Annotated in this window: 155 protein-coding genes and 2 pseudogenes; 89 read left to right on the top strand and 68 right to left on the bottom strand. The window is 73.3% G+C overall.

The window, feature by feature from the left end:
- Positions 1–393, top strand: a 393-nt coding sequence (locus tag C4U44_RS33045; protein ID WP_200823483.1) for a LutC/YkgG family protein, incomplete at its 5' end; no start/stop codon positions are given.
- 26 nt (positions 394–419) lie between these two features.
- On the top strand, positions 420–968 hold the full coding sequence (locus C4U44_RS33040; RefSeq protein WP_103889755.1) for a GNAT family N-acetyltransferase: 549 nt from the start codon (positions 420–422) through the stop codon (positions 966–968).
- A gap of 50 nt (positions 969–1,018) precedes the next feature.
- Here the strand turns inward: C4U44_RS33040 and C4U44_RS33035 are convergent, their stop codons facing one another.
- The gene (locus tag C4U44_RS33035) at positions 1,019–2,038 is read right to left on the bottom strand and encodes a LacI family DNA-binding transcriptional regulator (protein WP_103889754.1); all 1,020 of its coding nucleotides are present in this window, start codon (positions 2,036–2,038) and stop codon (positions 1,019–1,021) included.
- A 398-nt stretch (positions 2,039–2,436) separates the two neighbouring features.
- On the opposite strand from C4U44_RS33035, the gene C4U44_RS33030 reads away from it, so the two are divergent.
- The gene (locus C4U44_RS33030; protein ID WP_200823482.1) at positions 2,437–3,171 is read left to right on the top strand and encodes an alpha/beta hydrolase; all 735 of its coding nucleotides are present in this window, start codon (positions 2,437–2,439) and stop codon (positions 3,169–3,171) included.
- Positions 3,172–3,256: 85 nt separating this feature from the next.
- On the opposite strand, the gene C4U44_RS33025 is transcribed toward C4U44_RS33030, so the two are convergent.
- On the bottom strand, positions 3,257–4,174 hold the full coding sequence (locus C4U44_RS33025; protein WP_103889753.1) for a class I SAM-dependent methyltransferase: 918 nt from the start codon (positions 4,172–4,174) through the stop codon (positions 3,257–3,259).
- A gap of 47 nt (positions 4,175–4,221) precedes the next feature.
- Between C4U44_RS33025 and C4U44_RS33020 the strand changes: the two genes are divergently transcribed.
- On the top strand, positions 4,222–4,800 hold the full coding sequence (locus C4U44_RS33020; RefSeq protein WP_103889752.1) for a helix-turn-helix domain-containing protein: 579 nt from the start codon (positions 4,222–4,224) through the stop codon (positions 4,798–4,800).
- Positions 4,801–4,846: 46 nt separating this feature from the next.
- Here C4U44_RS33020 and C4U44_RS33015 read toward each other — a convergent pair whose 3' ends face one another.
- Positions 4,847–5,413 carry a PadR family transcriptional regulator gene (locus tag C4U44_RS33015; RefSeq protein WP_235032526.1) on the bottom strand — a complete coding sequence of 189 codons (567 nt, stop codon included), beginning with the start codon at positions 5,411–5,413 and terminating at the stop codon, positions 4,847–4,849.
- Positions 5,414–5,489: 76 nt separating this feature from the next.
- Here C4U44_RS33015 and C4U44_RS33010 point away from each other — a divergent pair, with 76 nt between their 5' ends.
- Positions 5,490–5,963: a DUF2306 domain-containing protein gene (locus C4U44_RS33010; RefSeq protein ID WP_103889750.1), complete on the top strand. Its 474-nt coding sequence runs from the start codon at positions 5,490–5,492 to the stop codon at positions 5,961–5,963.
- A 38-nt stretch (positions 5,964–6,001) separates the two neighbouring features.
- Here the strand turns inward: C4U44_RS33010 and C4U44_RS33005 are convergent, their stop codons facing one another.
- Entirely contained in the window at positions 6,002–6,895 is an 894-nt protein-coding gene (locus C4U44_RS33005) for a hypothetical protein (protein ID WP_103889749.1), read from the bottom strand.
- Positions 6,896–7,049: 154 nt separating this feature from the next.
- Here C4U44_RS33005 and C4U44_RS33000 point away from each other — a divergent pair, with 154 nt between their 5' ends.
- Positions 7,050–7,250 carry a hypothetical protein gene (locus tag C4U44_RS33000; protein WP_103889748.1) on the top strand — a complete coding sequence of 67 codons (201 nt, stop codon included), beginning with the start codon at positions 7,050–7,052 and terminating at the stop codon, positions 7,248–7,250.
- Positions 7,251–7,292: 42 nt separating this feature from the next.
- Here C4U44_RS33000 and C4U44_RS32995 read toward each other — a convergent pair whose 3' ends face one another.
- From C4U44_RS32995 to C4U44_RS32985, 3 genes are all read right to left on the bottom strand, one after another.
- Positions 7,293–7,802, bottom strand: a complete 510-nt coding sequence (locus tag C4U44_RS32995) for a GNAT family N-acetyltransferase (RefSeq protein WP_103889747.1) — start codon at positions 7,800–7,802, stop codon at positions 7,293–7,295.
- Positions 7,803–8,022: 220 nt separating this feature from the next.
- The gene (locus C4U44_RS32990) at positions 8,023–8,523 is read right to left on the bottom strand and encodes a GNAT family N-acetyltransferase (RefSeq protein WP_103889746.1); all 501 of its coding nucleotides are present in this window, start codon (positions 8,521–8,523) and stop codon (positions 8,023–8,025) included.
- A gap of 103 nt (positions 8,524–8,626) precedes the next feature.
- The gene (locus C4U44_RS32985; protein ID WP_103889745.1) at positions 8,627–9,466 is read right to left on the bottom strand and encodes a helix-turn-helix transcriptional regulator; all 840 of its coding nucleotides are present in this window, start codon (positions 9,464–9,466) and stop codon (positions 8,627–8,629) included.
- Positions 9,467–9,656: 190 nt separating this feature from the next.
- On the opposite strand from C4U44_RS32985, the gene C4U44_RS32980 reads away from it, so the two are divergent.
- Positions 9,657–10,418, top strand: a complete 762-nt coding sequence (locus tag C4U44_RS32980; protein WP_103889744.1) for an SDR family oxidoreductase — start codon at positions 9,657–9,659, stop codon at positions 10,416–10,418.
- Positions 10,419–10,469: 51 nt separating this feature from the next.
- Here C4U44_RS32980 and C4U44_RS32975 read toward each other — a convergent pair whose 3' ends face one another.
- A complete protein-coding gene (locus C4U44_RS32975) occupies positions 10,470–11,402 on the bottom strand; it encodes a sigma-70 family RNA polymerase sigma factor (protein WP_103889743.1) in 933 nt (310 codons plus the stop codon).
- 103 nt (positions 11,403–11,505) lie between these two features.
- Between C4U44_RS32975 and C4U44_RS32970 the strand changes: the two genes are divergently transcribed.
- The 9 genes from C4U44_RS32970 to C4U44_RS32930 all read left to right on the top strand — a co-directional run bounded on the left by C4U44_RS32970 (position 11,506) and on the right by C4U44_RS32930 (position 26,437).
- Positions 11,506–12,264 carry an SDR family oxidoreductase gene (locus C4U44_RS32970; RefSeq protein ID WP_103889742.1) on the top strand — a complete coding sequence of 253 codons (759 nt, stop codon included), beginning with the start codon at positions 11,506–11,508 and terminating at the stop codon, positions 12,262–12,264.
- Between the two features lie 765 nt (positions 12,265–13,029).
- A complete protein-coding gene (locus C4U44_RS32965) occupies positions 13,030–15,645 on the top strand; it encodes a glutaminase domain-containing protein (RefSeq protein WP_235032525.1) in 2,616 nt (871 codons plus the stop codon).
- A gap of 135 nt (positions 15,646–15,780) precedes the next feature.
- Positions 15,781–18,660, top strand: coding sequence for an RICIN domain-containing protein (locus tag C4U44_RS32960; protein ID WP_103889740.1), 2,880 nt, complete (start codon positions 15,781–15,783; stop codon positions 18,658–18,660).
- A 373-nt stretch (positions 18,661–19,033) separates the two neighbouring features.
- Entirely contained in the window at positions 19,034–20,146 is a 1,113-nt protein-coding gene (locus C4U44_RS32955) for an ABC transporter substrate-binding protein (RefSeq protein WP_103889739.1), read from the top strand.
- Between the two features lie 110 nt (positions 20,147–20,256).
- Positions 20,257–22,005 (top strand): sugar ABC transporter ATP-binding protein, encoded by a 1,749-nt coding sequence (locus C4U44_RS32950; protein ID WP_103889738.1) that lies wholly within the window; start codon positions 20,257–20,259, stop codon positions 22,003–22,005.
- Positions 22,002–22,967, top strand: a complete 966-nt coding sequence (locus C4U44_RS32945) for an ABC transporter permease (RefSeq protein WP_103889737.1) — start codon at positions 22,002–22,004, stop codon at positions 22,965–22,967. Before C4U44_RS32950 ends, C4U44_RS32945 begins: the two co-directional genes overlap by 4 nt.
- Positions 22,964–23,983, top strand: a complete 1,020-nt coding sequence (locus tag C4U44_RS32940) for an ABC transporter permease (RefSeq protein ID WP_103889736.1) — start codon at positions 22,964–22,966, stop codon at positions 23,981–23,983. The genes C4U44_RS32945 and C4U44_RS32940 overlap by 4 nt, the downstream gene beginning before the upstream one ends.
- Positions 23,984–24,080: 97 nt before the next feature.
- The gene (locus tag C4U44_RS32935; protein ID WP_103889735.1) at positions 24,081–25,106 is read left to right on the top strand and encodes a LacI family DNA-binding transcriptional regulator; all 1,026 of its coding nucleotides are present in this window, start codon (positions 24,081–24,083) and stop codon (positions 25,104–25,106) included.
- Between the two features lie 110 nt (positions 25,107–25,216).
- Positions 25,217–26,437 carry an aldose epimerase family protein gene (locus C4U44_RS32930; protein ID WP_103889734.1) on the top strand — a complete coding sequence of 407 codons (1,221 nt, stop codon included), beginning with the start codon at positions 25,217–25,219 and terminating at the stop codon, positions 26,435–26,437.
- A 38-nt stretch (positions 26,438–26,475) separates the two neighbouring features.
- On the opposite strand, the pseudogene C4U44_RS42930 reads toward C4U44_RS32930, so the two are convergent.
- Together C4U44_RS42930 and C4U44_RS32920 are read right to left on the bottom strand one after the other, a co-directional pair.
- Positions 26,476–27,138: pseudogene (locus tag C4U44_RS42930) on the bottom strand (phosphatase PAP2 family protein); the annotation flags it as partial.
- 657 nt (positions 27,139–27,795) lie between these two features.
- Positions 27,796–29,388, bottom strand: a complete 1,593-nt coding sequence (locus C4U44_RS32920) for a GDSL-type esterase/lipase family protein (RefSeq protein WP_235032524.1) — start codon at positions 29,386–29,388, stop codon at positions 27,796–27,798.
- A 205-nt stretch (positions 29,389–29,593) separates the two neighbouring features.
- On the opposite strand from C4U44_RS32920, the gene C4U44_RS41745 reads away from it, so the two are divergent.
- From C4U44_RS41745 to C4U44_RS32905, 3 genes are all read left to right on the top strand, one after another.
- On the top strand, positions 29,594–30,133 hold the full coding sequence (locus tag C4U44_RS41745) for a GNAT family N-acetyltransferase (protein WP_160145164.1): 540 nt from the start codon (positions 29,594–29,596) through the stop codon (positions 30,131–30,133).
- Between the two features lie 90 nt (positions 30,134–30,223).
- Positions 30,224–31,300 carry an NAD(+)/NADH kinase gene (locus tag C4U44_RS32910; protein ID WP_103889733.1) on the top strand — a complete coding sequence of 359 codons (1,077 nt, stop codon included), beginning with the start codon at positions 30,224–30,226 and terminating at the stop codon, positions 31,298–31,300.
- A gap of 150 nt (positions 31,301–31,450) precedes the next feature.
- Positions 31,451–31,813, top strand: a complete 363-nt coding sequence (locus tag C4U44_RS32905) for a hypothetical protein (protein ID WP_103889732.1) — start codon at positions 31,451–31,453, stop codon at positions 31,811–31,813.
- 57 nt (positions 31,814–31,870) lie between these two features.
- Here C4U44_RS32905 and C4U44_RS43515 read toward each other — a convergent pair whose 3' ends face one another.
- On the bottom strand, positions 31,871–35,215 hold the full coding sequence (locus C4U44_RS43515) for a discoidin domain-containing protein (RefSeq protein ID WP_103889731.1): 3,345 nt from the start codon (positions 35,213–35,215) through the stop codon (positions 31,871–31,873).
- A gap of 315 nt (positions 35,216–35,530) precedes the next feature.
- On the opposite strand from C4U44_RS43515, the gene C4U44_RS32895 reads away from it, so the two are divergent.
- Positions 35,531–36,256: a Type 1 glutamine amidotransferase-like domain-containing protein gene (locus tag C4U44_RS32895; protein ID WP_103889730.1), complete on the top strand. Its 726-nt coding sequence runs from the start codon at positions 35,531–35,533 to the stop codon at positions 36,254–36,256.
- A gap of 125 nt (positions 36,257–36,381) precedes the next feature.
- On the opposite strand, the gene C4U44_RS32890 is transcribed toward C4U44_RS32895, so the two are convergent.
- From C4U44_RS32890 to C4U44_RS32875, 4 genes are all read right to left on the bottom strand, one after another.
- Positions 36,382–36,939 carry an NADPH-dependent FMN reductase gene (locus C4U44_RS32890; RefSeq protein WP_103889729.1) on the bottom strand — a complete coding sequence of 186 codons (558 nt, stop codon included), beginning with the start codon at positions 36,937–36,939 and terminating at the stop codon, positions 36,382–36,384.
- 87 nt (positions 36,940–37,026) lie between these two features.
- The gene (locus tag C4U44_RS32885) at positions 37,027–38,121 is read right to left on the bottom strand and encodes a cell wall protein (protein WP_235032523.1); all 1,095 of its coding nucleotides are present in this window, start codon (positions 38,119–38,121) and stop codon (positions 37,027–37,029) included.
- Positions 38,118–39,176, bottom strand: coding sequence for an ABC transporter ATP-binding protein (locus C4U44_RS32880; protein ID WP_103889728.1), 1,059 nt, complete (start codon positions 39,174–39,176; stop codon positions 38,118–38,120). Before C4U44_RS32880 ends, C4U44_RS32885 begins: the two co-directional genes overlap by 4 nt.
- Entirely contained in the window at positions 39,163–39,597 is a 435-nt protein-coding gene (locus tag C4U44_RS32875; RefSeq protein ID WP_103889772.1) for a GntR family transcriptional regulator, read from the bottom strand. Before C4U44_RS32875 ends, C4U44_RS32880 begins: the two co-directional genes overlap by 14 nt.
- A gap of 361 nt (positions 39,598–39,958) precedes the next feature.
- Here C4U44_RS32875 and C4U44_RS32870 point away from each other — a divergent pair, with 361 nt between their 5' ends.
- The gene (locus C4U44_RS32870) at positions 39,959–41,560 is read left to right on the top strand and encodes a glycosyltransferase family 39 protein (protein WP_235032522.1); all 1,602 of its coding nucleotides are present in this window, start codon (positions 39,959–39,961) and stop codon (positions 41,558–41,560) included.
- Positions 41,561–41,703: 143 nt separating this feature from the next.
- Here the strand turns inward: C4U44_RS32870 and C4U44_RS32865 are convergent, their stop codons facing one another.
- From C4U44_RS32865 to C4U44_RS32850, 4 genes are all read right to left on the bottom strand, one after another.
- On the bottom strand, positions 41,704–43,587 hold the full coding sequence (locus C4U44_RS32865; RefSeq protein ID WP_103889727.1) for a hypothetical protein: 1,884 nt from the start codon (positions 43,585–43,587) through the stop codon (positions 41,704–41,706).
- A gap of 382 nt (positions 43,588–43,969) precedes the next feature.
- On the bottom strand, positions 43,970–45,166 hold the full coding sequence (locus tag C4U44_RS32860) for an ABC transporter ATP-binding protein (RefSeq protein WP_103889726.1): 1,197 nt from the start codon (positions 45,164–45,166) through the stop codon (positions 43,970–43,972).
- 19 nt (positions 45,167–45,185) lie between these two features.
- Positions 45,186–46,961 (bottom strand): ABC transporter permease, encoded by a 1,776-nt coding sequence (locus tag C4U44_RS32855; RefSeq protein ID WP_103889725.1) that lies wholly within the window; start codon positions 46,959–46,961, stop codon positions 45,186–45,188.
- Positions 46,962–47,022: 61 nt separating this feature from the next.
- Positions 47,023–48,126, bottom strand: coding sequence for an ABC transporter substrate-binding protein (locus C4U44_RS32850; RefSeq protein ID WP_160145163.1), 1,104 nt, complete (start codon positions 48,124–48,126; stop codon positions 47,023–47,025).
- 336 nt (positions 48,127–48,462) lie between these two features.
- Here C4U44_RS32850 and C4U44_RS32845 point away from each other — a divergent pair, with 336 nt between their 5' ends.
- A complete protein-coding gene (locus C4U44_RS32845; protein WP_103889723.1) occupies positions 48,463–49,257 on the top strand; it encodes a FadR/GntR family transcriptional regulator in 795 nt (264 codons plus the stop codon).
- Between the two features lie 48 nt (positions 49,258–49,305).
- Here the strand turns inward: C4U44_RS32845 and C4U44_RS32840 are convergent, their stop codons facing one another.
- Both C4U44_RS32840 and C4U44_RS32835 read right to left on the bottom strand, forming a co-directional pair.
- Entirely contained in the window at positions 49,306–50,013 is a 708-nt protein-coding gene (locus C4U44_RS32840) for a class I SAM-dependent methyltransferase (RefSeq protein ID WP_103889722.1), read from the bottom strand.
- A gap of 30 nt (positions 50,014–50,043) precedes the next feature.
- Positions 50,044–51,048, bottom strand: a complete 1,005-nt coding sequence (locus C4U44_RS32835; protein WP_103889721.1) for a cupin domain-containing protein — start codon at positions 51,046–51,048, stop codon at positions 50,044–50,046.
- A gap of 159 nt (positions 51,049–51,207) precedes the next feature.
- On the opposite strand from C4U44_RS32835, the gene C4U44_RS32830 reads away from it, so the two are divergent.
- Complete coding sequence (locus C4U44_RS32830; protein ID WP_235032521.1) at positions 51,208–52,494, top strand: NAD(P)/FAD-dependent oxidoreductase; 1,287 nt, start codon at positions 51,208–51,210, stop codon at positions 52,492–52,494.
- Between the two features lie 134 nt (positions 52,495–52,628).
- On the opposite strand, the gene C4U44_RS32825 is transcribed toward C4U44_RS32830, so the two are convergent.
- Together C4U44_RS32825 and C4U44_RS32820 are read right to left on the bottom strand one after the other, a co-directional pair.
- On the bottom strand, positions 52,629–54,401 hold the full coding sequence (locus tag C4U44_RS32825) for an ethanolamine ammonia-lyase reactivating factor EutA (protein WP_103889719.1): 1,773 nt from the start codon (positions 54,399–54,401) through the stop codon (positions 52,629–52,631).
- Between the two features lie 3 nt (positions 54,402–54,404).
- On the bottom strand, positions 54,405–55,520 hold the full coding sequence (locus C4U44_RS32820; RefSeq protein WP_103889718.1) for a cupin domain-containing protein: 1,116 nt from the start codon (positions 55,518–55,520) through the stop codon (positions 54,405–54,407).
- A gap of 269 nt (positions 55,521–55,789) precedes the next feature.
- On the opposite strand from C4U44_RS32820, the gene C4U44_RS32815 reads away from it, so the two are divergent.
- From C4U44_RS32815 to C4U44_RS32795, 5 genes are all read left to right on the top strand, one after another.
- Positions 55,790–56,104: a 2Fe-2S iron-sulfur cluster-binding protein gene (locus C4U44_RS32815; RefSeq protein ID WP_322973713.1), complete on the top strand. Its 315-nt coding sequence runs from the start codon at positions 55,790–55,792 to the stop codon at positions 56,102–56,104.
- A gap of 50 nt (positions 56,105–56,154) precedes the next feature.
- Entirely contained in the window at positions 56,155–57,441 is a 1,287-nt protein-coding gene (locus tag C4U44_RS32810) for an aromatic ring-hydroxylating dioxygenase subunit alpha (protein ID WP_103889716.1), read from the top strand.
- 16 nt (positions 57,442–57,457) lie between these two features.
- Positions 57,458–57,949, top strand: coding sequence for a 3-methyl-2-oxobutanoate hydroxymethyltransferase (locus C4U44_RS32805; RefSeq protein WP_235032520.1), 492 nt, complete (start codon positions 57,458–57,460; stop codon positions 57,947–57,949).
- 96 nt (positions 57,950–58,045) lie between these two features.
- Positions 58,046–58,882 carry a 3-methyl-2-oxobutanoate hydroxymethyltransferase gene (locus tag C4U44_RS32800; protein WP_103889714.1) on the top strand — a complete coding sequence of 279 codons (837 nt, stop codon included), beginning with the start codon at positions 58,046–58,048 and terminating at the stop codon, positions 58,880–58,882.
- Between the two features lie 88 nt (positions 58,883–58,970).
- Complete coding sequence (locus tag C4U44_RS32795) at positions 58,971–59,819, top strand: alpha/beta fold hydrolase (RefSeq protein WP_103889713.1); 849 nt, start codon at positions 58,971–58,973, stop codon at positions 59,817–59,819.
- 125 nt (positions 59,820–59,944) lie between these two features.
- On the opposite strand, the gene C4U44_RS32790 is transcribed toward C4U44_RS32795, so the two are convergent.
- Positions 59,945–60,400, bottom strand: coding sequence for an RpiB/LacA/LacB family sugar-phosphate isomerase (locus C4U44_RS32790; protein ID WP_200823480.1), 456 nt, complete (start codon positions 60,398–60,400; stop codon positions 59,945–59,947).
- A gap of 9 nt (positions 60,401–60,409) precedes the next feature.
- A complete protein-coding gene (locus C4U44_RS32785; RefSeq protein WP_200823479.1) occupies positions 60,410–61,357 on the bottom strand; it encodes an ABC transporter substrate-binding protein in 948 nt (315 codons plus the stop codon).
- 94 nt (positions 61,358–61,451) lie between these two features.
- Between C4U44_RS32785 and C4U44_RS32780 the strand changes: the two genes are divergently transcribed.
- The 4 genes and pseudogenes from C4U44_RS32780 (at position 61,452) to C4U44_RS32765 (ending at position 65,400) form a co-directional block, all read left to right on the top strand.
- Positions 61,452–62,570 carry a zinc-dependent alcohol dehydrogenase gene (locus tag C4U44_RS32780; RefSeq protein ID WP_103889711.1) on the top strand — a complete coding sequence of 373 codons (1,119 nt, stop codon included), beginning with the start codon at positions 61,452–61,454 and terminating at the stop codon, positions 62,568–62,570.
- Positions 62,567–63,256 (top strand): annotated as a pseudogene (locus C4U44_RS32775) (4-carboxy-4-hydroxy-2-oxoadipate aldolase/oxaloacetate decarboxylase); the annotation flags it as partial. The gene C4U44_RS32780 and the pseudogene C4U44_RS32775, both read left to right, overlap by 4 nt.
- Positions 63,257–63,378: 122 nt before the next feature.
- Positions 63,379–64,401, top strand: a complete 1,023-nt coding sequence (locus tag C4U44_RS32770; RefSeq protein ID WP_103889709.1) for an amidohydrolase family protein — start codon at positions 63,379–63,381, stop codon at positions 64,399–64,401.
- A gap of 6 nt (positions 64,402–64,407) precedes the next feature.
- Entirely contained in the window at positions 64,408–65,400 is a 993-nt protein-coding gene (locus C4U44_RS32765) for a substrate-binding domain-containing protein (protein ID WP_103889708.1), read from the top strand.
- Between the two features lie 105 nt (positions 65,401–65,505).
- On the opposite strand, the gene C4U44_RS32760 is transcribed toward C4U44_RS32765, so the two are convergent.
- Both C4U44_RS32760 and C4U44_RS32755 read right to left on the bottom strand, forming a co-directional pair.
- On the bottom strand, positions 65,506–68,598 hold the full coding sequence (locus C4U44_RS32760; RefSeq protein WP_235032519.1) for a GH92 family glycosyl hydrolase: 3,093 nt from the start codon (positions 68,596–68,598) through the stop codon (positions 65,506–65,508).
- Positions 68,599–69,005: 407 nt separating this feature from the next.
- Positions 69,006–69,734 (bottom strand): SDR family oxidoreductase, encoded by a 729-nt coding sequence (locus C4U44_RS32755; RefSeq protein WP_103889707.1) that lies wholly within the window; start codon positions 69,732–69,734, stop codon positions 69,006–69,008.
- A 161-nt stretch (positions 69,735–69,895) separates the two neighbouring features.
- Between C4U44_RS32755 and C4U44_RS32750 the strand changes: the two genes are divergently transcribed.
- The gene (locus C4U44_RS32750) at positions 69,896–70,372 is read left to right on the top strand and encodes an RrF2 family transcriptional regulator (RefSeq protein ID WP_103889706.1); all 477 of its coding nucleotides are present in this window, start codon (positions 69,896–69,898) and stop codon (positions 70,370–70,372) included.
- 207 nt (positions 70,373–70,579) lie between these two features.
- Here the strand turns inward: C4U44_RS32750 and C4U44_RS32745 are convergent, their stop codons facing one another.
- Complete coding sequence (locus C4U44_RS32745; protein ID WP_407642924.1) at positions 70,580–71,341, bottom strand: CGNR zinc finger domain-containing protein; 762 nt, start codon at positions 71,339–71,341, stop codon at positions 70,580–70,582.
- 56 nt (positions 71,342–71,397) lie between these two features.
- On the opposite strand from C4U44_RS32745, the gene C4U44_RS32740 reads away from it, so the two are divergent.
- The 3 genes from C4U44_RS32740 (at position 71,398) to C4U44_RS32730 (ending at position 74,509) form a co-directional block, all read left to right on the top strand.
- On the top strand, positions 71,398–72,702 hold the full coding sequence (locus C4U44_RS32740; protein ID WP_107504002.1) for an MFS transporter: 1,305 nt from the start codon (positions 71,398–71,400) through the stop codon (positions 72,700–72,702).
- A gap of 195 nt (positions 72,703–72,897) precedes the next feature.
- Positions 72,898–73,290, top strand: coding sequence for a PPOX class F420-dependent oxidoreductase (locus tag C4U44_RS32735; protein ID WP_103889704.1), 393 nt, complete (start codon positions 72,898–72,900; stop codon positions 73,288–73,290).
- 283 nt (positions 73,291–73,573) lie between these two features.
- The gene (locus C4U44_RS32730; RefSeq protein ID WP_103889703.1) at positions 73,574–74,509 is read left to right on the top strand and encodes a hypothetical protein; all 936 of its coding nucleotides are present in this window, start codon (positions 73,574–73,576) and stop codon (positions 74,507–74,509) included.
- A gap of 154 nt (positions 74,510–74,663) precedes the next feature.
- Here the strand turns inward: C4U44_RS32730 and C4U44_RS32725 are convergent, their stop codons facing one another.
- Positions 74,664–75,983, bottom strand: coding sequence for a hypothetical protein (locus C4U44_RS32725; protein WP_103889702.1), 1,320 nt, complete (start codon positions 75,981–75,983; stop codon positions 74,664–74,666).
- Between the two features lie 365 nt (positions 75,984–76,348).
- Between C4U44_RS32725 and C4U44_RS32720 the strand changes: the two genes are divergently transcribed.
- Positions 76,349–77,212, top strand: a complete 864-nt coding sequence (locus tag C4U44_RS32720; protein ID WP_103889701.1) for an MBL fold metallo-hydrolase — start codon at positions 76,349–76,351, stop codon at positions 77,210–77,212.
- 43 nt (positions 77,213–77,255) lie between these two features.
- Positions 77,256–77,783: a metallophosphoesterase family protein gene (locus C4U44_RS32715; RefSeq protein ID WP_103889700.1), complete on the top strand. Its 528-nt coding sequence runs from the start codon at positions 77,256–77,258 to the stop codon at positions 77,781–77,783.
- A gap of 28 nt (positions 77,784–77,811) precedes the next feature.
- Here C4U44_RS32715 and C4U44_RS32710 read toward each other — a convergent pair whose 3' ends face one another.
- Together C4U44_RS32710 and C4U44_RS32705 are read right to left on the bottom strand one after the other, a co-directional pair.
- On the bottom strand, positions 77,812–80,184 hold the full coding sequence (locus tag C4U44_RS32710) for an FUSC family protein (RefSeq protein ID WP_103889699.1): 2,373 nt from the start codon (positions 80,182–80,184) through the stop codon (positions 77,812–77,814).
- A 145-nt stretch (positions 80,185–80,329) separates the two neighbouring features.
- Positions 80,330–81,196: a DMT family transporter gene (locus C4U44_RS32705; RefSeq protein ID WP_103889698.1), complete on the bottom strand. Its 867-nt coding sequence runs from the start codon at positions 81,194–81,196 to the stop codon at positions 80,330–80,332.
- Between the two features lie 285 nt (positions 81,197–81,481).
- On the opposite strand from C4U44_RS32705, the gene C4U44_RS32700 reads away from it, so the two are divergent.
- Positions 81,482–82,054 carry a GNAT family N-acetyltransferase gene (locus C4U44_RS32700; RefSeq protein ID WP_103889697.1) on the top strand — a complete coding sequence of 191 codons (573 nt, stop codon included), beginning with the start codon at positions 81,482–81,484 and terminating at the stop codon, positions 82,052–82,054.
- Between the two features lie 324 nt (positions 82,055–82,378).
- Here C4U44_RS32700 and C4U44_RS41300 read toward each other — a convergent pair whose 3' ends face one another.
- The 3 genes from C4U44_RS41300 to C4U44_RS32690 all read right to left on the bottom strand — a co-directional run bounded on the left by C4U44_RS41300 (position 82,379) and on the right by C4U44_RS32690 (position 84,683).
- A complete protein-coding gene (locus tag C4U44_RS41300) occupies positions 82,379–82,660 on the bottom strand; it encodes a hypothetical protein (protein WP_146088403.1) in 282 nt (93 codons plus the stop codon).
- A gap of 101 nt (positions 82,661–82,761) precedes the next feature.
- Entirely contained in the window at positions 82,762–83,424 is a 663-nt protein-coding gene (locus C4U44_RS32695) for a hypothetical protein (protein WP_103889696.1), read from the bottom strand.
- A gap of 347 nt (positions 83,425–83,771) precedes the next feature.
- Entirely contained in the window at positions 83,772–84,683 is a 912-nt protein-coding gene (locus C4U44_RS32690) for a LysR family transcriptional regulator (protein ID WP_235032530.1), read from the bottom strand.
- Between the two features lie 220 nt (positions 84,684–84,903).
- Here C4U44_RS32690 and C4U44_RS32685 point away from each other — a divergent pair, with 220 nt between their 5' ends.
- Positions 84,904–86,160, top strand: a complete 1,257-nt coding sequence (locus tag C4U44_RS32685) for an MFS transporter (protein WP_103889694.1) — start codon at positions 84,904–84,906, stop codon at positions 86,158–86,160.
- Between the two features lie 146 nt (positions 86,161–86,306).
- Positions 86,307–87,530 carry an MFS transporter gene (locus C4U44_RS32680; protein WP_103889693.1) on the top strand — a complete coding sequence of 408 codons (1,224 nt, stop codon included), beginning with the start codon at positions 86,307–86,309 and terminating at the stop codon, positions 87,528–87,530.
- A gap of 31 nt (positions 87,531–87,561) precedes the next feature.
- On the opposite strand, the gene C4U44_RS42915 is transcribed toward C4U44_RS32680, so the two are convergent.
- Positions 87,562–87,756, bottom strand: coding sequence for an isocitrate lyase/phosphoenolpyruvate mutase family protein (locus C4U44_RS42915; protein ID WP_235032518.1), 195 nt, complete (start codon positions 87,754–87,756; stop codon positions 87,562–87,564).
- A 185-nt stretch (positions 87,757–87,941) separates the two neighbouring features.
- Between C4U44_RS42915 and C4U44_RS32670 the strand changes: the two genes are divergently transcribed.
- The 6 genes from C4U44_RS32670 to C4U44_RS32645 all read left to right on the top strand — a co-directional run bounded on the left by C4U44_RS32670 (position 87,942) and on the right by C4U44_RS32645 (position 92,822).
- Positions 87,942–88,994, top strand: coding sequence for a Dyp-type peroxidase (locus C4U44_RS32670; RefSeq protein ID WP_103889692.1), 1,053 nt, complete (start codon positions 87,942–87,944; stop codon positions 88,992–88,994).
- Positions 88,991–89,809 carry a family 1 encapsulin nanocompartment shell protein gene (locus C4U44_RS32665; RefSeq protein WP_103889691.1) on the top strand — a complete coding sequence of 273 codons (819 nt, stop codon included), beginning with the start codon at positions 88,991–88,993 and terminating at the stop codon, positions 89,807–89,809. Before C4U44_RS32670 ends, C4U44_RS32665 begins: the two co-directional genes overlap by 4 nt.
- Before the next feature lie 141 nt (positions 89,810–89,950).
- The gene (locus tag C4U44_RS32660) at positions 89,951–90,451 is read left to right on the top strand and encodes a methylated-DNA--[protein]-cysteine S-methyltransferase (RefSeq protein WP_103889690.1); all 501 of its coding nucleotides are present in this window, start codon (positions 89,951–89,953) and stop codon (positions 90,449–90,451) included.
- Positions 90,452–90,554: 103 nt separating this feature from the next.
- Positions 90,555–91,184, top strand: coding sequence for an RNA polymerase sigma factor (locus C4U44_RS32655; protein WP_103889689.1), 630 nt, complete (start codon positions 90,555–90,557; stop codon positions 91,182–91,184).
- A 68-nt stretch (positions 91,185–91,252) separates the two neighbouring features.
- Positions 91,253–91,801: a methylated-DNA--[protein]-cysteine S-methyltransferase gene (locus C4U44_RS32650; RefSeq protein ID WP_200823486.1), complete on the top strand. Its 549-nt coding sequence runs from the start codon at positions 91,253–91,255 to the stop codon at positions 91,799–91,801.
- Positions 91,802–91,982: 181 nt separating this feature from the next.
- Positions 91,983–92,822, top strand: a complete 840-nt coding sequence (locus tag C4U44_RS32645; protein WP_265737356.1) for an SAM-dependent methyltransferase — start codon at positions 91,983–91,985, stop codon at positions 92,820–92,822.
- Between the two features lie 46 nt (positions 92,823–92,868).
- On the opposite strand, the gene C4U44_RS32640 is transcribed toward C4U44_RS32645, so the two are convergent.
- From C4U44_RS32640 to C4U44_RS32620, 5 genes are all read right to left on the bottom strand, one after another.
- Entirely contained in the window at positions 92,869–93,777 is a 909-nt protein-coding gene (locus C4U44_RS32640; RefSeq protein ID WP_160145162.1) for a helix-turn-helix domain-containing protein, read from the bottom strand.
- Between the two features lie 100 nt (positions 93,778–93,877).
- Positions 93,878–94,135: a DUF397 domain-containing protein gene (locus C4U44_RS32635; RefSeq protein WP_322973712.1), complete on the bottom strand. Its 258-nt coding sequence runs from the start codon at positions 94,133–94,135 to the stop codon at positions 93,878–93,880.
- A 236-nt stretch (positions 94,136–94,371) separates the two neighbouring features.
- The gene (locus C4U44_RS32630) at positions 94,372–94,818 is read right to left on the bottom strand and encodes an MmcQ/YjbR family DNA-binding protein (protein WP_103889767.1); all 447 of its coding nucleotides are present in this window, start codon (positions 94,816–94,818) and stop codon (positions 94,372–94,374) included.
- Between the two features lie 165 nt (positions 94,819–94,983).
- On the bottom strand, positions 94,984–96,153 hold the full coding sequence (locus C4U44_RS32625; protein WP_235032517.1) for a chitinase: 1,170 nt from the start codon (positions 96,151–96,153) through the stop codon (positions 94,984–94,986).
- A 184-nt stretch (positions 96,154–96,337) separates the two neighbouring features.
- A complete protein-coding gene (locus C4U44_RS32620; protein WP_103889685.1) occupies positions 96,338–97,051 on the bottom strand; it encodes a LamG domain-containing protein in 714 nt (237 codons plus the stop codon).
- A 309-nt stretch (positions 97,052–97,360) separates the two neighbouring features.
- Between C4U44_RS32620 and C4U44_RS32615 the strand changes: the two genes are divergently transcribed.
- A complete protein-coding gene (locus tag C4U44_RS32615) occupies positions 97,361–99,304 on the top strand; it encodes an ATP-binding SpoIIE family protein phosphatase (RefSeq protein ID WP_103889684.1) in 1,944 nt (647 codons plus the stop codon).
- A gap of 9 nt (positions 99,305–99,313) precedes the next feature.
- Here C4U44_RS32615 and C4U44_RS32610 read toward each other — a convergent pair whose 3' ends face one another.
- The gene (locus C4U44_RS32610) at positions 99,314–99,568 is read right to left on the bottom strand and encodes a hypothetical protein (protein ID WP_146088402.1); all 255 of its coding nucleotides are present in this window, start codon (positions 99,566–99,568) and stop codon (positions 99,314–99,316) included.
- 296 nt (positions 99,569–99,864) lie between these two features.
- On the opposite strand from C4U44_RS32610, the gene C4U44_RS32605 reads away from it, so the two are divergent.
- The 4 genes from C4U44_RS32605 to C4U44_RS32590 all read left to right on the top strand — a co-directional run bounded on the left by C4U44_RS32605 (position 99,865) and on the right by C4U44_RS32590 (position 105,557).
- Complete coding sequence (locus C4U44_RS32605) at positions 99,865–101,163, top strand: ABC transporter substrate-binding protein (protein WP_103889682.1); 1,299 nt, start codon at positions 99,865–99,867, stop codon at positions 101,161–101,163.
- 16 nt (positions 101,164–101,179) lie between these two features.
- Complete coding sequence (locus C4U44_RS32600) at positions 101,180–102,136, top strand: carbohydrate ABC transporter permease (RefSeq protein WP_103889681.1); 957 nt, start codon at positions 101,180–101,182, stop codon at positions 102,134–102,136.
- Positions 102,136–102,954, top strand: a complete 819-nt coding sequence (locus C4U44_RS32595) for a carbohydrate ABC transporter permease (RefSeq protein ID WP_103889680.1) — start codon at positions 102,136–102,138, stop codon at positions 102,952–102,954. The genes C4U44_RS32600 and C4U44_RS32595 overlap by 1 nt, the downstream gene beginning before the upstream one ends.
- A 158-nt stretch (positions 102,955–103,112) precedes the next feature.
- Entirely contained in the window at positions 103,113–105,557 is a 2,445-nt protein-coding gene (locus C4U44_RS32590) for a beta-xylosidase/alpha-l-arabinosidase (RefSeq protein WP_235032528.1), read from the top strand.
- A 179-nt stretch (positions 105,558–105,736) separates the two neighbouring features.
- Here the strand turns inward: C4U44_RS32590 and C4U44_RS32585 are convergent, their stop codons facing one another.
- Entirely contained in the window at positions 105,737–106,462 is a 726-nt protein-coding gene (locus tag C4U44_RS32585) for a TetR/AcrR family transcriptional regulator (RefSeq protein ID WP_103889679.1), read from the bottom strand.
- Positions 106,463–106,569: 107 nt separating this feature from the next.
- On the opposite strand from C4U44_RS32585, the gene C4U44_RS32580 reads away from it, so the two are divergent.
- Positions 106,570–108,162 (top strand): MFS transporter, encoded by a 1,593-nt coding sequence (locus C4U44_RS32580; RefSeq protein WP_103889678.1) that lies wholly within the window; start codon positions 106,570–106,572, stop codon positions 108,160–108,162.
- Between the two features lie 222 nt (positions 108,163–108,384).
- Here the strand turns inward: C4U44_RS32580 and C4U44_RS32575 are convergent, their stop codons facing one another.
- The gene (locus C4U44_RS32575; RefSeq protein WP_103889677.1) at positions 108,385–109,149 is read right to left on the bottom strand and encodes a GNAT family N-acetyltransferase; all 765 of its coding nucleotides are present in this window, start codon (positions 109,147–109,149) and stop codon (positions 108,385–108,387) included.
- Positions 109,150–109,815: 666 nt separating this feature from the next.
- Here C4U44_RS32575 and C4U44_RS43510 point away from each other — a divergent pair.
- Entirely contained in the window at positions 109,816–113,370 is a 3,555-nt protein-coding gene (locus tag C4U44_RS43510; RefSeq protein ID WP_103889676.1) for a discoidin domain-containing protein, read from the top strand.
- A gap of 149 nt (positions 113,371–113,519) precedes the next feature.
- On the opposite strand, the gene C4U44_RS32565 is transcribed toward C4U44_RS43510, so the two are convergent.
- Positions 113,520–114,122: a helix-turn-helix domain-containing protein gene (locus C4U44_RS32565; protein WP_103889675.1), complete on the bottom strand. Its 603-nt coding sequence runs from the start codon at positions 114,120–114,122 to the stop codon at positions 113,520–113,522.
- A 108-nt stretch (positions 114,123–114,230) separates the two neighbouring features.
- Here C4U44_RS32565 and C4U44_RS32560 point away from each other — a divergent pair, with 108 nt between their 5' ends.
- Both C4U44_RS32560 and C4U44_RS32555 read left to right on the top strand, forming a co-directional pair.
- Positions 114,231–115,208 (top strand): NAD(P)/FAD-dependent oxidoreductase, encoded by a 978-nt coding sequence (locus C4U44_RS32560; protein ID WP_103889674.1) that lies wholly within the window; start codon positions 114,231–114,233, stop codon positions 115,206–115,208.
- Between the two features lie 80 nt (positions 115,209–115,288).
- Entirely contained in the window at positions 115,289–115,993 is a 705-nt protein-coding gene (locus C4U44_RS32555; protein ID WP_160145161.1) for a Clp protease N-terminal domain-containing protein, read from the top strand.
- A gap of 49 nt (positions 115,994–116,042) precedes the next feature.
- Here the strand turns inward: C4U44_RS32555 and C4U44_RS32550 are convergent, their stop codons facing one another.
- A complete protein-coding gene (locus tag C4U44_RS32550) occupies positions 116,043–117,182 on the bottom strand; it encodes a VOC family protein (RefSeq protein WP_235032516.1) in 1,140 nt (379 codons plus the stop codon).
- A gap of 4 nt (positions 117,183–117,186) precedes the next feature.
- On the bottom strand, positions 117,187–117,630 hold the full coding sequence (locus C4U44_RS32545; protein ID WP_322973711.1) for a response regulator: 444 nt from the start codon (positions 117,628–117,630) through the stop codon (positions 117,187–117,189).
- Positions 117,631–118,270: 640 nt separating this feature from the next.
- On the opposite strand from C4U44_RS32545, the gene C4U44_RS32540 reads away from it, so the two are divergent.
- Together C4U44_RS32540 and C4U44_RS32535 are read left to right on the top strand one after the other, a co-directional pair.
- A complete protein-coding gene (locus C4U44_RS32540; RefSeq protein ID WP_407642926.1) occupies positions 118,271–120,010 on the top strand; it encodes a sensor histidine kinase in 1,740 nt (579 codons plus the stop codon).
- A complete protein-coding gene (locus C4U44_RS32535; RefSeq protein WP_103889671.1) occupies positions 120,007–121,263 on the top strand; it encodes a PP2C family protein-serine/threonine phosphatase in 1,257 nt (418 codons plus the stop codon). Before C4U44_RS32540 ends, C4U44_RS32535 begins: the two co-directional genes overlap by 4 nt.
- A gap of 28 nt (positions 121,264–121,291) precedes the next feature.
- Here the strand turns inward: C4U44_RS32535 and C4U44_RS32530 are convergent, their stop codons facing one another.
- Complete coding sequence (locus C4U44_RS32530; protein WP_103889670.1) at positions 121,292–122,275, bottom strand: helix-turn-helix domain-containing protein; 984 nt, start codon at positions 122,273–122,275, stop codon at positions 121,292–121,294.
- Positions 122,276–122,515: 240 nt separating this feature from the next.
- Between C4U44_RS32530 and C4U44_RS32525 the strand changes: the two genes are divergently transcribed.
- Positions 122,516–123,643, top strand: coding sequence for a lipid II:glycine glycyltransferase FemX (locus C4U44_RS32525; protein ID WP_103889669.1), 1,128 nt, complete (start codon positions 122,516–122,518; stop codon positions 123,641–123,643).
- A gap of 107 nt (positions 123,644–123,750) precedes the next feature.
- On the opposite strand, the gene C4U44_RS32520 is transcribed toward C4U44_RS32525, so the two are convergent.
- The 3 genes from C4U44_RS32520 to C4U44_RS32510 form a co-directional block, all read right to left on the bottom strand.
- Positions 123,751–124,956 (bottom strand): sialidase family protein, encoded by a 1,206-nt coding sequence (locus tag C4U44_RS32520; protein ID WP_103889668.1) that lies wholly within the window; start codon positions 124,954–124,956, stop codon positions 123,751–123,753.
- 155 nt (positions 124,957–125,111) lie between these two features.
- Entirely contained in the window at positions 125,112–126,020 is a 909-nt protein-coding gene (locus C4U44_RS32515; protein WP_103889667.1) for a dihydrodipicolinate synthase family protein, read from the bottom strand.
- A gap of 53 nt (positions 126,021–126,073) precedes the next feature.
- Positions 126,074–127,591 carry a sialate:H+ symport family MFS transporter gene (locus C4U44_RS32510; protein WP_103889666.1) on the bottom strand — a complete coding sequence of 506 codons (1,518 nt, stop codon included), beginning with the start codon at positions 127,589–127,591 and terminating at the stop codon, positions 126,074–126,076.
- A gap of 84 nt (positions 127,592–127,675) precedes the next feature.
- Here C4U44_RS32510 and C4U44_RS32505 point away from each other — a divergent pair, with 84 nt between their 5' ends.
- Both C4U44_RS32505 and C4U44_RS32500 read left to right on the top strand, forming a co-directional pair.
- Positions 127,676–128,422 (top strand): FadR/GntR family transcriptional regulator, encoded by a 747-nt coding sequence (locus tag C4U44_RS32505; RefSeq protein ID WP_103889665.1) that lies wholly within the window; start codon positions 127,676–127,678, stop codon positions 128,420–128,422.
- A 43-nt stretch (positions 128,423–128,465) separates the two neighbouring features.
- A complete protein-coding gene (locus C4U44_RS32500; RefSeq protein WP_103889664.1) occupies positions 128,466–129,116 on the top strand; it encodes a hypothetical protein in 651 nt (216 codons plus the stop codon).
- Positions 129,117–129,174: 58 nt separating this feature from the next.
- Here the strand turns inward: C4U44_RS32500 and C4U44_RS32495 are convergent, their stop codons facing one another.
- Positions 129,175–129,924 carry a dienelactone hydrolase family protein gene (locus tag C4U44_RS32495; RefSeq protein WP_103889663.1) on the bottom strand — a complete coding sequence of 250 codons (750 nt, stop codon included), beginning with the start codon at positions 129,922–129,924 and terminating at the stop codon, positions 129,175–129,177.
- A gap of 289 nt (positions 129,925–130,213) precedes the next feature.
- On the opposite strand from C4U44_RS32495, the gene C4U44_RS32490 reads away from it, so the two are divergent.
- Positions 130,214–131,233 (top strand): LacI family DNA-binding transcriptional regulator, encoded by a 1,020-nt coding sequence (locus C4U44_RS32490; protein WP_235032515.1) that lies wholly within the window; start codon positions 130,214–130,216, stop codon positions 131,231–131,233.
- Positions 131,234–131,286: 53 nt separating this feature from the next.
- Here C4U44_RS32490 and C4U44_RS32485 read toward each other — a convergent pair whose 3' ends face one another.
- Genes C4U44_RS32485 through C4U44_RS32475 form a run of 3 tightly spaced genes read right to left on the bottom strand, consistent with a single transcriptional unit; the run spans position 131,287 to position 134,379 of the window.
- Positions 131,287–131,853: a sugar O-acetyltransferase gene (locus C4U44_RS32485; RefSeq protein ID WP_103889661.1), complete on the bottom strand. Its 567-nt coding sequence runs from the start codon at positions 131,851–131,853 to the stop codon at positions 131,287–131,289.
- Positions 131,854–131,913: 60 nt separating this feature from the next.
- The gene (locus C4U44_RS32480; protein ID WP_103889660.1) at positions 131,914–132,291 is read right to left on the bottom strand and encodes a DUF427 domain-containing protein; all 378 of its coding nucleotides are present in this window, start codon (positions 132,289–132,291) and stop codon (positions 131,914–131,916) included.
- A gap of 51 nt (positions 132,292–132,342) precedes the next feature.
- Complete coding sequence (locus C4U44_RS32475) at positions 132,343–134,379, bottom strand: elongation factor G (RefSeq protein WP_103889659.1); 2,037 nt, start codon at positions 134,377–134,379, stop codon at positions 132,343–132,345.
- A gap of 262 nt (positions 134,380–134,641) precedes the next feature.
- Here C4U44_RS32475 and C4U44_RS32470 point away from each other — a divergent pair, with 262 nt between their 5' ends.
- The 7 genes from C4U44_RS32470 to C4U44_RS32440 all read left to right on the top strand — a co-directional run bounded on the left by C4U44_RS32470 (position 134,642) and on the right by C4U44_RS32440 (position 144,015).
- Positions 134,642–135,388, top strand: a complete 747-nt coding sequence (locus tag C4U44_RS32470; protein WP_235032514.1) for a FadR/GntR family transcriptional regulator — start codon at positions 134,642–134,644, stop codon at positions 135,386–135,388.
- Positions 135,389–135,712: 324 nt separating this feature from the next.
- Positions 135,713–137,281 (top strand): amino acid permease, encoded by a 1,569-nt coding sequence (locus C4U44_RS32465; protein WP_103889658.1) that lies wholly within the window; start codon positions 135,713–135,715, stop codon positions 137,279–137,281.
- Positions 137,278–138,639 carry a glutamine synthetase family protein gene (locus C4U44_RS32460; RefSeq protein WP_235032513.1) on the top strand — a complete coding sequence of 454 codons (1,362 nt, stop codon included), beginning with the start codon at positions 137,278–137,280 and terminating at the stop codon, positions 138,637–138,639. Before C4U44_RS32465 ends, C4U44_RS32460 begins: the two co-directional genes overlap by 4 nt.
- On the top strand, positions 138,636–139,565 hold the full coding sequence (locus C4U44_RS32455) for a gamma-glutamyl-gamma-aminobutyrate hydrolase family protein (RefSeq protein ID WP_200823478.1): 930 nt from the start codon (positions 138,636–138,638) through the stop codon (positions 139,563–139,565). The genes C4U44_RS32460 and C4U44_RS32455 overlap by 4 nt, the downstream gene beginning before the upstream one ends.
- Entirely contained in the window at positions 139,565–140,965 is a 1,401-nt protein-coding gene (locus tag C4U44_RS32450) for an aldehyde dehydrogenase family protein (RefSeq protein WP_103889657.1), read from the top strand. The genes C4U44_RS32455 and C4U44_RS32450 overlap by 1 nt, the downstream gene beginning before the upstream one ends.
- Positions 140,966–140,969: 4 nt before the next feature.
- Positions 140,970–141,743 (top strand): 3-oxoacyl-ACP reductase, encoded by a 774-nt coding sequence (locus C4U44_RS32445; RefSeq protein ID WP_103889656.1) that lies wholly within the window; start codon positions 140,970–140,972, stop codon positions 141,741–141,743.
- Positions 141,744–141,951: 208 nt separating this feature from the next.
- A complete protein-coding gene (locus tag C4U44_RS32440; RefSeq protein WP_103889655.1) occupies positions 141,952–144,015 on the top strand; it encodes a phosphocholine-specific phospholipase C in 2,064 nt (687 codons plus the stop codon).
- A 61-nt stretch (positions 144,016–144,076) separates the two neighbouring features.
- On the opposite strand, the gene C4U44_RS32435 is transcribed toward C4U44_RS32440, so the two are convergent.
- Genes C4U44_RS32435 through C4U44_RS32425 form a run of 3 tightly spaced genes read right to left on the bottom strand, consistent with a single transcriptional unit; the run spans position 144,077 to position 147,490 of the window.
- On the bottom strand, positions 144,077–144,829 hold the full coding sequence (locus C4U44_RS32435) for a succinate dehydrogenase/fumarate reductase iron-sulfur subunit (protein ID WP_103889654.1): 753 nt from the start codon (positions 144,827–144,829) through the stop codon (positions 144,077–144,079).
- Positions 144,826–146,775: a fumarate reductase/succinate dehydrogenase flavoprotein subunit gene (locus tag C4U44_RS32430; RefSeq protein WP_103889653.1), complete on the bottom strand. Its 1,950-nt coding sequence runs from the start codon at positions 146,773–146,775 to the stop codon at positions 144,826–144,828. Before C4U44_RS32430 ends, C4U44_RS32435 begins: the two co-directional genes overlap by 4 nt.
- Before the next feature lie 10 nt (positions 146,776–146,785).
- Positions 146,786–147,490 carry a succinate dehydrogenase cytochrome b subunit gene (locus C4U44_RS32425; RefSeq protein ID WP_103889652.1) on the bottom strand — a complete coding sequence of 235 codons (705 nt, stop codon included), beginning with the start codon at positions 147,488–147,490 and terminating at the stop codon, positions 146,786–146,788.
- A 94-nt stretch (positions 147,491–147,584) separates the two neighbouring features.
- Here C4U44_RS32425 and C4U44_RS32420 point away from each other — a divergent pair, with 94 nt between their 5' ends.
- Both C4U44_RS32420 and C4U44_RS32415 read left to right on the top strand, forming a co-directional pair.
- Entirely contained in the window at positions 147,585–148,475 is an 891-nt protein-coding gene (locus C4U44_RS32420; protein ID WP_103889651.1) for a LysR family transcriptional regulator, read from the top strand.
- A 74-nt stretch (positions 148,476–148,549) separates the two neighbouring features.
- On the top strand, positions 148,550–149,359 hold the full coding sequence (locus tag C4U44_RS32415) for a helix-turn-helix transcriptional regulator (RefSeq protein ID WP_103889650.1): 810 nt from the start codon (positions 148,550–148,552) through the stop codon (positions 149,357–149,359).
- A gap of 80 nt (positions 149,360–149,439) precedes the next feature.
- On the opposite strand, the gene C4U44_RS32410 is transcribed toward C4U44_RS32415, so the two are convergent.
- Positions 149,440–151,500, bottom strand: coding sequence for a phosphocholine-specific phospholipase C (locus C4U44_RS32410; RefSeq protein ID WP_103889649.1), 2,061 nt, complete (start codon positions 151,498–151,500; stop codon positions 149,440–149,442).
- 609 nt (positions 151,501–152,109) lie between these two features.
- Between C4U44_RS32410 and C4U44_RS32405 the strand changes: the two genes are divergently transcribed.
- A complete protein-coding gene (locus tag C4U44_RS32405) occupies positions 152,110–153,666 on the top strand; it encodes a purple acid phosphatase family protein (protein WP_407642925.1) in 1,557 nt (518 codons plus the stop codon).
- A 207-nt stretch (positions 153,667–153,873) separates the two neighbouring features.
- Positions 153,874–154,452: a GNAT family N-acetyltransferase gene (locus C4U44_RS32400; protein WP_200823477.1), complete on the top strand. Its 579-nt coding sequence runs from the start codon at positions 153,874–153,876 to the stop codon at positions 154,450–154,452.
- A 119-nt stretch (positions 154,453–154,571) separates the two neighbouring features.
- Here C4U44_RS32400 and C4U44_RS32395 read toward each other — a convergent pair whose 3' ends face one another.
- A complete protein-coding gene (locus tag C4U44_RS32395; protein WP_103889647.1) occupies positions 154,572–156,407 on the bottom strand; it encodes a PH domain-containing protein in 1,836 nt (611 codons plus the stop codon).
- A 63-nt stretch (positions 156,408–156,470) separates the two neighbouring features.
- Positions 156,471–157,184 carry a class I SAM-dependent methyltransferase gene (locus C4U44_RS32390; RefSeq protein WP_103889646.1) on the bottom strand — a complete coding sequence of 238 codons (714 nt, stop codon included), beginning with the start codon at positions 157,182–157,184 and terminating at the stop codon, positions 156,471–156,473.
- A gap of 142 nt (positions 157,185–157,326) precedes the next feature.
- Here C4U44_RS32390 and C4U44_RS32385 point away from each other — a divergent pair, with 142 nt between their 5' ends.
- On the top strand, positions 157,327–158,820 hold the full coding sequence (locus C4U44_RS32385) for an MFS transporter (RefSeq protein ID WP_103889645.1): 1,494 nt from the start codon (positions 157,327–157,329) through the stop codon (positions 158,818–158,820).
- A 77-nt stretch (positions 158,821–158,897) separates the two neighbouring features.
- A complete protein-coding gene (locus tag C4U44_RS42900; protein ID WP_235032512.1) occupies positions 158,898–159,671 on the top strand; it encodes a TetR/AcrR family transcriptional regulator in 774 nt (257 codons plus the stop codon).
- An 84-nt stretch (positions 159,672–159,755) separates the two neighbouring features.
- On the opposite strand, the gene C4U44_RS32375 is transcribed toward C4U44_RS42900, so the two are convergent.
- Positions 159,756–160,415, bottom strand: a complete 660-nt coding sequence (locus C4U44_RS32375) for a double zinc ribbon domain-containing protein (protein WP_103889644.1) — start codon at positions 160,413–160,415, stop codon at positions 159,756–159,758.
- A gap of 425 nt (positions 160,416–160,840) precedes the next feature.
- A complete protein-coding gene (gene ykgO / locus C4U44_RS32370; RefSeq protein WP_103889643.1) occupies positions 160,841–160,963 on the bottom strand; it encodes a type B 50S ribosomal protein L36 in 123 nt (40 codons plus the stop codon).
- Positions 160,964–161,069: 106 nt separating this feature from the next.
- On the opposite strand from ykgO, the gene C4U44_RS32365 reads away from it, so the two are divergent.
- Positions 161,070–161,390 (top strand): hypothetical protein, encoded by a 321-nt coding sequence (locus tag C4U44_RS32365; RefSeq protein ID WP_103889642.1) that lies wholly within the window; start codon positions 161,070–161,072, stop codon positions 161,388–161,390.
- Between the two features lie 37 nt (positions 161,391–161,427).
- Here the strand turns inward: C4U44_RS32365 and C4U44_RS32360 are convergent, their stop codons facing one another.
- Positions 161,428–162,396 (bottom strand): LysR family transcriptional regulator ArgP, encoded by a 969-nt coding sequence (locus C4U44_RS32360; protein ID WP_103889641.1) that lies wholly within the window; start codon positions 162,394–162,396, stop codon positions 161,428–161,430.
- Between the two features lie 71 nt (positions 162,397–162,467).
- On the opposite strand from C4U44_RS32360, the gene C4U44_RS32355 reads away from it, so the two are divergent.
- A complete protein-coding gene (locus tag C4U44_RS32355; RefSeq protein ID WP_103889640.1) occupies positions 162,468–163,079 on the top strand; it encodes a LysE/ArgO family amino acid transporter in 612 nt (203 codons plus the stop codon).
- Positions 163,080–163,185: 106 nt separating this feature from the next.
- Here the strand turns inward: C4U44_RS32355 and C4U44_RS32350 are convergent, their stop codons facing one another.
- Entirely contained in the window at positions 163,186–165,276 is a 2,091-nt protein-coding gene (locus C4U44_RS32350) for a SpoIIE family protein phosphatase (RefSeq protein ID WP_160145160.1), read from the bottom strand.
- Between the two features lie 271 nt (positions 165,277–165,547).
- On the opposite strand from C4U44_RS32350, the gene C4U44_RS32345 reads away from it, so the two are divergent.
- The gene (locus C4U44_RS32345) at positions 165,548–166,390 is read left to right on the top strand and encodes an aldo/keto reductase (RefSeq protein ID WP_103889758.1); all 843 of its coding nucleotides are present in this window, start codon (positions 165,548–165,550) and stop codon (positions 166,388–166,390) included.
- A 109-nt stretch (positions 166,391–166,499) separates the two neighbouring features.
- On the opposite strand, the gene glgC is transcribed toward C4U44_RS32345, so the two are convergent.
- The gene (gene glgC / locus C4U44_RS32340; protein WP_103889638.1) at positions 166,500–167,720 is read right to left on the bottom strand and encodes a glucose-1-phosphate adenylyltransferase; all 1,221 of its coding nucleotides are present in this window, start codon (positions 167,718–167,720) and stop codon (positions 166,500–166,502) included.
- A gap of 167 nt (positions 167,721–167,887) precedes the next feature.
- Positions 167,888–169,060, bottom strand: a complete 1,173-nt coding sequence (gene glgA / locus C4U44_RS32335; RefSeq protein ID WP_103889637.1) for a glycogen synthase — start codon at positions 169,058–169,060, stop codon at positions 167,888–167,890.
- A gap of 419 nt (positions 169,061–169,479) precedes the next feature.
- Here glgA and C4U44_RS32330 point away from each other — a divergent pair, with 419 nt between their 5' ends.
- The 3 genes from C4U44_RS32330 (at position 169,480) to C4U44_RS32320 (ending at position 171,840) form a co-directional block, all read left to right on the top strand.
- A complete protein-coding gene (locus C4U44_RS32330; RefSeq protein WP_103889636.1) occupies positions 169,480–170,037 on the top strand; it encodes a GNAT family N-acetyltransferase in 558 nt (185 codons plus the stop codon).
- Positions 170,038–170,331: 294 nt separating this feature from the next.
- Positions 170,332–171,225, top strand: a complete 894-nt coding sequence (locus tag C4U44_RS32325; protein ID WP_103889635.1) for a SigB/SigF/SigG family RNA polymerase sigma factor — start codon at positions 170,332–170,334, stop codon at positions 171,223–171,225.
- A gap of 177 nt (positions 171,226–171,402) precedes the next feature.
- Positions 171,403–171,840, top strand: coding sequence for a carboxymuconolactone decarboxylase family protein (locus C4U44_RS32320; RefSeq protein ID WP_103889634.1), 438 nt, complete (start codon positions 171,403–171,405; stop codon positions 171,838–171,840).
- 74 nt (positions 171,841–171,914) lie between these two features.
- Here the strand turns inward: C4U44_RS32320 and C4U44_RS32315 are convergent, their stop codons facing one another.
- The gene (locus C4U44_RS32315; RefSeq protein WP_103889757.1) at positions 171,915–173,495 is read right to left on the bottom strand and encodes an MFS transporter; all 1,581 of its coding nucleotides are present in this window, start codon (positions 173,493–173,495) and stop codon (positions 171,915–171,917) included.
- A gap of 163 nt (positions 173,496–173,658) precedes the next feature.
- Here C4U44_RS32315 and C4U44_RS32310 point away from each other — a divergent pair, with 163 nt between their 5' ends.
- From C4U44_RS32310 to C4U44_RS32300, 3 genes are all read left to right on the top strand, one after another.
- Positions 173,659–174,399 carry a DUF1275 family protein gene (locus C4U44_RS32310; protein ID WP_235032509.1) on the top strand — a complete coding sequence of 247 codons (741 nt, stop codon included), beginning with the start codon at positions 173,659–173,661 and terminating at the stop codon, positions 174,397–174,399.
- Between the two features lie 179 nt (positions 174,400–174,578).
- Complete coding sequence (locus C4U44_RS32305; RefSeq protein WP_103889632.1) at positions 174,579–174,908, top strand: YciI family protein; 330 nt, start codon at positions 174,579–174,581, stop codon at positions 174,906–174,908.
- The gene (locus tag C4U44_RS32300) at positions 174,905–176,185 is read left to right on the top strand and encodes an RNA polymerase sigma factor (protein ID WP_103889756.1); all 1,281 of its coding nucleotides are present in this window, start codon (positions 174,905–174,907) and stop codon (positions 176,183–176,185) included. Before C4U44_RS32305 ends, C4U44_RS32300 begins: the two co-directional genes overlap by 4 nt.
- A gap of 260 nt (positions 176,186–176,445) precedes the next feature.
- Here the strand turns inward: C4U44_RS32300 and C4U44_RS32295 are convergent, their stop codons facing one another.
- Entirely contained in the window at positions 176,446–176,775 is a 330-nt protein-coding gene (locus tag C4U44_RS32295) for a hypothetical protein (RefSeq protein WP_103889631.1), read from the bottom strand.
- On the opposite strand from C4U44_RS32295, the gene C4U44_RS32290 reads away from it, so the two are divergent.
- The 5 genes from C4U44_RS32290 to C4U44_RS32270 all read left to right on the top strand — a co-directional run.
- On the top strand, positions 176,747–177,712 hold the full coding sequence (locus C4U44_RS32290) for a glycoside hydrolase family 3 N-terminal domain-containing protein (protein WP_235032507.1): 966 nt from the start codon (positions 176,747–176,749) through the stop codon (positions 177,710–177,712). The genes C4U44_RS32295 and C4U44_RS32290 overlap by 29 nt on opposite strands.
- A gap of 135 nt (positions 177,713–177,847) precedes the next feature.
- Positions 177,848–178,174: a PadR family transcriptional regulator gene (locus tag C4U44_RS32285; RefSeq protein WP_103889629.1), complete on the top strand. Its 327-nt coding sequence runs from the start codon at positions 177,848–177,850 to the stop codon at positions 178,172–178,174.
- Entirely contained in the window at positions 178,171–178,527 is a 357-nt protein-coding gene (locus C4U44_RS32280) for a DUF1048 domain-containing protein (protein ID WP_103889628.1), read from the top strand. Before C4U44_RS32285 ends, C4U44_RS32280 begins: the two co-directional genes overlap by 4 nt.
- Position 178,528: 1 nt before the next feature.
- The gene (locus C4U44_RS32275) at positions 178,529–178,855 is read left to right on the top strand and encodes a DUF1048 domain-containing protein (RefSeq protein ID WP_103889627.1); all 327 of its coding nucleotides are present in this window, start codon (positions 178,529–178,531) and stop codon (positions 178,853–178,855) included.
- 564 nt (positions 178,856–179,419) lie between these two features.
- A partial coding sequence (locus C4U44_RS32270; RefSeq protein WP_235032506.1) for an EfeM/EfeO family lipoprotein occupies positions 179,420–180,487 on the top strand: 1,068 nt, incomplete at its 3' end.

The raw sequence follows: 180,487 nt of genomic DNA, 5'->3' as shown, positions 1-180,487 counted from the left end.
GTCGGCGACGACGAACTCACCACCCATCAACTCGACGGCATCGACACCGTCATCACCGCCTGCGCACTCGCCATCGCCGAAACCGGCACCATCATCCTCGACGCCGGACCCGACCAGGGCCGACGACGCATCACCCTCATCCCCGACCACCACATCTGCGTCGTACGCGTGCCGGAACAGGTGGTGGACTCAGTACCACAGGCACTCCCCAAGCTGGACCCCACCCGACCCCTCACCTGGATCTCCGGACCCTCCGCCACCAGCGACATCGAACTCGACCGCGTCGAAGGCGTCCACGGCCCCCGCACCCTCGACGTCCTCCTCGTCACCAACGACACAGACGACGACACCGACGACAGCGACACAGACGGCGACACAGACGGCGACAACTGAGCCGGACCGGAAGGGAAGGGCAGGCCATGGGACGCACCACGCCGATCCAACCGCCGCCCGCACCGCTGACGGACGGCGCCGTGACCGTGCGCCTGCGGCGGGCCTCCGACATGGACGCGATCGCCGCGGCGAGCCACGATCCGCAGACACGCCGATGGCTGGAGGACGGCCCGATGGACACGCGGGCGAAGCTCACCGGTGTGGCGCGCGCCGAGGAGGCGTGGCGCAGCGGGCGGGCGGCTCCGCTGGTGGTCGCGGACGCGGCGACGGACGAGCCGGTCGGCGTCGTCAACCTGCAGTTCCGCGCGGAGGACGTGGCCGCTCTCGCCTACAGCGTCTTCCCCGCCCACCGGGGCCGCGGCATCGCCGCCCGCGCCGTCCGCCTCGTGACCGCCTGGGCCTTCCGCGACCTCGCGCTGAGCCGGCTCCTCCTGGAGGCCGACGAGGCGAACTCCGCGTCGCTCCGGGTCGCCGAGAAGTCCGGCTTCCACCGCCTCGGCACCCGCACGAACCCCGCCCCCGACGGCGCCGCCCCCCGCTCCACGGCACTCTTCGCGCGCACGCCCGCTCCCTGACGCGGCGTCACCCCGCCGCGTGTTCGCCCGCGTCGCTCCGAAGGCCCCCTCTAACGGACCGGGAGGCTGGAGCCGCGGACCACCAGCTCGGGCAGCAGGACGGCGCGTTGGTGTGCGTGCTGGGCGGCGCGCGGACCGGTCTCCTCCAGCAGCAGCTCCGCGGCCATCCGCCCCATCTCCGCGGCCGGCTGGCGGACGGAGGTGAGGGGCACGACGGCGGCGGCGGCGAACTCGATGTCGTCGTAGCCGACGATCGCCAGATCGCGGGGGACGGCGATGCCCGCGGCGTAGACGACCTGGAGGACGCCGAGGGCAAGCAGGTCGTTCGCGCAGAAGACCGCCGTGGGGCGCTGGGCCAGGCCGAGCAGCCGCGAGGCGGCGTCACGGCCGGCGGCGACGTCGAGGCGCTGCGCGGGGATCTCCAGCAGCGCCTCGGGGCCGAGCCCGGCCTCCGCGAGGGCCTGCAGCATGCCGGCCCGGCGGTCCTTGACCTGCTGGAGGTGGGAGGGCCCGCTGATGTAGGCGATGGTGCGGTGCCCGGCCGCGACCAGGTGGCGGCCGGCCAGCGCGCCGCCGATGGTGTCGTCGACCGACACCGAGCATCCGTCGGCGTCGCCCGCGCCGCGGTCCACCAGCACGAACGGCACGTTCTGCTGCCTGAGCAGGTCCAGGCTGGCCCCGGTGGAGTCGGCCGGGGTGAGCAGGACGCCGCGCACCCGCTGCTCGGTGAAGAGCGAGATGTAGGTGGCCTCCTCGCTGGGGCTCTGGCCGCTGTTGCAGACCATCACGCCGAGCCCCGCCTCGCGGGCCGCGGACTCCGCGCCGCGTGCGACGTCGACGAAGAAGGGGTTGCCCATGTCGAGGACGAGCAGCGCCATGATCCGGCTCTGGCCGGCCCGCAGCTGGCGCGCCGACTCGCTGCGGACGTAGCCGAGTTGCTTGATGACGCTCTGCACGCGGTCCCTGGTCTCCTCGGAGACCAGGTCGGGACGGTTGATCACGTTGGACACCGTGCCCACCGACACGCCGGCCTGTCGCGCCACGTCCTTGATCCCGACCATTCGCACCATGTTCTCCTCAAAGGGGCTCTCCGCACCGCCGGCCCGCAATGTACTGAACGGATCGGAGGCGTCCCCATTGAAACAGTTCACTCGACTTACCGCAGCATCGCGGTGCCACTGCTCGCATCGGGCGGCGGCGATCGGGTTGAAACCATTCATTCCACGTCGCCGACAGTAGGGCCGCGCGCGGCCGGACGTCAAGCTTCCGTCCGGACGAACCCGCCCATATCTGCGACGGGACCAGGGCGTTTACCCGGCGCGGCCGCGCGCGACCCGTTTTGATCCGTTCAATTCCCCCCGGCCGCCAGGACGGTCACGCCGCGTCGTCGCGGGCCGGGCCCTCCACGGGGGCGCCCGCGCGGGCCGATACGGTGAGGCGTCGCTCTCTCGCACCGGAGGTACCTGGCGTGACCGAACTCCTCGACGGCCGGCTGACCGTGCACCTGGCTCCCGGGACCGCCACGGACCAGGCCCCCGGCCCGGCGCCGATCGTGCTCGTGCTGCCCGGCGGCGGCTACAACGTGCATGCGCCGCACGAGGCCGAGCCGGTGGCGCGGTGGCTGGGCGGGATCGGCCTGCACGCCGCGGTGCTGCGCTACCGCCTGCGCCCGCAGGGGAGCACCGCCCCGCTGGACGACGCCCGGGCCGCGGTACGGGCGCTGCGCGAGGGCGCGGCCGGTCCGCGGGTCGACGCGTCCCGGGTGGGCGTGCTCGGCTTCTCCGCGGGCGGGCACCTGGCCGCGTGGCTGGCCGGCGGCCCGCAGGCGGACGAGGTGGAGCGGCCCGACCTGGCGGTGCTGTGCTACCCGCTGATCTCCATGGCGCACCTGCCGCACCCGGGGTCGCTGGAGGCGCTGCTCGGCACGGACGCCGGGCCGGACGAGCGCCGCGCGGCGTCGATGGAGTACGCGGTCGACCCGGCCACGCCCCCGGTGTTCTGCTGGCACACCGCGGAGGACGGCGCCGTGGACGTCGAGCACGCGCTGCGCTACACCACCGCCCTGCGCCGCGCGGGCGTGCCGCTCGAACTCCACGTGCTGCCGCACGGCGCGCACGGCCTGGGCCTCGCGCAGGAGAACCCGTACGCGGCCCGGTGGACCGGCTGGTGCGCCGAGTGGTTCGCCTTGCAGGGCTGGCGCTGAGCGCTGCCGGGTGCCGCGCCGGGCGCCGCGTAGCGGCGGCCCCTTCCGGCAACGGCACCCGTACCCGTATTGACGGCCGTACCGGCTAGCCGCGTTCGGACAGCCATGCCTGGCGGGAGGTGCGGACGGTGAGGTCGGTCCGGCGCAGCAGCGCTTCTGGGCCGTCGCCGTCGAGCAGGGTGCCGAGCACCGCGAGGTCGTCGGCGTCGAGCCGGTCACCGAGGCCGTCGCGGGAGCGGCTCAGCACGGCGTGGGCGTAGCGGGCGGTGGCGGGCGGCGGCGTGTCCAGGTCGACGACGAAGTGCCGTTCGGCGCGGACGGTGAAGCCCGCGGCGGTGAAGCGCGCCGCCCAGTCCCCCCCGAAGTGCGGCATGTCCTCGGCGCGGCGCTCGTCCATGGCCGCCTGGACCCGGGCTTCGAGGCCGGGCCGGCCGAGGCCGATGTCGTCGGGCAGGAAGCGCGGAAGGGAGTCCATCTCGACCACCGCGAGCAGGCCGCCCGGGCGCAGCAGGGCCGCGGCCTCGGCGAGCGCGCGGTCGGGGTCGGCCATGTGGTGCAGCGACGACGACGCCCACACCAGGTCGGCCGGGCCGACGTCCGGCCATGTCTCGTCCAGGTCGGCCTCCACGGTGCGGATCCGGCTGCCCACGCCGAGTTCGCCGGCCCGCTCCCGCAACCGCCCCAGCAGGTGGGTGGACCGGTCGAGCGCGGTGACCTCGGCGCCCTCGAACCGGCGCATCAGCGCGAGCGTGCCGGTACCGGTGCCGCTGCCCACGTCGACGATGCGGCGCGGGGCCGGGTCGCCCGCGGACCCGGCGATCCAGGCGGTGACATCGGAAAGGTGCTCGGCCAGGACCTCGGCGTCGAGGTCGAGCAGGTCGGCGAGGGCGGCCTCGTCGGCCCCGTCCTCCGCGTGCGCACCGTGGCCGCCGGAGTGGCCGTGCCCGTGCTCGTGCGGGTGCGCCGCGTGCTGCTGCTGTGGGTCGTGCTGGTGGTCTGCCATGCCGCGACCTTACGATGACGTTGCGCGGATGGCTTAGCATCTTGCGTATGGCGCAAGAAGACGGCGGTCTCGATCTCCTGGTACGGCAGCGGGTCAGGGGGCTGCGGACGTCCCTGGGCTGGTCGCTGGACGACCTGTCCAGCCGTAGCGGCATGAGCGCGTCCACGCTGAGCCGGATCGAGAACGGGCGGCGGCGGATCGGCCTGGACCAGCTCGGCGCGCTCGCCCAGGCGCTGGGGGTGAGCATCGACATGCTCGTCGAGTCCGCGGACGACGGGGACGTGGTGATCAGGCCGCAGCACAACACGGAGCGGGGCACCACCACCTGGATGCTGAGCCGCGAGCCCGGGGCGCACGGCAGCACCGTGGCGAAGATGCGCTTCACCCGGCCGGTCGTGCGCGGCAGCGACGTGCTGCGGGTGCACCCGGGCCGCGACTGGTTCACGGTGCTGTCCGGCACGCTGATGCTGCTGCTCGGCGAGCGCACCATCCTCGTGGAGGCCGGCCAGGCCGCGGAGTTCTCCACGATGGTGCCGCACGCCTTCGGTGCGCACGGCGGGCCGGCCGAGGCCATGGGCGTCTTCGACCACGACGGACGGCGCAGCCACTTCCGCCAGTTCGGCTGAGCGGGCGGACCCCGCGCCGCAGGCCGGCTCAGCGCGTCGGGCCCGCTCAGCCCGTCGCGCCCGCCTCCCCCGCGTGGACGCCCGCCGCGCCGGCCGGGTCCGCCAGGATGGCGGGCAGCTCGTCCATCCACGCGAGCGCGGCCCGCTCGTAGTGGATGCCGAAGCGCAACGTGGCGCGCTGGTACGGGTCGAGACCGCCCTGCGCCTCCGTGTCGAGGTAGCCGGCGAGCCGTCCCCGGTGGGTCCCGCGGTGCTGCTCGACGTACCCCAGCAGCGTGCCGGTGTCGAGAAACGCGCCGAACGCGAGGGTCAGCAGCAGCGGGTAGCGGATCTGCTCGGTGTCCGGCGGCTCCGCGACCCACGCGGCGAACTCCTCGCGGCCGGCGTCGGTGAGGGTGTACGGGCGGCGCGAGCGGGTCCCGGTGGCGCCGGCGACGACGAGGCCGCGCCGTTCCAGCGCGGCGAGTTCCCGGTAGACCTGACTGCGCGTCAGGCTCCAGAAGTCGCCGATGAACACCTCGGCGACGCCCAGGAGTTCATAACCACTGGCCTCACCCGCGTGCAGGAAGCCGAGCAGCGAGGCGGCGGTCGGGTTGAGGTCGGTCCGCGTCACACGTATCCCCTTGACAGTCCACTGTGGACGGTGCTTGCCTGGCACCACCGTCCACAGTGGCATATGGGGGAGCTCCATGCACGCAGTCGTGCTCGTGATCCATGTCGTAGCAGGCAGTCTCGGGTTGCTGGTGGGGCCGGCGGCGATGCTCGCGCCCAAGCGCGCCGGCCGCCATCCGCTGCTCGGCCGGTCGTACCAGGTCCTGACCGGTGCGCTGTGCCTGAGCGCGTTCGGACTCGTGGCCTACCGGCCCTCGTTGTGGTGGCTCGGCGTGATCGGCGCGCTGACCTGGGCGGCGGCGCTCGCCGGCTGGTGGGTGCGGCGCGCGGCCTTCCGCGGCTGGGTGGTCTGGCACATCAACCTGATGTGCAGTTCCTACATCTCCTTCGTCACCGCCTTCCTCGTCGTCAACCTCGGCCTGGGCTCACCCGTCGCCTGGATCCTGCCCACCGCGGTCGGGACACCCCTGATCGCACGCGCCACCGTCCGCGCGCTCCGTGCCCCCGCCCCGCGCTCCGCGCAGCCGCCGCGCGAGGTGCCCACGCCCTGAGCACCGTGCTCGGGGGACCCGGCGGGCTGCGTACCGGCTCAGTACACCCGGCCGTCGAACCGTGCCGCGACGGCCTGTTCCAGGGTGAGGCCGCCGGCGTCGTCGTCCGGTTCGAGGAACGCCAGGATCACCGCGAGCGCGACCGTGCCCATGAGCGAGCTGCGGGCGTCGTGGTCGACCACCGCGGCGGCGGGGTCGCCGATGGCCCTGAGGGTCATCCCGTCGGAGGCCGCGGACAGCGCGTTGGCCAGGTCGTCGAGGGTGAGCCCCCTGCGCAGCCGCAGATGCCGCTCCCGCAGCACCGTGTCGTACAGCTTCTTCCACGAGCCGAGGTAGTCCTCGTACACCGCCGAGATGATCCGCGTCACCTCCTCGTCGCCCTCGGCCGCCGTCATCAGCGCGAGGCCGAGCCGGACCGAGGGCAGACCGACGCCCTCGGCGGTGTGCTGGTAGGCGATCTCGTGCACCGCCCGCACGAAGTCCGGTCCGTGCACCAGCCTCTTGATGTGGACGGCACGCCGCTCGCGGAACTCCGGCCGGTAGTTCTCCCGCCACACCGCGAAGTTGATCAGGTCGGTGACGAAGTCCGAGTGCGGGCTCCAGCGGTCGCGCAGCATCGACACGCCGTTGCCGTACCGGGCGAAGGGCGCGGGATTGCCCGCGAACTCCTCGGCGACCCTGCGCTGGGAGAGCGAACCCAGCAGCAGGCGCTCGCTGTTGACCCGCTGCCCGCCGCCCGGGCCCAGGTGGCGGACGAGCAGGGCCATGCCCGCCGCCAGCAGCGCGGCCGTGACCCGGTCGTTCGCGAGCCGGTCACGCCCCCAGCGGGTCCGGCGGTTGAGGTTGCGCAGCACCCCCGACAGATCCTGGTCGTACGGAAACGGCAGGTCCCGTTTGCCACGCGGCCCGCGCGGGCCGTTCGTTGCGTCCATCCGCGGATGGTCCCCGATCCCTCGCACGGTCACCAGGGGCGCGGGTGCGCTGAGTTCGGCTGGGTCCGGCCGGCTCCGCGCGGCTGCGGGGAGGCGGCGGACCGGGTGTCCGCGCTACACCGGAGGTCTCCCCGCCTCGGAAAGGTGATCGAAGATGCTCACACACTCCCTGGGTGCCGCCACCTGGCTGCTGGCCTGCGTCGCGGTCAGCGGCGCCCTGGTCAGGCTGATCCTCGGCGTGCTCGCCGCCCACGCGACCCGCACGGCCCTCCGCGCGTCGACCCCCTCCGAGTCCGCCCACCGCCTCGCGGTCCTGCGCGCGCTCCTGGAGGAGTTGACGCCCCGCCGACGATGACCACCCCCACGCGTTCAGCCGACGGTGACGGCCCCGCCGCGTTCAGCCGCCGGTCCCCGCCGCCGTCCGGAACGAGATCCACACGTCGGGCGGCGAGTCCGGACGCCCGGGCACCGGCCTGCGCTCCTCGGTCCACGCATCGCCGGCGATCTCCGCGGCGACGCGGCGCCAGAAGCGCACCGCCGCCACGTTGGCATCCTGGAAGGCGACTTCCCAGGAACCCGGGTACCTGGCCACGATCTCCCGCACCGCGTGCAGCCCGACACCGGCCCGGCGCGCGCCGCGCACCACGAAGAAGCTGTTCAGCACGCGCGTCGGCGCGCTCACGCTGCGGACGAACGCGAATCCGGCCAGGCCGGCGGCCGTCACGAACAGGTAGGGCGCCCAGTCCGGTTCGGAGAAGGCCAGCCGGAGCCGATCGCTGCGGAAGGTCCCGTCGGCGCCGGGCAGCAGGCCGTGGAACTCCGACATGTCGTGGCGGAACATCAGCCACAACCGCTCCACCGCGGGACGGTCGGCGACATCTGCGGGGCGCACGGACACATCGGGCATGGGGCTCCTTCACCGAGAGGGTCGACAGCACGCGCGCACCTCCGGACCGGCGGTACCGGGACACGGGGCACAGGGGCACGGGGGCATGAAAAAAGCCTCCCCGTCGGACACCGCGTCCGGGCCGGGAAGGCTTGCTGCTGAAGGAAAATCTAGCAGGAGGAGAGCCGGCCCGGGACGTTACCGCGGAACCCCGGCTGGACCGTGCTTCCTCGGAGCTTCCTCACACGGCGCGCTCCATGCACACCAGTTGGTCCCGCTCCTCCCACGACGCGGTGACGGCGAAGCCGAGCCGTTCGTACAGCGCGATGGCGCCGGTCCGCCAGTTCCAGACCGAGAGCCGCACGACACGCGCGCCGCTCTCCGCGGCATGCGCGAGCGCGCCTTCGAGCAGGCGGGACGCGACGCCCCGGCCCCGGAACGCCGGGTCGGTCCAGAGCCGCTTGATCTCCGCCTGCCCGCCGGCGCGGGCGGACACCACCAGGCACCCCACGGCGGCGTCCCCGCTCAGCGCCACCAGCACGACGTCGCCGGCGAACGCGGCCCGCGGATCCGAGACCTCCGCCCGGTAGCGGTCCGGCAGCCCCTCCACGTCCGCGACGGGCGTGCCCTTCTCGGCCTCCGTCCGCAGGTGGTAGGCCGCAAGCAGCGCGGCCGGCCCGCCCTCCGCGGAAGGCGACCCGTCCGGCCAGCGGGATACGACGATCTCGCCCCGATCACTCACGGCACCAGCTTCACACGGGCGCGGCCTGCGGACCGCACAGCCCCTCTTCGCCTGTCCCGGCCCCCTGCGGTACGCGTCCCGGTACGGCCCCGGGCGCGGCCCGTCACGCGTCGGGGCGGATCCCCGCGGACCCGGAGACCGTGAGCGCGGCCAGCATCCGCAATTTCTCGTCGCTCTCGCTGTCCTTGTCGGGGTAGTAGACGACCAGAAGGACGTCGTCGACGGGGAGCTTGTCGCGGTGCAGGCGCAGCTCGCCGACGACGGGATGGTGGAACGTGGTGGTGCCGCCCTCGAGGGTGCGGACGTCGTGGCGGGCCCACAGCGTGCGGAACCGCTGGCTGGACAGCGCGAGTTCACCGACCAGCTCGACGAAGCGGGGGTTGTCGGTGTCGTCCCCGATGGTGGTGCGCAGGGTGGCGACGAAGTCGGCGGTGGCCCGCGCCCAGTCCTGGTGGAAGGCCCGCTCCTCGGGATCGAGCAGGAGGGAGCGCAGCCGGTTCTCGCCCGGCCGCAGCCGCGGCGAGAGCGCGACGGCCATCGGGTTGGAGGCCAGCACGTCGAACGCGCGCCCCTCGACGAACGCGGGGATCTGCAGGTGGGCGAGCAGCTCGTGCACGCGCGCCGGCACGTGCTCGGGCCGCTTGCGGCGCGGTGTCCCGGGCCGCGCGGCGACGAGACCGAGCAGGTACGTCCGCTCGACGTCGTCCAGCTGCAGGACGCGGGCGAGCGACTCCAGGACCTGGACCGAGGGGTTCGTGTCGCGGCCCCGCTCCAGCCGCAGGTAGTAGTCGGGGCTGATCCCGGCGAGCAGCGCGACCTCCTCGCGGCGCAGCCCGGGCACCCGGCGGTTGCCGCCGGGCGGGAGCCCCGCCTGCGCCGGGGACACCAGCTCGCGCCGGGCCCGGAGGTAGCCGCCGAGACGGTTGCCGGATTCGTCCTTCATACCCACACCGTAATGCGGCGCCGTCCCCGAGAGGGGGCCCTGGCAGGACCAGGGAAGACGGGGGCTCTGCCACGCCCGCCGGACCGTGCCGACACTGAAGGTGCACGGATCACCCAGGGGCGGCGCCGCACCGCCGCCCGCGGCGCACGGTCGGCGACCCCGTCGGCGCGCCGGACCGGAAGGAAGACTCATGGATCTCTCGAACCGCACCGTCCTCGTCGTCGGCGGGACCTCCGGCATCGGGCGGGAGCTCGCCCGCCGGTTCGCCGCTGCGGGCAGCACCGTGGTCGTCGGCGGCCGCAACCAGGAGGCCCTCGCGGAACTCGCCGGGGAGGGCCTGGGCACCGTCACCGTGGACGTCACCGACAGCGCCTCGGTCGTCGCCGCGCGCGATGCCGTTCTGGCCCGCCACCCCGCGCTGGACACCGTGGTGACGATGCCGGGCGTCATGCTCCTGGAGGACCTGCGCGACCCCGCGCACTTCGAGGCCGCGTGGACGACGGTCGACACCAACCTGCTCGGCACCATCCGGGTCGTCGACGCGTTCACCCCGCACCTTCTCCACCGGGGCACCGGCACCTTCGTCACGGTCACCTCGGGCATCGCCTTCCTGCCCTTCCCGCCCATGCCGACCTACGCCGCCTCGAAGGCCGCGGTGCACGCGTACTCCGAGGCCCTGCGCGCCCAGCTCGACGGCACCGGGGTCGGCGTCGTCGAGCTCGTCCCGCCGGCCGTCGCCGCTGCGGGCCAGGAGAAGGTGGCCCCGCACGCGCTGCCGCTGGACGGCTTCGCCACCGAGGTCATGGACCTGCTCGCACAGGAGCCCACCCCCCGCGAGATCCTCGTGAAGGGCGTCCTCATGCACCGCTGGGCCGAGCGCGACGGCACCTACGACGACCTCGTCGCGCAGCGCTCCCTGGCCCTGTCCATGCTGCCCGGCCGCGACGGCTGAGCCCCCGCGACCGGACCGGCGGCGGCCCTCCCCCGGTCCGTCCGGGACACCTCACCCGTCCAGGACGCCGGGTCCGTCGGGCCCGCCGAACCCGTCCAGCACGCCGAGCCGCGTCGCGCGCAGCCGTTCCGGGTCCGCGATGACGTCCATCGCGGTGATCCGGTCGCCGCTGACCGTGAAGGCGAGCGCCAGGAACAGCCAGCCGCCGGGCGCCATGACCAGACCCACCGACCCGTTGACGAGCGCGGGCGTGCTGAACGGCACCCGGGCCGCTGCCGCGAACGCGCCCTCGGCCACGTGCTGCGAACCGTGCAGGACGATGGGCTCGGGGGTGGGGACGACCTGGCGGTCGGCGCGCAGCACCACGTCCGGGTCCAGGAGCGCGACCAGCGCCTGGAAGTCGCCGCCCCGGGACGCGGCGAGGAACGCCTCGACGACGCGGCGCTGCCGGACCAGATCCGACTCGGACGCGGTCGTGCCGCCCTTCACCCGGCGCCGGGCCCGGCTGGCGAGTTGCCGGGCGGCGGCCGGCGAGCGCTCGATCACCGGGCCGATCTCGTCGAACGGCATCGCGAACAGGTCGTGCAGCACGAACGCGACGCGCTCGGTGGGCGTCAGGGTGTCCAGCACCACCAGCAGCGCCAGCCCGACCGACTCCGCGAGCACCGCCTCCTGCTCGGGGTCGGTCCCGCGCGCCGCCCCGTCCCCGCCGCCGGTGTCCGCTTCGGGCGGGCGCGCCTCCAAGGGCTCCTCGCGCCGCGCCGCGCGGGTGCGCAGCAGGTTCAGGCAGATCCGCGTGACCACGGTGGTCAGCCACGCGGGCAGGTTCTCGACGTCGTCGGTGCCCGCCCGGCTCGCCCGCAGCCACGCCTCCTGCACCGCGTCGTCGGCCTCGCTCGACGAGCCGAGCATGCGGTACGCCACGGCGCGCAGCCGGCTCCGCTCCTGCTCGAAACGCTCCGCGAGGAGGGTGCTGTCGTCCATCCGTCACATTCCTTGATCGTGGCGTGTCATCACGATAGACCCCCCGGAAAGCGGGTGGTGGCACCGGGCGCGGGCCCGGGTCGGGACGAGTTCGGGAGAAGAAATGACGTCATCCATCCTGCTCACCGGTGGTACGGGCACGCTGGGACGCCACGTCGTACCGCTGCTGCGCGGCGCCGGCCACGACTTGCGCATCCTCAGCCGGCAGGCCCGGCCGGCCGCCGAGGGGATCACGTACGCCACCGGCGACCTGCTGGCGGACGAGGGCATCGAGGCCGCCGTGGACGGCGCCGAACTCGTGCTGCACCTCGCCGGCAGCAACAAGGGCGACGACGAGGCGACCCGCAACCTGGCCCGGGCGGCCGCCCGGGCCGGGGTACGGCACCTGGTGACCATCTCGGTGATCGGCGCCGACCAGGTCCCGATCGGCTACTTCCGCGCGAAGCTCGGCGCCGAGCGGGCGGTCGAGGAGTGCGGGGTGCCGTGGACGGTGCTGCGCGCGGCGCAGTTCCACGACCTGACCCTCACCGCGGTCCGGGCGATGGCGAAGCTGCCGGTGCTCCCCGCCCCGGGCGGCCTGCGCCTCCAGCCGGTCGACGCGCGCGATGTGGCCGCGCGGCTGGTCGAGTTGACGGGCGGCGAACCGGCCGGCCGGGTGGCCGACCTCGCGGGCCCGCGGGTCTACCCGCTGGCCGAGCTGGCCCGCGGCTACCTGCGGGCGCGGGGCAAGCGCCGCCCGACGCTCCCGGTCCGCGTCCCCGGCAAGGCCGGCCGGGCCTACCGCGCCGGCGACAACCTCAACCTCGACGCCGACCAGGGCACCCGCACCTGGGAGGAGTTCCTCGCCGAGCGGGTCAACTGACCCCCGCGGCAAGGGCGTGGGCGGAGCCGCCTGACATCGGCCCCGCCCACGGGTCATGTGGGCAGCATCGCGTACGCGCGAACTCCCGCCGTCGCGCGCGCTGACAACGTTGTCAGTCTATACACGGTCACTGCCGGACGGACAGCGTTTCCCGTCATGTCGTGCGCGATCCCGGTGTCGGGCGACACGGGCCAGCAAACGGGTCGGGGCCGACCCCTGTCAACGGGAGCGGTCGAATTGCCGGGCGAGATCCCCGGCGAGGCCCCCGGCGCGCTCTCCCGGGTGGACCCCGGCGGCAACCGGACGGAGCCCGAGCGGAGCGGGCCAAGTACCGGCCGCCGCCAGACCACTACCCGCCCGCCGCTCGCCCGCCGTCCAACCGGCAGCCCGCCGGAGCCCGTCCCGCAACCGCGGCGCGACCGCCGGCACCGCGCGCGGGCCCGCGGGCCCTGCGCGGACCGTTTTTTGCTTACGTTGTAAAAACCTCCGGCCGCCGGTCGCCCCCTCGCGCCCGCACCCTCCCCGGACGTGCGGTGATACGAGTGAGGCGCCTGGTCACGGGCGAACGGCAGGGGTGCGAGTTCTGCGCGGGGTATGGACAGGCCCAACCGCAAGTGCTGTCATGCCGGTTGGCGCCCATCTTTCCAACGTTGGAACAGCGCGAAACCGGGCCTCGGCAGCCCGGCTTCCCCCTGTGCACCCCTGTGTCCTTCCGTTCGCCCCTGCGTACCCCCCACCTCCCCCCCTCCGCAGAAACGGATCACCGTGACCTCCGACGACACCCGAGCCCACGACCCCGGTCGACGCCAACTCCTGGGCTGGACCGCCGCGTTGACCGCGGCAGCGACGACCGGCGGCTGGCTGACCGCGGGCGCCGCCGGTGCGGCCGTGCCCGCGTCCGGCGCGGCCCCGCTCGGCAGCCCGGCCGCCGCCCCGGCCGCCTCGACGTTCACGCCGCTGCGCCCGCCCGCCGTACCGCTGGCCGTGCGCTCGCCGTACCTGTCCACCTGGGTGCCGGCCGACAACCTCGCCGGGACCTGGTCGACCTTCTGGAACGGGCACGTCACCGCGCTGTGCGGGCTGGCCCGGATCGACGGCGCCGGCTACCTGTTCGCGGGCGCCCCGAGCCTGCTCTCCGGCCCCGCCCTGACGTCGATGCAGCAGGACTCGCTCCAACTCACCGCCACCCGTTCGATCTACACCCTCAGCGGCGGTGGCGTGACGTTGACCGTGACGTTCTTCTCCCCCGTCGACCTCGGCGACCTTCAGCGCCAGTCGGTCCCGCTGTCGTACGTCACCGTGAGCGCCGCGAGCAACGACGGGCAGGCGCACGCGGTGGACGTGCACCTGGACGTGTCCGGGGAGTGGGTGCACGGCGACACCTCGACACCGATCACCTGGGCGCAGCAGCAGGCCGCCGGGATGACGGTGCTGACCGCGCAGCCCGCGACGCCCGGCGTGCTCCAGGAGAACGGCGACCAGGCGTCCTGGGGGCAGTTGGTGCTCGCCGCGCCGACCGGTACCGGGCTGACCTGGCAGATCGGCCAGGACACGGTGGTGCGGGCCGCGTCGGCGGGCAACGGGAAGCTGGCCGGGACCGTCGACGGCGGGCAGCCTCGGGCGATCAGCGACCGCTGGCCCGTGCTCGGCCTGAACCGCGACTTCGGCGCCGTCGGCCCGGGGTCCCCCGCACCGGACTTCACCGTCGCGCTGGGCCATGTCCGCACCCCGGCGGTGAGTTACCTCGGCGCCCAGCTCCAGCCCTGGTGGACGCACTACTGGTCGTCGTGGACGGACATGGTGGCGTGGTTCCAGTCCGACCACGCCGACGCCCTCGCGGCGGCGACCGCGCTCGACCAGCGGGTCCACGACGACGCGGCCGCCGCGGCGGGCGGCGGGACCACCGGCGAGCACTACGCGGCGGTCTGCGCCCTGGCGCTGCGGCAGGCCGTGGCGGGGACGGAGCTGGTCGACCGGGGCGGCAGCCCGTGGGCGTTCCTGAAGGAGATCTCCTCCGACGGCAACATGTCCACGATCGACGTCACCTACCCGGCCTTCCCGGCCTACCTGTACCTGTCGCCCGGGTACCTGCGGCTGCTGCTGGAGCCGATGCTGGACTACCCCGAACACGGTGGCTGGCCCAAGGAGTTCGCCGAGCACGACCTCGGCTCGGGCTACCCGAACGCCGCCGGGCACAACGACGGCGACGAGGAGGACATGCCGGTCGAGGAGTCGGCGAACATGCTGATCATGACGGCCGCGGTGATCCAGCGGCTGTCCGCGGCGGACGCGACGGCCTTCGCGCAGGCGCACTATCCGATCCTGCGGCAGTGGGCGGAGTACCTGGCGGCGAACGCGCTCGACCCGGGGTTCCAGAACCAGACCGACGACTTCACCGGATTCATCGCGCACAGCGCCAACCTGGCGCTCAAGGGAATCGTCGGGATCGGCGCGATGGGCGTGGTGGCCGCCGCCGCGGGCAACACCGCGGACGCCGGGCACTACGCGACCGTCTCACGCAGCTACATCAGCCAGTGGACGTCGCTGGCCGCGGACTCCTCCGGCGCGCACCTCAAGCTGGCCTACGACCAGGACGGCACCTGGAGCCTGAAGTACAACGGCTTCGCGGACCGGCTGCTGGGCCTGGACCTGGTGCCGCCCGGCACCGCCGCGATGGAGGCGGGGTGGTACGCCTCTCAGGCAGGGACGTACGGCGTCGTCCTCGACCCGCGCAACGACTACACCAAGGGCGACTGGGAGATGTGGACGGCCGCCTGGCTGGCCGATCACGGCACGATCCGCGACACCTTGGTGAACGGGGTGTACGGCTTCGCGAACGCCACCGCGCAGCGGGTGCCGTTCAGCGACTGGTACACCGTGGCGAGCGCCGCCCAGCGCGGCTTCCAGGACCGTCCGGTGGTCGGCGGGATGTTCGCGCTGGTGCTGCCACCGGCTGCCTCCACGGTGACCTGGCACCGGATCCAGAACCAGAACTCCCTGAAGCTGCTGGCGGTCTCGGGCATGTCGCCGGCCGACTCCGCCGAGGTCACCCAGTACTCCGACAACGGCAGCGCCGACCACCTGTGGACGCTGCTGGACAACGGCGACGGCAGCGTGCGGATCGTCAACCGCAACAGCGGGAAGGTGCTGGCCGTGCACGACCAGAGCACCGACGACGGCGCGCACGCCCAGCAGTACCAGGACAACGGCACGCCGGACCACCTCTGGCGGATCGTCGACACCGGGGACGGCTGGTCGAAGATCGTCAACGTCCGGTCCGGGAAGGTGCTCGCCGTCGACGGGATGTCCACCGCAGACAGCGCGCAGGTCACCCAGTGGACCGACAACGGCACCTCCGACCACCTCTGGCGCCTGATCTGACGTCCGGCGCAGCCGGCCGGACGCCCCCGTTCCCCGTCCCCCGGTCCGGAACCCACCGGCCGGGGGACGGCCGCGCACGCTCACTCCCGCGGCGGACGCCGCACTCCCACCGCACCCCCCCACTGAGGAGCACCCATGGATCGTCGTACCTTCCTCCGCGGCGGCGCCGCCGCACTGGGCGCCGCCGCCTTCGCCGGCCGTATGGTCACCTCTTCGTGGGCCGCCGCCGGCGGCGGCCCCGGGGTGGTGCTGGTCGGGGACACCTCCGGCGGCGGCCTGTACTTCCCCCATCCCGCCGGCCTGACCCGCACCCCGTTCCTGAAGCTGCCCACCGGCAGCGTCACCGCGTCGGGCTGGCTGGCCCAGCAACTCACCCTGGAGACCGGCGGCATCGCCGGCCGCTACGACGAGGTCTCGCACTTCCTGGACACCTCCAGCACCGGATGGATCCATCCGGACCAGGTCGGCTGGGAGGAAGTGCCCTACTGGGTGCGGGGGTTGACCGCACTCGCCGGGGTGACCGGGGACGCCGGGCTGCGCGCGAAGGCCACCACCTGGGTCAACGGCGTGCTGGCCACGGGCCAGTCGGACGGCTTCTTCGGCCCGACGTCGCTGCGCACCTCGCTCGGCGGCGGCCCGGACTTCTGGCCCTTCATGCCGATGCTGCAGGCGCTGTGCACCTACCAGGAGTACACCGGCGACAGCCGCATCGTGCCGTTCCTGACGAAGTTCTTCGGCTACCAGAACACCTTCGGCGCCTCGGCGTTCAACCAGAGCTGGGGCTCGGTGCGCTGGGCGACGACGCTGCACTCGCTGCACTGGCTCTTCGCCCGCACCGGGGACTCCATGCTGCTGGGCCTGGCCGACAAGATCCACCAGTACAGCGCGAACTACGTGAACAACCTGCCGTCGCTGCACAACGTGAACCTCGCCCAGGGCTTCACCGAGCCCGCGTTCGCCGCGCTGCGCGGGGACGCGTCGCTGACCCAGGCGTCGTACCAGGACTACGCGACGATCCAGGGCACCTACGGGCAGTTCAGCGGCGGCGGGTTCGCCGGGGACGAGAATGCCCGGCCCGGGTACGGCGATCCGCGGCAGGCGTTCGAGACCTGCGGGATCGTCGAGTACATGCAGAGCTTCGAGTCGATGGCGCGGATGACCGGCGACCCGAGCTGGGCCGACGGCACCGAGACGCTGGCCTTCAACTCGCTGCCGGCCGCGATGGAACCGGGCCACACCGCACTGCACTACGCGACCGCCGCCAACCAGGTCCAGCTGGACGACTACGACAAGACGCTGCACCAGTTCGACAACACCTTCTCCATGCAGGCGTACCTGCTCGGCGTGGACAAGTACCGCTGCTGCCCGCACAACTACGGCCAGGGCTGGGCCTACTTCACCGAGAACGCCTGGCTGGCGACCGCGGACAACGGGCTGGCGGCGGTGCTCTACGCGCCGACGAAGGTGACCGCGAAGGTCGGCTCGGCCGGCGCCTCGGTGACGGTGACCGAGACGACGAACTACCCGTTCACCGACAGCGTCTCACTGACCCTGTCGACGTCCGGCAGCGTCGCCTTCCCGCTCTACCTGCGCGTCCCCTCCTGGTGCAGCAGCCCGTCGGTGAAGGTCAACGGCGCCTCGGTGAGCGCCTCGGGCGGCGCCGGGTACGTCGCGGTCAACCGGACCTGGGCGAGCGGCGACACCGTCCAGGTCGGCTTCCCGATGGCGGTGGCCACCACCACCTGGACGAAGAACCACGACTCGCTGTCGGTGCACCGCGGCCCGCTGACGTACGCGCTGAAGATCGGCCAGAACTTCCTGCGGCACAACGACCCCACCTCGCACTGGGCGGAGTACCAGGTCTTCCCGACCTCGGCCTGGAACTACGGCCTGGTGCCGGGCACCTTCACGGCCACCACCACCGGCGCCGCCGGCAACCCCTTCACCCCGGACGGCACCCCGGTGGCGATGACCGCGCGGGCCAAGGCGATCCCCAACTGGCAGGCGGACACCCAGGACGTGGTGAACACGCTCCAGCCCAGCCCGGTGGACACCGCGGAGCCGGCCACCACGGTGACGCTGATCCCGATGGGCGCGGCGGCACTGCGCATCACCTCCTTCCCCACGGTCGCCGCGGGCGGCCGCCCCTGGCAGCTCCCGGCCACGCCCACCGCCTCCTGGTGCTGGTCCGGTGACACCGTGAACGCCCTCAACAGCGGCTACACGCCGACCGGTTCCTACGACCAGTCGCAGCCGCGCTTCACCTGGTGGGACCACACCGGCACCAGTGAGTGGGTGCAGTACGGCTACGCGGCGCCCGTGACGGTCTCGGGCGCGTCGGTGTACTGGTACGACGACACCGGTCACGGCCAGTGCCGGGTGCCGGCGTCCTGGCACGTGGAGTACCAGGCGGGGGACGGGTCCTGGCAGCCGGTGGCCGGCGCCGGGGCGTACGGCACGGCGGTCAACGGCTTCAACTCGGTCGCGTTCACACCGGTCACGACCAAGGCGGTGCGGGTGGTGGCGCAGCTCGCGGCGGGCGTGTCGGCGGGCATCCTCCAGTGGAACGTGACGGCCCGTCAGGCGGTGGTGAACGGCAGCACCTGGTACCGGGTGCAGAACAAGAACAGCGGCAAGGTGCTCGCGGTGGACGGCATGTCGACCGCGGACAGCGCGAACGTGGTGCAGTACACCGACAACGGCACCGCCGACCACCTCTGGCAGCTGACCGACCTGGGCAACAACCGCTTCACGGTGAAGAACCGCAACAGCGGGCTGCTGCTGGCCGTGGCCGGCGCCTCGCTGGCCGACAGCGTCCAGGTGCAGCAGTTCCACGACAACGGCACCCCGGACCACTCCTGGCACCTGCTGGACAACGGCGACGGCTGGTTCCGGATCCGCAACGGCAACAGCGGCCTGGTGCTCGGCGTGGACGGCATGTCGACCGCCGACAGCGCGCACGTCGTGCAGTTCGAGGACAGCAGGACCGACGACCACCTGTGGCGCTTCGTGTAGCAGGCGCGCCGCGAGGTGGGGAGCGCCGGCGGTGGAGGCACCACCGCCGGCGCCCGTCAGTGGATCGCACAGGGTCGCGCCGGGGCGTACAACGATGTAAATCCGGGCAGGGAAATGACAGCACGACAGCGGGGTCGTGTCCAGCCCGTTGCGGAAAGAAAAGCCGCCTCCTGGCTGAGTCGTCCCGGACTCTTGACACCCGGTCGGACCATCCCCCATGGTCCTCTACATCGTTGTAAAGGACGCGCTCTCCGGGCCGTCCAGTGTTCGACTGTCCGTCCGTTTCGTCTGCTCCTCCGCTCCTGCAGCATCGGCTGCGCGTGCTCCCTGTTCTCTTGTTCTCTTCCCGCATCGACGAGGATGTGATCGGCGCATGAACGTCTCCCTCCGGGCCAAGGCCGCCGCCGCGGTACTCACCGCCGGCCTGTGCCTGGCCGCGAGCGCCTGCACCAACTCCGGCAACGACTCCGCCGGTTCCGACAAGGGCACGGCCTCGGACAACACCGCGGCCGCCCAGCAGACCGCCACCCCCACGGCGTCCGCCAGCGGTCCTGCCTGCACCTACCAGACCTACGGCGGCGGGGTCCCCAAGCTGGACATCACCGACGGCAAGACGATCGTCGGCTTCTCCCAGTCGGAGTCGACCAGCAACCCGTTCCGCGCCACCGAGACCAAGAGCATCGAGAACGAGGCCAAGGCCAAGGGCGTCAAGTTGATCGAGCGCAACGCCAACGCCGACGTCAACGCGCAGAACTCGCAGATCGAGGACATGATCGCGCAGGGTGCGAAGGTGCTCATCGTGGCTCCGGAGAACTCCGACGGCCTCGGCCCGGCGCTCGCGCAGGCCAAGGCGAAGAAGATCCCGGTGCTCACCATCGACCGGACCGTCACCGGCACCGCGTGCGGCGACTTCGTCGCCTTCATCGGCTCGGACTTCTACGGGCAGGCCCAGATCGCCGCCGACGACCTCGGCGCGGCCACCGGCGGCAACGCCCACGTCGCGATCCTCACCGGCACCCCCGGCAACAACGTCTCGACCGACCGCACCAAGGGCTTCAACGACGAGGTCAAGAAGAAGTACCCGAACATGAAGGTGGTCGCCTCGCAGACCGCCAACTTCACCCAGACCGACGGGCAGAAGGTCATGGAGCAGCTGCTCCAGGCGCACTCGGACATCAACGCGGTCTACGCGGAGAACGACGAGATGGCGCTCGGCGCGCTCCAGGCCATCAAGTCGGCGGGCAAGACCCCTGGTAAGGACATCAAGGTGGTCTCCATCGACGGCACCCAGCAGGCGGTGCAGGACGTGGCGTCCGGCGCGCTGGTCGCCGACATCGAGACCAACCCGCGCTTCGGGCCGCTGGCCATCGAGGCCCTGCAGAACCTCTACGGGACCACGGGTGTACCCGCCGACGTCATCATCAAGGACGGGCACTTCACGTCGAGCAACGCCAAGCAGGCGCTCTCGCAGGGCCTGGTGTACTGACGCCCGCGCGGTGCCGGCGGGGCCCGGAGCGGGCCTCCCGCGGCCCGGTCCCCGCCGTGCACCGCCCCGACCCGTAGCAGTGCGCTCAACTCCGCAGGAGGAGGAAGACGTTGGTCCAGCAGGAGCCGGGCCCCGGCAGCGACGCCATCCTGGAGGTGGCGGGGGTGGACAAGTCCTTCGCGGGCGTCCACGCCCTGCGCGAGGTGGACTTCCACCTGCGGCCCGCCGAGGTGCACGCCCTGATCGGCGAGAACGGCGCGGGCAAGTCCACCCTGATCAAGGTGATGACCGGCGTGCACCGGCCGGACGCCGGCACCGTACGACTCGCGGGCCGGGAGCGGGAGTTCCGCAACCCGCTGGAGGCGCAGGCGGCCGGGATCTCCACCATCTACCAGGAGGTCAACCTCGTCCCGCTGATGTCGGTGGCCCGCAACCTCTTCCTCGGCCGCGAGCCGCGCCGCTTCGGCCTGGTCGACACCCGGCGGATGAACCGCGAGGCGGCCGAGGTGCTCGGCCGGTTCGGGGTGCGCGTGGACGTCACCCGGCCGCTCCGCACGCTCGGCCTGGGCGCCCAGCAGATGGTCGCGCTGGCCCGGGCGGTGCAGGTCGAGGCCCGCGTGGTGATCATGGACGAGCCCACCTCGTCGCTGGAGCCGAAGGAGGTCGAGACTCTCTTCTCGGTCATCCGGGGACTGAAGGAGCAGGGCATCGCGGTGGTGTACGTCAGCCATCGGCTCGACGAGCTGTACGCGGTGTGCGACCGGGTCACCGTCATGCGCGACGGACGGGTGGTGCACACCGGGGAGATCGCCGGGCTGGAGCGCCTGAAGCTGGTGTCGCTGATGCTCGGCCGGGAGATGTCCGCGGTCCGGGACAAGGGCAGCACCGCCTTCGACTCCGACAGCCACGAACTGCGCGACGGCCAACCGGCCCTGCGTGCGGTCGATCTGACGGTACGTCACCGGCTGCACGGCGTATCGGTCGACGTGCACCCGGGCGAGGTGGTCGGACTCGGCGGGCTGCTGGGCGCCGGGCGCAGCGAGACCGCGAAGGCGATCATCGGCGCGCTCGCCACCGAGCAGGGCTCGGTCGAGGTGGAGGGCCGGGCGATGCACCGGCGCAGCCCGGCCTCCTCGATCCGCGCGGGCGTGGTGATGCTGCCGGAGGACCGCAAGGCCGAGGGGGTGATCCCGAACCTGTCGGTGCGGGAGAACATCTCGCTGGCCGCGCTGCCCCGGCTGTCCCGGGCCGGGCTCGTCTCGCAGGCCAAGCAGGACGAGATCGTCACGTTCTTCATGAAGCGGCTGCGGATCAAGGCGTCCGGGCCGGACCAGAAGGTCGGCGACCTGTCCGGCGGCAACCAGCAGAAGGTGCTGCTCGCCCGGTGGCTGTGCCTGAATCCCAAGGTGCTGCTGCTGGACGAGCCGACCCGCGGCATCGACGTCGGAGCGAAGGCGGAGGTGCAGGGCCTGGTCGACGAACTCGCCCGCGACGGGCTGGGCGTGCTGCTGATCTCCTCCGACCTGGAAGAGCTGATCGAGGGATCGGACCGGGTGGTCATCCTCAAGGACGGCCGCGTGGTGGGCCACCTCGCCGGCGACGACGTCACCGAGGACGGCCTGCTGGACGCGCTGGCCACCGCGCCGGAATCACCCGACCTGGCCGCCGCCCCCGAGCCGCCTGACCCGGCGACCACGCCGGAGTCACCCGACCCGGCCGAGCGGCCGCAGCCCGCGGAACCGGCCGCACAGGCCGCACCGGCCGCCTCGACCGGGCCGCAGCCCGCGAACCCCGCGGACCCCGCCGGCCCCGCGCCCGGAGAACCCCGAGAGCACCCCGCCAAGGAGTCGCAGTCATGACCTCCCTCACCTGGCCGGGCGCGGCCCTGGACCGCGGCCGGCTGCTGCGGCTGCTCCAGGAGTACGGCGTGTACGCCGCGCTGGTCGTCCTGTTCGCCATCGCGGTGGGCCTCGACGGGTCGTTCGTCGAGATGAGCAACATCCGGGTGCAGCTCTTCCAGGTCGCGCCGACGCTGCTGGTCGCGCTCGGCATGGCCCTGGTGATCGGCACCGAGGGCATCGACCTGTCGGTCGGCGCCACGATCGCGCTGGCCGCGTCGGTGGTCCCGCTCTACGCCGGCTACGGCCTGTTCGCCGCCCTGGCCATGGCACTGGTGCTGGGCGCGGCCACCGGCGCGGTCGGCGGCGCGATGGTCGCCTTCGCCCGGGTCCAGCCGATCGTGGCGACGCTGTCGCTGATGATCGGCGTGCGCGGCCTGGCCGAGATCGTCAACGGCAACTCGGCCAAGCCGATCACCGAGTCCGGGCTGCTGGACCTCGGCTCGCGCAGCATCGGCGGGGTGCCGGAGATGGCGTGGATCGCCGGGGTGTGCGCCCTGCTGACCGGTCTGCTGGTGCGCCGCACCACCTTCGGCCGGCAGCTCGTCGCCATCGGCGACAACCGCCAGGCGAGCCGGCTGTCCGGGCTGCCGGTGCGCCGGGTGCTGATCACCGTGTACGTGCTGTCGGGGGTGCTGGCCGCGCTGGCGGGCGTCCTGATCGTCGGGCACGGCGCCGAGGCCGACCCGGCCAACCAGGGACTGAACATGGAACTGGACGCCATCACCGCGGTCGTGGTCGGCGGCACCCCGCTGTCCGGCGGCCGGGTGCGCGTGCTGGGCACCGTGGCCGGCGCGCTGTTCATGCAGCTCATCACCGCCGTGCTGACCCAGCACAACGTGCACACCTCCTACACTCAGATCGTCGAGGCCGCCATCATCTGCTTCGCGGTGTACGCCTCCCAGGAGCGAGGTACCCGATGACTTCCACCGCCCTCCAGCCGGCCCCGACGCCGTCCGGCGCGGGCTCCGACGAGCGCGCCGCGCGGGTCCCGGTCCGGGAGCGGGTCGCCTCCCAGGTGCAGCGGCACGGCGCCCTGGCCGTCCTGGTGCTGGTCGTCGCCATCGCCTCCGCGACCTCCTCCACCTTCCCGACCTGGAACAACATCAGCAGCATCCTCGGCAGCAACGCCTTCGTGTGGGTGCTGGCGCTGGGCATGACCTTCGTCATCATCACCGGCGGCATCGACCTGTCGGTCGGCTCGATGTTCGCGCTCGGCGGGGTGCTCGGCGCGTACGGCTCGCGGCACGGCACGTGGCTGGCGATCCTGCTGCCACTGGCGGTCGGCGCTGCCTGGGGCAGCGTGCAGGGCCTGCTGATCGCCAAGGCCCGGATGGCGCCGTTCATCGTGACGCTGGTCGGACTGCTGGGCCTGCGCGGGCTGTTGCAGGCCCTCACCGACGAGGGCGCGACCACGTACCTGGTGCCCGCCCACTCCTGGTTCCGCCACCTGGGCGCCGGCACCTGGACCCCGGTGCTGATCGTGGCGGCGCTGTTCGCCCTGGGCGCGCTGCTGCTGACCCGGACCCGGTTCGGCGCGACGCTGACCGCGATGGGCGGCAACGAGCACGCGGCCCGCCTGATGGGCCTGCCGGTGGCCCGCGCGAAGGTGCTCGTGTACCTGCTGTCCGGCACCCTGGCAGCCGGGGCGGGCGCGCTCGGCGGCGCCCGGCTCGGCTCGGGCGTGACCACCATCGGCGTCGGCTACGAACTGACCGCCATCGCCTCGGTGGTGATCGGCGGCACCCTCCTGACCGGTGGCGCCGGATCGATCGGGGGTACGGTCAGCGGCGTGCTGCTGCTCGCGGTGATCCACAATCTGATCGACCACTACTTCTCCCAGTACGGATCGGCGTTCACCGACACGGTCAACGGCGGTTTCCTGGCGGTGGTGGTCCTGCTGCAGACGCTGCTGAGCCGTACGCAGCAGCTGGAGTGACCAGGCCCGCCGCACCAGGGCAGCACCGCCGCGGACCGGGGGGCCGCAGACCTGAGCCGGACCGCGAGGCAACCGGTCCGACCGAGAGAGGAATCCCGTGGGCGTCAGCCTCAAGGACGTCGCGCTGCGTGCCGGCGTGTCCGTGAAGACCGTCTCCAACGTGGTGAACGACTACCCCCACGTGACGCCCGGCACCCGCCGGCGGGTCCAGCAGGCCATCGACGAACTCGGCTACCGGCCCAACCTGACCGCGCGCCACCTGCGCAAGGGCCGTACCGGCATCATCACGCTGGCCGTGCCGGAACTGGGCAACCCCTACTTCGCGGAGGTGGCCGGCGCGGTGATCGACGCGGCCGCCCGGCACGAGCTGACGGTGCTGCTGGACCACACCGCGGGCCTGCGCGAGAAGGAGGTGCTGGTCTCGCAGGGATTCCGCTCGCACGTCATCGACGGCCTGATCCTCAGCCCGATCCGGCTGGAGGGCGAGGACCTGCTGGCCCGCCCCGAGGGCCCGCCGATGGTGCTGCTCGGCGAGCGGGAGTACGACGCACCGTACGACCACATCATGATCGACAACGTGGGCGCGGCCCGGACCGCGGTGCGGCACCTGCTGGACATCGGCCGGCGCCGGATCGCCTTCCTCGGCGCCCGCCGGGAGAGCGCGCGGCAGCCCGCGCACCTGCGGCTGCGCGGCTGGCGGGAGGCGATCACGGCGGCCGGCCTGGTCCCGGACGAGTCGATGGTCGCCGCCACCGAGGGCTACGACCGCGCCGACGGGGCCGCCGCGATGGCGGCACTGCTGGACCGCGAGGACCGCCCCGACGCGGTGTTCGCCTACAACGACCTGATCGCCCTCGGCGCCATGCGCACCCTCGTCGAGCGGGGGCTGCGCGTGCCGGAGGACATCGCGGTGGTCGGCTTCGACGACATCGAGGAGGGCCGCTACGGCATGGTCTCGCTGACCACCGTCGCCCCGGACAAGGCCGCGCTGGCGCAGATCGCCGTGGACTGCCTGGTGGAGCGGATCGCGGTCGCCGGCGGCGGCGAACCACCCCAGCCGCGCCGCATCCTGCCCGGCTACCGGCTGATCGTCCGGGAGTCCACGGCGGTGCGAAGAAGCTGACGCGGGGGCGGGGCGGGGTGCCGCGGGCCGGGCTCCGGTCCGCGGCACCCCGCCCCGCCGTCCCGCCCTCCGCCCGCATCCCACCCACCGGCCCTCGCCCCAGGATGACCATGCCCCCTGAGTCCCCTGTGCCCGCCGCGGCCCCCGCCCCCGCCGCCTCCCTGCTCCGCTCCGCGTTCGGCACCGCGCCGGACGGCAGCGCCGTCGCGTGCTGGACGCTGGACTCCGGCGCCGGGGTGCGCGCCGAGGTCCTCGGCTACGGCGCCACCCTGCGCGCCCTGCACGTACCCGACCCGGCCGGGCGCGCCGACGATGTCGTGCTCGGCCTGCCCGCGCTCTCCGACTACGCCGGCCGGCACCCGTACCTCGGGGCCGTCGTCGGCCGGTACGCCAACCGGATCGCGCACGGCCGCTTCACGCTCGACGGCCGCACCCACCGGATCCCGGTGAACGACCGCGGGCACGCGCTGCACGGCGGCCCGGACGGATTCCACCGGCGGGTCTGGCACGCCGAACCCGGGCCCGGCAACGGCCCGGAGGCGGCCGCGCTGCGGCTGACCCTGCACAGCCCGGACGGCGACATGGGCTTCCCCGGCGCGCTGGACGTCGAGGTGGTCTACCGGCTGACCGGCGCGGGCACGCTGAGCATCGACTACACGGCGCGGGCGGACCACCCCACGCCCGTGAACCTCACCAACCACGCGTACTTCAACCTCGCGGGCGCCGGGCGCGGCGGCATCCTCGGCCACACCCTGCACCTGGACGCGGCGGCCTACCTGCCCGTCACCGCGGAGGCGGTACCCCTCGGCCCGGCCGCGCCCACCGCCGGCACCGCCTTCGACTTCGGCGCCGCCCGGCGGATCGGCGAGCGGATCGGCGACGACGACCGGCAACTCGCCGACGCCGGCGGCTACGACCACTGCTGGGTGCTGACCGCGCGCGACCCGGCGGGCGCGCCGCGCCGGGCCGCGCGTCTGGCCGATCCGGCCAGCGGGCGGTGCATGGAGGTGTGGACCACCGAGCCGGGCATCCAGGTGTACACCGGCAACGCGCTGGACGGCTCGCTGGCCGGCCCCGCCGGCCGGCCGTACACCCGGCACGGCGCGATCTGCCTGGAGACCCAGCACTTCCCGGACTCGCCCAACCGGCCCGAGTACCCGGCGACGGTGCTGCGGCCCGGCGCGGTCTACCGCAGCCGAACCGAGTTCCGCTTCCCCCACCTGGAGGCACCCTCGACCGCGGCCGCGGTGCCCGACGGCTCGTCCGGGCCGAGCGCCGACGGCCCGAGCAGGGACGCGTCCTCGCCCCTGCCGAGCCCCCGCCTCGGGTAGGCGGGGCGGCCGAACAGCAGCCGCTGGAGCAGGAAGCCGATGCAGAGGGTGGCCGCGCCGGCCACCGCGTCGGCGAAGAAGTGGTTGGCGGTGGAGATGATGACCACGAACGTGGCGAGCGGGTAGCACACGCCGAGCACCCGCAGCCAGGTCCAGCGGGCCAGGAAGAACAGCGTCAGCCCGCACCACGCCGACCAGACGATGTGCACCGAGGGCATCGCCGCGTACTGGTTGGACACCGTGGAGACGTGCCCGGAGTCCCAGGAGCCGTGGGTGTGGTGGCTGACGATGGTGTCGATGAAGCCCTCTTGGATGAGGAACCGCGGCGGGGCGAGCGCGAAGAAGGTGAAGCCGACGAGCGCCAGGCAGGTCGCGGTGTACAGCGCGGTGCGGGCCGCCCGGTAGTACTGCGGGCGGCGGGCGTAGAGCCAGATCAGCACCGCCGGGGTCACCGCGAAGTGCAGCGTGGCGTAGTAGTAGTTCATGCCGACCGTCAGCCAGTCGACCCGGGCGACCGCGTGGTTGAGGCTCAGCTCGAAGTTCACGTGCAGCAGGCGCTCGAAGTGCAGGACCTCGCGGGCCCGGTGCAGCGCCGCGGTCTTCTCCCGCGGGACGTAGCGGCGGGTGCGACTGTAGGCCAGGTACAGCGCGACGGTGAAGGCGAGTTCCAGCAGCAGCCGGGGCCGGTTGCGCGGGCGCATCCTGGCCGGCAGCAGGGGGAACCGCCGTGCGGCGGTGGGCTGCTCGACGGTCTCGACCGGGTCGGCGGTGGTGGTCACAGCGCGCCCCCCGGTCCCGCCGCGGCCCGCCGGCGTGCCTCGGCACCGCCCCGGCGACAGCGGGTCGGTGCAGGTCCCGGCCGCCGCCCGCGAGGTGACGGGCTCGGCAGGCTCGGCGGATACGCCAGCAGCATGCGGTCGATCTCTCTTCCCGAACGATCCGGCGACAAGCCGGGCGACCCGCCCGACACTACATCGGACACCAAAACGTCCGCCTACCGATACCGGGCGGACATCTCTGCGCATGCGGCGCGATCACGGAGCGTACCGGTCCTGGCCCGGGTGGCCAAGTCGTGGGCGGGGACGGCCGGATGCGCGGCGCACCCGCTGGGGAGGTCCGCGATCCGGCGGCCGGGCCGGGCACGCGCGCGCCGGCGGTCGCTGTCACCGTGGGTGATCCGGGTGATCTTGCCCACACTTCCCGAACGTCCCGACCGGTACGTGGAGCTTCGGTGAAGCAACCGCGAGCGCGGCTCCCGCGCCGCGAACTCCCGCAGCCTCCTGCGCCGTTCGTCCCTTTCGTCAGCTCATGTCGGCCATGTTCGCCATGTCCCGCGAGAGGTCGGGGCCGGCGGAAGGTCAGGGTGCGGAGGAGTCCTCGGGGGTGCCCGTACCGGCCCCGCCGTCCCCTCCCCCGTCCGCACTCTCCGCACCGTTCGCACCGCTCGGGGTACCCGGCGTCGTCGAGCCGTCCTGCGGGTTCGAGGTGTTCGACGTGTTCGCGGTGGACAGGGTGCTCGGGGTGCTGCTGGGGCGGGTCGTGCGCTCCGGGTGCGCCGCCCGCTCCGCCTCGATCGCGGCGAGGGCCTGCTCGTCGGCGAGCGCGATGGCCAACTGCCCGGCCGCCGTCGGGTGCAGCGGCGCCTTGTCGCCGGCGTCCTGGACGTACGGCTGCGTGCTGCACAGCCGGTGCCCGTCGAAGCCCGGCCGGGCGACCGCGAAGTGGAAGGTGTCGGCGCCGCTCTCCAGCACCGCGTTGAGGTCCGACAGCCGCGAGCCGAGGACGTCCGCCTTCTCCCGGGTGATGCCGTCCTTCTTCAGGCACCCGGTGTCCGGCCCGAAGGGCTCGTAGTACTCGTTGATCAGGACCGCCGGGTGGTGCGGCAGCGCGGCGAGCTGTTCGAGCAGGTCGAGGTAGTCCTGGCTGAAACCGGCCAGCTCCTCCTTGAAGTACGCCGTGGACGCCTCGTCGTCACAGACCGGGGCCGCCGCGCACAACCCGGTCAGCACCGCCCAGTTCAGGTCGTTGGCGCCGATGCTGACGATGACGGCGGACGCGCCGGTGGCCCGCTGGGCGACCGCGAGCTGCGGCGGCACCACCTTGTCGCCGCGGACCTGGACCCCGAGGATGCCGTCGCTGACGGTCGCGCCCTGGCAGGCGAGGTTGAGCACCTTCCAGCCGTTGGCGGAGGCGAGGTCGGCCGCGTACGCGTCGGAGCTGCGGCCGCAGGCGCGGTCCAGCGCGGTGGGGTGGTCGACGAGCGGGTTGCCGATGCCCGCGGCGGTGGAGTCGCCGAGCACCACCGCGTGGATGCCGGGCAGCGCGGGGCCCTTGGCGGCGGCCACCGGCTGCGCGCGGGTGCGGCCGACCAGGTCGTCCAGGGTGTGCACCTGGCGCAGCGCCCGCGGCGTTCCCGAGGCGAGCAGGTAGACGCCGACCGCGTTGGCCGCGCTGACCGTGACCAGGGTCGCGGCGAGCATCGCCAGCATGGTGCGCGGGGAGGTGCGGCCCACGCCCGCGACGGCGATGGCGATCACCCCCGCGCAGCCGGCGGCCACCAGGGTCTCCCAGATGCAGTAGCGCTTCCAGCCCGCCGCGAGCTGCCGGCTGAGCACCGGCACCAGCGCGTTGCCGCCCTCGGCGTGGAACGCCTGGTTCACCTGCGAGTCGAGGGTGATGTGGGCGAGCTTGAGCCGGGGGCGGATCGGACCGTCGAAGCGCGGCTGGGTCGGGATCGCCTCGCCGAACAGGTCCAGCTCCCCCGGCCCCGACCCGCTCAGGCCCGGCTCGGCCGCGCCCACCTGGACGTTCTGCCCGGCCGCGGAGACCGACTGCATGGGCGTCAGGCGCACCGCGAGCCAGATCCCGGCGGCGCTGGCGACCGCGATCAGCACGGCGACGAGCAGCAGGTTGCGGCCGCGGCGCAGCCACCGGGCCCTGCCGTTACCCATCCGCACGAGCCGCACGCGCTTCCCTCTCGTTGTCCGGGCGCGCCGTGGTGCGCGTCCCGTCCCGTTCCATCCTGCGCGGCCGACCGGCCTGATCGCCTCCGCACGACCCGAACGGGGGAACGCGGGGAATCCGGTGGGACAGCCACCTTCACCCGGCCCGCCACCCGCCCGGTCCCGCGCCACGGCCGCCCCCTACCGTGGAGGCATGTACCGGCTGCGCCCGTTCGAACCCGCCGATGCCCCCGCACTGACCGCGCTGCTGCACCGCGCCTACGCCGAACTGGCCGCCAGGGGACTGAACTTCACCGCGGTCGACCAGTCCGAGGAGACCACCTTGCGCCGGGCCGGCACGGGCGGCTCGTGGCTGCTCGTGGCCGGCACCGAGATCGCGGCGACCCTGACGATGACCCTGCCGCCGCACGAGCCGCTGCGGCTGCTGAGCCGTACGGCGGCATCGCCCGCCCGGGCCTGGCTGAACCAGATGGCGGTCGACCCGGCGCGCCGCGGTGAGGGGCTCGCCTCCCGGCTGTGGCAGGTGGGCCGCGGCTGGGCCCGGGACGCGGGTGCCTCGCACATCGGCGTGGACACCGCGGTTCCCGCCACCCATCTGGTCGACCTGTACGCCGCGTGGGGGTTCACGCCCCGCGAGACCATCCAGTGGCCGGGCAAGACCTATCGCAGCGCGGTCATGGAGCTCCCGCTCGCCGGCCGCCGCCCGCCCACGGCGACCGCGCCCGCCGGCTGAGCCGCGCCGCTCCCCCGGCCGGCGCCGATTCCCCTGGACGCCCCGCGCGGTGCCCACCGCGCGGCGCGCACCCGCTTATACCGTGAGGGGATGATCGAGCGCATCGGGCTGGTCGTGCACGGGGGCAAGCAGGTCGCGGTGGAGGCCGCGGCACACGTACGGGCGTGGGCCGACGGACACGGCGTGCCGTGCGTGGAGATCGACGTGTGGGACACGCCCGAGGACGAGGACGAGGGCACCGCGCGGCGGCTGAGCGCGCTGGAGGAGGCCGAACGCGCCGGGATGCCGGACGTGGTGGTGACCGTCGGCGGCGACGGCACCCTGCTGCGCGGGGTGCGGGTGGCGGCGGCGGTGGACGCGCTGGTGCTCGGGGTCGACGTGGGCCGGGTGGGGTTCCTGACCGAGGTGAGCGTGCGGGACCTGGCGGCGGCACTGGACGCGGTGCACGACGGCACCGCGCTGGTCGACGCCCGGCTGATGCTCACGATGCGGGCCTCGCGCCCGCTGGAGATCCCGGCCGGCATGCGGGCGCTGCTGCGCTACGGCCGCGGCCCGCTGCTGCCGCCGCCGACACCCCGGGAGGGCGACCCCACCCACGCGGGGTGGGGCGTGCCGCTGGACGTGCTGGGCCTGAACGACGTGGTGTTCGAGAAGCTGGCCCGGGACCGGCAGGCGAGCGTCGCGGTCTACGTCGAGGGACGGCTGTTCGGGTACTACTCCGCGGACGCGTTCGTGGTGGCCTCCTCCACCGGGTCGACCGCGTACAGTTTCGCGGCCGGCGGCCCGATCATCTCGCCGCACCTGGACGCGCTGGTGTTCACCCCGGTGGCCCCGCACATGGCGTTCGACCGCAGCCTGGTGCTGTCCGCCCGCGAGCAGCGCGTCGCGGTGCAGGTGCTGCAGCACTCCGGGCGGGTCGCGGTCAGCGTGGACGGCCGGCTGTGCGGGGTGCTCGACCCGGGCGACTGGGTGACGGTCTACGCGGCGCGCCGGCGGGCGCGGCTGGCGCGGCTGGCCGACACCGACTTCCTCGGCCGGGTCCGCGACCGGTTCGGCCTGGCCGACGCGCCCGCCGCGCTGGCGGACGGCTGCGCGCCCGCGGAGTACCAGCCGACCGAACCGCTGCCGGACGACCTGGCGCACCCGGGACCGCCCGACATCCACTGACGCCCCGGCACATCGGCGCTCCGGCGTCGTGCGCGGCGCGGCGCGTGGCGCGCCCGGCGCGCCCGGTGGCGCGCGGGAGCGCGGGGGCACACGTCCGGCGGGCGCGCGTCCGGCCGGTGCACGGATGCGCCGACGGCGTACGCTCCCGGCATGAGGGACAGCGAATTCGTACGGCGGATCATCGGCATCCTCACCGAGGCACGGCAGATGCAGGTCCTGCTGGAAGAGGACCCCGACCGGCAGGACATCTCGGGCGACAACGTACGGGCGCTGCTCAACGAGACGATGCCGACGATCGAGTTCCCCGCCGACGCCACCCCCGGGGAGATCGGCGAGGCGCTGAGCATCCAGCTCAGCCCGGTGATCGAGCGCCTGACCGGGGCCTTCTCGCTGATCTTCCTCCAACTCGCCGACATCCACGACGCCGGCCGCACCGACGTCAGCTCGGCGGACATACTCCAGGACCTCGCGCTGCGGGCCGACGAGCTGTGGCCGGGCGAGGACGAGACGTGAGCGGGCCCGCAGGTGCCGTGGCCCGCACCGCGCGGGCCACGGCACCGGTCACCGCTGTCAGTTGGCGGTGACCGTCGAGGGCAGGGCGAGGGTGCCGGTCAGCGGCAGGTTCCGGGACGAGTCGCCGACGAGGATCTGGTAGTTCCCCGCCGCGGCCGTCCAGTTGCCGGAGCCGGTGTCCCAGGACGCGAGGTCGTGGGTGCTGACGGTGAAGGTCACCGTCCCGGAGGCGCCCGGGTCCAGCGCGATCCGCTGGAAGCCCTTCAACTGGTGCGGTGGCTCTCCCGCCGCGCCGGGATCGCCGACGTAGAGCTGCGCGACCTCCGCGCCGGCCCTGCCGCCGGTGTTGGTGACGGTCGCGGTCACCGTGGCCCTGCCTCCCGAGAGCGCCCCGACGTGCAGGCCGGAGAAGGCGAAGCTGGTGTACGACAGGCCGTACCCGAACGGGAAGAGCGGGGCGACGTTCTTCGCGTCGTACCACCGGTAGCCGATGTCCAGGCCCTCGGAGTACTCGACCTTTCCGTCGGTGCCCGGCCACTGGGCGGTGGTGTTCGCCGGGACCTGGGAGAGCGAGGTCGGGAAGGTCACCGGCAGATGGCCGGAGGGGTCGGCGTCGCCGAACAGCAGCGCGGCGATGGCCTCGCCCCACTCCTGGCCGTCGTAGAAGCCCTCGAAGACGCCGGCGACCTGGTCGAGCCACGGCATGAGGATCGCCGCGTTGTCGTTGAGCACCACGATGGTGTGCGGGTTGGCCGCGGCCACCGCGGAGATCAGCGCGTCCTGGCCGCCCGGCAGGTCGAGCGAGGTGTTGTCGGCCTCCTCGTGGCCGTAGTTGTCGCTGGCGAAGACGACCGCCACGTCGGAGGAGCGGGCGAGCGTGGCGGCCGCGTTCTGGTCGGTGCCGTCGTTGTAGGTGACGGAGGTGCCGGTACCGGCCAGCCGGTCCTGGATGCCGATGATCGGGGTGTAGGTCCCGGCGCTGGTGACCGTGCCGCTGCCGCCGCCGATGGTCTGGGCGCCGGGGCCGGCGTCCTGGCCGATCACGGCGACGGACTTCGTGCTCGACGTGCTCAGCGGCAGGATGCCGTTGTTCTTCAGCAGGACGGTGCCCTCCTCGTCGCCCTTCAGCGCGACCTGCGCGTGCGCCGGGGTGGTGACGATCGCGGTCTTGGACCCGGAGGGCGCCTTGTCGAACATGCCGAAACGGAACATCTGGGTGAGCACCCGGGAGACCATCGTGTCCACGGTGGCCTGGCTGACCTGGCCGTCCTGCACGGCCTGGATCAGGTAGTCGGCGTAGTAGTAGCCGCCCGGCATCTCCACGGTCAGCCCCGCGTTGGCGGAGTCGACGGTCGAGTGGATCGCGCCCCAGTCGGACGTGACGAAGCCGGTGAACCCGGCCTGCTGGTAGAGCGGCTTGTTGAGGATGTCCGGGTTCTGGCAGGACGGCACGTTGTTGACGTTGCTGTACGCGCACATCACCGCCGCCGCGCCGCCCTGCTGGATGGCGGTCTGGAACGCGGGCAGGTACATCTCCTGGAGCGTGCGCGCGTCCACGTCGACGGTGCCCGCCGGCTGCTCGATGTTGTACGCGGCCGCGTGTTTGACCTCGGCCATCACGCCCTGGCCCTGGATGCCCTCGACGTCGGCGGCGCCCATCTGCCCCGACAGGTACGGGTCCTCGCCGAACGTCTCGTACGCACGGCCCCACCGGGGGTCGCGCACCATGTTGACGGTCGGGCCGAGCGCGACGTTCACGCCCTTGGCCGCGAACTCCTGGCCGACCGCGGTGCCGTAGTCCTGCTCGTAGGCGGTGTCGAACGTCGCGGCGGACACCAGACCGGAGGGCATCTGCGTCACCCCGCCCAGGCCGTCGCCGACCCCGGCCGGGCCGTCCTCGAAGTTGACGTCGGGGATGCACAGCGACGGGTTGCCGATGATCTTGCCGATGTAGTCGGGTGCGTCGGTGCCGTGCAGCATCGCGACCTTCTGCTCCAGCGACATCTGGCCCATGAGCTGCGCGACGCGGGTGGCGGCCGGCGCGGTGGAGTTCACCCAGGGGCAGGTGCCGGGTGCGGGCTGGGTCGGTGGCGGCGGCACGGTGCCGGTGACGTCGCCGACGGTGCGGACCTGGAACTCCCACAGCGCGTAGCCGTATCCGGTGGCGCGCGTGGTGCCGTACATCCGCACATAGCGGCCGGTACCGGTCACGTCGAGGGTCTGCTTGCCGCCGGTACCGGTGGTGGTGGAGTAGATCGGGCTCCACGACGAGCCGTTGTCCGACACCTGGATCTGGAAGCCGGTGGCGTAGGCGTTCTCCCACTGGAGCACCACCTGGCAGATCGGCAGGCTCGCGCCGAGGTCGACCTCGAACCACTGCGGATCGGCGTAGGCGCCGGCCCACCGGGTCACGGTGCTGCCGTCCACGCCGTAGTTGGGCGCGTAGCCGGGGTCGTCGTCCTGGACCGAGGACGCGGTGGCCGGGTGGCCGAGGGCGGCGTTGGTGGTGCCGCAGCCGCCGGGCGGCGTGCCGCCGCCGGTGCCGGTGCCGCCGGTGCGCACCTGGAACTCCCAGAGGGAGTAGCCGTATCCGGTGGCGCGGGCGGTGCCGTACATCCGCACGTAGCGGCCGGTACCGGTCACGTCGAGGGTCTGGGTGCCCCCGGTGCCGGTCGTGGTCGAGTAGACCTGCGTCCAGGTGGAACCGTTGTCCGAGACCTGGATCTGGAAGGCGGTCGCGTACGCCGTCTCCCACTGGAGCACCACCTCGCAGACCGGCACGCTGGCACCGAGGTCGACCTGCAGCCACTGCGGATCGGCCGCGGCACTCGACCAGCGCGTGCCCGCGTCGCCGTCGACCGCCGCGGACGCCGGGGTACCGCCGTTCTCCGTCGAGGAGGCGGTGGCCGGCTGGTCGAGCGCGGAGTTCGCCGAGCCGCAGGAGGCGCTGCTCCCCCCGGTGAGGGTGCCGTGGACCTGGAACTCCCAGAGCGAGTAGCCGTATCCGGTGGCCCGCTTGGTGCCGTACATCCGGACGTACCGTCCGGAAGCGTTTACGGCGATGGTCTGAGTGCCGCCGGTGCCGGTCGTCGTCGAGTAGGCCGGCGTCCAGGTGGAGCCGTCGTCGGACACCTGGATCTGGAAGGCGGTCGCGTACGCCGTCTCCCAGGTCAGCCCGACCTGGGTGATGCTCGCCGTCGCGCCGAGGTCGACCTGGAGCCACTGCGGATCGGCCGCGGCACTCGACCAGCGCGTGCCCGCGTCGCCGTCGACCGCCGCGGACGCCGGGGTGCCGGCGTTCTCCGTGGAGGAGGCGGTGGCCGGTTTGCCCTGCGACAGCAGGCTCGGGCCGGCCGCGTGCGCGGGTCCGGACCCGGCGAACAGGGTGGCGGTCATGGCCATCACGGTGACGGCGACCAGCCACGCCCAGCGGATTCTTCGGGCAGCGGCGCGCGCCGCTGCCCGACGGGTGGAGGACATGGATCTCCCTCGCGGTGTGGGGGGTTGGTGGGGTCTGGGTGGGGGGTGGGGGACTTCGAGGCGGCCCAGAACGGGAGAGCGCTCTCCCGCATCGGGAAGTGAACAGCGCGGGCGACGCGGCCGTCAAGGGCGGCCCCGTCACAACTTGCTCTGTACGGTGGGGTGGTGGGGAGTTCCCCCGGCCGCGCGTCCGGACGTCCGCCGACCGTCGGCCCGCTCGGTTCGAGGAGGCATCCCGTGTCCACCGCTCCCCCGGCGCGCCACCTCGCCCTGCTCGGTGCGGGGTTCGCCGCCGGCGACGACGGGCCGCTCGACCGGTGGCTGCTCGGCCGGGCCCGGGTACCGCGCCCCCGGGTGTGCTTCGTGCCGACCGCGAGCGGCGACGCCGAGGGCTACGTCGAGCGGTTCCGGGCCGCGTTCGGAGCCCGACGCGACTGCGAGGCAGCAGTACTGCCCCTGTTCCGGCGGGAGTTGGACGACGCGGCGCTGCGGGAGTTCGTGCTGGCCCAGGACGTCGTCTACGTCGGCGGCGGCAACACCGCGAACCTGCTCGCCGTATGGCGCGTGCACGGCCTGGACCGGCTGCTGCGGGCGGCGTACGACCGCGGAACGCTGATGTGCGGGGTCAGCGCCGGGGCCAACTGCTGGGCGCAGGGGTCCCACACCGACTCCTTCGGCCCGCTGACCTTCCTGCCGGACGGGCTGGGGCTGCTGCCGGGTTCCGTGTGCCCCCACTACGACACGGAGGCGGGCCGCCGCGACTCCTACCGCTCCGCCGTCGCGACCGGCGCCCTCCCCCCGGGGTGGGCGGTCGACGACGGCGCCGCGGCTCTCTTCACCGACGGCCGCCTCACCGAGGCGGTCACCGGGACCCCGGGCGCACGCGTGTACCGGGTGGAGCCGGACGGCGCGGGCGGCACCACCGAGCGGCCGGTGCCGTGCGGAGCGCTGCGCGGGGCGTAAGCCGTCCGTCCGCCGGGCCCGGACGGAGCGTGCGGGCCGGGCGGGGCCTGGCCAGGTCGGGTCGGGTCGGGTCGCCGCATTCCGGCTGCGCGGCAGGCCCTGTCGGGCTGCTCCCTCCCGGACCTCTACGCTCCGGACTCCCGCTTTCCGGCTCGCGCCAACTCGGCCAGCACCTCGGAGAGTTGGCGGCGGACATCAGGATCGGTGATGAGACCATCGGCGCCGAGCATCCCGCGGTCGACCGGGATGCGCACGCAGGCCGCGTCGACGACGGCCGCACCGGTGTAGCCCAGGACGGACCGCAGCGTGGCCTCCGCGCCCTGACCGCGGCCCGGGGCGGCCGAGTTGACCCAGGCGACGGGCTTGTCGCCGATCTCCGTGCCGCCGACCGTCCAGTCGAGCAGGTTCTTGAACGAGCCCGGCAGCGTGCCCGCGTACTCCGGCGTGCAGATGAGGAGGGCGTCCGCGGTGCCGATGGCGGACCGCAGCAGCGCCACCGGTTCCGGCAGCGGATCGGTGTCGTCGTCCGGATTGAAGTGCGGGAGGGCGCCGAGCCCTTCGTACCGCACGGCGCTGACCGGCACGGACGGCGCCTGCGCGGACGCGGTGGACAGGACGGCCTCGTTGCTGGAGCCGCTGCGCAGGCTCCCCGACAGCAGCAGGATCACCGGTGGCGTCGACATGCGGTCAACCTACCTCCGCGGTCCGCCGTCCGGCCAACACCCGCCCGGCGCTCGGCACCCGGGCGGCGGCCCGCGACCGTTCGCGGCTCAACGGGCCGTGACGCGGGGGACGTACCAGAGGCAGAAGGCGGCCAGCGCGGCGGCCGCGGAGAGGCAGATCGCGGTCTCGATCAGCTGGAGCGGGACGAACTGGCTCATGCGGAAGTCGCTGTCGTACTGCCCGACGACGTGGTGCTGCCGCAGGCACGTCATGATGTCCTTGACGCCCGGCCCGGCGCAGGGGTCCTTGGTGGTGAGCGACCCGTCGGCCCGCACGTAGCCGCCGCCGAGGTACCACGCGTCGCGCGGCTGGCTCGGCGCCAACTGGCCGTACCCGTGCCGCAGGACGTACGGCGTCAGCAGGTGGGACCGCAGCCGGCCCAGGCCGAAGAGCACGGCCTCGCACAGGCCCGCCGACACCGCGACCGCCGGCAGGGTACGGCGGACGAGCAGACCGGTGACGGCGCCGATCATGAGCGCGAGCAGGAGGTGGGCGACGCCCACGGGGCCGGTGTAGGCGAAGAAGTCCCAGTCGTTCCACCAGGTCACCGCGCGCCAGGCGTAGCCGTCGAGGCCCGGCCGGCCGTGGCCGCGCCAGCTGGCGTACCACCACCAGCTGACCGGCGCGGTGAGCACGACCGCCCCGAAGGCGGTGACACCGGTCGCGACCGCGAGTTTGACCGCCACCCATTCGCGGCGGCCCACGGACTGGACCCAGGCCAGCCGGTGGGTGCCCGCCTCCAGCTCCTGGCCGAACAGCGGTCCGCCGAGCAGCGCGCCGACGACGAGGGGAAGGAAGCGCAGTACGGACGGCGCCATGTCGAACAGCGTGTGCACGACGACCGGGACGCGGGGCGGGGCCGGCTGGTGGGCGCCGCCGCTCTGGTCGCCGCTCGGGTCGCAGGACTGGCGCACCTTGCGGCAGGCGTCGGCGTAGTGGTGCACGCCGGCGAGGAGTTGGTGGTGCTCCCACAGCGCCCACAGCCCGCACACGAGCGCGAGGGCGATGACCGTGCGGTAGGCGGCGCGGTGCCGCCGCCAGGCCGCCCAGGCCGGGCCGGCCACCTGGGGCAGGGGGAAGGGCAGCAGGGCGGGGCGTTCCTCGCGGGGCGGCCAGGCCACGTAGCGGGCGAGCGCGCTCACCGGTCGGACTCCGCGTCCTGCCCGCGCGGGAGGAGCGGCCGGGCCGTGGCGCCCGCGGCCGGTTCGTCGGCCGGCGCGAGCAGCGGCGGCGCCTCGGGGTTGCGCAGGTAGGCGAGGAGGATCTCCTCCAGGGTCGGCGGCTCGGCCGCGCCGGCGCCGTCGAGGGAGGTGGGCAGCTGGATCATCGCGGTGAGCTGCCGGCCGGTGGTGCGGGCCTCGACGACGGTGTGGCCGAGCAGCTCGTCCGGCAGGGACCCGCCCGGGTCGCCCTCGGCAGCGCCGGTCCGCCGCCCGTACGCCGCGCCGGAGCCGGGCGGGTCCTGCCCGTCGAGGGTGTGGGTGACCAGGGTGTGTGCCGCCTGGACGAACTCCACGTCGTCGGCGACCAGCATCCGCCCGTGCGCGAGCAGCAGCACGTAGTCGCAGACGAGGTCCAGCTCGGCGAGGATGTGCGAGGACATCACCACGGTGGTGCCGTGCTCGGCGTTGACGGTCATCAGCGCCGCCATCATGGCGTGCCGGCGCAGCGGGTCGAGGTCGGCCATCGGCTCGTCGAGCAGCAGCACGTCGGGGCGCTTGCCGAGGGCGAGTGCGAGGGCGACGCAGGTGCGCTGGCCGCCGGAGAGATGGCCGACCTTGGCCCGCAGCGGCACGTCGGCGCCGGCCACGACGGAGCGCGCGGTGGCGTCGTCCCAGGCGGGGTTCATCTCGCGGCCGTACCGCAGCGTCTCGGCGACGGTGAACGCCGCGTGCAGCGGCCGGTCCTGCAGGAGCAGGGCGACGCGGGGCAGGACCGGGGACGTCCCGGGCCGGTGGCCGAGGACCCGCAACGTGCCTTCGGTGGGCGCGCGCAGCCCGGCGGCGACCGCGAGCAGGGAGCTCTTGCCGTCGCCGTTCGGGCCGACCAGTCCGGCGACCGCGCCACGCGGGACCCGGAAGTCGCAGCTGCGCAGCGCCCACCCGTCGCGGTTGCGTATGCCCAGACCCCGCGCTTCCAGCGCGGGCGGGTCGGAGCCGGCCGGGGGCGCCCCGGCCGCGCCACTAGTCGTGCTCATGGGTGCGGTGCGTCCCGGCGCCGGGCAGCCGGGCGTCGGCGGCGCGCGGGAAGGACTCGTCGAGGGCAGCGGTCAGCAGGGCCGCGACGTCCTCCCGGCCGAGGTCCGCGGCGCGGGCGGCGGCCATCCAGGCGCGCAGGCCGTCGCGCAGCGGCGAGTCGGCGGCGGCGCCGGGCTGGGCGAGCGACCTGCGGACGAAGGTGCCGACCCCCTGGCGGGCCTCCACCAGCCCCTCGCTCTCCAACTCCCGGTACGCCTTGAGCACGGTGTTGGGGTTGATCGCGGTCGCGGCCACCACCTCCGCGGCTGACGGCAGCTTGTCGCCGGGGGCCAACTGGCCCAGCCGCAGAGCCTGTTTGGTCTGCCGGACGATCTGCTGGTAGGCGGCCACGCCACTGCGCCGCTCGATCCGGTACGTCACCACGAGCGCATCATACCCCTAGGTGAGTAGTGGACCGGGGGGCATTCCGCCGGGCCGCCCCCTCCTCCGCCGAAGGACCGCGGGTTGGCGGGCCCGGTGACGCGCCGCCGGTTGACAGCGCGGTCGGTTCCGTCCAACACTCGGTCCACTAGTTAACTAGTGGACCGAGCCGATCCGAACACATCCGAGAGGCGGGCCGCACCTCGACGGCGTACGGCCCGCCCCCGTCCGGACAGGAGCAACCGCGGTGCCGACCTTGCCTGTTGACGTGGCCGATCCGGCCGTCTCCCCACCGCCCACGACCCTTGCGCCGCCCGCGAGGCCGACCGCACGACCGGTCCCGCGACCGGCCGGAACCGGCGTGGGTGCGGAGGCGGAGACGGGTACCGGGCGGCCGAACCGGCAGGCGCGGGTGCGCCGTTCGACGCGCTGGCCCCAGCGCTGGACGCACCGCCCGGCTGCCCGGTTCGCGGTCCTCCTCGTGCTCGCGCTCGCCGTGCGCGCCCCGTCCTTCCGCCGCCCGTTCTGGAGCCCCGACGAGGGGTACCTCGCGACCGAAGCGGTCGCGCTGCGGCACGGCGGGCGGATGTACGCCGACGTGGTGGACCGCAAACCGCCCCTGGTGCCCTGGCTGTACGAAGCCTGCTTCGCCGTGTCCGGACCCGGCTCGCTCTGGCTGGTGCGGGCCTGCGCGGTGGTGGCGCTCGCGGTCACCGCGCTGTTCGTCGCCCGACTGGCGGCAGCGGAGTGCGGCGCGTGGGCGGCGTGGCCCGCGGGGGTGCTGACGGTCGCCGCGTCGACGGCGCTGCCCGCACCCGACGCGATGGCGGCGACCTTCGAGATCTTCATGCTCCCGGCGACGGCGGCGGCGATGTACTACGGGTCGCGGCGCCGCTTCCTCGCCGCCGGGGCCGTCCTCGCCGTCGCCACCCTGACCAAGCAGGTGGGGCTCGCCCCGCTGCTGCCGCTGGCCGTCCAGGTCCTCACCTCCCCCCGGCGGCGCCGGCTGCGGTCCGGCGCGGCCTTGGCGGCGGGCCTGCTGGTGCCGGTGACCGGTTGCGCACTCCTGCTCGGGACACGTCCCTTCGTCTTCTGGGTGTTCCTCTCCTCCGGGTCCTACGCCGACTCGCCGGCCGCGCTCGGCGCGATGTGCGGCCACGTCGCGGGCAACCTGCTGCGGCTCGCCGTCCTGTTCGGCGCGTTCGTCCCCTTCCTGCCCCGCTTCCTCGCGCGCCGCCCCTTCAGCGGCTTCGACCGCGTCCTGTGGCTGTGGCTGCTCGCCTCGGCGGCGGGCGTCACCGCGGGGTTCCACTTCTACGGCCACTACTTCCTGCAACTGGTGCCACCGCTCGTGCTGTTGGCGCTGCGCGCGGTGCGTGCGAACCGTTTCCGCCCGGAGTTGGGGTCGGGGTCGCCGCCGGAGGTGGAGCCGGGCACGGCTTCGCGGCCGGGGACGGCGACGCGGTTCCGTACGACCGCGCTGTCCGGGAGCCGGGGCGTCGCGGTCGCGGTGGCTGCCGCCCTGGCGGTGTGCGGGGTGTTCACCGCGGGCGCTTGGCGGGCGAGCCCGCCGCAGATGGGGAGGTCGCTCGCGGTCGCGGCGGCGGTGGACGCGCACAGCACGCCCGGGCAGCGGGTCCTCCTGTGGGGCATGCATCCGGAGGAGTACTGGCTCGCCGGCCGCCCCGCGAGCAGCCGCTACCTCACCGCCGGGCTGCTCACGAACTTCAGCGGCGGGGCGGACGTGCACCGGGTGGGCGCCCGCTACGCCGTGCCGGGTGCCTGGACCGCGTTCCGGCGCGAACTCGCCGCCGCTCCCCCGTGCCTGGTCGTCGACGAGTCCGCGGGCACCCCGTATCGGGTGGCCGGCTACCCGCCGCTGGCGCGCCTGCTGGCCCGCTCCTACCTGCCGGTCGCCGTCGTCGACAGTGCGCGGATCTACCGCCGCACGGGCGGCTGTTGACCCGCGCGGGGCCGGCAGCACGGGCGCGGCCCGCCGGCCGACCGAAGGGTGCGGCCCCGGGGCGACCGCCGCTGGGGGCGGGGCGTCCGGGGCCGCGATCGGGCCGTCGACGTCACCTCTTCGGGCCGCGGGGGCCCTCGGGGCTACGGGTAGTCGACGACGTTGGTGGGTGTGGTGTTGGACGCGGTGACCGCTCCGGTGTCGTTGATGACGTGGCTGATGGTGCCCACCCCACCGAGCGAGACGGTCAGCGCGTCATGGACCTTCACGCCGGGCGTGTCCGGCACCTCGAAGGCGTGGTAGTTGTTCACCGCGGGATTGACGTTGAAGTAGCAGTAACTCCCGAGTCCCCACGCCTCGTGCGAGGTGACGTTCGCGCCCACCTTGTAGGCGGCGTAGCCGTTCACCCCCGACGCGCTCATCCACGACGCCTGGTCCGGCGGGTCGTACGGGTTCTCGTTCTGGAAGAAGATCGTCTTCCCGCCCTGTCCGTTCCACACCACCTCGTACTTCTGGTAGTGCTCGACGAACAGGCCGTCGGCCAGCACGTCGTTGCCGTTGACCGTCAACCCGTTGTCGGCGGTGTTGGTCGTCCAGCCGACCGTGCCGGAGTTGCCGTGGTCGGCGCGCCAGGCCCAGATGTGGTCGATGATCGTGTTGTTGCTGTTGACCACCAGGCTGTCCGTCGCCTTGCCCGCCTTCTCACCGCCGATCCGGAAGAACACGTCCTGGATCGTGGTGGGATCCGAGGCGTGGTCCGCGGAGGACCCGGACGGTCCCACCGTCAGCAGCGCCTGCGAGTTGGTCGTTCCCGCGTCGAACAGCAGACCCTTGAGCCGCACGCCGTCCACGTCGGCGACCTGCATCGCGTTCACCCCGTTGTCCGGGACGAACGTCGGGTAGCCGATCCCCAGAATCGTCGTGTCCGGCCGCGTCACGTTCAGCGTCTCGCTGAGGTGGTACACGCCCGGCGTGACGAACAGGTTGCAGCCCTCCGCCAGCGCGTTGTTGATCGTCTCCGCGGTGTCACCCGCCTTGACCACGTAGAACTGGCTCATCGGCAGCGACGTCCCGGCGGTGCTGCCGCCGGCCCAGCTCGGACCGGAGGAGTTGGTCTGCAGGCTCGGCTCGAACACGTGGTACTTGCCGGCGCTGTCGATGTACAGGTACGGCACGTCCCGGGAGACCGGCGTGGTGGCCAGCGTCGTCTCCGGCGGGTTGGGGAAGGTGTTGCCCGGAGCTCCCGTCACCCCGGAGAAGACCATGTTCCACACCCCGCCCGCCCAGCTGCCCAGATTGCTGTTGCGGGTGTACCACTGCTGCTGCGAGACCGACGAGGCTTCACCGCTCACCTTGCTGTCGGCGATGAAGCCGCCACTGGCGTAGCCGTAACTGGCCGGGTACAGCGCCAGGTTGCCGTGCACGTCGATCCGCCGGAACGGCGCCGCCTGCGCCACCGCCCAACGATCCGTCCCGCTGGAGGGATTGATCGCCAGGTTCTCCGCGCTGCGCCAGAAGTTCTGCGTGGCGTTGCCCGCGTCGGAGGCGTTGAAGGCGTCCACCGTGACGTCACCGTTGATGGTCACGTCGTCCGGGTTCTGCCCCAGCCCCGCCACCGAGGTGTAGAAGCCGACGTTGTCCTCCACCCCGTACGTTCCGGGCTTGAACAGGTCGGCCACCCGGTTCTCGCTGAACTGGGCGGAGTTGGTGTCCTTCATCTGGTTGAACTGCGTGTCCAGCTGGGACTGGATCGCGGTGTCCCCCATCGACGGATCGAAGACATGGACGTTCGACCCGAAGTCGGGGGTGTCCGACTGCGCCGGGCAGTCCGCCGCGTCGGCGGCGGGCCGGACGGCCGTGCTGCCATGGACGGCCGGCTGCGCCGAGGCGGCGCCCGCCGCGCCGGTCAGGCTGGTCAACCCGGCGATCAGCAGCGTGGCGGCGCCGAGCAGGGCGTAGCCGCGCCGGCGGGTGGGCCCGTGTCGCCGGTGGTCCGCGGTGCGGACCGGGAGGAATGGTCTGGGCATGGGGGGTCCTTTCGCCCGGGTTCACGAAGTGAACGCTCGGGTCTGCGCGGATTGTGGGGGGTCGTTCGCGCGTGAACTCTCTGTTTTGCGGCGTCAACTGCCGAATAGACCTTGGATTTATGTTGCAGAGAACGCTCTCACTCTGTGGATCGTGGGCCTCTCGGCCCGATAGGCAGTCTCAGCCGACCCCGCCCCAGCGTCAAGGAGTTGGCGCCGGGCCCGCACACATTGGTCACATCCGTCACACCACTCGCACACCCCGGGCGTCCCGAACGCGCGACGGCGGGGCGGGGTGCGGGAGCGCCCTTCGCGCGTCCCGCCACCCCACCCCGCCGTGGCCCGACTCGGGCCGACTCGCCGTCGGTTCAGGTCAGTTCCCGGCTCACCTCGCGGCCAACGCGCTCCTCTCCCGCGCCGCGTCCTCGGATGCGGCCGCCGGAATGGCGATGGCGGTGTCCTGCTCGGGCACGACGAACACCGGGTCGCCGTGCGTGAGTCCGACCTTCTCCCGGTACATCCGCGAGCGCAGCAATGTGTCGCCGACCCGGACGTGGTAGTCCCAGCAGTCGCCGTGGTAGATGCTGAACTCCACCGTGCCCTTCCAGCCGCGGCCCGAGGGGTCCTTGCGGGACAGCAGCAGGCTCTCCGGCCGGATGAAGACGTTCACCCGGTCCCCGGCGGCGGTCGGCCCGGTGGTCACGCAGCGCAGCGTGCCGTGGGCGAGGTCGATGTCGGCGATGTCCGTGGTGGCGGCAGGGTCGGCGGGGCTCCCGGGGTCGGCGGGGTCCGCGGGGGCGACCTCTCCCGCACCGGTGCGTACCGTACCGGGCAGGCTGTTGGAAATACCCATGAACCGGGCGGTGAACTCCTCTTTCGGGCACCGGTAGATGTCCTGCGCCTGCCCGCGCTCCACGATCCGGCCGCTGTCCATGACGATCACCTCGTCGGAGACCGCGAGCGCCTCGTCCTGGTCGTGCGTGACGAACACGGTGGTGATGCCGAGCCTCAGTTGCACCGCCCGGATCTCGTCGCGCACCCGGTCGCGCAGCCCGGCGTCCAGGTTGCTCAGCGGTTCGTCGAGCAGCAGCACCTCCGGCTCCCGGGTGAGCGCGCGGGCCAGCGAGACCCGCTGCTGTTGCCCGCCGGACAGCGCGGGCGCGGGCCGGTCGGCGAACTCGGCCAGGCCCACCAGGTCCAGTGCCTCCATGGCGCGCTTGCGGGCCTGCGCCTTCGGCAGCCGCTTCTGCCCGGACTGCAGCGGGAACATCACGTTCTGCACGGCCGTCATGTGCGGCCACACCGCGTAGGACTGGAAGACCACGCCGATCGGCCGCTGGTGCACCCCGACGAAGACGCCCTCCGCGGGGGCGCACATCAGCCGGTCGCCGATCCGTATCCGGCCGGCGTCCGGCCGTTCCAGACCCGCGATCAGCCGTAGCGTGGTGGTCTTGCCGCAGCCGCTCGGGCCGAGCAGGGTGACCAGTTTCCCTTCCGGTATGTCCAGGTCGATACCGTCGACGGCGTTGCGCGACACGGTCCTTCCCGGGTAGCGCTTGGTCAGTCCGCGTACCTCGATCACGAGACTCTCCTTCGAGTGCTCACTGGCGGTTCAGCCCGAATCTCCTGGTGAGGAGGCGGACGATGGCGACGATCACGGCGAGGAAGACGACGATGACCACGCCGAGCGCGGCCACGATCGGATAGCTGCCGTTGGACCACTGCTGGTAGATCGTCACCGACACCACTTGGGTGCCCTGGGTGTAGAGGAAGATCGCCGCGGAGATCTCCCGGAACGCGACGATGACGGTGTAGAGGAAGGCCGCGGCCAGCGACGGCACCAGCAGCGGCACGTAGATCCGCCAGAAGGTCCGCGGCCAGTTCGCCCCGCTGGCCGCGGCGGCCTCCTCCAGCTCGTCCTTGATCTGCGACATGCCGGGCACGATGTAGCGCAGCCCGTAGGGCAGGCCGATGGTCACGAAGGCGATGACCAGGATGGTCAGGGTGCCGTAGAGGTGGATCGGCAGCGGAAGGGTCAGGTACCAGTACAGGATGCCGACGCCCATGACGACGCTGGGCACGGCCAGCGGGATCGTGGCCAGGCCGTCCAGCAGTCCGCGGCCGCGGGCCTTGGTCTTGACGGTGATGTAGGCGACCAGGGCGCTGATCACGGTGACCACCGCGCCGGCGAGGACCGCGGTGATCAGGCTGTTGCGTACCGAGTCCACCAGGCCGGGGGTGTGCCAGATCTCCCGGTAGTTGGAGAGCGTCAGGTGGTGCAGCGCGGAGACGGACGGCGGCTCGTAACCGGGCAGCAGCGAGGACCAGACCAGCATCAGCAGCGGCAGGGCGACCGCCACCAGGAAGAACAGCACGAAGAGCGCCAGGCCCAGCCAGCGCCAGCGGCCGAGTTCGGTGACCGTGGGCCGGAACCCCTTGCCGGAGATGGTCTGGGCGCCGGCCCCCGCGCCGCCGAGCCGGCGGGAGAGCCACAGTCCGAGCGCGGCGACCACGAGAATGAACACACCGATCACCCCGACCGTGCCGTAGTCGGTGGGGAACGCCTGCAACGCGTTGTAGATCTTGCTGACGAAGACGAACTTCCGCCCGGGCACGCCGATCAGCTGCGGCACCTCGAAGGTGGAGATGGTCTGCACGAACATCAGCAGCACCGCGGACATGATCGCCGGGCGGATCAGCCGGACGGTGATGGTGCGGAACACCCGCCGGGGCGGTGCGCCCGAGGCGAGCGCCGCCTCCTCCAGCGAGGAGTCCATCTGGCTGAAGGCGGCGGTGCCCATCAGGAAGGCGACCGGCGTGACGTGCATGGACTGCACCAGGACCATGCCGGCCAGCGAGTAGATGTCGAACGCCGGCAGGTGGACGTCCCGCAGCAGCACGTTGAGCGCACCGGTGTGCGGGGCGAACAGCAGCGCCCAGGCGACGGTGTTGAGGATGCCGGGGATGATCAGCGGCACCAGGGCGGCGACCTGCGCGAAGAACTTGGCCGGGGTGTCGGTGCGGGAGACCAGGTAGGCCAGCCCGAAACCGACCACCGTGCTGATCGCCGCGGTGGCTCCGGCGTAGGCGAAGGAGTTGCCGACCAGCGTCCAGAAGTCCGAGGTGCCCAGCGTCTCGGTGTAGTGGCGGAACGTCCAGTCCACCGGGCCCGTACTGAGGAACTGCGACTGGAGACTGGCCACCGCCATGGTGGCGGCGGGCACGATCGCGAGGTAGGCGACGACCAGGGCGACCAGCGCGAGCAGCAGGTTGCGCGGATCGCGGAACCACCTCAGCAGGCCCTTCGTCGTCGAGCGGGCGGGCGGCGTGGTCAGGGTGGGAGGTGGCGCTGGGCGGGACCGGCTGATCAGGCTCATGGATGTGGCCGTTCTCGGGTCGGATGGGTGAACGGGGAGGGAGCGGGGCGCCGGCGCGGGCTCAGACGGCGTGCAGGGCCTTCTGGTACTCCTCCAGGTAGCGGTCGTACGCGTCCGCGGTGATCACCGGCATCGACCACGCGGGCTTCCACTTCGCCGGGTCCCACACGCTGGCGTCGTTGGCCGCGCTCGGGCTGAGCGACGTGTGGTTGGTGATGGAGACGACGCTGTCCTGGCCCGACGCCGACATGATCCAGTCCATGAACAGCTTGGCCGCGGACGGGTGCGGGGCGTTCCGGGCGATCTCCGCGAGGGCGGCGGCCGTGGGCTGGGGATCGGTGTTGGCGAACGCCATCCGGCCGGGGGTCTTCTTCGCCAGCGACGCGGCCTTGTAGGCGTACGCGTTCACCGACGCGAGCGGTTCGCCGGCCTGCACCTCGGTGAGCGACTGGGTGTGGCTCTCCACCAGCCGCGGCGAGTTGTCGCCGAGCTTCTTGACCAGGTCCAGAGCCTTGGCGTGCCCCATGGACGCGATCAGGCTCTCGTACCAGTTGATCGCGGACGGGTCGATGGAGAAGCGGCCCTTCCAGGCCGGCTTGGTCAGGTCCTCGATACTGGTGGGCGGCTGGAGGTGCTGCGCCTTGACGCCGTCGGGGTTGTAGGCGATGGCGCTGGTCAGGATGTAGACGGCGTTGCCGTATCCGGCCGGGAGGTCGCGCAGCTGGGCGGGGAGCGGCGGCCTCTGCGGGACCTGGTAGGGGGTCAGGGTGCCGACCTTGATGAGCTGGTAGACCGGCTCGCTGTCCGCCGAGATGACGTCGGCGTTGAACTTCCGGCCGCGCTGCTCGGTGACCAGCCGGGAGGGCAGCTTGTCGGCGCTCAGCCGCAGCGCCTCGACCTTGATCCCCGGATAGGCCTTCTGGAACGCCGAGATCATGTCGTCCACGTCCGAGTCGGCGAAGGTCGTGTACCACACCACCTTGCCCTCCTTCAGTGCCTGCGGCAGCAACTGCTGGGGCTGGCGCGAGGGTTCGACCTTGGTGGTGGCGCCGATCGCCGCGCTGCCGCAGCCGGTGAGCGCGGCGGAGAGCACCAGCGCCGCCGCCGCGATCAGAGCCGGGCGCGACGCCGTCCTGCACGTACGACGTTGTCTGTCTTCCTGCATGTGGTCATCCTCCATAGGAGGGCACGGAAAAGCGCTGGCCAGCGAGCTACTTTTCGCGGGAGGCCCCTCGGAAACAGAGACATTGTGGGCTGTCGGTATGACCATTGCAATAGATAGAACATAATTGGCGTACTCGCGTAGCCGGGAGCGATGCCGCCCGCGCGCGATACGGTGCGGGCACGGTGCGCGCTTACGGGATGTGAGGGGCGCCGGGCACGGGCGCGATCCGGGGCCGGAGGGCCGGCTCGACGGACGGGGCGCCACGAGCTCGTCGGGCCTATTGGTCATACCCTAAGGCGGTACACTGGGAGGCTCAACGACTACGGAGGGAATCCCATGCCGCCTCGCCGCCCGGAAGCCAAGGTCGAGGACGGTCGGTCCGGACGGCTGCTGAGCCCGGTGACCGACCGCCGCATTTCGGCCCTCATCGTGGACCAGGTGCGCTCGCTCATCCACGACGGCAAGCTGACGCCCGGCGACCGGCTGCCGCCCGAGCGGGAGATGTGCGAGCGCTTCGGGGTGAGCCGGGTGACCGTGCGCGAGGCGCTGCGCGTGCTGGAGGCCGGCGGCCTGGTCGAGATCCGGGTCGGCGCGCACGGCGGCGCCTTCGTCACGCAGCCCACCAGCGACCGGGTCGGCGCCGGCATCACCGACCTGCTCACCCTGTCGCAGGTCACCGCGCAGGACGTCACCGAGGTCCGGCTGGTGCTGGAGGTGGGCATCATCCCGCTGGTGTGCGCCAGCGCCGACGAGGACGACCTCACGGCGCTGGGCGACATCTGCGACCGGCAGGAGGCGGCCCTGTCCACCGGGCAGTACGACGTCGCGCTGTCCGCGGAGTTCCACACCCGGCTCGCGGCCGCCACCCACAACACCGCGTTCGAGATGCTGGTGCACTCCTTCCACGGCCCGCTGCTGATGTCGCTGACCAAAGCGCAGAAGACCGCGCCGGAGATGGGGCGGCGCGGCGTCGAGGAGCACCGCGCGCTCATCGAGGCGGTGCGCACCCAGGACGCCGAGACGGGCGAGCGGATCATGCGCGAGCACCTGAGCCGTACCGCCGCGCGGCTGTGCCTGGAGGAGCCGGCGACGCCCGCGCGCCGGCGGAAGAGCGCGCCCGCCACGAGTTGAGCCCGCCCGCGGGTGCCGCGGGCGGGCGGTGGCGCTGATCGGTTCGGGTCAGCCGCCGGCCGGCGCGGCCGGGTCGGTCCGGCCGGCGAACAGGCAGGTGTGGAAGGCCTTCCAGGCGATGTCCACGTCGTCCACGCCCGCGGCCCGGTAGCCGTCGAGGTGGTCCTCGATGCCGGGCAGCGGCCGGTCGTGGTGGTGGGCGGTGGCCGCCGGCCGCGGCGGCACGAACGCCCGCCGCACCGAACGCAGCCGCCGGTCCCAGGCCGGTTCGGACGCGATGTGGTCCAGGTTGACCAGCCATCCTCCGGGGGCCAGCAGCCCCGCGGCCTCCCGGTAGAAGCCGTGCAGTTCGGCGCGGTCGAGGTGGTGGCTGGCCCGCGAGGTGGCGATCACGTCGGCCCCGCCGGGCACGCCCGCCGCCCGCAGTGCGGTCATGTCGCCCGGCCGGAACTCCACCCGCCCGCCGAACCGGGCCAGTTCGGTCCTGGCCTGGTCCAGCATGGTCGGCGAGGCGTCCAGCCACACCCCGGCCGCCTCCGGGAAGCGGTCCAGCAGGACCGCCAGGAACTTCCCCGCGCCGCCCGCCACATCGACGATCAGCCGCGGCTGCGGGCCTTCCTCCGCGACGAGTTCGGCCGCGATCAGGCGCGGCAGCACCAGCAGGTCCTGCCCGCCCTCCGGGTCCGCGGCCAGCCAGGCCGCCGCGAACCGCGGGTCGCTCCACACCTGCGCCGCCGCGCGGCTGCGCTCCGCCATCTGTGCGCTCCTCGCTCGGACCGGCGCCGGTCAGTCGGCCTCGTCGTATTCCGGCGCGTTCTCCAGGTAGGCGACCTGGTCGTAACCGAGCTGCTTGAACAGGCGGTTCTGCGCCGAGATCAGCACCAGCGGCTCGCCGTCGGCGGAGAAGTGCTGCGCCACCGTGTTGTGCGGCACGTAGAGGGTGTCGCCGGGCTTGATCTCGTGCCGGGTCGGCTCCTTGGCGATCCGCGCGTAGTACTTCTCGGCGATCTCCGCCTCCACCTCCCAGTGCAGGCTGTAGCCGGACCCGGAGCGGACGTAGAGCACCTCGTCCGCCATGTGCCAGCGCCGGCCGGAGCGGCCGCCGGCCGGGATGGCCAGCTCGAACGCGTCGACGCTGAAGGTGCGTACGTCGTCGCCCGGCGCGGACAGGGTGCGTACCCGGCCCAGCGGGGTGACCTCCCACTTGGTGTCGGCGACCTTGACGACCTTGCGCAGCTTGTCCACGCCGGGGGTCCAGACCTGCGACCAGTCCTCGCGCGGCCCGAAGCGGTCCTCGTCCTCCACCGGGGCGCTGCGGCCCTGCTGGATCAGCCCGAGGTACATCCACATCGACTTGGCCTTGAAGATCAGGCACTTGGCGGTCTCGTCGTACGGGTTGAAGTGCCGGTGCACCGAGTCGGTGTGGACGATGACCATGTCGTCCTTGGCCCAGTCGTAGCGCTGGTCGTCGTGGATCTCGTAGCCGGCGCCCTCGAGGATGTAGAAGGCCGCCTCGTTCTGGTGGCCGTGGCCGTGGTTGGAGGAGTGCGGGGGCAGTTCGACGAAGTGGATCTGCAGGCTCTGGGTGAGGAAGGGGTCGTCGCCGGGGCCGATCCGCCACCAGGTGCGCGACTCCGCGGAGTCGCCGGAGTGGCCGACCTTCGCGTCGTCCACCACGACCGAGTCGTCCCGCACGCGGGGCGCCGCGAGCTGGTTGCGGCGGAACTCCTTGAGCCCGTACGTCTCCGATGTGATGCCCCGGAGAAAGACCCGGCCCTTCTTCTCGCTCATGCGGCTCTCCTCGTGCTGCCGACTGTCGACGTCGGCGTCGGTGAATGGCCTGATCCTGAATGGCCTAACCGTTATATCAACGGACCTCTCGGCCCGTCAACGATCCGGCGGCTATGGCATAATGGTATGACGTTAAGCTCGCGACGGAGAGGATGTGCGGTGGGCAGCAACGGGACACTGATCGTCGGCGCCAGCCAGGCCGGCCTCCAACTGGCAGTCTCACTGAGACAGTTCGGAGACACCGCGCCCATCACCCTGGTCGGCGCCGAACCGCAGCCGCCCTACCAGCGGCCGCCGCTGTCCAAGGAGTTCCTGACCGGATCCGCGGACCTCGGCACGCTCGCCCTGCGCAACGCCGCCTTCTACCGTGACTCGGGCATCGACCTGGTGTGCGGCGAGCGGATCACGTCGGTGCGGCTGGCGGACGAGGGTCCTCCCGGGCAGGGCTGCGCCGTCACCGCACGCGGCCGGCATCTGGCGTTCGACCGGCTGGCGTTGACGGTCGGTGCGCGCCCGCGGCGGCTGCGGCTGCCCGGTTCCGCGCTGGACGGCGTCTGCACGCTGCGCGACCACGCCGACGCCGCCGACCTGCGCCGCAGGCTGGAGACGGCGGCGCACGTGGTGGTGGTCGGCGGCGGGTTCATCGGCCTGGAGGCCGCGGCGGCGGCCCGCGCGCTGGGCCTGGCGTCGGTGACGGTGGTGGAGGCCGCCGACCGGCTGATGGCCCGCGCGGTGGCGCCGGTCGTCTCCGACTTCTACCGCCGCGCGCACGAACGCCGCGGCGCCACCGTCCGGCTCGGCGCGGCGGTGGCCGCGTTCGAGGGCGACCGGGCCGGCCGCGTCACCGGAGTACGGCTGGCGGACGGCACCCTGCTGCCGGCCGACCTGGTGCTGGTCGGCGCGGGCGTGCAGCCGCGCACCGAACTGGCCGAGCAGCTGGGGCTGGCGTGCGACGGCGGCGTGCTGGTCGACGAGCGGGCCCGGACCAGCCGGCCAGGCGTGGTCGCGGCCGGCGACTGCACGGTGCAGCCCGACCCGATGACCGGGCGCGGCCGGGTCCGCCTGGAGTCGGTGCAGAACGCCGTCGCCCAGGCGCAGGCCGCCGCGGCCACCCTGCTCGGCCGGGAACGGCCCCGCCCGCAGGTGCCCTGGTTCTGGTCCTTCCAGGGGGATCTCAAGCTCCAGACCGCCGGGCTGTCCGGCGGTCACGACGGCTACGTGGTCCGGGGTGAGCCCGCCGATGAGCGGTTCTGCGTGCTCTACTACCGGGGCGGCCGGCTGCTCGCCGCCGACGCGGTGAACCGGCCCGCCGACTACATGGCGGTGCGCAAGGCCCTCACCAATGGCGCGACCATGGATCCGGCGCTGGCCCGCGACCCCGCGATCCCCCTGAAGAGCCTGATCTCCGCGGACGTCCCGGCCGCTTCCGCGCCGGCGGCGCTGTGACGTCCCGCCCGCGCTGACGCCGACCCCGCGTCCCCGGCCGCGACGAACGAAGCGACGACCCCGCCTGCGGAGGCGGGGTCGTCGCTTCGTTCGTCGCGTCGTTCGTCGCGGCCGGTCGCCGGACGCGCCGCGGGTCAGGCGGGTGCGGCGTGCGGTGCGGGCCCGGGTCCGATGCCGGCGCCGGGTTCGGCGGGGACCGGATCGGTGGTGAACACCAGGGACTTGATGGTGACCGGCACGGTGTTCGAGGGGTGGCGCAGCCGTCCGAGATCGACGTAGTCGAAGTCCCGCAGGGTCAGCCCGTCGATCACCAGCAGGTCGGCGGTGACGCCGAGTTCGTCCCGCAGCAGCCGTCCGAGCGTCATCGCCACGTCCCCGTCGAGGACCACGTAGACCGGGCGGCCCCGGGCGGTGCGGGCGGCGAGGCCGTCGCGCACGCCGCGGGCGAACGCGATCAGCCGGTCGTAGCGCGGCTGCCCGCGCCACCGCAGCGCGAGCACGACGTCGGCGTCCGCGGCGCCCGGGGCGCGCGCACCGTCCGATGTGCCCGTGTCGTCCGGGGCGCCCGTTCCAGCAGGGGTCAGATCGGAGAGGTGCCGCCGGATCGCGGCCGCCACCTCGTCCGGGTCGATCCGCTCACCGACCTCGATCCGCGGCCGGACCACCTGGAGGTTGCGCCGCGGAAGCAGCCGGTCGGGCGCGGTGACGCATCCGGTGTTGCCGCTCAACTGGACGCTGTACTCGGAGGCGCCGAGCGCGGTGGCCCGGATGCACTCGCCGGCCGGCAGCAGCGCCGCGGGCAGGGCGCCCGCGTCCACCCGGCGGCGCACGGCGCGGCCGAGCAGCCGCCCGAGGTCGCCGAAGTCCCGTGGCTCGCGGTCGTAGACGTACTCCCCCACGCCGCCGGAGAACACCACCCCGTCCAGCGGCCCGAGGTCTCCCAGCGGCTCGGTCAGCCACACCCACCCGGCCCCGGACCGCTCCGCGTCCTCGCCGGGACCCCCGGCCGGGACCAGGGCCCCGAACAGGGCATCGGCCATGGCCTCGGCGACCAGCGCGGCCTGACGGCGCGTCAGCATGCCATCGTGCGCGAGCTCCACCCCCGCGGCGTCGGCATGCCTGGAGCCGGCCGGTTCGAGCCGGACCAGTCGCCGGTGCGCGTCGTGGGCCAGCAGCCGCCCGCCGACGTGCAGGGCGGCGGTGCGGACGATCCTGCCCCGCTCCAGCAGCGCGAGCTTCGTGGTGCCGCCGCCGATGTCGACCGTCAGGATGCGCGAGCCGGCCTCGTATGAGGTCCGGACCGCGCCGGATCCGTAGGCGGCCAGCATCGCCTCCATGTGGTGGCCGGCGGTGGCGGTGACGAACTCGCCGCCCCGCTCGGCCAGTACGCGGGCGATGGCCTCGGCGTTGCGGCGGCGCAGCGCCTCCCCCGTCAGGATGACCACCCCGGTGTCCACGTCGTCGGGGTCCACCCCGGCCGCGGCGTAGGCCCGGTCCACGAGCGTGCCGAGCGCGCCGGCGTCGATCCGCTCGGCGCCGGCGTAGGGCGTCAGCGCCACCGGTGAGCGGTACACCGTCTCCCGGCGCACCACCACGTAGCGGCTGGTCAGTTCCTCGCCGACCCGCCTCATGTGCAGGCGGGAGAAGACCACTTGGGTGCCAGAGGAGCCGATGTCCATGCCGACGCTGTGCAGCACCACGTTGTCCTGCTGCCAGATCGGGTTGTCCTCGATCGGGCCGATCGGCTCGTCGTCGTGCTCGTGGTCGTGGTCCGGGACGTACCCGGAGTGGACCGTGCCGGGCCGGTCGGTGGCTCCGTCGCCGGCGCCACCCTCCCCGTGGTGATGGTGATGGTGGCGGTGCGGGTGCGCCTGGCCGGTCGCGCCGTCGCCGCTGTGCGCGTGCACGGGCTACGGCCGGGGCGGCAGGGTCGCCAGCTCGGCCTCGTACGCCGCGTCCATCTGGGGCTCCTCGCCGTGCTCGGCGAGTGCCTTGCGGAAGGTCTCGCGCACGAGGGGCGCCTCGTCGGCGTAGTCGATCTGGTCGCCGCCGATCCGCCGGCTGATCCACGCCTTCGGCACGCCCTGGGCGTTGCGCAGGGAGACCGCCTCGTGCTTGAAGGCAAGGTAACGGCCCGGCTCGGTACCGGTGTTGAAGTGCTGGTGGAACCACAGGTTCGGCGGCACGATCAGGGTGCCGGGCCCCCAGTCGTAGCGCTTGGGCTCCTCGCCCTCGGGCCACATCAGGCTGTATCCGGTGCCGGAAAGGATGATGACGTGGGCGCCGGGCCCGTGCCGGTGGCCCTTCTTGTAGGTGCGGGTCGGGAACTGCGAGATGTGGCTGTTCATCGAGCCCTTGGCCATCGCGAAGCGGATGTGCCCGCCGCCGGCGCCGCGCTCCTTCGCCTCGATCAGCGGCAGGTTGACCGCGTCGGCGACGAAGTTCGTGTCGAGCAGCAGGCCCTTCTGCTCGCCGCTCGGCGCGAAGTAGTCCGGCTCGCCGTTGAAGCGGCCGGGGAAGTCCTTCGACGTGCCGAAGACGAAGTCCACGTCGTCGTAGAGATTGATCACCGGCGGCATGTTGGTGGACGCCACGAAGCGGGCCGTCGTGCGGCCGGAGCCGTTGAAGTGCTGGTGGTTGGCGTTGAGCGGGATGGCGAAGAGCGCGCCGGGGCCCCACTCGAAGGTGACCTCGCCGCCCGCGTCGTTCCACACCCGGGTGGAGCCGTGGCCGTCCAGGACCAGGATCATCTCCTCGAACAGCTGCCGCTGCGGCGCCAGCGCGCCGCCGGCCGGGATCTCGCAGACGTAGCAGTCGTTGGAGACCCGGCTGGCCTCGTGGTTGATGAACACGCCCCGGCCGCCGCGCCGCTCCCACGGCTTCAGCTCCACGGTGCGCAGGTCCGGCACGTAGTGCGCGGCGATGATGTCCAGCCCCTCGTCGGCGACCCACCTGGTGTAGGGGGAGTCCTTCTCGGTGGCGAACTTCGCCGCGAAGGTGTCATTGACGATCGCGTCATCGGACATGGCGGAGCCCTTCCTCGCAGCACTATTGGTAGGACCCTAAGGCCAAATATTTCGGCCTGTCAACGGCTTCCGAGGGCCGCTGACGGCCGTTGACGGCTGCCGCCGACCGCGTCCGCGGGGTCGCGGCGGGCGATGCCGGCACCTCGGATGCTTGTGCCGCCGCCGCGGACTCTGGTCTAATGGACATACCAACGGACGTCGGTCCCGGGAGCGTGCACACACCGCTCGGGGACGACCAACCGGGAGAGGGCTGAGGGGCCTTGGCCAAAGTGATCTACATCGCCAGCAGCGGCGACGAGTACGCCGTGGAGGCCGCGGCCGGCGACACCGTGATGGCGGCGGCGGTCCGCAGCGGCGTACCCGGGATCGTGGCGGAGTGCGGCGGCAACTGCTCGTGCGCCACCTGCCACGTGTGGGTGGACGAGGCGTTCGCCCCGCTGACCGGGACCGTCGGGGAGGCGGAGGAGGACCTGCTGGACATGGCGGTCTCCGAGCGGCGCCCGACCAGCCGCCTGTCGTGCCAGATACGCATCACCGGCGAGCTCGACGGCCTCACCGTCGAGATCCCGCCTGAGCAGCCCTGACCTCCGCGACGCGCGTGCGGTGACAGGCATCATGTGAAAGGGAAACGGCCGTGCTTAGACGAGACATCAATGAGCTGCTGACCCAGACCGGCCCCGGAACCCCGATGGGCGAGCTGTTCCGGCAGTACTGGATACCCGCGCTGCTCGCCGAGGAGCTCCCGGAGAACGACTCGCCGCCGGTCCGGGTGAAGCTGCTCTCGGAGCGCATGGTCGCCTTCCGCGACAGCGAGGGACGTTACGGGCTGGTCGACGAGTTCTGCGCGCACCGCGGCGCGTCGCTGTGGTTCGGCCGCAACGAGGGCTCGGGCCTGCGCTGTCCGTACCACGGCTGGAAGTACGACGTGACCGGCCAGTGCGTCGAGGTGCCCTCCGAGGCCGACAACAGCAGCTTCTGCCAGAACGTGCAGCTGACCGCGTACCCGCTGGTGAAGGTCGGCGACCTGCTGTGGACGTACATGGGGGACGCCGCCGAGCAGCCGCCGCTGCCGGAGTTCGAGTTCGTGCAGGTGCCGCCGGAGCAGACGTACACCTCCAAGCGGTGGCAGCAGTCGAACTGGCTGCAGGCGTTCGAGGGCGGCATCGACTCCAGTCACGTGACGTTCCTGCACTCCGGTGGCCTGAAGACCGATCCGTTGTTCAAGGGCGCCAAGGGCAACGAGTACAACATGAAGGACACCAAGCCCTTCTTCGAGGTGGCCGACAGCGAGGGCGGGCTGTTCGTCGGTGCCCGCCGCAACGCCGAACCCGGCACCTACTACTGGCGGATCACGCCGTGGGTGATGCCGGCGTTCACGATGGTGCCGCCGCGCGGGGACCACCCGGTGCACGGCCACTTCTGGGTGCCGATCGACGACGAGAACTGCTGGACGTACTCCTTCGACTACCACCCGGTGCGCGCGCTGACCGACCAGGAGCGGCAGGCGATGGTCGACGGGCACGGCGTGCACAGCAGGAACATCCCCGGCACCTACCGCCCGGCCGCGAACATGGACAACGACTACCTGATCGACCGCGAGGCCCAGAAGCGCGGCGACACGTACTCGGGCGTGGCCGGCATCGCGATGCAGGACGCGTCGCTCCAGGAGAGCATGGGTCCGATCGTCGACCGCACCAAGGAGCGGCTGGTGCCCGCCGACAGCGGGATCATCAAGGCGCGGCAGAAGCTGCGCAAGGCGGCGATCGCGCTGCGGGACGAGGGGGTCCGCCCGCCGGGCGTGGACCCGGTGCACCACCGGGTGCGGTCGGCGGCGGTGGTGCTGCCGCAGGCCGAGTCGTTCCTCGACTCCTGCCGGGACGCGGTGACGGTCACGCCGGGCGTCGCGCAGTCGTCGGTGTGACATGGCGGTACCGGTCATGTCTTTGAGCCAATCGGCACGGGCGGCCTCGGCGGCGGAGTCCCGCTTCCGGATCACCCGCCCGATCGCGCCGGCCAGGAACGCCCGGGTGATCGCGCTGGACCGGGCCGCGGAGGCGGTCGCCCGGCGGGTGGCCGCGCGGAGTTGGGCCGCGGCCCGCTTCTACGCCTGCGGCGAGGCGGCCGAGGGCCGGCCGCCCGAGGCGCTGGCGCTGTTCGGGCTGGACGGCGTGCCGCCGGTCGCCCTGCGGGAGGTGCTGGCCGGCACCGACGTGGTGGTCGTGCTCGCCGCCGGGGACGCCGGGAGCCGGCAGGCCGCCGCGATCGGCGCCGCGTGCGGGGCCCGCGCGGTGACCACCGCGGGGGTGGTGCTCGGCGACGGCTTCGAGGCCGACGAGGCGGTGGCGGCGCTGCGGCCCTACGCCCGGGTGCTGCTGCTGTCCGCCGACGAGGCCGACGTGGTCGAACTGCTCACGGCGCTGCGGGTGTAGCCGGGGTGCGGGCGGGCGGCCCCGCGATGCCGGCCGCCCGCCCGTACCCCACCTGCCGCAGCACCGGCAACTCGGAACCGGAGGAACGGACGCACGATGTCAGAGAAGATCAGTCCGCAGGCCCTGCAGCGGATGAAGGACGCCGGCCGGAAGATCGTCGGAGTGGTGGCCTGGGACTACCAGATCGCCCGGATCGTCGACCGCGCGGGCGTGGACCTGGTGTCGGTGGGCGACACGGTCGGGGTGAACCTGTGGGGGCACACCAATCCGTTCGAGGTCACGATGGACGAGATGGTGGTGGTGGCCCGGGCCGTCCGGCGCGGGGTCCAACGCGCCCTGGTCAGCGTCGACTTTCCGTTCGGCCCGCTCCAGGAGGGCACCGCCGGCGCGCTCGCGGCCGCGATCCGCTTCGTCAAGGAGGCGGGCGTCGACATGGTCAAGCTGGACGGCGCGGGCGACCATCTCGACGCCGTGGCCGCGGTCAGCGCCGCCGGCATCCCGGTCTTCGCGCAGTTCGGCATCACCCCGCAGACCGCGCTGCGCTACGGCGTGGAGTACCGCGCGGTGCCCTCCCCCTCCGACCAGGTGCCGGTGGAGATGAAGGACGCCATGGTCGAGGAGGCCAGGCGGCTGGTGGAGGCCGGCGCGGTCCTGCTGAACTTCACCAACTCCGGCCCGGTGGTGGGCGCGGCGGTGGCCGCGGCGGTCCCGGTGCCGGTCCTCGGCGGCTTCGGCGGCGGCCCGTGGCTCGACGGCCGGATGCGGATGGCGCACGCGGCGATCGGCTACGCGGCCTCGGCGCTGGACGACCCGCCGCCCACCTACGCCAACGTCGCCCGGGTCACCCACGACGCGGTCAGCGCGTACGCCGAGGACGTGCGGGCCGCCCGGCAGATCGCCGGCGGCATCCCCGTTCCATCGACGGCAAATTGACGGTCCGTCACCTCTACCACCCGCCCTGCCGGCGCCGTACCGCCGGTCCCCCGCGCCGCGCCGCCGGCGCCCGATGCGAGGAGCGCCCATGCCCACCGTTGTGATCGACGGGATCACCACCCGCTACGAGACGGCCGGTTCGGGGCCGCCGCTGCTGATGTTCTCGCCCGGCGGCTTCGATTCGACCCTGGAGAGCTGGCGGACGGTCGGCGTCTACCGGCGGCTGCGGCTGCTGGAGCAGTTGGCCGCCGCGTACACCTGCATCACCTTCGACCGGCGGGAGTCGGGCCGGTCCGGCGGGCGGGTGGAACGGATCGGCTGGTCGGACTACGTCCGGCAGGGCGTCGGGCTGCTGGACCATCTGGGCATCGGACAGGCGTACTTGATGGGCGGGTGCGTCGGCTGCTCGACGGTGGCCGCGGTCGCGGTGGCGCACCCCGAGCGGGTGCTCGGCATGGTGCTGTACTCCCCGGCGGGCGGGGTGAAGTACCGCATGAAGCAGCACGCGCGCTTCGTGACGCATCTGGCGTACGCCGACGAGCACGGGCTGGCGCGGGTCGCGGAACTCGCGGCGGGCACCGACGCGGGTTTCTCCGCCGATCCGCGGGTGGGTCCGTGGGCGAGCGTGCTGCGCCAGGACGCCGCCTTCGCCACGCGCTACGCCGCGATGGCCCCGGACCGCTACCGGCTCGCGGCCGGCGGGACCGCCCGGCTGCTGTTCGACCGGGACACGGTGCCGGGACCGGAGCCGGAGGACCTGCTGGCGCTGGACGTGCCCGCGCTGATCGTGCCCGGCCAGGACGAGTCGCACGCGCCGTCCGCGGCGCGCTACCTCCAGGAGTGCCTGCCCCGGGCGGAGTTCTGGGACGTGCCGGTCGCCGACCAGACCGAACACACCGCGCCCAGCCGCGTGTTGGAGTTCCTGGCGACGGCGTGACCCGCCGCGCCGCGCCCATGGGGCCGCGCGGTTTCCGCCGTCGCGCCTCGCGCACGGCGCCGTGGGCCGACCCGAAGCGCGTGTGCGCCCGGGCCGGCCGCGATGCCCTCACGGAAGCAGTGCCCTCACGGAAGCGGTGCGCCCCGCTCCAGCGCCGCGATCTGGTCCAGCCGGCGCCGGTGCTCGCCGCCCTTGAACGGCGTCTCCAGCCAGGCCGCGACGATCTGCTCGGCCGCGCGCGGGGACAGCACCTTGGCAGCGAGCACCAGGACGTTCGAGTCGTTGTTGGCGCGTGAGATGCGCGCGCTGCGCACGTCGTGGCACAGCCCGGCGCGGATGCCGCGGATCTTGTTGCAGGCGATGGACTCACCGAGCCCGCTGCCGCCCAGCACGACGCCGCGCGCCGCGGCGCCGTGCACGACCTGGAGGCACACGTCCGCGCACAGCGGCGGGTAGTCGGTGTGCGGGACGCCGTCGTAGGCCCCGCGGTCGTCGGGTGTGTGGCCCTGCGCGGTCAGCCACCCGCACAGCCAGGACTTCAGCTCGACGCCGTTGTGGTCGGCGGCCAGCGCGATCAGCACGGCGTCTCCTCAGGCGGTCAGGTCGCGGGTGCCGTCGGCGAACAGCGCCTCCAGCGGCAGCGGTGCGTCGAGGATGTGCTGGCGCACCGCGTGCTCCATCAGCTCCTCCAGCACGAGCCGGTTGGGCGCCAGCCCGTAGGGCAGCGGGTCGCGGCCGGTCGCCTCCATCACCCGGAGGTGGACCAGGTCGGCCGGGGTGGGCCTGGCGATCGCACCGTTCCCCAGCCGCTCGACGTACGCCTGCTTGGCGCGGGCGAACGCGCCGAACACCTCGGCGCCCAGCCGCGGGAACTCGCGCAGCAGGTCGTCCCTGACCACCACCAGGTGGTTGATCGGATAGGTGCCGCGCTCGGCCAGCGCGGCCATCGCGGCCTGCTGCGGGTCGGAAATCAGCGGCTTGAGCCGGGCGCTGCGCGCGTCGAGGCCGATGACGGCGGCGAGTTCGCCGCTGAGCACCATCTCCTCCAGCGAGCCGCCCTCCGGCATGGGCACGACGTTCGACGGCGGCCGGTAGTCGGGGACGTGCTCGTCACCGGAGAGCACCCACGTCACACGGTCGAGGTCGACGCCGTGCTCCTGGTCGAGCACGGCGCGCGCCCACACCCCGGTGGTCACGGTGTAGCCGCGGTTGACCCCGACCCGGCGTCCTTCCAGGTCCTTCGGGCCGCTGATGCCGGACTCCGGGTCGTACAGGATCGCGCCGTGGTGGAAGCCGCGGACCAGGAACGCGGGCAGCGCGGTGAAGCGCGCGCCGTGCGCCTTGGCCACGAGGTAGGTGGTCAGCGCCATCTCGCTGACGTCGAACTCCAGCCCGCGCACCATCCGGCGGAAGGCGTGCACGAGGACGGGCACCTCCTCGAAGTCCAGCGTGAAGCCGTGCGGGCGCACGGTTCCGTCCTTGAGCGAGGCGTTGGCGCCCTGGGTGCGGGTCACTGTCGTCAGCGTGGGTACGGCCATGGCATGGAAAGGTAGCATGGTCAGTCCATAAGGCCATAGAGTGTCGTCGCGCCCCGGGCGACGGGCGCCACGACACACGGACGAGGAGAGGCCCATGGCAGATCAGGTACTGGCAGCGGTCAGAACCGCGCCAGGCACCACCGAGCTGCGCGAGTTCCCGATGCCGGACATCCCCGACGACGGCGCGCTGCTGCGGGTCGAGGTGGCCGGGATCTGCGGCACCGACGTGAAGATGTACGCCAAGCCCCCGTTCGCCGACCCGGTGATCATGGGCCACGAGAACGTCGGGACCATCGCCCGCGCGGGCCGGGCGTTCACCGAGCGCAAGGGACTGCGCGAGGGCGACCGGGTCTTCGTCGAGCACTACGTCGGCTGCTTCCGCTGCGCGTGGTGCCACGCAGGCGAGTACCGGCACTGCGAAGCGACCGACTGGCGCACCAACCCCGACGCGCGGCGCTACGGCTACACCTCGGCCGACAACCCGTACCGCCTGTGGGGTGGTTTCGCGCAGTACCTCTACCTGCCGTGGAACTCCGTCGTCCACCGGGTGCCCGACGGGGTGTCGCCCGAACTGGCGGGCCTGGTCACGCCGTTGTCCAACGGCATCGAGTGGGCCCTGGTGACCGCCGGCGTCCGCTACGCCTCCACCGTGCTGATCCAGGGCCCGGGCCAGCAGGGGCTGTCGCAGGTGGTGGCCTGCAAGCAGGCCGGGGCCGCTCTGATCGTCGTCACCGGGACCACGCGGGACGCCGCACGCCTGGCGCTGGCCCGGGAGCTCGGCGCCGACGCGGTGATCGACGTGACCCGCGAGGACCCGCTGGAGCGGATCCGCGAACTGACCGCGGGCAAGGGGGTGGACGTGGTGCTGGACTGCACCGCGGGCGCCGGCACCGCGCCGCTGCTGCTCGGCGTCGACGCGCTCGTGCGGCGCGAGGGCACCATGGTGGTGCAGGGCGAGCTCGCCGCGTTCCCGGACTTCCCGCTGAAGAAGATCACCGAGAAGTCGATCAGCGTGAAGAGCGCCCGGGGCCACAGCTACCGCAGCTGCGAACTCGCCCTGGAGCAGCTCGCGTCGGGCCGCTTCCCGCTGGAGCGGCTCGGCACCCACACCTTCGGGCTGGCCGAGACCGACCGGGCGATCCGCACCGTCGGCGGCGAGTACGGCGGCGACGCCGTGCACGTCTCGCTGCTCCCGCAGGAGGTGGCCGCATGAGCGTCGTGGTCACGAACCCGCCGCGCGCGGCCGCCGCGACCGTGGCGGGGCTGGCGGGGTTCGGAGTCGCCACCGTCCACGAGGCGCAGGGCAGGACCGGGTTGCTCGCCCCCGAGTTGCGCCCGGTGTGGTCCGGCGCCCGCGTGGCCGGCACGGCGGTCACGGTGAGCGTGCCGCCGGCCGACAACTGGATGCTGCACGTGGCGGTCGAGCAGTGCCGGGAGGGCGACATCCTGGTGGTCGCGCCCACCTCGCCCTCGCAGGCCGGCTACTTCGGCGACCTGCTCGCCACCGCGGTCGCGGCCCGCGGGGTGCGCGGGCTGGTGATCGACGCCGGCTGCCGCGACGTCGCGGAGCTGCGCGGGATGGGCTTCCCGGTGTGGGCCCGGCACACGTGCGCCTTCGGCACCGTGAAGGAGACGCTCGGCGACGTCAACGTGCCCGTGGTGTGCGGGGGGCAGTGGATCCGGCCCGGTGATGTCGTGGTGGCGGACGACGACGGGGTGGTGCGGGTACCACGCGAGCGCGCGGAGCAGGTGCGCGAGGCGTCGGCCGCGCGCGAGGAGCGCGAGGCGGCACTGCGGGCCCGCTACGCGGCCGGTGAACTCGGCCTGGACGTGCATGGGATGCGCGACCGGCTCGCTGCCAAGGGGCTGACCTATCGGGACGCCGCGCCGGCCGCCGATCGCGCGGACGATGCCGCCATCGGCGCGGCGGACGCCTCAGCGGTCGATCCCGCGTCACGCCCCGGGGCCACTCCTTCACCCGACCCCGCGGGCGCGTCCCCGCGAGCGGGGAGCCGGACCCGGTGATCATCGACTGCCACGGCCACTACACGACCGCTCCCCCGCAGCTCCAGGCCTTCCGGGACGCGCAGTCGGCGCGGCTGGCGGACCCCTCGCTGCCGCTGCCGGTGCCGGCCGCGATCAGCGACGACCAGCTGCGCGAGAGCGTGGAGCGGCACCAGCTGAAGGTGCTGCGTGAGCGCGGCGGTGACCTGATGCTGTTCTCGCCGAAGGCGTCCGGGATGGAGCACCACGTGCCCGACCCGGCCACCGCCCGCGGCTGGGCGGCGGCGAGCAACGACCTCGTGCACCGCGTGACGGCCCTGTTCCCCCGGCACTTCGCCGCCGTCTGCCAGCTGCCGCAGACCCCGGGCGGCCGGCTGACCGACGCCGTGGCGGAACTGCGCCGCTGCGTCGAGGAGTTGGGATTCGTCGGCTGCAACCTCAACCCCGACCCGTCCGGCGGGCACTGGTCCGCGCCGCCGCTCACCGACCCGTACTGGTTCCCGCTCTACGAGGCGATGACCGAGCTCGACGTGCCGGCCATGGTGCACGTCTCGACGTCCCGCAACCCGGCCTTTCACACCCTCGGCGCGCACTACCTCAACGCCGACACCGCCGTGTTCGCGCAGTTGCTGGGCGGGGAGCTGTTCGCCCGCTTCCCGACGCTGCGCCTCGTCATCCCGCACGGCGGCGGCGCGGTGCCCTACCACTGGGGCCGCTACCGGGGGCTGGCCGCCCGCGAGGGGCGGCCCGATCCGGCCGAACTGCTGCGCGAGAACGTCTTCTTCGACTCCTGCGTGTACCACCAGGCGGGCATCGACCTGCTGCTGCGGGTGATCGGCCCGGACAACGTGCTGTTCGGCTCGGAGATGCTGGGCGCGGTGCGCGGCGCCGACCCGGACACCGGCGTCGCGTGGGACGACACCCGGCACTACGTCGAGCGGGCCGGCCTGACCGCGCCCCAGCTCCACCGGGTCCTGGAGGCCAACGCCCGCCGCGTCTATCCCCGGCTCGACGCCCGACTCACCCTGGACGGAAGGTAGTTCCCCATGGCCCCACTCCGGCTCACCTTCGCCTGCGGGGACTACGACCGCACCCGCGCACTGGCCGAGGGCACGATCCGCCCCGACGGCATCGACCTGACCTATCTGCGACTGCCGGTCGAGGAGACCTTCTTCCGCATGCTGCGGCACCAGGAGTTCGAGGTGGCGGAGATGTCGCTGTCCTCCTACGTGGTCTCGCTGCGCTCCGACCCGTCCCCCTTCGTCGCCCTGCCGGTCTTCACCTCCCGCATGTTCCGGCACAGCTCGCTGTACTGCCACGCCGACGCCGGCATCTCCTCGGCGGAGGACCTGCGCGGCAAGCTGATCGGCACCCCGGAGTACCAGTTGACCGCGTGCGTCTGGATGCGCGGCATCCTCGGCGACCGGCACGGCGTGCCCTTCGACTCCGTGCGCTACGTGACGGGAGGTCAGGAGACCGCCGGGCGCGTGGAGAAGGCCGATCTCGACCTGCCCGCGTCGGTCCGGATCAGCCGGATACCGGAGGGCGCGACGCTCTCGGCGATGCTGGCGGCCGGCGAGATCGACGCGCTGTGCACCCCGCGCGTGCCGAGCCCGTTCGCGGCCGGCGACCCGCGGGTGCGGCGGGTCTTCCCGGACGTGGTCGCGGCCGAGAAGGAGTACTACGGCGCGACCGGCGTCTTCCCGATCATGCACGTGGTCGTGATCCGCCGGGACGTGTACGAGCGCCATCCGTGGGTCGCCCAGTCGCTGTACAAGGCGCTGCTCGCGGCGCGCGACGAGGCGTACGCGAACCTCTACGACACCTCGGCGCTGCGCTTCATGCTGCCCTGGCTGACACCGCAACTGGAGGAGGCCCGGGCGCTGCTGGGCCGGGACTTCTGGTCCTACGGTCTGCCGGGCAACCGGGAGGCGCTGTCGGCGTTCCTGCGCTACCACCACGAGCAGGGGCTGTCCGCCCGGCAGTTCGCACCGGAGGAGCTGTTCGCGCCGCAGTCGCTGGAGTCGGCGGTGATCTGACCGCCGACCGGCACGACGGGTGCGGCGGCCGGCCGGTTCACGCGAACCGGCCGGCCGCCGCGAGGCGTTCACCCCGCGGTCAGCCGACCGCCGGGATCACCGGGTTCAGTTGCCGTCCGGGCACAGGTGCAGCGCCAGCACGTTGTCGCCGGTGACGGAGACGTGCACGCGCCCGATCGTGCCGGTGTCACCGCTGTTGGCGAGCCGGAAGTCGGTGCCCGCGTTCTCGCCGTTGTGGAAGGCGGCGTCGTCCACGGTGAACGTCGCGGTCTTCCAGGTGTCGGTGCCGGTCTTGGCCACCGGCGCCGTCGACTCGTATGCGTTGCCGGTCGCGTCGTACTGCAGGCTCCAGCTCCCGGTGCCGTGGTCGTAGTAGTCGATGGTCACCGTGGCGTGGTAACTGCCGCCCGGCACCGTGGTGTTGTCGACGTCGAAGTACTCGTACGGCGAGCCGTCCGTGGTGGACCGGCCGGACCGGCCGGCGACGGTGACCGGCGTGGTGTGGCCGTCGCCGTTGTCGCGCAGCCGCAGCCCGCATTCGGTGTCGGTGGCGCCGAGCGTGTCGCAGGAGGTCGCGGCGCCGTCGGCGGCCGGCACGGTGATGACGGACGCGCCACCCGGCAGCGACTGCCCGTCGGAGGTGGTGAAGGCCACCTTCACCGGGTGGTAGCCGGACGGGGTGCCGTCGGCGACGGCGATGCTGACCGGGACCTTCGCCGACGAGGCGCGGGTCAGGTCGAGCGTGCCCGAGGACGGGCTGACGCTCACTCCGGGCACGTCGGTCGTGGCGGTCCAGTGCACCTTGCCCGCGTGGCCGGCCAGTTGGGACACGCCGACCGTGCCCGGCAGGCTGGTGCCGCCCGGGGCGATCTGCGTCCCGGTCGGTGTCAGGTAGCCGACGGCCGGGACCTCGTAGGACCGGTACGACGGCGGCGCGGCCTGCGCGCCGGTGGCCCAGTGGGTGTCGGGCCGGGTGGACAGGCTCACGTCGAGCGTGCCGCCGCCGGTGGCGAAGGAGGCGGGCAGCGCGGTGGAGGCGAAGGTGCGGCCGTCCAGCCGCATCCCGGTGACGTACGGGGCGTTGTCGGCCGCCTTCGGGGCGTCGATGGTGATCTTCCGGCCGGTGCCGAGACTGATCACGGCCCGCTTCACCAGCGGGCTGTTCAGCGCCAGCGTCGGCGTGCCGGGCGTGGCGGGCATCATGCCGAGCGCGGCCCACACGTACTCCGAGGACAGCGCGCCGTTGTCGTCGTTGCCGGGCAGCCCGTCGGGGGCGGTGGTGAACAGCTGCGTCTCGAACCGCCTGGCGACCTCCTGGGTCTTCCACGGCTGGCCGACGTAGTCGTACATCCACGGCGCGGTGGTGTCGATCTCGTTGCCCGCCCAGTCGTAGGGCGCGTTGCCGCCCGCGTTGAGCTGGCTGAAGAAGTCGTCGAGGCGCGGGACGACCTTGTCCTTGCCGCCCATCGCGGCGACGAGCCCGGCGACGTCCTGCTGCACCGACCAGTTGTACTGCGCGGCGTTGCCCTCGTCGTAGCCGTCCTGCCCGAACGCGCCGGCCGGCGGGGTCTGGAAGCCGGGCCCGGCGGGGAAGGAGCCGTTGTCGTCACGCGGGCGCAGGTAGCCGGTGGCCGGGTCGTAGATGTTCTGCCAGTTGTTGCCCCGCTTCGCGTACTCCGCCTCGGTGCGGTGATCGCCGACCGTCGCGGCGAGCCGGGAGATCGCGAAGTCGTCGGTCGACCACTCCAGGGTCTCCGACGCGCCCTGCAGGCCGTGGTCGCCCTGCGAGGTCGCGTCGTTGGGTGCGTAGCCGAGCTTGACGTAGTCCTCGACGCCGGGGCGCTCCACCCAGCCCCAGCCGACCTTCTGCGAGGTGGTCGCGGCCTTCTCCATGATCGGCAGGGCGTCGGCGACGTCCACGCCCTTGGCACCGAAGGCGACGTACTGGGCGAACAGCGGCACGCCGTTGTCACCGTTCATCACGTTGCCGGTCATGTTCTGCGACGGCCACTTCGGCCACCATCCGCCCTGCTGCTGGGCGTCGCGCAGCAGCGAGTTGGCCATGTCGCCGGCCTTCTCCGGGTAGAGCATGGTCTGCAGCGGCGCGAGCGAGCGGTAGATGTCCCAGTCGGAGAAGGTCGCGTACTGGGTGTGGCCCTTGGGCACGGTGTGGATCGCGTCGTCGAAGCCGATGTAGCGGCCGTCGACGTCGTTGAAGACGCTCGGCGACTGGAACGACCGGTACAACGACGTGTAGAACGTGGTCAGTTCGTCCTTGGAGGCGCCGCCCACGTCGACCTTGCGGAGCAGGTCCCGCCAGGCCGCACGGGTGTCGGCCTGCACGTGCGCGACGTTCCAACCGGGGATCTCCGCGGCCGAGTTCTTCGCCGCACCCGCCGTACTGACGTACGACATACCGACCTTCGCCGTCACGCTGCTGTCGGCGGAGGTGTCGAAGGTCAGGTACGCGCCGGAACCGGAGCCGGAGGCGCTCGACGCGCCAGGGGTCACGGTGCCGCCCTGCCAGGTGCCGTGCGCGGTGAACGGCCGGTCGAAGGTGATGTCGAAGTACATCGTGTACGAGCTGTTGTTGCACAGGCCGTGCGGGGTGGTGGTGCCCGACAGCTCGTGGTCGTTGACCACGTGCACGTCGGCGGACAGGTCGCCGCCGAGGCTCGTGCCGGACTTCACCAGCACCTGGGCCTGGCTGCCGGACGGGTAGTCGAACCTGGCGATCCCGGTACGGGTGGTCGCGCCGAGGTTCACCTGGACCCCGGAGTCGGCGAGCTTCACCGCGTACGACCCGGGCACGGCCTGCTCGTCGTCGTGCGAGAAGTGCTCGGTGCGCCCGGCCGGATCGGTGCCGACCGCACCGGTCACCGGCAGGAGGGGGATGTCGCCGAACGACGAGCAGCCGCCCGAGAAGTGGTCGAGGCTGAAGCCCCGGATCGCGTCGTCGGTGTAGGAGTAGCCGGTGCCGCCGGAGGTGGTGTCAGGGCTGAACTGCATCATGCCGAACGGGGCCGTCACGCCCGGAAAGGTGTTCTCGAAGTCGACCCCCTTCTTCGTACCGATCAACGGATCGACATAGGAGGTCGGGTCCGACACCAGGGCGGTGTGCGAACCGCTGTCGCCCGGTGCCGCGGCCGCGGCGAGCGCCTGCGGCGCCGCCGCCACGCACGCCGCCAACGCCAGCACCAGGACGCCGAATCTGCTCCGTCTTCTGCTTCGTGGGTACACCGTCAGCCTTTCCCGCTTGCGTAAATTAACTCGCTTGACATCGTTGTCATCCGCGCGTCGGCAGTCTGGACCGAGCGTGATCGTGCGTCAAGGAGTTGAACGCGGGCGGGGGTTGGCGGGGGGGGTGAGATCGACCGGTGGGAGCGGGGCTGCGGGGCGCGGGGCGGGCCGGGCACGGACGCACGCGCGGGGCGGGCCGGGCGTCGGATTCGGCGCCGGGCCGGGAGCCGGGTCCGGGTCGGGCGTCGGGCTCGGCCGCTACGCGGGACCGGCGCGCGCGTCCGGCCCGCCGCGCCCACCCCTGACGCGGGCGGCGCCGGGCGGACGCGGACCGCCCGGGCCGCCCGCGCCGGCGAGGCCGCAGGTCAGGAGAGCCAGTCGGTGTAGTGGGTGGAGGCGATGTGCGCGGTGCTGTCGGTGAGGACGTCGCCCTTGACCGCGGCGAACATGCCGGCCGTCGGGTCGGTGGTGACGGTCCTGCCATCGTCCTTGCGGGCCAGGGTGATCCGGCCCAGCTCGTCGAGGGCGAAGACGTCGGGTCCGGCGATGGCGTGGATGCCGTTGAGAGGGGCGCCCACCGCGACCTCCGCGACGGCGGCGGACACGTCCTTGGCCGCGATCGGCTGGATCGGCGTGGCGGGCAGCCGGACGGTGTCGCCGTCCACCGTCCAGGACATGGCGGCCTCCACGAACTCCATGAACTGCGTGGCTCGGACGATCGAGTACGGGATCGAACCCGCCGAGAGGATCTCCTCCTGGAGGACCTTGGCGCGGTAGTACACCAGCTCCGGCACCTTGTCCACGCCGACGATCGACAGGATGACGACGTGCCCGACGCCGCCCTTCCCGGCCGCGGCCAGGAGGTTGTTCATCGAGGTCCGGAAGAAGTCCGGCGAGGCGTCGTCGAAGGTCGGGGAGTTGGTCAGGTTGACGACGACGTCCGCGCCGTCCACCGCCTCGTCCAGTCCCTGGCCGCTGATGACGTCGACGCCCGTGGACTGGGAGTGCGGCACCGCCTCGTGCCCCGCGACGAGCAGGTTCGTGACGACCTGCGATCCGATCAGCCCGGTACCACCGATGACTGCGATCTTCATGACATGCCTTTCGTCGGAGATCTGTCCGTAATATGACATATGTGGCATATGAACCCCGAGGCGGCGTGCCATGCGCCGAACTCGGACACTTTCTGTCCGGGAATATACACGGACACAAGTTGTCCGAGTCAAGGGGGCTGGCCTACAGTGGCCGGGTGAAGATGTCCGGCGGGGTCGAGTGGGCGCTGCACTGCTGCGTCGTGCTGACGACGGTCGACGAGCCGGTCCCGGCGACGCGGCTCGCGGAGCTGCACGACGTCTCGGCGAGTTACCTGGCCAAGCAGTTGCAGGCGCTGTCCCGGGCCGGGCTGGTCCGCTCGGTGCAGGGCAAGGCGGGCGGCTACGTCCTCACGCGGGAACCCACCTCGATCACGCTGCTCGACGTCGTCGAAGCGGTCGACGGCCCGGCCAAGGCATTCACCTGCACGGAGATCCGGCAGCGCGGCCCGATGGCGACCCCGCCCGAGGCGTGCACCGCCCCCTGCCCGATCTCCCGCGCGATGTCCGGGGCGGAGGCGGCATGGCGCGAGTCGCTGCGCGCCGTCTCGATCGCCGACCTGGTCCGGGACGTCGCCGCCGACTCCGGACCGGCCGCGCTGCCCGCGGTCAGCGCGTGGCTGACCGCGCCCGAAGCCTGAACGCCCTCCGGCGCGCCCGAACGGGAGCCGGCATCAGCCCGCCGACTCCGTTGTCGGGGAGGGCCCTTGGGTCCGGCACCCGGTGCGGTTCACGGGTGGACGGGAGACGACGGGACGGACGTTCGCTACCCTCGGCAACTCCTCCGGCGACAGCGGCCCGGTGCCGGGCCGCGCCACCCTGGACGGTGATCGGCACCGGATCGCGGGTCATGACGGTGTCCTCCCGGCCGGGCGCGGCACCGGGCGACCGGGTGCCGACGGCGAGGACGCGGACGGCGCCGACGTTCGCTGTGCGGTACGGGCGCGGTGGGCGGCGACTCGCTCGCGGGTGGCGCAACGCCGCGAGCAGTAGCGGCGGTTGGGGCCGCGCCCCTCGGTGACGTAGACCCGGGGGCAGCCCGGCGAGGCGCACACGCCGCCGGGCGGGCGCTGGCGGTCCCAGACCAGGACGGCGAGGGCCAGGCACGACGAGGCGAGGAACCACTCGGCCCACGGCGCGTCGTCGTCGCTGTCCAGATGGGGGTGCCAGGGGGTGCCGCCGCCGTGGGAGGTGAGGCGGAAGGTGCCCGCGCCGTCCGCGAGCAGGCGGTTGAGGCGGTCAGCGGCCACGTCGGCGTGCTCGGCGGCGAACACCTCGCGCAGCCGGCGCGCGGCGGCCCGCAGCCCGGCGAGGTCGTCGGCGGTGAACGTGAGGGGTTCGGCCTCGCCGTACGCGCGCAGCACAGCGGCGAGCGCCTCCCGCGTACGGATGTCGGCAGCGGAATCGGCGTCCGTACCCCCATCGGTATCCGCCGCGCCGCCACCCGCCACGGCACCCTCTTCCGCGCCGGGCACCCCCGCATCGGCCGCCCTCGACCCGGGAGCCAGCGCCTGCTCGTCCACCGCCAGCGCATTGACCAGCTCAGCGGTGCGCCGCGCGGTGGCCGCGACCGAGTGCCGGGTGGACCAGTCGTCGGAGGGGAAGACCATTCGGTGAATGTAACGCATGTGGCGCGGTTTTGAGTTACCTGCGTACCGTCGTCCGGATGGACAAGGGTCACGGCCTCCGCGCGCTGCGCGCGTATCTCGGCGGCGCGACCGCGGCCCGGGTCGGCGACGAGATGTCGGGCCCCGCACTGCTGCTGGCGGGGCTGGCCGCGGGCGGTTCGGCCTCGCGCGCGGCGGCGGTTCCGGCGGCGCTGATGGTGTCGGCGGCGGCCGGCGGCCCGCTGTTCGGGGTGCTGCTCGACCGGTCCGCGCGACCCGGGCGCCTGCTGGGCGCGGCGCTCGGCTGCTATGGCGCCGCGCTGGCGGTTCTCCTGGTGACGCTGGGCCGTCTCCCCTTCGCGTGCACCCTGCTCCTCGCGCTGCTCGCCGGCCCGCTGGGCCCGGCGCTGTCGGGCGGCTGGACCTCCCAACTCCCGCGCGTCGTCCCGGCGAACGGGCTCGCGCGGGCGAACGTCCTCGACGCGATGACCTACGACCTGGCGAGCCTGCTGGGCCCCGCGCTCGCCGGTACGGTCGCGGGCCTGTCGGGGGCGCCGGCCGGGGTCGCGGTGTCCGCCGCCCTGATCTGCCTGGCACTGCCCTCGGCGTGGGCGCTGCCGGTCGGGCCGGGCGGGCGCGCCGTCCGCCCCGGGCCGCCGCGCGCGCCGGTGCGCGCCGACCTCGCGGCCGGATTCCGCGCCATCCGCCGCGTGCCCGGCCTGGCCCGCGCGACCGCCGCGTCGGTCGTGTCGTGCGTCGGCGGCGGCGTCCTCCTCACCTGTGCTCCCCTGCTCGGCGCGGCGGTACTGGGCGGGGCCGGGCACGGCACGCTCCTGCTGTCCGGCGTCGCGGCGTCCGCGCTCGCGGCCAACACCGTCCTCGCCCGCTGTCCGCGCGCCCTGCGCCCGGACACCGTGCTGGGGTGCAGCACCCTCCTGCTCGGTGCCGCGCTCCTGCTCGCCGCGACGGAGCGGGCGTGGGCGCTCGTCGCCGCGACGGTCCTTGCCGGAACGGCCGAAGGGCCGCAGCTCACCGCGCTGTTCGCGATCCGCCACCGGGACGCCCCCGCTGCTCTGCGCGGCCAGGTGTTCACCACCGGCGCCGGCCTCAAGACGGCGGGATACGCCCTCGGCACCGCCCTTGCCGGGCCGCTCGCCGCCCGCTCCCTGCCCGGCACCCTCCTGACCGGCGCCGGGTTCGAGGGTGTCGCCGCCCTGGTGTGCGTGCTGGTCGGCCCGCGGCGCGGACGGCTCCGACCGGGCGCGTCCACGCACGGCGATCCACCGGGTGGCGGACCGGACGGCCCGGCGGGAAGCGGTCGCGCCGTCCCCGGCGGGGACGGCCCGGGACGGGTTCGGGCGTGAGCTCCGCCCGGTGTGTCGCCGCGCGGCGCCCGCCGCGCTCCGGTTGGAATGGGTCGTCGGGGCGCGCGCGGGGCGTGACCTGCGGGAAACCGGGAGGTGCGGGCTCGCCGGCCGCCCATGTCACGAACGGGACCCCCGCCCTGTCGTGCTGGTGAACGGCCCGCACCCGCGGGCCACGCACTCCGGAGGCTTTCCATGACGAGCACCCGATCCCCGTTCGAACCGTTCGTCCGGCAGAGGACGATCCTGCTCACGACGTACAAGCGCGACGGCACACCGGTCGGCACGCCCGTGAGCATCGTGGTCGAAGGGGACCGCGCCTTCTTCCGGACCTACGACGCGGCCTGGAAGACGAAGCGGATGCGGAACGACCCGCGCGTGGAGATCGCTCCGTCCACGGTGACGGGCAAGCCCACCGGCCCCGCCGTGCCCGCCCGGGCCGCCCTGCTCACGGGCGCGGAGGCCACCCGCGCCGCACGCGCCCTCGCCCGCAAGTACCCCTTCCTGCATGGGTTCCTGGTGCCGCTGGCGCACCGTGTGAAGCGGTACACGACGCTGCACTACGTCCTCACGGCACCCGGCGAGTAGCCCGTGGTCAGACCGTTCTCCGGGAGGATCGAGGGAGGTCCGGCCGGTCCGCCGTCGAACCCGTCCGACCGGCAGGCCGGCGAGGACGTCCCCCGGTCCGGCGGCCCCGCCGATCGCCCCCGGTACCCGTACGTCGAGTGGCTGCCTCCGCCGCGCGCGGGGTGCGGGGCGACCACAGGCTGGGAGGACGTCCTCCCGCGACGGACCGCTCCGACGGCCGTGCGCCCGGGGCGTCCCCCATCGAACGCGGGCGCGGGCGCCCGACGAGCAGCGGAGGCCCCCAGTGGGAAGCGGAGCGACGAGCGCCGGCGACGACCTGACCGCCGGCCGGACCAACACCAGCGAGGAGCGCACGATCATCCTGGCCACCACGGCCAAGAGCGGGTACGCCGACGACTTCGTGGTGTACGTGGGCGCGAAGGACGGGAAGGTGCTGCGCACCATCCCCGAAGGCGTGGACGGCATCCATGCGACCGGGACCGAGGAGTTCGCCACCGGCGGCATGGTCGGCGTGATCCCGGCCGGGAACGGCCTGGTCGGCACCGGCCTGAACGGCGTGGTCGGCTACGTCCACGCGCAGCCGCGGGACACGGCGGAGGAGAAGAGGACGCAGGCCGGCGTCTTCGGCTCCGGCGGCGCCGCGCCGGGCGTGTTCGGCCGGGGCGGCAGCGGTGTGGTGGGCTACTCCGAGACGGTCGCCCGGGACATGCTCTGGGAGGCCGACGGACACGCGGGGGTACGCGGCCGCTCCGACGACATCGGCGTACGCGGCAACGGCGACGCGGGCGGCGTGCAGGGCACCAGCGAGCGCAGCTTCGGCGTGGAGGGCGTCGGCGCGACGGGGGTGCTCGGCCGCAGCACCGACGGCATCGGCGTGTACGCGACCTCCGGCTCCGGCCCCGGCTTCCAGGCCACCTCCGACTCCGAGAACGCGGCGGTTCTCGAAGCGCCGAAGCGCGCTCAACTCTGGCTGGTGCCGCCCGAGGTCGACCCTCCGTCCGGCCCGGAGGTGACGATCAACCCGAAGGGCTTCAACCAGACCGACGGTGAGACCACCAACCCGTTGCGCAAGAACGGCCGAGCGGGCGAACTCGCCGCGATCAAGGACGCGCAGGGGCGGGCCACGCTGTGGTTCTGCGTCAACGACACGACCACCCCTTCCCGTTGGGCCCAGGTCCTGCTCGGCCCGTCCTTCGCTGGCGGGGCGGACGACTCCTGAGGTCGCCGCGGCGCCGTTGGAGGCGCGTCGATGACGGCACGCACCGGATCGCGGCCCGGGCAGGGGCGTGTCCCGCGCTCCGGGGTCGCCGGAGGGCGGGACACACCTGCCGTGCGCGGCGGGATCGCTCGTGGCTGCGCGCGCTCGGCCCCGGTTACCCGCGATCGCCGGAGCGGGCGACCTGTGCGGCCGGTGGCCGGTAGAGCAGGGCGGTGCAGGCGAGGGCGACGACCAGCGCGGCACACACCAGGGTTGCCGCGCCTCCCCCGCCGACGGCGCCCCCGATGCTGTGGCCGAGCACATCGCGGGTGTGCAGCGCGGCGGCGACCGCGTGCAGGGTGATCACCCCGAGCGCGGCGGCGCCGCCCGCGATCCACGCCCACAACGTGTCGTGCACCGCGAGCAGGACGGCCAGTGCCACGCAGACCGCGGCCGCGGCGCATGACGCGCCATCCGTGTAGTCGCCCGAGCGCAGGCCGTCGAAGTCGCGCGGCAGATGGATCAGGCCGAGCACGAGCAGCGCGGCCGCGGTGGGCCAGCGCAGCGGCGAGCCCATGGCCGTGACACCGGACCGCGCCCGCACCTCGGACCCGGTGGACGCCTGCGCGGTGTCCTTCCCGGCGACCTTCCCGGCGGCCGGCGCCGACGGGTTCGCGCGGGTCGCGGCCCGCGCTTCGGCCGGCGCCACGGGCGGGCGCTCCCCCACCGGCGCGCTCCCGGCGGGCTGTTGCCCCGGCTCCCGCCCGTCGGGGGCGCCCTCCCCTTCGACCGCCGCGGTGTCGGAGCGCACGTCCGCCTCCGTCGCGGAAGTGCGCTCTCCCCTCGCTGCCCGGGCGGTACGGAAACGGTCCAGCGTGGAACGCCGGGTGCCGGGCGCGGAATCGTCCGCACCGGGTCGAACGTCCGCGGACTCCTCGGACGCGCCGAGGAGTTGGACCAGCTGCGCGACATCCGCCACGGGGCGGCCGACCGCTGCCGCGCGCAGCGCGGTGTCGGCGTCGTCGCCCCCGCGCGGGGGCTCGTTGAGCATCGTGACGAGGTCGCATATCTCGTCGACGGGGCGGGACACCGCCGCCGCGCGCAGGGCCTCGTCGCCGAGGCGGGGGGCGCCCTCGCCGTCGGCGTCCGTGTCGCCCTCGTTGAGGAGCGTGACGAGATCCGCGAGCTCGTCCAGCGGCCGGGCGGTGGCCGCCGTCCACAGCAGGGTCTCCCTGGAGCCGGACGCGGCGGCCGGCGCGGGTGCCTGGACCTGCTCGGGGCCGGGACCGGGTTCGGACGCGCGCTCGGATCCAGCCCCGGCCTCAACGCCCGTGCCCTGCACCGGACGTGGGTCCGGCTGCGGTGCCGGGGCGTCGTCGGGCTCATCGGCTTCGGTGAAGGTGTCCCACGCCGGGGCGGGCTCGAGGCGCGGCGTCGCGGCCGACTCGGCTTCCGCGGGCGGGTCTTCCTGGAGGGAATGGTGGTCTGGTGACATGGCACGGCTCCCTTGCCGAACTCCAAGGGTGAGCAACACCCTGTCGGTCACTGTGCGCTCGAAGGGGGCGCACGTTTCGATTCATGACAACCCCGCGCGCTTCCGCGCGCCATCGGAGGCGGGCTCGGGGAGCTCCGGCGAGGGGGGCGCGATGCGGCCCCGAGCCCGTTATTACCGGGCCGTAGGGCGGTTGGCGGGTGCGCGGCGGAGCCACCCGTTCGGCGGAACCCGGCGGCGGTCCGGGCGCACCGCCGCATGGCACCGGACCTGCGGGAATGTGACGTACGGCACACGCCACGGCGCCCGTGCGGAGACGCGCCGCGGGTCCGCCCGCCTCCCGCGCGCCGTGTGGCACGATCAGCAGGGTGCGGCGGCTGACGGTGCTGGGAACGTGCGGGGGCTGGCCCGAGGCGGGGCGGGCCGGGAGCGGGTTCCTGGTGGAGTACGACGGATTCCGGCTGGTTCTCGACCTCGGCTACGCGACGTTCCCGCGGCTGCTGCGGTACTGCGACGGCGAGGCGGGACGGGTCGACGCGGTCGTCGTCACCCACGCGCACCCCGACCACTGCGCGGACCTGAGCGCGCTGTCACGGGCGCGCTACTTCGCCGCCGACCGGCTCGCGGGCGGGGCGGCGCGGGGCCCGGCGCAACCGGTGCCGTTGTACTGCCCGCCCGAAGTGGTCGAGCGGGTACAGGCGATGGAGCCGAGCGAGGACCTGCGGGAGGTGTTCGCCGTGCACGAGCTGCCCGGGCGGTACCCGGTGGGCCCCTTCCTCCTGACGGGCACCGCGCTTCCCCACCATGTGCCGCACAGCGGTGTGCGGCTCACGGCTCCCGGCCTGGTGCTCGCCTACACCGGCGACGCGGGGCCCGCGCCCGCGCTGGCCGAACTCGCCGCGGGCGCCGACCTCCTGGTCGCGGGCGCGACCGTCCTGCCCGACGGCCCAGATCCGGACGGCGGCACCGGCGGCGCGGGCACCGGCGGGGACGGCGGCGACCGGCGCTACGACGGCCCGCCGCCGCAGCCCGAGTTGCTCGGCGCCGCCGACGCGGGCAGGTGGGCGGCCCGTTGCGGTGCGCGCCGGCTGCTGCTGACGCACTTCTGGCCCGGCGGCGACCGTGCCGCGTGGGTCGCGCGCGCCCGGGCCGGCGCCGCGGAGTCCGGGGCAGCGGACCTGGACGTCGTCGCGGCCGAGGAGGACATGGTCATACCTCTCCCCCGGCCCTGACCGCCCCGGCCCATCCCTCCCACCCCCGAAGGGCACCCGCACCATGCGCCTGTTGCTGACCACCGACACCCACGTGCCCAAGCGGGCAAGGGAGTTGCCCGCCGCGCTGCTCGCCGCGATCGACGCGGCGGACGTCGTCGTGCACGCGGGCGACTGGGTGGACGAGGCGACGCTGGACCTGCTGGAGGCGCGGTCCCGGCGGCTGGTCGCGGTGTACGGGAACAACGACGGCCCCGGGCTGCGCGCACGGCTGCCGGAGGTGGCGCGGGTCCGGCTGGGCGGCGTCCGGTTCGCGGTGGTGCACGAGACGGGAGCCGCGCAGGGCCGCGAGGAGCGGTGCGCGCGACGGTTCCCGGACACCGACGTGCTGGTGTTCGGGCACAGCCACATCCCGTGGGACTCGATGGCCGCGGGTGGGCTGCGGCTGCTCAACCCGGGCTCGCCCACCGATCGGAGGCGCGAGCCGTACCGCACGTACATGACGGCCGAGGCGGACGGCGGGACGCTGTCCGCGGTCCGGCTGCACCGGCTGGAGACGCCGGAGCACCCGGAACGCCCCGCCTCGCGCTAGCCGTATGCGCCGCCTGGGCCGGGCCGCCTCACCCGGCGGGCCGCGCCGGGGCCGGCGCCGCGCCGCCCCCGCCGGCCGCGCGCGGGTTCGTCCGGTCGTCCGCGATGGGCACCTTCAGCGGCCGGGCCAGCGCGGTCACGCCCTCGTCGAGGCGTTGCAGGTGACGCAGGACACGGAAGGTGACGGTGCCGGAGCGCAGTTTGCCGTCGCCGGACCCCTCCAGCATGGACGCGATGCTCGGCCCGGAGCGCACCTCGGGCAGGCCAGCCGGGGCTCCCGCGCCCTCTTCCTCCTCGCGGGGCCGGTCGCCCCGCGCCCGCAGCATCTCCCGCTCCTTGGCCGGCTCCTCCGCCTCGACGCGGCTGATGAGCGCGTCGATGTTGTGCGCGATGCGCGGGCCGACCGCGGTCAGCCGCGGGTCGGCGGCGACGCTCCGGCTGTAGGGGACGAGTTCGGCGGTGGCCGCCAGCGAACGGGCCTGGTAGGCGCAGGTCTCCAGCAGGGCGACGAGGTACCGCGCGGTCCGGCGGCGGACCCGGAGCGGGGTGATGGGGTAGACGAGCGGGCTGGTGGAGCGGCGCAGGGCGTCGAGGGCGGTGTCGAGGTCGCGGGCCATGTCGACCAGGTCGACGGCCGCGCCGCCGCCGAGCTGGTCGACCGCGGCCACCGACACGTCGCGCAACCGCGTGAGGACGGTGACGAGTTGGGCGTCGGTGTGTTCGTCGGTGCGGACCGGCAGGATCAGGACGGCGGCGATGAACCCGCAGGCGGCGCCGAGCGCGGTCTCCTCGATGCGCAGCACCAGCACGTGCAGGCTGTAGGTGTGCAGGAGGGTGTAGAGCAGCCCGAGCATGGCGGTGACGAAGAACGACATCAGCGCGTAGGAGATCGGCGCGGTGAAGAACATGGCGAAGATGAAGACGAGGACCAGCGCGAACGCGGTCCAGGTGTGCGGGCCGACCGCGCCGGCGAGCAGGACGCCGGCGACCACGCCGCAGATGGTGCCGATCAGCCGCCGGTAGCCCTTGACCAGGATCTCGGCGGTGGAGGAGGTGTTGAGGAACACCACCCAGCAGGTCAGGACCGCCCAGTACCAGCGCTGCGAGGACAGGAACTCGCCGCCGACGACGGCCAGCGCCGATCCGGCGGCCACCTGGAAGGCGGCGCGCGTGGTCGGGCGGTCCAGGCCGGTGCGTTCGGCGGGGGCCGCCTCGTCGGCCAGCGCCAGGTCCTCGGCCTCGAACTCCTCGCGGGACCGGACGGTCTCCGGGGCGTCGTCCGATTCGTCGCCGGGCCCGTCGAGGGCCATGCGCAGGCCGAGGACGGCGCGGGCGGCCTCGCCGATGCCGCGGAACGCGTCCTGGACGGCGGGGGTGGCGCGCGGCAGGTTCGCGTCGTCGCGGTAGGACAGCAGGCGGTTGCGCAGCCGGGTGACGCCGGTGCCGAGGTCGTTCTCGGACAGGCGGGCCACGAGCACCTGGAGGGCGCGCATCTCCTTGCGCAGGGTGCGGACGGCGTCGTCCTCGTCGCCCAGGACGCGGACCGGGGCCGGCAGCGGGGCGTTGGGCAGGTGGAGGGTGAGGGTGTCGGCGTGCCCCTTGGCGCGGGTGTTGAGCAGCAGGATGCCGAGGCGCTCCGCGGCGATCTCCGCGTCCACCACGCGGCGTTGCAGCTGGTTCGCGGTGGCCGGGTCGGCGGTGCCGTCCTCCAGGCGGGCCTGGATCATCAGGGCGGTCTCGTGCAGCCGGGCGATGTCCTTGCGCAGGTCGGCGACGGTGGCGTCGAGGTGGTCAGGCGCGACCTCCAGCACCTCGCGCTGGGTGGCGATGAGTTGCGCGGTACGGGCCCGGAACGCCTGCCGCAGCCGGCGCAGGGTCCGTTCGGGGGTCTCGGGCACGACCGCGAAACGGCTCAGCGCGCTGGAGGCGAACGCGATCGTCAGGGCGAGCCAGAGGTGCGGCAGGATCGACGGTGTGGCGTGCACGAACAGCGACAGGAAGTACACCTGGAAGCTGATCAGGCCGATCGCGGTGTAGCGGTCGCCGAAGCGGCGCACGTAGGCGGCGGCGAAGATCAGCAGTACGAAGAAGGTGTCACCGATGACGACGTGCGCGTTGAGCAGCGCGCCCAGCGACACGGAGGCGAGGGCGGCGGGCCACCCGAGGGCGAGGGTGATGGCCTGGTCCGCGACGCGCTTGTCGCGGACCGCGAACGTCGACACCATCGCGGCGAGGGCGCCGCCCACGAGTTGGGGCACCGCCGTGCCCATCGCGGCGAGCACCGCCAGGGCCAGGCCGATCGAGCCGACCGTGCGCAGCCCGGCCATCAGCCGCAGCAGCCCCGGGTCGGAGGCGGAGTAGCGGTCCCAGAGCTCGCTGAGTGCCCTACGTGCCCGTTCCATCGCCACTGTCGTGTTCCCTCGGCTGTTCTCTCAACGCCCAGCATCCCACGGGCCGCGTCCGCCGCACCCCGCGGCACCCCGCTGCACTGCGGCGATGCGCGTCCCGCGGGCGCGCCCGGACGGCCACGGGGCCCGGCCGCGCCCGCTATTTCGTGCTGAGCTCCCGGGTCAGCGCGACCGCCTGGGACAGGTAGACGGTGCCGGCCACGACCATGGCGACGCCGACGAGTTCGGGCACGATCCACCACCCGGTGCGGATGTGCTCGGCGTAGACGGTCAGGCCGAGCACCAGGCTGAGGGCCGCGTCCCCCAGCGTCAGGGCGGGCTGCGAGGCGGCGATGGGCCCGGACTGGAGGGAGTTCTCCAGCAGGAAGACCGCGGTGATCCCGCACAGCGCGAACCCGTAGGTCTGCCACGCCCTCAGGAACGCGCCGAAGCCGTCGTCGGAGAAGGTGTTGGCCGCGGACTTCATCAGGGCGGCGGTCAGCGCGTTGGCCGCGGCGGCGCCGACTCCGAGCAGCGCGGCGCGGCCCGCCCCGGTGCGGCGGTGCCGGGCGAGGGCGACCGCGGCCACCGTCAGCCCGCCGACCCCCGCGACCGCGGGCACCCAACGGGCCAGCGACGCCTGGTCCGTGCCGCCGTCGGGCGCGGCGCAGCCCAGCGCGACGGCCAGGCCGAGGACCATGCAGCACACCGCGGTCCACCCGCTGGCGGGCAGCGTGCGGTGGAGCACCGGCATGGCGATGAGCAGCGCGAAGGGCAGTTCGAGCACGAACACCGGCTGGGCGAGCGCGAGCGGACCGGTGACCAGGGCCAGCGCCTGGAAGAGCGCGGCGCCGATCACGCCGCAGATGCCGAGCAGCCACACCGACTGGTGCAGCATGTCCACCAGCAGGCGGAAGCGCATCGCGTCCTCGGCAGGCACCCGCAGCGCGGCTTTGCGTTGGAGGACGGTGCCGGCCGCGTTGCTGGCGGCACCGAGCAGCGCGAAGAGCACACACAGCACCAGCAGGGCGGACCTCCCGCAGCGTCACTGAGCCGTCCCTCCGCCCCGGTCGGGCGGACGTCCGGTCTCGAAGCGGCGCCGAACCGGCAGCGCCGAACCGGCGGACCATGCAGGACAGGACGTTACCCGGGCCGACCCGCGGCAGAGGCCGCCGACATGCCCGGCCCGCCGACATGCCCGGCCCGCGGACATGCCCGACCCGCCGGCGTGCCCGGCCTCCTTCCCGGTCCGCGGGCCCGGCCCGTGGCCGGCCGCACCTGGACTGTCCGTGGGTCGGCGTACGGTGCGGGCATGAGCGGCGAGCAGGCGAGTGAGGGCGGGACAGGGGCGGCTCCGGCACCGGCGGCGGTGCGGTTGCGGGAGTGGGCGGAGGACGACCTGTGGGTGCTGCGGCGCACGAACGCGCCGGAGATGACCGCGCACCTGGGCGGGCCCGAGAGCGAGGCGCAGCTGAGCGTGCGCCACGAGCGCTACCTGCGGCTCGACGGGGACGGCGGCCGGATGTTCGTGGTCGTGGCGGGCCCGGACGACGAGGTGGTGGGCAGCATCGGCTTCTGGGGGCGCGTCCGGCGCGAGGAGGAGGTGTACGAGACCGGGTGGGGGGTCTTCCCCGAGTACCAGGGCCGCGGCATCGCGGTGGCCGCGGCCCGGGCCGTGACCGCCAGGGCGGCCGCCACCGGCAGCCGCCTTCACCTGCACGCCTATCCGTCGGTGGGGCACCCGGCGTCCAACGCGGTGTGCCGCCGTGCCGGTTTCTCCCTGCTCGGCGAGGTCGCCTTCGAGTACCCCAAGGGGCACCCGATGACCTGCAACGACTGGCGGATCGAGCTCACGCCGGCGGATACCCGGCCCGCACCCCGGTAGGCGCCGCGCCGCGGTCCGGTGCCCGCCGGCCCGCCGGCCCGCCGGCCGCGCGGACGAGGAGCCGTTCTCCCACCGGAGGCATTTAGCACAGGAGCCGTCTCCCCGCCGGAAAGCCGCACAATTCGCGGCGCGCTAGTACGCTTCCCGTGGGAACGGGCGCTTTCGGGTGCCCTCTCAGGCTGCGCCGGGCCCTGGTTTGCCTCCGGATGGCCCGGCGCGGTCCCGCCGGAAATGCGCGCGGATACGGGAGCCCGAAAAGGACCGCGGCGCGCGCCGGCGTGCACACCGCGGGCGGGGCGTACGCACCGCGGACGAACAGGCGGGTCAGCGGGGTTTGCGCCCGCCGGTGCGCCCCGCGGTCAGCTCGTCGGCGATTTCCCGCAGATATCGCCCGAGTGTGGGTTCGTCGACGCTGCGGCTGATCCGCACCACGCCTTTCCGGTCCATGCCGACCAGGAAAACCTCTCCCGCCGTCGATCTGGTATTCCGGGGAATTCTTCCGCTCATGGCCTTGCCGATTCCGCGCACGCGACCGCTCCTTTTCGCCCGTGCCACCGCGCGAACGCGGCCGGACGGCGCGCGGGCGTATTGCAGGATGAATGTCATATCAGTAGAAAGGAAGGTGCCCCGGCGCTCTGCCGGGGCGACTTCACCTGGGGGACCGGCGCTGTCCGGCCCTGTGTGGGGGGATCTCGAGCTGCGTGCGGCTAACGGGCGCCGGCGGCGGTCATCGGCGCCAGCGTGCCCTGGAGGATCAGGCCGCGCTCGATCTGGATCGCCGAGCGGCACAGCGCCCGGTCCTCGACGAGGAAGGTCGGCTCGACCTCGGCGCCTTTTCCCGGGCCTTTCACGGTCAGCGAGAAGCCGACGAACGGATAGACGACGGTGATGTCGCCGGACGTGGAGACGAACCGGCCGCTGCGGTACCGGCCGTCGGAGACGAAGCCGATCACCATCGGGGTGATGTCCGGGGTCGCGACGCTCTCGCTCAGCATCGAGAGCACGTCGACCGCGGACATGCTGCCGTCCAGCGACTGCTGGGCCGCGGAGCGCAGCCGGCCCAGCAGTTGCGCCTGGTGCGCCACGGTCGCCGACATCGCGGCACCCGCGGCCAGTTCACGGCTGGTGACGTTGGCCGCGTGGCCGAGCATCTCCACCCGGCGGCGCAGTTCCGCGGACATCTGGGACGCCTCCGCCTGCGCGCCGCGCCAGCGCGCGTCCCACGCGCCGCGTTCGCTCTCGTGCGCCTCGGCGATCCGCTTCGCGGCCGCCTGCGCGTCCTGCTCACTCTCGATGGCCCCTACGGCCAGCTTGTAGAACGCGTCGGCCCTCGGGCGTGGGAGCGTCGGCGCAGCGTCATTGGCAGTCATCGGTTTGCCTCCGGAATCTGACTTGGCGCGACGATAGCCCACATTTCATGATCAGTCACCGTGTTCCATGAGAATAAGCAATTCGGTGTACCGGTAAAACCGCACGGCCTCCTTCGGGCCATGATCGGGTCATCGCCGCGGCTACGGTTTCCGCAGCCCGGAGCGGTTACCGCGGGAAGCGCGAGCGCCCGTCACGACCCGAATCCGAACGAACATCGGACCGAACCCGTCCCCCTGTAACGGGTGAGACGAAAGAGTCCAGCCGATGGTATTGATGGATAATCCGCAGAAGAAAAGGACGGGGCGTCCGTGCCCTCGGGAGATCGGCCGGCGTGCGGCGGCCGGCATCACCGGGGCAGCAGTCCGCCCTTTCTGCCGAGCAGAAACGATTTGAACGCGGCGACCGGCGCGGTGTCGTGCTGCCCGTCCAGCCAGGCCACGCCGATCTCGCGCACGGCACGCTGCCCGATGATGTCGAGTTCGGTGACACCGGGGCGGGGCACCGCCGGCGGTGGCAGCAGCGCCACGCCGAGGCCGGCCGCGACCAGCCCGCGCAGCGTCTCCGCCTCCTCGCCCTCGAAGGCCACCCGGGGAGAGAATCCGGCCTCGGCGCACAGCGCGTCGGTGATCCGGCGCAGCCCGAAGCCCGCCTCCAGGGTGACGAACGGCTCGGCCGCCGCCTCCGCGAGCCGCACCCGCCGCCGGCTGCCCAGCCGGTGCCCGGCCGGGACCACCAGCCGCAGCCGCTGCTCGTCCAACCGGCGTACGACGAGGCCGTGTTCGGCGGGCAGCGGCGAGGTCAGGCACAGGTCGAGGGTGCCGGCCCTGAGACGTTCGAGCATCGCCTCGCCGTAGGTCTGCACGAGGTGGAACCGCACGCGCGGGTGGGAGGCGCGGAAGGCGCGCAGCAGCGCGGGGACCGTCTCGGAGCCGAGGGTGTGCAGGAAGCCGAACGCGACCCGGCCGCCGCCGGGGTCCGCGTCCAGCCGCACCTCCTCGGCGGAGCGCTCGACCTCGGCGAGGGCGCGCTCGGCGGCCTGCCGGAACGCCAGCCCGGCGCGGGTCAGCCGCAGGGCGCGCCCCTGGCGGGCGAAGAGGCTGACCCCGAGGTCGTCCTCCAGCCGGGCGATGGCCCGGCTGAGGGTGGACTGCGGCATGCCGAGCCGTTCGGCGGCCCGGGTCATGTGCGCGTCGCGGGCGACGGCGGCGAACTGGGCGAGCCGCGGTGCGAGGACCACGGCCCAGGCGCCGGCGGACAGTTCGGCGACGGCGGGCGGCGCCGCGCCGAACGCGGGGTCCGACCCGGGGCCGCCCGTACCGCCCGCGCCACCCACTGTGCCCGGCGGCGTATGCGGCACGTCTCGCCCCTCGTCACCGCTCACGGAACTCCCCTGTGTCCTGCACTCATGCACTGGTGGATCAATCATGCCTCTTCCATGCATTGGACGCATGGAAAGCGGCGGGCCTAGCGTCGTTGCCATGAACCCCGCAGACACGGGGTCGGCCGCGCCGACGGCGGGGGCGACCGCCCGTCCCGACGCGCCCGCGAGCCCCGCCGCCGACGATGACGGCCGGCTGCGCGCCGGCACCTCCGGGTACCGCCGCGCCAACCTCGCCCTGTTCGCCGCGGGCCTGGCCACCTTCGCGCTGCTGTACTCGACGCAGGCGCTGCTGCCCGCCCTGTCCGCGGGCCTGCGGCTGTCCCCCGCCCAGGCGAGCCTGACCGTCTCGGCGAGCACCGGCGCCCTCGCCCTCGCCCTGCTGCCGGCCAGCGCGCTCAGCGAGAAGTACGGGCGGACGCAGGTGATGACGGCGTCCGTGTTCAGCGCGTCGCTGCTCGCGCTCGCCGTGCCCTTCGCCCCGAACCTCGCCACGCTCGTCGCCCTGCGCGCCCTCCAGGGGGTCGCGCTCGCGGGGCTGCCGGCGACCGCGATGGCCTACCTCGCCGAGGAGGTGCACCCCGCCGCGGTGCCCTCAGCGATCGGCCTGTACGTCGCGGGCAACTCCATCGGCGGCATGAGCAGCCGGGTGGCCGGCGGCGCGATCGCCCAGGCGTACGGATGGCGCACGGCGCTGTTCGCGGTCGGCCTCACCGCGCTGGCCTGCGCCGTCGTCTTCCGCGCCCTCGCCCCGCGGGCACGGCACTTCAGCCCCGGGCCGATCTCCCCGGCCGCCCTGGGCCGGACCGTCGCCGGTCACCTGCGCGATGCCCGGCTGCGCCGCCTCTACGCGGTCGGGATGCTGTTCATGGCCGTCTTCGGCGCGGTCTACACGGTGCTCGGCTACCGGCTCACCGCCGCGCCCTACGCGCTGTCGCAGTCCGCGGTCGGGGCGGTCTTCCTCGTCTACCTCGTCGGCACCGGCACGTCCGCCGCGTCCGGCGCACTGAGCGCGCGGATCGGACGGCGCGGCGCCTTCGCGGTCGCCCTGGCGCTGTGCGCGGGCGGGCTGCTGCTCACCCTCGCCGGGCCGCTCGTGGCCGTGCTGCTCGGGCTGGTCCTCGTCACCGGGGGGTTCTTCATCGGCCACGCCGTCGCCTCCGGCGCGGTCAGCCGTACCGCCCGGACCGGGCGGGCGCAGGCCTCCGCGCTCTACCTCACCGCCTACTACATCGGCAACAGTCTCGGCGGCACCCTGGGGGCCTCGGCGTACCACCGCGCGGGCTGGCCCGCGACGACCGTCCTCGCCCTCGCGGCGCTCGCACTCGCCGCGACCGCGGCGCTGCGGCGCCCCTGACCCCTGGTCCGTGGCGCCCGCCTCCCCGGTCCGGCACGGGTCCGTCCGGCGGCGGGTGCGGTAATCTGCGGGACATGTACATCCTCTGTGCGTAGCGACCGGGTGCGGGAGACGGCCCATGTCACTGCGTTTCCAGGGGATTTCTCATGTCTTCGCCACTTCCGGCGGCGTCCTACGCCGCCTTGTTCCGCCTGCCGCACGCCCGTACGACCTTCGCCGCCGCCCTGGTGGGGCGGCTCGGGTACGGGGTGCTCGGCCTCGCCCTCGTCCTGTCGCTGACCGCGGCGGCCGGCTCACTGCCGGCCGGGGGCCTGCTGGCGACGGTGTTCGGCACCGTCTCCGTCCTGCTCGGCCCGGCGCGGGCCGACCTCGTCGACCGGCTGGGCGCACGCCGCGCGCTGCCGTTGCTGGCCGTCCCGTTCGCGGCCGCGCTCCTCGCTCTCGCCTGGTGCGCGGGTTCCGCCGCCGGACCGGGCCGCCCGGGGACCGCGGTGCTCGCGCTGCTCGCCTCGGCCGGCGGCGCGAGCTGCCCGCCGCTGGGTCCCACGATGAGGGCCGTGTGGGGCGTGCTGGCACCCGACGAGGCGCTGCTGCAACGGGCGTTCAGCCTGGACACGGTCGCGGAGGAACTGCTCTTCCTGGTCGGCCCGCTTATCACGGTGGCGGTGCACCCGGTACGGGCCCTCGCGCTGTCGGGGGCGCTGATCGCGGGCGGCGCCTGCGCGCTGGCAGCGGCGCCGGCCGCCCGGCTGATCGTCGCGGCGCCCAAGTCCGCGGCGCGGCGGCTGCGCCTGCTGACGCGGGCGGGCGCGGGCGTACGCCGCGCGGCGGGCTCCGCGCTGGGCGTGGGGGCGTGCCTGGGCGGGCTGGACCTGTACGTGATCGCGTGCGCGGACCGGGCGCACCACCCCGGCGCGGCCGGCTGGGTGCTGGCCGGCCAGTCCGCGGGCAGCGCGATCGGCGGGCTGCTGCACGGAAGGGTGGCGTGGAGCCGCCCGGCCGCGGGCCGGCTGCCCTTCCTGCTGGCCGCGCTCGCGGCGCTGCTCGCCGTGGACGCGGCCGCCGCCGGCACGCTGCCCCTGCTCGCGGTGTGCGTGGCGGTGACGGGCACGCTCATGGCGCCGGCCCTGTCGACGGCCTACCTCGCGGCGGCCCGCCTCGCCCCGGAGGGCTCGGCCACCCGGGCCACGGGCTGGGTCAACTCCGCGGTGAACGCGGGTTCGTCGGCGGGTGGCGCGCTCGCCGCCCTGCTGGTGGCGGCGGTGCCGCTGCCGGTCTGCTTCCTCGCGACCGCGGCCGTACCGGCGCTCGCCGCGCTCGGCGCGCGGACCGGCCGCCGCGACCGGGCGGTGGGCGCCGTGGCCGCGTGACGGGCCCGGCCCGCGGGTGCAGGTCGACGGGTCAACGGCCGTGCCCGCGCGCGTAGTCGACGAGGCGGGCCTGGAGGTCCTGGTACGGGGTGGCGCCCGGCAGGTCGGCGCGGCCGTCGCGCACGGCGGCGGCCACGGCGGTCGCCGCGTGCACGGCCGCGCGGTAGGGCAGCGAGCCGGTGCTGACCCGACGCACGCCGAACCCGGCCAGGTCGTCCACGGTCACAAACCCTTCCGGCCACGGCACTGGCCGCTCCCCGTCCCGAGCCGGCCGCACGCCGCGGCGGATCGGGCCGCACCCGCCGTGACCAGGGACACGCGGGGGTACTGGGGAGTGCCGGGGATCCTTGGCAGTAAGGTCCAAGTGATCCGCTGGACACCGCCCACGCAGGGCAGATCGGGAGAGTTGGGTTGGCCACCGAGCCGGAACCGCAGTCCGTACTGAGCCCGCTGACGACCGCCGCGATCTTCCTCGTGCTGACCGTGGAGGAGGGCGGCGAGGACACCGCCCGCGACCTGCTCGCCGATCTCGGGGGGCTGACCCGCGCCATCGGGTTCGGCGCGCCCGACGGCCGGTTGAGCTGCGTGGCCGGGATCGGATCGGACGCGTGGGACCGCCTGTTCGACCACCCGCGGCCGGCGGGGCTGCATCCGTTCACGCCGCTGCAGGGCCCGCGGCACCGCGCGGTGTCGACCCCGGGCGACCTGCTGTTCCATCTGCGCGCGACCCGCCTCGACCTCTGCTTCGCGCTGGCCGGCCAGATCATGGGCCGGCTGCGCGGCGCGGTGGCGCTCCAGGACGAGGTGCAGGGCTTCAAGTACCTGGACGTGCGCGACCTGCTGGGCTTCGTGGACGGCACCGAGAACCCGGTCGGCCCGGCGGCGCGCGAGGCCGTGCTGGTCGGCGCGGAGGACCCGGCGCACGCGGGCGGCAGCTACGTGATCGTGCAGAAGTACCTGCACGACCTGGACGGCTGGAACGCGCTGCCGGTCGAGGCGCAGGAGCGCATCATCGGCCGCACGAAGGCGACCAACATCGAACGGGACGAGGACGACTCGCACGTCGCCCTCAACACCGTCACCGGCCCGGACGGCGAGGAGCAGGACATCCTGCGGGACAACATGCCGTTCGGCAGCCCGGGCCGCGGCGAGTTCGGCACGTACTTCATCGGCTACTCCCGCACCCCCGACGTGACCGAGCAGATGCTGCGGAACATGTTCCTGGGCACCTCGGCGGCGCCCCACGACCGCATCCTCGACTTCTCCACCGCCCTCACCGGCACCCTCTTCTACGCGCCGTCCGCGGACTTCCTCGACGACCTGCCCGACGCGCCCGGGTCAGGGACGGCGGCGGACGCGGCAGCGGCGCCCGCACCCGCGTCCGTACCCGCCCAGGCGCCCGCGCGCCCGGCCCCGGACGGCAGCCTCGGCATCGGCAACCTGAACAGGAGCACGCCCTCGTGAACAACCTGCACCGCGAACTCGCCCCGATCTCCGACGCCGCGTGGGCGGACCTGGAGGCCGAGGCCCGGCGTACCTTCAAGCGCAACGTCGCGGCCCGCCGCATCGTGGACGTCCCCGAGCCGGCCGGCTCGGAGCTGTCCGCGGTCCCGACCGGGCACCTCGACGAGATCGCCGCGCCCGGGCGGGGCGTGATCGCCCGCACCCGCCGCTCGCAGCCCGTGGTGGAGCTGCGGGTGCCCCTCACCGTCGACCGCGCCCAGGTCGACGACGTGGAGCGCGGCGCGAAGGACGCGGACTGGCAACCGGTCAAGGACGCGGCCAAGCAACTCGCCTTCGCCGAGGACCGGGCGGTCTTCGAGGGCTACGAGGCCGCCGGCATCACGGGGCTGCGGGCCGCCTCCTCCAACCCCGAGCTGACCCTGCCCGCGGACGTGCGGGACTATCCGGACGCGATCAGCCACGCCGTCACCACGCTGCGGCTGGCCGGTGTCGACGGGGCGTACACCCTGGCGCTGAGCGCCGACGCCTACACCGCGGTCAGCGAGACCTCCGACCACGGCTACCCGATCCACCAGCACATCGCGCGGCTGCTGGACGGCGACATCGTGTGGGCGCCGGCCATCGACGGGGCGTTCCTGCTCGCCACCCGCGGCGGGGACTTCGAGCTGCGGCTCGGCCAGGACGTGTCGATCGGCTACCTCGGCCACACCGCCACCACCATCGACCTGTACTTCCAGGAGTCGCTGACCTTCTTGGTGCACACCGCCGAGGCGTGCGTCGCCCTCACGCCCTCGTCCGGCACCAAGGCGGTCTGAGGCAGGTCGCCCGGACGGGGGCCGGAGCGCGGGCAAGGGCCCGGCGCGGGGGCCGGGATCTCACGTTCCGGTCCCCCGCGGCGTCTTCCCGGTGTCGGCGGTCCGCACCGGGGACCGCCCGAGAGGTGGAGAACGACGGCGATGACGACGCACACGGTGGTCGGCTCACCGGTCGGCGAGCTCGTGCTGGTGGCCGACGGCGGCGCGCTGAGCGGGCTGTACTTCGCGCACCGGCATCGCGGCCGGCCGGCGCCCGAGGCGTTCGGCGCGCGCGAGGACGCCGGGTTCGGCGCCGCACGGCAGCAGATCGAGGAGTACTTCGCGGGCGAGCGGCGGGAGTTCGAGCTGCCGCTGGCACCGGAGGGCGACGCGTTCCACCGCAAGGTGTGGGACCTGATCGCGGCCATCCCTTACGGCCGGACCCGTACGTACGGCGAGCTGGCCGCCGATCTGGGCGACCGGCAACTGGCGCAGGCGGTCGGCGGCGCGGTCGGGGCGAATCCGCTGTCGCTGGTGGTGGCCTGCCACCGGGTGGTGGGCGCGGGCGGCCGGCTCACCGGCTACGCGGGCGGCCTGGAGCGCAAACGGTTCCTGCTGGACCTGGAGGAGCCGGCCGAGGAGAAGGAGGCGCGGCTCTTCTGAGCCACGGAGCACGGCGGCGCCACCCGGGACCATCGGCGGTACCGTTCCGGGTCTTTTCCGGCCGCCGGCCTCACGTTCCGCCCGCCCGGAGCGTTGACAGGGTGTGAGCAAGCCACCGTTCGAACAGATCGTGACCGAGCACGGGCCGATGGTGCTGCGGGTGGTGCGTGCCGTGCTGGGGCCGCACGACGCGGAGGACGCCTGGTCGGAGACGTTCCTCGCGGCGCTGCAGGCCTACCCGGAGCTGCCCGGGGACGCGAACGTGGCCGCGTGGCTGGTGACCGTCGCGCACCGCAAGGCGATCGACGTCACCCGTGCCACCGCGCGCCGGGCGGTGCCGGTCGGCGAGCTGCCCGAACGGCCGAGCCGGTCCGGCCGCCCGGAGGACTGGGACCCCGACCTGTGGCGCGCCCTCAAGGCGCTGCCGGAGCGGCAGCGGCACGCGGTGGCGTACCACTACCTCGCGGGGCTGCCCTACCGGGAGATCGCCGCCATGACCGGCGGCAGCACCGACGCGGCACGCCGGGCCGCGGCCGACGGCATGCGCACGCTGCGCCGCACCTACCCGGCGCACCCGGACGGCGACGCGGACACCAGCACGGACATCGGCGCGAGCACCGGCGGCGGCACCGGAGCCGCGCCACCGGCCGCGGCGGAAGCAGGCAGGAGCACAGGAACGCGCGGCGGCCAGGGAGCCGCCGCCGGCAACGAGACGGGAGCGAGGGGACGATGACCATGACCGCCACCGGATCCGCCGGGCGGGACCCGTTCGAGGGACTGCCCGAACACGACGACGAGGCGATGGCGCGGCTGCACGCGCGGCTGGCCGAACAGGCCGGCGCGGAGGGGGTGCTGGACGTCGCCTACCGCACGCTGGACACCCCGGCGGGCACCCTGCTGCTGGCCGCGACCGACGCGGGCGTGGTCCGGATCGCGTACGCGGTGCAGGACCACGCCGCGGTGCTCCAGCAGCTCGCGGACCGGGTCAGCCCCCGGGTGCTGCGCGCGCCCGGTCGGCTGGACGAGGCGGCCCGGCAACTGGACGAGTACTTCGCCGGGCGCCGCAGGACGTTCGAACTGCCCCTGGACTGGCGGCTGTCGAAGGGCTACCGGCGCCAGGTACTGGGCCTGCTGCCGGCCATCGGCTACGGCCGGACCGAGAGTTACGCGCAGGTCGCCGCGGCGTCCGGCAGCCCCCGCGCGGTGCGCGCGGTCGGGACCGCGTGCGCCACCAACCCGCTGCCGGTGGTGGTGCCCTGCCACCGTGTGGTGCGCTCCGACGGCTCCCCCGGGCAGTACGCCGGCGGGGCGGACGCCAAGCGGCTGCTGCTCGCGCTGGAGGAGGCATAGGGCCGGGGCCCTGGCGCCCGGCCACCCCGTTCGGGGGTGGCGCGGGGGGCCGCCGACCGGATAGGACAAGGTGGACTGGGTATCAAAAGTGCTGGCGGGACCCGGGGACGGGCTCGCCGGGCGGACAATGCCCGTGGGGCCGTCCGGCCCGAGGAGCACGACAGGACGATGGGGGCTGCGCGTGGCCGAGGAAGAAGCGACCTTCGCCGAGGACACCGGCGTCTCGGACCGGTTACGCCAGGACCGCCCGCACAGCGCCCGGATGTACGACTACTTCCTGGGCGGCAAGACCAACTACGCCGTGGACCGGTCCGCCGCCGAGGACGCGATCCGCCGGCTGCCGACGCTGCGGACCACCGCCCGCGTCAACCGCGCGTTCGTGCACCGCTCCGCGCGCTTCCTCGCGCGTGAGTGCGGCATCCGCCAGTTCCTGGACATCGGCACCGGCATCCCGACCGCGCCGAACCTCCACGAGGTCGTCCAGCGCGAGGCGCCGGTCTCCCGGATCGTCTACGTGGACAACGACCCGATCGTGCTGGTCTACGCCGACAACCTGCTCGGCAGCACCCCGGAGGGCGCCACGGAGTACGTCGAGGCCGACCTGACCGACCCCGGCGCGGTGCTGGCCGCCGTGGAGGAGGCGGACTGCCTCGACCTGTCCCTGCCGGTCGGCCTGAGCCTGAACGCGGTCATGCACTTCGTGCCGGACGACGTCGATCCCTACGGGGTGGTGGCGACCCTGCTGGACCGGCTCGCCCCGGGCTCGTACCTCGCCCTGTCGCACGTCACGCACGAGTTCGCCCCCGAGGCGTGGGCCCAGATCACCGAGATCTACACCTCCGGCGGCACCCCGCTGCGGACCCGCGACCAGGCCGAGGTGGAAGGGTTCTTCGACGGCCTGGACCTGGTCGACCCCGGGGTGATCGTCGCGCACCAGTGGCGGCCTGAGGCGGCCAGCGGTCCGACGCTGGTCACCAACGCCCAGTCGTCGCTGCTCGCCGGGGTGGCCCGCAAGGGGTGAGCCGGCGCAAGCCGGCCGGGCCGCGCGGACGAACCCGCGCGGCCGGCTAGCGGAGCTTCTTGATGTGGTCCTGGATGCGCCGGACCGTGGCGCGCTGGCCGAGCGAGGCGATCAGCAGCCGGTCGAATCCCTTGACGTGGTCGTCGACCTCGTGCTCCTCCTGGAGGTAGAGGCCGCCGCCGGACCGCTCGATGTAGACGATGTCGGGGAGTTGGCCGTCGGCGAAGTCGAAGATCGTGGTGGTGCCGATCTGCACGGGCAGGTTGGGCCGGGTCAACTCGACGAGGTTGAAGCCGATGTCGGGGTCGTCGGCCAGCGATATCAGGTGTTCCAGCTGGCGCCGCATGCCCTCGCGGGAGCCGTACGGCCGGACCAGCGTGACCTCGTCCAGCACGCACAGCAGCTTCTTGCCGGTCGAGCGCATCAGCCGCTGCTGGCGCATCGCGCGCAACTCGACGATCCGCTCGATCTCCTGCTCGCCCTTGCCGGCCGAGTTCGCGCGGATCAGCGCGCGGGTGTACTCGGGGGTCTGCACCAGGCCCGGCAGTTGGGCGATCTCGTAGCTGCGGATCCGCTGCGCCATGTCCTCCAGGCTGACCAGGGTCTGGAGGGTCTTGGTGGACACGTCGCTCCAGGCGTCCCACCAGCCGCGCTCGTTGGCCGCGCGGGCCAGGTCGAGCAGCGTCTCCCGCTCGGCCTCCTCGTGGACGCCGTAGACGTCCAGCAGGCGGCGCAGGTCGGCTTCCTTGAAGTCGTGCCGGCCGTTCTCCATCCGGCTGATCTTGGAGGCGGAGTGGCCGATCTGACGGACCACGTCCTCCGCGGTCAGGCCCTGCGCGAGCCGGCGCTGCCGCAGTGTCTCCCCGAAGATCATCCGTTGCGCCGTCGGTGCCCGGCCCGACAGGTCGTGGACGTTGCGGGCCCCACGCGGACTGCGAGACGGCTGAGCTGGCACGGCAGGTCTCCTTCTCGGGGTGTCCACCCCGTACGGGTCACCTATCGTGCCCTAGCGCTCACGGTGCGGAGGGCCCGACGTCACAACTGGCTGGATTCCGCTACTCGACGGCGAACTCGCCACGGGCCGTGCCGGCCACGAAGGCCCGTACCGCGGCGCGGCCGAAGGTGAGAACCGGACCGCTTCTGTCCTTCGAGTCACGGAACCCGACCGTCTCCTGATCGAGTTCGGCCATCTCGACGCAGTTGCTCTCGTGGTTGCTGTGCGAGCTCTTCCGCCACCGCACCACGGTTTCGGCCATGTTCGGCTGGAGCCGCGGGGTGGTCCGGCACCTCGCGCCTTCGTCCCGACCGGGCATCGTTCTCCTCCTCCTACCGGGGGTGATCGACCATGGCCGCGGATGCAATTGCACATCGCTCGGCCATCTTTAATGATGGCCGCGCCGCACCCGTTTCATGCGCCGCTCGGGCGTACTCCTGCCCCAGAAACGGAACGGATGATTCCGTCAACTGTGCGCCTGGGGCTACCAGTTCGACAGCGGTTCGCACGTTCGACGCATCCGCCCCACCCGGCCGGGCCAGGGGTCGGGGGCCGTCAGGGGGCGGGCGGGCGCCGGTCCGGGACGAGGAGGGTCAGGCGGTCGCGGGCCGCCTTCGGCAGGCCGGCCACCACGCAGCTCCAGGAGTGCGCGACGAGGTCGTCGATCTCGTCCGGGGGGATGGTGCCGTCCAGCGCCACGCTGTTCCAGTGCTTCTTGTTCAGGTGGTACCCGGGAGTGACGGCCGCGTAGTGATCCCGCAGGTGCAGGGACAGCGCGGGGTCGCACTTGAGGGCGACGGTGGGCGGTTCCGACTCGGCGCTGAGGATCGCGAAGATCTTGCCCGCCACCTTGTAGACGTCCACCTCGGGCCCGAACGGGTTCTCCTCGGTGGTCTCCGGCAGGTCGAGGGCGAGCGCCGCGATCACCCCGGGCTCCACCGGCGGGTACGGTGCCGGGCCCGCGGCGTCCTCGCCGTCGCGGTCGCCTGCGGTGGCTGCCATCGGTCCGTCCTCCGGGAGTTCGGGGCTGGTCGGACGCCCGTCCGCGGGCACGGCCGGCACGGGGGTGGGCGCGTCGTCACGCTACAGGGCGGCACCGACAGGACGTCCGGGCCACCGCCGTCGGAGGCAAGGACGGTGACCCGGACGGGGGAAGGGCGGCGCGCGTCAGCGGCCCTGGAGCGACTTCACGTTGTCGCCGAAGGTCCATCCCTTGGAGCCGTCCCAGTTCAGCGACCAGGTCATCAGGCCCTTGAGGGCGCCGCTGTAGGCGCTCCACGCCTGCCCGACCAGGTTCGGCGCCATGTAGCCGCCGCCCGCGCCGGCTTGCGCAGGCAGGCCCGGCACCTGCTTGTCGTAGGGCACCTTGATGGTCGTGCCCTGAACGGTCAGTCCGTTGTTGAGGCAGGTGGTCTGCGCGGTGAAGCCCGCGACGGTGCCCGCCTCGTAGGAGTCGCCGGAGCAGCCGTACATGCTCCCGTTGTAGTACTGCATGTTGAGCCACCAGAGCCGGCCGTTGTCGGCGTACTTCTTCACGATCGGCAGGTAGGCGCCCCAGATGGAGCCGTAGGTGATGCTGCCGCCGGTGACGTAGGCGGTCTCGGGCGCCATGGTCAGACCGAAGCCGGACGGCATCTGGGAGAGCACGCCGTCGATGATGCGCTCCAGGTTGGCCTGCGAGGTGGACAGCGTGCCGATGCTGCCGCTGCCGACCAGGCCGGTCTCGATGTCGATGTCGATGCCGTCGAAGTCGTACTCCTTCAGGATCGGCACCACGGTGGCCACGAAGCGGTCGGCGACCGCGCTGGAGCTGAGGTCGATGCCCGCGGCCGCTCCGCCGATGGACATCAGGATGGTCGCGCCGTTCGCCTTGGCCTGGCACATCTCAGCGGGCGTGGCCACCTTGACCCCGGTGTCCATGCCGTCCTGCCAGAGCACGGTTCCGTCGGACTCGATGACGGGGAAGGCCGCGTTGATCACGTTGTAGCCGTGCTGCGCGATCCGGCCGTCGGTGATCGGTATCCAGCCCAGGCCGGGGTGGACGCCGTTGGCGGCGCCGTCCCAGTTCTCCCAGTAGCCCTGGAGGACCTTGCCGGAGGGCCTGGGCTTGGTCGCACAGGTGTCGGCGGCGGGCGCGGCGGCCGTGCCGGTACGGGTCACGGTGATCCCGGCGCCGGTGCGGGTCGCGGTGACCGGGGTGCCGTGGGTCGCGGTGGCCGCGCGGGCGGGGGCCGGGGTGACGGCGTGGGTGGCCGCGGCGAGCGGCAGTTGGGCCAGGCAGGCCGCCGCGAGTCCGGCGCCGAGCAGGCGGAGCCGGCGGCCGTGGGTAGCGGGCATGTGTGCTCCCTTCTCTCGCCGCGGACCGCGGGTCACCGAGCCGGTGGGGGGCGGCCATGACAGCCCGGGCTTCGGAGTGAGGTGGAGAAACCGGTGTGACGCATGGGCATCACGTGGTGGCCCGGATCGTAAAGTGGTCTCGACCACTCGTCAATAGGTCTGGACCAAAGCCGCGCACCTGGGGTCACCGCGCGGCCCCCGGCCGGCGGACCTCCAAGTCCGTGCACTGCCAGCTCAGTTCGCGCACCCCGGGGGCGGGCGCCTGGTGGCCGTACGCCCCGGCGGCGACGCTGATGTTGACCACCAGCCAGGCCCGCCAGGCGGCGCCGACCCCCCGCCCGTCCTCGTAGACGGTCCGGCCGTCGACCTGCCAGCGCACGCTACGGGCGCCGAGGACGACGTGCAGCCGGAAGGCGCGCCCCGGGGTGATGACACCGTCCGCGTAGTCCCCGGCGCCGCCCACGTGGTTGGTCAGCTCCAGCATGTGCGGGTGGGTCGGGTGGTACTCGAACGCGTCGACCTCGCCGTGGCCGGGTTGCGGCCGGCCGGAGGAGGAGTCGCGGCCCCACGTCCACAGCGCCGGCCAGGCGCCCGGGGTGTCGTCCACCACGCAGGTCGCGCCGAGTTCGTCGCCGGGCCGCAGCTCGAAGCCGCCGGGGGCGAACTCCGTGGAGACCAGGTCGGCGTTCCAGTCGCCGGAGTCCGAGAGGCGGGCCCGGAAGACGCCGGCCCCGGTGGGTGCGTAGGCGGGGCCGATCCGGTCGAGCTTGTTGTCGCCGGGGTTGCGGCCGTCGGCCGGGTAGGCGGAGGTGCGGCCCACCGCCCAGGCCGAGCGATCGGTGAAGGGAGCGGCGAAGACGACGGGCGCCGGGGGCGCCGCGGAGGGCGGAACTGTCATGGGTGCACTCCAGGGTGGCGGCCATTACTCCCAGTGAACGCCGGTCACGCCCGGCCCGAGAAGCGGCGCGCGGACGGGCGCCGGGAGCGGGCGCGGCACGGCTCGCGCCCCGTGCGGGGGCCGCCTCTCCGACGGGGGTGCGGCGGATGCGGGGAACGTGCGGGGAACTCAGTCGCCCCCGAGCATGGGACATAAGCGTACGATCGGACAAAATACCTACTGATCACCGATGAACCGGACAGGCCGACGGAGTGCAGCGGTGGGCGACGCGCGCACCCGACGCGGACGATCACGAGCGAGAGGGCGCGGATGGGCGGTGGACGGGACGAGTCGGGCCCGGACGGGGACGACGACGCCGAACTCCGGCAGATCGACGCGCTGAACCGGCTGAAGGTCGGACCGGCGTCCGATCCCGGCCCGGAACCCCCGGCGGCGGGCCCGACGGACGCCCACGAGCCGCCCGGGGCCCAGGCGCCGGCCGTGCCCGTGTCCGTACGGCCGGGACCGCGCGGCACGCTCGAGGGCTCCACCGGCGAGGGCGGCCTCGGCTCGGGCAGCCCCCGGGAGCGGGACGCCCTGCTCGTCGACACCGGCCACACCGTCGCCGACGCCGAGTCCCTGGACGAGGCCCTCAAGGCGCTGACCGCCCTGCACGCGCCCACCTTCCCCCTGGACGGCCAGGCCGTCTTCGGCATCCACGGCACCTTCCTCACCAAGCTCGCCACGCTCGGCTTCCGGCCGCCCGGTTCCGAGCGCGCGTTCCGGATGCCGATGTCGACGGGCTACCCGGCCGCCGAGGTGGTGCGCAGCGGCCGCCCGGTCTTCCTTCCGACGCCCGAGGAGTACCGGCGCCGATTCCCCGTCATGTACCCGCTGAGCGCGGGCAAGGGGCACAGCTCGTGGGCGTTCCTGCCGCTGGTGACGTCCGGGAAGCTGAGCGGGGTGTGGCTGGCGTCGTTCCGCTCTCCGGTGGCGTTCACCGACGACGAGCGGGCGCTGCTGACGGTGACCGCGCGGCTGCTGGCGCGGGCGCTGGAGCGCACCCGCACCGGTGAGGCGGAGCTGGCCCTGTCCCGGGGCCTGCGCAGCAGCATGGGCCGGGCCGGGCCGGCCATCTCGGGGCTGAGCGTCGCCACCCGTTACGTGCCGACCGGCGGCGGGCTGCTGGTGGGCGGCGACTGGTTCGACAGCCTCGAACTGCCCAGCGGCAAGCTCGCCCTGGTCATCGGCGACGTGCAGGGGCACGACGTGCACGCGGCGAGCCTGATGACCCAGCTGCGCACCGCCGTCCACGCCTACGCCGCCGAGGGCCACGGCCCGGACGCGGTGCTGGCGCGGGCCTCACGCTTCCTGGCCGCCCTGGACGAGGAGCGCTTCGCGACCTGCATCTACATCGAGGCCGACCCGCACTCCGGGGTCCTCAACATCGCCCGTGCCGGCCACCCGCATCCCGTGCTGCGGATGCCGGACGGCACCTGCATGATCAAGCACGTCCGCGGCGGCCTGCCGCTGGGGCAGATCCCGGGGAACGACGACGACTACCCGGTGTCGGTCGTGGAGCTGCACGACCAGGAGGTCCTGATGCTCTGCACGGACGGCCTGATCGAGACCGGCGGGCACGACATGTACAGCGGGTGGGTGCGGGTGCGCGACGCGATGTCGCCGGGGACGGGGGCGGACCTGGAGGGCATGGCGGACCGGCTGATCACGGCGGTGAACGGCCCGCAGCCCGCCGCCGGACCACCCGAGCCGGACCTGCGCCGCGCGGACGCCCGGCCGCGCAACGAGGACGACATCGCACTGCTGCTGGTGCGCCGGGACGCCGGTCTGCCGCGGCCGCCCGTGCAGGAGCGGCGGCTGGTACTGAACGTCGAGCAGGACCGGGCGGAGAGCCTGTCGGAGGCGCGCACCGAGCTGCAGTCGCTGCTGCACGACTGGGGGCGGCCGGACCAGGTGGACACCGCGGTGCTGCTCGCCTCCGAGCTGGTCGGCAACGTGCTGGTGCACACCGACCAGGCCGCGGCGCTGGTCGCCGTCGTCACCGGGGAGCCCGGCCGGCGCACCCTGCGGGTCGAGGTCACCGACCGCGGTGACGAGCTGCCGCACCAGCGCGCGCCGGGCGAGCTGGCGTCCTCCGGCCGCGGTCTGGTCCTGCTCGACCTGCTCTCGCACCAGTGGAGCGTGCGGCCGGAGTCCGAGGGAAAGACGGTGTGGTTCTCGCTGGACGAGGAACCTGACGCGAACGAGGGCTGAGCGAGCGGCTCATCCGCTCCGGCGCCGGGCACCGCGCCGGCCGAGCGGGCCGTAGGGCGGGGGCAGTTCCGCCTCGCGACCGGCCGGGCTGTCCTCGCGGCGGGGCCGGACCGCGCCCCGCAGTTCGGGGGCCTCGGCGGCGGGGGGAAGGTCGGGGGTGAGGTGGGCGCCGCGTGCGGCGGACGGGCCGTGCGCGCCCGAGGGATCGGACGGCGGCTCCTGGCCCTTCTGGTCGTCTCCTGACATCTCGTGTCCTGAAGTCATGAACTTCGCCTACCCACCTCCCGCGCCCGGTATCGGCCCGCTCGCCGCCGATCGCGGCCCGTCCCGTCTTCGAAACGATCGAGCCGTTTCCCTACACCTTTCGGCCCCCGCATGCGAGCCGGCCCCGCGCACCCCCTCGGCCGTGAAACCCGTGCGACGTGAGGGCACGCGACCCGCACCGTAACGCTTTGATAACCGCAGGCCGGAGGGTTGACCCGCTTTCCCGCCGCGCTCTAGCGTCTGGGCGGCGCAGAAATTTCGGCATCGCCGCCGAAACATTTCGAAAGGCTTACTCCATGAAGAAGCGCGCTTGGCTCCCTCGTGCCACCGCGGGCGGCGTGGTACTCGCGCTCGGCCTGTCCCTGGCGGCCTGTGGCGGCAGCAGCTCGGGCTCCGGTTCCGGCCGGATCCATGTCCTGGTCTACGGCGACGCGACGAACAAGGTGGAGAAGCAGATCGTCGCCACCTTCAACAAGACCTCGAAGGTCAAGGCGGTGCTCGACACCATCCCGGGTGCGGACTACCAGCAGAAGCTCCAGGGGATCATCAGCACCAAGCAGGCCCCGGACATCTTCTACAACTGGGGTGCCGGCAGCATCCAGCCGTTCGTCAAGGCGGGCCTGCTGATGCCGCTGGACAGCTTCATCGCCAAGGACCCCGGACTGAAGTCCAACTTCCTGCCGTCGGTGTTCAACACCGCGGTCGTCGACGGCAAGCCGTACGGCATACCGATGCGCGGCACCCAGCCGGTGCTGCTGTTCAACAACAAGAAGGTGCTCCAGGACGCCGGCATCTCGGAGCCGACGACCTGGGACGACCTGCTGGCGGACGTCAAGAAGCTCAAGGCCGAGGGCAAGACGCCGATCGCGCTGGGCGGCGGCGACCAGTGGCCGACGCAGATGTGGTTCGAGTACGTCTACGACCGCATCGCCGGCCCCGGCCTGTTCGAGAAGGCGCTCACCGGCGACAAGAGCGCCTGGGACAGCCCGGACAGCCGCAAGGCGCTGTCGATGCTCAAGCAGCTGGTCGACGCGGGCGCCTTCGGCAACAACTACGACTCGGTGAAGTTCACCGACGGCGGGTCCCCCGCGCTGCTGGCCACCGGTAAGGCGGCCTTCGAGCTGATGGGTTCGTGGGAGTACTCCACCGAGCAGGACGCCAACGCGGACTTCACCAAGTCCGACCTGGGCTACGGCTCGTTCCCGAGCATGGCGGGCGGCAAGGGCAACGCGGCCGACGTCGTCGGCAACACCAACAACTACTACTCGGTGCTGAAGAAGACCAAGTACCCGGACGCCGTCATGCAGTTCCTCAAGCTGCAGTACTCGGACGAGTTCGTGAAGGCGCACCTGGCCATCGGCAACCTGCCGACCACCACCAACACCCCGAAGTTCCTGGACACCGCGTCCAACCCGGCCTACCTGAAGTACCAGTTCAACCTGGTCAAGCAGGCCCCGTCGTTCCAGCTCTCGTGGGACCAGGCGTACCCGCCGTCACAGACCACGGCCATCCACACCGCCGTCCAGGAGTTCTTCGACGGCAAGATCAACGCCGACGGCTTCATCAAGGCCATGCAGGGCCTGTCGGCGTCCTGACCCAGGGATCCACGCCATGACCACCACTTCCCCCGCACCGGCGGCCGCGCAGGACGGGCAGGCCCGGCGGCCCGCCCGCCGCGCGGCCCGCCGGTCCGGCACCGCGGTGACCCGCCCGGGCTTCGCCTGGGCGGTTCCCGCCACCCTGTTCTTCGCCCTGTTCGCGATCCTGCCACTGGTGCTGGTCGCGGTGCTGTCCTTCACCGACTGGGACGGCCTGGACGCGCCGGCCTTCGCCGGCCTGGACAACTGGCGTGCGCTGCTGCACGACCACACCATGATCCAGAGTCTGTGGCTGAGCGTCCTGATCACCGTGCTCGGCGTCGCCGTGCAGACCCCGCTGAGCATCCTGCTCGGGGTCTGGGCGGCCGGGAAGCAGCGCAACCGCGCGGTGCTGTCCGCGGTGTTCTTCGTGCCGCTGCTGCTGTCGGCGACCGCGGTGTCCGTGCTGTGGCGGGCGATGCTGGACCCGAACTTCGGGGTACCGGCGCAGGCCCGCTGGCTGTTCGGCAACGGCAACCTGCTCGGCATGCAGTCCGGCGCGATCGGCGTGCTGGTGTTCGTCGGCGCCTGGCAGTACACGCCGTTCCACACCCTGATCTACCAGGGCGCCACCCGCGCGATCCCGGAGGTGCTGTACCAGGCCGCCGCGCTCGACGGGGCCGGCACCGTACGGCAGTTCTTCCACATCACGCTGCCGCAGCTGCGCAACACCATGGTCACGTCGATGATCCTGATGGTCGTCGGCGGCCTCACCACGTTCGACACGGTGCTGATCCTCACCCAGGGCGGCCCCGGCACCGACACCACGATCAGCGCGTACTACATGTACCAGCAGGCCTTCAAGAACTTCGACTACGGCGGGGGCTCGGCGATCGCGCTGGTGCTCGTACTCGTCGCCACCGTGATCTCGCTGGTGGTGGTCCGGGTGTCCGGCTACGACAAGATGCGCAGCAGCTCGGAGGGCCTGTGATGAGAAGGTACCCCAACTTCCTGGCCGGACTGGGCTCGCTGGTCTGGCTGTTCCTGGTCGGCCTGCCGCTGTACGTGATGCTCACCGCGACCCTGCGCAGCCGCACCGACTACTCCACCAACGGCCCGCTGTCCTTCCCGAAGCACTTCACGCTGCACAACTACACGCAGGACTTCTCCAACGGCTTCGGCCGGTACTTCCTCAACACCCTGGTGGTCAGCGCCGCGGTGGTGGCGATCGTGCTGCTGCTGGTGCCGCCGCTGTCCTACGCGATCGTGCGCGGCCGCGGCCGGGTCACCACCGGCGTGTTCCGGCTCTTCCTGCTGGGCCTGGCGGTGCCCGCGCAGGCGGTGATCGTGCCGATGTTCTACGTCATCAACCGCGCCGGGCTCTACGACAACCTGGCCGGCGTGATCCTGCCGACCGCGGCGTTCTGCCTGCCGGTCAGCGCCCTGGTGCTGACCGGGGTGATGCGCGAGATCACCCCCGACCTGTACGAGGCGATGGCGATGGACGGGGCCCCGCCGTGGCGGGTGTTCTTCCAGCTGGTGGTGCCGCTGTCCAAGGGCGGGCTGTCCACCATCGTGGTCTTCTCCGCGCTCCAGGCGTGGAACGGCTTCCTCTTCCCCCTGGTGCTCACCCAGTCCGACTCCTCCAAGGTGATCACCCTGGGCCTGTACGACTTCCAGACCGAGCACGGCGTGGACATCCCCGGCCTGCTGGCCGCGGTGGTGCTGTCGATGCTGCCGATCCTCATCGTCTACCTGTTCGCCCGACGTGCCCTGGTGCAGGGGCTGATGGGCGTCGGAGGAAAGTGACCGACACCGTGCCCGAACAGAGCGTGCCCGAGCAGACCGCGCCCGAGCGGACCGCCACCGGACCGACCACCACCACCGGACACCCCGCCACCGAACGGACCTCCGCCGAACGGACCTCCGCCACCGAGCGCACCGCCCCCCGCTGGCGCGACGCCTCCCTGCCGCCCGAGGCCAGGGCCGACGCCCTGATCGCCGAGATGACCCTGCGGGAGAAGGCCGCGCAGCTGTACGGCGTGTGGGTGGGCGCCTCCGCCGAGGGCGGTGAAGTCGCCCCCCACCAGCACGACATGGAAGAGGCCGTCCCCCTCGACGAGCTGCTTCCCCGGGGCCTCGGCCAGCTCACCCGGCCGTTCGGCACCGCCCCGGTCGACCCGGCGCTCGGGGCGCTGTCGCTGCTGCGCACCCAGCGCCGCATCATGGCCGCCAACCGCTTCGGCATCCCCGCGATCGCCCACGAGGAGTGCCTGGCGGGGTTCGCCGCCTGGGGCGCCACCGCCTACCCCGTACCGCTGGCCTGGGGCGCGACGTTCGACCCGGCGCTGGTGCGCACCATGGCCGGGCGGATCGGCCGGGACCTGCGCTCCGTCGGCGTCCACCAGGGCCTGGCACCGGTGCTCGACGTGGTGCGCGACGCGCGCTGGGGCCGGGTCGAGGAGACCATCGGCGAGGACCCGTACCTGGTCGGCACGGTCGGCACGGCCTACGTGCGCGGGCTGGAGTCGGCCGGGATCGTGGCCACGCTCAAGCACTTCGCGGGCTACTCCGCCTCGCGCGCCGGCCGGAACCTCGCGCCGGTCGGCATGGGCGGCCGGGAGCGCGCCGACGTGATCCTGCCGCCGTTCGAGATGGCGGTGCGCGAGGGCGGCGTCCGATCGGTGATGAGCGCCTACACCGACACCGACGGCATCCCGTCCGCGGCCGACCGGGACCTGCTGACCGGACTGCTGCGCGAGACGTGGGGCTTCACCGGCACGGTCGTGGCCGACTACTTCAACGTCGCCTTCCTCAAGACCCTGCACGGCGTGGCCGGCACCCTCGGGGAGGCCGCGGGCGCGGCCCTGGCGGCGGGCGTCGACGTGGAGTTGCCCACCGTCAAGGCGTACGGCGAGCCGCTGCTGACGGCGGTCGCCGAGGGCCGGGTGCCCGAGGCACTGCTCGACCGGGCGGTGCACCGGGTGCTGGTGCAGAAGGCCCAACTCGGCCTGCTGGACGCCGGTTGGGACCCCGTGCCGCCGGTCCTGGCGGGGCGCGTCGACGGGGTGAGCGTGCGAGGGGCGGGCGACGCGGACCCGGAATCAGCAGCGGGTGCGGACGGCGCCCCGATGACCGGCGGCGCGCTCGATCCGGACGGCGACGACCCGGCCGGCACCGTGCCGGACGCGGGCGCGCTGTACCTGGAGGCGCTGCGCGGAACCGTCGACCTGGACTCGGCCGCCAACCGGGACATCGCCCGCCGGGTCGCCGAGGAGAGCGTGGTGCTCCTGCGCAACGACGGCATCCTGCCCCTGAAACGGCCGGAGGTGATCGCGCTGATCGGACCCAACGCCGACGCGCCCACCGCCGTGCTGGGCTGCTACGCGTTCCCCATGCACGTCGGGGTCCGGCACCCCGAGGTGCCGACCGGCATCGAACTGCCCGCGCTGCGCGAGGCGTTGACGGCGCAGTTCCCCGACAGCCGGATCGTCTGCGCCACCGGGTGCGACGTCGACACCCCGGACACCGGCGGTTTCGCCGAAGCGGTACGGGCCGCGTCCGAGGCGGACGTGGTGGTGCTCGCGCTCGGCGACCGGGCCGGGTTGTTCGGCCGCGGCACCAGCGGCGAGGGCTGCGACGCGGAGTCGCTGGCGCTGCCCGGCGTCCAGCAGCAGCTCCTCGACGCCGTCCTGGACACCGGCCGTCCCGTCGTCCTCACCCTGCTCGCCGGCCGGCCGTACGCGCTCGGCCGGGGGGTCGGCGAGGCGGCGGCCATCGTGCAGACCTTCTTCCCCGGCGAGGAGGGCACCGCGGCCCTCGCGGCCGTACTCGCCGGCCAGGTCGAACCGTCCGGGCGGCTGCCGGTCAGCGTGCCGGTCCGGCCGGGCAGCCAGCCGACCACCTACCTGGCCGCGCGCCTGGGCCGGGCCAGCGACGTCTCCAACGTCGACCCGACCCCGGCGTTCGCCTTCGGCCACGGGCTGACGTACACCACCTTCCAGTGGACGGACCTGCGCGTCGCGGACTTCGAGGCGCCCACCGACGGGGAGGTGCGCTGCTCCTTCACCGTCCGCAACACCGGCGAGCGCGAGGGCACCGAGGTCGTCCAGCTCTACCTGCACGACCCGGTCGCCTCCGTGGTCCAGCCCGAGCAGCGGCTGGTCGGCTACCAGCGGCTGCGCCTCGCCCCGGGCGCCTCGGCGCGGGTGGAGCTGGCCGTACCCGCCGACCTGGCGGCCTTCACCGGTCACGACGGCCGCCGCGTCGTGGAACCCGGCGCGCTCGAACTGCGGCTGGGCGGCTCCAGTACGGACCTGCGCCTCACCGTCGTGTGCACCCTCACCGGCCCGGCCCGCGTGGTGGACCACACCCGCAGGCTGCACCCCCGCTTCACCGTGAACCGGAGGTAGCGCAGCGGCGTGCCCCGCACCGCTGCCCGCTCCGTCCGCGTCCGGCCGGTGCGGGCAGCGGCGTTCCGGTGATCGCCGGTGCGCGCACGGAACGGGGACACGCGGACGAGGGGGCGCCGCCCGGAGGAGGGCGTGTGCCGCGCCATCAAGACGCCCGGGCGGGGCAACCGCCCGGTGACCTACGCGTCCGGACGGTGCGCCCGGACGATCAGATCGGCGGTCTCCCAGGCGACCAGCGCCCGCTCCTCCGGGGGCAGCGGCTGTGTGCCGTACAGCGAGCGGACCCGGCCGTCGGTGGCGAGCAGCAGGACGAACTGCCGTGCGGCACGCTCGGGTTCGGGCACCACGAGTTGGCCGTCGCGGTCCCGCTCGGCGAGGTAGCGGGCCAGATCCTCCATCACCGCGCCGGACCCGTTGTCGCGCCACATCAGCTGGAGCTCGGGGTGGCGGGTCAGCTCCGCGATCGTCAGCCGGTGCAGCGCCGCCGCGTCGGGCGCGAGCACCGTCCTCAGCACCCGCTCGCCCACCGCCGCGAGATCCGCGCGCAGGTTCCCGCTGTACGGCAGCGGGCCCCGCGACGCCTCGGGATCGTTGCTCAGCATGCCGCCCGCGGCGCGGGCCACCGCGAGGAAGAGCTTCTCCTTGTCCCCGAAATGGCCGTAGACGGTCTGCTTTCCGACGCCGGCCGTCGCCGCGATCTCGTCGACGCTCGCCCCGGCGTAGCCCTCCCGCAGGAACACGGTCATCGCGGCCCGCAGGATCGCGTCGTGCTTGGCAGCCGAGCGCACGCGCCCGGACGACGGCGCGGGCTCCCTCGCGCCCGGCGGCGCGGGCACAGCCGCGGGCTCCCCCGCGGATGACGGCGCGGGCGTGTGGCCGGGGTGGGGTTCGGCGGATCCGGTCATGGCACAAAGTGTATCGCTTGCCAAGACGGAACTGTCTAGTCTAGTTTCAGAGGAGCAAGACTAGACCGTCTAGTTTTGACTCGACCCACTCAGGGAGCGCGATCGACATGACCGGCACGGCGAGCAGCGGCAGGACGACGGAGAACGGGCCGCACGGCACGGCGCTCGGCGTGACGGACGACGCGGTCCGCGACACGACCGGAGCGACCGGCACGACGGGCGGTGGCGCGCAGGGCACCAGAGCGGCAGGGCAGCCGGCGCCGCCGGGTTCGGAGGCGGCCCCCCGGGGCGGGGCGCGGCGCATCGTGGCGGTCTTCGTCGTCATGCTGGCGGTGGCGATGGACCTGATCGACACCTCGGCGGTCAACGTGGCGCTGCCCTCGATCCGCGGCGGGCTCGGCATGGGCGACACCGGGCTGAAGTGGGTGGTGGCGGGGTACTCCCTCGCGTTCGCGATGCTGCTGATCACCGGCGGCCGGCTCGGCGACGTGATCGGCTACAAGCGCGCCTTCATGACCGGCACCGGCATCTTCCTCGCCGCGTCGCTGGCCTGCGCGCTGGCGCCGGGCGCGGGAGTACTGGTGGCCGCCCGGATCGTGCAGGGCGGCGCGGCGGCGCTGATGGTGCCGCAGGCGACGTCACTGCTCCAGCTCATGTACCGGCCGCAGGAACGGGCCAAGGTGATGGGCCTGTTCGGGGCTCTCGCCGGGCTCGCCGCCGCGCTCGGGCCGCTGGTGGGCGGCGCGCTGCTGAAGGCGGACCTGCCCGGCCAGGACTGGCGGCCGCTGTTCCTGCTCAACGTGCCGATCGGCGCGGCCGCCCTCATCGCGGGCGCCCTGCTGCTCCCGTCCGGCGGCTCGCCGGAACCGACCCGGATCGATCCGCGCGGCAACATCCTCGCCGCGATCGGACTCGGCCTGCTGGTCCTCCCGCTCATCCAGGGGCCGGACGACCACTGGCCGGCGTGGACCTTCGTCTCGCTCATCGCCTCGGTGCCGGTGCTCGTCCTGCTCGTCCGCGACCAGCGGGTGCGCGGCGGGCGCGGCGCCACCACCCTGGTCGACCCGAGCCTGTTCCGGCAGCGTTCCTTCGTCTCCGGGCTCGCGCTGAGCCTGCTGGTCGAAGCCGTGATGGGCGGACTGACGCTCGCCACCACGCTCACCCTGCAGGAGGGCCTGGGGCGCAGCGCGCTCGCGGCCGGTCTCACCACGCTGCCGATGATCGTGGGCATGGTGCTGGGCGTCGCGGCCCTCGCCGATCCGCTCATCCCGCGCCTGGGACGCCACGTCGTCACCATCGGCTGCACCGGCCTCGCCCTCGGCGTCCTCACGACCGCCTGGGTGCTGCACCACTACGGACACGCCACCCACACCTGGCAGCTCGTGCCCGGCCTGGTCGTCACGGGAGTCGGGCTCGGCATGTCGATGGGACCGCTGTTCGCGATCACCCTGCAGAACGTCCCCGCCGCCCGTGCCGGCTCCGCGTCCGGTGTGCTGGAGTCCGTCGAACAGCTCGGCGCCGTCCTCGGCGTCGTCTCCATCGGCGGCATCTACCTGCACCGCGCCGCGACCCACTCCTTCGTCGCCGCCTACACCTTCGGCGCCGGCGCCATCCTCGTCGTGCTCCTCCTCGCGATCCTGGCCGGCCCGGCCCTGCCGCGGCACTTCCGCTCGGAGGAGGAGCTCGAAGCGGCCGACTGACGCGGAAATGGGCTCCGCCCCGGCGCCGACCACCCTCCCTGCTGCGGTCGGCGCCGGGGCGGTGACATGCCGGGCGGCCCCTCGCCGCCCGGGTCCCGGCCCGGGACGGCGGCCCGCCGCGACCAGCGACGGGACACCGCACACGAACGGCCGGAGGTGGCACGTGCGTTCACAGGACCAGCGCGTGCGCCGGCCCCGTGAACCCCCGCCCGGTGGGCCCCGTCAGCGCTCCAGCGACACGTACAGCCGGGTGCCCTCGGCGCGGTAGCCGAGCCGTTCGTACACCCGCTGGGAGCCCTCCCCGGAGTACTCGAGCCAGACGGACCCGGCGCCGAGCCCGAACATGGCCGCCGTGAGCGAGGCGACCACGGCCCCGCCGATGCCGCGGCGGCGGAAGGCGGTGCGGGTACCGACGCCTGCCAGCTCCGCGGTGCCGACCGCGGGCGCGGAGCAGGAGGCGGCGCCCGCGCACCCGTGGTCGGGCGCGCGGACGAACCGCACCGCGCCCCCGCCCTCCTGGATCCGGCGCAGCCGGGCGGCGCCCTCCGGGGAGGAGGCGAACTCCCCCTCGAACGCCTCGGCCAGGGCCGCGTCGATCGCGGTGTACTCCTCGTCGGCGGCCGGGCTCTCCACGAGGTGCCCGGGCCCGTCGCCGATCCGCGGCGGAGGGGTCAGCGTGCCGGGCCGGCAGACCAGGTACTCGTGCACCTCCTCCGTGCCGAACCCGGCCGCCCGCAGGGCGGGTTCGACCGAGGGCGCACGGTCAGGAGCGAACTCCAGCCGCGGCTTGAGTCCGCGCGAGCGGAACGCGGCGACGAGTGCGGCGACGTCCGCCGCGGTCGGCTCGGCGCCGGGCAGCGGGGTCGCGTAGTTGATGTACGGGCTGTCGGTGGCGGGGTCGAAGCCCGCGACGAACCCGCCGGTCTCGACGACCTCCGGGCGGCGGCGCAGGTTGGCGACGGCAAAACTCTGGACATTGGTCTGCACGGTGGGATGACCTCACGAAGAAGGGACGCGTGGGAGCGCACACCCGCACCGCCGGGAAGATCGGCGGGATCCGCGGAAGGCGCTGCTGCCGGGCCCGGCATGGAACCGGGCGGGCCGTCCCCGCGCGAGAACGGCCGGCGGTGCGGAAGGCACCGCGGCGAGGGACCGCCGCACGTCGAGCGCGCGGCACCGGGCGGGACCCTGCTCGCGAGGGAGCAGGAGCGCACCGCTCAGTGCGTACGGCGGCCGCTACGGGACGCCGGAACCATAGGACTTCGTTCCCAACCGTGTGTGAGGACCCGGAACCGCCACGGTCCGGGGCGGACCCGACTCTGCCACGGCGGCCGGGACGCGCGCAACGCGATTTCCCCCAGTCCCCGCCGCGTCCGCGGGCTTCACCCGGGTCGCCCCCGTTTCCCTGGCGTACGCATCGGCACCGCCCGGCGGCCGGACCTTGGCCGTGTCTTGGTTGTGCCTTTGCCGTGCCAGAACTATTGACAGCGTTCCGGAGCTCCCACAGACTCCCCCGGAGAGCGCTCTCCGGCCGTGTTCCCCCGTGTTCCCGGCCCCCCGTGAGTCCGAGTCATCCCCCCAACCGAGTGGCGCCGTGGCCCGGCCGGGCGACGGTGCCGCGTCGGCACGAGGTCCCACCACGTGGAGCTGCCCATGAGCCTCCTGTCCCGTTTCCTCAGACGCGTCCGCCGGCACCGGCCGGCCGTCGCCGCGCTGGCCGCGACGGCGCTCGCGGTCGGCGGCCTGGTCGGCACGACCGGCGGATCGGCGCACGCCGCCGGCGGTCTGCTCTCCCAGGGCCGCCCGGCCACCGCGTCCTCGACCGAGAACGGCGGCACCCCCGCCTCCGCCGCGGTCGACGGCGACGCCACCACCCGCTGGTCCAGTGCCGCCTCCGACCCGCAGTGGCTCCAGGTCGACCTGGGCGCCACCGACACGATCAGCTCCGTCACCCTCAACTGGGAGACGGCGTACGGCAAGGCGTTCAAGATCCAGGTCTCCGACAATGCCCAGACCTGGACCGACATCTACTCCACCAGCACCGGGACCGGCGGCACGCAGAACCTCGCCGTAAACGGTTCCGGCCGCTACGTCCGGATGTACGGCACCGCCCGCGCCACCGGATACGGCTACTCCCTCTGGGAGTTCCAGGTCTACGGCACCGCGGGCACCGGCGCCGGCACCGGGTGCGGCACCACCGACGCGGCCCAGGGCCGCCCGGCCACCGCGTCCTCCACCGAGAACGGCGGTACCCCCGCCTCCGCCGCGGTCGACGGCGACGCCACCACCCGCTGGTCCAGCGCGGCTTCGGACCCGCAGTGGCTCCAGGTCGACCTGGGCGCGACGGCCGCGGTGTGCAAGGTCGCGCTCAACTGGGAGTCGGCGTACGGCAAGGCGTTCCGGATCCAGGTCTCCGACAATGCCCAGACCTGGACCGACATCTACTCCACCAGCACCGGGACCGGTGGCAACCAGACGCTCACGGTCAGCGGCTCGGGCCGCTACGTCCGGATGTACGGCACCGCCCGGGGCACCGGATACGGCTACTCCCTCTGGGAGTTCCAGGTGTACACGACGGGCTCGACCAGTGGCGGCGGCACCGACGGTGGCTCGACCGGCGGCAGCACCGGGCCGGGCGGCGGGGACTTCTCCGGCACCGTCATCTCGGCGTACCAGCAGGTCACGGCCTCCTCGTACGAGGGCGGCAACGCGCCGGCCGCCGCACTGGACGGCCGGACCACCACCCGCTGGTCCAGCCTGTACACCGACGACCAGTGGCTCCAGGTCGACCTCGGCGGCACCGGCACCATCAGCGGCCTGGTGCTGAACTGGGAGTCGGCATACGGCACCGGCTACCGCATCGACGTGTCGGACAACGGCACCGCGTGGACCACGCTCTACACGACCACCACCGGCAAGGGCGGCGTCGAACGGCTGCCGATCACCGGGACCGGGCGCTACGTACGGCTGGTCGGCACCGCCCGGGCCACCGGATACGGCTACTCCCTCTGGGAGTTCCAGGTCTACGGCACGGTCGACCGCTCGACGTCCACCCCGCCGATGCTCTCCGGCCCGACCAAGCCCCCGGCCAGCACAGGCCAGTTCGCGCTGTCCGCGCCGGCCGACAAGGCCATGGTCACCAACACCCGCCGCCCGCAACTGTCCTGGGTGGCGGTGTCGGGGACGGCGCATTACGAGGTGTGGATCAACATCAGCCGCACCGACTACGATTTCACCGCGTCGGGCAGCCTGCTCGACCTGTACACCAAGGTCGCCGAGCCCACCGGCACGTCGTACACGCCGAGTTGGGACATCACCGACCGCTGGACGTACAAGTGGTACGTCGTCGCGGTCAGCGGGTCGGGCGCGCGCACCGTCTCGGGGATCCGCCAGTTCAGCGTCTACCTGCCGGACATCGAGCAGGTGGCGGACGGCGTCAACGTGGTCAACGGCGCCCGCGACCTCAACAAGGACGGCACGATCGAGCCGTACGAGGACTGGCGGCTGCCGGTCGACACGCGGGTGAGCGATCTCCTCGGGCGGATGACGCCGGAGGAGAAGGCGTACCAGATGTTCTACAACGTGCAGCAGTACCCGATGTCCGGCTGGCACTTCGGGCCGGCGCAGCCCGCCGACCTGAACAACGTGCTGCTGTCGACGGCGGCGACACGGCTGGGCATCCCGCCGGTGTCGGCCGGCGACACCACCGCGGGCTACCAGACGACGTATCCGCTGCAGAGCACGCTGGCCGCGGGCAAGGACTACGCGCTGGACTACCAGCTGGGGAACATGCAGCGGAAGGAGGAGCTGGAGGTGGGGGCGCGCGGCACGCTGTCGCCGCTCGCGGAGGTCGGCACCAAGGTGCTGTACCCGCGCATCCAGGAGGGCGGCGGCGAGAACGCCGACGTGGCCGCGGCCCAACTCAAGGCGCTGGTGTCCGGGTTGCAGGGCGGCCCGGAGCTGAACCCGGGTTCAGTGCTGGCGACGGTGAAGCACTGGCCGGGCGAGGGCGCCGGCGGTGAGGCGGGGATCGTCTACGACGCGGTGACGATCAAGTACCACATGATCCCGTTCAAGGCCGCGATGGACGCGGGCGCGGTGAACATCATGCCGGGCTACGCGGGCAGTTCGTACCTCGACCCGGGCGGCCCCGGCGCGGGCGACAGTGCGAAGATCCTCACCTACCTGCGGCAGACCATGGGCTACACCGGCCTGATCACGACGGACTGGCTGCCGTCGTCGGCGTGGATCAACGCGGCGAACGCGGGCTCGGACGTGATGGGCGGCGCCGATCCGGGCGCGACCGGTTTCACCATGGCGAGCTTCGAGCAGCAGGTGCCGCAGGCGCGGATCGACGACGCGGTCGGCCGCATCCTGAAGCTGAAGTTCGAGCTGGGAGTGTTCGACCACCCCTACGGCGACCCGGTCAACGGACCGTTCAGGTTCCACCAGCCGAGCTACGTGGCGCTGGCGAACCAGGCGTCGCGGGAGTCGGACACGCTGCTGAAGAACGACGGCGTGCTGCCGGTGAAGCTCACCTCCGGTGACAACATCGTGGTGGCGGGCGACCGGGCGACGGACGGCGCGTCGTGCTGCATCTGGTCCAGCTACTTCCACCCGGACTACGGTTCGCTGGACATGCTGGACGCGATCAAGCAGAGAGCCGCGACGGCCGGTGTCAACGTGTACCAGGACACCGGTCCGAACCCGAAGCTCGCGATCGTGAACGTCGGCGAACCGTCGTACACCCACGCCACCGCGTGGCCGGACACGCAGCCGTACCTGCCGGCCGACCAGCTCGCCCTGATCAGGAACTTCAAGAGCCAGGGCATCCCGGTGGTGGTCGTGCTGACGCTGCCGCGGCCGATCGTGATCAGCGACTGGAACGACCTGGCCGACGCGATCGTGGTGACCTACCGCGGCGGCGAGGAGGTCGGTCCGGCCACGGCGAGCCTGCTGTTCGGGGACTACACGCCGCGCGGGCACCTGCCCTGGCAGCTGCCCAGGAGCCTGGACCAGGTGCTCAAGCCGGGCGGCGGCGACACCCAGGCCGACGCCGACGAAGCGTGGGACCTGCCGTACGACCTCGGCGCCACCGACGCCGAGCGCGCGGACATCCGGGCGAGGATCGACGCGGGCCAGACCGTGCCGACGACCTACGGCAACCCGCTCTATCCGTACGGGGCGGGTCTGACGGGCTGGGGGTGACCGGCTGGGATCGAGCGGCGCCGGCGAGCGGTCCCGTCCGCTCGCCGGCGCGGCGCCACTCCGCCCCGCGGGGCCGGTCCTTGGGCCGGCCCCGCGGGGCTCCGCCGTCCGGCGCCGTCGTCGGGTGCCGTCCCCGTAAGGCCGGCCGGTCACATCCCTTCGGGGCCGGGGACGGCACGCGCCTTGAGGTGGACGCGCTCGCCCTGCGACCCGAACAGGGCGAGGAACTCCACGGGGTGGTCCCCGGCGTTGGTGAAGCCGTGCGGGATACGGGTGTCGAACTCGGCCGCCTCGCCCGCGACCAGCACCACGTCGCGGTCGCCGAGGGCGAGCCGCAGCCGTCCGGACAGCACGTAGAGCCACTCGTAGCCCTCGTGGGTGCGCTGCTCGGGACGCTGGTCGGCGGTGCCGGGCGGCGGGACCGCCATGATCTGCTTGTAGGCGTGCAGCCCGCCGAGGTAGCGGGTGAGCGGGACGAAGGTGTGACCGTGGCGGGTGAAGGGCCGCGGGTGGATGCGCGGGTCGCCGGTGGCCGGGGCGCCGACGAGCTCGTCGAGCGGGACGCCGTACGCCTTCGCCAGCGGCAGCAGCAGTTCGAGCGTGGGTTTGCGGCGGCCCGACTCCAGCCGGGACAGGGTGCTCAGCGAGATGCCGGTCTCCTCGGCGACCTGGGCCAGGGTGACGGCGCGGGCGCGGCGCAGCGTCCGCAGCCGCGGGCCCACACCGGCGAGGACTTCGTACAGTTCGGCCATGTCTCGTATTTGCCGTTACGGCAACAATCTTTGTCAAGCCGCGCCACGCGCTCGCAGCATGAACGGCAGGTCGGCGACATCCGCGGCCGACGGCATGGAGGTGTGACGATGGACGGCACGATGTGGGACGTGGTGGTGATCGGCGGCGGGCCGGCCGGGCTCGGCGGGGCGCTGGCGCTGACCCGGGCGCGGCGCTCGGTCCTGGTGGTCGACTCGGGCGAGCCGCGGAACGCGCCGGCCGAGGGGGTCCACGTGTACCTGGGCCGCGAGGGCCTCGCGCCGGGCGAGCTGCTGTCCGCCGGGCGGGAGGAAGTGCGCGGCTACGGCGGGGAGTTCACCGACGGCGTGGTGGCCGCGGCGGCGCCCGCCGAGGACGGCGGCTTCACCGTCGAACTGGCCGGCGGGCGGCGGCTGCGCGCTGCGCGGCTGCTGGTGACCACCGGTCTGGTGGACGAGCTGCCGGACGTGCCGGGGCTGGCCGGGCTGTGGGGCGGCGACGTGCCGCACTGCCCGTACTGCCACGGCTGGGAGCTGCGGGACCGGGCGATCGGGGTGCTGTCCACCGGCCCGTTCGCGGCGCACCAGGCGCTGCTGTGGCGGCAGTGGAGCGCCGACGTGACGCTCTTCCTGCACCGCGGCCCGGAGCCGTCGGAGGAGGAGTACGAGCAGCTGGCGGCGCGCGGGATCGCGGTGGTCGACGGCGAGGTGGCCGGCCTGGAGACGTCGGACGGGCGGCTGACCGGGGTGCGGCTCGCGGCCGGTCCCACGGTGGCGTGCCGTGCGCTGGTCGCGGCGCCGTTCCTGGCCGCGCGGGCGGGCTTCCTCGCCGGCCTGGGGCTGGCCACGGTCGAGCAGGAGATGGCCGGGCACGTGGTCGGGACCCGGATCGACGCGGACCCGGCGGGCGCGACCGCGGTGCCCGGGGTGTGGGTGGCGGGCAACGTGAACGACCCCATGGCCCAGGTGATCGGCGCGGCGGCGGCGGGGGTCAAGGCGGGCGCGGGCATCAACGCGGACCTCATCGCCGAGGAGACCCGCGAGGCGGTCCGGGCCCGGCGCGCGCTCGCGGGGCAGGCCACGGCCTGATCCGCGCGCAGGCGACGGCCATTCACCGGCAAGGGCAACTGATGGTTGCCTCTCGACGCAACGCAACCTATGGTTGCACCATGAGCGAAGAGACACTGACCCTTGACACCCTGATCGCGCGGGTCGACGCCGGGGCCGAGGACGAGCCGCCCCTCGACCGGCTCACCCGTGCCATCGAACTGGCCGCGCGTGTCAGCGAGTTGGGCGAGAACCTGGTGGGGCACTACGTCGACCTGGCCCGCCGGGACGGCGTGCCGTGGTCGGACATCGGCACCCGGCTCGGCGTCAGCCGCCAGGCGACCCAGAAGCGGTTCAACGTGACCGCCGCGCTCAAGGAGCCCGACCAGCCGGGCTTCTGGGACCGCACCTCGCCCGAGCTGCGGGAGGCGGTGAAGCGGGCCCGGGACGAGGCGCACCGGCGGCGGAAGACCTATCTCGGCACCGAGCACCTCCTGCTCGGCCTGGTCGGGGAGGACGACGCGATCGGCGCCCGCGCGCTCGCGGCGTGTGGGGCGCCACCGGCCACCGTCCGCGCGGCCGTCGACGGGCGGATCGGCGTCCCCTCGGGCGAGCCGCTGCCCGACGAGGCGCCCGCCACCCGGCTCGCGCTCGGCTCGCTGCAGCACTCCCTGCGCGAGGCACTGCGCTCCGACAGCGCGCTGGTGGACACCGCCCACCTCGCCCTGGGCCTGCTCACCATCGGCGACGGCCTCGCCAGCGACGTCCTGACCAATCTCGGCGTGACCTACGACGCGCTGCGCGAAGCGGCCGACCGCGCCCGCTGAGCCCGGCGCCCGGCCCGCGACGCGCCCTCCCCGCGTCCGGCGGCCGCGGTCAGCCGAAGAGCGGGAAGCGGTCGGCGGCCGCGCCGAGTTCGGCCCGCTCCGCGGCGGTGAGCGGGGTGCGGCCGGTCGCCACGCGGGCGTAGTGCGCGTCGCTCCAGCCACCGGGGACGGGGCTGCCGAGGAGGCCGTCCAGGACGGCGCGCGTGGCCGCCAGCCCCGCGGCCGAGGGGCCCGGGGCGGCGGGCAGTTCGGCGATGAGGTCGAGATGGTGGACGGTCGCCTCGACGGCGAGGGTCGTGGCCAGATCGGCGGCGGTCAGGACGTGGCCCTGGGTGCCGACGAGCCACCCGGGGTCGGTCGCCCGGGCGGCGTGCACGGCGGCGGCGGCCGTCTCCAGGTACAGCTCCCTCAGTTGGCCGAAGTCGAGGAACATGCTCGCGCCGACCCGCACCCACCTGCGGCCGTTCGCGGCGCCGACCGTGTTCGGCTGCCATCCCCGCCAGTACGTCACGGCGTCGCGGTCCGCGGGCCCGGACGCGGGGGTGTGCAGCGCGACCAGGCCGCGCTGGGCGTCGGCCAGGCAGTGGAAGACCAGGTCGCGAACCGCCCAGCCGGTGCAGCCCGTCGGCAGCCACGACTCCCGCTCGCCGACCTCGGCCACCACGGCCGCGAACGCGTCGTAGGCGGCGTGCAGAACGCCCGCCGCAGTACTCTCCGCATCGCTCACCCGGCAAGGTGAGGACCGCGTGCCGGCGCCGGCCTCCGCGCCCGTGTCGGCATCCGTGTCGGCGTAGAGGCAGAAGGGATGGCCGGCGGGATCGAGCATCACCCGGACGTCGTCCTGCGGCTGGTGGCCGGCTTCCACCGCTCCCAGTTCGCGCGCGTGGGCCACGGCTGCCGGCAGGTCCACGACCTCGAAGTCGAGGTGCATGGTGATGCGCTGGGCGTTCTCCTCGGCGGGCCGGACCGGCGGCCGGTAGCCCTCCGACCGCTGGAAGGCGAGGGAGGCCACGCCTTCAGGAGGCGCGAGGGCCGCACCGTCCGGGTCCGACCGGACGACGTCCCACCCCAGCAGTTCGGCGTAGAAACGGGCGAGCGCCCGCGGATCGGCCGCCTCCAGCGCGACGCCCCACCAGTCGGGTCCGGCCCGCCGGGGCGTACGGGGTTCGGGTTCGGGCCGTCCACGCAAGCGGCTACTCCTCCTCGGGACGCGGCACCGTCGCGGTCTCCAGGAAGAACTCGTCGATCCGGCGCACCGCCTGGAGGAAGTCGTCCAGGTTCACCGGCTTGGTGACGTACGCGTTGGCGTGGCGGCTGTACGCGGCGGTGATGTCGTCCGGGGTCGCGGACGTGGTCAGCACGACCACCGGGATCAGGCAGAGATCCGCGTCCTCCTTGAGCACCCCGAGCAGCTCGCGGCCGTTCATCCGGGGCATGTTGAGGTCCAGGACGATCAAATCGGGACGCGGGTTGTCGGGCGAGCGCAGGTATTCCAGGGCGGTGATGCCGTCCGTGGCACGGGAGATGGAGCGGACCACGCTGTTCTCGTTGAGGCCCTCCTCGATCAGCAGCGCGTCGGCCGCGTCGTCCTCGACGAGCAGGACGTGGTAGGAGCGGCTGGGCACAAGGGCGTTCACGGATGCGCTCCTATGGATCGGAGAGAACAGCGGGGGGAAGCGGGAGGAAGCGGGGGGAGCGGTCCGGTCGGCGGGAATTCACGGGGCCGGGTCGGCGGCGGACGGGGCGGGCCGGCCGGACGGACGGGGATCCGGTGTCGCGCTGCCCGGTGCGTCACGCCGGGTCGGCGCGGGCCCTTCGTCGGCGGGTCGGGGGCACAGTCCTCCCCCGTGCGTGGGCCGGCTCGGCGGGCCGGTCGCGTTCGGGTGGCAGGGAGGTTCGCTCGCCGGGCACCCGTGCAGCCTATACGGGCCTGCCCGAGAACCGACAACCCATGTTGGCCAACCGGTGTACTGTTGCCCGGCTGCGACTGTTCGTGGTGCTAATTTTTCCCGCTGGCCCGCCGCCGCACGCGGCGGCCGACGTGTTCGAGGAGCAACCGTGGCCGGCGTTGTGCCGATACCCGACGACGGGCAGGACCGGTCGGTGGACCCCGAGGGGCCGCCGCCGGAGGGGGAGACCCGGCCGGAGGTGCCGCCACAGGCGCCGCCGGACGCAGTCCCGATCGCAGGCCCGGACGAGGGCCCCATCGAGGGGCCGACCGCGGGGCCGGAGTCGCCGCCGCAGGGCGGATCGGCGGCGGAGGGCGGCCCGTCGGGCGTGCGGGCACGCGCGGCGCGACCCGTGCCGGGCGGCTGGACGACGCGCCGCTGGCTGATCGTCGGCACCTGCGCCGCGCTCGTGGTGCTGCTCGCGCTCGCGCTGGCCGGCGGCTGGGTCTTCGCCCGCTCCTCGCGGCTCACCGACAACCTCTCCGACTCCGACACGCCCGCCCTGGTGGCCGCGGCGCAGTTGGAGGACACCCTGGTCAGCCAGGAGACGGGGGTACGCGGTTACGGCATCACCGGGCAGCGGTCCTTCCTCCAGCCGTACACCGACGGCCTCGCCGGCCAGCGCAAGGACACCGCCGCCCTGCGGGCGTTGCTGGGGCACGACACGCGGGCGGTGCACGACCTCGACGCGCTGCTGTCCCGCACCGAGGTCTGGCAGGCGCGGATCGCCCGGCCGATCGCCGCGGCACCGCCGGGCGCCCCCGTGGCGCTGGCGACGCAGCGCGCGGACGAGGGCAAGGGCGAGTTCGACGCGGTGCGCGGCGCCGCGAACCAGCTGGAGCGGACCCTCAACCAGCGGCGCGACAAGGCCCGCTCGGACCTGCGCCGCGCGGACGCGGAACGCGACTGGATCTTCGGGGTGATCGCCGCCGTCATCACCGCGCTGACCGTGCTGATCTTCGCCGGGCTCCGGCGCGGCGTGACCCGCCCGCTGGACCTGCTGTCCGGCGATGTGCGCAAGGTGGCCGAGGGCGACTTCGGCCACCGCGTGACGGCCAGCGGACCGGCCGACATCAGGGCCCTGGCGGCGGACGTGGAGTCGATGCGCGAACGGCTCGTGGACGCGCTGGCGTTCAGCGACAGCGTGCGCGGGCAGCTGGACGAGCAGGCGGCCGACCTGCGCCGGTCCAATGCGGAACTGGAGCAGTTCGCGTACGTCGCCTCGCACGACCTCCAGGAGCCGCTGCGGAAGGTGGCGAGCTTCTGCCAGCTCCTCCAGCGCCGCTACGCCGCCCAACTCGACGACCGGGCCGGGCAGTACATCGAGTACGCGGTCGACGGCGCGAACCGCATGCAGACCCTCATCAACGACCTGCTCGCCTTCTCCCGGGTGGGCAGGGTGCATGCCGACTCCGCCGCGGTGGACCTGGAGGCGCTCTACACCAGGACCGCGGAGTCGCTGAGCCTGGCGGTGGAGGAGTCGGGCGCGGAGCTGACCCACGACCCGCTGCCGGTGGTGAGCGGTGACGCCACCCAGCTCGGCATGCTGCTGCAGAACCTGCTCTCCAACGCGGTGAAGTTCCGCGCGCCGGAGCGCCCGCCGCGCATCCACCTGTCGGTCGCGCCGGACGGCGACGACCGCTGGACGTTCGCGGTGACCGACAACGGGATCGGCATCGCACCGGAGTTCGCGGAGCGGGTGTTCGTGATCTTCCAGCGGCTGCACACCCGCGACGCCTATCCCGGCAACGGCATCGGGCTGGCGCTGTGCAAGAAGATCGTCGACTTCCACGGCGGGGCGGTCTCGGTGGACGCCGACCACGCGCCCGGCACGCGGATCGTCTTCACCCTCCCCCGCCGCGCCGAGGAGCCGGATCCGGTGCAGGAGCAACAGCCGGTGGCGGAACGGCCTGGGTCGACGGGCGGGGCGGCGGGAGAGGGCGCGGGAGCCGCGGGTGCGGCGCGCACGCCGGGTACGGGTGAGGACGACGGTGCGGCGGCCGGCTCCGGCGACGGTGCCGCCCCGGACAGCGGGATCGGCGCGCGGCAGGCGGGGGCGGGACGATGACCGCGGACAACACGGCACTCGACGCCGCGTCGGCGCCGCAGCGGACCGTCGACACCTACCGCCTGCTGCTGGTCGAGGACGACCCCGGCGACGCCCTGCTCGTGGAGGAGTACCTCTCCGACACGACGCTGAACGTGCGGCTCCAGTGGGCGCAGACCCTCGCGGACGCCATGGGGCGGATGGCGCAGGAGGCGCCGGAGTGCATCCTGCTCGACCTCCATCTGCCGGACGCCTCGGGGATCTCGGCCGTGCGGCAGGCGCAGGCGGCGTGCCCCTCGGCGGCGGTCATCGTGCTGACCGGGCTGGCCGAGAGCCGGGCAGGCGCGGACGCGGTCGCCGCCGGGGCGCAGGACTACCTGGTCAAGGGCACGGTGAGCGGGGAACTGCTGGACCGGGCGATCCGCTACGCCGTCCACCGCAAGCACGCGGAGCAGACCGCGGCCCGGCTGCGGCTCAACGAGCAGCGGGCGCAGGAGAACCAGCGGCTGGAGCGCGGCCTGCTCCCGGTTCCGATGCGGAGCGGGACGGCGGTGGCCACGGCGTCCTGCTACCTGCCGGGACGCAAGGGCGCCCTGCTGGCCGGGGACTTCCTGGACGTGGTGGAGACGCCCGACGGGACCGTGCACGCGGTGATCGGGGACGTCAGCGGGCACGGGCCGGACGCGGCCGCGATCGGGGTGTGCCTGCGCATCGCGTGGCGCACGCTGGTGCTGAGCGGGCACCGCAGCGCGGACCTGCTCGGGGTGATCGAGCAGATCCTCGTGGCGGAGCGGACCTCGTCGTCGATGTTCGCGACGGTCGCGACCCTGTCGCTGTTCCCCGCGACCGCGACCGGCGGCCCCCGGGTCCAGGTCACCCTCGCCGGGCACGACGCGCCGCTGCTGGTGGAGGGGGACACGGGTCACGCGGCGCCATCCGACGGCGGCCCGGACGGCGTCCGGCGGCGCGCCACCCTCCAGCTGGCGGCTCCGCCGGGCATCGCCCTCGGGCTCGTGCCCGGTCTCGCGGACTGGCGGACCGTCGAGTTGCCGCTGCCCGGCGCGGGGTCGCTGCTGCTGTTCACCGACGGTCTCACCGAGGGCCACGCCGGCGCCGGTGGTGAACGCCTCGGCACCGACGGCCTGATGGCCATGGTCGACGCCGCTCCCCCGCTGTCCGGCCGGCCCTTCGTGGACCATCTGGCCACCACCGCCCAGGAGATGGACGGCGGCCGGCACCTCGACGACATCGCGGTGCTGCTGCTCGCCTGGTAGCGGGCGGCCCCGCCGGCCGACGCGCCGATCAGGCGGCGGGCACGTGGGCGGTCACGGCCCGCTCGGCCCAGTCGAGCACGGGGCTGAGCGGCGGCTGCGGCGGCCACTCGTTGACCACGGCGAGGAGGTGCAGGTAGCGGTCGCGCCGCGGGTCGTTCGCGGCCCGCAGCCGGCCGAGCAGCGCGTCCCGGGGCGACCCGGTCCCGGTCCCGGTCACGGCGCCGGGCGCCGCGCCGCTCCCGGCCTCGACCGCTCCCGCGCAGGCGGCCACGAGTGCGGCGACGGCCGGAGCGGCCTCGGCTGCCGTGGGCGCGGTGCCGGCGGCCAGCTCGGGGGCGGCGTACCGCTGCACGGCGACGAAGAGGTCGCGACCGGGCACCGCGCCGGCCCCTTCCCGCGCACGCTCGCGTCCGGCGGCCCACACCGTCGCCGTCTGCCGTACGGAGGCGCGGAATCCGGGGTCCTGGGTGAGTTCGGCCAGCTCCACCCACGCCTGGACGCGTACCGGGTCCGCGGGGTCGGGCAGTTCGGGGGTGAGCGAGCGGCGGACACCGGTGAACGCGGGGTCGGTGTCCGGGCCGTCGAACACGGCGTCGAGGAAGTCGGCGATCAGCGCGTCGCGTTCGGCGGCGGAGAGTGTGGCGAGCCGGTGCACGAGTTCCATCTCCTCAGGGGTGGCGGCGCGTTCGGCCGCCACGGTCAGTACGGCGTGGCGCACACGCAGCAGGCGGATCTGCACGGCGAGCGCGTCGGCGTGCGCGCGGGCCACCTCGGGCAGCGACAGCTCCCGGTCCAGTACCCGGCGGGCGGTCGCCAGGTCGACGCCCAGCTCGCGCAGCGTGCGCAGCAGCCGCAGCCGTGCCAGCGCGGTGCCGTCGTAGCGCCGGTGGCCCGCCGGGGTGCGGCCGGCCACCGGCAGCAGCCCGCGCTCGGAGTAGTACCGGACCGCCTTGACGGTCAGCCCGGTGCGCCGGGCCAGGTCGCCGATCGAATGCTGCGCGCCGCTGGTCATGCCGCCACCCTGCCACCTCCCCCGGCGGGAGGTTCAAGCGATCGGCGGCCCCGGTTCGGCCCGCGCGGCGGGCGCGCGGTGACGCCGCGACGCCCCCCGGAACACCGAACGCCCGCTCGATTCCGTCCCGCCTCGGCGCCGAGCCGTCCGGAGGGGCCTGTCGTACGCTGCGAAAACCGGCGCGACACGTTCACGCGCGGCACTTTCCCCGCCGCGCAGGCGAAGGGCGGCAGACTTCCGATGGCATCGACGACGTACACCGTTGCACCGATCAGCGCGCGGCAGCACAGGGACTTCGTGGCGGAACGCGGGACGGCCAGCCACATGCAGGTGCCGTCGTGGGGCGGTGTGAAACCGGACTGGCGGGCGGAGAGCCTGGGGTGGACCGACGGGGACGGGCGGCTGGTCGGGGCGGGGCTGGTGCTCTACCGGCCGCTGCCGAAGGTGCGGCGGTCGCTGGCATACCTGCCCGAGGGCCCGGTGATCGACTGGCACGCGCCGGACCTGGAGCGGTGGCTGGAGCCGCTGGTGGCGCACTGCAAGGGCCAGGGCGCCTTCGCGGTCAGGGTCGGGCCGCGGGTCGAGGCGCGCGCCTGGGACGCGGCGGCGGTCAAGGACGCGATCGCCGACCCCGGCGTCACCCGGCTGGGGGATGCCGAGCCGAGCCGGCAGGACCCGCGCGCGGGCGAGGTCGAGGAGCGGCTGCGGGCGGCGCGGTGGCGGCCGGCCCGGTCCGGCGCGGACGGCTTCGGCGCGGGCCAGCCGCGGTTCGTGTGGCAGCTGCCGATCGAGGGCCGGGCGCCGGAGGACATCCTGCGCGGCTTCAGCCAGCAGTGGCGGCGCAACGTGAAGAAGGCGGAGAACGCCGGGGTGAAGGTGGTGCGCGGCGACGCGTCGGACCTGCCGGAGTTCCACCGGCTGTACGTGGAGACCGCCGAGCGCGACGGCTTCGTGCCGCGCCCGCTGGGCTACTTCCAGCGGATGTGGGACGCGTTGACGGCGGAGGACCCGGACCGGATGCGGCTCTACCTGGCGTCCCACGACGGCGACGTGCTGTCCGCGGCCACCATGCTGACGGTCGGTGGGCACGTCTGGTACTCCTACGGCGCCTCCACCGTCCTGCGCCGCGAGGTCCAGCCGAACAACGCGATCCAGTGGCAGATGGTGCAGGACGCGTGCGAACTGGGCGCCTCCGTCTACGACTTCCGCGGCATCACGGACACCGTCGAGGAGTCCGACCCGCACCTGGGCCTGCTGCGCTTCAAGTCCGGTGCGGGCGGGGAGGCCTGCGAGAACATCGGCGAGTGGGACTTCCCGGTCAACCGGGTGCTGCACCGGGCGCTCGACGCCTACCTGTCCCGCCGCTGAACGCGGCCGGCCAGGACCGCCGTTGACGCTCCCGATCGCATGCCCGGCCCCGTACCCGAGCGCGTGCCCGCCCTCCCCGTGCGGGGCGGGCACGCGCCGGGGGGCGGTCAGGGGCGCAACGCGTGCAGCGGAAGGCGGGCGAACGCGATCCGGTCGTAGGCGGTGGCCGTGCCGGTCTCGTAGAGCAGGCCGACCTCGTCGGGGCCGGTCTGCACCAGGTCGCTGTAGCCGGCCGGGAGTTGGGTGAGCGTGTCGACGGCCGTCCAGGTGCGGCCGCCGTCGGTGCTGGCGCGGACCGCCATGTCGGCGCGCGCCGAGGGGTCGGCGGGCCCGGCGAACAGCAGCGGCCCTCCGTCCGGTTGCAGCAGGCTGCCCTCCACCACCGGCCCGGCGAGCTGGACCTGGGGGGCGTACGGCTGGTCGAGGTGGGCGCCGCCGTCCTGGCTGCGGGCGTCGACGCGGACGCCGGGCGCGGTGCCGTTCTGGTTGCGGGCGTTGAAGTACACGGTGCCATCGGGGAGTTGCGCGACCGCGGTCTCGTTTGCGTTGATCGCGCCGTCCGGGGCGTCGTCGACGAAGCCGATCCGCCAGGTGGTGCCGCCGTCGTCGCTGAGCAGGCAGTGACCGCCGTAGTACTTCGCCTCGGTGCCGACGTCCGTGGAGCCCGCCGGCGGCGGCGTCGAGTGGTTGGCCGGCGCGACCAGCCGGCCGCGGTAGGGCCCCCGGTCCAGGGCGATCGCGTGGCCGGGGCCGGTGGCGTACCAGCGCCAGTCCGGGTGCTTGGTGGCGTCGGTGATCTCCCGGGGCGGGCTGAACGTCAGGCCGTCGTCGGTGCTGGCCTGCACCCACACCCGGCGGCCGTCCTGCGCCGCCGCCTGGCCCGCCATGATCTCGGCCTCCGTCACGCCGGCGCCGTTGGTGCAGGTCAGCAGGATCAGACGGCCGGTCCGCGGATCGACCACGGGAGAGGGGTTCCCGTGCGTGTTCGAGCCGTCGCCCGCGACCACCGCCTGGTCGCCCCAGGTCCGGCCGCCGTCGGACGAGCGCCTGGCCACGACGACGGTCCTGGCGCTGTCCGAGCTGCTGTCCCTGGCCTCGGCGAACGCCACCAGGCTGCCGCGCGCCGTCCGTACCACCGCCGGGATGCGGTAGACGGCGTAGCCGTCGGCGCCGGAGGTGAACACGGTGGTCTCCGGTGCCGGGGTGGTGGAGCCGCTGCCCGTGGCGGCCGCCGCTCTCGTCGAGAGCCCGGCGAACGACAGGGCTCCCGCGGCCAGTGGCAGCACGATGAGCTTTCGGCGGCTGAACAGCATGCGACGGCCTCCTGTTGCGGTGGTTGACGTGATGACGGCGGGGACTTCGGTGACGCCAGTGCTTCGGTGCATCCGGTGACGGCGCCGCACCGTCTCCGCGGCCGGCCGCCGTGCGGTCCCCGGTCCCGTTCCCGGCCGGCGGCGCCGGTGCCGCCTTACCCCAGGCCCGCCGCGTCGAGGCGGGCCGCGACCGCCCGGACCTCGTCCGCGGTGAGCGGCAGCAGCGGGGCCTGGGTGCGGCCGGACCGGATCACCCCGCGGGCGGCGAGCGCCGCCTTGAAGGCGCCGAGGGCGCCGGACATGCGCCCGATCCGGGTCCGGTCGGGGATCTCGATGATGCCGAACAGCGCGGTGAGGCGCCGCTGTTCGGCCTGCGCGGCGGCGTGGTCGCCGCGCCGGGCAGCGTCGTACAGGCGGACGTAGCCGTGCGGGTCGACGTTGCCGAGTCCGGGCACGATCCCGTCGGCGCCGCGGGCCATCGCCAGGTCGGCGAGGGTCTCGGAGCCGGTCAGGCAGCCGGCTCCGCTGCCGGCGGTGCCGTCCAGCACGCGCTGGAATCCCTCCAGGTCCCCGGAGGAGTCCTTGACCGCCGCGATCACCTTGTCCTGGGCGAGGCTCGCCAGCAGCGCGTGCGGCAGCTTGAATCCGGTGTTGGCGGGGATGTCGTAGGCGACGAGCGGCAGGTCGAGGGCGGCGTGCAGCAGTTCGTAGTGCGCGCGCACCTCCGGTTCGGTGACGCCGACGTAGAAGGGCGCGGTGACCACCACCGCGTCGGCGCCGATCGCCTTCGCGCGCCGGGCGTGGTCCAGGACCCGCAGGGTGCCGGTGTCGATGGCGCCGGCCAGGACGGGGACCTGCCCGGCGGCCGTGGCGACGACCGTGCGCAGGGCGATGTCGCGGGCGGTGTCGGTGAGTTGGGCGATCTCCCCGGTGGAGCCGCCGACGAACAGGCCGTGGACGCCCGCGTCGAGCTGGAACGCGGTGAGGCGTTCCAGCGACGCGGTGTCCACCTCCCCGTCGTCGGTCAGCGGGGTGCACAGGGGAGGGACGACTCCGTGGAACATCAAACCTTCTTCGTCACGAGGGGTACGGATCGGTGCGGCGGGCGCGGCGGGGCTCACCCCGGGCCGGCGCCCGCGCGCAGGTTCGGGTCGGAGCCCGGGGCCTGGGTGCCGCCCGGCTTCGACAGGAACACCGCCGGCTCCTCCCCGGTGCGGGGTGGCAGGCCGGCGCGTTCGGCACGGCGGTCCGCGGCGCGCTGCAGCCGGACCGGCACGTTGAATCCCACCAGCAGGACGACCACGGCGGTGAACGCCACGCCGAGCACGGCGATGGACGTGCCGAGGCTGAGCGGCTTGGCGAGCTTGGTGCCCAGGACCGGCGCGGCGGCCCCGCCGAGCGCGCCGACGTTGTAGCTGAAGCCGAGCGCGGCGGCCCGGATGTTCAGCGGGTAGTGGTCGCTGACGTACTTCGGCAGCACCCCGGAGGCGCCCTGCCCGAAGCCGACCAGCAGGAACAGCAGCACCCACATCCACACGGTGTGACCGCCGCCGAGCGCGAAGACGGGCACCACGAAGGCCAGCGAGACGATCAGCATCCCGGTGTAGGTGACGCGGGTGCCGAACCGGTCGCCGAGGTAGCCGCTGGCCACGCAGCCGACGGCGTAGCCGCATCCCGCGTACAGCAGCGCGTTGGACACCTGGTCCGGGTTGTAGTGCAGGGACGTCTTCAGGTACGTCGGCAGCAGCGACTGGAGCGGCCAGGAGTACAGGAACGCGCTGAAGACGGTGACCATCAGCGCGACCACGACGGGCCACAGCCGCCCGGCGAACTGGACGGTCAGGGAGACGAAGCAGGCGACGATCGCGGCGATCAGCACGAGCGTGATCGCCGTGTTCTGGCCGCGCAGCACCACGATCAGGGCGACCGCGGCGGCAAGGCAGACCAGCACGTTGACCCATCTGCGGCGCCCGCCGGAGAACAGCACGCCGGTCGCGCTGACCGGGCGGTTGCCGGCGTCGACGGCTTCCTTCCACTCGGTGGCCTCCGGCAGCCGGCGGCGCAGGTAGATCGCGAGGACGACCGGCACGATGCCGATCCAGAACAGCACCCGCCAACTGGTGTGCGGCACGACCCACGCGTAGACCTTGGCGGCCAGCACGCCGCCGAGCGGGTAGCCGGACAGGATCATGCCGCTGGCGGTGTTGCGGAGCCTCTTCGGCCAGCTCTCGATGAGGTACGTCACGCTCGTGCCGTACTCGCCGGCCATGCCGAGGCCGACCACCATGCGGAACGCGAAGAGCGACCAGTAGCCCCAGGAGAAGCCGCACAGCACCGACCCGACGGCGTACAGCCCGATGCTCAGCACCATCGCCGGGCGGCGGCCGAACCGGTCGCCCAGGGCACCGATCGCCAGGCCGCCGAACCAGCGGGAGACGAACGCCGCGGACACCAGGGTCGCTGCCGTGACCGTGGAGAGGTGGAAGTCCTTGGAGATCTCGGTCAGCACCAGCGTGATCAGGACGAAGTCGAACCCGTCCATCGCGTAGCCGAGCCAGGCGGCGGAGAAGGCCTTCCAGTCCCTGCCGGACAGTTCCGCACGCCAACGGAGCGGTGGGGCTTGTGAGTAGCTCATGCGGCTCGCATCCTCGGGAGCAGGTGAACGGGGAAGTCGGACGTAGGACGTCCGACGTCCTACCGTGGCGGTAACCTAGGCGCCATGGCAGCGCAGCGCAAGCCCCCCGCACCGGAGACCGCGATCGCGGCGCGGAGCCGGCGGCCGACCGTGCAGGACCAGATCACCGAGCTGATCGTCGAGCTGGACCTCGATCCGGGCGACGCCCTGCCCGCCGAGCCCGAGCTGATGCGCATCCTCGGGGTCAGCCGCAACTCGGTGCGCGAGGCACTCAAGGGCCTCCAGGCCCTCGGCATCGTCGACATCCGGCACGGCTACGGCACGTACGTCGGCACCGGTCAGCTGGTGTCCATGGCGCCCGGGCTGCTCTTCCACTCCCGGCTCGCGGTGCGCCGCGAGAACCCGGGGGCGCTGCGCGACATCGTCGAGGTCCGCGCGATGCTGGAGAGCGGCCTGATCCGCCGCTCGGCGCTGGAACTGGCCCCTGCCGACCTCGACCACCTCCAGGCCGAGCTGGACGCGCTGGAAGCCGACGGGAACGCCGGACGCGCCGACCACGACCGGCGCTTCCACGAACTACTGTACGAGCCGCTCGGCAATGCCCTCGCTCTCCAGCTCATCGCCCTGTTCTGGGGGGTCTACCGGCAGCTGGAGCGCGAGGTGGGCAAGCCCCGCACCGACCACGAGCAGGTGGTCCGCCAGCACCGCCAGGTCCTCGACGCGCTGCGCTCGCGCGATCCGGACGCCGCGGCGGCCACCATCGCCGAGCACTTCGCGGACGTCACCGCCCGCATCGACCGCTGGGCCGCCGAACCGGCCGATTCGGCGTAACGGCACACCGCGGGATGCCGGCGGGGCGTCGTAGGGTCGGTCCATGGATGGTGACGGAGAGTCCCGGCAGTCCCGGCAGCACGGCGGCGGGCCCTCGTGCGCCTGGTGCGCCGCGCGGCCGGGCGTGTGGGTGCACCGTCTGGACACCGACCTCTCCCGGCACCAGGTGTACGGCAAGGGGCACGTCTGGGCGCAGGAGATCGCGCTGTGCGGGCGGTGCGAGGAGCATCTGGCGGCCGGCGACGACGAGGCGCTGGTCGCGCGGCACGACCGGACCTGGCAGCGCACCGCCCAGGACGTCGACGAGGGCATCCGCGCGCCCCTGGCCGCCCTGCGGCGGGCCGACCTCGGCGACCCCGTCCACCGCTCGCGCTGGCTGCCGCCCGGCGCCGCCGACCTCATCGCCCAGGGGTTCGCCCCCGCGGAGGAGTTGACCGGCAGCCCGACAGTGCCCCAGGCGTGGCCCGCCGCCCACCGCCGCAGTCTCCCCGAGACGCGCCCGGGCCGCCCCGCCGATCCCTACGTGCTGCTGCGCTCTCCCTGGCCGGGCACCCCGGTCCGGGACGTCCTGAACCTGCTGTGGCGCTGGCTGGAGTCCCAGCCCTACCCCGACGGTGATCCCACCCCCTGGGAGCGCGCCCGTATCCGCACCTTCCTGTCCACCCCCGCGCCTCCCGGTCCCCCGGCTGCCTAGCGCCGTCCCGGCCGGCCCGCGCCGTCGGGCGTCGGGCGCGGGCCGGCCGAGGGGGACGTCAGCCCGCGGGCAGGGTGCGCGCGAGGAGGGAGAGCAGGCGGTCCCAGTGGTGGCGTGTGGCGCCGGGATGGAACGCGTCCGTGTCGGACATGGTGAAGCCGTGCAGGGTGCCGGGATGGACCTCGGTGGTGTGGTCGACGCCCGCCGCGTCCAGGGCCTGCCGGAGCTCGGCCCTGGCCGCGGGGGACATGTCGCCCTCGGCGAGCCCGAGATGGACCTCCGCGGCGAGCCGGGACAGGAGGCGGTGCGCGCTGTCCGGCGCGCCGGTGACGAGGAAGCCCGGGTGGAACCCGGCGACCGCGGCCACCCGGTCGGGACGGGCGGCCGCGGTGCGCAGCGCCAGGACGGCGCCCACGCAGTAGCCGACCACGGCGACCGGTCCACCGCCGACCTCGGGCCGGTCGGCGAGGAGGCCGAGGTAGGCGTCGGCGTCACGCAGGACGCGCTCGGGGGTGTGCGCGTCGACCAGGGGCATCAACCGGGCGATGATCGCGGGCCGGACGTCCTCCCCGATGTGCTCGGGCAGCTCGGTCACCGGTGCCGGGCGGTGCCGGTAGAAGACGTTGGGGACGAGTACGGCGTAGCCGTGCGCGGCCAGTTGGACGGCCCGCTGCTCCAACTCGGGCCGCACGCCGAAGGCGTCGGGGTACAGCAGCACTCCGGGGTGCGGTGCGTCGTCGTCGGGGGAGGCGGCGAAGGCGTCGGCCTCGCCGTCCGGGGTGCGGATCAGCAGCGTCTCGGTGGGCATGGGCTCTCCTGTCGTGGTGGACGTGTGGGGCCTGGGGTCACCACGAAGGAGGCGGAGCCCGCGCACGGGCGGCGGGTCCCCGGTCGAACGGCGGGCCCCCATGGGCCCCCACGGCGCTCAGGAGGGCACCGGGTCGCCGTTCCGTGTGTGGCGCGAAGCCGTCCCGGTAGTCATCGCCCGCACCCTACCTCCCCCGACGGGTGTAACACGCTGAAACGCATGTCCGGTGCCTGGTGGGCCCGTTGCCGCCCGGGCTAGGCTGCGCGGAGGAAACGGGGGCGTGTAACACGTGACGAGGGCAGGCAGCGGCGGGGCGACCGTGCGGGCGATCGCCGCCGAGGCGGGCGTGTCGATCGCGACCGTCTCGCGGGTGATGAACGGCCACGTGCATGTGGCGCCCGACACCGAGCAGCGGGTGCGGCGGGCGGTGGCGCGGCTGGGCGCGCGGGCGCCGGCCCGGCGGGGCAGCGCGAGCGGCGCGATCTACGTGCGCTGCCCGTACGTCCTGACCGACTACTTCGGGGTGATCGTCTCGTCGGTCGCGGAGACGCTCGACCTGCACGGGCGGCGGCTGGTGCTCAGTGCGGGCGACGCGGCGCGGGACACGCAGGTGCTGCCGGGCCTGCCGGACGACCCGGGCATCGCGGGCGCAGTGCTGGTCGTCCCGCCGGAGCCGGAGCGGGAGTTGGAGGCGCTGCGGGCGAAGGACTTCCCGTTCGTGGTGATCGATCCGCGCACCCCGCTGCCGCGGGACATCGCGTCGGTGTCGGCGGCGAACCTGACCGCCGCGCGCAGCGTCACCGCGCACCTGGTGGAGTGGGGGCACCGCAGGATCGGGGTGATCGGCGGGCCGGGCGACTGGCTGGCCAGCAGGTCCCGGCTCGCCGGCCACACCTCCGCGCTCGCCGACGCCGGGGTGCTGCCGGCCCCGGAGCTGCTCCGCTCGATCGAGCCGACCGCGGACTGGGGCTACGGCGCGGCCTGCGAACTCCTCGACCTGCCGCAACGCCCCACCGCGCTGGTCGCGTTCAACGACAAGGCCGCGGTGGGCGCGCTGCGGGCCGCCTACGAGCGGGAGTTGCGGGTGCCGGCCGACCTGTCGATCACCGGGTTCGACGACATCGATCTCAGCCGCAGCACGGTGCCGCGGCTGACCACGGTCCGCCAACCGCTGGAGGAGATGGGCCGGATGGCGGTGTCGCTGCTGGTGCGGCTGCTGGAGCGGCACACCGTCGACACCCTCCACGTGGAGCTGGCCACCCAGCTGGTCCTGCGCGGCTCCACCGGACCGGTCCCCCGGCTGCCGTAACCACCGCGGTCCTCCGGCGCCGGGACCTCAGCTCCCTGACCACGGCACCGTGACTACGGCGCCGTCGTGCCGTCCAGCCGGCGGATCACGCGGGCCGGGCTGCCGACCGCGAGTACTCCGGCGGGCAGGTCCTTGGTGACCACCGATCCGGCGCCGACGACGGTGTTCTCCCCGATCGTCACACCCGGGCAGACGATGACGCCGCCGCCGAGCCAGACGTTGTCCCCGATGGTGATCGGCAGCGCCTTCTCCCATCCGGCGCGGCGCCGCTCGGTGTCCAGCTCATGTGTCGGCGTGAGCAGTTGGACGTTGGGGCCGATCTGCACGTCCGCCCCCACGGTGATCGGTGCGGCGTCGAGGAAGACCGCGTTGAAGTTGACGAAGGTGCGCGGACCTATGCTGATGTAGCGGCCGTAGTCGCACTGGAACGGCGGGCGGATGCCCACCCCTTCGCCGACGGAGCCGAGCAGTTCGCGCAGCAGCTCGCCGCGCCGCCCGTGGTCGGCCTCCTCGTTGAACGCCCGGCACAGGCTCTCGCGCCGGACGCTGTCCGCGCCCAGTTCCTCGTCGTCGGCGATGTACCAGTCGCCGGCCAGCATCAGCTTCTTGTTCTCACCCATGGCCCAAGTGTGCCGTGCGGCACCGGGAGCGCTCCCCCGGTGCCGCTGCGAGGGGCTCCGCTACGCGGTGGCCACCTCGACCTCGACGTGCTGCGGGTAGAAGGCGACGTGCCCGGCGATCGCGCCCACCGCGTCGTAGGGCTCCGTGTAGGTCCACACCGCGTCACCGATCTCGGTGCCGTCGGAGCCGACCAGCGAGTAGTAGGAGGCGTCGCCCTTGTACGGACAGTAGGTGCTGCTGTCGGTGGGGCGCAGGGCGTCCGCGGCCACGTCGGCGAGCGGGATGTACTGGACGGCGGGGTAGTCCATCTCCTGGAGGGTGAGCGCCGCGGTGGTGTCGGCGACGACCTTGCCGCCGGAGCGCACCACCACGCGGGCACCGGTGGGCACGACGCTGATCGGGTGGTCGGGACCGGGCGTCTTGACGGGGCGTGCCATGGTGACTCCATAGGGGTAGTCGGGCCTGTCTCTCGCAACAACCGTCGGCCGTCAGCCGCCATTCCCGCCGAGCCCGGCCAGCCTGCGCTGCACCTGGAGCAGGTACTCCCTGCGGTGCAGCGGGTTGTGGTCGGTGCGCGGGCGTTCGGGCGCGGCTCCGGCGACGGGCCGGTAGTGGTGGAACGCGCTCTCCAGGACGCCTTCACCGCGGGTGAGGGTGGGCAGCTGCTGCTCCAGGTCGTGCACCCGGGCCGCTGGGATGTCGCCCTCCACCTCGTAGCCGCCGTCGCGGGCGGTCGGGGTGCCGGGGAGGGCGCCGAGCCGGGCGAGCGCGGGCAGCAGCGTGCCCAGGGCCTCGGCGGGCAGGTCCAGCCGGAAGCGGTGCATCGGCTCGTGCACGACGGTGCCCGCCTGCCGCAGCGCGTCCATCAGGACCAGCGGTGTCAGGCCGCGGAAGTCCGCTCCGGTGCTGGACATGCTCTTGTCGAAGGTGCCGTGCGCGTGGCTCTGCCGCGGGTAGTAGCCGGAGTGCGTCATCGTCACCGCGCAGTCCGTGACCCGCCAGCCGTGCAGTCCCTGCTCCAGCGTCCGGCGCACGGTGTCCTCCACGGCGGCGAAGAACGCGTACGGCATCGCCCCGAGCTCCACCCCGAGCCGGAAGACGACCCCGCTGCCGACCGGGCCCGGCTCGATCCGCAGGCCGACCGTGGCCAGGAACGGGGTCTCCTCCTTCGCGATGTACTCCACGGCCGCGCCGGTGCCGACGGGGCGCTCGATGTGGATCGTGGTGGTCTGCCGGAAGTCGACGTCGAGCCCGAACTCGGCGGCGAGCGTGGCCTGGATGACCTCCTTCTGCACCTCGCCGTAGAGCGACACCGCGATCTCCTGCCGGACGTCGTCGCGGCGCAGGTCGATCAGCGGGTCCTGCTCGGCGAGTTGGGCCAGCGCGGCGTGCAGCGCGCCGCGCTCGGCGGTGCGCCGGGCGGTGACGACGGTCTCCAGCGACGGCGGGGCGAAGTACCGGTGCTCCTCCGGACCGGCGGGGGCCGCGCCGACGGTGTCGCCGATGCGCACGTCGCCCAGGCCCCACACTCGGGCGATCCGCCCGGCCGGAGCGGTGTCCCGCCGGACGCCGGTGCCCGCGTCGAAGACGCTGAGCGCGGTGACCTTGCCCTCGCCGACCGTGGTGCCGCCCCGGTGCACCGGCAGCCGGTCGCGGGTGCGCACGGTGCCTGCGGCCACCCGCACGTAGGCGATCCGCTCGCCGGCAGTGCCGCGCTCCATCTTGAAGACGCTGCCGGCCACGGGTGCGGCGGGGTCCGGACACCGCGCGGGCAGCAGCTCGGCGATGCCCGCGATCAGCGCGTCGGTTCCCGCGCCGGTGACGGCGGAGCCCGCGTACACCGGGTGCACCAAGGAGGCGGCGGTCTGCTCGGCGAGGGCGGCGCGCAGCCGGGCGTGGTCGACGGCCGACTCGTCGTCGACGTACGCCGCCAGCAGCCGGTCGTCGCGGCGGGCCAGCAGGTCGACCAGCCGGTCGCCGAAGCCCCGGTCGGCCGCGGTGTAGGGCACGGCGGCGGCCTGCCGGGTGCCCTGCTCGGTCGCGCCGGTCATCGGCACGATGTCGGGGGTCAGGCGCCGCCTGACGGCGTCGAGGGTGCGGTCGAGGTCGGCGCCGCGCCGGTCGAGCTTGTTGACGAAGATCAGGGTGGGGATGCGCAGCCGTCGCAGGGTACGCATCAGGATGCGGGTCTGCGGCTGGACGCCCTCGACCGCGGAGACCACCAGTACGGCGCCGTCGAGGACGCCGAGCACCCGTTCCACCTCGGCGATGAAGTCCGGGTGGCCGGGGGTGTCGATCAGGTTGACCTGCGGGCCGCCGAGGGGGCCGGGCAGCGCGAAGGACACCACGGCCGACTTGATGGTGATGCCGCGCTGCTTCTCCAGCGCGAGGGAGTCGGTGGTGGTGCTGCCCTGATCGACGCTGCCGATCTCGTCGATGACTCCGGCGGCGTGGAGCAGCCGCTCGGTCAGGCTGGTCTTACCGGCGTCGATGTGCGCGAGGATGCCGAGGTTGAGCGAGTGCACGAAGCGTCATGTCCTCAAGGTTGGGGATGTTACCTGCCTGAGCGGGCATGACGGAACCGCGCATGATCATTGCTCCTCGGTCGGGGGTCGCCTTCGGTTACCGGGTGATGACAGCAGAGCGGCGCGGGGGCGGCAACCCGTTTTCGGCGGCGGCCCGTCCCTGGCGCCAATGGCCGGAAGGAGATCCATTGCGGTGCCGGGCACCCGCTCCCCCGGACCGGGGCGGTTCCGGGCCCGCGGCGGGTGGGCGGAGAATGGGCGCATGAGCGAGATGCCCGACCCGGCCGGTTCCAGCACGCTGAGCGGCGCCGCGTTCTTCCGGCCCGTGCGGGCAGGGAACGCCTTCGAGGAGACCGTCGAGCGGCTGCTCCAGGTGATCAAGCTCGGGGTGGTCGCCCACGGCGAACGCCTGCCGCCGCAGCGCGAGTTGGCGGAGCGCTTCCACATCAGCCGGGTCACGCTGCGCGAGGCGCTGGGCTCGCTGGAGCAGGCGGGGTACGTGGAGTCGCGGCGCGGCCGTACCGGCGGGACGTTCGTGCTGCACCGGGCCGGCGCGCAGGAGGGCGGCGACCCGCGCCGGACGCCCGGGCCCGCGCCGGACGAGCTGGAGGACACCCTGGCCTACCGCCGCGCGCTGGAGATCGGCGCGGCGGAGCTCGCCGCGAGCCGCAGCCTCAGCCCCGAGGAGCGGCGGCACCTGGACAACCGGCTGCGGGACACGCACGACTGCGATCCCGCCGACTACCGGCAGCGCGACTCCCGTCTCCACCTGGCCATAGGAGAGTTGAGCGGATCACGGTCGCTGGCCGCGAGCATCGCCGACACCCGGATGCGGCTGAACGACCTGCTCAACGCGATACCCCTGCTCGGGCGGAACATCGAGCACTCGCAGGCGCAGCACGCCCGGATGGTGGCCGCGATACTCGGCGGCGATCCGGTCTCCGCCCGCCGCGCCGCCGAGGAGCACCTGGCGGCGACCGCCTCGCTGCTGCGCGGCTTCCTCGGCTGAACCCCGGCTGAACCCCGGCTGAACCCGGCTGAAGCGGGCGGCCGCGCACGCCCCACGCGGGCGTTCGGCGTACACGCTCACCCCCGAAGGCGGCGACCCGCGGCGTTGCCGGCGCCCGCCCGTACCCGAACGCCCGGCAGCCGTCCGTCGACAGCGCTCGTGTGCAGGCCAACTCCAGCCGCCCGCACCACTCTTGACGGCGCCCCGGACCGGGTGAGACCGTCTCTTCCCAATGGACTGGCCCTGATCCATTGACCCGCTCGGGAGATGCCCCGGCCCGCACCCGCGGTGCTCCGACCCGCCACCCTCCCCCAGAAGGTGCCCATGTCAGCTCCCCGCCCCACGGACGACAGCACGCCCCTCCCGGCCCCCGCCCCCCTCTCCCCCACCGTCGGCTCCGACGAGCAGCGCCTGCGCGAACTCGGCTACACCCAGGAGTTGGCCCGCTCCCTGTCGGGCTTCTCCAACTTCGCGGTGTCCTTCTCGATCGTCTCGATCCTCTCCGGCTGCCTCACCCTCTACGGCTTCGGCATGGTCACCGGCGGCCCCGCACTCATCACCTGGGGCTGGCCGGTCGTCGGCCTGATGACGCTGTGCGTGGGCCTGTCCATGGCCGAGATCTGCTCCAGCTACCCGACCGCGGGGGGCCTGTACTACTGGGCGGCCAAGCTCGCCCCCTCCAAGGCCCCGGCGTGGAGCTGGTTCACCGGCTGGTTCAACTTCCTCGGCCAGGTCGCGGTCACCGCGAGCGTCGACTACGGCGCTGCCACCTTCACCAACGCCCTGCTGGAGCTGCAGTTCGGCCTGTCCGCGACCCCGGCGCACACCGTGGAGATCTTCGCGGTGATCCTGCTGGTCCACGGGCTGCTCAACACCCAGGGCGTCCGCCTGGTCGCGCTGTTCAACAACGTCAGCGTCTGGTGGCACGTCTTCGGCGTGCTGGTCATCGTCGGCGCGCTGGTGCTCGTCCCGGACCACCACACCTCCGCGTCCTTCGTCTTCGGCAGGTTCGTCAACGACACCGGGTTCCACAGCTCGTTCTACGTCGCGATGCTCGGCCTGCTGCTGGCCCAGTACACCCTCACCGGCTACGACGCCTCCGCGCACATGACCGAGGAGACCCACGACGCGGCGCGGTCCGGGCCGCGCGGCATCGTCAACTCCATCGTGGTCTCGCTGGTCGCCGGCTGGATCCTGCTGCTCGGCCTCACCTTCGCCATCCAGGACTACGACGGCGCGCTGAACAGCTCCACCGCCGTGCCGCCCGCCCAGATCTTCATCGACGCCATCGGCCACACCGGCGCCAAACTGCTGCTGCTGATCGTGATCGGCGCCCAGTTCTTCTGCGGCATGGCCTCGGTCACCGCCAACTCCCGGATGATCTACGCGTTCTCACGGGACGGCGCGCTGCCCGGCTCGCGGCTGTGGCACCGCATCGGGACCCGCACCCGGACACCGGTCAACGCCGTGTGGATGGCGGCGGTCGGCGCTTTCCTGCTCGGCCTGCCGGCCCTGTGGAACTCCACCGCGTTCGCCGCGGTCACCTCGGTCTCGGTGATCGGCCTCTACATCGCCTACGTCATCCCGGTCTTCCTCAGGCTCCGCCAGGGCGACGAGTTCCCGCGCGGCCCGTGGCATCTGGGGCGCTGGAGCCGGGTGATCGGTACGGTGGCGGTGTGCTGGACCGCGCTGATCACCGTGCTGTTCATGCTGCCCACCGTCAGCCCGATCACCGCGCGCAGCTTCAACTACACCCCGGTCGCGGTGGCCGTCGTGCTGGGGTTCGCCGGGGTGTGGTGGCTGGTCTCGGCCCGGCGCTGGTTCACCGGACCGCGGATGCTCAGCGGCCCACCGGAGCCTGACCTCGTCGCGATCGATCTGGAGAAAAGTTGAGCAGCAGCAGCCGCCTCACCTTCGACGAGTTGCGCCAGCGCGTCGCCGCCGGCGCCGTCGACACCGTCGTCCTGGCGATGACCGACATGCAGGGCCGCCTGCAGGGCAAGCGCGTCGCGGCCGAGTACTTCCTGTCCGACGTGGTGCCGAACTCCGCGGAGGGGTGCGGCTACCTGCTGGCCGTCGACATCGACATGAACACCGTCGACGGCTACGCGATCTCCTCGTGGGACGACGGCTACGGCGACCTCGTGCTCGCCCCGGACCTCACCACCCTGCGCATGGTCCCCTGGCACCCGGCCACGGCCATGGTGCAGTGCGACGTCACCCACCACGGCGGCGCCGCGGTCAGCGTCTCCCCGCGGCAGATCCTGCGCCGCCAGCTGGACCGCCTCGCCGTGCGCGGCTGGCACGCCTACGCGGGCACCGAGCTGGAGTTCATCGCCTTCCGTGACACCTACGAGCAGGCCTGGGACAGCGACTACCACCGGCTGACCCCGGTCAACCAGTACAACGTCGACTACTCCATCCTCGGCACCGCCCGGGTCGAGCCGCTGCTGCGCCGCATCCGCAACGGCATGGCCGGCGCCGGTCTCACCGTGGAGTCCGCGAAGGGCGAGTGCAACCCCGGCCAGCACGAGATCGCCTTCAAGTACGGCCCGGCGCTGGCCACCTGCGACGACCACGCGGTGTACAAGACCGGCGCGAAGGAGATCGCGGCGCAGGAGGGGGTGAGCCTGACCTTCATGGCCAAGTACGACGAGCGGGAGGGCAACTCCTGCCACATCCACCTGAGCCTGCGCGACGACGACGGCCGGCCGGTGATGGCCGGCAGCCGGCCGCACGGCTTCTCGACGGTGATGGAGCACTTCCTGGCCGGCCAGCTCGCCTGCCTGGCGGACTTCGCGCTGCTGCTCGCCCCGACCGTGAACTCCTACAAGCGGTACGCCGAGGGGAGTTTCGCGCCCACCGCGATCGCCTGGGGCCGCGACAACCGCACCTGTGCGCTGCGGGTGGTCGGCCACGGGCCGTCGCTGCGCTTCGAGAACCGGGTCCCCGGCGGCGACGTCAACCCGTACCTGGCGGTGGCCGCGCTGGTCGCCGCGGGCCTGTACGGCGTCGAGCACGAGCTGCCGCTGGAGCCGGAGTTCACCGGCAACGCCTACCGCTCCGCCGCGCCGCGCGTCCCGTCCACCCTGCGCGACGCGGTGGACGCCTTCGAGCACAGCGAGCGCGCCACGTCGGCCTTCGGCGAGGACGTCGTCCAGCACTACACGCACGCCGGCCGGACCGAACTGGCCGCTTTCGACGCGGCGGTGACCGACTGGGAGCGGCGCCGCGGATTCGAGCGGCTGTGACGGCCCGCCCGCTGGTCGGCATCACCGGCTACCTGGACGACGCGGCCTGGGGCGTGTGGCGGCAGCCCGCCGCCCTCCTCCCGCACACCTATGTCGAGGCCGTCACCCGCGCGGGCGCCACCGCGGTCGTCCTGCCCCCACAGGCCGCCGGGGCCGGGGACGTGCTGGACCGGCTCGACGGCCTGCTGCTCGCGGGCGGGCCGGACGTCGACCCGGCGCGCTACGGCGCCGCGCCGCACCCGCGCACCGGCCCGCCCCACGAGACCCGCGACGCCTGGGAGTTCGGCCTACTGGCCGGCGCGCTCGACCGTGACCTGCCGCTGCTCGCGGTCTGCCGCGGCATGCAGGTGCTCAACGTCGCCCTCGGCGGCACGCTGGTCCAGCACCTGCCGGACCGGGTCGGTGACAGCGCGCACCAGCCCGCGCCCGCGACCTTCGGCCGGCGCACGGTACGGACCAGGCCCGGCAGCGCGCTGCGCGGCATCCTCGGGCCCTCCGCGGAGGTGTCCTGCTACCACCACCAGGCGGTCGCCGCCCTGGGCGCAGGGCTGCTGCCCGCGGCCTGGAGCGAGGACGAGACCGTCGAGGCGGTCGAGCTGCCCGGCCGTACGTTCGCCCTCGGCGTCCAGTGGCACCCCGAGGCGGACGCGGCGGACGCGCGGCTGTTCACCCGGTTCGTGGCGGCGGTGCGTACCGCTCGCGCGGACGGCGGGGAGCGCGCGGACCGGGCCGAGCGGGCGGCCCCGGCCCAGCCAGCGGATCGGGCCCAGCCGGCGGATCGGGCTGAGCGGGAGGCGCCGGCCCCGGACCGCCCGACCGGCCGCGACACGACGGAACACGACCGCACCACCGACCGCACCGGTACGCCGCACCGCCCGCGCACGGCGGCCCGCGACGACCGCTCCCACGACAGGGTGGACTCCTGATGCCCCGACCCCGCATCCCCGCGCCCGCCCCGGCGGACGGGCCCTGGCCGGTCGTCAACCCGGCCACCGAGGAGATCCTCACCACGGTGCCGATGGCCGGGCCGGCCGAGACGGACGCGGCCGTCGCCCGCAGCCACGCGGCGTTCGCGACGTGGCGCCGGGTGGCACCGGCCGACCGCGCCCGGCTGCTCCGGGCGTTCGCCGCCGCCGTGGACGCCGACCTCACCCACCTGGCCGACCTCGAAGTGGCCAACGCGGGGCACACCGTGGGCAACGCGCGCTGGGAGGCGGGCAACGTCCGGGACGTGCTCGAGTACTACGCGGCGGCCCCCGAGCGGCAGTCCGGCCGGCAGATCCCGGTGGCGGGCGGCCTGGACATCACCTTCCACGAACCGCTCGGCGTGGTCGGTGTCATCGTGCCGTGGAACTTCCCGATGCCGATCGCCGGATGGGCGCTGGCGCCCGCGCTGGCGGCGGGCAACACCGTGGTGCTCAAGCCCGCGGAACTGACCCCGCTGACCGCGATCCGGCTGGGCGAGCTGGCCCTGGAGGCCGGCCTTCCTCCCGGGGTGCTGGAGGTGCTGCCCGGCCGGGGCGACGTCGTCGGGCGCCGCTTCGTCACCCATCCGGACGTCCGCAAGGTCGTCTTCACCGGCTCCACCCGGGTCGGCAAGGAGATCATGGCCGGGTGCGCGGCTCAGGTGAAGCCGGTGACGCTGGAGTTGGGCGGGAAGAGCGCCAACATCGTGTTCGCCGACGCGGATCTGGCGAGGGCCGCGGCGACGGCGCCGTCCGCCGTCTTCGACAACGCCGGGCAGGACTGCTGCGCACGCTCGCGCATCCTGGTCCAGCGGGAGGTGCTCGACGACTTCATGGCGCTGCTGGAGCCCGCGGTCAAGGCGGTACGGGTCGGCGACCCGGCGGATCCGGCGACCGACATGGGGCCGCTGATCTCGGCCGCCAGGCGCGCCGCCGTGGCCGGGTACGTACCCGAGGAGGCGCCGGTCGCCTTCCGGGGCAGCGCGCCGGACGGGCCGGGCTTCTGGTTCCCGCCGACGGTGCTCGCGCCGGTGCGGCCGGACGACCCCGCGTTCACCGAGGAGATCTTCGGGCCGGTGGTGAGCGTGGTGCCCTTCGCCGACGAGCAGGACGCGGTGCACATCGCCAACGACACCCCGTACGGCCTGTCCGGGTCGATCTGGACCCGCGACGTCGGGCGGGCGATCCGGGTCGCCCGGGCCGTCGACGCCGGCAACCTGTCGGTCAACTCGCACTCCTCGGTGCGCTACTCGACGCCGTTCGGCGGGTTCAAGCAGTCCGGTCTCGGCCGCGAGCTGGGCCCGGACGCGCTCGACGCCTTCACCGAGACCAAGAACGTCTTCATCTCCACGGAGGAATGAGCCGATGACGCTCGCACAACGCTTGGACGGCCGTGTCGCCGTGATCACCGGGGCCGGCAGCGGCATCGGCCTGGCCAGCGCCCGCCGGCTGGCCGCCGAGGGGGCCCGGGTGGTCTGCGTCGACGTGGACGAGACCACCGGTGACGCCGCGGCCAAGGAGGTCGGCGGCCTGTTCGTCAGGGCCGACGTCACCGACGAGGCCGCCGTACGGGCCGTGTTCGACACGGCGGTGGAGCGCTACGGCCGGCTCGACATCGCCTTCAACAACGCGGGGATCTCGCCGCCGGAGGACGACTCGATCCTGACCACCGGCCTGGAGGCGTGGCGGCGGGTCCAGGAGGTGAACCTGACCAGCGTCTACCTGTGCTGCAAGTACGCCATCCCGCACATGCAGCGGCAGGGGAAGGGCTCGATCATCAACACCGCCTCGTTCGTGGCGGTGATGGGCGCGGCGACCTCGCAGATCTCGTACTCCGCGTCCAAGGGCGCCGTGCTGTCGATGAGCCGGGAGCTGGGGGTGCAGTTCGCGCGGGAGGGTATCCGGGTGAACGCGCTGTGCCCGGGTCCGGTCAACACCCCGCTACTGCAGGAGCTGTTCGCGAAGGACCCGGAGCGGGCCGCCCGCCGCCTGGTGCACATCCCGCTCGGGCGGTTCGCAGAGCCCGAGGAGCTGGCGGCCTCGGTCGCGTTCCTCGCCAGCGACGACTCGTCGTTCATCACCGCCTCGACGTTCATGGTCGACGGAGGAATCTCCGGCGCCTACGTCACGCCGGAGTAAATGGTTCCCCAACAGACCTTTGGCTGGGGCGCGTTCGGGCCCGGGTCCGCCCCGGTCAGCGGGCCGCGGGCGCCGGCCCGGCGCGCCCCGGGCCGGGTTGCGGAGTTCTTCCCGGCCCCGTAAGGGATTGACAGTGTTCCATTCACCCCAGCACCATGCACTGCCAGCACAGTGAGTCACCCCACAACTCCACTGATCGGCGGACCGCATGAGTGACGTCAGTCGCAGGAAGTTCATGGCCCTGTCCGCGGCGGCGGCCGCGGCGGCAACGGTCGGCGGGGCGGCGGAGGCCACCGCCTCCTCCCCGTCCACCGCTCCGGCCGCGCCGGCGGCCACCGGCACCCTGACCGACGCCAAGCACATCGTGATCCTCATGCAGGAGAACCGCAGTTTCGACCACTACTTCGGCACCCTGAAGGGCGTGCGCGGCTACGCCGACCGCAGCGCGATCCAGATCGCCGGCGGCTACAGCGTCTTCAACCAGCCCAACGGCGCGAGCCGGCAGTACCCGTGGCAGTTCAGCGCCACCGAGCGGGCCGGCGGCGCGGACCCCGAGCGGCTGGCCCAGTGCAACGGCGACCTCGCGCACGGCTGGGCCGACCAGCACGCCGCGTGGAACGGCGGGAAGATGGACGGCTGGGTCGCCGCCAAGGGCAACGTCCGCACGCTCGGCCACCTGGGGCGCGCGGACATCCCGTTCCACTACGCGCTCGCCGACAACTACACCGTCTGCGACGCCTACTTCGCCTCCACCCTGAGCGCCACCGGTCCCAACCGCACCTTCCACTGGAGCGGCCAGATCGACCCGGACGGCAGAAGCGGCGGTCCCGCCTACGACGGCGGCGACGAGTCCGGCCTGCGCTGGCAGACCTACGCCGAGGCGCTCCAGAACGCCGGCGTGAGCTGGAAGGTCTACCAGAACGCCGCGGACAACTTCTCCGACAACGCGCTGGCCTACTTCACCGCCTTCACCTCCGCTGCCGCCGGCAGCGCCCTCGCCACCAAGGGCATGGGCTCCGTGCCGAAGGTCACCGGCAGGACGCCGGACGACATCGCCGCCGCGATCAAGGCCGACGTGCTGGCCGGCACGCTCCCCCAGGTCTCCTGGGTGGTCGCCGACGAGGGCTCCTCCGAGCACCCGTACGCAACCCCCGACGACGGCGCGCACTTCGTGCACATGCTCCTCGACGCGCTCAACGCCGACCCGAACGTCTACAACGCGTCGATCCTCTTCCTCAACTACGACGAGAACGACGGGTTCTTCGACCACGTGCCGCCGCCGGTCCCGGTCAGCGGCACCACCGGCGAGTTCTACAGCGGTACCCCGATCGGCCTCGGCATCCGCGTCCCGATGATCGCCATCTCGCCCTGGAGCCGCGGCGGCTGGGTCGACTCCGAGGTCTTCGACCACACCTCGGTGCTGCGCTTCCTGGAGACGTGGACCGCCGCCCTCGGAAAACCCGCGACCTGCCCGGGCATCAGCGCCTGGCGCCGCCAGATCTGCGGCGACCTCACCTCCGCCTTCGACTTCGCCCACCCCGTGACCGGGCTGCCCTCGCTGCCCGACACGAGCGCGGTGATCGGCGAGGCCACCTGCGCGCCGCTGCCCAACCCGGCTCCGGTGAACAACGCGCTGCCCGTCCAGGAGTCCGGCACCCGGCCCGCCCGCGCGCTGCCGTACCAGCCCAACGCCAACCTCGACCACATCGAGTTCGACTCCGGCGGCGTCACCAAGGTCTGGCTGGCGATGGACAACACCGACGCCCGATCGACCCGCCCGGTGCACTTCGCGGCGTACGCCAACGCCTACCGCACCGGCGGCCCCTGGCAGTACACCGTCGCCCAGGCAGCCGCGACCACCGACTTCTTCAACTGCGGGACCAACTACGGCAACGGCCGCTACGACCTGACCGTCACCGGCCCCAACCGCTTCCTGCGCCGCTTCCAGGGCGACACCACCAAGCCCGGCAAGGACGCGGCCGCCAAGGCGTACTACGCCGTCACCAGCAGCACCGGCAAGCTCGCCCTCTGGTTCACCCTCACCAACAACGGGACGGCGCCGGTCACGTTCACCGTCACCAGCACCAACTACCGCACCGACGGCCCCTGGACGTACCAGGTCGCCGCGGGCGCCCACGTCGACGACTACTTCAACGCCGTCGCCCTCAACAACGGCTGGTACGACATGACCGTCACCGTGAGCTCGGACAGCACCTGGTCGCAGCGCTTCACCGGCCACCTGGAGAACGGCGCGCCGAGCGTCAGCGGCTGACGGGTCCACGCTCCCGGCGGGCGCGGTGACGCCGGTCCCGCCGGTCCCGCCGGTCGCGCCGTCAACGGGTGCGGCCGGCCCGGCGGTTGGCGCGCAGCCATTCCTTGTTCATCGCGGTGATCGACATCAGCGGGATGCCCTTGGGACAGGCGGTGGCGCACTCGCCGGTGAGGGTGCAGCCGCCGAAGCCCTCGGCGTCCATCTGCCCGACCATGTCCAGCACCCGGGTCTCGCGCTCCGGTCCGCCCTGCGGGAGGGCGGCGAGGTGGTTGACCTTCGCGGAGGTGAAGAGCATCGCCGAGCCGTTGGGGCAGGCGGCCACGCAGGCGCCGCAGCCGATGCACTCGGCGTGCTCGAAGGCGCGGTCGGCGTCCGGCTTGGGCACGGGCGTGGCGTGCGCCTCGGGCGCCGCGCCGGTGGGCACCGAGACGTAGCCGCCGGCCGCGATGATCCGGTCGAAGGCGGAGCGGTCCACGACCAGGTCGCGGACGACCGGGAAGGCGGCGGAACGCCAGGGTTCGACGTCGATGGTGTCGCCGTCGCGGAAGGAGCGCATGTGGAGCTGGCAGCTCGTGGTGCGTTCGGGGCCGTGGGCGTCGCCGTTGATGACGACGCCGCAGGCACCGCAGATGCCCTCGCGGCAGTCGTGGTCGAAGGCGACCGGGTCCTCGCCCTCCAGGGTGAGCCGCTCGTTGAGGGTGTCGAGGACCTCCAGGAAGGACATGTCGGGTGAGATGCCGTCGACCTCGTACGCGGTCATGCCGCCGGGGGCGGCGGCGTTCTTCTGCCGCCAGATGCGCAGGGTGAGCCTCATGCGTAGCTCCGCTGGGTGGGATGGACGTAGTCGAAGGAGAGTTCCTCCTGGTGCAGCACGGGCGGCTGCCCGGTGCCGGCGAACTCCCAGGCGGCGGCGTAGCTGAACTCGTCGTCGCGGCGGGCGGCCTCGCCGTCGGAGGTCTGCGACTCCTCGCGGAAGTGGCCGCCGCAGGACTCGGCGCGGTGCAGCGCGTCCAGGCACATCAGCTCGGCGAGTTCGAGGTAGTCCACGACGCGGTTGGCGCGCTCCAGGGACTGGTTGAACTCGGCCTCGGTGCCGGGCACCTTGATCCGCCGCCAGAACTCCTCGCGGATCTGCGGGATCCGCTCCAGCGCCTTGCGCAGGCCGTGCTCGGTCCGCGACATCCCGCAGAACTCCCACATCAGCTCGCCGAGTTCGCGGTGGAAGGAGTCCGCGGTCCGGTCGCCGTCGACGCTCACCAGCCGGTGCAGCCGCTCCTCGGTCCCGGTCAGCGCCTCGACGACGGCGGGGTGCGCGGGGTCGATCGGGTCGGCGGCCGGGTGCCGGGCGAGGTAGTCGTTGAGCGTCGCCGGCAGCACGAAGTAGCCGTCGGCCAGTCCCTGCATGAGGGCGGACGCGCCCAGCCGGTTCGCGCCGTGGTCGGAGAAGTTCGCCTCGCCGATCGCGAAGAGCCCGGGCACGGTGGTCTGCAGGTCGTAGTCCACCCACAGGCCGCCCATGGTGTAGTGCACGGCCGGGTAGATCCGCATCGGCACCTCGTACGGGTTCTCCGCGGTGATCCGCGCGTACATCTCGAAGAGGTTGCCGTACCGCTCCTCGACGGCGCGGCGGCCCAGGCGGGCGATCGCGTCGGCGAAGTCGAGGTAGACGCCCTGCCCACCGGGGCCGACGCCGCGGCCCTCGTCGCAGACGTTCTTCGCGGCACGGGAGGCGATGTCGCGCGGCACCAGGTTGCCGAAGGAGGGGTAGATCCGCTCCAGGTAGTAGTCGCGCTCGGACTCGGGGATGTCCGCGGGCGCCCGGGTGTCACCCGCCGCCTTGGGCACCCAGATCCGGCCGTCGTTGCGCAGCGACTCGCTCATCAGCGTCAGCTTCGACTGGTGGTCGCCGGTGCGCGGGATGCAGGTGGGGTGGATCTGGGTGAAGCAGGGGTTGGCGAAGTAGGCGCCGCGGCGGTGGGCCCGCCAGATCGCGGTGGCGTTGGAGTTCATCGCGTTCGTGGACAGGTAGAAGACGTTGCCGTAGCCGCCTGAGGCGAGCACGACCGCGTCGGCGAGGTGGGTGGTGAGCTCGCCGGTGACCAGGTCGCGGGCGACGATGCCGCGGGCCCGGCCTTCGACGACCACCAGGTCCAGCATCTCGGTGCGCGGGTGGATCTCCACGGTGCCGGCCGCGATCTGCCGGGACAGCGCCTGGTAGGCGCCGAGCAGGAGCTGCTGCCCGGTCTGGCCGCGGGCGTAGAAGGTGCGGGAGACCTGGACCCCGCCGAAGGAGCGGGTGTCGAGCAGGCCGCCGTACTCGCGGGCGAAGGGCACGCCCTGCGCCACGCACTGGTCGATGATCTCCACCGAGATCTGCGCCAGCCGCCGCACGTTGGACTCGCGGGCGCGGAAGTCGCCGCCCTTGACGGTGTCGTAGAAGAGCCGGTGGATCGAGTCGCCGTCGTTGCGGTAGTTCTTCGCGGCGTTGATACCGCCCTGCGCGGCGATGGAGTGCGCCCGGCGCGGGGAGTCCTGGTAGCAGAACTGCACGACGTGGTAGCCCTGTTCGGCCAGGGTGGCGCCCGCGGATCCGCCGGCCAGCCCGGTGCCGACCACGATCACGGTGTGCTTGCGGCGGTTGGCGGGGTTGACGAGCTTCGCGGTGAAGCGGCGGGTGTCCCAGCGGTCCTCGATCGGCCCGTCGGGCGCCGTGGTGTCGGCGACGGGTGCGCCGGTGCTGTAGCGGGTGTAGTCGGTCAACTCGGCTCCCTCAGTGGACGGTTCCGGTCATGACACCGACCGGCACGGCGATGAAGCCGGCTGTCAGCAGCACGGCCAGCCCGGTGGCGGCGGCCTTCAGTACGCGGTCGCGGCGGCGGTTGCCCGCGCCGAGCGTCTGCGCGGCGCTCCAGAAGCCGTGCCGGATGTGCAGTCCGAGCGCGAGCATCGCCACGATGTAGATGACGTCGCCGTACCAGGTGTGGAAGGTCGCCTCGACGTTCTGGTAGGGGTGGCCGGGCTGCGCGTTGCGGTTCACGGTCAGCGTGGTCAGGTCCAGCAGGTGCCAGACGATGAACAGCGCGAGGATGATCCCGCCCCAGCGCATGGTGCGGGTGGCGTAGCTGGACCGCGCTTTGCGATGCGCGTAGCCGACCGGGCGGGCCTTGATGTCGCGGCGGCTGAGCTGGTACGCGGTCACGCCGTGCGCGACGACCGAGACCGTCAGGCCGACCCGGATGATCCACAGCGCCCACTCGTAGTGCAGCGCCGGCTCGCCGAGGGTGCGCAGCCAGTGCGCGTAGCCGTTGTAGTCGTCGGGGCCGAAGAAGATCTTGAGGTTGCCCAGCATGTGGGCGACCAGGTAGAGCAGCATGACCAGGCCGCTCACCGCCATGACCGTCTTCTTGCCGAGGGTGGAGTCCCACGCCGTCCTCAACGGGGGCGGCCGCCGGTCGGTCCGCGTTGCCAGTGCCATGGACACGACGGTAGGGCGGCATCGGATCAGTGGTCCAAGACATGATCCGGCTCGTTTCCATAGGCGGACGCTATGGAAGGCGTACCGTGGGGCCATGCAGTTCCAGCAGCTCGCCTACTTCGTCGCCGTCGCGGAGGCCCGGCACTTCACCCGCGCCGCCGAGGCCGTGCACGTCTCGCAGCCGTCGCTGTCGCAGCAGATCCGGGCGCTGGAGAAGGAGCTCGGCGCGCCGCTGTTCAGCCGGGCCCGCGGCAACATCACCCTCACCGACGCCGGGGAGGCGCTGCTGCCACTGGCCCTTCGTATCCTCGCCGACGCCGACACCGCGCGGCACGAGGTGCTGGAGCTGGCGCAACTGCGCAGCGGACGGGTGCGGCTCGGCGCCACCCCCAGCCTGTGCACCGGCCTGCTGCCCGAGGTGTTGCGCGACTTCCACGACCGGCACCCCGGGATCCGGCTCTTCCTGGAGGAGGGCGGCTCCCACGACCTGGTCCGCGGGCTGGCCCGCGGCGCCCTCGACCTCGCACTGGTCGTCCTCCCGCTGCCCAGCTCCTCCCCCGCGCTCACCACCGTCGAGCTGTTCCAGGAGGACCTGGTCGCCGTCTCCGCGGTCACCGCCGACCCGCCCCCGGCGCCGCTGCACATCGCGGACCTGCGCGGGCAGCCGCTGGTGATGTTCCGGCACGGGTACGACCTGCGCGATCTCACGCTCGCCGCGTGCCGCGCCGCGGGGTTCGAGCCGACCTTCACGGTCGAGGGCGGCGAGATGGACGCGGTGCTCGGGTTCGTCCGGGCCGGGCTCGGCATCGGCGTCGTGCCCTCCATGGTCGCCGCCCGCGCCGGCGCCGAGCTCCACGTGACGCCGCTGGCCCGGCCCGGCCTGCGCCGCACGGTCGCGCTCGCACACCGCAGCGACGTGGCTCCGCCGCGCGCCGCACGCGTGCTCCAGCAGGTCATCCTCGCGGCGGCCTCCCGGGTGCACTGACCTCCGGGGTACTCCGCGGTACTCCGGGATGAGCAGGGTGCGGCCCCAACAACCGGGGGTGGGAGGATGGGGAGGTGGGAGCAGGGGCGATTCGTGACGTGGAGGCGTGGCGTCCACGGGTGCCGGGCATCACGGAGGTGCTGCACGCGCACTTCACGGAGCACGCCTACCCCGTGCACACGCACACCACGTGGGACCTGATGCTGCTGGACGACGGCGCGGTCGACTTCGCGCTGGACCGCCGGCGGCACGACGCCACCGACGCGAGCCGGGTCGTACTGCTGCCCCCGGGAGTGCCGCACGACGGCCGGACGGTGCACCCGAGGGGCTTCCGCAAGCGCGTGCTGTACCTGAGCACGGACGTGCTGCCGGACCGGCTGGCGGGCAAGGCGGTGGCCGGGCCGATCCTCGGTGACGTGGCGCTGCGCCGCCGGGTGCACCGGCTGCACGCGGCACTGCGCGACGAGGACGACGCCTTCGAGGCGCAGTCCCGGCTCGCCTTCGTCCGCGAGCGGCTGCTGGTCCATCTCGACGCCCACCGGGTACGGCCGCCGGGCCGGGAGGGCGACCGCCTCGCGGCCCGGCTGCGCGAACTCCTCGACGCCCGGGTCAGCGACGGCCTCACCCTCGACGAGGCCACCGCCCTCCTCCACGCCCACCCCACCCACCTGATCCGCAGCTTCTCCCGCACCTACGGCCTGCCGCCGCACACCTACCTCACCGGGCTGCGCATCGACCGCGCCCGCCGCCTCCTCCTCGCCGGCCGGCGCCCCGTCGACGTCGCCACCGCCGTCGGCTTCTACGACCAGGCCCACCTCAACCGCCACTTCAAACGCCACCTGGGCGTCACCCCCCTCACCTTCACCCGCCACGCCCGCACGTAATCAAGAGGCGCGAGAACCCCCCACCGGGGGATGGTCCCTCAACCAAGAGCAACCACCCCCCCCGGAGGGTCCGAACAACGTCACACAGTGACCGTCGCGGGATCGCTCACCCCCGCCCGCCCGTTCTCCACGTGCCCGGCGAAGCGCCGCGCGAACGCCGCGTCGTGGTCGGACAGGACCGTCAGGTCGTACCACCGCGCGGAGCGGCTGAGATCGACGGAGTAGCTCTCCCGGCGCCCGGCCCGGACCACGATCATCCGCTGCTTGCCGTCGTAGGAGTTGCGCACGGTGAACCGCACGTCGTCCCGCCCCGAGTTCGCGAGGGTCAGCTCGACCCCGCCGGTGGACGCGTCATGACGGGCCGTCACCTCCGCCCCGTTGCGGTGGGCCGAGCCGTGGAACGCGCGCAGGAAGCCGGCGGGCCCGTGCACCGTGAGGTCGTACTCCCCGGCGGTGCCCGTGGTGTCCCAGTGCCCGGAGAGGGCGTGCCCGGCGTCGGTGGTGTACGTCCAGGGCCCGTCGGTGCGGTTGGCGGACGTGACGTGGAAGCAGGCGCCCGCGTCGGCGCCGCCCCCGAAGGTCAGGGTGATCCGCCCGTCGGAGGCGGTGACCGCGGCGTCGGTGCGCGGCGCGTACGGCAGCGGCCGGGTCGGCCGGGAGCCCTTCTCCTGCCGGGGCAGCGCCTGCTGGGCGGGCGGCACCGGCACGTAGGAGTCGTGCCGGTCGGAGTCCGTCGGCTGGTAGCCGTCGGTGCCGGGCAGGTGCGCCGGACCGTCGTGCTTGAGGGAGAAGTCGAACGCCGAGGTGAGGTCGCCGCACACGGCGCGCCGCCACGGCGAGATGTGCGGCTCGCGCACCCCGAACCGCCGCTCGATGAACCGCAGGATCGAGGTGTGGTCGAAGGTCTCGGAGCAGACGTAACCGCCGGTGCTCCAGGGGGAGACCGCGATCATCGGCACCCGCTGGCCGAGGCCGTAGGGGCCGGCCGCGTACGTGGAGTTGCCGGCGAACAGTTCGAGCGAGGTGTCGACGGTGGAGGCGCCGTGGCCGGCCGCGGCGGCGAACGGCGGCACCACGTGGTCGAAGTAGCCGTCGTTCTCGTCGTAGGTGATCAGCAGGACGGTCCTGCTCCACACCTCGGGGTCCGCGGTGAGCGCGTCGAGGACCTGGGAGACGTACCAGGCGCCGTAGTTCGCGGGCCAGTTCGGGTGCTCGGAGAACGCCTCGGGCGCGGCGATCCAGGAGACCTGCGGCAGCTTGCCGGCCTTGACGTCGGCGCGCAGCACGTCGAAGAAGCCGTCGCCCGCCTTGGCGTTGGTTCCGGTGCGCGCCTTGTCGTAGAGCGGGTCGCCGGGCGCCGCGTTGCGGTACTGGTCAAAGTAGAGCAGCGAGTTGTCGCCGAAGTTGCCGCGGTAGGCGTCCTCGATCCAGCCCCAGCCGCCGGGCGCGTCGAGACCGTCGCCGACGTCCTGGTAGATCTTCCAGGAGACGCCGGCCTTCTCCAGGCGCTCGGGGTAGGTGGTCCAGCCGTAGCCCAGCTCGGAGTTGTCGAGGACGGGGCCGCCGTTCTTCCCGTCGTTGCCGGTCCAACCGGTCCACATGTAGTAGCGGTTGGGGTCGGTGCCGCCGATCAGCGAGCAGTGGTAGGCGTCGCAGACCGTGAACGCGTCGGCGAGCGCGTAGTGGAACGGGATGTCGTCGCGGGTCAGATGGGCCATCGTGGCGGACGACTTGGCCGGGATCCACTGGTCGTAGCGGCCCCCGTTGACCGCCGCGTGGCTGCCGGTCCACTCGTGGTTGAGGCCCTCGATGAACTGCATGCCCAGGTCCTGCGCGTCCGGGTGGTACGGCAGCACCTCGCCGTCGCCGGTCCCGTCCGGCTGGTGCCACACCGACTTGCCGCTGGGCAGCGTGACGGGGCGGGGGTCACCGAAGCCGCGCACGCCGCGCAGCGAGCCGAAGTAGTGGTCGAAGGAGCGGTTCTCCTGCATGAGGACGACGATGTGCTCGACGTCCTGGAGGGTTCCGGTGCGGCGCCCGGCCGGGATGGCCGCGGCCCGGGTGATGCTGCCGGACAGGGCGGAGAAGCCGGCGGTGGCGCCCGCGATCTGAAGGAAGCGGCGCCGGTTGAGTTCGGTCATGGCTCGCGAGACCTCTTTGGCTCTGGGGTTCGGCTCTGGGGTGGCTGTGGGAGTGCGGCACGGCGGGTGGCTGCGGGTGTCCGCGCGGTGGCGCCGGTGGCACGGTGCGGCCGGCGGAGCCGCGGGGAGCGTCCCCGGCCCCCGTCCGAGGCAGCCCTGACGGGGGCGGTCCCAGATCACCGACCGCGGGCCAAGGCCGGGTGTCGCACGCATGGCGTGCCGCCGTACGGAACGCGAACAGCGGTGACCGGCAGGCCTGGTGGGGTTACCGGGACACCGGGCGGGAAACGGGCCGGGCGAGGCGGTCGCCGCGGTGTCCGCGGCTGGTCCGGTCGGCGTACCGGCGGCCGCGCCTGCGCGCGAAACCGCGACCGGACCGTCACGGTGGGTTCCGTCGCCGTCCGGCAAGGCTCCGTTCAACTCCCCGTCGCCGCCGGGCGGGAGCCTGCACGACGTCGCCGCACCGCGTACGCACACCCCGCACGCGCCGCCACGCGTCTGCTACGCACCGCCTCAGCACCTCCCGCACCGTTTTCGCGCCAAGGAGCCATGATGGTCGCACAGTTGGACTCGTCCGAGCCGTCGTCCGATCAGTCGTCCGGTCCGCACATGGGCCGCCGCACCGCGGTCGGCCTGCTCGGCACCGCCGGTGCCGCCGCGGTCGCCGCGCCGCTGCTGACGGCGACGCCCGCCGCCGCGTCGGCGCCGTCCGGGGCGCCCGCCTTCCTCCCGTCGCCGGACGCGGGCGGCGCTCCGCCGGTGCAGGGCCTGCACCTGACGTTCGGCAAGGACCCGTCCACCCAGATGGTGGTGTCCTGGCTGACGGACGCCCCGGTGAAGCGGCCCCGGGTGATGTACGGCACGCTCGACCACGGCCTGGGCTCGGGTGCGAACGCGACGACCCGGACCTACACCGACGGCAAGTCGGGCCGGAAGGTCTACGTTCACCACGCGGCGCTCAACCGGCTCTCCCCCGGCAAGGAGTACCTGTACCTGGTCTCGCACGACGGCGCCACGCCGGACAGCGGCACCTTCAGCACCGCGCCGCGCGGCCGGCAGCCGCTGACCTTCACCAGCTTCGGCGACCAGTCCGCGCCGCAGGTGACCTGGGCCACCGACGGCACCGTGACCCTGGACGCCAACTCCACCCCGGCCACCAAGGACATCGTCACCGGCATCGAGCAGGTCGCGCCGCTGTTCCACCTGCTCAACGGCGACCTGTGCTACGCCAACCTGGACCTGGACCGGGTGCGGACCTGGAACAACTTCTTCACCAACAACAGCCGTTCGACCCGGTTCCGGCCGTGGATGCCCGCCGCGGGCAACCACGAGATCGAGTCCGGCAACGGTCCGATCGGCCTCGGCGCCTACCAGACGTACTTCGACCTGCCGTCCACCGAGACCGACGACGAACTCGCGGGCCTGTGGTACGCGTTCACCGCCGGCTCGGTGCGGGTGATCGTGCTGCAGAACGACGACAACTGCCTGCAGGACGGCGGCGACGTGTACATCAGCGGCTACTCCGGTGGCCGTCAGCTCGCCTTCCTGGAGCGGGAGTTGAAGGCCGCACGGACCGACCGCGACATCGACTGGGTGGTCGTCGCGATGCACCAGGTGATGATCTCCTCCTCCGACGCCAACGGCGCCGACCTGGGTCTGCGCGCCAAGTACGGCCCGCTGTTCGACCGTTACCAGGTCGACCTGGTGGTCTGCGGCCACGAGCACAACTACGAGCGGTCGCTCGCGGTGCGCGGCGTGGTCGGCGGCAGCGAGACGCTGACCCCGAACCCCGCGTCCACCCGCACCGACGACATCGACACCGGCCTCGGCACGGTGCACATGGTGCTCGGCGGCGGCGGCGTGTCCGGCACCACCAACCAGTCCTTTTTCAAGGACGGCACCGGCAAGGTCATCACCGCGGTGTCCGCCACGGCGGGCTCCAACGGCAAGCGCACCGCCACCTACGTCAAGGAGGAGGCGGTATGGATGGGCGTGCGGGACGTCGAGCACCCGTACGGCTTCGCCGCCTTCACCGTCGATCCGGGCCGCTTCCCCGGCGACACCACCCGGCTGCACGTCACCTACTACAACGTGAACAAGCCGGCCGGTGAGCTCTCGGTCTTCGAGAACTTCACGCTGCACCGCAAGCGCTCCGACGCCCGCTGAGCGGCGCGGGGTCCGCGCGCCCGATCCCCGGGCCCGCGGACCCCGCGGCTCCGGGGCGGGCCCGCACCGCCCGTCCACCGGAAGGGTGCACCCGGCCACGCGCCCAAAGGTGCACTCTGCGACCCCCACGGCGAGTGCGGCACCGCCAGCCGTACCGGGGTGAGCTACGATCCGCCGAGTCCGGCTCACCCACGCAGGAGGCGACAGGTGCCCGACAGCGAATACCGCGTCGAGGTCGACGGTGCGCGCGTGCTCACCCCGCGACTGGTCCTGCGCCCGTGGGAGGACAGCGACGCGGCCGGGGCCCTCGCGGTGTACGGCGCCGACGAGGTCACCCGCTGGCTGGCCCCGGCGATGACCCGCACGCCGGACGCCGACGCGATGCGCGAACTGCTCGGCTGCTGGCGGGCGAACTGCGAGGAACTCGAGGGCCCGGCCGGCAGGTGGGCGGTGGCCCTCCGCGAGACCGGCGACCTGGTCGGCGGTGCGGCCCTGCTGCCGCTGCCGCCGTACGGGGTCGACCTGGAGGTCGGCTGGCAGCTCGCCCCCACCGCCTGGGGCCACGGCTTCGCCTCCGAGGCCGGGCACGCGGTCGCGCACTACGCCTTCGAGGCGGGCGTCGACGAGATCTTCGCCGTCGTCCGCCCGCGCAACGAGCGCGGCGCCGCCACCGCCCGCCGCGTCGGCATGGAGTGGGTCGGCGAGACCGAGAAGTACTACGACCTGCGGCTCCAGGTCTACCGCCTGCGCAAGGCGGAGTTCCCGCCCGCCCCCGGCGCGGAGTAGCCCCACCGATCCGGCTGCCCCCGGCGCGGCGCAGCCCCACCGGTCCGGCCGCCCACGACGCGCGCCCCGGCCCGACCGCCGCACCGCACCCCCCCCGCCGCAGTCGCCGCGGCGGCGCCTCAGTCGGCGCGGCCCATCCGGCCGATGCCGCCCGGCGGTTCGGAAGCAGGGGCAGCCGACGGTTGCGGGCGCAGCAACGGATCGCGGACCATCGCGGTGATCTCGGCGGCGACCCGCTCGCCGGCCGGGCCCCGGCCCAGCCGCCGGGCCAGCCAGGCGGCGCCGATCCGGTCCAGCGTGAGGTCCGATCCGGACTCGCGGTCGTCGACCAACTGCCCCTCGCGCAGCGGCTTCTCGGACGGGCGCAGCCGGAGGGTGAGGCACCCGCCGGCGTACTCGGCGCCGGCGATCCGCTCCCAGGGCACGTGGCGGCGGCTCAGGTACCGGCGTACCCGCAGGCCCGCCGGGTCGGCGTCGATCCGCCAGGTGAGGGTGGCCAGCGGCCCGGCCAGCCAGACCGGGGCGACGACGAACCCCCCGACCACCCGCCACTCCACGGAGTCACGGGCCGCGGTCGCGGCGATCGCCAGGGTCAGCACGGCGAACGCGACCGCGGCCGACCGGGAGATCGGGTCCGCGCGCCAGCGGGTGGGCCGGGCGGCGCCGGTCCTGCGCAGTTCGGTCAGCGCGTCCTGGACCCGGGCCTCGGCGTCCCAGCGTTCCTTGAGGGTCGGCCCGCCGCCCCGGGCGTCCTCGCCCGCGGTGTCCTCGCCGTCCTCGCCACCGGTGTACTCGTCGTCCGGGAGGACCTCCGCGCCGGTCCTGATCGGGCCCGCCCCCGCGTCGAGGCGCCACCGGCCGTGCTCGGTGCGGGAGGCCAGCAGCACTTCGCCGCCCTCGGCTGCCTCGGCGAACAGCAGGGCCTGGTGCAGCGGGGTGCGGCCGTCGTTGCGCGGCACGTAGTGCAGCACCGCGTGCGCGCCGGCGGTGTCGTCGTGCGCGAACACCTCCGCGCTCCCGCCGCGGACCCGGGCCAGCACCCGCAGTACGGGCACCGGAACACGGCGCAGCCGTGCGGCGCGACCGGCGGCGACCGCGCCGGAGCCGAGCGCGACCAGGCCGAGGCCGCCGAGCACCAGGGCGAGCAACTGCCGGTCGGAGCGGTCCTCGTACGGTTCCGCCGCCAGCCGCACGTGGCGCCCGGCGGGCAGCAGGACGCGTACCGTCCGCTGGTCCCGGTAGTCGCCGACGACGTCGAAGCGGTGCCGTTTGCCGTCCGGCAGGCGCACGGTCAGGCTGCCCTCGGCGGCGCGGTAGGTGAGGACGCGCGCGTTCGCGGCGGGGGCGGTCCGCGCGGCGCGGTCATCGGCGCGGTCGCCGCGGACGATCGACGTGACGAGGGCGGCGGTCGCCGCGCACAGCAGCACGCCCAGGACGCAGCGGGCGAGGCCGCGTTTGGGGCGCGCGGCCCAGGACAGGACCGGCGCCCGGGCGGTGAGGCCGCCGGCCGCCTCGCGGAAACGGCGCCGCTGCGCGCGCCGCACGGACAACCGCCGCAGCGCCGAGGCGAGTCCCCAGCACAGCCCCGCGACCACCACCGCGTCGGCGGTCCGGACGTCGGTCCCGCCCTGCCAGACGCCGGGGTCGGCCATGAAGACCGCCGGGAGCACGGTCCAGAGCACCGCCGCCTCGGGCAGCACGAACAGCCACCACAACTGGGGCCAGAACACCATCGACCCGACCGCGTCGATCCACTGCTCGCCGCAGGGCGCCCGGGGGGTGCATACCGGGGCGGGACTGGTCAGCAGGGCGGCGGCCACGCCGACGGCGAGCAGCAGTACCGGCCCGAGGGGGTGCGCCCACCGCGGCACCCGCCCGCCTGCCCACCGCGCGGCGTCCGGAGCGAGCCAGGGCCGGGCGGGTATGTCCGCGAGGAGCGGCGAACTCGTCGTCACCCGCGCATTATGCGCGCAGATCCGCACACCCGTACCCGGAACCCCCCGGTCCCCGCCAGGGCGCTACCGAGGCCGGCGTGCGAGCACCAGGCGGCAGCGGGGGCTGCCGTCGCGGCGGCGGCCGAACTCCTCCAGCGCGAGGGTGTCCACCGTGAAGCCGGCGGCGACGAGGTCGGCGCGGACCGGCTCCAGGGGGAAGGTGCGGTAGTACATCACGAACGGCGGCCGCCACACCGCGTTGCGCAGCCGCATGGCGGCGTCGAACCCGGCCAGCGCCAGGTACCAGGGCGTCCCGATCCGGGGCGGCGCCGCGATCGGGAACGCGAACAGGCCGCCGGGCCGCAGCGCGCGGTGCACCCCGCCGAAGAGCGCCGGCCGCTCGGCCGGCAGGAAGTGGCCGAACGCCCCGAAGCTGACCGCGAGATCGAACTCCGCCTCGAACGGCAGCGCCCGCGCGTCCGCCCGCACCCAGCCGTGCTCCGGGTACTCCTTGCGCGCGAGCTCCAGCATGCCCTCGCTGAAGTCGGTCCCGGTGATCCCGCGCGGGCACAGCGCGTCGAGCACCCGGACCCCCGCGCCGGTGCCGCAGCACACATCGAGCCCGGTGCCGTACGGACCGTACCGCCGCAGGGCGGCCGCGGTGGCGTCGAGGAAGAGGTCCGGCGTCCGGAACGGCGTGTGGTCGAAGGTCGGCGCCAGCAGGTCGTACCCGCGCTCGACGGACGACAGCGCCTGAACTGCGAGCTCACGCGCGGTGGGGCCCTGGGAGGAGAACACCGGGCCAGCCTAGGCCGCGGCCGCACGGTGTGCGCGAGATCTCACCTCGACGAAACGGAACCACCATTCCTGTTGGCTTATCCTTTCCTTAGCGGAATCCCAGTTCCGGTTCCGCGCCCACTTCTCCGTACGAAGGAGTTCCATGGCCTCCGAGACCCGGCGCACGCACCACCAGGTGACGTTCGCGGTGCTGGCGGCGAGTGTCAGCGCCTACGCGCTGCTCCAGTCCCTGGTGACCCCGGTCCTGCCGACGATCCAGGAGTCCCTGCACACCACGCAGAACACCGTCACCTGGGTGCTCACCGCGTACCTGCTGTCCGCGTCGATATTCACCCCGATCATGGGCCGGGTCGGCGACATGATCGGCAAGAAGCCGGTCTTCGTGGCCACCCTGGTCGCGCTGGCCGCGGGGTCGCTGCTGGCGGCCCTGGCCACCAACGTGACCGTGATGATCATCGCCCGGGTGATCCAGGGCATCGGGGGCGGCGTGCTGCCCCTCGCCTTCGGCATCGTCCGCGACGAGTTCCCGCGCGAGAAGATGAGCGGCGCGGTCGGCGCGATCGCCTCGCTCGTCGCGGTCGGCGGCGGCCTCGGCATCGTGCTGGCCGGTCCGATCGTCAACGCGCTCGACTACCACTGGCTGTTCTGGCTGCCGATGATCCTCACCATCGCCGCGGCCGCGGCCTCGCTCTTCTTCGTGCCGCAGTCCCGGAGCCGCACGCCGGGCCGGATCAGCTGGGCGCCCGCGCTGCTGCTGTCGGCGTGGCTGGTCGCCCTGCTGGTCGCGCTCAGCCAGGCCTCCGTGTGGGGCTGGGGCTCGGGCAAGGTGATCGGCCTGATCATCGCCGCCGTGGTCCTCGCGGTCGCATGGGTCGAGACCGAGCGCCGGGCGGCGATGCCGCTGATCGACATGCGGATGATGAGCCGCCCCGCGGTGTGGACCAACAACACCGTGGCGCTGCTGTTCGGCGTCGGCATGTACTCGGTGTTCGCGTTCCTGCCCGAGTTCGTGCAGACCCCCAAGTCCACCGGTTACGGCTTCGGTTCGTCGATCACCCAGTCCGGGCTCATCCTGCTGCCGATGGCGGTGGCGATGTTCCTGGTGGGCCTGGGCGCCAACAGCCTGGCCGCCCGGATCGGCGGCAAGATCGTGGTGCTGCTCGGCGCGCTGATCAGTGCGGTGTCGATGGCGCTGCTCGCCTTCGCGCACGGCGCGACCTGGGAGCTGTACATCGCCACCGCGGTGATGGGCGTCGGCTTCGGGCTGGCCTTCGCGGCGATGTCGAGCCTGATCGTGGCCGCGGTGCCGGCCGAGCAGACCGGTGTGGCCAGCGGCATGAACGCCAACATCCGCACCATCGGCGGGTCGGTCGGCGCGGCGCTGATGGCCAGCATCGTCACCTCCAACCCCGCTGCGGACGGCCTGCCCCGCGAGGCCGGCTACACCCACGGCTTCGCGATGCTCGGCGTCGCCCTGCTGCTGGGCGCGGGAGCCGCGCTGCTGATCCCGGTCACCCGCCGCGGTTCCGTGGTGGCCGGCTCCGCGGACGAGGTCGAGGTCGGGGCGAACGGCACCGCACCTGCACCTCTCACGGCCGTACCCGGCGGTACGGTCATTGCCGACAAGCCGGAGTGAGGTCCGGCGCCGGTGTGTCCGGCGCCGCACTCACCGGAGGGTCCGGCGGGACGAGCCGAACCGATCGGAAGTGGACGATGGCAGCGCACGATCGCGCGCACGACTCCTCGCAGGGCCACGGACCCGGCGGGTCCGTGGGGTCCGTCGGGGATCCCGGGTACGACCCGTCGCACGACTGCGGCGGGCACCCGGCGGACGACCCGGCGGGCGCGGCGACACCGGGATCCGGTGGCCGCGGCGGCCCGGCGGCACGGCCGATGCGCCGCGACGCCGCCCGCAACCACCGGCTGGTGATCGCGGCGGCCCGCGAGGTGCTCACCGAGTACGGCACCGACGCCAGCATGGAGCTGATCGCGTCCCGCGCCGGAGTCGGGATCGGCACCCTCTACCGGCGCTTCCCGAACAAGGAGGCGCTGCTCAACGAGATCGCCGCGCAGATGCTCGGCGAGCTGGTCGGCGAGGCCCGCACCGCGCTGTCCTACCCCGGCGGCACCGGATTCGAGGCGTTCGTACGGGTCTTCGGCCGCTGGCTGAGTGAACACCGCGGCTACGCCGAGAAGTTGATCGGCCACACCAAGGCCACCTGCGTGCAGCAGCTGCGCGACCTGTTCGGGCAACTGCTGCACCAGGCACAGGAGTCGGGCCGGATCGGGCCCGACGTCGAGCTCGGCGACGTGATGGCGCTGGTCTGGGGGCTGCGCGGCGTGGTGGAGACGAGCGGCACCGTGGTACCGGACGCGTGGCAGCGCTACGCCGAGATCCACCTGGCCGGGATGCGCGTGCCGGGCGCGCCCGGGGCCCATCCCGCGGTCACCCGCGAGGAGTTGGGCCGTATCACCGCGAACGGCTGACCCCGCCCGGCCGCCCGTGGCGCGCTCGCCGCGCGGCACGGGCGGCCGGGGTCGTCGTCGGCCGGGCGGCCCGCGGCGGCCGGCTCAGCGCCGGGTGCCGCAGTCCGGGCAGAAGGCCGCGCCCGCCGGGAGCTGGGAGTTGCAGGAACCGCAGGTGTCCTGCTGCGCCAGCCGATGCCCGCAGGACGGGCAGAACGCCGAGCCGTGCGTCTCCGCCCGGCACTGCGGGCAGACCAGCTGGCGCGGGGTGTTCACCGCGAACTGCTGCGCGGAGTTCTGCCCGGCGGTGTAGGCGCGCTCGGCGACCATGTCGTTCAGGCCGCGCTGCTGGGCGGCGACCGCTTCGGCGGCGGTGTCGGGCGCGCAGGTCAGGCAGATGCCCTGGCCCGCGTTCCAGCAGCGGTTGCAGACGTAGTGGGTGCAGCGCGGGCAGCGGTTGAAGTGGCCCTGCGCGGTGGCGATGGCGCGCCGGAACGCCGCGTCCCGGGCGTGGCCGTATCCGGCGCCGGCCAGGCCGTCGGCCGCGGTCGACATCCCGCTGCCCGCCCGTCCGAGCATCCCCCAGGCCGCGTTGACGCCCTTGCCGACCCAACTGGCCATCCGCGCACCGGTGTACGCCTCGAACGGCGAGCGCCAGGTGTCGTTGCAGCGGTTGCAGGAGAACTCGAACTGGAAGCCCGCTCCTGTGCCCTGTTCCTCGCACAGGTCGCGGTAGTTGTTGCTGAAGTAGATCTCCGCGGTCACCGGTCGCCCTCCCCGAGCAGTCACCGGACGGGCCCGCGCCCGGCCGGCCGTCCCCCGCCGGACGGGCCCTCCCCGTGGGCCCTTTCCGGCTGCTGCGGGCCGCTCTCGGCACCGCAGGCGGGGAACACTTTCCCACATCCCCGGCCTCATATGTGCCCGGTGTCCGCACACCGGTGACGGCTCGTGACACGGCCGTCCCCGCGGCGGGCGGCCGGGGCCCGGAGCGGGGCCATCGGGCGTCCCAGCAGGCCGCACGGCCCCCACCCGCCACGGGGAACGCCGGGATCACGGCGGCACCGCGCGGGCACGGGCGGAACGCGGAAGCGGAACGGGAAGCGGTCCCGGAGCGACCGGCGGCGGGCACGCCGCGGCCGCCGGACCCGGTGCGGGTGCGGCGGCCGCCGGTCGTGCGGGACGCCCCGGGGTCAGCCCTGACGGGCCTTGCCGCGGGGGTCCTTGCGGTTGATCACGAAGACCTTGCCGCGGCGGCGGACGATCTGGGCGCCCGGCCGGTCCTTCAGGGAGCGAAGCGAGTTGCGTACCTTCATAAGGGCGCCTTTCTGCTCGTAGTCTCTGTCGTGCAGGAGCGTCAACCGCGGCGACCGCGCATTCATTCCGCGCGGGCGGGCGGGCCAGGAGGGGACGGGCACGGCCATGAGCGACACACCGCAGGACGGCACCGGGAGCGGCGGGGGCACCGATGCGAGCGGCGCCCCGGAGCGCGACGACGAGCCGGACTTCTCCAGTCCGGGCTACTCCAGTCCCGACTTCTCCAGCCCGGACTTCACCAGCCCCGGCGGCGACCGGATCGGCGACTTCACCCCGCCCGACTACGTGGTGCCGCCGTTCGAGGGCCCCGACTACGAGGCCGAGGACGCGGACGACCTGGTGCCCGACGAGGCGGGGTTCTCCAGCCCCGGCTTCTCCAGCCCGGACTTCACCAGCCCCGGCCCGATCGACGACCCGGACCACTGACCCGGACGCCTGACCGCGCCGTGCCGATCCGCACCGCTCAGCGCGCGGTGCCCGGGGCGACCGGGGACAGGTGGCCGGCCGCCGCCCGGGACACCGCCTCGGCGACCGCGGCCAGGTCCGGGGAGTCGAGCTTCCACTGCTGCCAGTAGAGCGGCACGTCCACCGGCCGGTCCGCCGCGAGTTCCACCAGGGTGCCGGCGGCCAGGTGGGAGGCGGCCTGGAGGTCGGGGATCATGCCCCAGCCGAGCCCGGCGGCCACCGCGTCGAGGAACGCCTCCGACGACGGCATGTAGTGCCGGGCGCGGACGGCGGAGCGGGCCAGGCCGGGATCGAGGTCGCGCAGGAACCGGTCCTGCAGTTCGTCCTTGCGGTCGAACACGACGACCGGCGCCGCGGGCAGCGCCTCCCGCAGCGGGCGGCCGGCGATCCAGCGGGCGGCGTACCGCGGCGTGGCCCTCGCCCGGTAGCGCATCCGGCCGAGTGCCCGTACCGAGCAGCCCTGCACGGCCTCCGGCGAGGAGGTGACCGCGGCCATCACCCGGCCCTGGCGCAGCAGCGCCGCGGTGTGGTCCTCGTCGTCGCGGTGCAGGTCGAAGAGGATGCGGTGGCCGCCGGCGGCCTCGGCGAGCGCCGGCACGAACCAGGTCGCCAGCGAGTCGGCGTTCACCGCGATCGGCAGCGTGGCCGGGCCGAGCTCGTCACCGAGGCCGAGCGCGTCTCCCGCGTCCTGCTCCAGCCGCGCGAGCTGCCGCCCGAAGCGGACCACGACCTCGCCGGACGCGGTCAGCCGCACCGGCTTCGTCCGCAGCAGCAGCACCCGGCCGATCCGCTGCTCCAGCGCCTTGACCCGCTGGCTCACCGCGGACGGGGTGATGTGCAGGGTCTCGGCGGCCGCCTCGAAGGTGCCCTCGTCGACGGCGGCCAGCAGGGTGCGCACCTGGTCCAGCGGAAGTCCGACCACCGCCCGCGCTCCTTCCCCGAATGGTCCGTGCAGTGTGGCGCGCATATGAAGCAATGCTGATGCTACCTAAGAATCATTAGCTGGTCTTAGCTCTCACCCGCTCCTAGCCTCGACCCATGCACCCAGCCCTCCTCGCGGCCCTGGCCGGCCTCGGCACCGGCCTGTCCCTCATCGTGGCCATCGGCGCGCAGAACGCGTTCGTGCTGCGCCAGGGCATCCGCCGCGAGCACGTGGCCGCGGTGGTCGGGATCTGCGCCGCTTCGGACGCGGTGCTGATCGCGGCGGGCATCGGCGGCGTCGGCACGGTCGTCCGCCGCTGGCCGGCCGCGGTGACGGTGACCGGGTGGGTCGGCGGCGCGTTCCTGGTGACCTACGGCGTGCTCGCCGCCCGCCGGGCGCTGCGGCCGCAGCGGCTGACCGCCGGCGAGGGCGCGGGGGCCTCGGCGCGCGCGGCGGTGCTCACCTGCCTGGCGCTGACCTGGCTGAACCCGCACGTCTACCTGGACACGGTGCTGCTGCTGGGTTCGGTCGCCAACAGCTACGGCGGCGCCCGGTGGCCGTTCGGCGCGGGCGCGGTGACCGCCAGCGTGCTGTGGTTCAGCGGGCTCGGCTTCGGCGCGCGGCTGCTGCGCCGGCCGTTCGCCCGGCCCGGGTCCTGGCAGGTGCTCGACGCGGTGATCGCCGTGACGATGGTCCTGCTGGGGGTGCTGATGGCCGCCCGCGCGTGACGGCCGCCCGGCCGTGATCGGCGGCGCCGCGACGTTCCGGACCCCCGCGGAAGTGCCCCCGCGCCCGCCGGACGGCGCCTCCCTCCGCCGGGTCAGCCGAGGCGGGTCAGCCGAGGACGGGATCGCCGTGCGCGGGGATACGGCCGGCGCCCTGCGCGATCGGGCGGAACCCGATGACCGCGGCGTCGTCCCGGCGGTTGCCGACGTCGGTGAGCAGCCGCGCGCACATCTCGGCCAGCGACAGCCGCTCGCGGCGGGCCCGCTCGGCGATCGCGGCGAGCATGGCCATTCCCTCGCCGAGGTCGGTGCCGGGCACCTCGATGAGGCCGTCGGTGTAGAGCAGCAGGGTGTCGCCGTTCTCCAGTTCGTGGTGGCAGGTGGTGCGCGACATGGTGGGGGCCACGCACAGCGGCAGGTCGGGGCCGGCGCCCTCCAGGTAGCGCGGCCCGCCGCCGGCGGGCAGCAGCAGCGGCGGCGGGTGGCCCGCGTTGGACCAGGCCACGCGCCAGCGCCCACCGGGCCGGGGCACGAGGTTGGCGTGCACCACCGTGACCAGCGGTGCGATGTCCAGGCCCTCCACCACCCGGTCCAGCCGGGCGAGGCACTCGGCCGGGCTGTCCGGGTCGGGCCGGTCGTAGGCGATCACCCGCAGCATGCTGCGCAGCTGGCTCATCGACGTGGCGGCGTCCAGGTCGTGGCCGGCGATGTCGCCGATGGTGAGGGTGACGGTGCCGTCGGGCAGCAGGAGCGCGTCGTACCAGTCGCCGCCGATCTCGGCGGTCGTGCTGGCCGGCTGGTAGTTCGCGGCCAGCTCGGCGCCCGGCACCCGGGGTGTCGCCGAGAGCAGGGCGCGCTGCAGGGTGAGCGCGGTGTGCCGGGTGCGTTGCAGCTCGACGGCCTGCCGCAGCGGCTCGCGCACCTCGTGCAGGATCTCGACGAGCAGCGCGAGGTCCGCCGTGCCGGGGGGCGGGCTGTCGGCGCAGCCCGCCGCGCAGGCGAAGGCGACCACGGCGGAGTCGATGACGATCGGCACCATGGTCAGGCTGGTGGCGCGCGCCGCCCGCAGCCAGGTCCGGGACATCTCGGAGAGGGCGCCGTCGGGCGGCTCCCCGCTGGGGAAGACCAGCAGCTTGGGGCGGCGGCTCTCGATGACCTGCTCGGCGATCGGCCCCACGGAGTACGGGAGGTTGGTCAGCGGCGGCAGGTCCGGCAGTCCGGCGCGGGCGGTGGAGGCGACCCGGACGGCTGTCGTCGGGCTCTCGTCGACGCCCGGGGCGGGCAGCATGAACACCGCGCAGGCGTCGGTGAGGTCGGGCACCACCGCGGCGGCCACGGCGGCGAACGCGTCCGGCACGTCGTTCGCGGCGGTGATGGTGGCCACCCTCGCCAGCAGCCGTTCCCGCAACCGGTTGCGCCACTGGTCCTCGATGTCGGCGGTCGCGCCGATCCACTCCACCAGTACCCCGCCGCGCTCCACGGGCACGGCGCGGGACTGCACGTGGCGGTACTCGCCCGACGCGCTGCGCAACCGGAAGGTGCACACGAACAGGGAGGGAACCCCCTGCGCCGCGTCCTCCCAGGTCCGCACCAGCCGGGTCCGGTCGTGCGGGTGGACGGCCGTGAGCCACTCGTCGTCGATCACCGGGCGCCACGGGCTGCCGGTGAACTTCTCGAAGCCGCCGACCAGCTCGGTGATGTCGCCGTTGGGCTTCATCAGCCACACGATCTGCGTGACCGCGGACATCAGCGCCTCGTACCGCTGGAGTGCCTTGTGCCGCTGCTCGGACAGCAGCTGCGCCGCCTCGACCGCCTCGACCTGCGAGGTGGTGTCCACGGCCACGGCCAGCACGCCGGGCCCGAACCGGGAGACCACCGGCGAGCAGCTGTAGATGAAGTGCCGGCGGCCCGGCGCGCCCGGCGCGGTGCCGTCGGTGGTGCGGGGCTCGTTGACCTGCCGGGCGGTGCGGTCGGCGTAGACCTGGTCGAGCATCTTCACGAACCGGGCCGCCCTGGGCTCGGTGAACACGTCCACCGCGCGTTCGCCCAGCTCACGGGGGCCGAACAGGGCGCGGAAGGCGTCGTTGATGTAGACCACCCGGTGGTCGGCACCGGCGGTCAGGGCGACGGCCACGATGGCACGGTCGAACACCTCGGGTTCGAGCTCGGGCACACCCACGTCGCTGCCGGTCCGCGTCATCCTCCGATCATCGCGCGCCCCGGCCCGCCAGGCGCGTCGAAGGAGCCGGTTTTCGCACAGGTGACCGGTCGGGCGCTCGGGCGAGCGTTTCCCCATGTCCTCCCCGCGTCCTCCCCGCATCCTTCCCGCCCCCGCCCGAAGGCCGCGGACCGCCGCGACGGCTACGGTGGAAGCGGGGCCGGCCCGGCGACCGCGGCGGGCGGAACGGCGGCCCACGGGGGCAACCGAAGAGCAGAGTGCACACAGCCGACCACGCAAGGAAGTCGCGCCCATGACCTCAGCGCCCACGATCCCCGACATCACGCTCAACAACGGTGTGGCGATCCCGCAGCTCGGCTTCGGGGTCTTCCAGATCGATCCGAAGGACACCGAGGCGGCGGTGCTCGCCGCGCTGGAGACCGGCTACCGGCACATCGACACCGCCGAGATGTACGGCAACGAGAAGGAGGTCGGCCGGGCGCTGCGCGCGTCGGGCCTCGACCGGTCCGACGTCTTCGTCACCAGCAAGCTCAACAACGGCTACCACGCCTACGGTGACGCGCTCGCCGCGTTCTCCCGGAGCCTGGGCGACCTGGCGATGGAGTACCTCGACCTCTTCCTCGTGCACTGGCCGATGCCGGCGGTCGGCGACTACACCGAGACGTGGCGGGCGATGGAGGAGATCTACCGGTCCGGCCGGGTCAAGGCGATCGGTGTCTCCAACTTCCAGATCGGCCACCTCGACCGGCTCTTCCAGGAGACCTCGGTGGTGCCCGCGGTCAACCAGATCGAGGTGCACCCCTACCTCGCCCAGGACGAGCTGCGCGCGTTCGGCGCCGACCACGGCATCGCCACCGAGGCGTGGTCCCCGATCGCCCAGGGCAAGGTGCTCGACAACGCGGTCATCAAGGCGATCGCCACGCGGGTGGAGCGCACCCCGGCGCAGGTGACGCTGCGCTGGCACATCCAGCGCGGCGACATCGTCTTCCCCAAGTCGGTGACGCGCTCGCGCGTCGAGGAGAACATCCGGCTCTTCGACTTCGAGCTGACCCGCGACGACATGGCCCAGATCACCGCACTGGACCGCGGCGAGCGCATCGGCCCGGACCCGGACACGTTCAACTGGGTGCCGTGACCCGGGGGTCGGCCGGACCACGGCACCTCGGCGGCTGAGCGGTACGGCGGTTCAGCACCGCCGTACCGCCGTACCACTCAACCGACGCTTCGGCGCCGCCGCCCGCCGCTCAGCCGACCCTGCTGCCCTTGCCGAGGGCGATCACGCCCGCCTCGGAGACGGTGTAGAGCTCGCGGTCGCGCTCGGGGTTGACGCCGACGGTGGCACCCGGCGGCACGTCGACGTTCTTGTCGAGGATCGCGCCGCGCACGATGGCGCCCCGGCCGACGCGCACGCCGTGGTGCAGCACCGAACCCTGCACCACGGCACCGGAGTCGACGATCACACCGGGCGACAGCACCGAGCAGGTGACCTGGCCGCGGACGACGCATCCCGGGCTGATCACCGACTCCCCCACGATGCCGCCGTTGCCGATCTTCGCGGGCGGCAGCGAGCCGGGGTTGGTGTGGATGGGCCAGTCGCGGTTGTACAGGCTGAAGGCGGGCCGGTCGGAGACCAGGTCCATGTGGGCGTCGTAGTAGGCGTCCAGGGTGCCGACGTCCCGCCAGTAGCCGTGCACCCGGGAGGTCTCGCCGGGCACGTGGTTGGCGTCGAAGTCGTAGACGTGCGCGGCGCCCTGCGCGGTGATCCGGGGCAGGATGCTGCCGCCCATGTCGTGCACGGACTGCGGGTCCTCGGCGTCCTCGTGCAGCGCTTCCAGCAACGCCTTGGTGGTGAACATGTAGTTGCCCATCGAGGCGAAGACGTGCCCCGGGTCGTCCGGCAGGCCGGGCGGGTCGGCCGGCTTCTCCAGGAAGCGCTCCACCGTGATGCCGTCGGCGCCGGGGGTGATCACGCCGAACCCGGAGGCGTCGGCCCTGGGCACCTTGATGCCCGCCACGGTGACCCCGGCGCCGTGCTCGACGTGCTGGTCCAGCATCTGCCGCGGGTCCATCCGGTAGACGTGGTCGGCGCCGAACACGGCGACGTAGTCCGGCTGTTCGTCGTGGATGAGGTTGAGCGACTGAAGGATCGCGTCGGCGCTGCCGAGGTACCAGCGCGGCCCGAGTCGCTGCTGGGCGGGCACCGGCGTCACGTAGTTGCCCAGCAGGCTGGACATCCTCCAGGTCGTCGTGACGTGCCGGTCGAGACTGTGCGACTTGTACTGGGTCAGCACGCAGATCCGCAGGATCCCGCCGTTGACCAGGCTGGACAGCACGAAGTCGACCAGCCGGTAGGTCCCGCCGAAGGTCACCGCCGGTTTCGCCCGGTCGGCGGTGAGCGGCATCAGCCGCTTCCCCGCGCCGCCGGCCAGCACTATGCCCAGGACCGAAGGTCCGCCACCGCGCATCGAGGCCCCCTTGTGTCGTGATGAGTCGGTTCCCTGCCTGCCCGCGCGCCCACGCACCGCTGCCTTCGCGGCCGGTGCGAGGTCGCGCGGGTTCTTTCCTGCCACGCTGGGATGACGGCGCCGGTGCGCGTGACGGCGCCGGGCCCGCTGCTGGTGTCGGGGCCGTCCTACGGGGCGGCGCCGGACGTGAGCACGGTCCCGTACAGGTCGGCGGTGCGGCGGGCGACGGTGTCCCAGCCGAACTCGCTGACCGCGCGCCGCCGGCCCTCCTCGCCCATCCGCGCCGCCGCGGCGGGATCGGCGAGCACGCGGTCCAGCGCCCGGGCGAGCCCGGCCTCGAACTCCTCGGCGTGGCCTTCCCGGTAGGGCACCAGCAGCCCGGTGACGCCGTCGTCCACGACCTCGGGGATGCCGCCGACCGCGGACGCGACGACGGCGGTGCCGCACGCCATCGCCTCCAGGTTGACGATGCCCAGCGGCTCGTACACCGACGGGCACACGAACACCGCGGCATGGGTGAGCAGTTGCACCACGGCGGGACGCGGCAGCATCGCGGGTATCCAGTGCACGCCGTCCCGCACCGAGCTGAGCTCGTCGAACAGCGCCCTGAACTCCCGGTCCAGTGCCGGGGTGTCGGGGGCGCCGGCACACAGCACGAGCTGCGCGGACGGGTCGATGGCGCGGGCGGCGCGCAGCAGGTGCGGGACGCCCTTCTGCCGGGTGATCCGGCCGACGAACAGCACGTAGGGGCGGTTCGGGTCGATGCCCGCGCGGGAGAGGGCGTCGGTGCGCGGGTCGGCGCGGTAGGTGGTGGTGTCGATGCCGTTGCGCACCACGTGGACCCGGTCCGGATGGAGCTCCGGGTAGCAGGAGAGGATGTCGCCGCGCATGCCGTCGGAGACGGCGACGACGGCGTCGGCGGACTCCATCGCGGTGCGCTCGGCCCAGCTCGACAGCGCGTAGCCGCCGCCGAGTTGCTCGGCCTTCCAGGGACGCAGGGGTTCGAGGGAGTGCGCGGTCAGCACGTGCGGGATGCCGTAGAGCAGCTTGCCGAGGTGCCCGGCGAGGTTGGCGTACCAGGTGTGGGAGTGCACCAGGTCGCGGCCCTGGAGGGCGGCGGTCATCTGCAGGTCGACGGCGAAGGTGCGCAGCGCGTCGTTGGTGCCGTCGAAGGCGGCGGCAGGACGGTGGCGTACGACGCCGGAGCCGCTGCCCTCGCCCCAGCAGTGGACTTCGAGGTCGAGCAGGGCGCGAAGCTCCCGGGCCAGGAACTCGACGTGCACGCCAGCACCGCCGTAGACGTCCGGGGGATACTCCCGGGTCAGCAGGGCGACCTTCATGGGAACCTCCACCGTTGGCAATCGTGCTCCTTGCCTTCCCCGGTTCGGGGCGCGGCTATCACGGCGGCCCGGACCGGTTCCGCGACCTGCGCGGAAGGGACGGTGACGCTCCGGAGGCCCGTTTCGGTTGCACCGTATTCGGCCACGATCGGCTCGTTGCCGACGGTTGTCGCCCGTTGCCCCTGGTTGCCACCCGTTTGCCGGTCATGACCGCTCGCAGTCACCGGAAGGGTCGTTTACTGACCAATGGGGCGCCGGCGCACTCATGGTTCGGATGGGACGTGTGCACAGGCAAGCACAACCCCGGTGCGCCCGGGCCAATACCGCGGATCCCGTCCCGCCGCACCCGAAACGGAATGACGCTTTATTGACGGCTGCACCACCCCCGCCCCGGGCACACGTATGGGAGACGAGACGTGATGACCATTCCCCAGTCCCCCGCACCTCTGCCGCTGCGCGTCGGAGCGCGGTTGGCACTGGCACTGGCGAGGGAGGAGATGATGCAGGACTACCACCGGTGGGAGACCGACCCGGCGACCGTCGTCGGCTTCGGTGCCCGCTGGCCGGTGTCCTGGGAAGTGTTCCAGGCCCGCTTCCTGAGCAGTCACACCTCGAAGCACTACCAGCTCTTCGAAGTGGTCACCACCGAGGGCACGGTGCCGGTCGGCACCACCGCGCTCAACGTCGACCAGGCGGCGAACACCGCCGAACTCACCCTCGTGATCGCCCCGGAGCACCGCGGCCGGGGCTACGCGACCGAAGCGACCGCACTCACTCTCGACTGGGCGTTCACCATCGCATCTTTGAGCGCGGTGTGGCTGGAGGTACTGGCGCCGCACACCGCGGCGGTCAACGCCTACCTCAAGGCCGGCTTCCACACCGCCGGACGGCTGCGCAGCGCCGCGCTGTGGCGCGGCCGGCGGGTCGACAAGCTGTTCCTGGACTGTGTGCCCGACGACCTGGCAGAAATGAGGTGATCCGAGATGTCCTGCCCCGACGTGAACTGCCGCAAAGGTGGCTGCACCACCGAACCCGGTCAAGGCCGGCCCGCCCCGGAGCGCGGCCCCAAGGCATGACCCGCTCCTCACCTGCCGTACCTCCCGATCCGGGGGGTACGGCGTTTTTCTGCCCGCCGGGATTCCGCCCGGCGGATCTCCGTACGGCGGGATTGCGCGCGGCGAAGACGGAAGACGGAGGAATACCCCGGGAGTTGGGGGGCAGGAGCGCGTCGAACCGTCCTTGGAGTGCGAGGCGATGACGTGACAGCAGAGATGCAGCAGTCGAGCAGCACGTACGGGACCGCAACGACCGTCGGGCCGACCGGCGCGCCGCAACACCAGGCCATCGGCGGGCTGCCGTGGATCGACGACGCGGCGTCCGTCGCGCCGCAGGACGCCCGGGTGCTCTCGCGGCTCTTCTTCGACCGCCTCCAGGTACTGGAGGAGGGCACCCACGCCCACAGTTACGCCCGCAACACCCTGATCGAGATGAACCTGGCGCTGGTGCACTTCGTCGCCGGCCGCTACCGCAACCGGCCGGCCACCGACCGCGAGGAGATCGTCCAGGTCGGCACGATCGGGCTGATCAAGGCGATCGACCGGTTCGACCTGTCCCGGGAGACGGAGTTCACCACCTTCGCGATCCCGTACATCGTCGGCGAGATGAAGCGGTTCTTCCGCGACACCTCGTGGGCGGTGCACGTGCCGCGCCGGCTCCAGGAGCTGCGGGTCGAGTTGAGCAAGGCCAAGGAACACCTGTCGGTGCTGCTCGATCGCGACCCGACGGTGCCCGAACTGGCCTCCTATCTCGACCTCGCCGAGAGCGACGTGCTGGAGGGCCTGGTCGCCGCCAACGGCTACACCGCGGGCTCCCTGGACGTGCCGTGGTCGGATGCCGACGTCGGCCCCGACGGCGAGGGCCGCACCCTGGCCGAGTGCCTGGGCGCGTGCGACCCGTCCCTGGAACTCGTGGAGAACCTCGGCAGCCTGGCCCCGCTGATCGGCCGGTTGTCCGAGCGCGACCGCCGGCTCCTCCAGATGCGCTTCGGCGAGGAGATGACCCAGTCCCAGATCGGTGAGGCGATGGGCTACTCGCAGATGCACGTGTCGCGGCTGCTCAGCCGCATCCTGGCGAAGCTGCGCGCGGGGCTGCTCACCGAGCGGTGAGCGCCTCCCCCTGAACCACCCGCGGAACGGCCGCGTGGCTCCCCCTCCCCACGCGGCACGGCGGCAGCGGCCCGGGACTTCCCCTCCTCCGGGCCGCGGCCGCTGTACGTTCCCGCTTGCCTTCGAGTGCACTCCAGGTCCTACCGTTCTGCTCACGCCCACCAGGAACGGAGCACCATGGACCACGACAGCCCGACCGCAGCCGGCACCTCGGCGGAGACCCGCGAGGAGCGCTTCGCGCGCGGGATGGAGGTGCTCTCGCGGATCGACGGCGAGAGCGGCCGCAAGGTGGTGGACTCGCTCGCCGACATCTCCCCCGAACTCGGCAACCAGGTGGTCTCGTGGGCCTTCGGCGAGATCTACCAGCGCCCCGACCTGGCCCCGCGCGACCGCCAGTTGGTCACCCTCGGCATGCTCACCGCGCTCGGCGGCTGCGAGCCGCAGCTGGACGTGCACATCAACGCCTCGCTCAACGTCGGCCTGACCCCCGAGGAGATCGTCGAGGCCCTGCTGCACTCCGCGGTGTACTGCGGAATGCCCAAGGCGCTCAACGCCACGTTCGTCGCGAAGAAGGTGTTCGGCGAGCGGGGGCTGCTGCCGGTCGGCGGCGCGTAGTCCCGGCCGGCCCGGCCGCTGCGAACGGGGCAGCGGCCGGACCGAGCGGTCGGGGGGCCGTCGGCCCGTACCGGTCAGGCCCGGCCCGGCGACGGCCGCCGACCCGAACTCCCCGTGGGGGAAGCCGTCTTGGCGGGTTCCGCGGAGGAGAGCGGCTCGGCGATGTCCTCCAGCGACTTCTGCGCCGCGTCGACCGCGAGGAAGCCCGCGACGAGCCCGCCCGCGCACATCAGGGCGGCGCCGATGCTGAACGCCAGCACCGTGTCACCGACCTTCCCCGAGGAGGTGAGGTCGGAGAAGACCAGCGGGCCGGTGATGCCGCCGGCCGCCGTACCGATCGCGTAGAAGAAGGCGATGGCCATCGCACGGGTCTCCATCGGGAAGATCTCGGAGACGGTGAGGTACGCGCTGCTCGCGCCGGCGGAAGCGAAGAAGAGCACGACACACCAGCAGGCGGTGAGCGTCGTGGCGTTCAGCGAGCCGCGGTCGAAGAGCCAGGCGGTGAGGAAGAGCAGCACGCCCGACAGCAGGTAGGTCGAGGTGATCATGATCCGCCGGCCGAGGATGTCGAAGAGCGGGCCGAGCAGTACCGCGCCGACCAGGTTGCCGGCCGCGATCACCGCGAAGTAGTACCCGGTGTGGCCGGAGTCCACGTGGTAGAAGGTGATCAGGATCGCGCCGAAGCCGAAGGTGATCGCGTTGTAGAGGAACGCCTGCCCGATGAAGAGGGACAGGCCGAGCACCGCGCGCTTGGGGTACCTGACGAACACGGTCCTGGCGATCAGCCCGAAGCCGATGCTCGCCCGCTGGTGGATGGCGATCTCCCGGTCGACGGGCGGCAGTTCGCGGCCCTTCTCGGCCTCGATCCGCTGCTCGACATCGCCGACGAGCGTGTTCGCCTCGTCCGCGTAGCCGTGGATGAACTGCCAGCGCGGGCTCTCCGGCACGTGCCGGCGGACCAGCAGGATGACCAGGCCGAGCACCACGCCCAGCGCGAAGGTGAGCCGCCAGCCCACGTCCTGGGCGAAGATGTTCGTGTTCAGCGCGACGATGGACAGCAGCGCGCCGCCGATCGCGCCGAGCCAGTAACTGCCGTTGATGGTCAGGTCGACCCGGCCGCGGAACCTCGACGGGATCAGCTCGTCGATCGCGGAGTTGATCGCCGCGTACTCGCCGCCGATGCCGAAGCCGGTCAGGAACCGGAAGAGGAAGAACCACCACGGCGCGAAGGACAGCGCGGTCATGGCCGTTGCGCTGAGGTACACGACCAGCGTGACCATGAACAGCTTCTTGCGGCCGTACCGGTCGGTGAGCCAGCCGAAGAAGAGCGCGCCGACACACGCGCCGGTCACGTACAGGGCGGCGGCGAGACCGGTGATCTGCGACGAGCTGATGGCCAGGCCCGAGCCGGGTTCCGACAGCCGGCCGGCGATGTTGCCGACGATGGTGACTTCCAGGCCGTCGAGGATCCATACGGTGCCGAGGCCGATCACGATCATCCAGTGCCAGCGCGACCATGGCAGCCGGTCGAGTCTCGCCGGCACGTCGGTGCGGATGGTCGCCCCGCCGTCGGGAGCCTGGGCGGGGGCTGGGGCGTGGGCCTGGTCCGGGTCCGGTTCGGGAGCCTGGGCCGGATCCGGGGCGGACGTCGCCATGAAGATCACCTCCGTTCCGGTCAGTTTCACATCGGCGGCCGCGACACGCGCGACCGCCGCTTCCGGCGGGTCAGGGCGGCGACCATGCTGGACGCAGGCGACTGCCCGCATGATCCGTCTGTCCCGTCGGACCGCGGCCACGCCTCCCGGGAGGATTCACGACGTGCGCACCACACTCCGTCAGATCCGCGCGACCGTCGCACCGCCGCCCGACGGGCCGCACGGTCCGCTGCCCCGGCTGCTGCTCGTACTGACCCTCGTGACCGGCCTCGTCGACGCGTTCAGCTACCTCTCGCTGGGCCGGGTCTTCGTGGCCAACATGACGGGCAACGTGGTGTTCCTGGCGTTCTCGCTCGCCGGCGCGAAGGGCTTCTCGATCCTGGCGTCGGCGCTGGCACTGGCCGCCTTCGTGACCGGCGCGGTGGGGGGCGGCCGGCTCTGCCGGCTGGTGTCGAGGCACCGGGCGCGGCTGCTGCTCCTGGCGACGGGGGCGCAGCTGGTGCTGGTCCTGGTCACGTTGGCGCTCGCGGAGGTCTTCGACCTGCCCGCGACCGGTGGCCGGCGCGCGGTGCTGGTCGTGCTGCTCGGGCTGGCGATGGGGTTGCAGAACGCGGTGGTACGCCATCTGGCCGTACCGGACATGACCACGACGGTGCTGACCATGACGCTCACCGGGTTCGCGGCGGACTCGCGGATCGGAGGCGGCAGCGACAGCAAGGCGGGGCCCCGGCTGCTGTCGGCGCTGGCGATGTTCCTGGGGGCACTGGCGGGCGCCGCGCTGATCGTGCACGGGCATCCGCGGGTGCCGCTGCCCCTCGTGGCGGGCCTGCTGGTGGTCGTGGGCGCGGGTCTGCTGCCGCACCGCCGCTCGGCCCTGCCGTGGGCGGTGCCGTCGACCGGGTGAGGACCGGGCCGGACCGCTCACCCAGGGACGGGCCGATGCCCCGCCCGGTACGGTGCGGAGCGCACGCGGCAGAAGTTTTTCCGGCCGATCGCGCGGCGGATGTCGTGAACGGCCGCCGCCGTTCGTCGTGGGGGTGACCGGGCGGAAGCGCCGCCCGCGCGACACGAAGGAGACGTGCCATGAAGTACCTGCTGCTGATCTGCCACGACGGCCAGGGCTACGACGCCACCCCGGAGCAACTGGACGCCACCCCGTGGGCGGAGGAGATGGACGGCCGCGGCATCCGCCTGATGGGCAACCGGACCCGCGAGTCCTCCGACGCCACGACGGTACGGGTCCGGGACGGCGCCCTGCTGCTCACCGACGGTCCGTTCGCCGAGACCAAGGAGCAGATGGCGGGCTTCGACGTGATCGAGTGCGCCGACCTGGACGAGGCGGTCGAGGTCGCCTCGAAACACCCGGTGGCCAAGTACGGGATGGTCGAGGTGCGGCCGTTCTGGACGGACTGACGGACCGGGCCCGGGAGGCGGTCGCGGCGGCCTGGCCCGAGGAGTGGGGCCGGGTCGTGGCGGCCGTCATCGGGCAGACCGGCGACTGGGACCTGGCGGAGGAGTGCGCGCAGGACGCGTTCGAACGCGCCCTGGAGCGCTGGCCGCGCGACGGCGTGCCGGACCGCCCGGGCGCGTGGCTGACCACGACGGCCCGGCATCGGGCGCTGGACGTGCTGCGCCGCCGTACCAACGAGGCGCGCAAGCTGCGCGAGGCGGCCCGGCTGGAGCCGGTCGCCGACCGCGTCACCGAGCCGGCCGAGGCGGTGCTGGCCGGCCAGGAGCCGGACGCGGTGCCCGACGACCGGCTGCGGCTGATCTTCACCTGCTGCCACCCGGCGCTGCCCGAGGCCGCGCAGGTCGCGCTGACCCTGCGGTCGCTGACCGGCCTGACCACGGCGGAGATCGCCCGCGCCTTCCTGGTGCCGGAGTCGACGATGGCACAGCGGCTGACCCGCGCGAAGGGCAAGATCCGGCACGCGGGCATCCCGTTCCGGGTCCCGCCGCGCGCGATGCTGCCGGAGCGTACCCGCGCGGTGCTCGCCGTGCTGTACCTGCTGTTCAACGCGGGGTACGCGGTCGGCGCGGACGGGCTGGACCAGCGCCGGGTCACCGCGGAGGCGATCCGGCTGGCCCGGCTGCTGGCCGGCCTGCTGCCGGACGACCCGGAGCCGGCCGGGCTGCTGGCGCTGATGCTGCTGCACGACGCGCGATCCGCCGCCCGGACCGACGCCCGCGGCGACCTGGTCCCGCTGGAGGAGCAGGACCGCGCCCGCTGGGACCGGCAGCGGATCGAGGAGGGCCTGGCGGTCCTCGACGCCGCCCTCGCGGCACACCGGCCCGGGCCGTACCAGGTGCAGGCGGCGATCGCCGCGTGCCACGCGTCGGCGCCGGGTCCCGAGGCCACGGACTGGCGCCAGATCGCGCTGCTCTACGCGGAGTTGGCCCGGTTCACGGCCGGGCCGGTGGTCGAGCTCAACCGCGCGGTGGCCGTCGCCATGGCCGAGGGGCCCGCGGTGGGCCTGCCCCTGGTCGAGGCGCTCTCCGGCGCACCCGCGCTGCGCGGCTACCACCTCCTGCCCGCCACCCGGGCGGACCTGCTGCGCCGGCTCGGCCGGCACGAGGAGGCCGCCGCCGCCTACGGTGAGGCCCTCCGGCTCGCCCCGACGGCGGCGGAGCGGCGCTTCCTGGAACGCCGCCGCGAGGAGGCCGAGCGGGCCGCCGACCGCGCCCCGTAGCGCGGTCCCCCCGGGACCCGCCGGAGGGCGTTCCCGGACCATCCGCCGGTGGCCGCCGGGGCGAGGGCCGGGTCGAGGGCTGCCGGGAGTGGGCGGAGCGCGCCGCTCCCCCGCTTGGCCCTGCGCCAGGGGCCTCACAGGGGACAACTGGCGTCACAGGAGGATCATGGTGGAGGATCACTCGTTTCGTCGGTCGACCCCCCGAGGTGAGGTTCCGCAGTGCGCAAGCGCCGCCAGCATTCCCCCGCCGTTCCGCAGACCTACTCCACCCGCGTCCGCCATGGAGCGCTCGCCGCGGGCCTGCTGGTGGCCGTCGCCGCCTGCGGGAACGGCCACAAGGAGACTCCCGCGACGACGGCGCCGAGCACGACCTCGTCCGCGCCGAGCACAACGGCGACCTCGCCGAGCACGTCGGCGAGCGCCTCGCCCAGCACCTCGGCGACGACGGCGAGACCGACCACCGCGCAGCCGGCGGCGAGCTGCGTGGACCGGGCGTACAACGCGATGTCGAACTCCCAGCGGGTCGGCCAGCTCTTCATGACCGCGGTCAGCAGCACGGGGATGACCACCAGCGAGTCCCGGGCGATCACCGCGGGCCGGGTCGGCTCGGTCTTCCTCAAGGGCCACACCTCGGCGGGTGCCGCGTCGGTCAGGACAGTGACCGCGCGGGTACGCACCCTTGCCTCCGCGGTGCGCGGGGTGTCGCTGGGGATGTTCATCTCCACCGACCAGGAGGGCGGCCAGGTCCAGGCGCTGAACGGGCCCGGCTTCAGCGCGATCCCCAGCGCGGTGACCCAGGGCACCTGGTCCACGTCCGTGCTGCAGGCCAACGCGGCCACGTGGGCACGGCAGTTGCGCGGCGCCGGGGTCAACATGAACCTCGCGCCGGTCGCCGACACCGTCCCGCCGGACCAGGTCACGGTCAACGCGCCGATCGGCAAGCTGGACCGGGAGTACGGCACCAACCCCTCGACGGTCGCCTCGCACAGCACGGCGTTCCTGCGCGGCATGAAGCAGTCCGGGGTGGTGCCGACGATCAAGCACTTCCCTGGACTGGGCCGGGCGAACGGCAACACCGACTTCACCGCGGGCGTGAAGGACACGGTGACCACGACGAACGACTCCTTCCTCCAGCCCTTCCGGGCCGGCATCCAGGCGGGCACCCCGTTCGTGATGGTGTCCTCGGCGATCTACACCCGGATCGACCCGCGCAACCAGGCCGCCTTCTCCACCGCCGTGATCCGGACCCTGCTGCGCGGCACGCTCGGCTTCAAGGGCGCGGTGATCTCCGACGACCTCGGCAACGCCACCGCGGTCGCCGACCGCACCCCCGGCCAGCGGGCGGTGGACTTCATCACTGCGAGCGGCGACGTGGTCCTGACCGTGAAGCCCAGTGACATCAGCCCGATGACGTCGGCGGTGCTCAGCCGGATGTCGTCCAGCAGCGCGTTCCGATCGGACGTCTCCGCCAGCGTCCACCGGGTGCTGACCGCCAAGCACAACGCGGGCGTGCTGACGTGTAGTTGACGGGACCGATACGGGGGTGGGGCGGCCGGCCGGCCGCCCCACCCCCGTATCGCCACGACTCCTCTACTACGTGGTACCGTATAGTGGTACTCGGTACCACGCAGTACCGGCAGGACTGAGGAGCGAGCAGCCGCGATGGACGACCTGACGGAGATGTTGAAGGGCACGCTCGAAGGGTGCGTGCTCGAGATCATCGGCAGCGAGGAGACCTACGGGTACGCCATCACCCGTCGGCTGAACGAGCTCGGCTTCGCCGACGTCATCGAGGGGACGGTGTACACCATCCTGCTGCGGCTGGAGCGGAACGGACTCGTCCGGGTGACGAAACGACCCTCCGGCGTCGGCCCGCCCCGCAAGTTCTACGCGCTCAACGACGCCGGCCGCGAGGAACTCGCGACGTTCTGGGCGAAGTGGCAGTACGTCTCAACACGCATCAACAGGCTCAAGGAGGGCGGGAGATGAACTTCTGGGAGACCGTCACGGGCAGCGATCTCACCCGGGACTGGAAAGCCTTCGAGACCCGGGCCGAGGCCCTGCCGGACGACCACCGGGCGGCGTGGGGGCAGATCAAGGAACACCTGTCCCCGCACGGGGACTTCACCGGCCGCAACCTGACGCCCATCCTCGACGCCGCCCTGGGGCTGCTCGAAGAGGCGGCGGCGGACGGGCAGAGCGCCCACGAGGTGCTCGGCGACGACATCCCGGGCTTCTGCACGGCGCTGGTCGGCGGTGAAGGGTCCCGAACCTATCGCGACCGGTGGCGCGAGCAGTTGAACAGGAACGTCGCCAGGAAACTGAACCGGCTGGGAGGCTGACGTGGGCATCCAGGACATCATCGAGGGAAAGAAGCAGTGGCGGGCGCACGTGGCGCGGATCAAGGCCCTCCCGCCGGACTACCGGATCGTCTACAAGGAGATGCAGAAGTACCTGTTCAAGGTCGGACCGGTCGGTCTGGCCGACGGGCCCCTGCTCCCCGGGATCGTCGATTTCTTCGAGGAGGGTGTCGCGGCCGGCAAGGGAGTCCTGGAACTCATCGGCGCCGACGTCGCCGCGTTCTGCGACGGCCTCGTCAAGGACTCCCCCACCTACGCGGACGGCTACCGGGAATCCGTCGGCGGAGAATCCGGCGCGCACGAGAAGTGACACCCGCCGGATCGATTCCGGCTTCTCCGCGCGGCCGGGTGAGCGGTAGGGGCCGGGGAGTTCGCCACCGCGTCCCAACGACCCACGACGCCCCCCAACGACATCAGCACCGGCGACGTGACGGCTCGGGCCCGTTCGTCAGCCGCGCGGGGCGAATTCCGCAGCATCCGGGTGGACGCGCCGTTTCCCTGGGCCGGTTCAGGGAAGGTCGTGGGGCAGAACGTCGACGGCAACAACCTCTGGTGCCTGCTCGGCAACGGCCGCCCCGGCTACGTGGCCGCGCGCTACGTGCAGAACCTCGGCGCGGTGCCCTCCTGCGGCTGACCGTCCCCGCCGGTCCCCTCGTCCGGCAGGCCCGGGGCCGGGTCGATTCCAGGTCGGCGCCCGGCCGGCCCTGGGCCGGTTCCGGGCCGCAAAGCTTAGTTAGGGTACCCTTACAGTGACGCGCGGGTGAACTACGGGGGAATTGTGGGTTCCTGGCCTTTGTGCAGGTGGGTGGGCGTCCCGCGGCGTGCTTAGCATGTCGGCGTCACGTACCGCTGCACCGATTCCCGGAGGTCCGGTGTGCCCGCCGAACCCGCACCCGAGCCCGCACGCACGGCCGACCTCTCGGCCGGCCGCGACGACGACGCGCCGGAGGGTGGTGCGACGGCCGATGACACGGCCGCCGCACCACCCGACCGCATAGCGGCGGGCGAGGACCCCGACGTCCCTCAGCGCGATCCGAAGGCCGCGCAGGACCCGGAGGGCACGGAGAGCACGGAGAGCGCCGACACCACGGACGCCCCGGACCCCGCACCCGCCTCGGAAGCCTCCGGCACCACGAACGCCCCCACCGACACCACGCCCGCCCCGGACTCCCGCGCCGTCCGCCCCCGCCGCGGGGCGCGCGGCTGGACCGCGGCCGGCGCCGCCGTCGCCGTCGCGGCGGCGATCACCGCGGGTGTGCTGGCCACCGGCGGCGGTCACCACGACACGCAGCCGGCCGCCAGGTCCGCGCCCTCGGACGGGTTGCGGCACACCGCGGTCGACGTGGCGCCGGGCTCCTGCGGTGCGGGCTGGAGCGCCGCGCAGAAACCGCGCGCCGGTACCCAGGCGTTCGACCTGCACAACACCGGGCCGAACGCGACCGAGGTCTACCTCAAGGACCCCAAGACCGGGCGGCTGTTCGCGGAGCTCGAGGGCCTGGCGCCGGGCGCGACCCGCTCGATGACCGTCGATCTCGGCAGCGGCCGCTACGCGTTCGAGTGCCTCCAGGAGGACACCGATGCGGTGACGGGGCCGACGGTGACGGTGCCGGGGAAGGTGCCGCAGGGACCCTCTTCGCTGCCGGTGACCGTGCACGACCTGATCCCGCCGACCCTGGACTACCAGAAGTGGATCCAGGCCCGGATGGCGGAACTGTCCACCGACACCGGCACCTTGAACAGCGACATCGACCACGGCAACCTGGCAGCAGCCCGCCGCGACTGGCTGACCGGACACCTGGTCTACGAGCGGATGGGCGCGGCCTACGACACCTTCGGCGACGCCGACAGCGTGATCAACGGCACCACCACCCTGGGCACCAACCCCGCGGCCGACCCCGGCTTCACCGGCTTCCACCGGATCGAATACGGGCTGTGGCACGAC

Origin of the sequence: Actinacidiphila yanglinensis (assembly GCF_900107965.1) — a bacterium.
Lineage (GTDB): Bacteria > Actinomycetota > Actinomycetes > Streptomycetales > Streptomycetaceae > Actinacidiphila > Actinacidiphila yanglinensis.
The sequence above is the reverse complement of the archived record's forward strand: the minus strand, read 5'-3'. Positions and strand labels throughout refer to the sequence as shown.

Excerpts from the sequence above, each read along its gene's own strand:
- C4U44_RS33040 (WP_103889755.1), top strand. The coding sequence starts at position 420 with ATGGGACGCACCACGCCGATCCAACCGCCGCCCGCACCGCTGACGGAC.
- C4U44_RS33035 (WP_103889754.1), bottom strand. The coding sequence starts at position 2,038 with ATGGTGCGAATGGTCGGGATCAAGGACGTGGCGCGACAGGCCGGCGTG.
- C4U44_RS33025 (WP_103889753.1), bottom strand. The coding sequence starts at position 4,174 with ATGGCAGACCACCAGCACGACCCACAGCAGCAGCACGCGGCGCACCCG.
- C4U44_RS33020 (WP_103889752.1), top strand. The coding sequence starts at position 4,222 with ATGGCGCAAGAAGACGGCGGTCTCGATCTCCTGGTACGGCAGCGGGTC.
- C4U44_RS33010 (WP_103889750.1), top strand. The coding sequence starts at position 5,490 with ATGCACGCAGTCGTGCTCGTGATCCATGTCGTAGCAGGCAGTCTCGGG.
- C4U44_RS33005 (WP_103889749.1), bottom strand. The coding sequence starts at position 6,895 with ATGGACGCAACGAACGGCCCGCGCGGGCCGCGTGGCAAACGGGACCTG.
- C4U44_RS33000 (WP_103889748.1), top strand. The coding sequence starts at position 7,050 with ATGCTCACACACTCCCTGGGTGCCGCCACCTGGCTGCTGGCCTGCGTC.
- C4U44_RS32995 (WP_103889747.1), bottom strand. The coding sequence starts at position 7,802 with ATGCCCGATGTGTCCGTGCGCCCCGCAGATGTCGCCGACCGTCCCGCG.
- C4U44_RS32985 (WP_103889745.1), bottom strand. The coding sequence starts at position 9,466 with ATGAAGGACGAATCCGGCAACCGTCTCGGCGGCTACCTCCGGGCCCGG.
- C4U44_RS32980 (WP_103889744.1), top strand. The coding sequence starts at position 9,657 with ATGGATCTCTCGAACCGCACCGTCCTCGTCGTCGGCGGGACCTCCGGC.
- C4U44_RS32975 (WP_103889743.1), bottom strand. The coding sequence starts at position 11,402 with ATGGACGACAGCACCCTCCTCGCGGAGCGTTTCGAGCAGGAGCGGAGC.
- C4U44_RS32970 (WP_103889742.1), top strand. The coding sequence starts at position 11,506 with ATGACGTCATCCATCCTGCTCACCGGTGGTACGGGCACGCTGGGACGC.
- C4U44_RS32960 (WP_103889740.1), top strand. The coding sequence starts at position 15,781 with ATGGATCGTCGTACCTTCCTCCGCGGCGGCGCCGCCGCACTGGGCGCC.
- C4U44_RS32955 (WP_103889739.1), top strand. The coding sequence starts at position 19,034 with ATGAACGTCTCCCTCCGGGCCAAGGCCGCCGCCGCGGTACTCACCGCC.
- C4U44_RS32945 (WP_103889737.1), top strand. The coding sequence starts at position 22,002 with ATGACCTCCCTCACCTGGCCGGGCGCGGCCCTGGACCGCGGCCGGCTG.
- C4U44_RS32940 (WP_103889736.1), top strand. The coding sequence starts at position 22,964 with ATGACTTCCACCGCCCTCCAGCCGGCCCCGACGCCGTCCGGCGCGGGC.
- C4U44_RS32930 (WP_103889734.1), top strand. The coding sequence starts at position 25,217 with ATGCCCCCTGAGTCCCCTGTGCCCGCCGCGGCCCCCGCCCCCGCCGCC.
- C4U44_RS32920 (WP_235032524.1), bottom strand. The coding sequence starts at position 29,388 with ATGGGTAACGGCAGGGCCCGGTGGCTGCGCCGCGGCCGCAACCTGCTG.
- C4U44_RS41745 (WP_160145164.1), top strand. The coding sequence starts at position 29,594 with ATGTACCGGCTGCGCCCGTTCGAACCCGCCGATGCCCCCGCACTGACC.
- C4U44_RS32910 (WP_103889733.1), top strand. The coding sequence starts at position 30,224 with ATGATCGAGCGCATCGGGCTGGTCGTGCACGGGGGCAAGCAGGTCGCG.
- C4U44_RS32905 (WP_103889732.1), top strand. The coding sequence starts at position 31,451 with ATGAGGGACAGCGAATTCGTACGGCGGATCATCGGCATCCTCACCGAG.
- C4U44_RS43515 (WP_103889731.1), bottom strand. The coding sequence starts at position 35,215 with ATGGCCATGACCGCCACCCTGTTCGCCGGGTCCGGACCCGCGCACGCG.
- C4U44_RS32890 (WP_103889729.1), bottom strand. The coding sequence starts at position 36,939 with ATGTCGACGCCACCGGTGATCCTGCTGCTGTCGGGGAGCCTGCGCAGC.
- C4U44_RS32880 (WP_103889728.1), bottom strand. The coding sequence starts at position 39,176 with ATGAGCACGACTAGTGGCGCGGCCGGGGCGCCCCCGGCCGGCTCCGAC.
- C4U44_RS32865 (WP_103889727.1), bottom strand. The coding sequence starts at position 43,587 with ATGCCCAGACCATTCCTCCCGGTCCGCACCGCGGACCACCGGCGACAC.
- C4U44_RS32855 (WP_103889725.1), bottom strand. The coding sequence starts at position 46,961 with ATGAGCCTGATCAGCCGGTCCCGCCCAGCGCCACCTCCCACCCTGACC.
- C4U44_RS32850 (WP_160145163.1), bottom strand. The coding sequence starts at position 48,126 with ATGCAGGAAGACAGACAACGTCGTACGTGCAGGACGGCGTCGCGCCCG.
- C4U44_RS32845 (WP_103889723.1), top strand. The coding sequence starts at position 48,463 with ATGCCGCCTCGCCGCCCGGAAGCCAAGGTCGAGGACGGTCGGTCCGGA.
- C4U44_RS32840 (WP_103889722.1), bottom strand. The coding sequence starts at position 50,013 with ATGGCGGAGCGCAGCCGCGCGGCGGCGCAGGTGTGGAGCGACCCGCGG.
- C4U44_RS32835 (WP_103889721.1), bottom strand. The coding sequence starts at position 51,048 with ATGAGCGAGAAGAAGGGCCGGGTCTTTCTCCGGGGCATCACATCGGAG.
- C4U44_RS32820 (WP_103889718.1), bottom strand. The coding sequence starts at position 55,520 with ATGTCCGATGACGCGATCGTCAATGACACCTTCGCGGCGAAGTTCGCC.
- C4U44_RS32805 (WP_235032520.1), top strand. The coding sequence starts at position 57,458 with ATGTCTTTGAGCCAATCGGCACGGGCGGCCTCGGCGGCGGAGTCCCGC.
- C4U44_RS32800 (WP_103889714.1), top strand. The coding sequence starts at position 58,046 with ATGTCAGAGAAGATCAGTCCGCAGGCCCTGCAGCGGATGAAGGACGCC.
- C4U44_RS32795 (WP_103889713.1), top strand. The coding sequence starts at position 58,971 with ATGCCCACCGTTGTGATCGACGGGATCACCACCCGCTACGAGACGGCC.
- C4U44_RS32785 (WP_200823479.1), bottom strand. The coding sequence starts at position 61,357 with ATGGCCGTACCCACGCTGACGACAGTGACCCGCACCCAGGGCGCCAAC.
- C4U44_RS32780 (WP_103889711.1), top strand. The coding sequence starts at position 61,452 with ATGGCAGATCAGGTACTGGCAGCGGTCAGAACCGCGCCAGGCACCACC.
- C4U44_RS32765 (WP_103889708.1), top strand. The coding sequence starts at position 64,408 with ATGGCCCCACTCCGGCTCACCTTCGCCTGCGGGGACTACGACCGCACC.
- C4U44_RS32755 (WP_103889707.1), bottom strand. The coding sequence starts at position 69,734 with ATGAAGATCGCAGTCATCGGTGGTACCGGGCTGATCGGATCGCAGGTC.
- C4U44_RS32750 (WP_103889706.1), top strand. The coding sequence starts at position 69,896 with ATGTCCGGCGGGGTCGAGTGGGCGCTGCACTGCTGCGTCGTGCTGACG.
- C4U44_RS32745 (WP_407642924.1), bottom strand. The coding sequence starts at position 71,341 with ATGGTCTTCCCCTCCGACGACTGGTCCACCCGGCACTCGGTCGCGGCC.
- C4U44_RS32740 (WP_107504002.1), top strand. The coding sequence starts at position 71,398 with ATGGACAAGGGTCACGGCCTCCGCGCGCTGCGCGCGTATCTCGGCGGC.
- C4U44_RS32735 (WP_103889704.1), top strand. The coding sequence starts at position 72,898 with ATGACGAGCACCCGATCCCCGTTCGAACCGTTCGTCCGGCAGAGGACG.
- C4U44_RS32725 (WP_103889702.1), bottom strand. The coding sequence starts at position 75,983 with ATGTCACCAGACCACCATTCCCTCCAGGAAGACCCGCCCGCGGAAGCC.
- C4U44_RS32715 (WP_103889700.1), top strand. The coding sequence starts at position 77,256 with ATGCGCCTGTTGCTGACCACCGACACCCACGTGCCCAAGCGGGCAAGG.
- C4U44_RS32710 (WP_103889699.1), bottom strand. The coding sequence starts at position 80,184 with ATGGAACGGGCACGTAGGGCACTCAGCGAGCTCTGGGACCGCTACTCC.
- C4U44_RS32700 (WP_103889697.1), top strand. The coding sequence starts at position 81,482 with ATGAGCGGCGAGCAGGCGAGTGAGGGCGGGACAGGGGCGGCTCCGGCA.
- C4U44_RS41300 (WP_146088403.1), bottom strand. The coding sequence starts at position 82,660 with ATGACATTCATCCTGCAATACGCCCGCGCGCCGTCCGGCCGCGTTCGC.
- C4U44_RS32695 (WP_103889696.1), bottom strand. The coding sequence starts at position 83,424 with ATGACTGCCAATGACGCTGCGCCGACGCTCCCACGCCCGAGGGCCGAC.
- C4U44_RS32685 (WP_103889694.1), top strand. The coding sequence starts at position 84,904 with ATGAACCCCGCAGACACGGGGTCGGCCGCGCCGACGGCGGGGGCGACC.
- C4U44_RS32680 (WP_103889693.1), top strand. The coding sequence starts at position 86,307 with ATGTCTTCGCCACTTCCGGCGGCGTCCTACGCCGCCTTGTTCCGCCTG.
- C4U44_RS32660 (WP_103889690.1), top strand. The coding sequence starts at position 89,951 with ATGACGACGCACACGGTGGTCGGCTCACCGGTCGGCGAGCTCGTGCTG.
- C4U44_RS32650 (WP_200823486.1), top strand. The coding sequence starts at position 91,253 with ATGGCGCGGCTGCACGCGCGGCTGGCCGAACAGGCCGGCGCGGAGGGG.
- C4U44_RS32635 (WP_322973712.1), bottom strand. The coding sequence starts at position 94,135 with ATGCCCGGTCGGGACGAAGGCGCGAGGTGCCGGACCACCCCGCGGCTC.
- C4U44_RS32630 (WP_103889767.1), bottom strand. The coding sequence starts at position 94,818 with ATGGCAGCCACCGCAGGCGACCGCGACGGCGAGGACGCCGCGGGCCCG.
- C4U44_RS32625 (WP_235032517.1), bottom strand. The coding sequence starts at position 96,153 with ATGCCCGCTACCCACGGCCGCCGGCTCCGCCTGCTCGGCGCCGGACTC.
- C4U44_RS32620 (WP_103889685.1), bottom strand. The coding sequence starts at position 97,051 with ATGACAGTTCCGCCCTCCGCGGCGCCCCCGGCGCCCGTCGTCTTCGCC.
- C4U44_RS32615 (WP_103889684.1), top strand. The coding sequence starts at position 97,361 with ATGGGCGGTGGACGGGACGAGTCGGGCCCGGACGGGGACGACGACGCC.
- C4U44_RS32610 (WP_146088402.1), bottom strand. The coding sequence starts at position 99,568 with ATGACTTCAGGACACGAGATGTCAGGAGACGACCAGAAGGGCCAGGAG.
- C4U44_RS32605 (WP_103889682.1), top strand. The coding sequence starts at position 99,865 with ATGAAGAAGCGCGCTTGGCTCCCTCGTGCCACCGCGGGCGGCGTGGTA.
- C4U44_RS32600 (WP_103889681.1), top strand. The coding sequence starts at position 101,180 with ATGACCACCACTTCCCCCGCACCGGCGGCCGCGCAGGACGGGCAGGCC.
- C4U44_RS32595 (WP_103889680.1), top strand. The coding sequence starts at position 102,136 with ATGAGAAGGTACCCCAACTTCCTGGCCGGACTGGGCTCGCTGGTCTGG.
- C4U44_RS32585 (WP_103889679.1), bottom strand. The coding sequence starts at position 106,462 with ATGACCGGATCCGCCGAACCCCACCCCGGCCACACGCCCGCGCCGTCA.
- C4U44_RS32580 (WP_103889678.1), top strand. The coding sequence starts at position 106,570 with ATGACCGGCACGGCGAGCAGCGGCAGGACGACGGAGAACGGGCCGCAC.
- C4U44_RS43510 (WP_103889676.1), top strand. The coding sequence starts at position 109,816 with ATGAGCCTCCTGTCCCGTTTCCTCAGACGCGTCCGCCGGCACCGGCCG.
- C4U44_RS32565 (WP_103889675.1), bottom strand. The coding sequence starts at position 114,122 with ATGGCCGAACTGTACGAAGTCCTCGCCGGTGTGGGCCCGCGGCTGCGG.
- C4U44_RS32560 (WP_103889674.1), top strand. The coding sequence starts at position 114,231 with ATGGACGGCACGATGTGGGACGTGGTGGTGATCGGCGGCGGGCCGGCC.
- C4U44_RS32555 (WP_160145161.1), top strand. The coding sequence starts at position 115,289 with ATGAGCGAAGAGACACTGACCCTTGACACCCTGATCGCGCGGGTCGAC.
- C4U44_RS32535 (WP_103889671.1), top strand. The coding sequence starts at position 120,007 with ATGACCGCGGACAACACGGCACTCGACGCCGCGTCGGCGCCGCAGCGG.
- C4U44_RS32530 (WP_103889670.1), bottom strand. The coding sequence starts at position 122,275 with ATGACCAGCGGCGCGCAGCATTCGATCGGCGACCTGGCCCGGCGCACC.
- C4U44_RS32525 (WP_103889669.1), top strand. The coding sequence starts at position 122,516 with ATGGCATCGACGACGTACACCGTTGCACCGATCAGCGCGCGGCAGCAC.
- C4U44_RS32520 (WP_103889668.1), bottom strand. The coding sequence starts at position 124,956 with ATGCTGTTCAGCCGCCGAAAGCTCATCGTGCTGCCACTGGCCGCGGGA.
- C4U44_RS32515 (WP_103889667.1), bottom strand. The coding sequence starts at position 126,020 with ATGTTCCACGGAGTCGTCCCTCCCCTGTGCACCCCGCTGACCGACGAC.
- C4U44_RS32510 (WP_103889666.1), bottom strand. The coding sequence starts at position 127,591 with ATGAGCTACTCACAAGCCCCACCGCTCCGTTGGCGTGCGGAACTGTCC.
- C4U44_RS32505 (WP_103889665.1), top strand. The coding sequence starts at position 127,676 with ATGGCAGCGCAGCGCAAGCCCCCCGCACCGGAGACCGCGATCGCGGCG.
- C4U44_RS32500 (WP_103889664.1), top strand. The coding sequence starts at position 128,466 with ATGGATGGTGACGGAGAGTCCCGGCAGTCCCGGCAGCACGGCGGCGGG.
- C4U44_RS32495 (WP_103889663.1), bottom strand. The coding sequence starts at position 129,924 with ATGCCCACCGAGACGCTGCTGATCCGCACCCCGGACGGCGAGGCCGAC.
- C4U44_RS32485 (WP_103889661.1), bottom strand. The coding sequence starts at position 131,853 with ATGGGTGAGAACAAGAAGCTGATGCTGGCCGGCGACTGGTACATCGCC.
- C4U44_RS32480 (WP_103889660.1), bottom strand. The coding sequence starts at position 132,291 with ATGGCACGCCCCGTCAAGACGCCCGGTCCCGACCACCCGATCAGCGTC.
- C4U44_RS32470 (WP_235032514.1), top strand. The coding sequence starts at position 134,642 with ATGAGCGAGATGCCCGACCCGGCCGGTTCCAGCACGCTGAGCGGCGCC.
- C4U44_RS32465 (WP_103889658.1), top strand. The coding sequence starts at position 135,713 with ATGTCAGCTCCCCGCCCCACGGACGACAGCACGCCCCTCCCGGCCCCC.
- C4U44_RS32450 (WP_103889657.1), top strand. The coding sequence starts at position 139,565 with ATGCCCCGACCCCGCATCCCCGCGCCCGCCCCGGCGGACGGGCCCTGG.
- C4U44_RS32445 (WP_103889656.1), top strand. The coding sequence starts at position 140,970 with ATGACGCTCGCACAACGCTTGGACGGCCGTGTCGCCGTGATCACCGGG.
- C4U44_RS32440 (WP_103889655.1), top strand. The coding sequence starts at position 141,952 with ATGAGTGACGTCAGTCGCAGGAAGTTCATGGCCCTGTCCGCGGCGGCG.
- C4U44_RS32435 (WP_103889654.1), bottom strand. The coding sequence starts at position 144,829 with ATGAGGCTCACCCTGCGCATCTGGCGGCAGAAGAACGCCGCCGCCCCC.
- C4U44_RS32425 (WP_103889652.1), bottom strand. The coding sequence starts at position 147,490 with ATGGCACTGGCAACGCGGACCGACCGGCGGCCGCCCCCGTTGAGGACG.
- C4U44_RS32420 (WP_103889651.1), top strand. The coding sequence starts at position 147,585 with ATGCAGTTCCAGCAGCTCGCCTACTTCGTCGCCGTCGCGGAGGCCCGG.
- C4U44_RS32410 (WP_103889649.1), bottom strand. The coding sequence starts at position 151,500 with ATGACCGAACTCAACCGGCGCCGCTTCCTTCAGATCGCGGGCGCCACC.
- C4U44_RS32405 (WP_407642925.1), top strand. The coding sequence starts at position 152,110 with ATGGGCCGCCGCACCGCGGTCGGCCTGCTCGGCACCGCCGGTGCCGCC.
- C4U44_RS32385 (WP_103889645.1), top strand. The coding sequence starts at position 157,327 with ATGGCCTCCGAGACCCGGCGCACGCACCACCAGGTGACGTTCGCGGTG.
- C4U44_RS42900 (WP_235032512.1), top strand. The coding sequence starts at position 158,898 with ATGGCAGCGCACGATCGCGCGCACGACTCCTCGCAGGGCCACGGACCC.
- ykgO (WP_103889643.1), bottom strand. The coding sequence starts at position 160,963 with ATGAAGGTACGCAACTCGCTTCGCTCCCTGAAGGACCGGCCGGGCGCC.
- C4U44_RS32365 (WP_103889642.1), top strand. The coding sequence starts at position 161,070 with ATGAGCGACACACCGCAGGACGGCACCGGGAGCGGCGGGGGCACCGAT.
- C4U44_RS32360 (WP_103889641.1), bottom strand. The coding sequence starts at position 162,396 with ATGCGCGCCACACTGCACGGACCATTCGGGGAAGGAGCGCGGGCGGTG.
- C4U44_RS32355 (WP_103889640.1), top strand. The coding sequence starts at position 162,468 with ATGCACCCAGCCCTCCTCGCGGCCCTGGCCGGCCTCGGCACCGGCCTG.
- C4U44_RS32350 (WP_160145160.1), bottom strand. The coding sequence starts at position 165,276 with ATGACGCGGACCGGCAGCGACGTGGGTGTGCCCGAGCTCGAACCCGAG.
- C4U44_RS32345 (WP_103889758.1), top strand. The coding sequence starts at position 165,548 with ATGACCTCAGCGCCCACGATCCCCGACATCACGCTCAACAACGGTGTG.
- glgC (WP_103889638.1), bottom strand. The coding sequence starts at position 167,720 with ATGCGCGGTGGCGGACCTTCGGTCCTGGGCATAGTGCTGGCCGGCGGC.
- glgA (WP_103889637.1), bottom strand. The coding sequence starts at position 169,060 with ATGAAGGTCGCCCTGCTGACCCGGGAGTATCCCCCGGACGTCTACGGC.
- C4U44_RS32330 (WP_103889636.1), top strand. The coding sequence starts at position 169,480 with ATGACCATTCCCCAGTCCCCCGCACCTCTGCCGCTGCGCGTCGGAGCG.
- C4U44_RS32325 (WP_103889635.1), top strand. The coding sequence starts at position 170,332 with ATGCAGCAGTCGAGCAGCACGTACGGGACCGCAACGACCGTCGGGCCG.
- C4U44_RS32320 (WP_103889634.1), top strand. The coding sequence starts at position 171,403 with ATGGACCACGACAGCCCGACCGCAGCCGGCACCTCGGCGGAGACCCGC.
- C4U44_RS32315 (WP_103889757.1), bottom strand. The coding sequence starts at position 173,495 with ATGGCGACGTCCGCCCCGGATCCGGCCCAGGCTCCCGAACCGGACCCG.
- C4U44_RS32305 (WP_103889632.1), top strand. The coding sequence starts at position 174,579 with ATGAAGTACCTGCTGCTGATCTGCCACGACGGCCAGGGCTACGACGCC.
- C4U44_RS32290 (WP_235032507.1), top strand. The coding sequence starts at position 176,747 with ATGACCACCAGCGAGTCCCGGGCGATCACCGCGGGCCGGGTCGGCTCG.
- C4U44_RS32285 (WP_103889629.1), top strand. The coding sequence starts at position 177,848 with ATGGACGACCTGACGGAGATGTTGAAGGGCACGCTCGAAGGGTGCGTG.
- C4U44_RS32280 (WP_103889628.1), top strand. The coding sequence starts at position 178,171 with ATGAACTTCTGGGAGACCGTCACGGGCAGCGATCTCACCCGGGACTGG.